We start from the raw sequence: 230,686 nt of genomic DNA on the forward strand, positions 1-230,686 counted from the left end.
AAGGTAACTGTAAAAATGATCCCAATCTTAATTGCTTGTTTCACACGATCAAGGTTGCCTGCACCGTAATTATAACTAATAATTGGCTGAAGTCCTGTCATCCCACCGAGCGCTGCTAAGGCGAGCAGATTTGTAATGTAACCGTTTTGAACCGTGAAAGCAGCAACGTGCAGCCCACCGCCGTAGCTTTGCAGTAAATTATTAAAGAAAATAATAGAAAAAAACATCATGAGCTGACTCGAAAAAGAAGCAAAGCCTGTCCAAGCTACCTCACCAATTGTCTTGAGATTAATCATCATATCTTTTATTTTGGGTTTAAGTTTTGTTTTACCGAACCAAAAATAAAAGATTAGTAAAGCAGGGATAGATTGTGCAATGGTATTCGCCCATGCAGAACCCATCATCCCCATGTCATATTTCGTTACCATAATCCATTCTGTAATTCCAACAACAACCGCCGCAACTAACCAGCTGTTCATTGATAATACAGGTTTTTCATCGATATTGGTTAAAATACTTAGTACAACCGCCAATATCATTATTGGCAATGCAATCCACAAAGGTCGGCTGTATTTCACCGCATATGGAAGTGCATCATGACTCGCTCCGAATAAAGTCATGATTTGGTTATCAAAGACCAATCCAAGTACAGCTAGCAAAATGGAGAAGAAAAGAGTAAACCATAAAGTTTGTCCCATAGTACTCCTTGCTTCTTCGATTTTCCCTTTTCCAAGTCGAAGTGAAATGACCGCTCCGGCTCCAATCCCAAACAGAACGCCAAGCATACGAGTAATAACCGTGACCGTAAATCCAATTCCAATCCCTTCGATTTCCAGCTCCTGAAAGCCGCTGACGAAATAGCCATCGACAATCGCTACCACTCCAAGAATCGCATTAGCCATAATTCCAGCCAAAGCAAACCGTAAATATAGTAAAGGAATACTTTTGGTTCCCAGTGCTGAATTATTTACTGGCTTATTCATAATTTCTGCCTTTTCTTTCTTCGGTGAGGGACGGTTTCCTGCTATTTCCATGCTCATACCCTCCTAAAAATAATTTATATAGCAAGTTCAGTTTAATTAATTCTCCTTTAGACAAAAATATCGAGGAGTTTGAAACCAATATGCGGTAGATTTACAAGCATTGTTTTCTGATTATGGAACGGGAATGGTTTTAGGCGTTCTTTTTCATATCGATATCTACCTGCACACCCCGTAACAATCCATTGTGCTAATAACTTACCGAACAGTGTCGAGAGAGAAGCTCCGTGGCCCGTAGAACCAGTTGCGAAATTTACCGATTGATGGTGCTTTTATCCATATTATTTTTTCCATTTACAACACTTAATTCTTTTTGTCTCAGAGATAGGATGACCACACAAGCAAAAATCGCTAATGCACCAATCACGAACATCCCGTTTGAAATAGCTAATTTTCCGAAAATCATAGGGCCAAAAAAGCCACCTAAACTTGCAAATGCATTAACCGTTGCAATGCCGGCTGGTGCGGTTGATTCCGTGAAAAACAGGGTCATAAATGAGAAAAAGGCGCCTGCAAATCCATACAGTCCAATCGCTGCGAAAGCAATCAATATGATCATCGTCAATGTGTTACCAGCAAACCCACACATAATAAAACCTGAAGCTGCAATGAGGAAGCTTGCAATCAAATGCTTCTTATGCTCATTTCTTTTATCAGAACTCCATCCAAAAAGTAACATGGAAGGAATTCCGATTAGTGCAGGTATAGTTGTTAACCAGCCAATTTCAATATTATTTGAACTAGTAGCAAATGATTTAATGATACTTGGCAGCCAAAAACTAAGACCGTACATTGCTGTATAATTAGCAAAATAAATAAAAGCCAATTTCCATACCTTCGTGTCTTTAAACATTTCTAATTTTGATGCTTTATTTACTGCAAGGCTTTGACGTCGTTCTCTATCTAGTTCATTTTCCAGCCAATTTTTTTCTTCCTCATTTAACCATTTAGCATCTTTGGGGCCATTATTTAAGTAAAATAGCGTGACAACTCCTAAAATAACGGCTGGGATTCCTTCGAGAACAAACATCCATCTCCAACCAGATATCCCGTACCATGTAATGTTATCCATAATCCAGGTTGATAATGGGGCCCCTATAATCGTACCAATCGGCAAAGCCATGACGAGAGAGGCGGAAGCACGCCCCCTTTCTTTATTCCGAAACCAATATGTGAAATATAAAATAACTCCTGGGAAAAAACCTGCTTCAGCAATTCCGAGTAAAAAACGAGCAATGTACAAATGCGTGGCCGATTGTACAAATGCTGTTAAAGCTACAATGATACCCCATGAAATCATAATTCTAGCAATCCAAACTTTCGCGCCAACTTTGTGCAGGATCATATTGCTGGGTATTTCAAACAGGAAATACCCAAGAAAGAAAATACCTGATAATAACCCAAAAACTTCTGCGGATAATCCCAGGCTTGCATTCATTTCCAAAGCTGCAAAGCCTAAATTCACACGATCCAAATAAGCAATGACATAACATATAAACGTAAATGGTAAAATGCGTATCATTGTTTTTTTGATTGTTGTACTTTCAATTGATCGATACATTGAATTCATACCATACATTCCCTCCTAAAATAACGAATCATCATTAGGCTCTACAGTATTTAGTAAATTGCTTTGGTGAATATACTTACAGATTTGACAAATTTTCTTCAATCATAAACCAGAGAGCATTTTCAGTCGGTTCAGCCATCATCGTAAATCCAGATAAAGTCCCATGAAGAACTAATTAGATGTCTGCTGTAAAAGATAATTTATTAGTAGGAGGACATATTTTGGCTTTCGCGTATAAAACCTTTGGTGTAAACGCTAACATTTATAGAACTGCTAAATATTTAACATTAAGTCTACGAATTCTTTGTTTAGAAAACTACTATTCATGAAAATTGGATTTATCAAAAACATAATCGATCTACTTTATACACTTTTCATTCCGTTCTTTGGACCTTCAGCTTCAATTTTCTCTTTGTAAGTTCAAAATAATTCCTCCTTTTTAATGATTGGACTGATAGTAACATGGGATTTTGTCGTATATAAATAATAAAATTCTGCTATGTGACAATTGTTATTAATTTTTTAAAAATTGCGAAAATATAACGTGTTTAAAACAACCTGTTGGAGACTGTTAAAATAATTTCTTTCAAGTGGGAATTTTTATCGAAAATAAGGGGCTTATCTATCTAAGTAATGATCTAGCGTACGATTAAACGGATAAAATAAAAAGATATTTGAACTATTCTTTTTATTATTCTATTGAAAGAGGGCCTTTGAGAAAGGGGAATCATATTTTAATAATTAATAATTGTTAAAATATGATATAAAGAAAGTAATATGTATTACAAAATAGAAAGAATTTAGAGGGGTGAATGATATTAATAGAGATTATACAATCCAGACTGTGCAAAACGCTATGCAAATCTTACGTTTGTTCACCACAGAAAAACGGGAATGGACATTGTCGGAGATTGCTCAAAAAAAATCTATGAGTATTAGTACTACTAAGCGCCTTTTGAAGGTATTAGAAAACTATGGGTATTTGGAGAGGGGTTTAAGAACTAAAAAATATAGACTTAGTCTGTCGATTTTAAAATTATCCGGTATTGTCAAAACAACAATGGAAATTCACCGGGAAGCTCGGCCGATTTTAAAAAAATTAGTCAACGATTTTGGCGAAGCTGTTCATATTGGAGTTTTAGAAGGAACAGAAACGATTTATTTGGACAAAATGGAAGGCTTACATCCAGTCCGATTATCTTCCCACATTGGAAAGAATAATCCAGTATACTGCACTGGATGTGGAAAAGTTATACTCGCTTTTAAAGAACAAACAGAACAGGAAGAAGTCATTAAAACGATTGAACTGCAACAATTTCATCAGTTTAGTTCAAAAACGGTTAGAAATGCAAGAGAATTAAAGAGTCATCTTAGTCAAATCAAAAAGCAAGGATATGCAGTTTGTATAGATGAATTTAGCGAAGGGATAACTAGTATTGCAGCTCCTATCTACGATTATAATGAATCTGTCGTCGCTTCGATCAGTATTACTGGCCCTAGTAACCGGATAGACCTTCCACAAATTGTAGAAGGTGTGGTGAAGGCAGGAAAAGACATTTCGAAAAGTCTCGGATATATATATTAATATGATTATAGAATAAGAAAGAAGGAAAGGTAATGAAACGAAGAAGCTTTTCATCACTTGAAAATGCATTACGTATACTGGATGTGTTTAGTGTTGAAGAACCAGACTTTAGTGTGAAAGAGATTGCAGATCGGCTTTCGATTGCTGACAGTACAGCTCATCGATTGCTGTCCACGCTTAAAAAAGAAGGATTCATTGCTAAAGATAATATAAATAATAAATATCGTCTTGGTATTTCTATACGCGCATTAGAATCAGCTTTAATAAAAGATTTGGCCCTACATAATGCATCTACGTCAATTTTGTATTCACTGGCTAAAAAGGTAAATGAGGCATCCTCACTCTGCATTTTATATAATAATCAAACTTTTTATGTTAATACAGTAGATTCTGATCGCCCTATTTATGACGGATTGACATACGTAGGAAAATCTCAGTCTATCTTAAGTACAAGCGCAGGAAAAGTGTTAATTTCCACTAAATCGGAAGAAGAAATAGAGGCAATTATTTCTATGGAAGCAACACTTAATAAAACAGATAAGCCTCAGTATGATTTAAAGGAGTTATTGCGCGTTCAAGAAATGGGGTACGCAATTAGTTATAACAACTTTTCCTCTGGATTAACATCAATTGCTGCACCAGTAAAAAATAAGAGCGGAGACATTATAGCTGCCATTGAATTAATTGGTCCTGAGCAACGCATTCGGCCATCTTCTGTTAATACATATGTAAAAAAGGTGATAGAAGCCACGATAGAATTGGAAAAATCTTTAAACAGTAATAATTAATGAAGAAGAAGTAAACGAGGCTTTCTGACTGTTTTAACAGTTAGAAAGCTTTTTTTGTCCTGCATCTTTAAATATTCACCGTGTTAATTTGTTGTAATATAAAGCGACGAAGAAAGATTAGGTCGTGAAGACTGTTTCATACAAGAAAATATCCTTTTTTGAAGGAAAAAAGATACCCTTTCGCTATAATCGGAAAGCGCTAGAAAATATTTATGATTGAATATTCCGAAAATAAAAATTATAAATTGCCACATAGAAGAATGTCTGATTTATAAATGACAAAATGTTGTGATAACATTCAAAATAATAGTTATGAAAGCAATTACATTTAAGGGAGAACGATAATGATGATTTCTGAAAAGAAAAAAGAAGTGTTTATGGAGCCGGATATTCGTGTAGAGGATATTCAATCTCAAAAACTTCAAAAACAACTGGATTATATTTTTGGGAATTCGAAATTCTATCAGAACAAGTTTAAAAAATTAGATATTGAAAGAAGCAATATTAAAGAGTTAACTGATTTAGCAAAACTGCCGTTTACCTATAAGCATGAGATTAGGGAAAGCCAAAATGTATTGCCGCCACTAGGTTCGCATGCGATTGTCGATATGAAAGAAGTTGTTCGTGTACATTCATCATCTGGTACGACTGGCCGACCGACTTATGTTGGAATCACAAGACACGATTATGATGTTTGGACTGAAATGCTAGCCAGAGCTGCATATACTCATGGGATTAGAAAAGAAAGCAAAGTTGTTTTCGCAATGGGCCTTTCCTTTTTTGTTGGAAGTTCCTTCAAGGATGGAATAGAAAGGTTAGGTGCCACTTTTATTCCGATTGGTACAGGTGCCTCGGATCGGGTCATTCGAAGTATCATCGACTTTGAAGCTGATGCTTTGTTCTGTACGCCATCTTATGCATCCCATTTAGCTGAATTTGTTAGAAAAAATTATAACATGGAGCCTTCAGAGTTAAGCATTAAAATCATGTCTGTCGGTGGAGAGCCAGGTGGCGGATTACCTGAAGTTCGTAAAAAAATTGAACAGGATTGGGGCTGCAAAGTAGTAGAAGCGATGGGAAATGCCGATATGGCTCCCGTGATGTTCAGTGAATGCCAAGAGCAGAATGGAATGCACTTCATCGGATCGGATTACGTCATTTGCGAAATCATTGATCCTGAAACAGGAGAAGTTGTTCCACATAGCGATCATATGGAGGGTGAACTTGTTTATACAGCCATTGATCGTGAATGTGTCCCGCTTGTCCGATTCAGAACAAGAGATTTAGTTCAGGTCGATACAACGCCATGTAAGTGTGGACGACGCAGTTTCCGTTTGCGTTGTGTTGGAAGAACCGACGATATGTTAATCGTTCGTGGAGTGAATGTTTTCCCATCAGCGATCAAGGATGTAGTGAATAGTTTTAGACCGAAAACAACAGGTGAAATTCGGATTCTACTGAAAGAAAAGCCACCTTTAGCGGAGTCGCCACTCCCAATTAAAGTGGAGTATTCAAAAGGCTTAAATGAAAATGAAAAAGGCACATTGAAGAAAGAAATCGAATCTGTGTTACGAGCAAAACTATTTTTCACGGCTGATGTTCAACTCGTCCCAGAAGAATCACTACCACGTTTTGAAATGAAAGCAAAATTAACCGAAGATTTATATAAAAAGTAAAAAATAGTTTGAAATGAAAAGGCATAAATGAAGAGGAGATGGATAGAGTGAGCAACATCGTATTGATAGAAGGAGCACGTACTGCATTTACGGAGATTTCAGGCTCATTTAGAGAGATTTCTGCAACAGATTTAGGAGCAGAAGCAGCTCGAGAAGCGATTTGTAAAGCGAAAATTGACCTGGAAGAAATAGATCAAGTCGTATTTGGAAATGTCCAGCAGTCCAGTAAAGATGCACATTATCTCGCTCGTCATGTTGGTTTAAAGGCAGGACTTCCCATCCATGTTCCTGCATTGACAATCAATCGCTTATGCGGAACTGGTGTAGAAGCCATTTTAACGGCCGCACGTTTTATTATGACCGGCGAAGCAAAAGTGGTATTGGCCGGAGGAACAGAAAGTATGAGTCAAGTCCCGCACGTGATTCCTGGACTGAGATGGGGGAGCCCGTTGGGTGGGCCTACTATAGAAGATTGGGTGTGGGATGGATTATATGATACGTATGGTGGATGTAGTATGGCTGTTACTGCGGAAAATTTAGCAGAAAAATATAGAATCACTCGTGAAGAAATCGATAGTCATGCATTATTAAGTCATGAGCGGGCGCTGGCTGCTATGGAAAAAGGGTATTTGAAGGAGGAAATCGTCCCGATAACGGTTCAGGATAGAAAAGGAAGCAGAGTGGTTGAAGAAGACGAACATGTTCGGAAAACGAGCATGGAAAAGCTGGGTAAACTAAAAGCCCGCTTTATCGAAAATGGCGTTGTGACACCTGGAAACGCGAGTGGGATGGTTGATGGTGCTGCAGCTGTTATTGTCACTTCAAGCGAATATGCTGAAGAGAAAGGCCTGAGACCTATTGCGAGACTGGTTTCCTGGGATGTGGTTGGTGTTGATCCACAATACATGGGTATTGGACCAGTACCTGCGATTCAAAATGCTTTACAAAAAGCGGAATTAAGAGTGGAGGATTTAGACTTAATTGAAATCAATGAAGCTTTTTCTGCGCAGTATTTAGCATGTCAGAAAGAGCTAGGCTTTGACCCAGAGAAAGGAAATGTAAATGGCGGTGCGATTGCGCTAGGTCATCCACTTGCGGCTAGTGGAACAAGAATTACGCTTTCCCTTGCTTATGAATTAAAAAGGCGTAACAAAAGGTATGGGGCCTCTGCTGTCTGTATTGGTGGGGGACAAGGGATAGCATCCATTTGGGAACGTTTGTAATAGAGCAATGAATTATTTTGAAAAAACACAAATATGTATTTCCGTCAGTAATCTTGTGAAATTTAGCAGAAATAGATTGTTGGGATCTATTTGTTGATATTTTTTAAAATATTCAGAAACATAAAGACACTTAACAATAAAAAGTATAAAGGGGTTGGTGAAAATGATCGTAGATTACAAGTTCAGAGTAAGATGGGGAGATACTGATGCTGCGGGAATAGTATTTTACCCGAACTTTTATAAGTGGATGGACGATGCCACACATGAGTTTTTAGCTGCTATAGGGTCTCCATCATCTACCTTGTACGTTGAACAGCAAATTAGTGTTCCGCTTCTTGAAGCGAATTGTCAGTTTAAGAGTCCACTATTTTTTGAAGATCATGTGACCGTTCGCAGTTCAATCGTGGAAATGCACCAAAAAGTATTCAAAATAAGCCACATGTTTTTCAAAGATGAAAATATGGTAGCGGAAGGATATGAAATTCGGGCTTGGACATCGTTTAAAGAAAAACCGAAGGCTCATCCGATTCCGAACCATATCCGAGAAAAAATGATGGCTGAAAATGTAGAGATAATGAAAAAGTGAAGCAATTGTTGACAGATAGGAAAGAAGTGAATCACTTTTTTACCATTTAATTCAGATGATACTCCTAAAACAATAAAAGATTATAGCCAGTTCATCATTCATAGTTATAACCTTTTAACTTTATATATTCCATAAAACTTAGAAATGGGGCGTAATTTCATGAAAAGTGTAAATAAATGTGATGTGATTGTGGTTGGAGCTGGTCCAGTTGGTTTGACAGCTGTGTTGGCGCTACAAAAAAAGGGGATCTCATGCGTGATTATCGAAGCGGAATCAAAAGGCCGTCCGCGCCCAGGCAGCCGTGCGATCTATTTACATAGCGCGACATTAAAACTGTTGGAAGAAACATCAAAAGGATTAGGTTTCGAATTAGCCAAAAACGGAATTATTTGGCCAGTAAAGCGAACGTTTTATAAAGGAAAAGAAGTATATGTAAAAAATTATGGGATCACCAACAACCAGGATCCAAATAAATTGCCGATGCATTTGTTCCAGCAGACATGACTGGATTTTTACAAGGTGGAAAAGAAAGCTTGGAACTCGCCCAAAATGCAATTGACTATGCAGTAGAAAATAAAACCGACAATGGATATAGACTTGTATATGATTTAAATGAAGTAAAAGTGGAAGCGCCAGTTCCGGTACCAGGAAAAATGATCTGTGTTGGTCACAATTATCGCAAGCATATTTTAGAAATGAAACGTGAGCTTCCATCATACCCGGTTGTATTTGCTAAATTTGCTAATACAGTCATTGGTCCACAAGATGATATGCCATTTTATCCAATTTCAGAACAGCTTGACTATGAGGCAGAATTTGCTTTCGTGATCGGAAAACGTGCAAGAAATGTATCACAAGAAGAGGCTCTTGAATACATAGCTGGATACACAATTGCTAATGATGTAACGTATCGCGATCTTCAAAGACGCACTCTTCAATGGCTGCAAGGAAAAACTGTTGAAGGAAGTGCGCCAATGGGGCCATGGTTAGTAACATCTGATGAACTTCGAGATCCTGCTGGTTTAGAAGTTGTTTTAACTGTTAATGGTAGGTGAAAGAAATGGAAATTGATGAAAATGTTAAAGGAATTTCTTTTAGGGCATTAAAATTAGAGGATTATGACGTTGTTTTAAATTGGAATAAAGATGAACGATTTTGTGAAGCAAATGGCTGGCAAAAAAATAGAGATAAAGATGAATTATTTCAATGGTGGAATTATTGTGTAGATAAGCAACGAAATGATTTTATTCGTTTTGGAATTGAATATAATAATAGACTTATTGGCTACGCAGATTTAGCAAAGATAAGAAATAATAGTGCTGAAATTGGTATTGCTATTGGGGATAGCAAACTCTGGGGCATGGGAATTGGTACTCAAACTGTTAATAGTCTAATCCATCATGCAGTCAAAGAATTAAGAATCACTATATTTTACGGTGAAACGCATGAAACAAATCTCCGTTCAAGGAAGATGATGGAGAAATTAGGTTTTACTGAGGTTAGTCGTATTGGTAGTGAAATTTATTTAGACAAAAAGGTTAAGTTGATACAGTATAAATTATGTTTGGGGGAATAAGAAACGGGAGGGCGAATCATAACTATTCGCTTACCGAAATCATTAAACTTTATTATAAAAATATATAGCTTGCAAAATTTTAGCCCCCGCATTTTAATCAAAATACGAGGTTTTTTTATGATGAAATCAAAGTTTTTAGCTACTTTTCACTCAAACTTTATTTCAATCCAACATCGGAATGATTAAGCTGTATGAATCATAAAGTCATTTTAAAAATAAGCTCTGAGATGAATGGTGGAAAATTAATTTTTCACCATTCACAGCATTGTATTTTCAGAATAGATAATTTTTTAGTGGGCTATTATGTTAAACTAAAATATAGATTTTTAATATGGCAAAGGTGGTGAAAAAATGGCAGAGAAAAACAGAAGAAATAAGCTGTATTATACAATCGCTTTTCTCGTTTCAACAAGTTACATCTGGGTTTTAATTATATCTGCATACAACATGGGTATCCCGCAATATAACAGTTTGATTTACGGTATTCTTCTCATGACAGCTTTTACATTTATAATTACAGTTCCATTACTTTATATAGGTTTACCCCTAATATGTATTGGCGCTGTACTTGCCATGTTTCGAATATTCTCTGTAAAGCGAATGTTGACTTATTATGCATTATCTTGGTTGATCCTATGGCTTGCTTTAGAGATCCCTTTAAGCATTTATGGTAATCATGAAGAAAAATACATATTTACAGAACAAGTAAAAGAGCAACACATCATAGAAAAGGTAAAAGAGGCAGTAGAAAAAAACAATGGTCCTATTAAGATTACGGATGAGTTTAAACAAAGTATGCTGGAATGGAATGAGGGTACAGGGAGTCCCGAATATCCTATTTTAGAGATTAGATATGAATTATTAAACTGTGATAAACAAAAAGACGAAAAAATAAATGGGTATTCCTGTACAGCTTCTATTGAAGCGCATTATAAACAGGAAAAATGGTTGATTGATTTTGATTCAAAAGAAAACGCAGGAGGAATGAATTTATCTAAAAATAACCAAAAAGCTGAAGAGAAGGCGAAACAGGAAGCTCTTACTTCTGAAGAAGAAACGAACATCCGAAAAAATGCTGAATCTGAGGCAATTCAATTTTTAAAAGAGAAGTACAATTTAAATTTAACACTCGTTAAACAAACATTTGAAAAGAGTATAAACTCAAACAAGAAAGAAAATAGACCATCGAATCCAGTGCATGAAATAAAAATTAACGGTTATTTAAACGAAGATTCCAAAAAAGATGTCACAGTAAGGGTGGAATACGATCCTTTAACCAAGAAGTACTGGCCTCATATGTATGCATTTGAAATGAGTGATGAAGCACAGAATGAAATACAAAAACAAATCGATTTAAAAAAGGAGAAAAATAATTAATATGGAATCCGATTTGGTATATTATTTTAACCCCGCCTTAAAGTTAGGGCGGGGTTATTGTTGATTTGAAATAAAGTCGTGATGTTTATAAAAAAATTGTGAACCTTTACCCTCCTAGGTATTTTTGTCCAAAGATGTTCTTTTTGACTAGAACAAAAAGAACATCTGAATAAAAAGTGGATTAAGGAATTATTTAGTGACATAGAGTTGTTCCGTTAAAGGGCCATATTCTTGAGGGAATCCCTGGTCCAAATTTGATACTAATAGAACAGTTCTAATCATATTCTTATGATAGAAAACATTAAAAAGGGGTGTAAAGTTAGTTGATAAAAGTTAAAGTTAGTTTACGGCCCATTGTAAGTAAGATAAATTTACCCACCGTTTTGAAAACAGCTATACTTCCGGGTGACTCAATTGAAAGATTATTTATTGCAACCCAGGTAGGAGAGATTTTTTACATAGGAAACGGAGTTATAAGGACTTTTTTAGATATTCGCCCGCGAGTCATAAAATTAGGTACTTCTGAGGAAGGTGTTTCTGGTAGTGGATATGATGAACGGGGATTGCTAGGGCTAGCATTTCACCCAAAATTTTATTATAACGGTCTGTTTTATCTTCATTATTCAGTAGCTGGAACACAAGGTCCAGGTGCCCTTTCTGAACATTTTAAGCCTAACCCATGTGATTCCAGTACTTTAAACCTAAGGTGGACAAATAGAGAAACGCAATATGATCATATTGATACAGTTGAAGAATGGATTTTACAATCGAATGGTCAACCTCAAAAACGACGGACATTACTTAACTTAAGAAGACCATTTTTTAATCATAATGGTGTCAATAGCTTAAACTTTTCACCTGAAACCGGAAAACTTGTTTTAACAACTGGAGATGGTGGGGCAGGCTATGATCCATTTAATTTAAGTCAGGATGATATGGAGATAGCTGGTAAAATAATTGAAATTGATGTAGTTAAGAATACATTTATTAATAATCCACCCGTAGTCACGCGCTTTAATGAACTTCCCTCATCTATCCAGGAAACGCTTACGGTAATTGCCAAAGGGGTTCGCAATATAACAGGCATTTCATTTCAAAGGTTTTATAATCAGTATATCAAATATGTGGGGATTGTCGGACAGGACCTGGTAGAGTCGATTTTTTCATTCGTTCATTATAAACCAATACCGGTTACTCAGCTTATTCAAGCTTCTTTAACTGACCAAGAAGGATTTATTAACTTTGGCTGGCGAGGGTGGGAAGGTGCTTTTCCTACTTCGTTTATAAAGGGCTGTTCTGCAAATCCGACTTTGGTTGAGAAAACAATTGCTTATTACAATGAAGCAGTAAAAACTTTAGCAGGGCGTCTTCAGCCTTTAACTAGTTATTTTCATAAAGATCCCCGACCCGATAAGTTTGGAGGAACTGCACTTACAGGAGTCCAGCCATATATGGGGAATGAAATCCCAAATTTAACGGGAAGCGTCGTGTTTACCGATCTTGCCAAGAATGAAGAATCTCGACCTCCGGTTAGAGGAGTTTTAGCTTATACCAGGGGAAGTACAAATTGTAAACTAAATGATTTTAGTGTTATTGAAACGGATTATAATTTTGGGTCTCAATCAGCTTATTATGTTAATTTGGGAACGAATCTGGATCAAACCAGACTATATTTAGGAGTTTATGGCTCTATGAAAGTAACTGATTTTAACCAAGGTACTGTTTTTGAAATTGTTCCATAATTTATAACTATAGGATTTGATAGATAGTCCCCTTATAAAAAGTAACACCGGAAAGTGGCAGGAGAAATCCCTCAGCTATTACTTTTTTTCAGGTTGGAGTAAGCACTAACACCTTACCATCAATTTGTAAACGTTAAGTTAATAGGAGCTATAAGCTTTTTGGCAAATACCTCCATTCCATATCCTGATGGAACTAAGATATCTTCTGGCTTTAAAATTCTTTTCATAGTATCCGCTCGATACATTGTACCCCTTAGAAAAAGCTTCTATTTTTGAATATTCACGGAGGGACAGTCCTCATTCCAATTGATTACTAACAGACAATACAGCATAAAGCGCAAGGGAATGAATAGTATAGAAAGTGACGAATTGGATGTTTTTAGGGGGTGTTTGAATCGATCGGTTTGTTCGTTATTGGTATCAATCGATGATAGAGACAGATGCAAACTATGTTCACGTAAGAAAGATGGCCCTTGCAACCAAGTTAGTTATTACAGCTGTATTGAGTACATTTGCCGCTATGTTTCAATCAGCGGGGGGCTTTATGCCTGGTATAGGCTTTCTGATTAGTATTCTAGCGACCTTACCAATTTTTTTAGCTACTTGCTTTTCTATCCGTCAGGGAATCCTTTCTTATACCCTTACGATTTTCCTTTTATTTATTATTCAGCCGAGTGAACTAATTATCTTTCCCTTTACAACAGGTTTATTAGGTATAGCGATGGGGGCGGCCTTTTTACAATTTAAGAGGAGAGTTGTGGTTGTTTCCTTTTCATCAATATGTTTACTTACAGGTATTATAATGCTTTTGTATGTATTTCGTTTTCCAGTGCTAGGCCCTACTGTTGATACAACTATGGATTCGAAAGTTATTGCAATAATATGTATATTGAGTTTTCTTTACTGCTGGATCCTCGCGGAGCTTTGTAGAATACTCATGAATAGATTGTGCCAGGTATTGTCTTAGCAGTTGAGTGAAATCTTTTTGAACGAATATAAGATGAAACCGAATACAAAAAAGAGAATATGTAACGTTATTGTTGAAATAAAAAAGAAGATCTCATCTACATTTGGATGAGATCTTCTTTTTTATTGACCAGTAAATGTCTGATACAGCAAGAAAATATTTAAAGCGATAACTAACGCAGCAATTAGCCAAGCAATTGCGTTTGTAATGCGATGGTTCACTAGCACACCCATAATCTTTTTGTTACTTGTAAACATAATAAGAGGTACTAATGCAAATGCGATTCCAAATGATAATACAACTTGACTCATGACAAGGGCATGAGTTGGATTCACTCCTAACGCAATAATAACAAGAGGTGGAATCATTGTAATAAATCGTCTTAAATATAAAGGAATATGCATGCGGATAAATCCTTGCATAATAATATCACCAGACATTGTACCAACAGAAGAACTAGATAAACCAGCAGCTAACAACCCAATCCCAAAAAGGCTAGCTGATACAGGGCCAACTAAATTGCTAAACTCATTAAAAGCGACATCTAAATCTTTAACATGTAATCCGTTTTTGAAGAACAAGGCAGCTGCTACAATTAGCATACTTGCATTAATCGCTCCAGCAATCACCATTGCAATAATGATATCAATGAATTCAAAGCGGAAAATCTTTTTGCGCTGTTCATCTGTTGTTCCGACTACGCGGCGTTGTGTTAAAGCAGAATGTAGATAAATCGCATGTGGCATTACTGTTGCGCCTAAAATTCCAGCTGCAAGTAAAATGCTATCTACACCTTGAAATTTAGGAGTAAACAGTCCTGAAAGAAGAGGGCTTAGCTCTGGTTTCGCATAAAACACTTGTACACCAAATGCAATAACAACGATAAAGACCATTCCTGTAATAACAGCTTCTAATGGACGGAAGCCCCTGCGTTGAAACTCCAGTATAATGAATGATCCAACTGCAGTAATTAAAGCAGCGGGTAACATTGGAATACCAAACAGTAAATATAACCCTAACGCAGCACCGATAAATTCAGCTAAATCAGTAGCTATAATAACGAGTTCTCCTTGTATCCATAAACCAATTGAAACGGGTTTTGGAAAATGTTCACGAGCAACTTCAGGCAGGTTCTTTCCGGTAGCAATTCCGAGCTTTGCTGATAGAGACTGAATTAATACGGCCATTAAATTGGAAGCTAGAATCACCCAAAGTAATAAATAACCATATTGTGAACCTGCCGCAATATTTGTAGCGAAGTTTCCTGGATCAATATAAGCTACGGATGCGATGAATGCAGGGCCAAGAAAAGGCAATAATTTTTTTAATCCTTTTGTTTCGCCACTTAAAGCTAGGTGGGCAGATTGAATTGTTGTACTTTGAGGAGGGACATGTTCATCTTTTGTTATATCTTTATTCATAGTAGTTTTCCCCTTTAGTTTCTTAACTTGATGCAATTATTGTATTTATTCTTTTGTTCTATTTCAATACATTTAGATATTTTAGATGATATTTTTATTTGAGCATAACTGTTTCCTTAATGCAAATTATATGACTGTATACAATAAAATGTGTGATCGGAATAACTATGTAACAAAAATAAATAAAATAGCTCACATACAGTTATAACTTTAGGGATTGTAGGAGAATAAAGAGAGTTGACTTACAATATGGAGTGGAAAAAGGTGCTTTCAATTGTAAAATAGGATTCACAGCATATTAATTGCTGGAAACTAATTTGTATGTTATATAATATATTGGGATTACATTACAACCGTATTGGATTGTTATGTGATCTCGTTTTTCATTTGCGTTAACTTCAGGGAAAACATTGTAAATAGGAGAAAGTTATTTGAACAATAGGTAACAAATCTTTTCTTATTCTTATATGTTCCGATATGATCGTTAACTTATACATGATTTTAAAATATCGAATTAGATAGGTGGTAAAAATAAAATGTTAAATACAAAACCATACAGAGTACTGCTGTATTACATGTACACTACAATTGAGAACCCTGAAGAGTTTGCTGCTCAGCATTTAGAATTTTGTAATTCACTTGAGTTAAAAGGGAGAATTCTTGTAGCAGAAGAAGGGATTAACGGAACGGCCTCAGGTACTGTCGGGCAAACAGAGAAATATATGGAAGCAATGAAGAACGATCCACGATTTGCTGGAATCGTTTTTAAGGTGGATGAAGTGGATGAGCATGCGTTTAAAAAAATGCATGTGCGTCCTCGTCCAGAGCTTGTTACACTTCGTTTAGAAGATGATATCAATCCGAAAGAAACAACAGGAAAGTATTTAGAACCAAAAGAGTTTTATGAAGCAATGCGAGAAGAAAATACAGTTATCATTGATGCGAGAAATGATTATGAATTTGATCTAGGCCATTTTAGAGGCGCAATTAAACCTGATATTAAATCATTCCGCGAGCTACCAGATTGGATTGATGAAAATAAAGAAATGCTCGAAGGCAAAAAGATTTTAACGTATTGTACAGGTGGTATTCGTTGTGAAAAATTTTCAGGCTGGTTAGTTAGAGAAGGTTTTGAAGATGTAAGTCAGCTTCACGGCGGGATTGTAACGTACGGAAAAGACCCTGAAGTGCAAGGTGAACTATGGGATGGACAATGTTATGTATTCGATGAGCGTATTGGTGTACCAGTGAACCAAAAAGAACATGTTATTGTTGGAAAAGATCACTTTACAAAAGAACCATGTGAGCGTTATGTAAATTGTGCAAATCCAGAATGTAACAAACAAATCTTATGCTCAGAAGAAAATGAACAGAAATATTTACGTGCATGCTCACACGAGTGCCGTGTGCACCCACGTAACCGTTATGTGAAAGAACATGAATTAACAGAAGAGCAAGTAGCTACTGCATTAGAAAAAATTGAAGCAGAAAATCAAGTGAAATTAGGATAATAATTGACTTTAATAAAAAATGGATCCCATCGTAAAAGAGAGGATCCATTTTTTATTTGTATTTAGATAATGAAAAAGATTACACATTGTTTGTTTGAAACAGCTTGTTTATATAAAGCCTTAATTTCTAAAAAATAACTATAAGTATATTCGAATATCTCATCAGAATCATCATCTTCAACGAGTGGATAAAGTTGTTCATCCATTAATTCTTGAAAGTTGTACATGTTGTTGAAATCAGATTCGCTTAAATCTTTTATTGCAGAATAGGTCTCTTCGACTTCACTAGTTGTAAGATAAAAAGTACCGAGCGAATCGTTATCTATGATGGAATCATTAAGAGGTACGACATGTCCAAGTGGTGGCTCCCCTCCGCCAATCTCACCACATAAAGTAAAATGAAGTAACTGCCATGACTTATCGATATCTAAATCAGACTCTTTAAAATAAAGATCCAACTCTTTATTTTTGATTTTACTTAATTCCTCATCTGTAACTAATAGATACTGTCCAATCATCCCCATAATAGCCAGCTCCTCTATTGATTTTTAATTTAGTATATCATATTTTATGTAGGTGTTTTTTTGGGGATAGAAGAGGAATTTAAGTCATTTATAAGATGTGAGAAAATATAGATTATTTCTGGTGAAGCAAAACAAGGGAAATGTTTAAAGAAAAGAGTAGGCCATAAAAATTTGTGGCCTACTCTTTTTATAAGGATACATTTAGTTATTAAAACTAAATGTTATAAGGATGTTTCCGTGTGTTTTCTTCCTGAAATTTTGATTTTTATGGCGGAAGTAAAGCTTTCGTATTATTGATATTTGCTAAAAAGAAGAGCAGCTATTTACTCTTGTTATAAGCAGATTTTGTTAAACCATAAACAACAGTATCTTCATACATTCCCCAGTATAAACAACTTTGTTTAAATGTTCCCTCATGCTTCAATCCTAATTTTTGCATGACTTTAGATGAGGCAGGATTTTTAGTGAAAGCATCAGCATAAATACGGTTTAGTTGCAATTCTTCAAATGCATATGTAACGATGACTTGGCCGGCTTCTGTGCAGTATCCTTTCCCCCAATATGATTTACCTATCCAGTATCCTAGCTCACCTTTATTATGTTTTTTATTAATAAAAAGGTATATGCAACCGATGAGCATATTTTGCTCATTAACCATTGCAAAGTGAAAACTGTCACCCTTATCCATAGCTGTATGAGTAGAGGTAATCCACTCTTCTGCCACGTCATCTGGATAAGGGTGAGGAATAATTGTAGTAGTCTTAGCAACCTCTTTATCTCCTGCTAATTCTTGAACTCTCGGAGCATCGTCTAATTCAAATGGGCGTATTGTTAATCTTTTAGATAAGAACATTGGATATTGCATTTTTTCTCATCCTTTCTAACCACACAATTCTTTACTATAATACATAATTTTAAAATAAAACTTTATTAAGAAGTTGAATCTTCTGTTAAATAAATAAGTCAGATGTATAATATAGTTATGCTACAAGGAAGTGAAATTTTCATAATTGGAAAAGGGGAGTTCTATATGCGTATTTTAGTATTAGGGGCTGGAGGAATCGGAGGATATTTTGGAGGCCGTTTAGTAGAAAAAGGGGAAGATATTACGTTTCTCGTTCGTAGTGGACGAAAACAACAGCTTGAGAAAAATGGTCTTGTTATTCGTAGCATAAATGGAAATTTCTCCTTTATACCACAATTAATCACAAAAACTGAATCCGTAGATCCATTCGATTTAATTTTATTCTCAACAAAAACCTATCATTTAGAAGAAGCAATAAACGATTTGAAGCCATTTGTTGGTAAAAATACAATTATTATACCACTACTAAATGGTATAGCTCACCTATCTACATTGCAACAGGTATTTGGTGAGGATAAAGTTATTGGAGGTTTGTGTTTTATCGAAACAACATTAAACGGTGAGGGAGATGTTGTTCAAACTAGCTCTGCTAACCGACTTGTATTTGGGGAAATAAAACATTTACATACAGAGCGAATACAGGGGATTGCCAACACATTAAAGGGTACAAAAGCAAGTTTTGTTTTAAGTAATCATATCGTGCAAGATATGTGGCATAAATATTTATTTATTACTGTTATGTCAGGCGTGACTACGCTAATGCGCGCACCAATAGGTCCGATCCGTGAAAGTGATGGGGGACGGGACTTGATTCGGAATTTATTTAAAGAAGCAGCACAGATTATGAAAGCATCTGGGGCCCCCATTCAGGATAATATTGTTGACGAACATATGAAGACGATTGAGAAGATTTCATATGATATGAAATCTTCTATGCAGCGGGATATGGAAAAAGGTTCATCTATCGAGGGGGAGTACTTACAAGGATATTTGTTGAAATTAGCAAAACAATTTCATGTAGATGCTCCATTGTTAAAAATTATTTATCAAAATTTAAAAGTTTACGAAAAGATGTTGTAAGGGAACATTCAATATTTTATTTAATTTAAAACGAAGGTGGTGTCACTGAAAATAATACAATTGCCATTTCGTTGAAATTATTTTCCCATTTATGTTTTAAATTTGCTGGTATCTTTACACTATCACCAGCGTCTAATACATATTGTTCTTCATTTAGATATAACAAAATTTTTCCTTCTAAAATGACTGCAACTTCCTCACCTCTATGTTCCAGAGGATTTTCTGACGAAGAGGTATTGGGAGGAACATTCATAATCGCTGTTGCCAAATTACCAGTGCAATCAGGTGACAATAACTCATAAGATAAATTATCAACAATCATTTTCTTACGTTTATTGGATCTTACGATTAAATCATCTGTGTTTGTTTCTTCAATGAAAAAACTAAATGTTGGAACATCAAGGGATTTAGCTAAGACCTTTATGGTTTGTATTGAAGGATTTGCTAATCCGCGTTCGATTTGGCTTAACATTGAAGGGGTAATTGCAGCTAATTTTGCTAACTCCTTACTGCTCAAGCCTTTAGCTTTTCTATACTTCTGTACTTTTTTTCCAATATCTATATTTTCCATGACTATACTCCTTAATATTTCGTTAAAATATATTTAAAATAATGAAATTTTTATTTAATGTTATCAATGTTTTTATGTCAAACTACCTTAAATTATAATTTAACATTCACATCGCTACAAGAAAATAAGGAGAATCAGATAAATGAAGGAGATTGAAAAGCTTCGCTCCATATGCAACCAAAGTATTTCCTGAAAGGCACCATCGAGGCTCCTTTAATGGAGTTTCTTCCGTGAAATAGTCTTTAGAGCAGGAATATCAACGAAATATATCAGGATCTATTAAAGTAAGGGAAGGAGTTGTGTATATTAAATCTATCCATAATATTTAAAAGCAAAAAAGTTTCTTTATTCTAAACTATAGAAAAGAAACTTTTTGCTTTTGAGATATGTTTATTTTAAATTTCATGGTGAAAGGGTGTACCTAAGAAGATGAATAAGAGCTTTAATTTTCGAGAGTAGATATAGGAAGATTAATATTAACTGTCGTTCCTTTGCCTACTTCACTTTCAATAAGTATCTTTCCTTGGTGCTTTTCGATAATTTTATAACAGATCATTAATCCTAAACCGATACCATTTTCTTTGATACTATAAAATGGTTCTCCTAGATAAGGTATACGATCTTTTTCAATTCCACACCCGTAATCAGTAAATCGAATGTTTACCTGGTTTTTATCTGGTACATCTTCGATTTGAATCAAGATTTCCCCTCCCATTGGAGTTGCTTCAATCGCATTTTTTAAGATATTTATAAAAGCTTGCTTTAATTGATTCCCTTCACAAAGGATGAATGAAGTATTAGATGTAAACTCAGTTATAATTTGTATGTTGTTCATCATTGCTTGAGGCTGAAGTATCATTACAACTTGTTTCATTAATACATTAAGATCATTTGTTTTAATTTCTAACGCCTGAGGTTTTGCTAGCGCCATAAATTCATTGGTAATACTGTCTATTCGCTCAATCTCTGATAACACGATATCTATATAATGCTTATTGTTCTTATTTTCTGTTGATTTTAGTAAATGCATGAATCCTTTCATTGCTGTTAAAGGATTATTAATTTCATGGGCAATAGCAGTGGCTAATTGACCCACTACAGCAAGTTTCTCCGATTTTCGTAATAACTCCTCAGTTTTTAACCGCTCAGTGATATCTCGAGAGATACTCAAGAAAACGTTTTTGCCATTCAAGTTAAAAACACGGACACCAAACTCAGTTGTTATTGTTTTTCCTGTTGGAAAAACAAATTCATCTTGCAAAGTGAAAGAAGTTTGCCCATCTCTAATTTTCTCTATTACTCTATTGACCATTGGAGAATCTGGCGGAACGGTACTAGGAAATGGCATCGAGAGAAGTTCTTCTCTACTATATCCAAATCTTTTGCACCCAACAGGATTTACCTCAATAAATCGAACTGGAAATTGATCCTCATTTAGCTCTACTACGTATACCGCATCCGTTGCTTGTTCGATAAGTGCACGGTATTTCATCTCACTGCCTTTTAATTGTTGATGTAGATGCTGTAGTTTTCTTTCTGCTTGTTTTCTTTCAGAAATGTCCCTACAAATTCCTGATAAAGCAATTACATTGCCCTGTAAATCTAAAATGGGTGAAACTGTCAGGCTTACATCAATGAGAGTTTTGTCCTTGCGTTGTCGCACTGTTTCTAATTTAGTAATAACAGGATCTTTTGCGGTAATGTTTTTAATAGTTTCTAAAGTTTGATCCATTAAAAAATCTGGTACGCAAGGTAATTTTTTTCCCAAGATTTCTTTTTCTGACCATCCAAATATCTTTTCGTAAGCTTTATTGGCTTGTATCATGTGTCCGTCTAAATCAAATATGGTGATAGCATCTACGTTATGATTAATAAATGATTCCAACCGTTCTTTCGTTACCTTTAGTTCATTTTCTGCATTTTTTCTTTTCGTTATATCAACAGTAGAACCAACCACTTCAATCACTGTTCCCTTTCTTTTAACTGGCCTAAGAGAGAATAGAATAATAGTTTCATCATTTGGCCAAGGTAATTCGAAAGTGACTTCATTACCATCCCATGCCTGTTGATAATATTTTAGTAGTCGAGGTACTAAATGGAATGGAACAATGGAAGAATCTATGGTAGGTAAACTTTCCCCTACCACTTGTTCAGAGTGAAAACCATGTTGATAAAATAACTGTCCATCACATAAAGTATGAATAAAATTCCCATTCACTTTTTTAAATTTAAAAATACCTCCTTGCAGTTCATGTACGGTATCCCTTAATTCTTGCTTTGATTCTTGTAATGTTTCATTCGCTTTAGTTAAATTTTGTGTTAAATAATATAATTTTTGATAGGACTCCATAAGAAAAATACTGATCAATAGTCCAGAAGATATAAATAATGTACCTTGAATGTCAAAAAGTATAAGTGGTATAGAAGGAAAAAAGTATCCAAATACCAAATGGATCATAGCTATGTAAACAGCTAGATAGAGAAAGACTCTCTTAAAGGGATGAAGCTTCTTGAGATATGTTTCAAAAATAGTATATATAGTAGCTATTCCTAAAGAAACAATCAAAGATGGTCCCCAATTACCACCAAGATAGAAAATACGCATAATTATAATAAATGTTATTGTAATCCAACCAGCCGTACGACCAAAATAAATGTACGAAATTATAAGAGGAGCCATTCGGAGATCATAAAACAATCCCATGTGCTTAAAATTAAAGACCATCAAAATAGTAGCTATGATACCGGCAACTATTCCTCCATATAGCTGATTTAATTTAGAATGAATATTCAAAATCAACACTCGAATAAATATAGCTGAGCTAACTAAGAAAGCAAAAATAGATAGATTAATGAAGAATCCTTTGAAGATCATGTAATATTCCTCCTCTCATTGAACGTATTCGACAAAAAGCAAGGAAATCCTACAAATAAAACGGGTTTTCAGATTGAATGTTTTGAATATTGTTATTTGAAAAGGTGAAGTCAATTTATTAATAGATAGCACATATAAATCATTTGGTAATGGTGCAAAAACTCTTGTTAGTTATCTCTTAAACTTGAACATATTGTGTAGACTTTATGTTTTTATGAAATGATTTTGCATCAGGACCATTATGTTTATTGATGAAGTAAAATCCTACAAAATCATTACAACTGTTCTATTTCTAAAAATTTAAGCCCTTATTTAAAAATTTGTATTTACTTTTTCTAAATAAGGGAGTATTATAATCGACAGTTTCAAATTTCTAAATCGCTGAAACCGCATGGTACGGGGGACCCGTTTTTATGGATTAGTGCATAATCCAAGGGGTGAATCCTTGAAAAAGGTAGGGCTACTCACAGGCCCGAATCCGACAGCTAACCTCGTAAGCGTTATATGAGAAGGAAGGTGGAGCTTGTGCGACAAAAAAATTGATGTCTACAAGTTTATTCGTCATGGACTTGTAGGCATTTTTTATTTTCTTAAAAGTCCGTTTTTTACTGAACTAACAGAGAGAAATGCATAAAATTATTGGAGAGTGAAGATCAGTGGTTTCTTCCATAAAAAGATTTTTAATTGGTCGACCGTTAAAATCAACTGAATTAGGAGAGCAAAAGCTTAATAAAACGAAAGCATTAGCGATTCTTTCTTCTGATGCTTTGTCATCAGTGGCATATGGTCCAGAGCAAATATTAATTGCTCTATCTGCAGTGGGTGCGTTAGCATTTTGGTATTCTATTCCAATCGCAATAGGAGTCTTAGTTTTGTTAACAGCTCTAATTTTGTCTTATAGGCAAATTATTTTTGCGTATCCTCATGGGGGAGGAGCGTATGTAGTATCGAAAGAAAATTTAGGTGTGAATCCAGGGTTAATAGCTGGAGGTTCCTTATTAGTAGACTATATTTTAACGGTGGCAGTAAGTGTATCTGCAGGTACAGATGCGATTACATCTGCTTTTCCTAGTCTACATGCTCATAATGTGGTTATTGCAATCATATTTGTCATATTTATTACAATCTTGAACTTAAGAGGCGTAACGGAGTCAGCTTCTGTTTTAGCTTATCCCGTTTATTTATTTGTTTTAGCGCTATTTATATTAATCGGTGTAGGTATATACAACATTGTAACAGGTGAAGTCTCACCTAATTTGCATACACCAATCGGTACACCAGTAGCAGGGATTAGTTTGTTTTTACTTTTAAAAGCATTTGCATCAGGTAGTTCTGCTTTGACAGGTGTTGAAGCTATTTCCAATGCTATTCCGAACTTTAAAGATCCAGCTCCTAAAAATGCTGCGAGAACGTTACTTGCGATGGGCCTATTACTTGCAGTGTTATTCTCAGGAATTGTATTTTTAGCTTACTATTATGGTATTACTCCAAGTAAAGAGGTAACAGTTGTTTCACAAATTGCCGAAGAAACATTTGGACGGAACTTCATGTATTTCTTTATTCAAGGAACAACAGCGTTGATATTAATCCTTGCTGCTAATACTGGTTATTCTGCTTTTCCTTTACTAGCAGTTAATCTTGCAAAAGATAAGTTTATACCTAGAATGTTTACAGTTAGGGGAGACCGATTAGGATATTCAAATGGAATTATCATACTTGGAATTGCTTCAATTCTCTTAATTATTGCTTTCCAAGGGCAAACAGAACATCTTATTCCACTTTATGCAGTAGGTGTGTTTATTCCATTTACGTTGTCTCAGTCTGGGATGGTGGTAAAATGGATTCGAGAAAAGCCTGAAGGATGGATCTTAAAATTAACGATTAATTTAACTGGTGCTATTATTAGTTTTATAGTTATGAGTATGTTCTTTTTAACTAAATTTGCACAAGTTTGGACAGTTTTAATTTTCTTACCTGTCATTATTATTGTTTTTCATCGAATTAGAAAGCATTATGAAGCGGTAGGAGATCAATTAAGTCTTAAAACCTGTGAACCAATTGTGCCGATTGAAGGGAATGTAATCATTGTTCCTGTTGCTGGTATGACTCATGTAGTAGAGAACTCATTAAATTATGCTAAATCCCTTTCACCAGATCAGGTCATAGCTGTTTACGTTTCTTTTGAAAGAGAAGATGAGAAGAAGTTTGAAGAAAAATGGAAGAAATGGCAGCCTGAAGTTAGACTGGTGACACTACACTCTCATTACAGAAGTATTATTCAGCCGCTAACCAAATTTATTGACACAGTTCAATATAAAGCTAGCGAATCAAATTATCGGGTTACTGTAGTAATACCGCAATTTATTCCTAAAAAAGGTTGGCACAATATTCTTCATAACCAGTCGAGCTTATTGATTCGTGCATTCTTGCTTTATAAGAGAAATGTAGTTATTACGACTGTACCGTATCATTTGAAAAAATAAAGATTCGAAAATAAGTAATTTCTTAGGTAGCTTTACTGAGGTAGAGCTACCTTTTCTTGTTTGCCATCATTTTAAAGTCGATTACGAAAGTAGAGGGAATTATGGATCTTCGAGTTTTTATCATTTTAACTGAGAAGACCTCTTCTCTAAACGAAGTGAAGGTGAGGGTAGTTTATAAAGAGGATCTGAATACAGCAAGAGATAGCTGGCAGGATGTCAAGAATTATACAGAAAAATTACATGAGGATGCAAAAGTAAAATAAATAGAGAGTAAAGAAAACGTATATGTTGTAGTAAGGAGAAAAAAGAGAGACTTATTCGTGGGAATTTTCACGCTATAAATCGGTCATTTTGAAGTGATTTATCTTTGGGAAGTTGGCAGATGGTCGAATTTTCTAGAATAAAGCGGTATAATGCTTGTAAGTACGATGTATATGAGTAAAGAAAATGTAAGGAAGGACATATCGTTAGTATGGATAAAGAAAAACAACAACTAAGCGTTGAAGTTGCAAGATTATACTACCAATCTGATTATAGCCAACAAGAAATTGCAAATAAATTGAATATCTCCAGACCAACCATTTCAAGACTGTTAAAATATGCGAAAGAAAAAGGGTTTGTTCAAATTCATATAGCGGATCCATTTGCTGATTTAGATAATGTAGGTAACCTACTTAAAGAAAAATATAATTTATTAGAAGCGCACATCGTATTTTCCCCTGTACCAGAGTACACGGCGATTACGGAGTATATAAGTAAGTATGCTGCTGAATACATGGAGAAGACTGTTACAAATGGTGATATCGTCGGTGTGAGCTGGGGAACCACTATGTATGAAATCGCAAGGAAAATTGTGCCGCAACATGTAAAAGGGGTAGAGGTTGTTCAATTAAAAGGAGGTATTAGTCACTCAAGTGTTAATACGTATGCAAATGAAACGATTGCTTTATTTGCAGATGCCTTTCAAACAACACCTCGAAATTTGCCGCTTCCAGTTATATTTGATAACGCAGTTACAAAGGAATTAGTGGAACAGGATCGACATATTCACCATATTATTGAAATGGGAAAACAAGCGGATATTGCGATTTTTACAGTCGGAACTGTTAGAGATGAAGCTTTATTGTTTCGGTTAGGCTATTTAGATAAACAAGAAATGAGCCTATTGAAAGAACAAGCTGTTGGAGACATTTGTTCACGTTTCTTTGATGGAGATGGTAAAATTTGTAGCGAGGAAATTAATCAACGCACAATTGGAATTGATTTAGAAGAATTACGTCTAAAGAAACGTTCTGTTCTTGTTGCTGGAGGTTCTAGAAAAGTAAAGGCAATTGATGGTGCGTTAAGCGGAGGGTATGCGAATGTGTTGATTATCGATCAGCATACCGCGAAAGAGCTTTTAAATTATTAAAAAGGTTAAAATGGAAGTTTCACTTTATGAATGAATAAATTTTGTGTTTTATGAGGGAGCTGTTAATATCGCAGCTCTCTTTTTGTGTCAATTTCAAAAACTTATTGCACTATCTCGGAAAATATTGAACAAAATTTCAAAAGTGTGTTTACATTTGTTCAAAGTGCAGTTAGAATGAAGTTGTTAAAAGATATGAGGAGTGAAGAAAATGAACATTGCAAAGTTAATTGATCATACAGTTTTGAAACCGGATACTAAAAAAGAAGACGTTATGAAAGTTTTAGAAGAAGCAAAAAAATACAATTTCGCTTCTGTTTGTATTAATCCAACATGGGTGAAATTAGCAGCTGAAGAATTAGCAGGACACGACGTGGATGTTTGCACAGTAATTGGTTTTCCTTTAGGTGCAAATACAACTGAAACAAAAGTATTTGAAACAAAAGATGTAATTGCAAAAGGTGCGACTGAAGTTGATATGGTAATCAACGTTGGCGCTTTAAAAGATGGCGATAATGAATTCGTTGAAAAAGATATTTACGAAGTTGTACAAGCTGCAAAAGGAAAAGCACTTGTAAAAGTTATTATTGAAACTTGCTTATTAACAGATGAAGAAAAAGTACGTGCTTGCGAATTGTCAGTAAAAGCTGGTGCTGATTTTGTAAAAACTTCAACTGGATTCTCAACTGGTGGAGCGACTGCTGAAGATATCGCATTAATGCGTAAAACAGTTGGAGAAAATGTTGGTGTGAAAGCATCTGGTGGTGTTCGTACAAGAGAAGATGCTGAGAAAATGATTGAAGCTGGGGCTTCTAGAATCGGTGCAAGTGCAAGTGTTGCAATTGTATTAAATGACACAGAAGGCGCTTCAGATAACTACTAATTTATAAAGATTTAGAAGTAATAGATACACATATTGCAGGGAGCAGGGTGTATCTATTGCTTTAACAATTGAAAAATATGTAACCGGATACGGAAAAGGAGGGAGAATGTTATGAAATATGTAATCGGTATCATAGGCTTGATCATTGTGTTAGGCATCGCCTGGCTTGCTAGTAATAATAGAAGAAAAGTGAAATATCGCCCTATTATCACAATGATTGTGCTTCAGTTTATTTTAGGTTTCTTACTATTAAATACGAGCATCGGGAACATATTGATTGCTGGGATTGCAGATGGTTTTGGACAATTGTTAAAGTATGCTGGTGATGGTGTTAATTTCGTGTTTGGTGGGTTAGTAAATCAAAAAGAATTTTCATTCTTTTTAGGAGTATTAATGCCAATTGTTTTTATATCAGCTTTAATTGGTATCCTGCAGCACTTTAAGATATTGCCGATCATTGTAAAAGGGATTGGTTTAGCTTTAAGCAAAATAAATGGAATGGGGAAACTTGAATCGTATAATGCTGTAGCTTCAGCGATTCTAGGACAATCAGAAGTATTTATTTCGGTTAAGAAACAATTAGGTTTATTATCGGAAAGAAGATTATATACATTATGCGCATCTGCAATGTCAACAGTTTCTATGTCGATTGTCGGATCATACATGGTTTTATTGAAACCACAGTATGTTGTAACCGCTTTAGTACTTAACTTGTTTGGTGGATTTATTATTGCTTCTATCATTAACCCTTACGAGGTTACTGAAGAAGAAGATATGTTAGAAGTACAAGAGGAAGAGAAAAAGACCTTTTTTGAAGTATTAGGGGAGTATATAATTGATGGATTTAAAGTTGCTATTACAGTGGCAGCTATGCTAATTGGTTTCGTTGCTTTAATCGCTTTCATCAATGCTATTTTTAAAGGAGCGATAGGTATTTCATTCCAAGAAATTCTTGGCTATGTATTTGCACCGTTTGCATTTATTATGGGAGTTCCTTGGAATGAAGCTGTTAACGCAGGTAATATTATGGCGACAAAACTTGTATCAAATGAATTTGTGGCAATGACAGATTTAGCACAAGGTAACTTTAATTTCTCTGGAAGAACAACAGCTATTATATCCGTGTTCCTTGTTTCATTTGCGAACTTCTCTTCAATTGGAATTATTGCAGGGGCTGTTAAGAGCTTAAATGAAAAACAAGGGAATGTAGTAGCAAAATTTGGTTTGAAATTACTTTTCGGTGCAACGTTAGTAAGTTTCTTATCAGCAACGATAGTTGGTTTAATATACTAAAAGTTTCATAGAAAATAAAAAGGATTGGTGATTAAAATGAGAATGGTAGATATTATTGCGAAAAAACGTGATGGTAAAGAATTAACAACAGAGGAGATCGGGTTCTTTATTAAAGGATATACAGATGGATCAATACCTGATTATCAAGTGAGTGCATTGGCAATGGCTATCTTTTTCAAAGACATGTCTGACCGTGAACGTGCTGATTTAACGATGGCTATGGTGAATTCTGGAGAAACAATTGATTTATCGGAAATTGAAGGGGTTAAAGTAGATAAACATTCAACTGGTGGTGTTGGTGATACAACAACATTAGTTTTAGGACCATTAGTAGCTGCTTTAGATGTACCGGTTGCAAAAATGTCTGGTCGAGGTTTAGGACATACAGGTGGTACGATTGATAAATTAGAAGCAGTAGAGGGCTTCCATGTTGAAATTACGAAGGAGCAGTTCATTGATTTAGTGAACCGTGATAAGGTTGCAGTTATTGGGCAAACAGGAAATTTAACACCTGCCGATAAAAAAATATACGCATTACGTGATGTTACTGGAACAGTGAATTCAATTCCGTTAATCGCAAGTTCAATTATGAGTAAAAAGATTGCAGCTGGTGCTGATGCGATTGTTCTTGATGTTAAGACAGGTGCTGGTGCATTCATGAAAACAGAAGAGGATGCGAAAGAATTAGCACATGCGATGGTACGAATCGGAAATAATGTTGGACGTCAAACAATGGCTGTTATTTCAGATATGTCACAACCTCTTGGTTTTGCAATTGGTAATGCTCTTGAAGTAAAAGAAGCAATTGACACATTAAAAGGGGAAGGTCCAGAAGATTTAACGGAATTAGTCCTTGTATTAGGTAGTCAAATGGTGGTACTTGGTAAAAAGGCTGATACATTAGAAGAAGCACGTGAAATGTTGAAAGAAGTTATGAAGAATGGAAAAGCGATTGAGAAATTCAAAGAGTTTTTAAGTAACCAAGGCGGAGATAGCTCGATTGTAGATTACCCAGAAAAATTACCACAAGCGAAATATGTAATTGATGTGCCAGCTAAAATTTCAGGTGTTGTCTCTAACATTGTGGCAGATGAAATCGGTATTGCTGCCATGCTTTTAGGAGCAGGCCGCGCAACTAAAGAGGACGAAATTGATTTAGCAGTTGGTTTAATGCTACGTAAAAAAGTGGGCGAAGTTGTAAAAGAAGGGGAATCACTTGTTACAATTTATGCAAATCGTGAAAATGTGGACGATGTAAAAGCTAAAATTTATGAAAACATTTCTGTATCAGAAAAGGCTGAAACTCCAAAATTAATTCATACAATTATTACTGATTAATGATTAGTAGCATGGAATTTACTTTGAGGAGGAAATAGTTATGGATAAAAAAAGATACATTGCAGAAGCATCAAAAATGTTGTCAAAAGCATATATTCCGTATTCTAAATTCCCTGTGGGAGCAGCGTTAGTTACGAAAGAAGGTAAAATTTATACTGGTTGCAACATTGAAAACGCTTCTTATGGTTTATGTAACTGTGCGGAAAGAACCGCTATATTCAAAGCAGTATCAGAAGGAGAACGCGATTTTAGCTATTTAGTAATCACAGGTGAAACAGATGGACCTATTTCACCATGTGGAGCTTGTAGACAAGTCATTGCAGAGTTTTGTGATCCTAAAATGCCAGTTTTATTAACAAATCAAAAAGGTGATGAAAAAGAAGTAACGGTGGAACAATTGCTTCCAGGTGCTTTTTCGATAGAGGATTTAATCTAATTTCAAATGAATAAGAGAAAGAAGCTGTCCTAAAATTCATATGTTGGGAGAGCTTCTTTTTTTTGTGTGAAGAATAGGTTTTTAATTAAGCGTTGAGATTCTGTTTAGGAAAGACATTTTTCTATTTAAATGAGAATTTGCTGGGGTTGGATCGACCGTTTTGCAGGAGTACTCTTTCTGTCTGCTTCTTAGCTATTTCAACCTCGTAAACTGTCCACAAGGTTAGGCGAAGCTATAAAGAGTTTCGTACTAAACGAGGGGAGCTACGAATAGGCTGGTAGAAGAGTAGAAAGAAGGGAGGTCTAAAATGAAACCGTATCACATCATTGGAAAAAGTATTAAACGAAAAGAAGGTGCCGACAAAGTAACGGGAAGAGCAAAATATGTAGATGACGAGATTGAGATAGGTACTTTATATGCAAAACTCTTAACAAGTGTATATGCACATGCTGTTATTGAGAGTATTGATATAAGGAGAGCAAAGGAAATCCCGGGTGTTCATGCTGTGATAACAGGAGCAGATTATCCTATTCTTGTCGGTTCTAGTATTGTAGATCGTTCCCTGTTAGCCTATGAAAAAGTTCGGTATTTTGGTGAGCCTATAGCACTTGTTGTAGCGGATAGCGAGGCGATTGCTAAACATGCCTCAGCGCAAATACGTGTTACATATAAGAAACTTCCTGTGGTTCATGCTCCGCTACAAGCCTATTTAGAAAGAGATATACTCGTACATGAAAACGTAGAACAATATGAATTAGAAGAAGAAGTATATCCAGAAGCACATACAAACATTGCAAATCGGACGAAAATTCGTAAGGGAGATATTCGAGAAGGGTTTGCAAATAGCGAAGTTGTTGTAGAGGAAACGTTTTCTTTTCGGCAATCTGATCATACTGCAATGGAGACGCGATGTGCGAAAGCAGAAATTAAGCCAAATGGAGAGGTTATTATTCATTCTACTTCGCAAGCACCTTTTGAAATTAAAAGATTACTTAGTAAAGCGTTTCAAATTGATGAGGAAAAAATAATTGTACATGTGCCTTTAGTTGGAGGGGCGTATGGTGGGAAAACAACGGTACAACTTGAGTATTTAGTATATCTTGCTTCTAAAGCAGTGGATGGGAGGCGTGTTACTCTTCGGAATAGTAGAGAAGAAGATTTTGTAACGTCGCCTGTTCATATTGGTTTACAAGCAAAAGTAAAGCTTGGATGTACAAAGAATGGGAATTTACAAGCGGCAGAGATTTTATATTTATTTGATGGCGGTGCGTATGCTGATCGGGCAGTGACTATGAGTAAAGCGGCCGGATTAGATTGTACAGGTCCATACTCAATTCAGCATGTATCGTGTGATTCGCTTTGTATGTACACGAATCATACATATGCGACATCGTTTCGTGGATTTAGTCATGCTGAGTATACATTTGTAATTGAAAGAATGATAGATATATTGGCAAATAAAATAGATATGTGTCCGCTCGAGTTTCGTATGAAAAATGCAATTAAGCAAGGAGATACAACACCAACACAAGTAACGGTCACTAAAAGTAATACAGGGGATATTCAGGCGTGTATACAAAAGTTAAAGTCGCTTATTAATTGGGAAGAAGGGAATCGAATTATTTTATCAAATGGAAGGATACGAGCAAAAGGAATTAGTTGCTTTTGGAAAAATTCGACGACACCTAATAATGCTGGAGCGGGTGCGACTATAACTTTTAATGGTGATGGGAGTGTAAATGTTAATTGTGGTGCAGTTGAAATTGGGCAAGGAACGAAAACAACTTTAACACAAATGGTTGCAGAAAAAATGAATATGAAAGTTAAAGATGTATCTATTATGATGGAAGTCAACACACAAATAGCGCCAAAACATTGGAAAACAGCTGCTAGTCGAACGACACATCTCGTTGGAAATGCAGTTGTAAAAGCGACTGAAGATGCAATGAAGCAGTTACTAGATACAGCAGCTAATATACTTGGAATACCAGTGCATGAGTTAGCAATTAAGAATAAAGTTGTATATGTAAAAACAAACTCAGATATGTATGTATCATTTTCAAAGATTGTTTTTGGATATGTTGATTCGAGTGGAAATGTGTATGGTTCGCCGATAATTGGCAGAGGTGCTTATGTATTTGAAGGGATTACGAAGATTGATTATGAGACAGGAAAAGGACAAGGTGGACCTGAATGGGGAGTGGGCGCACAGGCAATCGAGGTAGAATTTGATCCACAAGTATATACATATAAATTAATAAAAGCAGTAACGGTTGCAGATGCAGGAAGGATTTTAAATAGAAAGGGAGCAGAAACACAAATTATAGGGGCTATGAGTATGGGATTAAGTTTTGCGACGAGAGAAACATTTCACTATGACTTGTATGGGAGAGTTCTTAATAATCAGTTTCGTTCTTATAAAGTGATGCATTATGGGCAACACCCAAAATACATTGCTGAATTTGTGGAAGTACCGCATGATCAAGCTGCATTTGGATCAAGAGGGCTTGGTGAGCATGGAATTATCGGTATGCCCGCTGCTTTAGCGAATGCGTTATCTATTGCAGCTAGTATTTCACTTCGTCAATTACCTATTAATCCTGAATTGATTTGGAAAGTAAAACAAACAAAGGAGAATGGTGTATATGATACCATTTGACTTTGAATATTATCGTCCAAATTCCATTGAAGAAGCAATCCGATTATTTCATCAGCTGGATAAAGAGAGAAAAAGGCCCATTTATTATGGAGGAGGCACTGAAATTATTACAATGGGGCGTCTGCAACAAATTGTCACGAAAGCGGTCATTGATTTAAAAGATATTCCCGAATGTAACATTTGTGAATGGAATGGTCAAAAGCTTATTCTAGGAGCTACATTAACATTAACAAAAATTCAAGAGGAAAAAGTATTCCCTCTTCTTGGAGAAACTGCTGGAAGAGCTGCAGATCACACAGCAAGAAATAAAATTACGCTTGGTGGCAACATTGCAGGGAAAATTATATATAGAGAAGCGGTACTCCCATTTTTACTAGCGGATAGTACATTTGTTGTTGCAGGAAAAGAAGGTGTGAAATATATTAGGGCACAGGAGGCCTTTATTGAGAAGTTACAATTGCAAAAAGGAGAGTTTCTTGTACAAATTATTACTGATCAAAAATATATAGAATCTCCTTATTACAGTGTAAAAAAAAGACAATTAGAGAAAATTGATTACCCACTTGTAACGGTTGCTGCGTTAAAAAGTGATGGAAATATTCGAATCGCATTTAGTGGATTGTGCGCATTTCCATTTCGGTCACTCGCGGTAGAATCGGTGTTAAATGATGGAAGTATACCAGTTAAGAAGAGAATTGAGCACGTCCTTTTTCATATTCCTGCACCTATATTAGATGATATACGAGGTTCGCGTGCTTATCGTATATTTATTTTGCAACATGTGCTTTATGATGTGCTGATGAAGCTTGAAGGGGTGAAGTAATGGGAAAGGGACAATTTATTCTTCATGTGAATGAGGAAGATAGAGAAGTGATTGTCAGAATGGCAGATACGTTATTATATACATTACGACATAACCTCGGTCTAACTGGAGCTAAACCAGGATGTGAAAACGGTGATTGTGGTGCTTGTACCGTTCTTGTTGAGGGGCTACCAATTAAGTCTTGTATTATGTTAGCCGTAGAAGCTATTGGTAAGCGGATTACAACGATTGAAGGCTTACGGGAAACGCCTATTCAGCAAGCTTTTGAAGACAAATGGGCTTTTCAGTGTGGGTATTGTACGCCTGGATTTATTATAAATTGTCATGCGCTCGTTACAAAAAAAATGGACATGGATGATTCAATTATTGAAGAATGGTTAAGTTCTAATATTTGCCGGTGCACAAGTTATCAAGAAATTGAAGAAGCTGTGAAATCTGTCTTACAAAAGGAACGGGAGAATCAATAATGACTTCTATTTATACTGTACTAGAAGCCCTACTATCATGTGAACAACGGTGTGCCGTAGCAACTATTATTCATGTGGAAGGTTCTGCATATTGTAAAGAGGGAACTATCATGCTTTTTTGTGAAGATGGAACAAAAGTCGGAATGTTAAGTGCAGGTTGTTTAGAAGAAGAGGTTTCTATTTATGCAGCCGAAGTAATGGAGAATCAAACATGGTCTATTCATCAATTTAATACGAGGGCAGAAGATGATTTATCTTGGGGAATGGGATGTAATGGCATCATTCATATATTAGTTGAGTATATAGATGAAGAGTACAAAGTTTTTTTGCAAACACTATATGAATACCTTAAGAAGGGTATTTCAGTTCGAATGATAAAAAATATTTCTTTAATACAAACATTATTTATTAGTGAGAATGGTAACATGTTTGGGAATGAGGAAGCTTTGTTTCCAATTCATTCCTTACATGGTTTACACGGTAAATGGTTTTATCAACACTTTACACCAAAGCCAAGGCTTTGTATTTTTGGAGCAGGCGAGGATGCAAAACCGCTTGTTCGGTTTGCAAAAGAAGTAAACTTTTTTGTAACAGTCTGTGATTGGAGAGAATCGTTATGTAATGCTGCACGTTTTCCGAGTGCAGATGTTTGTATAAGTGGATTTCCGAAAGAGGTTGTACCACAACTTCTATTAAGAAAAGAAGATTTTGTTGTGATTATGACTCACCATTTTCAGCGTGATCAACAATTGATCGAACTTTTATTGGAACAATGTGTTCGCTATATCGGTATTCTAGGTCCACGTCATCGCACTGCTCGTCTGTTAGAAGGAAAGGCGATACCTAAAAACGTTCATTCTCCGGTAGGGCTTGCGATTGGTGGAAAAGGACCAACTGAAATTGCGATTAGTATTATAGCCGAAATTGTTCAAGAATTAAGGGGGAAGTAAAATTAAGATTGCTGGTATATATTTAGCTGCTGGAAACAGTCGGAGGATGGGACCCGGAATACACAAGTTACACCTTCCATTACAAGGGGAACCACTTGGGAGCCTAGCGTTACAAGCAGCAATTTCTTCAAGGCTCTCACATATTATTGTTGTTACGAATGAGCCTGCTTGGATGTTAAAAAGAATGCACCGTGAAAATGTGCACATTCTTTCTTGTCCAAATGCTTGTAGAGGACAGTCGTACTCTCTTCAATGCGGTATTGAGAAGGCGAAACGAATGAATGTTGATGGAGTGATGGTCCTTCTGGCTGATCAACCATTTGTGACAGCTGAATTTATTAATAAGATAATAGGTTGCTATGAGCAAAATAAAAACATTCATTTTGTAGCAGCGAGTTATAGGGGAATAAGGCAACCGCCTGTTTTATTTACAAAGAAAGTATTTCCACTTTTTCAAACGTTGAAAGGGGATGAAGGAGCACGCGCGATTTTTATGAAGCCTACGATAAATGGAATTTCATTGTTGGCGGAAAGTGAGAGAATGTTTTTTGATGTAGATACATGGGGGAATTATCAACAGGTGAGACAAGAATATGAGGATTGATATGGTGTTTAAATCACAATGTAGTACGTATGAAACTATGTCTATACTATAAAAAGAGCCAAAATTTCTCAATTTAGAAATTGGGCTCTTTTTATGTTGATACGATTTTGTAAAATTGGTCGTTTGAATCGATCTTAGATCTCATTTTTTAACGTTCATACGATTTTGTGCATGCTGTAAAGCAAGTGGAGTAACATTTTCTCCGTTAGGATCTACAATCGTTGTATTTAATAAAATGGAATCTAAACTCCCGCGAAATTCTTTCATGTAGCTTTGTCTTAACATTTGCTGTTCTTGTTTTTCAATTTCTTGAAGTCCTGAAATTCTTTCTTTTTTTGCCAATTCATTAATACGAAATAATATATTTTTCATTTTCTTCACCTCTGTTATTTAACTATAAATTAGTAACTTACTAATTTATAGTTATTTTAATATTTCTTTTTGATTATGTCAATAGTTGTAAATGAAAAAGACATTCTTTTCTCCAAGAATAGTGTCTAACTGTGCTACATTAGATTCATCCATCATTTTTATAAATGATTTCTATTAAAATAATTCATTTTATTTATTTGTATTCTAAATATATAATAGCGATTAGGTGAGTGCAAAGAAGCGGCTTTTTCATGAGTATAGGAATTAATGCTTTTTTTAGAGCATTGATTAAGTTGAAAATATAATGAGGTTGTTACTAAAACCAACTAATTTCATGAGAATTATTATTTTTATTGGTGTTTTGGTGAATACTGGACTACATTTCCGCTTTAGAAGAAAACTATGTAATTTACATATTATCTTTTTTATTATTATGGAAATATGAATATAACAAGAAAAATATCAGGGATTTATAGTTTAGCTTTATATAACACAAAAGAATGATCGTACAACAGGAGGAGTAAGTATGGAGCTGCGCCATTTGAAAACTTTTATTATTGTAGCGGAAAGCGGTGGCTTTACACGGGCTGGTGAACAACTGGGATATACGCAATCGACAATCACCAATCATATTAGATCATTAGAAGAAGAGATAGGAAGTCCATTATTTGATCGTCTTGGTAAAAAGGTAATTTTAACTGAGGTAGGAGAGCATATGCTTTCTTATGCACATAAAATATTGGAATTATCGAATGAAGCATTGGAATCATCTCAAATGAACGGCAAATCGTCAGGAACAATACGTATTGGAGCAAATGAATCTTTAATGATTTATCGATTACCTGCTGTTTTATATGAATTTAAAAGGAAGTATCCACAAGTTCATATCATTTTACAACCATCAGAGAGTCAAGAGTTGCATAATGAATTAAAATCAGGGAAATTTGATTTCGCGTTATTTACACATCCGGAACAACTTGGGGCAGACATCGTTACTCATTCTCTTGTTCAAGAGAAGATTGTACTTATTGCTCCGCCGAGGCATCCCTTAACGAAAAAAATGAACGTTGATCCTGTTGATTTAGAAGGGGAAATGTTGTTACTTACAGAGCCAGGGAGTTATCGAGATTTGTTAGAAAGACGAATTAAAGAAGATGGTATTAATTGTTCTCATATTCATTTTTGGAGTATTGAAGCGATTAAGCAAACTGTTATGTGTGGGCTAGGGATATCTTATTTACCGTTTATAACGGTAAAAGAAGAAATCGAGCAGGGTAAGCTAAGTATATTACCATGGAAGTATAGTGAAGATTTCGTTACTACTGAATTGGCATATCATAAAAGTAAATGGTTAACTCCTGCAATGAAGAAATTAATTGAAATGATAGAAAAGCATGCAGAGAAATGGAAAAAATTCTCTTGATTCTCTGAGATGAAATTAGGCTGAAATATGTATTGGATAGGTAGGGGGAAAAGTAATGAATGAAAGAGTAAAAGAAATAGCGCTTGTCGTAATTGGATCATTATTGTTTGCGATTGGAATTAACTTTTTTGCTATTCCAAATCGATTATCTGAAGGTGGAATTATCGGACTGACAGTTATTACATATTATCTGTTCGATTGGTCACCAGGTACTGTAAACCTTATAATAAATGCAGTATTACTTGCAATTGGGTATAAATTTTTTGATAAGAAAACAATGGTATATACAATACTTGGTATTGTATCTTCATCTTTCTTTTTATATATCACAGAAGATATTGCGACTCCAGTAAATCATGATACATTATTAGCGGCTCTCTTCGCTGGTGTTTTTGTTGGAATCGGTTTAGGGTTTATGTTCCGTGCAGGTGGTACATCAGGTGGATCTGCAATCATAGCACAACTAGCAAACCAATATTTAGGCTGGAGCGTTGCGAAAGGTGTATTAATTATTGATATCGTAGTTATTGCGGGTTCAGTATTTATTATCGGACAGGAAAAGGCTATGTATACGCTGGTAGCAGTATTTATAGGTGCAAAGGTTATTGATTTTATTGTAGAAGGATTGAATACAAAGACTGCTGTAACAATTATTTCAAACTATCCAGACATGATCAAAGAATCAATTATGAAGAATATGACACGAGGTGTCACAGTATTAGATGGAAAGGGCGGTTACACAGGAAATAACAAAGAAGTATTATATATTGTCATTAATAAACAAGAACTTATGCAATTAAAGAAAGTCGTGAGCCAAAAAGATGAAAATGCGTTCGTTGTTATTCATGATGTACGTGATGTATTAGGTGGTGGCTTTAAAGCGAGTTAAAAATATACAAAAAGCGTTACAATAATTGTGTTTGTTATAGGATAGAAATACTTAAGAGCCTACTGATAACAGTAGGCTTCTTTTTGTAGGTTGAAGGGGTATATGTTTGAAAAAATTCAAAAATAGGATTATATCCAGTTGCATTTTATACCCCTTACCGGTATAATGTATTTAAAGAACGGTGATTACTATAACTGAGGTGGTATGGATGGGGCATTGTGAAGGTAATGAAACAAATTCAAAAATGGTTCCTCGAACAGAAGAGGAAATTCAAAATGTTATAAAACGTTTAAAGCGTATTGAAGGTCAAGTACGTGGTGTTCAAAAAATGGTTGAAGATAATCGTTATTGCGTTGATATTTTAATCCAAATTTCAGCGATTAATGCAGCTTTAAATAAGGTGGGTTTTTCATTATTAGAACGTCATACAAAACATTGTGTAGCAAAGGCAATTCATGAAGGGAATGGAGATGAATCTATTCAAGAATTAATGAGTGTCATTAAACAGTTTTCAAAATAGGAGGGGTATACAATGGATAAACAAAAACATGTTACGCTTGGAGTTACAGGAATGACATGTGCAGCTTGTGCAACCCGGATTGAAAAAGTACTAAATAAAATGGAGGGGGTAGAAGCTAACGTAAATTTAGCTATGGAAAAAGCAAGTATTAAATATGATTCATCAAAACAAGAAATCTCAAATATAAAAAATAAAATTGAAAAACTAGGCTATAACGTAGTAGAGGAAAAAGTTACTTTAGATATTGAAGGAATGACATGTGCAGCTTGTGCAACCCGAATTGAAAAAGTGCTAAACAAAATGGAAGGAGTTTCGAATGCAACTGTTAATTTAGCTACAAACAGTGCGGTTGTAGAATATAATGAAGGTTTAATTTCTACAGAAAATATTTTAGAAAAAATAAAGAAGACAGGGTATAAGGGGCAAATACGTAGTGAAGATGTAGATCGTTCAGAGAGAAAAGAGGAGGTAATTAAGGAGAAGAAGCGTCAACTTATTATTTCTATTATTTTGTCTTTACCTTTACTCTATACAATGCTTGGGCATATGCCATTTGATACAGGTCTACCAATGCCGCATATTTTAATGAATCCATGGTTTCAACTTCTATTAGCAACACCGGTTCAATTTTATATTGGTGGCCATTTCTATGTAGGTGCTTATCGTGCTCTTAGAAACAAAAGTGCGAATATGGATGTACTAGTTGCCTTAGGAACATCAGCAGCTTACTTTTATAGCTTATATGAAGCATTGAAAACATTGAGTAATTCTGCATATGTTCCTGATCTTTATTTTGAAACAAGTGCAGTTTTAATTACATTAATTCTAGTTGGGAAATATTTTGAAACATTAGCCAAAGGGCGTACAACAGAAGCAATTTCTAAATTATTGAGTTTACAGGCTAAAGATGCACTTGTTGTACGTGATGGTCAAGAAATACGAATACCACTTGAAGAAGTAGTTATTGGAGATACGATTATTGTAAAACCAGGTGAAAAAATACCCGTAGATGGTATTGTAATCTCGGGGATATCTTCTGTTGATGAGTCTATGATTACTGGAGAATCTATTCCAGTTGATAAAAAAGAGGGAGACGCTGTTATCGGCGCGACTATTAATGCAAATGGTGTTCTGACTATTAGGGCTGACAAGGTTGGGAAAGATACAGCTTTAGCAGGCATTATTAAAATTGTTGAAGAAGCTCAAGGCTCTAAAGCACCTATTCAGAGATTAGCAGACATCATTTCAGGTATTTTTGTTCCAATTGTTGTAGTTATTGCTTTAATTGCTTTTATTGTATGGTATTTCTTTATCACACCAGGGGATTTACCAAAAGCATTGGAAGTTGGAATTGCGATCCTTGTCATCGCTTGTCCGTGTGCGTTAGGTCTGGCTACACCAACTTCTATTATGGTTGGCACAGGAAAGGGAGCAGAGAAAGGAATTCTATTTAAAGGAGGTGAATTCTTAGAAGGAACGCATAAAATCAATGCGGTATTACTTGATAAAACGGGAACAGTAACAAAAGGGAAACCAGAAGTTACTGATGTACTAGAATTTAAAAAAGGCATGCTGGATTATGCTATTTCAGCTGAAAGTGCTTCTGAACACCCATTAGCACATGCTATTGTTGAATATGGAAAGAAAAATGAAATTAGATTGAAAGATTTAAAACAGTTTTCAGCAATTCCAGGTCATGGTATTGAGGCAAATATTGAAGACAAAAAGGTTCTTGTTGGAACACGTAAATTAATGAATGAACAATTAGTGGAAATATCAAAGCATGAAGAAGTCATGAAAGAATTAGAGTATCAAGGTAAAACAGCAATGCTTGTCGCAATTGATGGGAAACTTGCTGGAATTATCGCTGTAGCTGATACAGTAAAAGAAAGCTCAAAGTATGCGATTCAAACATTAAAAGAAATAGGAATTGAAGTATACATGGTGACGGGGGATAATAAACGTACAGCTGAAGCGATTGCGAAGCTAGTTGATGTTGATCATGTATACGCAGAGGTATTACCAGAAGATAAAGCTAAAATTGTAGATGATTTACAAAAGCAAGGAAAAAGAGTGGCAATGGTGGGAGACGGTATTAATGATGCACCAGCTCTTGCGAAAGCTGATATCGGTATGGCTATTGGAACTGGTGCAGATGTAGCGATTGAAGCAGCAGATGTTACTCTAGTTGGTGGGGATTTATCTCATATATCAAAAGCAATTGAGTTAAGTCGTAAGACAATGAAAAATATTCGTCAAAATTTATTTTGGGCTTTATTTTATAATGCAATTGGAATTCCTGTAGCTGCGGCTGGATTGTTAGAACCTTGGGTAGCAGGGGCAGCGATGGCATTTAGCTCAGTATCTGTTGTGACTAATGCGCTTCGCTTGAAACGCGTTAAAATATAAATTAAATGGAGGAATTTATTATGACAATCACATTAAACGTACAAGGAATGACATGTAATCACTGTAAAATGTCAGTAACAAATGCACTTACGGAGTTAGAAGGAGTACAAAATGTTGAAGTGGATTTACAAGAGGGAACTGTAAATGTAGAGTATAATGATACAAAAGTAGATGTAGAAAAAATGAAAGAAGTTATTGAAGATCAAGGATATGATGTGGAGTAAAAGGTAATTTCAATCGTTTTTTACAAAAAGGTCACTTTATGAAAAAGTGGCCTTTTAATTTGTGATTGGTATTATTATTTCATTTAAGAAGTGCAATATATTTTTAAGTATTAGGCTATGAAAAACAGTCTTGTGTCATCATTTATCTCGACCTGTTTGAGTCTAGCGATAGATGTTGAATTGACGGAAAATTATAACGATAATACAATTAAATAAACTGGATAGACAGTTTTAAGGAGATTCATAGAACTTAAGGGGGATTGTTATGAAGCAATCATTTTTTATTGAAAATCGAAAAAGGTTAGCAGAAACATTACCGGATGAATCTGTTACGATTCTATTTGCCGGACAGGCGCCTCATAAGTCGGCTGATTACCTTTATACATTTGTGCCAAACAGAAACTTTTATTATATGACCGGTATTGATGGGGCGAACGTTATTTTTGTGTTGAAAAAAGTAGGCAAAACAGTAGAAGAAATGCTTTTTATTGAGAAGGCAGATCCAGTTCTTGAAAAATGGGTAGGCAAAACAATTTCAAAAGAAGAAGCAGAAGCTATTTCAGGTATAAAAACGATTGTGTACTTAGACAGTTTTGAATCATCAATTGCGCGAACGTTTTTTACAGAACATGTGAAACACGTATATTTAGATTTAGAATGTCGTGAGTGGGCAGGGACAGAGACACGGACATTAGCATTCGCTAAACATGTAAGGGAACGTTATCCACATCTTTCAATCGGGAACGTTTATCCGAATATATCTGAATTGCGCGTATTTAAAACTGAGGAAGAGATTGAAAAGATAAAAGAAGCAATTATGGTTACAAAAGAAGGTATTTACAATGTACTTAAGCATGCGAAAGAGGACCAGATGGAATATGAATTAGAAGCCCATTTTGATTTTACACTAAAATCAGCTGGTATTAAGAATCATGCATTCAATACGATTTTAGCAGGTGGGAAAAATGCAACAGTGCTGCATTATGAGGACAATGATTCCAAAATTAATAAAGGCGATCTTGTACTGCTTGACCTTGGAGCTCAGAAAGATTACTACAATGCTGATATCAGCTATACGTTCCCTGCAAGTGGAACATTTTCAGATCGCCAAAAACAGATTTATAATATTGTGTTAAAAGCACTGAGGGAAACAATTGAGATCGTGAGGCCGGGATTAAAATTCGCTGCACTAAATGAACATACAAAAAAGGTGCTCGCCGAAGAGTGCAAGGAAATTGGTTTAATCCAAGAAGACTCAGAACTCTCCAACTATTATTATCATGGGGTGAGCCATTTCCTCGGTTTAGATACTCATGATGTAGGTTCGTACAAAGACCGAGTGCTCGAAGCTGGTATGGTCATTACAGTGGAACCCGGCTTGTATATTGAGGAAGAAACGATTGGAGTTCGTATTGAAGATGATATTTTAGTTACTGAAAATGGATATGAAAACTTGTCAAAAGATATAATAAGAACTGTTGAAGAGATTGAGGATTTCATGAGAGTACACAATCCAAATGTGAAGGATAGACAGATTGTTGCAAAATAAGAAGAACGAAGGCGCCTAATTTGTGGCGCCTTTTTCATGTTGTTTTAGAATTTTTAGTAATATGTTATATAATGAGTTCCTATTGTGAAGGTACTAAAATTAAGCGTATAATATTAGAAGTCTATAGTAGAGTATACAAAGTTGTAGGTTATACTTATATGTGAAAATTTGTGAAGGTTTTAAAGAGTTTATATGAAAATTGAAGAGATATTATTGAAGCAATACTGGAATTTAGATAGGGAGTTATAAAATGAAATTAATTATTGCCGAGAAACCAGATCAAGGTTTGGCCCTTGTTTCCCAATTTAAATATCGCCGAAAAGATGGTTATTTAGAAGTGGAAGCAAATGAGTTATTTCCAAATGGAGCTTACTGTACATGGGCAATTGGTCATTTGACGCAGTTATGTAATCCGGAACATTATCACGCTGAGTGGAAAAAATGGTCACTTGATACATTACCAATGATTCCGGAACGCTTTCAATTTGAAGTTACAAAATCAAAGTATAAGCAATTTAATGTTGTAAAACAGCTGTTACATAATCCGCAAGTGACGGAAATTATTCATGCAGGCGATGCAGGGCGCGAGGGGGAATTAATTGTACGAAATATTATCAATCTTTGTAACGTGCAAAAACCGATGAAGCGTTTATGGATTTCCTCCTTAACGAAGCAAGCGATTTACCAGGGATTTAAAAATTTACTTGATGAAGCAGATACAATCAATACGTACTATGAAGCATACACACGATCATGTGCCGACTGGGTGGTTGGGATGAATGCATCGCGTGTCTTTAGTATTTTGTTAAAGAAAAAAGGAATGAATGATGTGTTTTCGGCTGGTCGTGTACAGACGCCGACATTAGCTTTAATTGTGAAACGTGAAAAAGAAATAGAGAACTTTAAATCAGAGCCGTTTTGGGAAGTGTTTGCAACTTTTAATATAGAGGGAAAGAAATATGAAGGAAAATGGGAGCAAGATAATGAGTCCCGTTTAAAAGATCCTGATATGGCGAATAAAATCGCAGCATTTTGCCAAAATAAACCGGCCGAAGTAAAGGAAATGAAAACAGAGCGGAAAGAGTTTCAGCCCCCATTTCTATTTAACTTATCATCACTGCAAGCAACAGCGAATAAAGCATTTAAATTTTCGCCGAAAAAGACGCTTGATATAACGCAAGCTTTATACCAAAAAGGAATTGTGTCTTATCCACGTTCTGATTCTAACTATGTAACGCAAGGTGAAGCAGCGACGTTTCCTGATATCTTACAAAAGTTAAGCCAGTTTGATGAATATAAAGAGTTACTACCAGCGCCGATTGAATCCATTATGAATAATAAGCGATATGTGAATGAGAAGAAGGTTACAGATCACTATGCAATTATTCCAACAGAACAAGTGACAAATCCAAGTAAACTATCTGGCGATGAAAAGAAAATTTACGATATGATTGTAAGGCGTCTCATTGCGGCTCATTATGAGGTTGCGATCTTTGACTATACAACAATTAAAACACTTGTTGATGGCCGTGCTGAATTTATTTCAAAAGGGAAACAGCAAATTCAAGAAGGCTGGCGCAAAGTTATTTTCCAAGATGATAAGGATGATGAAACCATTCTTCCAATCGTAGCAGAAGGTGAGCAAGGAAAAGTTGTAAAGGTGAAGGTGAAAGAAGGAAAAACGCAGCCGCCAAAGCGTTACACAGAAGGACAACTCATTACATTAATGAAGACGGCTGGAAAGTACTTAGATAATGAAGAGCTTGAGAAAGTATTAAAGAAGACGGAAGGTTTAGGTACAGAAGCAACTCGTGCTGGCATCATCACCATGCTGAAAGATCGTAAGTATATTGATGTTAAGAAAAACCAAGTATACGCAATGGATAAAGGGAAAGTATTAATTACCGCAATTGGGGATAAAATTTTAGCTTCTCCAGAAATGACGGCAAAGTGGGAACAGCGTCTAGCTGAAATTGGAGAAGGTACAGCTTCACCAGCAACCTTTATGGAACAAACGAAAAAATTATCGGCGAAAATTATTGAAGATGCGATTGAAATGTCTGAGAAATGGGATTTTACTGGATTGAATGTAGAGTCAATTGAACGAAAAGGATCGAAATTTACAATAGGTAAAAAAGTAGGGAGATGTAAAAAATGCGATGGGGATGTAATTGATAAATCGACTTTTTACGGTTGTTCAAATTATAATACAACTCAATGTGATTTCACTATCTCCAAAAAAATATTAGGAAAAACAATTTCACAAAAAAATATGACGAAACTATTAAAAGGTGAACAAACAGATTTAATTAAAGGGTTTAAGAAAAACGATAAAGCATTCGATGCGAAGCTAGAGTGGAAAGAGAATAAAATTAACTTTGTGTTTGAAAAGTGAAAAAAGGTGTTACGACAATATCGTAACACCTTTTTTTCTAAGTATTTGTGTGTAAAGGGTCTAGTAGATATTCCCTCGTTTCTTGCATAGTTTACATAATTTTCATCCCGCTATTCGAGGGTAGTAAGACCCTTACCTCAAAACTAAGCGAAAGCATTGTCCAGTTCCAGTGGCTTCGCTTCTTCCTGCGAGGTAAAAAACACCTCTACGTCAGAAGCTCCATCCTTCTCACATTCTGGACGAGCCACTTCCACTTTTCTTTAAGAAGTTAGGTGGGAATCAACAGCCTGTAAAAGTCCGATTGGTGAGGGCTAATAATCAGTGGTGATGAAGATCCCCATTAATTAAAGTTTCATTTTATATGTAAAGGTGTCATGTATCTTTTGTATTCATTTACCATACAAAAAGCCCCACAAGCATAGCGCTTAATAAGGAAACAGCCATTCCACTAACAAGAAGCTTCCAAACATTCTTACCGATAATTACTGATTTTTCTGTACCAAATAATGAATTGTAAGTCCCATAAATCATACCAACTGTACTAAAGTTAGCAAAAGAGGCTAGAAATGTTGTTGCAACTGCAATAGTATGCGGATGTAAAGAGTGTAAGCGTGATTTTAAATCCATCATCGCAACAAATTCATTAGTTGTAATTTTTATCCCCATTAATTCAGCGACATACATAGCATCAGTTCCTGATAAACCGAGTAAAAATGCAAAGGGACTAAAGATAATAGAGAAGATTTTTTGAATTGTTAAACCTGTTACAAAAAAACTTAAAATACCATTCAAACATGCTGTTAATGCTACATATCCAATAACCATGGCTAGAATAACAATAACCATATTCATCCCCACTAACATACTGTTTGAAATGGTAGAGAAAAAATCTTTTTTTTCTTCTTTTGATGGTGAATAAACAATATCTTCTTCTTTAGTGATTGCTATAGGATTTAAAACATTTGCTAAAATTAATGCATTTATACAGTTTAAAGGAATTGCACTGAAAATATATGTTGCTGGAACCATTGATAGATAGGCACCAAGAATAGATCCGCTGACGCTACTCATACTCATAATTCCAAAAGTCAACAAACGATTTTCTTTTAAAACAGATAATTGGTCACGAACTACAGCAAGAGCTTCCGTGTTTCCTAAAAACATCATTTGAATGGAAAAAAAACTTTCTAACTTTGGTAAACGAGAAATTTTTGAAATGATTGCACCTACTTTATCAATAATCCAAGTTAAGATTCCAAAGTAAGAAAGAATATCGAAAAAAGTGATAACAAAAATGATAGGAAGTAATGCGCTAAAGAAGAAGTCAACTGTTTGATTTTCCATAGCTGATGGAAACGCAAATCGAATACCTTCATTCGCACATGAAATGAGCCAAGTGAAAAATGATGCAATTTTATTAATTATGATACTTCCCAATTTGGTGCCTAACATAAACCATGTAATAAAAAGTTCAAGGATTATCAGAATAATGATTGGTTTCCACTTTATGTTTCTTTTATTAGGTGAACATAAGAAAACTACTAATAATACAATGAAAATCCCTATAATATTTAATATCAAATTCATGTCAACAACTCCTTGAGGTTTATTATTTGTATATAAAAAAGCTCTTATTCTTCACACTTAGGCTAATGGAGGAGAAATTATGAAAAACAAGAGGGAAATGTAGAAAATATGAAGGGGATCTATTTTAGGAAAAGTCATTATTTTTTAGGTGTTTTTAATTCGTGGAAAATATTATTAAATTAGAAATAATTATGGAAGAAGCTGAAAGTGTGAATGAAATTTTATCACATGAAGAAAGATGAGATAGATATGCACTTACAAGTAAAGTAGTTTAGTATAACTTTTTAATGCGAATGAAATCTGTAGTATTTCTTCAATTTTTTTATACTGAAAGCGAATTTAATTAAAAAATTCAAAAAATAGTATTGAAATATATTATTCTTAAGACTATAATAGGTGATAATAAAATATATACTAGTTAAATATTCAGAATCTTCAATTAGTTAAAAATGGAAATGAAATAATTGATTTTGTAATGGAGGTTGTATCATGTCGAATAAAGTACCTTTTTCGTTCATAGTAGTTATCGGATTAATGTTATTTGCTCTCTTTTTTGGAGCAGGAAATTTAATTTTCCCTGTAATGTTAGGTCAATCAGCTGGAACAAATATTTGGTCAGCGAATGCGGGATTTTTAGTAACTGGGGTTGGATTACCATTACTTGGTGTATTAGCATTTGGAATTTCAGGTAAAGAGGATTTACAATCACTGGCAAGTCGTGTACACCCTGTTTTTGGAATTGTATTTACAACAGTTCTATATTTAGCAATTGGTCCATTATTTGCAATACCGAGAACGGGTAATGTTTCCTTTGAAATTGGTCTTAAGCCTTTTGTACCAGAAAGTTTAAGTTCTATGGCTTTAGTTATTTTTACAATAATATTTTTTAGTATTACTTGTTTTTTTTCGCTCAATCCTGCGAAAATTGTCGATATTGTTGGAAAAATCTTGACGCCAATTAAGTTAACGTTCATTGGAATTTTAGTAATTGTTGCTTTCATTCATCCGATAGGGGATATGCAAGCACCTGTTGAAGCATATACATCTAATGCATTCTTCAAAGGGTTTCAAGAAGGATATTTAACAATGGATACACTTGCATCTTTCGTATTTGGTATTATTATCATTAACGCTATTAAAGAAAAAGGGGCAAAAACGAAAAAGCAAATTATGGTTGTTTGTGCAAAAGCAACGATGATTGCAGCGACAGTATTAGCAATTCTTTATACGGCGCTTTCTTATATGGGAGCTTCAAGCGTAGCAAAACTGGGGCACTTAGAAAATGGTGGGGCAGTTTTAGCGAAAGTGTCAAACTACTACTTTGGTTCATATGGTGGAATTCTATTAGGATTAATGATTACAGTAGCTTGTTTAACGACTAGTGTAGGACTTGTTTCAGCATGTTCTTCATTTTTCCATAAACTATTTCCAAAGGTATCTTACAAAAAAATTGTTGTTATTTTATCTGTTTTTAGTGCAATTGTTGCGAATGTAGGATTAACACAACTGATTGCAGTTTCTGTTCCGGTATTAACAGCGATTTATCCATTAGCGATTGTACTAATCTTTTTAACATTCTTCCATTCATTATTTAAAGGGAGAACGGAAGTGTATCAAGTAAGCTTACTAGTAACGTTTATTATAAGTTTATTTGATGGATTAAATGCAGCTGGAGTGAATATCCAAGTAGTGAATCATGTATTTACTAAATTTCTTCCAATGCAAGAAGTAGGCCTAGGATGGATCTTCCCAGCTATTATTGGTGGATTTATTGGATACGGTATTAGTCATTTAAGAGTGAAAAATGCAATTCATTCTAGCGTAGCAAAAGCTAATAAGTAGTGATATGCATGAAAAAAGTTGTAGAATTCGTTTAGGAAGAGTAATGAAAGGTATTACGCATTGGCGTAATACCTTTTTGGTTTGGATTACTTATTATGAAAGCAATGAATAGTCATGTATATGGTCTAAAGTATAAAGAGATTGCTGTAACTATGGAATTTAAACATTTATTTGCAGCTTCGCTATGGATTGGAGGATTTTCTGCAAGTATACCTCTTTTATCTAAAGATCATAAGAATGGGAAATGGACGTTATATTGGGATGCCATTAAAAGATTTTCACCATGGGTAATATGTGCGGTTATTATTATTGTCGTAACCGGTTTATTTAATAGTAGATTCTTTATTCCGACAATCGATTCTTTCTATTATAGTATCGCTCGGTACATGTATATTTGTATTGCGTCTTAAAAAGTAATAAAGAAAGAGCTTATCATCTTATAGGTCTTTTCTTCTTTATATTTGATTAACATCTTTTAGGCTCAGCCGCTTCTTTTGTTAGGAGTGATTTTGGCTTTATATTTACAAAGCAAATGCTTACGACAATAAACAATAGTCCGATGAATAAGCTAATTGTAATCGTTTCGTGTAGGAAAATAGAACTTACAATAATTGCGATGAGCGGAATAAGAAATGTGTAGGCTCCAACTTTACTCGCTTCGCCAGCTCCGACAAGTGTAAAGTAAGAAAGCCAACCCAGTGCAATTACAAAGATTGAAATGAATAGTAGTACGATTGCAAATGGTACGCTCCAAGCGATACTAGACCAACTTTCAAATTCTGAACCGAGCCCAATTAAGCAGAAGCCACCGATAATGAGTTGAAGGGTTACCATCCAAATAGCGTTTACACGGTTCCCAGTTCTTTTTATAAAAACGGTCCCTAGCGCCCAGCCTATTGCACATCCTAAAGCAAGAAAAATACCGATGATAGAAATATGTCCAGTTAAGCCACTAGAACTAATAACAGCAACGCCTGTAAATCCAAGAATAAGACCAAAGATTTTTAAGCCATACATTACTTCTTCAAGCCAAATCCAAGAGAAAATTCCAAGTAAGACAGGCTGGAGAAATACAATAGCGGAAAAAAGTCCTGCAGGCATATATTGAAGTCCTACAGTTTGTAGACCGTAAAATAAAATAATATTGAGTAAAGCTGAAATAAAGTACAAATGCCAAGTTTCTTTTAAATGTAATTGTTTGTACTTAGGCAATGCGAAAATAAGTAGAATGAATCCTCCAATTACTGTTCTAAGTCCTGCAAATAATACGGGTGGTGTATAATGCAGGGCGAATTTAGATAAGGGCCAATTAATCCCCCACATAAGAACGAGAAATGAAAGGAGCATGACCGTTTTTGTTCGTGAAAGCTGTGTCATGATAATACCCCCTTGTTGTATTTCATTTCATTATGATATGATATTGAACACGATAAATAAAATGAATCTTTTTTATAAGGAGTATAAGTAATTTGTTATGACCATCACGCAACTTCAAGTTTTTGTAAAGGTAGTTGAACTAGGAAGTTTCACGAAGGCAGCTCGAGTTTTGAATATGACACAACCAGCTGTGAGCCATGCTATTTCTAGTGTTGAATCAGAACTCGGTGTAACGCTTATTATACGTGATAAAAGAAAAGGTCTAATTCTGACTGATGTAGGAACTCGGATTCTTGTTCATTTTCGGGAAATTTTAAGTGGCGTTGAAAAAATAGAACAAGAGGTTGCCATGGAGAAAGGGCATGAAGTCGGGACAATTCGAATCGGAAGCTTTCCAAGTGCATCAGCATATTTCTTGCCTAAAATGATTAATATCTTTCGCGAAAAATATCCGAATTTAGAGCTGGTTCTCTATGAAGGAACTCTTAAAGAAGTGGAAGAGTGGCTATTATCACGTGTAATTGATGTAGGAATTGTTATTTTGCCCAATAAAGAAATGGAGATTGTACCGTTAACAAAAGGAGAAATGGTTGTTGTCTTGCGGGATGATCATCCTCTTTGTGAGAAAGAAGCTATTACAATAAATGATTTAGAAGGTGAACCAATTATTTTATTTAAGGGAGGATACGAACCACCAATTATTGATATGTTTAAACAAGCAGGTGTACCACTTCGAGTTGAGTATGCGGTGTCTACCGTTACAACATCTTTAAATATGATTCAAGAGGGGTTAGGTTTAGCGATATTAGCTGAATTATCATTAATGAATTTACCTCCAAATGTCAAAACGAAAGCATTAGCACCTCAAGTATGGAGGGAAATTGCTTTGGCTGTTCCTTCATTAAGGGAATCTTCACTAGCTGTTCAACTATTTATTGAAGAGTTCCAGGGGCTATTTGCAGAATGATAAAGAGCGTCTCATATATGATAATGAGACGCCTGTTTGTTTTTCACTATAATAACGCCCAAAAAAAGTCTATAAAAAGGATTGACGTACCTCTTAGTTGTAACTATAATGATTACATCTAGGTGGTGATCATAATGAAAATTAGTAGCCGCTTTTCTATAGCTGTTCATATTTTATCTATTTTGGAAAACAATTCATCCCCCATTTGTACTTCTGAATGTATGGCTGAGAGTATAAATACAAATCCGGTTGTAATTCGAAGAATAATGCCTGACTTAAAACGGGCTGAGTTTGTTTATGTAAATCGAGGGCCAGGTGGGGCTGGACTATTAAAGGATTTAACTGAGGTTACATTATTAGATGTGTACCATGCAGTAAATGTAGTTGCGGAAGATAAGTTATTTCATATTCATGAACAACCAAATCCAGATTGTCCAATTAGAGCAAATATTCAAGCTGTTTTAGAGGTTATTTTAGTTTAGGCACAATCTGCAATGGAAGAGGTCTTGAAAAGTATTACTATGGGGCAGTTATTTCAATCTTTACAAGAAAAAATAAATGCTTGAAATAAGAATTGAGGAATGCAGAGCTCTATAAAAAGGAGAATGCATATTTTTTTCTTCTAAATGTAACCAACTCCGTTACATTTAGAAATGATAAAAGAAGGTAAGGTGTAATCATATGTCTGTAAAAATGAAAGTATACTCTGATTTTATTTGTCCATTTTGTTTTTTGGCAAAAGGTCCATTGGATGAGGTAGCTAAGGAGAAAGATGTAGAAATCGAATGGATGCCATTTGAATTACGTCCAAGCCCGTATTCAAAAATCAATCCATGGCAAGAACCAGATAAATTAAGTTCTTGGGATTCTTTTATTCTTCCTACTGCGAAAAAATTAGGAATTGAAATGCGTTTACCTCGTGTTTCTCCGCACCCATATACACATTTAGCTTTTGAAGGATGTCAATTTGCGAAGGAGTATGGATTTGGAAACGAGTATCATCACCGAGTATTTACTGCGTTTTTCCAAGAAGAACAGAACATTGAAGATATTGATGTATTAACAAAGCTAGCGGTAGAAGTAGGGCTTCCTGAAGCGGAATTTAAAGATGCTTTAGTAACTCGTAAATATAAAGAGAAACATCAAAAAGCAATCCAACATGCATATGATGAGGCGAATATTATGGCTGTTCCAACAGTAATGATTGGAGACGAAGTCATTCAAGGGCTTGCTAGTAAAGAAATGTTAGAAAGAGTAATTGATAAAGAAATACAAAAGGAAAAAACAAATTCATTTGATGGCATGCAATGTACGACTGATGGATATTGCTAAGTCTGATATTTAATTAAAGAGTCAAATCTGTTTGTTTAAATAAACTATAAAACTTATATACCTAGAGGCTTTAATATGTCAGTAACTACAACAAATTTTGGGGCCTTGAAACGTGAAAAGACTGCAAAGATTTCTAAAAAATCGCTTTGCAGTCTTTTAATCTCTTGTTTCGTTTAAATAAAAATTAATTGTATTTCCTTCTGAATCAACGGTACGATATAGATACACCTAGATAGCACGATTTGCAATATAACCCAGTAAATTAACTTTTTCTCCTTGTTCGTGATAATCAAGAAAAATACCAGGGTTATCTGTCGAGCCAATGATTGTCCTTTGCTGAATCTTTAATCCCTCTTTCCCTAAGTTAGACTCAAGATAATTTGGGTATAAGACATGTGGGTGTGAATTAGGGTATAGGGTGCGAAAATTAAGTAAAGAGGTTGCACCTTCATGATAATACAGGTAATTTCCAATGACCTTAGATCTGTCGTTCATATAAGTCTGTAACAAGGTAATTGGGAAGACGTTTTTATGCGAACAAACATCGTTAGTAGTAATACTGTCTATCACGACATCTATTGATCCAGGTTTTAGAGGGAGAAGATAGTCAGTATTTTGGATATACACAATACGAAGTTTTGAGTTGACTTTTTCAATTAAACACTTCAATTTTTTAATCATAGTCAAAGAGAAACCACAAAAAATATAGAAGGTATCCGAGTCAAGTGATGATATGTACTTTGGTAAGGAGACAGATATATCAATATTTGTTTCAATTACGACTTTATTTGATAAATCTTGTTCCTTCAATACCTTAATCATCCATTGGTCCCCTTTTTCTCTTAAGCTGACAAAGCTTGGGGTAAATTCCTTCATTGTTTCTTCATTGAGGATACAGTAGGGAGATTCCTCTAGGTTTGAAGTCAATACTATCCCATCTTGTATTGAGGAAAAGTAACCACATGAACAGGTTAATTTTGCTTCAGAAATATTACTGTCCCGTATAGATGCATCACTAATGTTTAATTGGACTTTGCAATACGGACAATAAAAAAATGGAATGAAGGATATTGGTACACCGGTATAGCTGCATGAAATAGCGGGTTGCTCGAAGGATTGCAACTTATCATCTATGAGTTTAATAAATCGGTTCAGTTCCTTTTTTTCTTCTACAAACGTATTTTTCTTCTCCGATAAGAGATTTTGATAATAACTAATGTCGATATTAATGGTCAAACGTTTGTATGAAAGAAATTTTTGAATTTCTTTCAAAGAGAACTGTAGATGTTTTAGTTCTAATATTAACTCCATGTCATCGAGACAGGATTGATTCAATTGGAACTGAGCCCCCTTTTTTTCTGGAACTAATAACCCTAGTTCAATATAGTAACGAATTGTATCCACAGAAACATTATAAAGTTTAGCAAAAGACCCGATTTTCAACTATATCCCCCCGATCTACAAAAAAGTGGTTATGAACTCCATGTTTTCAAGAAATAATGTGAAAATACTTGTATTGACATGAAGTTCAACCCGACAGTTATTATAAATATACATATAATTAACAGAATAATCAAAAAATATAGAGTGTTATTTGATTTATTCGCAAACTACTATGAAAAATAATGTTGTAGTAATTAATAAGTACAACTTTTCGAAAATTTCGTCAAGGGGGAATTCAAGTGAACGCTGATTTTATATTCATAAATGGTGAGGTTATAACGGTAAATCATGAAAATGATGTTGAGCAAGCTATTGCTATTAAGGGGAATCTAATTATCGCCGTAGGTACAAACGAGGATGTAAAACCTTATATTACTGAGAATACAAAAGTTATTGATTTGCAGGGGAAAAGTCTTCTTCCAGGATTTATTGATTCACATCTACATATGCTGCATGGAACGAATAAATTAGGGGTTGATTGTAAGGAGTTGCATATTAAGTCTATAAAAGATCTTATAGAAGCTCTCAAGGCAAAAAAAATAGAAACACCAAAAGGGCAATGGATTCGTGCTTCTGGATTTAACGAAATGGCAATTTTGGAGGGAAGATATCCTACAGTCGATGAATTGGATGATGTTTCTCAGGAGCATCCCATTTATATTTCGAGAACATGCAACCATATATGCGTGGTAAATAGCAAAGCTCTTGAAATAGCGGGTATTGATGAAGATACACCAAATTTGGATCATACTCAAATTGAACGAGACGACACTGGTAAATTAACTGGGCGATTAATTGAGAGTGCCAATATGAAGATGTTTGAGGTCGCCAAATATACGGAGGAAGAATTACTCAAGGCTTTTAAACTAGCATCTGATGACTTTCTCTCTTATGGAATTACAAGTGTTCACGATGCGGGCGGGCACGGTCCTGATCATTTCAGAAACATTTTTAAGGCAGTGCAAGCTGGCGATGTTCGCGTTCGTGTATATGCAATGATATGTGCACTACATAATTCGGAAGAGTTCGTTGATAAAATGATCGATGCAGGAATTGTCACAGGTATAGGAGACGATAAGTTTAGAGTTGGACCTGCCAAAATATTTACCGATGGAAGCAGTAGTGGTCCAACTATCGCAACTAGAAAACCATATACGAGTAACTCTACTGATTATGGCATTCTTTATTATACTCAGGAAGAGATTGATAGAATTTTAACAAGAGCACATCAAAAAGGATTTCAAATTACGGCACATGCCCAAGGGGATAAAGCGATTGAAATGGTTCTGAATTGTATTGAAAGTGCACAGCAAAAGTATCCTAGAGCAAAAAGTCGACATCGAATTGAACATGCTGGTATTGCCGAGCCCGACTTACAAGAACGTATGAAAAAGCTTGGTGTGATTCCGATACCAAATCCGCCATTTTTCTATGAATTTGGTGAAGGTTACATGAAGAACTATGGTGAGCGTGTAAACCATATGTATCCTCTCCGTGATTATTTGAATCATGATATTATCGCTGCCGCCGGTTCTGATTGTCCCGTAACCTCCTGCGATCCTTTATTAGGAATACATGTTGCGGTAAATAGAAAAAGTAAAAATGGTATTGATGTAGGTGGAAATCAAAGGGTTAGCGTTTTGGAAGCGATTCGTCTGTACACATGGAATGGTGCTTATGCAAGCTTTGAAGAAGATCGTAAAGGAAGTCTTGACGCTGGGAAGCTTGCGGATTTGATAGTACTAGATAAAAGTATTTTGAATACAGAAGAGCAGAATATTAAAGATTTAGTAGTAAATATGACAATGGTCGATGGAGAAATTGTATTCCAGAGGGAAGGAGTCCTTTCAAAAGGATAGGAGTAGGGAATATAGTTCATCGGAGGAGCTATTATTCCAAATCGGGATGATAGTGCATACGATGAGGTTTATGACGTATAGATGGTAGTTTTGAAAGCGGTTTCCTTGTTGAACCCACAATCTTTATCAATACTAGGCCAGAGATGAGAAATGTGCAGGAAGAAATCTTTGGCCCAGTTTTAGTTGTTCAAAAGTTTAGAGATGAAGAAGAAGCGATTACTTTGGCGAATCATACAGTATTTGGGTTGGGTGGTTATAAACAAAGTGGAATTGGTAGAGGATAGGGGAACATACGGACTCGATGAATTTTCAGAAGTAAAGCAAATTAATCTAAGCTATAAGGCACAACGGGTTGGATGGTTTTCTAATCAATAAATATAGTTTAGGGAGGTAATGTATGGATCATACAAACTTGGAGATTCCAAAAATAGAAAATATTAAACCGAAAGCACTTGTGGAGAGAGAATTAGGAACAAAAAAATAACGCATTTGTTTTACCGTTATATTTTGCTTGCTATATTAGGGAACATATTTTTGGCAGTTACTTCATTTGTAGATGGGAATATTTTGGGGAATATAGGGGCAACAGAACTAGCGGGTGTGGGGATTGGTTTTACTATTATGGTTCTCTCTCGTGCGATAGGTACGCTAGTTGGAGTTGGAGCGGGAGCGGTGGCTGCTCTTAGATTAGGAGCTGGAAAAATCGATGAAGCAAGAAATGTTGTTGGTCAATCGATTTGGTTTGGGATCATCCTGTCAACAATGATTGGTGTCGCTGGTTATATTTATAATGAGCCTCTTATGCGTTTTTTTGGTGCGGATGATCAGGCATTACCGTATGCAATTCAGTTTGGAAATTACATGTGGCTTTCGTTTCCTTTTACAGTATTAGCAGTTATTCTTAGTATTCTTGCTATTCTTGACGAACGCCCGGGACTTAGCGTGTGGAGTTGGTTTGTTGGAGCCATTTTAGCAGCTGCTGTGGAACTACTATTATTTCATAAATTTCAATATGGAATAATAGCTTCCGCTTGGGCTAATATTATTTCTCAATCGACCCCATGTCTTCTTATTTTTTATTTTCTATTTAGCAAAACTTTGCTCAAACCTAAGCTGAAGGACTTGAAAATGAAGTTAAGAGATATTTGGGAAGTAAATGCAACCGGATTTGCCGCATTTTCAATTTCACTTACTATGTTTATCTCCGTCATTATTATTAATAATTTGTTAGCTTCATTAGGGGGAGAATTACATATATCCGCCTTTGCCATACAAAATGGATATATAACTAACTTTCTTATTTTAATTGCAATGGGGGTAGTAACTGGTATTCAACCGATTATTAGCTATAATTATGGTGCTAGGCTGTATGAGCGGGTAAGGGAAGTTACTCGGTTAGGAATTATATTTACATTCATAACTAGTGCTTTCTTGACAGTATTATTGTTTTTCTTTGTCGATCCGATAGTTGGTTTCTTTACAGGAGGAGATGCAGCTTTACAAGATATTAGTATATGGTCGACAAGAGTGTTTAACTTGTCTTTTCCATTTGTCGCAATTGTAGTGCTCATATCGGGATATTTTGAGGCAATAGAGCAAAATGCTAAGGCGACGTTTATAGGAATAGGGCGATCTTTTCTTTTTTCGTTACCGTTATTTTATCTTCTCCCTAAGATGTATGGAGTTGAAGGTGTATGGTATTCTATTCCAGTTGCAGATATACTTGCATTTTTGATAGCCCTTCTCTTTATGTATAAAGAGTTTCAAAGATTAAAGCATATGAACAAAAACGAGAGATATAGAGGTCAAAAAAGATAATCTAATTGAATTTGTATGTAAGATTAAAATTGAGCATTTCATGTAGTAATCGTATCATATGAAAATAAATCAGATGATAGATGAGAGAGGAATTAGTAATAAGTAGTAGTGAATGAAGAAAATATTTTATTGATGCAAGAGTTACTGAAGGGGGGAGAATTGTGGCGTTTATCGTTAAAAAAATTTCATCACAAGAATATGAGAAATTAGAAGTTGCTACATGGCATGTTTCACTCTAGGTTATGATGAATTATAAACAACGTATATATTTAATTTCATTTTGGACAGATTTCATCAACGAGGTGAAGCTGTCTTTTTTCATCGTAAATATGTCAATACCATTAAAGATAAGAAGAGTAGGATCGGTACTTTTCCTTATAGAGTTTAAAAGAAGGGAAGCTGTAAAGATAGTCCGCTGCAAATAGTGGAATAAATAAGAAAATAATGAACATGAGAGGGGGCATATTTATGAAATTAACTGAGCGGGAAAAACTCACAAAAAAAATTGAGAATCATCTTCGTATTACAGCACGTCAACTTGTAAAGTTTGATACGGAAGAGGAGACGTTACAATATTTAATTGAATCATTTCGTTCTAAGTTAGCTTGTGATTTAGTTGGTATTATTTTAAAAGAAAGTGAGAACTTAATTCCTAAAGTATGGAGCGGCGGTTCAGATACGTTTGGAGACTCATTCCCAATAAAAATAGAAGAATGCTCGCCAAAACTTCTCATTCAGGGTTTAACAATTGAGAAGTCTAATTGGGAAACGAAATGCGAAGTGGTTAAATTATTGCAAGCAGAAAAAATACAAACATGGTTTACTGTCCCTTTAAAAGACGAGGAAAATAGTTTTGGATTCTGTATTATCGGTTTTATGAATGCAGTTCCGTTATTTATGGAAATGGACAAGCCATTTGTAGACTTTGGAAAAGATATAGCAGTAGCAATAGCTCTGGCAAAAAGAAAAGAAGCTCAAAAAAAGACCATGTTAGATGTAGAATGGATTAGTAAAAATCTCTTTTCAGATTCATCTATAGAAGAAGTGGTCGAAAAAATAGTAGAGCGTGCAGGGAAAGAGACTAACGCGATGGGTGCATGCATCTATTTGTATCATGAAAAAGAAAATTATTTTTCTTTTCAACCGCCTTCATACGGAGAAATAAATCAATCTAAAAAAATTATTACTGAAAATAATTATATGCTAAAAGAATATTTTCCGTTTTTGGAAGTTACCGGTGGATCTCAATTAACGGTTCCGTTAGTTGTAAATCTTAAAACAATTGGTGTGTTACATGTCGAAACGAAAAGTAAAGGTGTATTCACAAATGAGGATTTAGAAGTCCTTGAATTATTATCTAGTCATGTTGCTGCTATGCTTGAAAACGTTCGTTTATATATGAATGAAAAAGAGCATAAACAGCGGCTACATTCACTATTGGATTTTCAACAGGCACTTGTCAAAGAAACTGTAGATCAAGATGATTTCAATGGCATTACGACAACTTTAAGTAAAACTTTATCAAAATCAGTGGTTGTATTAGATCGATTTTTACGTCCGATTTCGTATCACCTATCTTCTGGAAAGCAAACGGGTATTGAAGAAATAGTTGAATGTGCAATATATCAAATTATTCAAGAGAAAAATAGAGACGCAGAGTTTTCTCTTAAAAATATAAATGAAACGAAGATCGTTTTTTGGCGGATTAGGGGTGGAGGTGACCTATTAGGTTATCTTGTTATTGAACTGTCGAACGATGAAGTTGATGAGTTTCAGCGGATTAGTATTGATTCCGCCTTAAACGTATTTTCAATTCAATTTATAAAGCAAAAACTGGTCTTAGATACAAAAGAACAGGTCAAGGATAGTTTCATCCACAAACTATTAGTTGAAAAAATAGAGGATCGAGAAACCATTTTTCAACATGCTAATGTATTTAACTGGGATTTATTTGATCAGCATCGCATCTCAGCACTTTCTATTACGTTTAATGAAACGGACATAAAACATAGTGATATTCTAAAACAACAAGCGCAAAAATCATTACTGTGGGAACAATTAAAAATGCAGATTTCTATCGTGGACAAAGATATTCTTCTTGCAAATAAAGGAGACGAATATATAATATTTGTTCCAATAGAAAAAGAAAAAAATAATCCCAAAAATTATTGGTCCAATCTTTATGGAAATATTAAGAGATGGATGGAAATGGAGAAAATGCCCGTTCAAGTTTTCCTAGGTGTAGGTGGGAAAACAAAAGAGTTACAAGATTACTATATTTGTTATCGTCAGGCGATACAAGCTCTTCATGTTGTATCTAATTGTTTTGATAGAGGAGGGGTTGCATTGTTTGATGAACTAGGCGTTTATACCGTATTGCATTATTTAAAAGATTCTTCAGTAGCAACTCTATTTATAAAAAAGCATCTTGGACCGTTATTATATGATTCAGAAGGGAAAAACGCAGATTTGTTTCAAACATTGCGAGTATATCTTCATCATAATGGGAGTCTTAAAGATACGTCTGAGGAGCTTTATATTCATAGAAGTACACTTCAATATCGAATCGAGAAAATAAAAAATTTACTAGAAGTGGATCTTGATTATTCTGAACACAGATTGAATTTAATGATGGCTTTTAAGTTATATGATTTATATTATAAGAATTCCTCCAAAAAGCTGAAAATGTAAATCTTCTTTCCTACTTTGTGTAGGAATTATTTTAAATTATTCTATTTTATAATAAAAATACAGAAAAATTAAAAAATAAGGAGGTAAGTTGATGAGTATATTAACAGTTGGCATAGTCGGTGCTGGCACAATGGGAAGTGGGATTGCCAATTTGGCAGCTATGTCGGGGTTTAACGTCATATTACGAGATGTTGAAGAGAAATATCTTCAACACGCTATAGCTAAAATAGAAAAGTTTATAGACAGAAGTATTTCTAAAGGGAAAATGACAGTAGAGCAAAAGGAAGAAGTAATGGAACGAATTACAGTAACAACAGATCTCGAAGATATGAAAGAAGTTGATATTGTTATTGAGGCTATCATTGAAGATTTAGAACTGAAAAAGGAAGTTTTCTCAAAGTTAGATGAAATTGTTCCTGAAAACGTAATTCTTGCCACTAATACTTCATCGATGTCCATCACAGCAATTGCTGAAGCGACAAAGAGACCAGAACGTGTTGCTGGTATGCATTTTTTTAATCCGGCACAAATTATGAAACTAGTGGAAGTGGTTCGTGGTTATAAAACAAGCAATGAAACAGTAGAAGAAATTAAAGCATTTTCGAAGAAACTGAACAAGGAAACTGTAGAAGTAAAAAAAGATACACCAGGATTTATTGTAAATCGAATTATGATTCCGCAGTTTATTGAAGCGATTAAACTTTTAGAAGAGGGAGTTGCATCTCCAGAAGATATTGATAAAGCGGTTACATTAGGCTTGAATTATCCAATGGGTCCATTTGCTTTACAAGATTACGCAGGTGTAGATATCGGTCTCCACGTAATGGATTATTTTTATGAGGAATTCAAAGATAATCGCTTTGCACCCCCTGTACTACTTAAATCGCTTGTAAGAGCTGGAAGATTAGGGAGAAAGACTGGGGCTGGTTTCTACGACTACGACAAATGAATAATTGGGGGGAGTAAAAATGAATTGTGAGTTTTTACAATATGAAATTGAAAATAAAGTAGCGATTGTATATATAAATCGCCCGCCATTCAATCCATTAAACACACACGTATTTAATGAATTGAACTCTTTGATGCATGATCTTGAAGTCAATACCGAAGTACATGCAATCGTACTTACAGGTAGCGGTGAAAAAGCATTTGTGGCAGGTGCGGATATTCATCAAATGTTAGACTTGGATTTAGTTGGAATGATGGAAATGAATACAATTTCAAGAGCGGCTTTTTCTAGTATTGAAAACTTATCAAAACCCGTTATCGCTGCTATTAATGGATTAGCACTTGGTGGAGGGCTTGAATTGGCTTTAACGTGTGATTTACGTATAAGCTCGGACAAAGCTAAATTTGCATTCCCTGAAGTAAACCTTGGCATTATCCCTGGAGGTGGGGGTACGCAGCGTTTACAAAGGTTAGTAGGTCAAGGAGTTGCAAAAGAGTTGTTGTATTTCGGAGAGATGTTTGATGCACAAAGAGCATTAGCAATTCAATTGGTCAACAAAGTTGTACCAGCAGAAGAATTACTATCAACTGCTAGAGAATGGGCTGAAAAGCTGGCACAGAAACCAATTGTTGGTATGCGTATGCTAAAGACCGCTGTTAATACAGGTAGCAACGTTGATCTTGAATCTGCACTAACAATTGAGAGCGCATGTTTTGGAACCGCATTTGTCACAGAAGATCGAAAAGAAGGGATGACAGCCTTTACAGAAAAAAGAAAACCAATCTTTGTAGGGAGATGATTCTTCATGAGTAAGACAGATGTGGTTTTAGTAGAAGGTGCTCGTACACCTTTGGCAGAATTTTGCGGATCGTTTCGAGATGTTTCTGCCATTGATTTGGGAGCGATAGCTTCAAAGGAAGCGATAAAAAAGGCGAATGTCAATCCTGAGGAAATCGACCAAGTAGTGTTCGGAAATGTCCAACAATCCAGCCGTGATGCGCACTATTTGGCTCGACATGTAGGGTTAAAAGCGGGACTCTCTATTCATGTTCCAGCCTTAACTGTCAATCGCTTGTGCGGAAGCGGTCTAGAATCTATTTTAACCGCCGCGCGATATATTCTTACAGGAGAAGCGAACATGGTCTTAGCCGGAGGGGCTGAGAACATGAGTCAAGTTCCTCATGTCATTAGAGGGATGCGATGGGGGAGTCCGTTAGGCTCACCTACTATGGAAGATTGGGTGTGGGACGGTCTTTATGATACTTATGGAGATTGTACTATGGCTGTGACCGCAGAAAATTTAGCGGAAAAATATAAACTTTCTCGTGAAGAAATTGATGAATATGCTTTTTTAAGTCATCAAAAGACTCTAGCCGCCATGGAGAAGGGATATTTTAAGGAAGAAATCATTCCAGTTACTGTGAAGGATAAAAAGGGATCTAAGATTATTGATACGGATGAACATCCGAGAAACACGAGCATAGAACAACTGAGCAAATTGAAGGCTAGGTTTATTGAAGGAGGGGTTATTACACCGGGGAATGCTAGTGGAATGAATGATGCCGGAGCAGCAGTTGTTTTAGCTTCTGAAGAATATGCAATCAAAAAAGGGTTGAAGCCTCTTGCACGATTGGTTTCTTGGGATGTAGTCGGAGTGGAACCAGAGCTCATGGGGATCGGTCCAGCACCAGCCATCCGAGGCGCCCTGCGGAAGGCCAGTCTAAAATTGGAAGATTTGGACTTGATTGAAATCAATGAAGCCTTTTCTGCGCAATATTTGGCCTGTCAAAAGGAATTAGGATTTAATCCAAAAATTGGAAATGTGAATGGCGGGGCCGTTGCCTTAGGTCATCCTTTGGCAGTTTCGGGAACAAGAATTTCTTTATCTTTAATCTACGAACTTGATCGCAGGGGAAAGAAATATGGAGCATCATCTGTCTGTATCGGTGGAGGTCAAGGGATTGCTGCTATTTGGGAGCGACTGTAAGAAGGGAGGGTGAAAAATGAGCTACAATTTATCATTACCAGAGGTACTTAACCATTCGTCTCAAAAATTCCTAGAGAAAGAGGCGTTATATGATGGATATAGTCGTGTTACGTATGGAGAGTTGAAAAATCATGTTGAATATATAGCGTCAGCATTGTCCCAGCAGGGAATTGCAAAAGGCGACAGAGTGATTGTCTGCTTACCAAATTGGAATGAATTTGTAACGATATATTTTGCTATAGCACGATTAGGGGCTATTCTCATTCCATGTAATACACGTTATCGTACTACAGAGCTAGAATATATAGTAGAGAATTCTCAAGCAAAAGCAGTTTTTCTTATGGAGGATTTTCATCATATTGACCTCTTCAAACCATATTTGAATGGAACAAAAAAGTCTCACGCACTGGAATGCATTTTCACAGTGCGTTTTAAGCAAGATGGATATTATTCTTTTAATGAATTAATTGAGTTAGGACAAAAAACTCCAGCCCCGAAAGTTGTAATTGACCCAAAGGAAGATGTTTTCGCCATTTTATATACATCAGGTACAACCGGTAGACCAAAAGGAACGATGCTCACACATGAAAATGTGGTCTTTACAGCTAAACTATCAGCAGAATGGCTGCGGTGTAGTAGCTGTGATGTATTTTTAATAGCTGTTCCTGTTTTCCATATATTTGGAATGGTACCTGGCATTTTATCAGCTATTTCGTCAGCAGCCAAAATTGTATTTATGGAGAAATACAATGCAGAAAAAGCGTTAAAAATTATAGAACTAGAAAAAATCACAATTCATCATGGTGTTCCTACTATGTTTATTCTCGAGTTAAATCATCCTACCTTTACAAAAGTAGATTTAACATCATTACGTACAGGGATTATTGCATCCGCACCCTGTCCGGAAGAAATAGTCACCAAGATTCGAAGGGTCATGGGATGCGACATTGTCGTATCATATGGGTTAACCGAAACGTCTGCTGGTTTAACCTTTACTAGTTTTGATGATGATGATTCGATTCGTTCAGAAACGGTCGGGAAGGCAGCGCCTGGTGCAGAAATAAAGATTGTAGATGCAAAGCGAGAGGAAGTAGCATCTGGAGAAGTCGGCGAATTAGTATGCAGAGGCTTTGGGGTTATGAAAGGTTATTACCAAATGCCTGATCAAACAAGAGAAGCTGTTGATAAAGATGGATGGTTTTACACGGGTGATTTAGCGACAAAAGACGAAAGGGGTTACATACGGATAGTCGGGCGAAAAAAGGAGATGATCATTCGTGGAGGATATAATATTTATCCTAGAGAAATCGAGGAAGTTTTTTATAAGCACCCTAGTGTGCTCGAAGTAGCTATTATTGGATTACCTGATTCTGTTTTAGGCGAAATTTCTTGCGCCGTGATTAAACTAAAGCCTAATTATGTTGAAGATGAAGGTTCCATGAAGGATTACGTGAAAGATAAAATCGCAAATTATAAAATCCCTGATAGAATCGTCTTTATGGAAGAGTTGCCGATGACAGCAAGTGGAAAAATTAAGAAACTAGTATTACAGGATGTTATTAAAGAGAAGTTATATTCCTCTCTTCAGTAAACCTTGAATATTTTTCTAATTATTAATGAAATGTTTTAATCTGATAGGCTATTTCGTTTATATAAATCTAAGAATTTAATTCTGAATATTCTGCGTTTTATAAAGGTTAGAATTTATATGAATCAAGTAAAGCCGGCTTAGATTATATCAAACTTTAAAATCATGCCCGCCGGCTATTTTATGTAGAACTAGGATATTCAAGCTGAAAAACGGTATTGGATCGTTCATGATAACTTCGAAATGTTAAGGAGAGATATATATGAACAGTTATGATGATCAACATTATAAGAGACAAGTATTAGTTATTGGGGCTGGTCCAGTTGGTTTGACAGCGGCTTTGGCTTAGGGGTAGTTGATGATCAATTCTATGTACTGTAATCGGTACATTCTTTTTTAGATGACTAATGTCAGTGTGTTCAATTTTCATCGTTTTTTAACACCTGTAATTTTCGAAAAATATTAAATTGATTTCGGAGGTGTACGTATTGAACGCAATCAACACAACTCAAATTATTGACCGTAGTCGTTTTAGTTCGTTCCATATTTCTTTAGTTTTTTGGTGCTTTCTAATCATTCTTATTGATGGATATGATGCAGTAATATATGGTTCGGTCGTTCCAATTTTAATAGAAGAATGGGCAATGACACCCGTTACAGCAGGTACAATCGGCAGTTATACTGCTGCAGGGACAGCCCTTGGTGCTATATTGTTTGGGTTTTTAGCTGATAAAGTAGGAAGGAAAAAAGTAATTTTATTTTGTACTGCGCTCTTTAGTCTTTTTACGGCTTTAGCAGGGTTTGCCGAAGGACCTTTAGCTTTTACGGTATTACGTATTATAGCTGGATTAGGACTTGGAGGTGTTATGCCTAATGTTATCTCATTAACAACAGAATATGCTCCTAAACGAATAAGGACCGCTATAGTTTCATTTGTCTTTTGTGGTTATTCAGTTGGAGGCATTATAGCAGCGCTATTAAGTAAATCGATGCTGCCTACAATGGGATGGAAGCCGATATTTTGGGTTGCAAGCTTGCCTTTACTGTTACTTCCATTGATAGCTAAAGCAATACCTGAATCAGTAGGCTTTCTTTTGGATAAAAGTAAAGATAAAGAAATAAGTAATATACTTAGTAAATTAGATTCGGAGTACAAAATGAGTGAAAATGTTAAATTTGAAAGACCGCAAGTGAAGGAAAAAGGATCACCTATTGTTAAATTATTTGAAAAAAAGAGGGCTCTTAGTACCATCATGTTCTGGATTTCTTGCTTTAGTTGTTTTGTATTGATCTATACGATGAGTACATGGCTGCCAAAGTTAATGATTCAAGCCGGGTATGATTTAAGTTCAAGTTTAACATTTACGGCAATGATGAATGTCGGTGCCATAATAGGAACCATAATTTTTGGACGGTTAACTGATAAATGGGGATTCAAAAAGGTTATGATACCGCTTTATATTTGCGGAGCACTAGCTCTTTCAGCTATTGGCCTTACAAAGAGCTCATTGGTTGCATATATATTGATCGGTGTTATCGGTGCTGCATCAGTTGGTGTTCAAAATATAGGAAATGCTTTTGTTTCTCAATATTATCCGCCTTCAATGCGCTCAACTGGTATCGGAGCTACTATGGCATTCGGGAGAATTGGAGGTATTGTAGCACCTACATTTGTAGGAGTATTATTAACGATGAATTTACCGGCGAATATGAATTTTATAGTTATTGGAATAGCTGCAATAGTGGGAGCGATAGCTATACTATTTGTTCAAGAACGATACTCCGACTATAAAACTGAAGGCAAGAATGTAGATGTGTGGCAAAAAGATTTAGGAGAAAAAATGTAAAGATGATGGAAGAGTAATAAACATATGAGTTCGCGCAAATCATTTATAAAAATATAGGCTATGTAGGATGATATAGTAAACAATTTCGTTCTCCCCAAAAGCTACACTAAATTTAATAAATACACCAGTGATTATCTACTTTACATTATGTTGTCCCAATAGTGTTACCTCTATTGGGACATTTTATTTTTGTGAAAATGCAATAAAGCGAGCAAATGATATGAAGTATTATCAAAAAGGGGGCCTATGTGCAGACTGTATTTTTCTCGTATTAACAGGCTGCTCGTAAAAGCTCAATCGGTTTAACTAATAATCAGTGGGGAATGAAGACCCCTCCACTGATTAGAGTATCACTTTACCACGCCTTAACAGAATGAAATAACCTTTTTTACTTAATTTGTTATGATATGAGTATGAACTTTTTATTTAGGGAAGAAATATAACAAATAATAAGTACTCGACTCAGTGAGTTAAACAAAAGGATGTGTCGTGATGAATAAAGAGAAGAAATATACAGTTGTAGGTACTGATATTGATGAAGTGAGACGTTTAAATAAAAATTCCGGACTAACGTATAATCAAGTAAAAGAATTATTAGCAAAGCGAATGAACCGGAGATAAAAAGATTAAATAGAGCCATAAACAATTACGTTTATGGTTTGTTTATGTGTTTTAGAATATCGCCAATGACTAAAAGGATATGCTGATATAAATGTACACCTATAAATAAAAAAATCAGACAATTAAGAAGAAAAAAGTGGATTCTTTCAAACTAGTAAGAAAGAATGTCTTTAGGAGTTCATAAAATGTTATAAGATAGTAATGAATAAACGGTCAATATTTTCATAAATATATTGAATTTCTATCTATTGAAGGGGGCGATTAATTTTTAATGATTCAAATGAAAAATTTCTTTCAAAGCAGAGGATTTCAGAGGCTCCTTGTATTAGTCATTTTAGCCCTTATATTATACGGGCTAAAAAGCATGATTAATTTAATATTGATTACCTTTATCCTTACGTTTCTCATGGATCATTTTCAAAGATTTATTTCTGAAAAGCTTAATCGATATGTGAAGATAAATAGGAAAGTGATTATCGCTTTTTTATACATTGTTTTAGTAGCGTTTATTATTACTATTGTATATAAATATTTACCTGTATTGACAATACAGATTTCACAATTGATTCACCAGTTTAAGTTGTTTTTTAAAAATCCTCCTGATAATGAAATGATAAGATATGTGTTTACTGCAATTAATCAAATGGAAGTATCGAAGTATATTGAACAAGGTGTGGATGTGATTTATCAATCGTTAGCGAATATCGGAAAGGTAAGTTTACAAATTTTACTTTCTCTTATTTTAAGTTTATTTTTCTTGTTAGAAAAGGAGCGTATTATTGTTTTTACCTCTAAATTTAAAGGGAGTAAGCTGAGTATTTTCTACGAGGAAATTGCATACTTCGGTCAGAAATTTGCTCGTTCATTTGGAAAGGTTATTGAAGCGCAGTTTTTAATAGCTATTGTAAATTGTATTTTATCTGTTATTGCACTTTGGTTTTTAGGATTTCCACAGCTTCTTGTATTAGCAGTTATGATTTTTTTGCTGGGGCTCATTCCTGTTGCAGGTGTTATTATTTCACTATTTCCACTTTGTATCATTGCGTATAATATTGGGGGAATTGCATATGTCGTATACATATTAATTTTTATTACAGTTATTCATGCAATTGAAAGCTACATCTTAAATCCGAAGTTTATGTCTGCGAAAACAAATTTACCTATTTTTTATACATTTATGATTCTTATCTTTTCGGAGCATTTTTTAGGAATATGGGGGCTTATTATTGGGATTCCAATCTTTATCTTTTTACTTGATGTGCTTGAAGTATATGATGGAGAGAAAGCTCATCCACATACAGAATGAATTTTTAAGCTATGCAAAAAGCAATTCAAAATAATTGGATTGCTTTTTGCAAGGTCATAATCAACGTGCATTTTACAGTATAGGAGCCATAGTTTCTTTTAATACTTGAACAGAGTGATCGAACTTTAACTCTTCGTCTTCACTCAAATCAACTTCTAAAATTTCACGAACACCTTGACGATTTAAGACCGCAGGAACACCGATATAAACATCTTTTTGTCCATATTGCCCTTCAAGATATGCAGATACAGTTAATACGCTATTTTCATCATTTAAAATTGCTTTTGTTACGCGTAAAAGTGACATACCGATTCCATAATATGTAGCACCTTTTCGTTCAATGATGTGATAGGCTGCATCGCGAACGTTTATAAAGATTTCATCTAAATCTTTTTGGCTAACTTCATTATCTTTTTCAAGAATCGTTTGTAGTTTTTGGATTCCAATTGATACGTGACTCCAAACAGGAAGCTCTGTATCGCCATGCTCACCAATAATATAAGCATGAATATTGTGAGATCCAATATTAAAATATTCTCCTAGCATATAGCGGAAACGAGCAGAATCTAGAGTTGTACCCGAGCCAATTACTCGTTCTTTCGGTAAGCCAGATTCCTTCCAAGTTACGTAAGTTAAAATATCTACAGGGTTTGTAGCGATTAAGAAAATACCATCAAATCCGCTATCCATAATACTACGAACAATTTGTTTGAAAATTTTAGTGTTTTTTTCAACTAAATCTAAACGTGTTTCACCTGGTTTTTGTGGTAAACCAGCAGTAATTACAACAAGATCTGCATCTTTACAATCTTCATAGCTTCCTTTCCAAACTCTTGTTGGTGCTGGAGCAAAGGGAACTGCATGACTTAAGTCCATTGCTTCTCCTTCTGCTTTTGCTTCGTTTACATCAACGAGAACAAATTCTTCTGCAGCCCCTTGGTTAATCATACAGTAAGCGTAGCTACATCCTACTGCCCCAGTTCCGACTAATACAACACGGTTAATCCCTTTTTTCATATGACAAATCCTCGCAATTTCAATAATTTTTTATATGTAAAAAAAATAGGTATTACTATTATAGATTCAAATCTAGTTTATTACATTTCATGAAATATATACAATTATTTCAAAATCTGTTCATATCGGTATTAATTATAAGGAGTGAAACATAAGTATCTTTTAGCTGGGGTCAAAATCCATACTTTTACGGAGGATTTATAGCTCTTGAACTAAGACTAGACATCGACTTATAAATCGCAGTGGCTTGCGTACATTTTATAGGAGAACATACGACGTTAACACACGGTTAAATACCAAGAGCAAGTGGGTTACTTATGAAGTGAATCAACATAATGAGCTTGTTTTGTTTACAAATAGCAGCTGTTTTAATAAAATAATGAATATAAATCGTAATAATTACGCTTTGAAAAATAGAAACGCAGAAATGGATGGTCGGTAATATGAGTAAAGTAGAAATTCATATATTGGGTGGCTTTTTAGGTAGCGGAAAATCAACACTGTTACAAAATTTATTATTAGCAGAAAAAAAGAAAAATCGAAAAGTCGCTGTTTTAATGAATGAAATAGGAGAATACTCGGTAGATACAGATATTATAGGGAAGGAGAATGTTTTAAGAGAACTTCTAAAAGGATGTATTTGTTGTACATTAAAAGATGAGCTTGAGATTCAGTTACATTCTTTATACCAACAAGAAAGGCCGGATGTAATCTATATAGAAACAACAGGAGTTGCTCACCCAATTGAAGTGTTAGATGCATGCCTTTCACCTATTTTAGCTCCTTATCTTGACGTGAGATCCATTGTTGTTGTATTAGATGCACTGAGATGGTTAAAGCGTGATACACTAAGTAAAAATATTCAACAACTTTTACATGAACAAATCAAATACGGAAGTCATATCCTCATTAATAAATTAGATTTATTAAAAGATGAGGAGAAGAAAAAAGTTTTAGAAGAAGTAGCAGCAATAAATAAACATGCGAAATTGTATGAAACGCAGTATTGTAATATATCTTTAGAGGATATAGAGGGTGTGGAACTTACAGAAGATAAAGAACATGAAACATTACATATGAAGCAGCATTTACATATACAAACGATGACATATCAATTTACGAAATTAATTAATCAAGATCAATTATATGAATGGCTTTCCAATTTACCGCAGGAGATTTATCGTGTAAAAGGATTTGTGAAATTTCATGGAGAGAAATATCCGCACTTATTACAATACTCATTTGGTGTACCGATTTTATTGGAACAGGACTTTGGGTTTCCTACAAACTTGGTGATTATTGGTGAGAGTTTAGATAAGAAACAATTGGCAGAAGAATTAGGTGGATTAGAGAGTAACTCGATTTCATAATTTTTGTTGATATAGAAAAGCAGCGTAGAATTATAGATTCTACGCTGCTTTTGTATGTATAAAAATGATAGTGATTGGAAAGTTAATATTATTTAAAGAAAGCATAACCTTCATATGCTATAACAACTCTACCATTTGGAAGTTAGTTTTTTGTAGGGCTAAAATATTAGAAGAAGAGAACAGTTATTTTAATTTATTTGTTCCAGGAATGATATGTATAATTCATATAATTGTATGAACATTTACAAATGTATTGGAAGGGATTTGGAAATGTCTGGCGAATGTAGAGGTACTTCGAGAAATTTCTATTGACAACATAGTCTACATTATTAATAGCAAAAAGTCATGATTACGGATGGTTACTTTGGCGGATTTGATTCTATCAGAAAGTAAAGTATGGGGAGGATCACAATGTCAGCAAAAAAACGTAAGTGGCTAAAAATGGTGTTTACGGGATGTATTCTTGGTTCATTGTTAGTAACAGCAGGATGTTCAGGGAAAAAAGTAAGTACAGATGATGAGAAGACGATTAAGGTAGGTGTACTAGCTTCGTTAACAGGACCGCTTGAATCATATGGGAAACAAACGGTAAACGGGTTTGAACTAGGACTAGATTATGCAACAGGCGGGACAGGGAAAGTAGAAGGGAAGAAGATTAAGTTTGTTGTAGAAGATACGGAAACAAAAGCGGATGTAGCAGTTAAAAAAGCTACGAAACTATTAGAAGAAGAAAAGGTCGATTTTCTTGTTGGATCTTCGAGTTCAAGTGATACATTAGCAGTGTTACCATTAGCGGAAGAATATGAAAAAATAATGGTTGTTGAACCTGCGGTTGCAGATAGTATTACGGGGAAGAACTGGAATAAATATATTTTTAGAACAGGCAGAAATTCATCTCAAGATGCTATTGCTGGTGCTGCATCCATTGCTAAAAAAGATGTAAAGATTGCAACGTTTGCTCCAGATAACGCGTTTGGTCGTGAAGGAATTGCTGCGTTTAAAGCGGGAGCGAAGAAACTAGGGGCGAATATTGTAAATGAACAATATGCTGATACGAATTCTACTGATTTTACTGCAAATATTCAAAACATCATTAGTTCAAAACCAGATTATTTATTTGTTGTTTGGGCTGGTGCGAATTCACCATGGAAGCAATTAAAAGATATGAATGTAGAAGCACAAGGGATCAAGATTTCAACGGGCGCACCGGATATACCAGCATTAAAGACGATGGACGCATTAGTAGGCATGCAAGGATTTTCAGTGTATTATCATACACTTCCGAAAAATAAAGTAAACGATTGGCTAGTGGAAGAACATAAGAAGCGTTTCAATGGAACAGTTCCAGATTTGTTTACAGCTGGAGGAATGTCAGCTGCAATTTCCATTGTTGAAGGGTTAAAGAAAACAAAAGGAGATACAGATGTTGCTACGCTTATTAGGAAAATGGAAGGAATGGAATTTGAAACACCAAAAGGAAAAATGAAATTTAGAGAGAAAGACCACCAAGCTTTGCAAGCGCTTTATTCTATAACGTTACAAAAACAAGAGGGTATTGATTATCCAGTACCTGTTCTAGAGCGAGAATTAACAATGAAAGAAACCGAACCACCAATGCAAAATAAATAGACTGAATATTTAAAAAGATGCAAAGGGAGGAGGGAATCTCTCTTTACATCAACTTCTCTTTTTTATCCTGAAATATGAATTTTTTGAGGAGGGGATAGAGTGAAGAACTTGTTAGAGACTAGAAATCTTTGTGTCTCATTTGGAGAACATCATGTTATTAAAGACGTAAATTTGATGGTACCAAAAGGAAAACTTATTTCTATTATTGGACCTAACGGAGCAGGGAAGACAACTCTATTTAACTTGTTAAGTGGACAAATTCCCCCAACAAAAGGTCAGATTTATTTTAAAGAACGTGACATTACAAAGTTATCGATTCCAGAGCGAACCCGCCTTGGTATGGGACGCTCTTTCCAGCTTACAAATATTTTTCCGGAATTAACAGTGATTGAAAATGTACGCTTAAGTGTACAGTCGTTCGTTCAAGATTATTATAGTTTTTTTCCAAACTTCTCACGATTCAAGCAGCAGACGGGAGAGGCGAGGCGTCTTCTGAAGACAGTATTGCTTCACGAAAAAGAAGAAGTGCTAGCGAAAGATTTAGCACATGGGGAAAAGAGAAAATTAGAATTGGCCATGCTGCTAGCGCTCAGAACAGATGTATTACTACTTGATGAACCAACAGCGGGTATCTCTGTTGAGGAAGTCCCGGTTATTCTTCAAGTGATAGAGAATATAAAGAAAAATCGTGAGAATACAATTGTACTTATTGAACACAAAATGGATATGGTTTTACATGTATCTGATCATTTAATTGTATTATTTCATGGCGAGTTATTGGCCGAAGGGTTACCAGAAGAGATTATGAAGGATGAACGTGTACAAACGGCGTACTTAGGGGGATTATATGGTGACACTATTAAAAGTGGATAATATAGAAACGCATTTGGATCAGTTTCATATTTTGCAAGGTGTTTCTTTTATGGTTGAGAAAGGAACAATTACCGTATTGTTTGGAAGAAATGGCGCTGGAAAAACAACAACTTTACGTTCAATTATGGGGTTTCATCGGATTTCTAATGGAGAAATTTATTATTGTGATGAGAAAGTAAATGGTTTATCTACCCATCTGATTTCGCGAAAAGGAATGGGTTATGTGCCAGAAAATCAAGGGATCTTTCATGATTTAACGGTAGAAGAAACATTTGCCCTTGCGGGAGCGAAGAAAGGGCTAGAGGTCGCAGGGAAAGTAGAATGGATGCTCGATTTATTTCCAGATTTAAAGCAATATTGGAATAAAAAAAGTGGGTTGTTGAGCGGAGGACAAAAGCAAATGCTGGCGATTTCAAGAGCATTCATTAATAGTGATGGATTGCTATTAATTGATGAGCCAAGTAAAGGATTAGCACCGATTATGATTGAAAAGTTAATGTCGGCAATTTTGAAAATGAAAGAGAAAACAACTGTTTTACTTGTGGAACAAAATTTTATGATGGCAAGCCAGATCGGTGATTATTTTTACATTATGGATAACGGGAGAATTGTTCATAACGGTCCGATGCATGAATTGAAGGAAGATAAGGAAACGTGTCATAAGTATTTAGGGATTTCTTAACATTGATACGAAGGAGGTATAGAACGTGGATGTGTTAGTGAACTTGTTTGTAAACGGCATTTCAACAGGTATGCTTATTTTCTTATTAGCATCTGGACTGTCACTTATTTTTGGTTTAATGAGTGTACTCAATTTTGCTCATGGTGGATTGTTTGCATGGGGAGCTTTTACAGGTGTGTGGTTATTTAATATGACAGATAGTTATGTAATTGCATTAATAGGGGCGATTTTGATGGGAATGTTTCTCGGTTTCGTTTTAGAAAGATTTCTTATTCGTCCTGTTTATGGAAATCATGTTCGTCAGCTTCTCGTTACACTTGGTGGAATGCTCGTACTTAGTGAATGTATAAAAGTATTTTGGGGACCGAATCCAATTAGTGCTAAATTACCAACATGGTTACAAGGAAGCTATACATTTGATGGAGTTATATTAATTAAGTATCGTTTATTTGTGATTGTTATTGGAGTCATGATTTACATCGGCTTGATGTTGTTATTACGTAAAACAAAAATAGGTCTTATGATTCGTGCAGGTGTAATGGATAAAGAAATGGTTCAAGCACTTGGTATAAATGTAAAAGCTATATTTTCATTTGTCTTTTTATTAGGGGCTGGAATGGCGGCATTAGGCGGTTTTCTTCTTGCGCCATATTCAGGAGTTATTTTTGCTGAAATGGGTATGCAGTATGCTATTTTAGCATTTATTGTTGTCATTATTGGAGGGTTAGGCAGCGTACAAGGTTCAGCGATCGCGTCTTTAATTGTAGGGTTGGCTGGAGCGTTTACGGCTTATTATATACCTGATTTATCACTTGCAATCAATATGTTAATGTTGTTGTTTTTCTTAATAGTCAAGCCGACAGGACTCGTTGATGAAAAGGGGTGAAATGGTGAAAAGCACATTTAATCGGGCTGGGGTATATTTTGGGATAGCTGTATTGGTTTGTTTAAGCGTGTTCCCTTTTGTAAATGATTCGCGAAGTTTACTCATTTTGTTTACACAAATTTTCATCTTTGCTATATTTGCGATGAGTTTTGATCTTCTCCTTGGTTATACAGGAATTGTTTCATTCGGTCATTGTATGTTTTTTGGAATAGGAGCCTATTGTGTGGCGCTTTTATTTGATCGATATGAGGTTTCGGTGCTTAGCTTTTTTATTGGCATTGCGATCGCGATTGTACTATCAGCGATAATTAGTTATATAGTTGGCTTACTCTCTTTACGGTTAAAAAGCCACTTCTATGCAATGCTAACACTGGCTATTTCCCAATTATTCTTTGTACTTGCTGAAAAGTGGCGAGCTGTCACGCATGGGGGAGATGGCTTTACATTCGGTGTACCTGATATGTTTCGTGACCGGTTCATATTTTACTACATTACACTCGTATGTCTACTTGTGATTTTTTTATTGCTTCGTCTATTTACTCAATCTTCTATCGGAAAAGTTTTGAAGGCAATTTCGCAAAATGAGCAACGAGTAGAAGCACTTGGATATAAGGTTCTTCACTATAAAATTATTGCGAGCATCGTTGCGGGAGTAGTAGCAGCGATTAGCGGTGGTTTGTTTGTTATTACATTACGATTTATAAATACATCTGTTTTTTCAATTGAAATGACTTTGAATGCTTTATTGATGGCAATGATAGGGGGAGTTGGGACACTAATCGGGGCGATTGCAGGCGCAGGGATTATTGAATCTCTAAAGTATTATTTATCAGAACTGGCGGCGCAGTATCCAATCTTTGAGCGATGGACGATTTTCCTTGGGTTATTATATATCATTGTGTTATTAGGTTTTCCAACAGGATTGATTGGAGCGATTAAAAAAATAAGAAATATAACCAAGAAGAAGAGGATAGAGAAAGGTAAGAAAGTTGAGCATAGTGCATGAAACCTGTCCTCAATATTCAAAGAGAAATGCAGAAAGTAGCAGCGAGTTAGCAATCATCGAGGAGAAGCACCTATCTCATAAAGTTTTACTTTATGAGATTTTTTGCGTGCATTTCAATCATCATTTTTTGATGATATATTAAATGAAGAAGAACAAAAAATTATATACGTTTATGACCCGTGTTCTTAAGTATAGCGAAAAAAAGAATTACCAGCAGAGTAATTTTTTTATGTATAATTTATGGAGATTTAACAGTTGAAGAGCTTGGGACAAAGTTAGATTCACCTCTGTTTTTAGAAGAAAGAAGAAAAGAAATAGAAGAAAAACTAGTGCGATTTTAGTAAATGGTATGGAAAAAGCCGACACGAATTCTTTTCGTATCAGCTCATTCAAAACGGTACATCTTTTTTAAAAACATCGTAACTATATTTTAAATTCACATCCACTCAAACTTCTTTATTACTCAATTTAAAAAGCATATACAACCTCTTGGCGAGAAATTGCGGTGTATATGGCATGTCCCTATGTAACCACTTTACAATCGTTCCAATTAAAGCTGAGGAACCGTACCAAATAGCAATATCTTTTGGAATATCTTTAGTAGCGAGAAAGGAGTCACTTTCTGCTCTCTCTGTTATATGCTCTGAAAGTGTATTTAACAAACGTTCTGTAAAAATCGGTGTTCGTCTAGAACCAAGAACTACTTTATAGAATTTAGCATTGTCAGTAATGTATTCAAGTAGGTCTACGAGTTTTAACCATTCTATATCCTCAGAAGAATCTGAGGGGGTTTTTGTACTCGTTATTGTCTTCTCAATATCCTCAACCATTTCCTGTGCCATTTTCTCTAACATGTCTTGAATATCACGATAGTGGAGATAAAACGTAACACGATTAATAGTCGCACGTTCTGCAAGTCTATTAACTGTTATTTTGTTAATATCCATCTCGTGTAGAAGATCTATTAAAGCCGCTTTTATTAACTGGCGTGTACGAATAATTCGAGGGTCTACACGGGACTTTGGATGTTCTGTCATGTCTAATCACCTTTCTCATTGATCGCAAATTTACAATATTTTAAGTTTTGTCTATTATCTTCGATTTTATCAACAGAAATCGTAAAAGTGATAACTAATATACAGTTATTGGGAAATTGTCTGTTGTCATAATAACCTTTAATAATGTAATTTATATAGTGTAAATTATTCAACACTTTGTAAAAAAAGTCTACATTAAAATTAGAAAGGATAAGAGAGAATTGCATAATCAAACTGAAACAGTCCCCAATTCGATAAAAAAAGGACCTATTATGTTCATTATGATTTTAGGTGCTTTTCTTGCAACATTAAACCAAACACTCATGAGTGTCGCTACTCCTGAACTTATGGTTGAATTTAAGATTTCGGCTACAACAGCCCAGTGGTTAACAACCGGTTACATGTTAGTAAACGGCGTTTTAATTCCTATTACCGCCTATTTAATGCAACGGTTTACCACAAGGGAACTCTTTCAAACTTCCATGTTTATATTTCTAGCCGGAACCATAGTTTCAGCTGTAGCAACAGGATTCCCTGTCTTGTTAACCGGACGTATGATTCAGGCAGCCGGTGCAGGAGTCATTATGCCATTGCTTACGCATGTTATTTTGACCATCTTCCCTCACGAAAAGAGAGGAGCAGCTATGGGAATGGTGGGACTTGCCGTCATTTTTGCGCCGGCAATTGGTCCTACAATTGCTGGATACATTCTTGAAAACTACAAATGGGAAACGATGTTTTACGGAATGATTCCATTTGCTGTCCTTGTTATTGTACTAGGATTCATTTATCTCCGAAATGTATCTGAACGAATCAAGACAAAATTTAATAGCCTAAGCGTCATTCTCTCTACCATTGGTTTCGGTGCATTAATTTATGGTTTCAGCCAGGCCGGAAGTCTTGGATGGTCAGATATAGAGGTACTAGGTACGATTGCTGTAGGAATATTAGCCCTTGTGCTCTTTTCATGGAGGGAATTAAGATTACAAAATCCATTGCTTGACTTACGTGTATTTAAATACAATATGTTTTCTTTAACAACAATCATTAATATCGCAGTTACTATGGTTATGTATGCAGATATGATGTTACTTCCGTTATACCTCCAAGATATGCGTGGTTACACAGCTATTGAGTCTGGTCTTCTGCTACTTCCAGGTGCACTGGTAATGGGATTCCTTATGCCAGTTACCGGTAAGCTATTCGATCGCTTCGGTGCGAAATGGTTAGCTATTATTGGAATGACAATTACCATTATTACAACAAGTGGTTTTATCAACTTGACGGACTCCACTAGTTACATCTATTTGATCCTCATGTCAACAGGGCGCCGCGTAGGGATGGCCTTAATGATGATGCCTATACAGACTGCGGGTCTAAATCAATTGCCACAACGGTTAAATGCACATGGAACAGCAATAAGCAATACGATTCGTCAAGTTGCTGGTGCCGTCGGTACTTCGCTTCTTGTGACAGTGATGACGGACCGTACGAAATCACATCTGCAGGATATGATTCCTACCGCAACTGCTAAAGGCTTAACTCAAGGAGAGCTTGTTACAAAAGCCTCCATACAGGGGATTAATGACGCCTATCTTGTCATCATTGGAATTGGTATCATCGGATTACTACTTTCCTTCTTTATAAAGAAAGTTAAACGGGCTTCCGAATTAGAATCTAACAATCCTGTAGAGATGGTAACGACAGAGAAATTAAGTACAAATTAAAAGCCATTTGAGTTTCTGAATAAAAAAAGAAGCAATTTATACCATTTGTTAGTCAACATGTTTGCAGTACATCGCTTCTATCTTTATGCAGACTGGAAATGTGATGTACTCCAAATATGATTATTTATAGAGTGACTTATACAATTTTTATTTTTAAGGAGGAATATCAGTGAGTAAAGAAGTCATTGCAATTACAGAAATCCTTAATTTCCAGACACGTACTGAAGAGTTTTTTCCTTTAAAGTGGTATAAAGAAATGCTTCACAATCATTCTGTTTATTTTCACGAAGAAACGAATACATGGAATGTGTTTAAGTATGAAGATGTTAAACAGGTGTTAACCAATTATGAAGTCTTTTCAAGTCAGGGGCCTAGAAGCGGTCTTTTTGTCGGCGATAATAAAAAGCAAGAAAGCACTTCACCTATAACAATGATTACGTTCCTTGATCCTCCTGATCATCGAAAAGTGCGTTCCTTATTAGCAGCAGCTTTCACTCCCCGCAGTTTAAAAGAGTGGGAACCTCGTATTCAACAAATTGCAACAGAGCTTGTAGAAAATATACAAGAAAACACTACAATTAATATTGTGGAAGCTTTGGCGTCCCCTTTACCTGCTCTAGTAATTGCCGATTTATTCGGCGTACCTGCACAAGGTCAAGGTCAGTTTAAAGAATGGGTTGATATTTTGTTCCACCCATACGACAAAGAAAGGTTAGAAGACCTTGAACAACAAAAACAAAAGGCAGCGAAAGAATATTTTGAATACCTTTACCCTATTGTAGTTCAAAAACGTTCGAACCTTTGTGATGATATTATCTTGGATTTGATTCAAGCTGAAGTAGATGGGGAAAAATTGACGGATAATGAAATTGTACAGACAACTATGTTACTTTTAGGGGCAGGTCTTGAAACAACTAGTCACGCAATAGCAAATACATTCTATTCATTGCTTTATGATGACAAGTCATTATATGGAACACTAAGAAATGATATAGGGTTAGTCCCAAAAGCTGTTGAAGAAATGCTTCGATATCGTTTTCATATTTCAAGGAGAGATCGTACGGTCAAACAGGATAATAATCTATTAGGGGTTGAGTTAAAACAAGGTGATGTAGTCGTTGCTTGGATGAGTGCATCTAATATGGATGAAAACATGTATAGTGATCCTTTCTCTATAGATATTCATCGTTCAAACAATAAAAAGCACCTGACTTTCGGAAGTGGTCCGCATTTTTGTTTAGGTGCACCTCTTGCACGATTAGAAATGAAAATTGCATTAGAGGCATTCTTACAAAAATTTTCTAGTATCGAATCAGTAGAAGGGTTTGAATTAGAAAAAAACTTAACTCCTTCTGCTACGGGACAGTCCTTGACTTATCTACCAATGAAAGTTTATAAGGAGTCCTGCCGACAAACCGCGGATATCGTACGTTATCAAGATCTAAATTGTGAAAATTCATAAAAATTAAGGGATGATACATATTACACATGACTAATATGTATCATCCCTTTTACTTTTTGTTCCATAATCGGGCCAGATTGTGGAGGAGCGTTTTAAAAGAAAATTGGGCAGGTTAGTTGAAAAAAGGTTGTGAATAGGTATGGTTATTTTACGAAAATTGGATAGTAGCAAATTTAAAATATTGCTATAGACTTCATCAAACGGTATATAGTAAGGATGATTTGAATTTTCTTATTTGTAATTATATAAGACATACAGATTCGAGTCTTTAGATAGTCGCTTAAAGAGCTATCTTTAAGCCGTTCTAAGGGCTTTTTTGTTGTTCCCGTAAGTTTGAACGCTAGTAAAAATCATTAAATTATTGGAGGTGATGGAATGAAACTTGCCTTGCAAAGGCAGCGAAGGGATGTGTTGTGGTGCTGTCCTAACTCAAATGAACGAAAGAATATTCTGTTTAGAAAGGAGAGAGTATTATCCGCTTTATAAGTGGGTTTAGAACAAAGCGGATAAAGGCAATACTGAGCCATAGTAGGAATGTATGTGAAAGGATGAGTATATGTTTGAAGAAGATGGAATAGTGTTACTTATGGAACCTGTAGATGAAAGAAATCTTAGGAAATTCATTTTGACTATACCTCAGTCAATTTATAAGAGGAAAGAAATTTCTTTACAGTATGGAGCGGCTATAGGAGAAGGATACACAAGTATTATTGAGGAAATCATCAGTGTACATATAGCACCTGAAGTTATAACAGCTATAGGATATGTAAGAGAGGAAACGGCATGATAAAGGAATTGACATACTTGAGTGAGTCTTAAGTATGTCTTTTTTAGATGTATTTGTATGTATATATACAAATGAAGTTACATATATAACTTATTTGTAGGTGATATATGAGGGGAAAATAAAAAATGATTGGGATCAACGTTTTGTAGGGTCTCTATACGATATGACGTGAAGATTCGTATTCGTGCTTTTTCCTCTTTTTAACCATGAAAAGCACGTATGTTTTCCAAAATTGATTAAGAAAAGGAAAATGCAAAGTTTTGCTAGAATATATAATTTGAGGTAAGGAAAATGAAAACAAAATAGCTAACATTTTTAGACGATAGTATAACGAAAGGAATATGTGTTTATGAATAATCCTCCACTTAACTACGTTTAAAGTAGGGGTACTCATTCGGTAAAATCTGATAGATGTATAGAAGAAACAATAGGTTAGTATTCATTTAGGAGGTAAAATATGAAATTAAAAAAGCCTATATTACTTGTGTTTTTATTTACAATTGGTTTAATGGGATGTTCTGTCATTGAAGAAGGTAAGAATTCAATTGATTACGCTCAAAAGGCAACAGACTATGTGAATGAAGTAAGTACGTTTGCAAATGAAGCGCCGGGATTAGTAGAAAAAGCAATCAATGATAGTACTGCTCGCAAAGAATTAGAAACTAAACTCAGAGAAATTCAAAAGGATATTCCAGCTTTTAATGAATTGACACCTCCTGATGTAGCAAAGGACATTCATCAGCAAATTGTTGGATATAATGAAAAGTTAAATGAATTAATTGATACAACTATGAAAAAGATAGAAGAAGGAAAATTAGATGTAGAACAATTCAAAAACTCGGAACTTATGCAGACAGTTCAACAACTTAAAGATTTGAAAGATAAGATTCAAAATTTAGGGCAGTAAATATAGATTGAAAAAAGTCCGTTATGTATAAATGGGCTTTTTTAAATTGAAGGTATAACAATAAGGCGTTTACTTATTATTTAGAAAAAACGATACCTTTTAGCCGATTAAACTATTTGGGAGATGTATACGTTGCTGGTGAAGAATGGGGGAGATATCGATTGTATCTCCTTTTTGTAAAGTGTTAAGTAGAATCATTGTATCAACCATTTTATGTCCAATTGAAAAAATTGCGGGAATAAGATTTGAAAATTCTTATTATTGGATATTTTATAGTGTAACATATCTTTAGCCAATAATCTTAAAAGAATATGTATAGTAGATTATTAATCTACTGTTTGCCCTTGACGATTTAAAGCCATTGTTGTTATGGTTAAATTTGAAATTATAATAGGTTGAGTAAAAGGAGTTTTCGTGATGAAAAGGTTAGGGTGGAGAAGAGTAACGATACTATGTGTTGTTCTTTTAGGTATATGTTGGTTCTTTTTCCATGGAAGTATATTAGAAAAGAGCGGTACGAATGTTTCAAAAGCAAAAGAAAAGACGGCGATAGATGGTTCGCTTTTGCAGGTAGCAGAGCTTCCAAAGACAGGACTAACTGAAAAAGAAATCCCACAAAAGTATGTCCCGGAAGTAGAAGCAAAAGCAGCAATAATCATTGATGCAAATGATGGACAAATTATGTATAAAAAGCATGAAGAGGATGTGCTTGCTCCAGCGAGCATGTCAAAGATGATGACAGCTTATATTCTTTTAGAAAATATACATAAAGGAAAGATTCATTGGGATGATCAAGTGAAAATAAGTGCGAAATCAGCACAAACAGAAGGTGCCAGAATTCCAGTACAAGCGGGGGATGTAGTGACAGTTAGAGATTTATACCATGCACTAATGCTTGAGTCTGCAAATAATTCTGCGGTGGCTTTAGCAGAACATATAGCGAAGACAGAGCAAGAGTTTGCACAACTTATGAATAAAACAGCCGAACAATTGGAGTTATCAGAAGCGACTAAATTTGCAAATGCTTCTGGGCTACAGGAAGCAGACGGCAGTGAAACAAAGATGACTGTAGCTGATGTAGCGAAGTTAGCGTATCATCTTGTGAAAGATTATCCAGAGATAGTAGAGGTCACACATTTACGTCAAAGTCAGTTAGCATTTAAAAGTACGACTGTTACAAGTACAAATGAAATGTTGAATCCATCTAACCAAGAACTTTATATAGAAGGAATGGATGGGCTGAAAACAGGATTCACTGATAGTGCAGGTTATTGTTTTACAGGGACTGCGAAACAAGGTGATAAACGAATTATAACAGTTGTTATGGGTACGGAAAGTAAAATGAAACGTTTTACAGAAACGCATAAACTAATGTCTTATGGCTTCCAGATTGTTAAGTAAGTGAGGAATCTAATTTGAAGGAAAACAGCTTGTTTGAAACTCGAATTGAGTGGGAAATAAGCTGTTTTTTATTTAATGGGGAATATAAAAAGTGTTAACAACACAAAATGAAGAAGTATGAGTGAGAAAGTTTGAATTTGTTTTTGTTTGCTGATATTATAAAGTTATAAACTTATTATTGATAAGTTAGAGGTGTATATAACATTATACATATTAGTAAGCCTCAAAATAAAATTGGAGGGAATTAGTATGGCAAAAGATTTTTATTCAGCAATTGAAGACAGAAGATCCATTTATGCAATTAGTAAAGAGCAAGTTGTTTCTGATGAAAAAATTCAAGAAGTAGTAAATCATGCCGTAAAGTATACACCTTCATCTTTTAATTCTCAAAGTGCAAGGGTTGTTGTTTTATTAGGTGAGCAACATGACAAACTATGGGATATTACGAAAGAAACCTTACGAAAAATTGTACCAGAAAATAATTTTGCACCAACCGAAGAAAAAATGCATGCATTTAGAAGTGGTTATGGAACAGTTTTGTACTTTGAAGATAGTAAAGTAATAGAAGAACTTCAAGAAAAGTTTACGTTATATAAAGAAAATTTCCCGACTTGGTCCCAGCAATCATCAGGAATGCTGCAATTTGCGATTTGGACAGCATTAGAAATTGAAGGATTTGGTGCAACGCTACAACATTATAATCCATTAATTGATGAAGAAGTGAGAAAAGAATGGGATATTCCAGACACTTGGAAGCTGATTGCACAAATGCCATTTGGTAAACCAGTTGCACCAGCAGGGGAAAAAGAATTTCAGCCGTTAGAAACTCGAGTGAAAATTTATAAATAAAGTAGCAAAGGATTATCAATTTTGATAATCCTTTTTCTGTGCCTGTTATAGAATATCTTTATAATTTATAAGGATTTTCTTTTGCTAATTCATGTCTTTGTTGTTTTATAGCCATTTTTAATGTATTCTTTTTTCTTTCAATGGGTTCTACTTTTTTGAATGTTAGTAAGGATAGTAAGTATACGAGTGCATAATGAAATTCGGTATAATGTTTTGAACTATTATCAATAATGTGCTCCATAGATAAAAATGAACCTCCTAATATTTAAATATGCAGTAGTCAATTTATCCCGCATTAATGGGCAGTAAGAACCGGATTGGTGAGGGTTGGTTAAAGCTTCATTTTATCATTTTCAGGTTAAATATTCCATTTTAGATTTTAAGGTTTATAAAATCCCTAAATAATCCCCTATATTTTTTTCAATGAGAAGTACCGTTACGATGATAAATAAAATTCAGATGATCCCGTACATATAGATTTATTAGAGAATTATATATGGCACGATATATTAGTCAATCGTTTGGTGAAAGATTGTGATCAAAATATGGATTCTTGGATTGCTCCAGAGCGAGATAAATTCTTTTTTATATAAATTTCATTTTTTAGAATAATATATGGTTGATAAATGTTTAAATTTTTGTAATGATAAGAAGGTGGCTCATGGAAAGAACTTCTTTGTATGGAAATAGTTAATGCTATTTTGAAAGAGCGGTAGAAAAATAAATTCGTCACAGAGGTATTATGCTTTTATTAGTGCTGCATGTGAAGAAAGAATACTACTGGAAATTTCGGTTGGATTTATAATAAATAGGAAGTTTATTATTGCGAAGCTGTATTTGAAGATGAAGTTCACATGAAGTTCACACAAAATTCACGTCAATCATTTAAAATGATTAACGTGTGAAAAATAAAACTCTTGTTAAAAAATGGAACTTGATGAATATTTTGCTTTTATAATATTGTAAAGTATTAAGTTTGTATTTTTTTAAAGAGGATAGTAGGGAAAGGAAGTAAATACAACTTATGAAGAAAGTAATAGCAGGTTTAGCAGCAGCGTCTGTAGCTGGTATGGCAGTTCCTGGAATGGATTCGGCTCATGCACAAGTATCAGAAGATGCATTAAAAGAAATCAATGGAAAAACACAAACACAAACACAAACACAAACTCAAACTCAAACTCAAACAACAGTAGCTGAAACACCAAAAGTGAATTCTGAGCTAAAATACACAGTGACAGCTGATGTATTGAATGTACGTACAGGTGCTAGTACAGGACATGATATTATTGCTAAAGTACAAGAAGGTCAAGTGTTACAAGTAATCGGTCAAGAAAATGGCTGGTTTAAAGTAAACGTAAATGGTCAAACAGGCTATGTAAGCGGTGATTTTGTAACAACTGGTGAGAAAAAAGGAACTGCTGTTCAACAAGGAACAGGTAACTATACAGTGAAAGTTTCTTCACTTAATGTACGTACAGGCCCTAGCGCTTCTCATACAGTTCTAGGTACTGTAAGCAAAGGACAAACTGTACAAGTTGTCGGTGAAGTACAAGACTGGTTCAAAATTAACTACAATGGCGAAACTGGCTATGTAAGTAAAAACTTTGTATCAAAAGGCGGTACAACTACAAATGTAGGTACAGAAACGCAACAACCAAGCAACAATGAAATGACAATTCGAAAAGATGGTTCATATGTTGTTGATACTGGGGCGTTACGTGTACGTACAGGTCCAGCTACATATAATGCTGTAATTGGTGGCGTATTACAAGGCCAAACATTACAAGTTATTGGTGGAGAAAACGGTTGGTATAAAATTAACCACCAAGGAAAAACAGGTTATGTTAGTGCAGATCATGTTAAGTTTGTAAAAGGTGGTACAGCAAATGTAACTACGCCTTCTCGTCCAACAACTGGCGGTGAGCAAGGAAATACACAAACAGAAAAGCCGCAAACAGAAAAACCAACAACACCATCTGCTAATGGCTCATCAATTGTGTCTATTGCACAATCATTAAATGGTTCACCATATAAATGGGGAGGCACAACACCTGCTGGTTTTGACTGCAGTGGTTACATTTACTATGTATTAAAACAAGCAGGCCATTCTGGTGCACGTCAAACTGTTTCTGGCTACTGGAGTAGCAAGCAACATACTAGCAATCCACAACCAGGTGATTTAGTATACTTTAGCAATACTACTGGTTCTGGTGGTATGACTCATATGGGTATTTACTTAGGAAATGGTCAGTTCATCAGTGCAGAAACTGAAAAAACTGGTGTAAGAATTAGCTCAGTAAATAACCCTTACTGGAGCAAACATCTAGCAGGTTACACAAAAGCGTAATAAGAGAATCTTATTCTTAAATATCATAAGGAAAAGCTTTCTAGGAAACTAGAAAGCTTTTTTTCTATTTTATATGTTTACTTTAATGATTGTATTTACGAATCAAGTAAAAATTTAGAATACAAATCGTGAAAATAGTTAGGACGAAATAAGTTTGCAGCGTGACCTGCTAACGGAATTTCTTTATATAAAACGTTTGGAAGAATGGATTTTAAATCAAATAAACAGGATTTATATAGATGATCGTGTTCTCCCATTACCCAAAGAATAGGTTGTGATAGTTCTCTTAGTCGAGATTTTAAATCGAATTCTAGACGGTGTTTGAGTGATTGGGCAATAATAGATGAGTGCAATTGCAATCCAAAGCGATAATAAATGTTTTTTGAAATGACAGCAAAAGGATTAGCTTTTAATACACCACTTGGGAAAATTGTATTTGCATATTGATAAAGCCAAGTGGAATATTCATTTTCACGTTTGTCCCAAAACTTTCGAAAGACGTTATACAAAAGGGATGGATTATTGTAATGACCACCAATATGACAAAGGCTTAATACCTTCTCTGGATACGTGTGAGCAAATATAGTAGCGATATAACAACCATAGCTTAGGGCGCAAATATGAGCCTCTTGAATACCTTCTTTTTCATAAAGGTCTGATAATTGCTGTACTAGTCTGTCTAAAGAAAAGTCTATTGCTTGTCCTTTGTCTTCACCATGACCTAGTAAATCATACGTTATAATATTGTAAGAAGGAGAAAATCGTTTATATTCTTTTTTGAAGGCACGACGATTTCCGACTAATCCGTGAATGAATATAATGGTTTTCTTTTCAGAATTCTTTTTTGCTTGCACGGTATAGGTATACCCCTTTCGATGAATGAAGATTAGATAGATGTGTATGCTATGAAAATATATATATTTTCCATAGTTATATATGAGTAATCATTCTATAGTTTTTTGTAGACTATAGAGTGTTCATTTTATATTAAGTACCAGGTAATAATATCAGATGATTACATCTGTTGTAAAGATAAGGTTTGATGTGTTTTATTACCAAAAATCAGATTAATTGTTTACATTCATATCTTATTCTAATTTTAGAAATAAGCGTTGAGTTTGAAATAAGGAGATGAATAGAGATGGAAACACAAAATAAAGAGAAGGAAAAGGGGAGTTGGAGGCAGTTTCTACGCCTTATTCAAGATACAAATCCTCCGAAAGGTATTCTTATTTTTGCATTAGTAATGAGTTTGTTTTCAACAGGGGCGAGTTTGTTTATTCCAATGCTTACAAAAGGGTTAGTTGATAATTTTTCAATTTCTTCAATAAATACAATTCAGATTGTTAGTTTAGTCGCGTTCTTCGTTGTTCAAACAATCGCAGCAGGATTATCAATTTATTTGCTCAATTACATTGGACAAAAAATTGTAGCTGGAATTAGAGCAAGACTATGGAAAAAAGTCCTTGTTTTACCAGTTTCTTATTATGATCAAAATAAGACTGGTGATACGATTAGTCGCATGACGAATGATACAGGTGTAGTAAAAACATTAATTTCAGAGCACTTGTCCAATTTGTTAACGGGTGGTATTTCAATTGTTGGATCATTAATTGTATTGTTTGTTTTAGACTGGAAAATGACAGTTCTATTGTTAACTGTTATTCCGTTATCTGTTTTGATTTTAGTTCCACTTGGAAGAAAAATGTATAAAATCTCTAAAATATTGCAAGATGAGACAGCCTCTTTTACAAGCGTTTTAAATCAAGTATTATCAGAAATCCGTTTGGTGAAATCTTCAAATACGGAATCAAGAGAATATGAAAATGGTAACAAAGGAATTCAAAAGTTACTACAATTTGGTTTGAAAGAAGGAAAAGTTGAAGCATTCATTACACCAATTATGTCATTTGTTTTAATGGCGCTACTTGTTATTATTGTAGGATATGGTGGAATGCGAGTTTCTAGCGGGATGCTAACAACAGGAGAGCTTGTGGCATTTATTTTATATTTAGTGCAAATTGTTATGCCAATGAGTCAGCTATCTATGTTCTTTACACAATTTCAAAAGGCAATTGGTGCAACAGAACGTATTAATACAATTTTAGAGTATGAGGTTGAAAATCATACAGAGGGCACTAATGTGACAAATGCAAAACAATCAATTTTGATTGAAAATGTAGATTTTGAGTATAACGAAGGTGAGAAAGTACTACAAAATATTCAGTTTACAATTGAATCAGGACAAGTGACTGCGATTGTAGGCCCAAGTGGTAGTGGGAAAACGACATTGTTTTCTTTATTAGAACGCTTCTATGAACCAACTAGTGGTGTAATAAAATTAGATGAAAACCCTATTTCAACATATTCATTACAATCGTGGCGACGTCAAATTGGATATGTTTCACAGGATAGCCCATTAATTGGTGGAACGATTCGAGATAACATTTGTTACGGAGTTGAAGAAAAGATAAGTGATGAGGAAATAGAACGAGTATCGGCGATGGCTTATGTTGATGCATTTATTCATGATTTACCGAAAGGGTTCGATACAGAAGTTGGCGAACGTGGTGTGAAATTATCTGGGGGACAAAGACAACGAATTGCGATTGCTCGTGCATTACTCCGAAATCCGCAAATCTTAATGTTAGATGAAGCGACTTCTAGTCTTGATAGTAAATCGGAATCTGTTGTTCAAAAAGCTTTAAATAATTTAATGAAGGGCAGAACAACTTTAGTGATTGCACACAGACTTTCTACAGTTGTAGATGCAGACAAAATTATTTTTATTGAGAAAGGGAAACTTACGGGAAGTGGTTCGCATGATGAATTGTTACGTTCTCATGATATGTACCGGGAATTTGCAACACAGCAACTGAAAATTAAAGAGGGAGCACTATAAAAAGCGATTGTAGTATTGGATTTTGAAGCAGTGGATAGTTTCTTTAACTTCACAGCTTATTCATTATAATGAATGATAGGATAATAGAGGAGTGGAAGGCAAATAAAAATGTCATTCACTCTTCTATTTATAGGTTACCTTTAAGTAACCTACGCACATCAAAGTGCATAATTGCATTTCGGATTAGATGCAGATAGAATTCATAGTATAAAAAATAACATAGAATGATTGAGGAGTGTTATATTTGGCAGAATTATTACAAGGGAAAAATGCATTAATTACAGGAGCGGGAAGAGGGATTGGTCGTGCAGTAGCAATTGCTTTAGCGAAAGAAGGCGTAAATGTTGGTCTTTTAGCGCGCTCTGAAGAGAACTTAAAAGCGGTTGCGAAAGAAGTGGAAGCTGAAGGAGTGAAAGCTGTTATTGCTACTGCTGATGTATCTTCATATGAAGAAGTTACGACTGCTATTGCAACATTAAAAAGTGGATTAGGTTCTATTGATATTTTAATTAATAATGCGGGTATTTCTAAGTTCGGAAAATTTTTAGAACTAGATGTTGCTGATTGGGAAAAAATTATACAAGTCAACTTAATGGGTGTATACTATGCAACTCGTGCAGCGTTGCCAAGTATGATTGAACAACAGTCGGGTGACATCATTAATATCTCATCTACAGCAGGACAAAAAGGTGCGCCAGTAACGAGTGCATACAGTGCTTCTAAATTTGGTGTTCTTGGTTTAACAGAATCATTAGCGATGGAAGTGCGCAAACACAATATTCGTGTAACAGCTTTAACACCAAGTACAGTTGCAACAGATATGGCAGTAGACTTAGGATTAACAGACGGTAATCCAGATAAAGTTATGCAAGCAGAAGATATTGCAGAGTTTATCGTGGCGCAGCTTAAATTAAATAAACGTACATTTATTAAATCTGCTGGTCTTTGGTCTACTAATCCGTAAGATGCTATAAATAAAAAAAGATTTAGCTTAGGGCTAAATCTTTTTTTATTTGTTTTTTATTCTGAATTTTCACTTATAATAAATTTGAAAGGGATGGTGTTGACATGTATCATTTTGATAAATGGAAGGCTGTTGATGATTACATTACGGACCTGCTTGTGCCAACTGATCCGATTCTGGAAGAGGTACTTCAAATGAATGCTGAAGCTGAGTTGCCGGCGCACGATGTTTCACCAACTCAAGGAAAGTTCTTGCAATTACTTGTACAAATTCAAGGAGCTCGTAATATTTTAGAAATTGGTACTTTGGGTGGATATAGTACAATATGGCTTGCAAGGGCATTACCAACAGGTGGTCGTCTTATTACGCTTGAAGCAAGTGAAAAGTACGCTGCAATTGCTCGTGCTAATATTGAAAGAGCTAAATTGAGTGATGTAGCTCATGTGCGAATAGGAATGGCAATAGACTCGTTACAGCAAATAGCTACTGAAGGTTATGGGCCATTTGATCTTATTTTCATTGATGCGGATAAACAAAATAATCCAGTGTATTTTGATTGGGCTCTTAAACTCTCAAAGCCAGGCAGTTTAATTATTGGCGATAATGTAGTGCGCGAAGGAGAAGTAATTGATGCTTCTAGTGATGACCTACGTGTGCGGGGAATACGTCGTTTCTATGAATTAATTGCTAATGAACCGCGTGTCACTGCTACAGCGATTCAAACAGTAGGGAGTAAGGGATATGATGGGTTTTTAATGGCACTTGTAACAGAGTGATAAAATTGAAATAGTGGCTATAGATCTATAGATTAGGAGGAGAAAAAATGAAGAAAATGTTTGATATGTTATAACGTGTATGTAAGACAGAGAATTCTTCTCGTGCCCCTCCAAATTGAATAGAGTACAGTGGATTAATAAAATTTGGAGGTTATAAAAAGATGAGAAACGAAAAAGAAATGATGGATTTCATATTAAATACAGCGAGAGAAGATGGACGTATTCGTGCAGTTATTATGAATGGATCTCGTGTGAATCCAAATGTGAAGAAAGATTTTTTTCAAGATTATGATATTGTATACGTTGTGAAAGATATACAGTCATTCATATCTGATCATAGCTGGATAAATAGATTTGGAGAAAGAATGATTGTACAAATGCCAGAAGAAAGCACTTTAGTTCCACCCGCGGAGGATGGAAGATTTCCTTATTTGATGCAGTTTATAGACGGGAACCGAATCGATTTGACTTTAGTTCCAGTAGAATTAGTAAATGAGCTTCTTGATAGAGATAGCCTAAGTGTACTTCTTCTAGATAAAGATGGATGTATTGAGCCGTTTCCACCAGCAAGTGATTCAGATTATCTTATAAAAAGACCAAGTGAAAATGAATTTGCGGATTGCTGTAATGAGTTTTGGTGGTGTAGCACGAATGTCGCAAAGGGATTGTGGAGAGAAGAGTTATCCTATGTGAAAGGGATGCTTGAAGGTCCCGTGAGAAATATGCTGATACAAATGCTAGAATGGCATATTGGGATGAAAACAAATTTTACAGTAAGCGCAGGAAAGTTTGGGAAGTTTTTTGAACAATATCTTGAGAATAACATATGGAAACAATATATGGATACATTCTCAAATGCAGACTATGAAAAGATTTGGAATTCCGTCTTTGTAATGGGAGATTTATTTAGGGAAATTGCAATCGGAATTGCTAGCTATTGTGGTTACGAATATCCACAGGGTGATGATGATAGAGTGACAAGTTATTTAAAGCATGTGAAGTCTTTACCGCAAGATAGCAAAACTATTTATTAAGTTTTTTAGATAGGAAGGAATGAGATCGTTCCAATGATGGAGCGGTCTTATTTTGGTTTGTAAATATGTATCCTTCTAACAAAATTTGAATGAACGGCATATAAAATGTAAGGGAGGTTTTTATTATGTATTATTTTTATCCATCAGAAATGCTTATTCCTTTTCAATGGACTCCAGAACGTAATAGCCCTTTCTATAATGTGTATTCTTATGTGCCGCATTCAAATGTACTTTATTATCAAAATCCTTCTCATTTGAATCTTGAATTGGTAAATATCGGTATGGAGAATGAGGTTCAAGGTGCTGAAGAAGAGAGGGGTTCTTGGACTCCGTTTTCATGGGTTGAAAAATATGCTTATGCATTTTCAGGTCCATATAATAAAGCTGAAGTTGCTCTTACATTTGATGATGGGCCAGACCCTGTATTTACCCCGCAAATATTAGATAAGTTAAAAAGTTATGGTGTGAAAGGTACTTTTTTTCTTCTAGGTGAAAATGCAGAAAGGTATCCTAATGTAGTAAAACGAATTGCGGATGAGGGACATATTATCGGGAATCATACGTACAATCACCCCAATTTAGCTAAAGTGAGTGATGAAGAATACCGAAATCAAATTGTAAAAACAGAAGAGATATTGAAGAAATTGGTGGGATATGCGCCAAAGTTTATACGGCCACCTTATGGTGAAATACGTGAAAAACAGCTGGGATGGGCTACAGAGCAAAACTTTATGATTGTGCAGTGGAGTGTAGATACAGTTGACTGGAAAGGTGTAAGTGCAGAAAAGATTACAAATACTGTATTAGGTAATGCGTTTCCAGGAAGTGTTGTATTACAACATTCGACGCCAGGAGCGAACTTGCAGGGATCTGTAGATTCATTAGATCGAATTATTCCTGAGCTGAAAGCGAAAGGATCACGATTTGTGACGCTTCCTAGCATGTTTCAAACGTCGAAACAGAGAAAGTAAATATAAAACAATAAGTTTGAGCTATGAATATAAAATACTGTATTCAGCTTATACATCATTTAAGCAAGAGTGGTGTATTTTTTGTTATGGAAAATATAGATTTGTAATTACTTTTTGTTGTATTATAGAGGGATAAACTGGAAAAAGTTTAGGGGGATGTGAGGTGATAAGATGATATATGTACTTATAAATATAGGAATGAGCATATTAATCGGTATTATATTTATACTAGCTGCACTCATATTGCAAAAAAATCCACCAACAGATATAAACGCAGTATACGGATATCGAACAAAGCGATCAATGAAAAATAAAGATTTATGGGATGTTGGAAATCAATATAGTGCGGAAGTGATGAAACAAAATGGACTTTTAATGATATTAATAGGAAGTTTAATAGGGATGCTATTTAGGTATCCGCATACAATGATTGCTATTTTAGGTCTTATGATCGTATTAATCATTTGCTTATTTATACGGGTGGAGAATAGATTAAAAGCGCTGGAGAAATAATGGGAATATTCCGTATATCTTGTTATTAAAAAATACTGACTCCCATGCTATATAAGCTAGGAGTCAATCAGAATTCATAAATTATTGTTATTTAATATGTCTCGACTTTTTTCTATGACAAATTCATAATATTCAAGTTCATATGGATAGATATCTGCAAATGTTATTGTAATAGGTTTAGCATTTTTGTTTGAAATGGAAGTTCCTGTTGCAGATGTGACTTCTCTTTTTAAAAGCTGTAAAAAAGAAGTCGCAGTTATTTTCATTACATCTTCTACTTCATCACCTGGTGCGAACGGAAGTGATTTTGTAACAGCGTGAAAATACATATGACACATTTCACGGTCAATGAAGTGCGGAATTTCATGATTGATTTTAAAAATGCCTTTGTATTCTAAGTCAGTAGCTTGAAAGGATAAGCCTAATTCCTCTTCTATTTCACGAAGACCACCTATTCGTACATCTTCATTATGCATAATATGTCCAGCAGATGTAATATCCCATTTTCCTGGGAAATCTTTCTTATTTTTAGCTCGTAATTGGAAGTATAAAGAAATGTCTTCGTTTTCTCTTTCCACAAACCAGCAATGGAATGTTTCGTGCCAATCACCGTCACGGTGTACGTCATCACGTAGTTTTTTTCCAATTTTGTTTCCTGCTGGATCAAATATCGTTAACCATTCTGTCATTTATATTCCCCTTTCTGTATAGTTTAGTATACAATAATTATATGTAATTTTGGAAAAAAAAGAAAAATAAGGAGTGTATATTGAATGAGATTGGGGGAAACAAAAATAAATTCTTTCATTTCAACGGAAGAAGAATTACGTCATATTTTAGGGTATCCAAGTGAGCGTGCGGTAAAGAAAGTGATTCCATCACTTGATCATCATTGTTGTGATTTTCTATCTAAATCTCCATTTCTTGTAATATCTACTTCAGATAAGTTTGGACATTGTGATGCTTCGCCAAGAGGAGATGCACCTGGATTTGTATATGTTTTAAATGAAAATCAAATTGTAATTCCAGAAAGGCCGGGGAATCGGCGAGTGGATTCTATTCTTAATATTTTATCTAATCCAAAGGTGGGTCTTATTTTTTTCATTCCAGGGCTTGGAGAATCATTACGAATAAATGGGCGTGCAGCTATTACAAACGATGAAGAGATTTTAGAAAAGATGCAGGTAAATGGACGCAATCCACTCCTTGGAATTGTTGTAGAAATAGAAGAGTGTTTCATCCATTGTGCTAAAGCGTTTATACGTTCTGAATTATGGAATCCAGATTCTTGGTTAGAAAAAGAAGTATTACCATCAGCGGCAAAAATGCTGGTTGATCATGCTAAAGTGAACGCAAATGAAGAAGAAGTTGCACGCTCATTAGAAGAAAGTTATACAAAAAGGTTGTATTGAAAAATCGCATAGTATATCGTTTGATAAAGTATGTAAATATAATTAATGTAAAGGCATTTTTTTCAAGGATATTCAGTATGGCTTGAGCGCCAGAATATATTTCTATAGGTTATTATCATGTAATATACACTTTTTTATGGGGAATCTTTTAATAGGTTCATTCATTGCCGGAATTATTATTTTAAGATATAAAGTAAAGCTATAATTATGTTATATAGTAAAGAATGTATAAATAGTAAAATGAATGTTTTTTCAAAAATGAGCTTGCTTTTTTGAATTGTCGTAACTATAATAATTTAACAAATAGACATGAACGAAAAGTAACGATAAGGACACGAGATTATTTTTACGGTTTGCAGAGAGGGAGGCCATAGGCTGCGAGCTTCCTAACACGGAAAATAATCTTACCACCTTTGAACTCTGATAGTGAACGAGAAATCTAGTAATTATTGGCGGTCTCAGCCGTTATCTGAACTTGAGCAATTCAAAATGAATGTATATTTGGATTGGAACAAGGGTGGAACCACGAAAGCACATTCGTCCCTTTTTTAGGGATGAGTGTGTTTTTTATATGATATAAATATCAAAAATTTAAAAAATAAAAACTTTTCTTGCTTTTTTGCAATATGTACGTATAATGAATTAACAAATAGAACCGAACGAAAAGTAATGATAAGGACACGAGATTATTTTTACGGTTTGCAGAGAGGGAGGCCATAGGCTGCGAGCTTCCTAACACGGAAAATAATCTTACCACCTTTGAACTCTGGTAGTGAACGAGAAATCTAGTAATTATTGGCGGCCTCAGCCGTTATCTGAACTTGAGCAATTCAAAATGAATGTATATTTGGATTGGAACAAGGGTGGAACCACGAAAACACACTCGTCCCTTTTTAGGGATGAGTGTGTTTTTTTATAAAATTCAATGCTGAATTGAAAGGAGGTGCAGTTGAATGAAAAAATTGATCCGAACGAGAATCACCATTGACTGCGTAAATGGGGAGAAGTTAATCATCAAGTATTTTGAAAAATAGGAGGAGATTTAAAAATGAGAAATGTAGTACACGTTGGAGTGTTAGGACTTGGAACTGTAGGGAGCGGTGTCGTTCATATTTTGGAAGATCACAAGGAGAAAATCAGTCTTGATACAGGGTATGAAGTAAAGGTAAAAGCGGTGGCAGTACGTGATGTGGAAAAAGAACGTGATGTTTCAATGGATGGAATTAAATAACAAGTGATGCAAATGAAATTTTAGAAGACCCTAACATTGACATCGTAGTAGAGGTAATGGGGGGGATTCAAGAAGCAAAACAGTCTATTGAAAGGGCGTTACGTAATAAAAAACATGTTGTAACTGCAAATAAAGATTTAATGGCCGTATACGGCAATGAATTATTAAAATTAGCAAATGAAAATGGCTGTCAGTTATATTATGAAGCAAGTGTAGCTGGAGGAATTCCAATTTTAAGAGGATTGGTAGACGGCTTAGCTTCTGATCATATTGAAAAGATTATGGGAATTGTAAATGGCACAACAAATTATATATTAACAAAAATGAGTCAAAATGGTTGGTCATATGAGCAGGCATTGCAAGAAGCACAAAAATTAGGCTTTGCAGAATCAGACCCGTCAGCAGATGTAGATGGACTAGATGCTGCGCGAAAGGTGGCTATTCTTGCAAACTTAGGATTTTCAGTGAATGTTTCTTTAGATGATGTACATGTTCGAGGTATTCGAAATGTAGAGAAAGAAGATTTAGAAATGGCTAGGAAACTAGGTTTTACTATGAAACTGGTTGGGAAAGCAGAGAAGGAAGGTTCAGCTATTAACTTAAGTGTAGCGCCTACTTTATTACCGAGCCATCATCCACTATCTAATGTGAATAACGAATTTAACGCTGTATATGTACACGGTCATGCGGTTGGGGAAGTTATGTTTTATGGGCCAGGGGCTGGAAAATTACCAACAGGATCTGCTGTAGTGAGTGATATTATTTCAATCGTTAAAAATATGAATCAAGTAATGAAAAGTCAAGATATGCTAAAAGAGTCAGTGCCTTATAAATTAAAACAGGATGAAGAAATTGTTTCGAAATACTTTTTACGTATTTTATTACGAGATGAACCAGGAATGTTTCAGAAAATCACAGAATGTTTCGTCAATGAATCGATTAGTTTAGAAGAGATTATGCAACTTCCATTTAATCAAGAGCTTGCGGAAATTGTAATTGTGACGCATCAAACTTCAAAATATCAGTTTGAAAAAGTTTTAGCATTAATAGATGGTGTAGCGAATGAAATAAAAAGTTATTACGCTATTGAGGAGGAGAAACAATATGTATAAAGGATTATTAAAGCAATATGCTTCTTATTTACCGGTGAATGATCATACACCAGATGTAAGCTTGATGGAAGGAAATACACCACTCATTCCACTACTGAATATTTCTAAAGAATTAGGGATTCATTTATATGGAAAATATGAAGGTGCTAATCCAACAGGATCTTTTAAAGACAGGGGAATGGTGATGGCGGTTGCGAAAGCAAAAGAAGAAGGATCACAGGCAATTATTTGTGCTTCAACAGGTAATACATCAGCATCGGCAGCAGCATATGCTGCTCGCCTTGGGATGAAGTGTATTATTGTTATACCTAAAGGGAAAATTGCTCAGGGAAAGTTAGCACAAGCAATCGCATACGGAGCGGAGATTATTTCAATAGAAGGAAACTTTGATGATGCGCTTCAAGCTGTACGCCAAATCGCAGCAGAAGAACCGATTACATTAGTAAACTCGGTGAATCCATATCGAATTGAAGGTCAAAAAACAGCTGCGTTTGAAATTTGTGATCAGTTGCAAAAAGCGCCAGATGTTCTTGCTATTCCAGTTGGAAATGCAGGGAATATTACAGCATATTGGAAAGGTTTCTGTGAGTATGAAAAAGAAAAGGGATTTAAAAAACCAAGAATTCATGGTTTTGAAGCAGAAGGAGCAGCTGCAATTGTTAAAGGGCATGTCATTGATTCACCAGAAACAGTTGCAACTGCGATTCGCATTGGGAATCCAGCAAGTTGGTCCTATGCTGTAGAAGCGGCGGAACAATCAAATGGTGAAATTGATATGGTATCAGATGAAGAAATTTTAAATGCGTATCAGTTGTTAGCGAAAACAGAGGGAGTTTTTGCAGAGCCAGGGTCAAATGCTTCCTTAGCAGGTGTAATCAAACATGTTCAAGCTGGAAAAATCCATAAGGGAGAGACAGTTGTCGCTGTATTAACAGGAAATGGTTTGAAAGATCCTGATATTGCAATTTCCTCTAACCACTTAGAGATTGCAAGTGTTTCAAACGATATGGAAAAAATTAAAGAACATATTAAAGGAGTGATTGTTTCGTGATTCCATTTAAAATTTGTGTTCCAGCTAGTACAGCAAATTTGGGACCTGGTTTTGATTCTGTAGGAATGGCATTATCATTGTATTTAGAAATGACTGTTAGGGAAAGGTCCACACATTGGCATGTTCTTCATTCCTTTGATTCGTCTATTCCAAATGATGAAAGAAATTTAATCATAAGTACGGCACGCAAGGTATGCCCGTCTTTAGATCCCCATATAATAGAAGTTACTAGTAATATCCCGCTTACAAGAGGATTAGGGAGCAGTGCCTCAGCGATTGTAGCAGGAATAGAACTTGCTAATCAACTTGGAGAATTACATTTAACAACGGATGAAAAAGTACACCTTGCTACAAGCTTTGAGGGGCATCCTGATAATGTAGCAGCTTCTATTTTAGGTGGTACAGTCATCGGGGCAATGGATGGAAATTATGTATCTGTTGTAAGGATAGAGAGTAAAGAATTGGGAGTCATCTCACTTATTCCAAATGAGGAATTAGATACAAATAAAAGTCGATCTGTATTACCCAAAACATTGCCATTTCATGATGCTGTGCGTGCAAGTGCAATAAGTAACGTGTTAGTAGGAGCATTATGTCAAAAAAAGTGGAATGTTGTTGGTGAAATGATGGAAAGAGATCGATTTCATGAACCATATCGTTCGCAGCTTGTTCCACTCTTGTCTTCGATTCGTGAGTATGCAAAAAAGTTTGGAGCATACGGAACAGCACTTAGTGGCGCAGGACCTTCTGTTTTTATTTTAACTCCATATGAAAAACGTCGGGAAATTGCTGAACAGTTAGGGAAAGTATTTCCGGTATTTAAGGTTTGTGAACTGGATATTGATCATGAGGGAGTAGTTGTCAAAAGTGAAGCGGATATTTGTATAGAAAAATTGTAACATGTATCAGAAAGTCTAGAATTTCTTGGGGCTTATATTGTGTATGGCGCAAATTGCTTGTGGTTATAGATATCATATTAATAGATAAAAAATGACTACAGCACGTGTACAAAAGTGCTGTAGTCATTTTCAGGTTAAGGATTTGTTGAGTGTGTAGTAGTAAAAATAAATTATACGGTTTTCAACTGTACGTGACTGATAATGATGCGATGAATATTGCGAAATTGTATCAGAACAATATTGTAGAGAAGGGTGAATTTAAAACATTACAAGAGAAAGCAAAACAAGTGCCAGTCAAAGAAGAATATAAGCAAGTATATTTAAATCCTGTGTATTCAATCCCTTTATATAAATTCGTGTACAACGATTCTGTAATTACAACACATCATCGGGAATGGGGGAGTATGAAGGTAAAAGATGAGGTCGGAGTATTACTACCCGTTAATGCGGGATAAAATTACGCATCATTTGAAAACATGGGAATCATTTCATAAGAAAGCAGTGACAGAAGAGATGACGAATTTTGCATATCTTTCAAAAGATAAACTTGTGCAAACAGAAGATACAAAAGTACCAGCAAAATCAGCTGTTATTTTTGAAGAAGGAAAGAAAATGATTTACAAACCAAAAATGACCGAAAAGTAAAAATATTATTTAGAACGATTCTGTTAGTTATGAAATGAAAGTACTCACTGGCGGTCTTTTGTACGAGTATTGAAAAACGAAATTGTAAATTTTTTGAAAATGTTATTTGACGTCTTGTTAAAATAAAATCCGAGAGTATAATGTGAAATGAAATACATATTGATTTTACTTCTTTAAAATGAAACCTTACAAAAATGTAAGGTGAATGAAATGAAATTCAATATGAAGATTAATAAACATGAAGTATACTAGGATAAGAGAAAGAGAGGAGAATAGACATGAGTTCTGAATTAGAACAAAATACAAGAAGTAAAAAGAAACGTTCTAAAAGAAAATCTGTGAAATGGTTCATTTTGATTCCATTTTTACTACTCATTTTTGGTGGAGTAGGATATGGTTCGTTTTTATATAATAAAGCAAAAGCGGTTGTCAGTGATGCATATGCACAAATTGAAAAATCGACTAAGCGCGATAAAGAGGTTGAGCCATTAAAAGATAACATTTCTGTTTTAATCATGGGTGTTGATGGAAGTGATATTCGAAAAGGACAATACGGAGAAGCTGTTCGTACGGATGCACTACTATTGGCAACAATTAATAAAGATGATAAATCAGTAAAATTAGTAAGTATTCCACGTGATTCCCGCGTATATATTCCATCAAAAAAGAAAATGGATAAAATTACGCATGCACATGTATTTGGTGGAGTTGAAAGTACAAGGGATACAGTAGAGAAATTTTTAAATGTTCCAGTTGACTATTATGTGAAATTTAACTTTGATTCCTTCGTAAAAATTGTAGATTCACTTGGCGGTATTGATGTGGATGTTCCAGTTGCATTTACAGAACAAGATAGTAAAGATCAAGCAGGTATGATTCACTTAGAAAAAGGTTATCAACATTTAAATGGAGAGCAGGCTCTAGCATTGGCGAGAACACGTAAAATTGATAGTGATGCAATGCGTGGTCAAAGACAACAACTCGTTATTGAAGCGATTGCGAAAAAAGCAATGTCTGTCCAATCAATTAGTAAATTAGGTTCCCTTTTGGATGCTATTGATAGCAATATGAAAACGAACTTAACATTTGATGATATGCTGTCTATTGCAAGAAATATGACAGGAAATGATTTGCAAATGGAGAAAATGCAAATAGAAGGTACTGATAAACGTATGGGTGGTATTTATTACTACATTCCAAACGAAAAAAATGTGCAAGACATTTCTAAAAAATTGAATGAACATCTGGGTGTTACGCCAAAAGCAGTACAAAAATAAAAAAGGTTGGCACCTAGCCAATCTTTTTTATTTAAAATATATATATATAATGGGAAAAATACCATTGGAGTTATTTTAAAATGTTTACATATATAATAAAATGTATATATAGTTATTTAATGATTAAAGAGTATAATAATTAGGGTAATACTTCCTTTATATAATTTGATAATGTTCATTTTTGAAGGTTAAAAAGAAATTGAATATATATTAATATGAATGGAAGAATTATATAAATTAATAGAAAGAAAGGGATTTCATAGAATGGGAAATGTATTTAATGTAAAAAGCATTATAGTTACAATAGTGGCTATTATTGCGATCGCAGTTGGGTATTTTGTGTTTCAATCAATCACTTCACCGGCTAGGGCAGTGGCAAATCAAGTAAATTCAGTACAACTTGCAAGTGAGCAGTCAAAAGTGGAAATGAATAAAACGGCACCAGCTCAATTTAATGGTCAAGTAAGAAAAGTTGCGTATCTTACATTCGATGATGGACCAGGAAAATATACAGCTGAACTACTAAATATATTAAAACAAAATGATGCGAAAGCAACATTCTTCTTGATTGGTGCAAATGTAAAACAGTTTTCAGATTTAGTAAAGCGTGAGAAAGTAGAAGGTCATTATGTGGGTATGCATAGTATGACACACAATTTCAAGAGGCTATATACAAGTGGCGAGTATGTGAATGAAATGAAAGAAGATCAAGGTTTAATAGCTAATATTATTGGAGAATCTCCAAAATTAACACGTCCTCCATATGGTTCTATGCCTGGTTTAAATGAAGCGCTCCGTAACAAAGTAGTAGAAGGTGATCTTAAAGTTTGGGATTGGACGATTGACTCTTTAGATTGGAGATATAACAAAATGCCAGTCGATGTTGGTTCGGCCAAAATTGCTGAAAATGTAATTGCAAGTGCAAAGAATCCCAAAGAAGTTATTTTATTGCATGATATTCATCCACAATCTGTTGCAGCAGTACCAGCAATTATAAAAGGGTTAAAAGAAAAAGGATATGAATTTGAAGCATATAATGAAGCTGATCACTTCTCATTGAACTTTTGGCATGACAAACGTATGTAACATAGGAGGAAAAGAAGTTGAGTTATAGAAAAGTAGCATTAGTTGGAGTACTATCAGTAGGATTATTATCAGGTTGTTTTGGTGAAAAACCAGAAGAAAATCTATTTGTTGCATTTGAAAATGCAGCTAAACAAGAGAAGTCGTTGTTTGAAGATGCGAAAAAATTAGAGACCCTAGAAAAACAAGGACAAGAATTATATACTCAAGTTTTAAATGAAGGAAAAGAGCATAATGAGGCTGTTGCACAAAAACTAGATCAAGCAGTTTCAAATGTAGAAGAGCGTGAAAAAATATTAAAAAGTGAAAAAGATGCATTAGAGAAAGCACAAAAAGAAACGAAGGCAGTTCAAAGTAATGTAGAGAAAATTAAAGATAAACAAATACAAAAACAAGCCAAAAAAGTAGAAGAAGCTTATAAAAAACGTTACGATGCTTTTCAAAAAATGAATGAAAACTATGTGAAATCAATGGCGATTGAAAAAGAGCTGTATGCAAAGTTAAAAGTAAAAGAAACAAAGTTAAAAGAAATCAGCGAGAAAGTGAACGAGTTAAATAAATTAACGGAAGAAATGCAAAAAGAAAAAGAGAAGTTTAATGGATATACAAAAGAGTATAACGAAGGAAAATTAGCATTCTATAAAGAAGCGAAAATCAAGATTAAGGAACAATAATAAAATATATAAATTCAAATTTAAAAATGATATAAACCTTTTCTTCGTAGCAGTGATTTATATGTCGAAAAATCATACAGTATCTAAATTGAATCATACAGACAAAAAAGCCGAGAGAACATTTAAATTATGATGTTTTTTTCGGCTTTTTTAACTTGTAGAGCAGAAAAGAATGGAAATAAAATTCTAAAAGAGTTATAGTTTTATATTTAAGGGAGAAAATGATGTTTAAGAAACGAAATGATGAACATCATATAAGTAAGGAGAATGAAAAATGACATATGAATTTTTACTCAAATTAGGTTTAGCGCTCTTTTTAGGTTTATTTATAGGGATTGACAGGCAGTTAAAGAATAAGCCACTTGGTGTGAAAACAAGTATGGTCATTTCTGTAGCAAGTTGTTTAATTACGATAGTTTCGATTGAATCTGTGAATGTTTACTCTTCACCAGGCCATACAAATATGGATCCAATGCGTTTAGCAGCTCAAATTGTGAGTGGCGTCGGCTTTTTAGGAGCTGGAGTTATTTTAAGAAGAAATAATGATGTTATTTCAGGGCTAACAACGGCATCAATGGTTTGGGCAGCATCTGCTTTAGGGATTGCAATTGGGGCGGGTTTTTATATACAAGCAACAGTTGCGATGATTTTAATTATATTAGCTATAAATGTATTGCCTCATCTTGTTAAAATAGCAGGTCCTTATTCTTTAAGACAAAAGGATGTAGCTATTAAAATTATCGTAAATGAGCACCGGGAACTAGATGGTATTTTTAAACAAATTAATAACTTAAACATGCAAGTAAAACGCGTGAAAATTAAAGATATTGATAGTGAATCTCAGCAATTAGAAATGGTTATATTGGCACCTGAAGATTTATATACAACTGAATTATACAGCTCTCTAAAAGAAATTGATCATATTATTTCGGTTGAGGTGGAGAGTAGGTAGTTAGAAAAGTTGAAAAGGTGATATGAGATAAAAAGGATGATGAGATTCATCCTTTTTATTTTAGATTCATTTTTGTTATTCGGCTATTTGCGGACAGTATCATTTTTATTTAAACATTTAGTGAAAGTAAAGAGTTTAGATGAGGAATAATAAGCAGGAGATGAAAAACGATTTTATTGATTCAAGTTGCACTTTATCAAGCCTGATTTGTCGTCTGTTTTTTTCTATTGTAATCGTAGAAGTAAGATGAAGATTTAAGGAGGGTTTTAATTTATTTTGTTTATCTATATAGATATCCTGTTTCTTTTTGATACAATGAGGAACAAAAGGGGGAGAAGAAATGGACATAAAAATCAGAAAGGCAACAGAAAAGGATATAAAGGGAATCGTGAAAGTACATGTTGATAGTTGGAAAACAACATATAAAGGAATATTACCTGATAAAATTATAGATAATATAACATATGAGAGTCGGGAAAAACAATGGAAAAGTATTTTTAAACAAGCGGTAGGAAATCAATATAGGTATGTAGCAGAAACGTTAGATAAGAAAATTATAGGATTTATTGATGGTGGGCCCGAAAGAACAGGACAATATGATTGTGATGGAGAATTATATGCAATTTATCTTTTGGAAGAATACCAAGGATATAAAGTAGGGAAGCGATTATTTCAAACACTTATGTCAGAATTTATAAAAAATGATATTGATTCTGTATTAGTCTGGGTTATATCGAATAACCCTTCAATAGGTTTTTATGAAAAGTTTTCTCCAGAGCGAGTTGATACAAAGTTTTTAGAGAGAGTAAATGTTCAAGAAACGGCGTATTGTTGGAGAGATATAAATTACCTTCATAGAGTAATATCAGATTGAAAGAAAGTATAGAAATAATATAATTATGTAAACAACAAATTGGTTTCAAAAGGAGATGTACAAAATACTATGTATGTCTCTTTTTTATGTACGGGATCTATAATCCATTGAGAAATGAGATTGTAATTAAGTTTAAAATTATAGAAAAAATATGACTAAAAAACCAAAAATTTAATTATGATAAAAAAATTCTGAAATATACACTTGAATTGATAATGATAATCAATTAGAATTTTATTTGATAATGATAATCATTTCCTGGTTGTTATTGTAAAAAATAAAAATTTCGATAGCAACATTTTTAAGAGGAGGACAAATATGCAGCATGCGAAACAAATCGCGGAACATGCAACAATGCAAAGCTTTTTAAATTGTTATTTACGTGAGACAGGATGTGGAGAATGGGTTACAGAAGATGAAAATATTAGTAACATCTTTAGTAGTACAAAGGATACCAGTCCTGATTCAACATATTTATGCTGTCGGTTATCGGCACAAAACATTACTTTATATACAGAAGTTATATATAAATCACTAACAGGCCGTCATCTGTTTGGAAAGCACTTCTATTATCAAATTGGAACAGGTTGTCATGTTGTGAAAGCAGATTATGTAACGGTTATTACATTACTAATAAAGGAAATGTCCATGAATTATGGAGATGGGACAAACCCAGACGAACTTTTACTTCGAGTTATTCGGAGTTGTCAAAATATTAAGGAGTTTATTGGGAAGCGAGAACAAGACACTGCAAAATTATACGGTTTACATACGACCTTTATAGAGGCAGAGCAATCTTTACTTTTTGGGCATTTAAACCATCCTACACCAAAGAGTAGACAAGGAATACTAAATTGGAAAAGCTCAATGTATTCACCTGAATTACAAGGAGCATGTCAGCTACACTATTTTCGAGCACATAAAAATTTAGTAAGAGAAAAATCAGCTCTTATGGAACAAGCAACAGAAATCATAAAAGAGGAGTTAAGGAAAGACTCGTTTGTGAGTATGGAATTTATTGAACTTTATTGTGAAGAAGATGACTACTCTTTAATTCCAATTCATCCACTTCAGGCGGAATGGTTATTACATCAGCCTTATGTGAAAAGCTGGATAGATCAAGGTGTTCTTGAGTATCTCGGATCAGTTGGAAAACCATATATGGCAACATCTTCGCTCAGAACAATGTATCATCCAGAATCAAATTATATGTTTAAATTTTCTTTTCCTGTGAAGGTCACAAATTCAATGCGTATTAATAAATTGAAAGAGCTTGAAAGTGGGATAGAAGGGAAAAATATACTAAAAACAAAAATCGGAGAAGTACGAGAAAAGTTTCCAGGATTTGATTTTATATGTGATCCTGCCTATATCACGTTAGGAATTGAAGGGCAAGAATCAGGGTTCGAAGTAATCATTCGCGAAAATACTTTTTACGGTGAAAATGCTAATAATGCAACACTCTTAGCTGCGCTTGTTCAAGATGCACTCCCAGGTGAGAGAACGAGATTAGCAAATATTATTTATCATCTTGCGGAAGAAGAAGGGAGAAGTTGTGAAGAGGTAAGTTTAGATTGGTTCAGGAGGTATCTGAACATTTCTCTGAAACCAATGGTATGGATGTATTTAAAATATGGAGTTGCATTAGAGGCACATCAACAAAACAGCGTGATTCATCTGAAAGATGGTTATCCAGTAAAATTTTATTTCCGTGATAATCAAGGGTTTTATTTCTGTAACTCAATGAAACATATTTTAGATGCCGAATTAGCTGGTATTGGTGAAAAGAGTGGTAATTTATATGATGATAGTATTGCAGATGAAAGGTTCCGTTACTATTTAATTTTTAATCATATGTTTGGATTAATAAATGGATTTGGTACAGCGGGTTTAATAGACGAAGAAATTCTCCTTTCCGAATTAAGGATTACACTTGAATCGCTTCTTACGTATAATCGTGAACCATCTACATTTTTAGAAAGGTTATTGAAAGATAAACAATTACCGTGTAAAGCAAATTTATTAACAAGATTTTTTGATGTTGATGAATTAACAAGTCCTCTTGAGCAAGCTATCTATGTCCAAGTTGATAATCCTCTCTTTCAAGAAGAGACAGGAAAGCATGCGGAAAGAGAAAGCGTTGTTCGTGTGTAGATAATTTTGAAATTTAAAGAAATATACAAATGGTATTTTTATTAATTTCTATCATGGAGGAGACTATGAAGGAAGAGCTTTATCATACAAGAGTAATGAAAGCGGTTCAATCAGAGCGTTATATTGCTGTTAGGCGAAGAGTTTTTCGTCAATTAATAGAGTCGTTAATTTACGAGGAAATTATTTCTCCCATTCAGATACAAGGGGAAGAAGATATAATGTTTATAATTTCAGGGTTTGATGAAAGTGGGAACAGTGTCATATATAAATGCTGGGGTCAAGAACGAATGACATTTGGTCGTATTCGCTTAACTGAAAAATCAATTGTAAGAATACAAAATGATAGAGAAGAAGAAGTAACATCCATTGCACAATTTTTAAATGAAGTTTTTAAAAGGGTTCAGATAGATGAAGTGAAATTACGTTCCTTTATTCAGGAGTTAGAACAAACAATCTTTAAAGATACAATCGCTCAATATGAAAGACACGAAACAAAAGAGAAACTTGTAGAGAGTACATACGATGAGCTGGAAAATCATTTAATAGATGGACATCCTTATCACCCAAGCTATAAAGCACGCATTGGCTTTCAGTATCTTGATAATTACCAATATGGTTTCGAATTTAAACAATCGATAAAACTTATTTGGATTGCTGTCCATGATAAACATACTCATGTAGGTACTATGTCTAAAGATGATGTCAATCATATTGTGAGAGAAGAAGTAGGAGAGAGCAAACTGATTGAATTTTGTTCTACTGTTCAAAATATAGGATGCAACCCAAATGATTATACGTTCATGCCTGTTCATCCATGGCAATGGGAAAATTATATCATTCCGAATTATGCTGAACATATACACAATAGGCACATTATTTTTATAGAACAATCCCAAGATGAATATTTTGCACAACAATCGATGCGTACTTTACAAAATGCTACCAATTGTATGAAACCTTATGTGAAGCTTTCTATGAACCTATTAAATACATCAACTGTTCGGATATTAAAGCCACATTCAGTTGTTAGTGCCCCTACTATTTCAAAATGGTTAACAGATTTGGTAAGAGGTGACTCATATTTACGAGATGAGGCACGTGTTGTTTTATTACAAGAATTTGCAGGTGTAACGTATGATCCACCAGGTCAATCTACATATGGTTCATTAGGGTGCATTTGGCGTGAAAGTATTCACACACATTTAGAAGAAGTGGAGGAGGCTATTCCGTTTAATGCATTATATGCAAAAGAGCAAGATGGAACACCTTTCATTGAGCCGTGGCTAAAGCAAAATGGAATTGAAAATTGGCTCCGTGAGCTTATTCAAAAAGCAGTTTTGCCAGTTGTGCACTTATTAGTAGAACATGGTATTGCGCTAGAATCACATGGACAAAATATGATTTTGATTCATAAACAAGGTGTGCCAGTTCGGGTTGCGCTAAAGGATTTTCATGAAGGACTTGAGTTTTATCGTCCATATTTAAAAGATCTAGAAAAATGTCCTGATTTTACAAAAGTACATAATATGTATGCGAATGGACAGCTCAATGAATTTTTTGAAATGGATAGTATGAGATGTCTACAAGAAATGGTATTAGATGCGCTCTTTTTATTCAATTTAGGCGAGCTAGCGTTACTATTTGCGGATGAATATGAATTTAATGAAGAGAGATTTTGGATACTTGTTGTAGAAGAATTAGAGAGCCACTTTACAAGTTCTCAGCACTTATATGAACGCTTTGAAGAGTTACAGTTATATACACCTACATTTCGAGCGGAACAATTAACAAAACGCCGTTTATATAAAGATATTGAATCACTTGTACATGAAGTACCGAATCCATTATATAACGCACTGCAACTTATAAAAAGTAAGATTGTTATTATGGAGGAGAATTATGTTAATCGTAAACAAACAAGAATATAGTAAAAATGATTTTGAATTAAGACTACAAATGTATGAAAACATGGAACAGTTTCATGATGCGACTGGAAATAGATTTGCCCTTTGTATAACAGATCCGTTTGATATGATTACGCTTGTCTTCTTTTTAAAGAAAAAAGGAGCATCTGTATTACTTATTCATGGAGAGACACCGAGAGATACAGCTGTTGAAATAGCAAAAGGTGCAGCATGCTTTGGACTTTTATATGGAGATTCCAAGCATTTTATAAAACTGAATAGTGAAGATCAAATAAAAAATGAACCGTCCTTATTGCAATATAGTTCAGGAACAACTGGTGAACCGAAACTAATTCAAAGATCCTGGAAAGAAATTGAAAGAGAGATAGATGCTTACAATGAAGCATTGCAGTGCGAAGGTGACGAAGTACCCATTGTATTGGCTCCTGTTTCTCATTCATATGGTTTAATTTGTGGGACACTTTCTGCAATCATGCGAGGGAGTAAGCCAATTGTTATTACAAATAAAAATCCGAAATTCGCATTAAATATTATTCGTAATACACCAAAACATATCGTATATGCAGTACCGCTTATGCTACATATTATGGGAAGTTTTCCACAAGGTACTTTTCAGTTTCATAAAGTGATGACGTCGGGTTCACCATTGCCAGAATCATTATTTTGTAAACTCAAAGGGGTAACAAAGTATATGATGCAGCAGTACGGATGTTCGGAAGCGGGTTGCATTAGCATCTGTCACAATATGAACACACATTTAGATTTAGGAGAACCACTTCCCCATACGTCTGTGCGTATTAGTAATGACCAAAACCAGCCTGAAGAAATAGTGGTAACAATTGGAGAGAAAGTGATTTATACAAAAGATTTGGGATATAGATCAGAACGTGGGATACATTTTGTTGGGCGTATGGATGATGTAATTAACGTGGCTGGTTTGAAAGTATTCCCAATAGAAGTAGAGGAAACGATGCTTCGTCTAGAGGGAATTCGAGAGGCAATTGTGTATCGCGGAAAACATCCTGTAATGGGTGAGATTGTAAAAGCGAAAGTGATTTCTAGTATTGATCCTGTTCAAATAAGAAAATGGTGTATACAACATTTGCCCTCTTATAAGGTGCCGCATGAAATAGAAAATGTAACGGACATTCCTAAAAATGCAACTGGAAAAGTGAGTCGTAAGCTGTTAGAGATGGGGGAATAACAGAATGAATCGTGAAATGTTAAGGATGGATGTATTGAAAATTATGGTAGAAAAAATGGAGTTGAAAAATGTTACAGATTTAAAAGATACAATGCGTTTAAATCAAGATTTATATATTGATTCTGTCATGATGCTGCAACTTATTGTTTATATCGAAATGGATTTACAATTATGTGTACCAGAGGATGAAGTAGATCCAAAAGCTTTTTCTACTATAGGTTCATTACTAGATTTTATGGAAGAGTTACAACCGTTACAAGTGGATATAAATAACTAATATTTTAGAAAACGGGTGAAAACATGACTTCAATTAAAGTTCATTGTTTAGTGAGTTGTTTTTGTGAAATTATTAAAAGGCGTAGTGATATAGATTTTCGACCTTTTTACTTTGGGTTATGGGATGGGGATTTTGATATAACAGAGGAAGGAGTCATTTCTTATCATTCTGAGAACATTAGCCATAAAGGTTACTTATATTGGTACGAAAAACTATATGGGATCAAAGTAAACGAATGGTATGATCATTCAAAAGAGAAACAAACAAATTTAGAGACTTTTTTAGATTTAGTAGAGAAAAAACCAGAAAATCGATATGTCATTGTAATGGTAGATATGTCATTATTGCCAGAGAGAGAAAATAAATTTCATCAAAAACCATTTCCGCATTACTTAATGATAGCGAAAACAAATCTGGAAGACGAATGGTTTATGTTTGATCCTGATTTTCGTTGGGAAGGTAATATGGCAAAGGATAAAGTCATTCATTCTATTGAAAATAATCCGTTTGGTGGGGGATATTTCATTGATGTACAGACAGTTCAAGAACCCTCTCAGGAAACGGTAGAAAGTTATTTTGTTGAGACATTCAAAAGGGATTGCAATGAATTAACGATGAAAGTAAAAGACTTGGTCATAAGAATGGTAAATGGTGAAGCGGAACTTTCTAAACTAATACCAGCAGTGAAGCAAATCCCTGTATTGGCCATCCGTAAATATAGTTATGAACATGCATTTGCATATTTTCGTGACACATTACAATACTCTGAAACAGAATTTGATTATTGGTGTGACCGCATAGAAGATATCGTGCAAGGTTTTACAAATGTACAGTATAAAGCAATAAAAATGGCAATGACAAACAATAAAGAGATGTTATCATCAATTGTTGAAAAATTAAATGAGATGAATGAAATTGAATTTACGATTAAACAGGAGCTAGAGAGGCAGTTTGTAGCATGGAAAAACATAAGAACAAATCAGTCTGTTATTGTATAAACAATCATTATTGAATTTGAAATAAAGGGGTTTGAATTTATGAAGTATTCGTTATGTACTATTTCGTTCCGCCATCAGCTAATTTCATTTACTGATATAGTTCAATTTGCATATGAGAACGGGTTTGAAGGAATTGAATTATGGGGGATTCATGCACAAAATTTATATGAACAAGAACGTAAAGTGACAGAAGAACAACTAGATTTTTTGAAAAATAAAAATCTGAAAATTACGATGATAAGTGATTATTTAGATATTTCATTGTCAGCAGATTTTGAGAAAACAATGAACAAATCAGAGCAATTAGCATCGCTAGCAAATTGGTGTAATACAAATAAGATTCGTACGTTTGCTGGACAAAAACGAAGCGACAGCTTTACAAAAGAAGAACGTCAGAAATATGTAAAGCGCATTCGCACTATCTGTGATTTATTTGCGCAACACAATATGTACGTGTTATTAGAAACACATCCGAATACATTAACAGATTGCTTAGACTCAACTCTAAATTTATTAGAAGAGGTAAATCATCCATATTTAAAAATTAATCTTGATTTTCTCCATATGTGGGAATCTGGTGCCGATCCAGTAGAAAGCTATCGCCAATTAAAGCCTTGGGTACAGCATTACCATATGAAGAATATATCTGCAGCTGCTCATTTAGATGTCTTTGAGCCTAATAATGTATATGCTTCAGCTGGTAGTCGAAAAGGAATGGTTCCGTTATTTGAAGGTGTTGTGAACTATGAAGAAATTATTAGAGAAATTCAAGATACGGAACATTTTGCTTCACTAGAATGGTTTGGACATGGTGCGAAAGATGTTTTGCGAGAGGAAATCATTCGTTTAAGAAGAAAACAAATGACAGTATTAACTTCATAAAGTACACAATATGTACGACTGTGATAATAACAAAATGTAAATTTTCGTTTTTTCAACAAATGTAATACTAGATTGAATAAAAAAGAAACTCTTTTTTGTAAGGGCGTTGAAGAAGCGATTATTTCGAAAAAAACATGTATTTTCTCCATATATAGAAAATAAAAAGAAGTTCACATTCTATACATAATAGTTAGTGAACTTCTTTTTTTCATTAGATGGACTTTTTCAGGGAGATCCGCTTTGTGAGATTCTTTCTTTATGGATGTAAAGTTTAAAATCATAAGAAAACCATAATTTACCATGTATTTCATTTGAAAATCTATCCATTTTAATATGTAAAGGAGGTGAACGGAAATGGCTAGAAATCGTAGTTCTAATCAGTTAGTATCAAATGGAGCACAAGCAGCTCTTGATCAAATGAAATATGAAATCGCGCAAGAGTTTGGTGTGCAACTTGGTGCTGATACTTCTTCTCGTGCAAATGGTTCTGTTGGTGGTGAAATCACGAAACGTCTTGTAGCTATGGCAGAACAACAGCTTGGTGGCGGATATACTCGTTAATGTAAAGCTGTATAAAAGAAGGGAAGAGTTCTTCCTTTCTTTTTTTGTATCATTTTTCAAAAGTAAAAAGAAGTTTTCCATTTAATAGCATGAATGTGCTGTTAAATGGATTGGAAAAATAGAAGTAATGCTATGTTATACTCCAATTTCTTTTGTTATATAAGTTAAAAAGCAGATGACATATAGTAGCCCTGATGAAATTTATAATCGAATTTTATCAGGGCTACTACATGGAAGAAATAAATGTGAAAGGTTTCGAAATTAACATGTTAAAAAAAGAAAACAGTTGTTTAATTGCACTTGCATCTGTTCCACTTGTTATGACATTAGGAAATTCAATGCTCATTCCAATCCTTCCAACAATCGAAAAGAAATTGCATATTTCTTCTTTTCAAGTATCTATGATTATTACTATATATTCCGTTGTAGCTATATTATTAATTCCTATAGCTGGTTATTTATCAGACCGGTGGGGACGTAAAATGGTCATGGTCCCGAGTTTATTAATTGCAGCTATTGGAGGCGGTATAACGGGGTGGGTATCATGGAAGGTAGAAAATCCGTATGTTTGGATTTTAATTGGAAGAGCGATTCAAGGAATAGGTGCTGCTGGAGCAATGCCAGTTGTAATCCCATGTGTTGGCGATTTATATAAAGATGAAAAACAAGTAAGTACCGGATTAGGTATTATTGAAACGTCAAACACATTTGGCAAAGTCCTTAGTCCGATATTAGGATCAGCTCTTGCAGCAATCGTATGGTTTTTACCATTTTGGTCCATCCCAGTTTTATGTGCTGTTTCTATCGTTTTATTATTATTGTTAGTAAAAGCAAAGAAACAAGCAAATGAGGCCCCGCCTTTTAAAGAATTTATTCAATCAATTGGTTCAACTTTTCGAGAAAAGGGAAGATGGTTAGTCGCGATTTTTGTATTAGGTGCTATCGTTATGCTCATATTATTTGGAATTCTTTTTTATTTGTCTACGACATTGGAAGAGAAGTACAACATTCATGGAATTTGGAAAGGGTGTATACTTGCAATTCCATTGCTAGTATTATCTATAAGCTCATACATGGCTGGAAAGAAAATTGGTGATGACCAACGTGTTATGAAAAAATTTATATATACCGGATTTATACTAGCAGCAGTGTCTGTTATGCTTCCATTATTTTTAAAAGGAATTTACTTATTAATTATTTGTCTCGTTATTATGGGGATTGGCATTGGGATCGCTTTACCGTGTTTAGATGCTCTTATTACTCAAGGAATTGAAAAAGAACAGAGAGGGACGGTTACTTCTTTCTATAGTTCGATGCGTTTTATCGGTGTAGCTGCAGGACCGCCACTCTATTCTTTTTTTATGAAGGGAGCAGATCATGAAGTTTTTTATTTAACAAGTATCTTTGCGATAATTGGAGCAGTGGTTACAATTGTTTGGATTAAACCAGAGAAAGACCAATCTATTCTGAAGCGGCAGCCGAAACCAATTTCTTAATTTGTCCTGTTATTCAATATGCATGCTAGCTATAGATTTATTGTGTTTGCGAGTATGGATGAGAGTCACATATTTACAACATATAATATGTGACTCTCATTATTTACTTGTTAAGTAATAAGTTGTTTCAGCATATAAAGAGCAACTCCCCAAATAATAACCCCTGAAACTTTATTTAGAATTGTAATTGTATTTCCTGATGAATCTATTTTTCCAATCATGCGCCCTGCAAATGCTAAGCCGATAAACCAAAGCCAAGAAACCGTAATTGTTGTGAAAGTAAAAGCCCATTTTTCGCTGCCTACATATTGGATAGAGTTTGTGCCAATCACGCCAATCGTATCTAAGATTGCATGTGGATTTAATAAAGAAACAGAGGCGGCAAAGATAATTTGCTTTTTGATAGTCATTGATTTTGCCTCAATCGTCTCTTTTGTAGACTCACTTTTCCAAACCATCCAACCCATATAAACTAAAAAGAAAAATCCAATTACATAAAGTGTGGTTGTTAGCCACGAAAAGGTAAGAAGCATAAGTGCTACACCTTGTACCGCAATTAATATTAAAATTGTATCGCAGATAGATGCGGTTAGGATAACTGGTGTAGCCCGCAAAATACTTGGCTGACTAGCACCTTGGTTAAAGACAAAGACGTTCTGTACACCTAATGGAATAATGAGTCCAAACGCCAGAATCATTCCGTGCATGATCGCTTCAATCATTTTATTTCCTCCTATATAAATTGCTGAAATATGATAGTGTATATTTTATAAAAGAAAATTGAAATTGTATCCATCCATATGGTTGGATAACAAACCAACCAAAAAAGCGAGGCGACAGCATGGAACGATTTGACTGGAAGCCAAATGGATCTTCTCCAGTTCCCTTATATAAACAAATTGAGGAGTATATAAAAGAGAAAATTATAAATGGAGAATGGACGGTTGGTACAAGATTACCGTCGCAACGAGCTTTCTCCCATGCATTTGAAGTGAATCGAAGTACAATTGTAATGGCTTTAGATGAATTGGCAGCGCAAGGGTTGATTGAAGGAAAAGGTAGAAGGGGAACAATTGTGAAAAATGATGCATGGAGTATATCAACTTTGAAGTCTCACTCTAACTGGAATTCCTATGTAGAAACAGGTATTCATTATCCGAATCTCCCTACCATTCAAGAAATTAATCAAGCTGAATTTTATCCACATATCATTCGATTAGGTACTGGAGAACTTTCACCAGAGCTTTTGCCTGAGAAAAAAACGAAACAAATCATGAAAGAGCTTTCTCATGGGCAAATTCCTTTAGGATACGCGGAGCCAAGAGGGGATTTCAAATTGAGAGAGCAAATAGCAAAGTACCTAAAAAAATTTGATATTCTTACATCTCCAGCATCTATATTAATTGTTTCGGGAGCAATTCAAGCACTGCAGCTTATTTCGATGGGACTTCTATGCAAAGGCTCGTCCATTTTACTTGAAAAACCATCATATTTATATTCTCTCAATGTTTTTCAGTCTGCTGGAATGCGTTTGTTTGGTATTCCAATGGATGAGCATGGGATTCAACCATCACTTATTTCAAAATACAAAAGACAATTCCATGGTTCAATTTTATACACCATTCCGTCTTTTCATAATCCAACAAGTCTTGTTATGAATGAGCAAAGAAGGCAAGAAGTTATGAAAGTATGTAATGAAATTGGATTACCTATAATTGAAGATGCTGTCTATCAAGATTTATGGTTTGATTCATCTCCACCAAAACCATTGAAGGCAAATGATACAAATGGGATTGTATTACATATTGGAAGTATGTCAAAAGTCATTAGTCCTGGTTTAAGGATCGGCTGGATTGTTGGACCAGAACCAGTCATTAAAAGATTGGCAGATATAAAGATGCAAATGGATTACGGTTCGAGTTCGTTATCACAACGAGCTGCTGCAGAATGGTTTGCAAGTGGGTTATATGAAAAACATATACAGCAAATACGAGTTGAGTTGAAAAAACGGAGAGACTTTATGCTCAAAATGCTAGAGAAATATTGTAGAGATATAGCAACTTGGCAAATACCAACTGGTGGATTTTATATTTGGCTACAAATCGAACCAAACATTTCAATACGAGAGTTGTTTGAAAAGGCATTACAAGAAAAAATTCTACTCAATCCTGGAAATGTGTATGATAGAAATGCAAGCCAATATTTACGTCTCTCTTATTCATATGCTTCAATGCATGAAATAGAAAAAGGTGTTAAAACGGTTGCGAGATTGATAAAGAATCTCTCAATATAATGACTATATTTTTTTGGAAGTAAAAAATGATATTATAGATGCTAGTAACTGAAAAAGGGGAAGAAATATGAAACACTATGTTATTTGTCAAGTTATTGATGGAATAAAATATTTAGCTGCCTATGCAGAAACAAGACAAGAAGCAATTGAAAAAGCTGAATTATTAGGGTTAAGAACAGGAGGACGCTACGTTGTTGTTACTGCTGAAGAAGCGGAAGGATTACAGTATCCTTAATTGTTAAGCTCCTAATATAGAGAAAAAGAGTGAATCTAAGATTCGCTCTTTTTTCATATTTGTATAAAATTCACTTCAAATATCGTTTCTTTGTTGCTAAGACAGTATTATAATTATTTCTGTATATTATGATATTTTATTTGAGAGTGGTTATAAGAATGCTGTATGAGCTTATAAGTAATATTTTAACCATAGAAAGTACATTGGTGATAGAGGAGAGTAAAAAATGAATGAAGTAAACATACGGCCTAAAAAAAGGTCTAAGTATCGTATTATGTTAGGAACGTGGTATTACTCTGTAAAAAGAAATATTCAATGGTTAACGGATGGGAAAAAGTATGCTAAAACTTTCCAACAAGAAAAGTTATCTTGTACGGTTATACAGCATCGAACGATACTGCTTCGTAAACTTAAAGATGTAGATATGTGGTATCAAGAGAATAAAATTATTAATTTAAAAATCGCCATTAAACAGTTAAACGGTGTTGTGATTAAGCCGGGAGAAACATTTTCTTATTGGCGTTTAATAGGTAAGACTACAAGGAGAAAAGGGTATGTAGAAGGAATGGTGTTGCATTATGGTACTTTTAAACCAGGAGTTGGAGGTGGGCTTTGTCAACTTTCAAATTTAATATACTGGATGACTCTACATACAACACTAACCGTAACAGAACGATATCGTCATAGCTATGATGTATTTCCGGATTCAAAGCGTACACAGCCGTTTGGAAGTGGTGCGACTTGCTCCTACAACTATCTTGATTTACAAATAAAAAATGAAACAGATCAAGCTTATCAACTTTATCTTTACGTGACAGACGAACACTTAGTGGGGGAATGGAGAACAGCCTATCCTCAGCTTTACCAATATGAAGTATACGAAAAAGAACATGCAATTAAGCCAGCTTATTGGGGTGGCTATATCCGACGTAATGTCATACATCGAAGGGTGTTTAATCAACAAAAACAGTTTGTTGAGGATCAATATGTAACGGAAAATCATGCAATAATGATGTATGAGCCACTTCTGTCTTATAGTAGTGGTAAAAGTGAGGAGTAGTACTTTATGAATAAGCCTAATAAAATGAAACTTTAATTTTACGGATAGTGAATCTTATCTCTAACACATATACTTACGTCGAATTTTGAGTTGGCGGTATAATTGTTCGTAAGTAGTAGGATAAAACATTTAGTTTATTAGGCTTATTTCTTTTTTATGATGTAGTGTTTTTACAATATCCATGTGAAAATGATGAGAAAAGTAAATGAATACAGTAAGAGGTATTATTCTATGGATAATGAAACTAATTTTAAAAAAATTCAATTTCCGTTTCTAAATCGATTAATATATGTTTTGAAATTCCAAGACTGTAAAAAATTTTCGGCAGCATTAAAGCCAGACTGATAGAGCCATTCTTTTTCATCGGTAGTTAATTGGAATTTCGTACTTGTAATTGTTCCAGTTGGAATTGTAATGGTTCGTGCTTTTGATTCTTTATCTAGATGGCGTAAGTCGTGTGCTTGCATCATCGTTTTGAATAAGCCTTTAAACATAGAGAGGGGATCTTTATAAGGAACAGGTTCAGCTTGTATTTCATTTTTTACAAAATGAAAACCAAAAGTTGGCCAACGGGGTAAATTAGGGGAGTCAAAAATCCAAATTGGATAATTGCTAAGAAGACCTCCATCAACCATATAGCAAGGTTGTTTCCATTTTGGTGTTTTCCACTTTACTGGTTCGAAATAGAAAGGAATGGTGCTGCTCATTCTAACTGCTTTTGCAATAGAGAAATCTTGATTTGTAAAGCCATAGTTAGGTAAATCATCAGGGAAAATAACCATCTTTCCATTACTAATATCTGAGGCAATAATTTTTAAGTTTTGTGGATTAGGTAAGTCACTAAAACTATGGATCCCTTTTTTGTGCAAGAGGTCTTCTAACCAGCTTTCTAAATAGTTGTTTGAATAAATGCCTAATTTAGTCCATGCGCTTAATCCCTTTCCTATAAAAGGGACTTTATCAAGTGAACTTTTTTTTATAAATTGATGATAGTTAACGTTATTTATAATTATTTTTAATTCTGTACAAGAATAACCAGCTGCTAGAAGAGCTGCAATAATAGCCCCAGCAGATGTTCCCGCTACACGCTCCCACTCATAGCCATGATTTGCTAATGCACAAATTGCTCCAACATGCGCAATTCCGCGCACGCCGCCACCTTCAAAAACACCATCAATTTTCATAGGAATAGTTCCTTTCAAAGGTTGGATTTGCCGTATAGTAAAAAAGCACGTGATTCACGTGCTTTTTTTACAATAGTTTTTAAAGCTACTTAGCAACCTATGAAACCGCCCCAGCAGCTAGCTCCAATGATGATTAAAAGGATGAATAAAACGATTAGTAAAGCGAAACCGCCGTAACCGCAACCACCGCCACAACTGTAGCCGTAGCCGTAACCACCGCCACAACTATAGCCGTAACCGCCACCATAACCAAAACCCATATGGAATGCCTCCTTATAATAAAAGTTGAAATAAAGAAAAATGAACAATTTGAGGATCTGCTATAAGGAATTATGAAGGATCGTATTTGTAGGAACACTGTATACTATGCTGTATTAAAGTTATTCGCGTACTAGGGATAAGCCCGTTTTTTTTGAATAAATTATTTTGATTTTTCAGGATGAAGGATATGCCGTGTTTATGCTATGATACGGATAAGTACATTTATGTAAGGAGAATATATGAGAAACCAGATTGATTTACTAATTGATAAATATGATTTAACACATATAAAAAGAGAACTACTAGCTACTATATTTCCATGTATAAAAGTTGTTCCGAGACAAGAAGAGTCACTTCCCATTGGCTGTTCAAAAATGGGGGGGCTTCCTGATGTCCCATCTACATTTGAATATCCAACTCACGAAGGAAAGGCATTGGATTTTATTGCACAATTTAATTTAGCTGATTTGCAAGATATGGGCGTGGGTCATGATTTACCTGAAACAGGTATGTTGTATTTCTTCTATGATAGTAATTATCAACATGCTGGTAATGGATGTGTTTTATATCATAACGTTCCGTTAGAACAATTACAGAGGGTAAATGATAAACAATCAAAGTATACACAATGCACATTAACATTTAAATTAACCTATAAACTTCCTGAGCTATTTATTGAGGATGAAGCTGATTCGGATCGTTTTTTACAACTATTAGAGGAATTAATGCCAGATCATTATGATAATCATCAAGTATTTGGTCAACCATTCTCAGTTCAAAGAGAAGTGTTTGAAGAAGCTGGAGAATCTGTTGGTATTCATGATCACGATATGACATTGTTATTCCAAATTGACTCTGATTATACAAATTGTAATATGATGTGGGGAGATTTAGGTATGCTGTATTTTTGTATTGGAAATGAGGATTTAAAGCAACGTCGTTTTGAAAATACATGCTGTGTATTGCAATCTTGTTAGAAAGAAAAGCAGTAGTTAATTCTTATTAAGAACCTACTGCTTTTCTATTTTAGTATATGTATCTATTATAGTATAAACATCCTATAATAGATACATATAGATTATAAGATATGTATAATCGCATATTTTCTTTTTGAAAAAATATTGTATACTTTAAAAATATATGGAGTTTTTTCGTATATTTTTAGAATAGAAGGATGTGGCGAGATGAAAAAAACAAACAAGTATGTAACAGCTGTCGCGCTTTGTTCAACAATCATGATAGGTGGTTTACAAGTGCCTGCTGTATCATATGCAGCTACAAATACAAAAGTGGTAGCTACGCAACCAGACGCAAAAATACTAGGGGATTTCCGAAAAGAATTAAAAAAACATATTGATAATCGCGAAGAGAATATTACAATTACGTATAAAACAAAAGCTAAGAATGCTAGAGAAGTAATGGATACGCTTTATAAAGAGTATACTAAAATAGTAGATGCAGATGAGTATTTAAAATATAATGTAGCAAGTACACAATATTCAATTCGTGGTATACCAGGGAACTATACTTTTACATTAAAAATTTCATATCGTGAATCAAAAGAACAAACACAATACGTGAAGGCGCAAGCAAAATCAATTGTAAGTTCTATTTTGAAGGCGGGCATGGATGAGCATGAAAAAGTGAAAGCAATTCATGATTATGTTGTGAAACATGTTTCTTATGATACTTCTTACAAGGCTTATACAGCATATGAAGCATTGGCAAACCGCTCTGCTGTATGTCAAGGATATACACTATTAACATATCAATTACTAAAAGAAGCAGGGATTCAATCCCATATTGTAACAGGAAAAGGGAATGGACAAGCTCATGCTTGGAATCTAGTGAAGATCGAGAATAAGTGGTATCATCTTGATACTACATTCGATGATCCAGTTCCAGATAAAGCAGGTCGTGTGACATATTCTTATTATAATATGTCTGATGAGCAGTTAGGAAAAGACCATGAATGGGATCGTAATAAATACCCAAAAGCATCAACTAATTATTATAATGAATTAACAAATAAGATAAAGACAGGTAGTCCTAAAGCGGTAGTATACCAAAAAATGCTAAAGGATACGAACTTAATTTATCTATCCGCACAATACGGGGCTGAAAATTACAATGAACTTAAAGCGAAATTGCAGAAGCAATTCACTGCAAAGCCTAAAAAGGTAGAAATGCGTTATAAACAGTCGATGGATGGAACAATGCAAGATATAAAAAAAGTATTAAATGAACTTTCTTGGCCAACAGGGGCGAAAGGAGTTTCATACCAAGTTGCACCGTATAGTGCGATGGCAGGTTATTCATTAGCGACAATCACATTCAAATATTAATGAAAAGGGGCATCTGTAACAGGTGCTCTTTTTGTATTTGTGAGTGATACCTTTCCGTGACGGTTAGAAAGGTATCAGTTATAGTTAGAATAACTACAATGTTAATGTTCATAATACGTTAGATCTATCTTTTGTAGCGTGGGTGGCGATTTTTAAAGGGGTAGCTCTATTGATGAGACATTAATGCTTAAAAAATCTAGAAAAAGAAGCCAATATAAACTGGCTTCTTTTGTCTTTTTATGTCTATTTCCACCAATCATCAAACATCGATGCAGGTACTTGTCTTTTATGTTCACTTACTGTATAACGTTTTTCAATTTTTTCTGCTACATCTGCAGAAACTGTCTTTCCCTCTAAGTAATCATCTAGTTGATCATATGTAATACCTAATTCCGTTTCATCTGCTTGACCTGGTTTTTCATCTAATAAATCTGCTGTGGGCATTTTTAAGTAAAGACGTTCTTCAGCACCTAATTCTTGTAATAAAGCACGGCCTTGGCGCTTTGTTAAGCCTGTAAGTGGTAAAAGATCGGCACCACCATCTCCGAATTTTGTGAAGAATCCTGTTACAGCTTCAGCAGCGTGGTCTGTTCCGATAACAAGTAGACCTTGTTGGCCGCCAATTGCATATTGTGTGACCATGCGAATGCGAGCTTTGACGTTTCCTTTATTAAAATCTGTTAATGAATCACCTAATAAGTCACTATATTGGTTAGAAAATGTATCAACTGTTGAGGCAATATCAAAAGCAACAGATTGGTCAGGTCGAATAAATTGTAGTGCTAACTGTGCATCATCTTCATCTTTTTGTACGTGATATGGAAGGCGTACAGCGAAAAATGTTGCATTGCCTCCTTCATTACGAACTTCTTCAACTGCAAGCTGTGCTAAGCGACCGGCAAGTGTAGAATCTTGTCCGCCGCTAATTCCGAGCACAAATCCTTTTGCACCTGTTGTTTTTAAATAGTCTTTTAAAAAATCAATTCGTTTACGGATTTCTGTTTTTGGATCGATTACAGGTTGAACATGTAATGCTTTCATAATTTGTTCTTGTAATGTCATTATGGTTTCCTCCTATTCATTTAGAACGAGCAATAAGTATATATGTACTGATTCATAAATCTCCATTCATATTATTTCGCAAAATTAACGAATATACAATAGGTTGCAGATATGAATGTAGTTATTATAATGAAACGGATTCGTTTAATCAATTTTTCTGTAACCTTTCAAAAGTGTAAGGTTTTTGTCATTTGAATCGATGGAAGATATTTCCGCGCTTTATTATGATAGCGATATAGTTATTGAAAGGGCGGAGGATACAACATGAACATTAGAGAATTAGCGTTCCGTAATGTAACACGGAATCGACGAACATATTCAGCTTATTTTTTGAGTAGTGCATTTGCAATTATGGCTTTTTTTGTTTATTCGTTTTTTGCTTTTCATCCTTCATTAAGTGCAGGTCAGTTAGGTCAATATGTATTTGTAAGCATGTCTTTTGCACAATTTATTATTTATCTTTTTACGTTTTTTTTCATTCTATATTCAATGGGAATGTTTTTAAAAACAAGAAAGCGTGAATTAGGAATTTTAATGATGTTAGGGATGACGAATTTTCAATTAAGACGTCTTATCTTTTTTGAAAATGTAATGATTGGTATTGCTGCAATCATTACAGGAATTATTTGTGGGATGTTGTTTTCAGGTGTATTAATTTGGATTGCTCCACTTCTATTAAAATTGGATATATCGTTGCCATATTATGTTCCAACAACTGCAATTGGTATAACATGTGCTATGTTTTTCATTCTATTTATCATTATTTCATTCTTTAGTGCAGGGATGATTCAGAAAAACCAAATTATGAAACTGTTTAGAGGTTCAGCGAAAGCAAAGCCAGAACCAAAAGCTTCTATTATTTTTTCAATACTAGCTGTATTATTACTTGGCGTGGGATATATAGGTGCGTTAACTTCGCATGGTGCCATGGTGTTCATTATGTTGATTCCAGTAACGACTGTTGTCATTATGGGCACATACTTACTATATAAGCAGCTCAGTGTATTTATTATTCGAGCATGCAAGAAGAGTAAACGGTTCTACTGGACAAGAACAAATATTATTACACTTTCAGATTTAGCGTATCGGATGAGAGATAATGCACGAATGTTCTTTATTGTAACAATAATTTCGACCGTTGCTTTCTCAGCAATTGGTACATTAGTGGGCTTTGCTTCTATGACAAAGGGGATTATGGAACAACCAATTACATTTCATTACCACTCTCAACAAGGGAATGGAAATGAATCACAGCACTTACAATTTATTGGACAAACATTGAAGAAGCATCATATATCCGCTGAAGAAATAGAGATTGTATCAAAGAAGACAGAAGATAAAGCATTAAGAGATGCGACCTTTGTGAGAGAATCTGATTATAAAAAGTATGCAAAGTTAACGGGGGAGCCAGTTGAGTTATGGAATGAAAATGAAGTACTATTTCTATCGATAGAAATCCCGGGTCCACCGAGAAAAGAGAGAACAACAATTGAATTACCGCATGATAAAAAAACGTTGCAGGTGAAAAAAGTTAACACCTCTTCTCTTGGTAAAGTGCTTACTGGAAATATATATATAGTTTCAGAATCTCAATATGATTTACTACAAGATGGGTTTAAAGAAGTAAAAGATTACATGTATAAAACAAAGGAGACAAAAAATGAAATTGAAGTCGGAAAAGAACTCACAAACCAAATAAAATCTTATCAAGAACATTCAAGGTTTAGTGCTGCAGCATATGATCAAAACCAGGCTTTACAATTTGCTGGACCTATTTTGTTTGTAGGATTTTTTATTGGCATTGTATTCTTTGTTTGTGCAGGTAGTTTTCTATACTTCCGCCTATTCTCTGACTTAGAAGACGATTATCGTTTATTTGATTCCATTCGAAAAGTGGGGTTAACAAGCGGTGAGTTAGCAAAAGTAGTGACAATTCGATTGGCATTATTGTTCTTTGTTCCAATTGGAGTCGCGACATTCCATGGTGCGGTTGCGTTAACGGCGTTAGGGCAAATGTTTGAGTATTCGCTTTTAAAAGAAAATGCCATTGTATTAAGTATCTTTGTGGGGGTTCAAATCGTATACTTCATTGTGATACGATCCCGTTATTTAAAGCAATTGAAAGAAAGATTACGAATGAGCTAACTTATAGTAGCTAAAAAAAACCTCTTAACACATGGTGGTAAGAGATTTTTTTTATGTGAATAACCTTGTTTTTCACATATATTTGTCTTACGCTGGATTTGTTTGCAAGAAAGTAATATACATATATTGTAAAGTTATTAGTTGCTTTATTAACAGAAGATTTTACAAACGTCTTTTTCGTCAGCATATCTGATGAAAGAGATGTTTTTGTATTGAGAAAAATCTTGAAGCAGGAAAATAAGAGTGAGAAAACGAATGTTATCATTAAATGTAAGCGCGTTCAATTTAGGGAGATAATATATTTTTAGGAGGGATCACGATGAACAGTAGTACAGTAAGTAGGCAAAAGGGTATTCAATTAATTCCGTTTACGGTAAATAAAGTAGTGGAGCAAGTGAATGAAATTCCACCAGGTGTACAACTGATTCATGCTCCTGAAGTTTGGGAAAAGAGTGCAAAAGGGAAAGATATTATAGTTGCGGTATTAGATACAGGTTGTGATATAAATCATGTTGATTTAAAAGATCGTATTATTGGTGGAAGAAATTTCACTGAGGATTATGAAGGTGATCCGAAAATTTATCTTGATAATAATGGTCACGGTACGCATGTTGCAGGAACAATTGCAGCAGCAGAAAATGGTGTTGGAGTCCTAGGAGTTGCGCCACTTGCCAAGTTATTAGTGCTAAAAGTATTATCAGGAGATGGCTCGGGAAGCTATCAACAAATTATTGAAGCGATTGATTATGCTGTACGTTGGAGAGGACCGAATCAAGAACGAGTACGGATTATTTCTATGTCACTTGGTGGACCACAAGATGTACCAGAGCTACATGAAGTCATTCAACATGCTGTAAAACAGGACGTACTTGTCGTATGTGCTGCAGGAAATAATGGAGATTGCAGTGATAAAACGGAAGAATTAGATTTTCCGGGTGCATATTCAGAAGTAATTGAGGTAGGGGCTGTTAATTTAGAAAGGAAACTCGCTTGCTTTAGTAATTCAAATCAAGAAATTGATTTAGTTGCACCAGGGGAGAAAATCCTCTCCACTTATCCAGAAGGAAAGTATGCGGTATTAAGTGGGACTTCAATGGCAACACCGCATATTGCAGGAGTATTAGCGCTTCTGATTAAGCAATGCGAAAGAGAATATGGAAGAAAGTTATCAGAGCCAGAAATTTACGCACAGCTTATTAAACGTACTGTACCATTAGGGTATGAGCGAACATCAGAAGGAAATGGATTAATAGATTTGTTAAAAGAATAATTGTTACTAAAAAACATCTCATTTGAATATGAGATGTTTTTTAGTATGGTTCTGTCCCATGTAAGAGTGTATCAAGTAATCCTTGGAATCTAGCGTTTAAATTTTTTGTTCGAATTGAAATCTTGTGTTTAGAAGAAGTGATCGGCATATAGAAAAAGAAGACAGTGAAAAGTAGAGCGTTATTTCATAATTGAATAACTATAAAATGATACTTCCATCAGTGGAAGATTCGCCATTGATGATGATTTGAATGAATCAAGTTTTGACTTTCTATTAGTATAAGATAAAATAATTATGTAAACAAAATGACAAAAAGCACTGTTTTAGTAATATTACTAAAACAGTGCTTTTCGTTTAGATTGAATAGTTGCAGCATTTTCATCTTCTATTCCTGCTTCTTCGATAATTCGTTTTTTTGCTTTATCCAATAGGTGATTGACTGCTTCACCAAAATAGTTAGCTTCGCGCTTTGTGCGGGCTGCTCGTAAACATTTATAGTTTTCTATCAGTTCCTCTTTTTCAGAGTCTGTTAAGAAATCTTCTATTTTTTGTTTTGTCATACGAAACACCCTTTCTTCTGACAGACGACGCAATTCAGAAATATTTATTCCCCATTATAACAGTAAATTTCAAATGAAGTATAGCTTAACGTCGCAATAATTTGTCAATTTCTTGGATTTTTTCATCAGCTTTACCAATCTGTGTGTTTTTTGCTTGTTCACCACCGAGAGCTTGATGAAGTAAAAATGTTTGCCCTGAAATGGCAGTGACAATGGACACTTTAATAATTTCTTTTAAAGTATTCACATCAAATAAGACGAGTCCCAGAAGTGCCGCAAGACTACCAGTTAAAATATCAGTGAAAAACCCGAGGTGAAAAAATGTTTTTAAACGGCGTGGAAGCAATAACTTGCCTTGGTTATTGATAAGATGGGAAACGAAACCAGTAACGCCACCAATGAGAACAGCAGTTAGCCATTGATACATCTCCATCAAATCCACTCCTTTTAGTGAATAAGATTCGTTTTTTGTATTTGTATTCCTTTTTAAATTTTATATCAGCATATTGAGAAAATTTGGTCTGGCTACGTGCTTGTTCATTTTTATTATAACAGAAAATTTAGATATATTTCAGTCTATTATATGATATCACTTTTCATTATTACGAGTTTAGAAAAGGGGGCAAGAAAATGAATATGAATACTCCCCCACTTAACTTCGTTTAAAGTAGGGGTACTCTTTCGGAAAAATCTGTTAGATTATCGAAAAAAGGATGTAGAGGGCTATATGAAAAATATTGGACAATTTGTTAATATGCTTGAGCATGTAAGAGCGGTCACATTGCAAGAAATAAAAGATTAAAAAAAGATGATGATTGGTTAATGTCAGAAGGACGATGGGAAAACGCCGTCGTATATAATCAGTACTATTTGTGATTTCATGTACTAGAAAATGAAATCAGCCATCGTGGGCAAATAAGAACAATAAAAGAAATGTATCTGAAAAATCAGTTAAATAAAGTAGCTTTTCAAAATTCTATCACATATAATGAAATTAACTAAAGTAAGAACGGAGTGATGTGTTATGGCGATGATTATTGATATGAATGTTAAAGCGAATACAAAGGTGGACGGAAAGAGCGGTACTTTGTAAGAATCGCGTATTCCTTCCACTGAGTTCAAAATAGGGAGGATAAAAATTTGAATCAAAATCGTTTAGAATCATTTGGATGGGATTCTTTTTTTGAGGATCAATCTATAGAAAAATATGAAGTAGGTCGTATTTTACTTGAGCATAAGCACATGTATCGTATTATTTGTGATGATGGTGAGTATATAGCTGAGTTATCCGGGAAATTTCGTCATGAAGCATTAGATAAAGGGGATTATCCAGCAGTTGGTGATTGGGTGCATATAAAGAAAATAGAAGAGGAAGGCAAGGCTATTATTCATTATGTTTTCCCAAGAAGAAGCTCCTTTTCTAGGCAAGCAGCTGGCGAGAGAACGGCTGAACAGATTGTGGCAGCAAATGTTGATTATCTTTTCTTAGTCAATGCGCTTAATCATGATTTTAACGTAAGAAGAATCGAACGTTATTTATTATTAGCTTATGAAAGTGGATCAATGCCTATTATTGTTTTGACGAAAAGTGACCTATGTGAAGAAATGGAGCAAAAGATATTGGAAACAGAAGCGGTAGCCATGGGTGTTCCGATCTTTGCGGTTGATAGTTTGCAGCAAACAGGAATTGAATCATTGAAACAATTTGTTGCTTCTGGCAAAACGATTGCCCTTGTCGGTTCATCTGGTGCGGGTAAATCTACTTTGTTAAATGCATTAATGGGAAGTGAAGTTGCAAAAACAGGTGGTATTCGAGAAGAGGATAGTAAGGGAAGACATACTACGACTCATCGTGAGTTGTTCCAATTACCAAGCGGTGGCCTAGTGATTGACACACCAGGAATGCGAGAGCTTCAACTATGGGAGGGAAGCGAGGCAATTCATGCAGCGTTTTCTGATATTGAGAAACTTGCGGAAGGATGTCGTTTCCGTGATTGTGAGCATGAAAATGAACCTGGGTGTGCCGTTCGCAAGGCTATTGATGAAGGTGTTTTAGCAGAAAACCGTTTGCGAAATTATAAAAAATTGCAAAGAGAGATTGCATACGCGATGAGAAAACAAGATCCAGTGCTCGCTCGTGCTGAACGAGGGAAGTGGAGAAAAATAACAAAGCAGAATCGGAAAAAGTAGAATAAATTAAAAAACCAAAAGCAAATAGAGTGCTTTTGGTTTTTTGTCATTTATTCTATAAAAACAGAAAATTATAGTCGGAAAATAAAGGATTTTGTTATATACGTGTATAATTATTGTAAAATAGACTATTTATAAAGGAGAAGAGTATGGGAGTGTACTGGGGAACTAAAAGACATTCTTGGCTTAGCTATGCCTCATTTTGGTTAAGTATTTCATTTTTTCTTATCTTTTTAATTGAGGTGTTTGTATTTAAAACACTTTTAAATAGTTCGAGTGGTGTCGTACAAATTATTAAATATTTTTATTTCATATTTGTACCACTAAATATCTTTATTAGTTTAAGACTATTGTTTAAAAAGAATGAAAAGAAAACATTACCGATTTTTAGTTTTATTGTCTCGTTACTATTCGCAAGTTTTATAGCAGTATTAGCTTTAGCTGCTACAGGAAAAGTATTTTGATGAAAAACAGGAATGATAAAAGTCATTCCTGTTTTTTTTCATAATTTATATAAAAGTGATGAAGTAGAACAGGCAGATGAATACAGCAAGTCAATTGATATATGGTACAATAAAATTGATAGTGATAGAGAAAAAGGGTATATAAAATACTCATTGTTTTTTAGTAGGAGAGGGGTTATCTTATGCTATACGGGGATTTGATGTCATTATTTCAAGTTGCTCCAATGGAAGATAAGAAAAATGGCTGGAAATATATAATCCAAGAAGAAGATGGTCAATATTCAATTGTTAATAGTGTATCAACGGAACATATGAGTGTAGAATTGTTTTTTAATGAATATGACGAGTTGCGAATTACTTTATATAAAGAGGGTCGGCAGATTACAACTATACAACGAATAGCAATCTTAAAAACCGAGTTAGAAGAGGATGAAGAAGCGGTTCAATTTGTTTTAGAGCGTATGCCAAGCAGAATGATTCGGTTACAATTAAAACCATTTCTCGCAGTAGAAATGGGTCTATATTGGGAAGTCTGTGAAGATTGTGAGTAAAAAAGCATCCGTACATAGCGGATGCTTTTTTACTATGTTTTTTCTAACTGTTTATATGCGATAATTGGCAGAAGAATGATGCTAACCCATCCGATGATAGGATATAAGATATGAAGAAGTTCACTGTAACCAATATAGCTAAAACAATAACTAATAAGTAAAATAAAATAAATAATATGGTTGCTCTTCCAGCCAGTAATAGACTGCATTTGTTTTGTCATCCCAAATACGTTTCCAACTAATGTTGTAAATACTTCCCCAAAAATAATAAGGACAAAGAAAAAATGGAAAGTAGCATTAAATCTTCTTACTACTTCAGCCATAGGAATATTATATTGGTAAAATTGATCAATAGATAAAATGGCTAGATGACTACATAATAGAATAAAACACAGCCCAGCTCCTCCTAAAATTCCGCCCCATAGAATCGCTTTTTGATCTTTTACTTCGCTTGCTAGCGGTACCAGAACACTTTGGGCGAGAGAAAGATTTAAGGCGACATATGTAAGGGGACTTGTTACCCATTTCATATTCCAACTCTCTGTCGGAACTGTGTTAAGGATAGGGATCGCACCATGAATAAAAGTTGTAATAGCAAGTCCGATAATAAAAATCATCATAATTGGTACGACAAGTGTATTTACTTCAAATACACCTTGTAAGCCGCGGCTTCCAATGATAATACACGCGATAACTGTAATGAGAATACCGAGTTGTCGTGGTAGACGTAGTTGTTCCTCGAATACAGCACCAGCACCTGATAGCATGACACTTGTTACACCAAAAAGTACGAGTAATAACAAAGTGTTTATCACATTTCCAAATACATCACCAAACAAATATCTGTTAAATTCCTGAGCGGAAAATGCACCGATTTGTGAAGAAAGTAACATCATTTTTGTACCCAGCCAAATGAAAAGAATTCCACTTATGCATATTCCAATTGTTCCGTATAATCCGTTAATCGTAAAAAATTCAACAATTTCTCGTCCGGTTGCAAATCCAGCTCCAACGACAGTCCCAATATAAGTAGCAGCAACTTTTTTAGCTACTTTCCACTGCTGATTATCCATGTAATCCCTCTTTCTACTATGATGAACGTGACCTATTATTATGCATATGTGTGAGCTTGGACAATTAGACATATGAAGTGAAAGAAAGGGTACATAGATTTTTCAACATTAGTAAATGATTAAAGTTGTTGCAACTTTGTGACATATAGGTGGATGATTTGGATGAGTAGGGAATTTATGGTACAATAAGAATGTGTTCTTAAAAGAGAATAATTATAAGATAATAAGAGGAGTGGATTGAATGAGTACAAAAACAAATGTTGTTGAAGTATTAAACAAACAGGTAGCAAACTGGAGTGTGTTATATGTAAAACTTCATAACTATCACTGGTATGTAACAGGCCCACACTTCTTTACATTACATGAAAAATTTGAAGAGTTTTATACAGAAGCAGCAACGTATATTGATGAATTAGCAGAGCGTATTTTAGCGTTAGAAGGAAAACCATTAGCAACAATGAAAGAGTATTTAGAAACATCTACTGTACATGAAGGAACGAGTAAAGAATCGGCTGAAGAAATGGTACAAATATTAGTAAAGGATTTCTCAGCAATCATTCAAGAATTAAAAGAGGGTATGGAAGTAGCGGACGAGGCTGGAGACGAAACATCAGCAGATATGCTATTAGCGATTCATACAACATTAGAACAACATGTTTGGATGTTAAGTGCATTCTTAAAATAAGATATTGAAAACCTATTGAAAATTCTTTCGATGGGTTTTTTTATGATTTTTAAGCTTTCTTTTTATGGTATAATATAGTAAAAAGGAGGCGATACAATGTTTCGCTTTTTCAAAAGTGGAAAAGAGGAGAGGCAAATTACGAAAGATGAATTAGAACAAGCAATGGCTAAATTTCTAGAAAAAAATGCCAATATTGTTTATACAGTATTAGTTAATGAAGATTATACAGTGAATTATGACTTATTAAAACCATATCTACCAGCATTTCCTACAAATACGTTCATTATAACGAAGGAAACACTTGAGGTATTTGAACATACAGAAGAAAATTTAGAACTTGTAAAAGAAATTGATATTGTACAAAAAGCGGTAGACCAATATGTTACCGAAAAAGAAATGTTTCCTATTGTAGAAAACGATGAGGATCGCCTTATATGTGGAATGAAACTAGCACCGTATTTAGATCGTATATTAAAGCGAAAATTATATATTTCAGAGAAACATTATTTAGTCTCAAGTAAACCAGATAAAAGTAAAAAAAATATTGTTTAACAAAAAAACAACAATGATATATTGTTGTTTTTTTGTTAAAAGAAATGTGAAACTATAGTATATTTTGTTTTATAAATTGACTTTTCTGTCAATTTTGTATTTAATTATATAAGAGATAGAAAGGAGTGATGTATTATGAAAAATTGTAAGTTATTTTGTAAACGTTATCCTAAGAGTGGGAGTAGTTACTGTTAATCTAATATTTAAAATTTGACAGTATGTATTACCGGAACCTTAGGGTGACTGAAAGCATGTTAAAGAAATATATATTCCTAAAAGGTTACGGGAGGTAAGTGTAGATGAATAAGGTTACTTACATTGGTTTACTAAATGAGACGTTAGAATGTTACGCGAAAGATGGTAGTTTAGAAGCATATTATTATATTACTAAAAATGCAGACAAGGTAACTGGTGGTAATAAGGCGCAAATATTTAATTTTAGATATGCATTGGCAAGTGCATCTGGGCTTGAGAAAGAAGCTTTACATATAATGAAAGAAGCGATTGTCGAAAATGAGTTTTGGTATGGATATGAATATTTGATTACGGACGAAGATTTAAAACCGCTTCATAAATATGAAGAATTTAATCAGATGATTCAGTTATGTAAAGAAAGAGAAGAAGCAGCAAAGAAATCTGAACAAGTTCATTTGAAAACGCTACAAGGGAAGAGCGGTATTCATAACAATTTATTAATTGCATTGCATGGTAATCAAGAAAATATAAAAATAGCAGAACCGTATTGGAAACCGGTTGTGAATCAAGGTTATTTGTTAGCATTACCGCAGTCCTCTCAAATTCAATTTTCAGAAGGTTATGTTTGGGATCATGTCGAAAAGGGATCCCGTGAGTTAAAGGAGCATTATGAAAGTATTATAGCGAACAATCGTGGTGAGCTAAATCATACAATTATTGGAGGCTTTTCTGCTGGTGCAAGGGTGGCGCTACATGCAATATTAAACGAAGATATAGCGGTACAAGGTTTTGTTTTTGTAGCACCGTGGGTTCCTGAGATTGAAGAATGGGAAGACTTGTTGAATAAATTGAAAGATAAAGGTATTAAGGGATATATTATTTGTGGGGATCAGGATGAAGATTGCTTTGAATGTACACAGAGGTTTGTGAAGCTATTGGAAACGAAAAACATACAATATAAGTATAAAGTTATATCTAACGTAAACCATGATTACCCTGAACAATTTGAAGACGTATTGAAAGAAGCTGTTGAATATATTACGAAAACAGAAGCATAAAAAAGAGATGCATCACTCTATGTGATGCATCTCTTTTTTATACTTCTGCTAGCAACCGATATGACTTTAATTTATCCTCAAATAAACAAGCGAATGTTTTTACATCCGCTTGTTATGAGAAATGCCACGTTCATAATGATTCATCTCCACCAAAGTTAAAATATATTCGTAGTTATCGATCTCCATCTTAATTTGATTTCGATCTTCTTCAGTTAAATTTGCATTTAATAATTTTTTGCATAATAGTTGTTTTTTTAATTCTAAATGTTTTTTTGTTTCAAGATAGTCGTAAGTGCGTTTCATTTTTATCAATCCTTTCCTTACATTTCCTATCTGCATCTTTATTATATGATAAGGAATGGCGAATGAGAGTAAATCTCTGTGAATTATTAATGAATATTCTGAAATATATTGTGTTGTTCTACTATACTTATGAATACAATTCAAAGAATCACTGTTTTGTATTTTTTAAAGCAAGGGGTGGAATGATGCAAGTGCATACACAATCCCATGTTACAACTGATGAAATGTTGAAAATTATTGATAAAGGATTACCGAAAACAGTAGAGCCAAAACAAATCATTATAGTTGGTGCTGGAATGGCTGGTTTAGTATCAGCATCGTTACTTAAAAACGCAGGGCATTCTGTGAAAATTTTAGAAGCGAATAACCGTATAGGAGGCCGAATTGAGACTGTTAGAATGGAGGACACTGGATTATATTTAGATGTTGGAGCGATGCGTATACCATATATACATACACTAACGATGGCGTATATAAGAAAGTTCGGGCTGCAAGTAACTCCTTTTATTAATCGAAATGAGACAGATATTATTTATGTGAATGGTAAAAAAACGACGTTGCAGCAATATGAAAATAATCCTAGTATTTTAAAGTATCCAGTTGCAGTGAATGAGGTGGGAAAGACCTCTGAGGAGTTATTATTATTAGCAGTACAGCCAATTATTGATTTTATTAAAAGAGACCCAGATAAAAACTGGAAGATTGTTGAACAAGACTTCGGAAAGTATTCAACAGCACAGTTTTTAAAATATCATCCGTATCAATATAAAACGTATTTTTCACCAGTAACGATTGAGATGATTGGTGTACTTTTGGACTTAGAAGGTTTTTTAGAAAAATCATTTGTTGAAACGTTACGATTTATATATATTTTGCAGCAAGAAAGTGGTTTTTGTGAAATTAAAGGGGGCAATGATCAGCTTCCAAAATCTTTTTTACCGCAGTTACAAGATGATATTATATACAATCAAAAATTGATGAAACTTCATCAACATCAAAAAGGAATAACAGCTTATTGTAGACATGAAGAAACGTTTGAATATAGTAGCATAACCGGTGATTTAGTTATTATTACAATTCCGTTTTCTACAATGCGCTTTGTGGAAATTGACCCTTTCGATTCTGTATCACATGAAAAGTGGAGAGCGATTCGTGAATTACATTATATGGCTGCTACGAAAATAGGAATTCAGTTTAAAAGTCGCTTTTGGGAAGAACAGGGTCAATTAGGGGGAAGGATTATAACGGATTTACCAATCCGTTATGCATATTATCCGAGTCATGGGATTGGTTCAAAAGGACCCGCTATTATGCTTGGAAGTTATACATGGTCTTTTGATGCATTATTATGGGATGGATTATCGAAAGGTGATCGCATTTATTATACATTACAAAATTTAGCGACTATATTAGGTGGTCAAGTGTATGATGAATTTATGTCAGGAATATCCAAAAGTTGGACGTTAGATCCGTATGCATTAGGAGGGTTTGCTATTTTTCAAGCTGGTCAAGAAGTAGAATTGCAACCAGCAATTGTAAAACCTGAAGGGAAAATTTATTTTGCAGGAGATCATACAACGCTTTATCATGGATGGATACAAGGAGCGATTGAGTCTGGAATACGTACAGCGGTAGAGGTGAATCAGTTGATTGTATGAGTTTAATAGTAGAGAAAGTGTGCATATAAATTGAGTGAGCGTGTTGTTTAAGTTTTAAAATAAGTAAAATTCAGAAAAGTATTTACTATATAGTTTAAATTTAATATTATTATATACAAAAGAAAGATGGGGAGTGTTTGGAATGAATCCATTATTACTTGATTTTCCTTCTGAATTTTACACAGACAGGCTTTTTATTCGAATGCCGAAACCAGGGGATGGAAAAGCAGTATATGAAGCTATCAATGCATCGGTAGAAGAACTAAAGCCGTGGATGGTTTTCGCTCAAAAGGAGCAAACAGAAGAAGAAATCGAAGCGAGTATAAGAAGGTCGCATATTCAATTTTTACAGCGTGAAGATTTGAGATTACTAGTATTTTTAAAAGAAACAGGCGAATTTGTAGCATCTGCTGGATTGCATCGTATCGATTGGGAAATACCAAGATTTGAAATTGGATATTGGATAGATTCTCGCTTCGGTGGAAAAGGCTATATGACAGAAGCGGCGCAAGGTATTATGAATTATGCTTTTACTGAGTTAAAGGCAAATCGGATAGAGATTCGCTGTGATTCACGAAATGTAAAAAGTAGAGCGATACCAGAGAGGTTGGGTTTCAACTTAGAAGGGGTTTTAGAAAGCAGTAGTGTAGCAGTAGATGGTAATGGATTAAGGGATACATGTGTGTTTGCGATGACAAGAAATAGGTATGAGAAAGCAGAGCAATAATGTAGTAGCTTTGCTTTTTGAATTGCATTATTATTTAAGTTTCAGTCATTATAAGAATTGTTTAATGATTTTTACCCAGCCTAAATAGGAAACTCCTAAAATAATAGCCCATAAGAATGCAAGTCTTGCACTTCTTGGAATAGATAACCAAATTTTGAGTAATTTCCAGGAGTAACCTTTATTCGAGTTATTCATAAATCCAACTCCTTTTTATGGTAATTATAACATAAAAAGGAGTTGGATATTCAATACCTACTATAATGTGTTAGCACATTAAGGTACGGGATGTCCATTCGAACTTTCAAAGATTGTAAACCATTGCTGACGATCTAATGTAAGTTTTGTAGCTTCGATTGCCGTCTTCACGCGCTCTAATTTACCAGAACCAACGATTGGCATCATGTTTGCTGGGTGAGCAAGTAGCCATGCATACATGATAATATCAATGCTATCAACATTTAATTCATTTGCAATCTTTTGTAAAGTTTCTCGTAAGCGTATAGCACGTTCATTTTGTCCTGTAAAGATTTCTCCACCAGCAAGAGGAGACCAAATCATGGGATTAATTCTTTTCTCTTGGCATAAGTCAATTGTACCTTTTTCAAAATGTTCAAGCTGCATCGCAGATACTTCAATTTGGTTTGTAATGAGCGGGAAATCTAAATATGAGCTAAGCATATTAAACTGAGACGGTAAAAAGTTAGATACGCCAAAATGACGTACTTTTCCATCTTGCTGTAAACGTGTGAAAGCTACTGCGACTTCACTTGGATCCATAAATGGGTCAGGTCGATGAATGAGTAGCAAATCAATATAATCAGTATGTAAGTTTTGTAGCGACTGTTCTACACTTTTCACGATATGTTCAGCACTAGTATTATAGTGAGCAACATATCGTTCTGGGAATTTTGGTGATAGGGGAGCGATTCCACATTTTGTGACAATTTGCATACTTTCACGTAAAGAAGTCTTTAATTGTAATGATTCCCCAAATAAAGATTCGCACGTATATCCCCCGTAAATATCAGCGTGATCAAAAGTTGTAATTCCCATATCCATACAATTTTCGATGAAAGAAAGTAATTCTTGTTTTGACATATTCCATTCTGCTAAACGCCAAAATCCTTGAATGATACGAGAAAATTCAAGGTTATTAGCCATCTGAATTCGTTTCATTTTGAGTAGACCTCCCTGATGAATAATGATATTTTTGAAAAGGCTTTTTTGTTTGGTAATATTATATAGCTAGCAAGAGATGCTTACAATAAATATGTCTTTTCTGTATGATATAATGTATATAGATATAGGCATAAGGAGCTGTAAAAATGATTCCAGTAACAATTTTAACTGGTTTTCTTGGATCTGGGAAAACTACATTATTAAATCGTATTTTATCGGAAGAACATGGTAAAAAACTAGCGGTTATTGTAAATGAAATAGGTCAAATTGGCATTGATAATCAATTAATTATGAATGTTGAAGAAGAAATTATGGAAATGACAAATGGCTGTTTATGCTGTACAGTGCGTGAAGACTTACTTGTTGCTTTAAAACAATTACTTGACGTAAAAGCAGAAGGGAAAATGGATTTTGATGGTCTGGTGATTGAAACAACAGGTCTTGCAAACCCAGGACCGATTATCCAAACGTTCTTTTTGGATCCAGTTATTCAATCAGCATACAAAATTAATGGTGTTGTGACAGTGGTAGATAGTTATCATATACATAAACATTTTGAAAAAGGATTAGAAGCAAAAGAGCAGACTGCCTTTGCTGATATGATTTTAGTAAATAAAGTAGATTTAATTGAAGAAGTGGATAAGGAAAAACTTCTTACTGAGTTACAAGGGATTAATCCGATGGCAAAATTAATACCAACGACAAATTGTGAAGTAGATATTCCTGCTTTATTAGAAATTCAAACGTTTAAAACACGTGATACATTAGAAATTTATCCGCATAAAGAGCACCATCATTTAGAAGGTGTGAAATCGTTTGTATTACGTGAAGAGCGGCCATTAGATTTACAAAAGTTGAATGAATGGATGTCAGCTGTCGTTCAAGAATTAGGAGAGTATTTATATCGATATAAGGGCATCCTTTCGATTGATGGAGTGGATCGCCGTGTTGTTTTTCAAGGTGTTCATACTTTGTTTGCTGCTTCTTATGATAGAGATTGGAAAGAAGGGGAAGAACGCGTAAGTGAAGTGGTTTTCATTGGGAAAGATATTAATAAAGAATGGTTCCAAGAACATTTTAAAGAGTGCGTAAAATAAGCCTGTTTTCACAGGCTTATACTTTCATTTATTTGTAATTCCATTATAACACCAACAACGGGTCCTTCATCATCAATATCACCAGTTAAGTGAAAGCCGAAAGACTCATATAGTTTCATTGCTAGTGTGTTGTCTGGATGAAGACTTAAATAAATTTTTCTACATTGAAATTTTTGTTGTAAATACTGGATTAGCAGCTGCAGAAACCGTTTTGCATACCCGTTTCCTTGGAAATGATAATCAATCATAAAACGATCTAACCATACGCTATCATCTTTTGCTGAATACCAACCATACATCGCATATCCAACAAGTGTCTCTCCATCATATAAGCCTACTGACGTTCCGTTTCCTTCAAATAAAGACTCTGCTAAAGAAAATGCATTACTCTCAATAAATTGTTGCTGCCCCTTTGTTACTTGTAAAGCAGCGACTGAACGCCAATTGTTTGCTGTTACTTCACGAATGTGAAGATTCATAGTTCCAACTCGCTTTCTGAAGTGTTATAAAGCTAATATGGATAATTTTACTTGCTCTTTCGTTTAAGTCAAGTTGATGTATTGAAAAAAGACAGCTGAATATGTCCAGCTGTCTTAGAGGAAAGATACATTTAGCTTGTAGCTTCTTTTAAAGCATTCACGTTTTCTTCCATTAATGTGAAGTAATCTTTGTTTTTCTTTGCATCATCTTCAGAAATAGTAGCGAGGTGATTTATACGTAAAATTTTCGTTCCTGTTTCTTTTTGAATAACTTCTGCTACTTTTGGAGTAGAGAATGTTTCAAAAAGAATATATTTCAAGCCATGATCTTTTACTGTTTTTGTAATGTTAGCCAGTTCTTTTTGTGACGGTTCATCGGAAGCGGAGATTCCAGCAACTGGTATTTGTTTTAATCCATAGCGTTTTTCCCAGTACCCATATGCAGCGTGAGAAACTAGAATATCTTTCGTTTTTGCATCTGAAACAACAGATTTAAAATGATCATCTAAGTCAGTAAACTTTGTTTGCAGAGCAGCGAAGTTTTTCTCGAATTCTTTTTTATGATCTGGTTGCAATGCTACAAGTGCATCTTTAATTTTTTCAGCCTGTTTCATTGCGAGTGTAGGATCCAGCCATACGTGTGGATCTTTGTCGTGATGGTGATGTTCTTCTTCTTTATGACCTTCTTCGTGTTCATGATGTTCTTCTTCTGATGAAGCGATAAGATCGAAGCCTTTAGATGCATTAACAATTTTTACATTTTCTTTTTTTAATGTTTTTTCCATTTTTTCTGCAAACGGTTCTAATTCTGCGCCGTTGTATACGAATAGATCTGCCTTTGCAACTTGCACCGTTTGTTTTTGACTTGGCTCATATGTATGAGAGTCAGCACCAGGTGGATAAATTGTTTCAACAGTTACATAGTCACCACCGATTTTTTTAGCGAAATCAGCAAGTGGAAAAATGGTTGTATACACAGAAAGTTTGCCATCTTTTTTTGCTAATCCATCTTTTTTGCTGGAACATCCAGCGAAAATTAATGTGAAAATAAGTATAAAAGAAAATACCATTAATCTTTTCTTCATATAATTCTCCTCTTTTCTTTCTTTTCCAATTTTATTTTCTCCCAAAATAAGAGAAAAAACATTTTTATCGCAAAACGTAATAATTACGTTTTAAGTTGCGAACTTAGTATAATACATCTTTACGAAAGTTGCAATAAAGTGAAACATTAATTGTTGTGGGATAAAGTCCCGTACCAATTATTAGCCTTCACCAATCAGGCTTTTACGGGCAGTTGATCCCCATAAAACATCTTTATTGTGCTGGATTTTGAGGCGGGGATATTTCTGCACGTTAATGCGGAGCAAATAATAATCATTTCGATTTGATTTTGTTATAAAGTTGTCAAAAAGAGCAGTATTAATTTTTATGAATGTCGCATAAGTGGCAACATTGCTTTCATATATTGAGGTAGAGGGGATGAAAAGGGGATGAGCGAGTGGATTACTTGATGGAGGCAATTTTATTGATATTAGTAGTTGTTTTACCATTAACATGTGTTTTGATTTTCCTTAAAACATTAATAAGTAATCTGGGTGACTCTACAATCATAACAAAGTTACCAATAGAGAAAACAAGAGAGAAGAGTGAGTAAAGCGCTTGCGTCACGCATAGTGCTTTACTTATGATAGAATAAGTAAAAAGGAAACTCCTAGAAATAGGATTGGTACTGCCTAATTGGACGGTATAAAATTAGATAAAGAGGTATAGGGATAGATGAATAAACGAACAGCGCTAGTACTCGGTGCAAGTGGTTTAGTTGGACAAGAAGTGACGCAGCTATTACTTGATTCAGATTACTATGATTCGGTAATGGTTTTTGTAAGAAAACCATTACAATGGGAGCATGAAAAGTTACAACAGAAACAAGTGGACTTTTCTATATTAGAAGAGTATAAAGAGTTATTTGCTGTTGATGATGTCTTTAGCTGTCTTGGGACAACAATTAAGAAAGCAAAAACGAAAGCGAATTTTAAAAAAGTAGACTATGAATATACATTACGAGCAGCTTGTTTAGCAGAAAAACAAGGTGTGCAAAATTTTCTTGTTATTTCTTCTATGGGTGCCAATCCGAAATCTCTATTCTTTTATTCACAAGTAAAAGGGAAGATGGAGGAAGAACTTCAAAAGTTGGTGATTGGTGGGGTTCATATATTTAGACCATCATTACTACTTGGGGATCGAGAAGAATTTCGTTTTGGAGAAAGAATGGCTGAGAAGATATTTGGTATCGTACCATTTGTATTTAATGGTACTTTAAAAAAGTATAAGCCAATTACAGCTGAGCAGGTTGCAAAAGGGATGTATCTAGCAGCGCTACGTGAAGAATCTGGTGTTCATATTTATAATTCTACAGAGATTACAATGATGAAATAATGAAAGAGGAGAAGGGACGTCCTTCTCCTTTTTGTTTTATCTCATTTTAGCGGCGAGTCGGGGTTGTTTTACCACGAGCACGTTGATATTGGTGTGGCTCTTGTAATTCAAATCCAAGTTCGTTGGCTGCTGTTCTTGGAAAATATGGATTGCGAAGTAGCTCGCGACCAATAAAGATCAAGTCTGCTTCATTATTTGCTAAAATTTCTTCTGCTTGTATACCACTTGTAATTAGTCCTACTGCGCCTGTCGCGATGCGCGCTTGTTTTTTTATATGATTTGCATATTTTACTTGATAGCCAGGGTAAACATCAATTTGTGCAGGTACAACTGCACCAGAACTACAATCAATTACATCTACCCCTTGTTCTTTCATCCATTTTGCAAATTGAACATAGTCATGTTCTGTCAATCCTTCAGGGTGATAGTCATTAGCAGAAATACGCACAAATAAAGGACCATTCCAAACAGCATTTACAGCATTAATGATTTCTCTTAAGAAACGGTAACGATTTTCAGGTGATCCACCATACTCATCAGTCCGTTTGTTTGATAATGGAGAAAGAAATTCATTAATGAGATAGCCATGAGCCGCATGTAATTCAATAATATCAAATCCTACTTGTTTGGAGCGGTATGCAGCATCTTGAAAAGCGGAAATTGTTTCTTGGATTAGCTGTTTATTCATTTCTAACGGAATTTTCATAGCATCATTAAATGCAACAGCCGAGGGTGCTACAGCATCTGTATGTAATTCAGCTTTTCGTCCAGCGTGTGCTAATTGAATGGCTGCTTTGGCACCATTTTCATGGATGAGTGAAACCGTTTGTTGTAAACCTGGAATATGATCATTATTCCATATACCTAAATCTTTATTAGAAATACGTCCTTCAGGTACAACAGCTGTAGCTTCAAGCATTACAAGACCTACTTGACCAGCTGCTCGAGATGCATAATGGATAGGATGGAAATTTGTAACCTTTCCATCCTCGTGTTCTGAAGAGTACATACACATCGGTGACATAACAATACGATTTTTTAATGTGATATCTTTCATCGTATAAGGTGAAAAAAGATGATAGCCCATAGTTATCCCCCCTTATTACAGTTTTCTTAATTGTATCATCATCATTTTTGTTTCCATAATAAAACGCTTATTCTCGAAAGATTGCACATTTGTGTTACAATTATTGAAATGAATCAAATTGGAGGGTAGGAGCATGTACCGAGCGTATTATGAAAGCGAAATAGGTTTGCTTGAAATTACTGCAAATGATGAAGGAATTACGTCTGTTATTTTTGTAGAGAAACGGAAAGAAGAGAATACAAGTCAAATTGTAGAACAGTGTCTCACTGAATTAGATGAATATTTTCATCAAAAGCGAACTGAATTTACAGTACCACTATCAGCAGTCGGAACACCGTTTCAAAAGAATGTTTGGGATGCACTTTATACGATTCCGTATGGAGTGAGTGCTTCCTATCTAGATATTGCAGAAAAGGTTGGTAACACAAAGGCAGTACGTGCGATTGGCGGAGCAAATAGTCGCAACCCGATTTCTATTATTGTTCCATGTCATCGTGTAATTGGAAAAAGTGGAAAGTTAGTTGGCTATGCAGGTGGACTATGGCGAAAAGAATGGTTATTACAACATGAGGGGATTTTAAAATAAGACGAAAAAATGTTCGGATGGAAATAGTAGTTTTCATTGATTAAAGGAAAACGAATTCTATATTACGATCTAATCTGAATGGTTTCGCCTATTATTTGTGGGTGTACGATCCTGTAAAAGCCTCTTTCTTCAAATCATTAAGTTTTTAGTATGTTGGACAATAGAAGTATCAGTAGCGGCCAAATCACGGAAAGAGGGATTATTTTGCATTGTATAAATTGTGGGAATCCTTGTCCTGACAGTCAGTTCAATTGTAAAGATTGTCAGCAAGTTTTACATAATAGAACAAAAGAGGAAACCTCACCAATAGAAAAAGATATGGAACAATATGTGGGAGCGCATTATCCATATTATAAAGGGAAATGGGAGAAAGAAAAAAAACGAATAGCAGGGTGGAGTTGGAATGGATGGGCGGCTATTTTCAATGTTGGATGGTTTGGCTATCGAAAGTATTACTTACCTGCTTGTTTATTTGTAATCTTATTAGTAGCTTGTAATGCATTCTCCTATTATAGGGGTTTCAATGTTGCACTTCCAATCATAAATATGGTGCCGCTTACTTTTTTATTACTCATTTTAATGATGATAGGAATTGGGATATTTGCTAATGGGCTATATTATCGATTTGCTGAGCGAAAAATATATCGAATAAAGGCAAGGGGGGTAAAGGACGAAGCTGTTGAAAGTTATCTTATTCGTGATAATGGTGGAACAAGTAAAATTGGAGCGGCTATTGTTACAATTTTGACAGCGACTAGTATATTTATGAGTCACTTTTTCTTTCCCACAGATCAAGATGTCATTCAAAAAGTACGAGCAAGTTCTCTTTATGAGTATCCCTTCTTTTCTATTGGAGAATCGTTTGAACACTATTTTAAGCAACCAACCTGGGTTTATTACCGCGGGGGAGATGGATTAGAATTAGTAGAATTTCATGGATATAATAATGGTATGGCAAGACAAAAAATTGTCATTCAATTTGTTGTCGATTACAGGTTGAATGAAATTGAGCCCTATTCTCTTACGATTAACGATGAGCCACAAGATGAAAAAGAATTCTTGATAATGATGGAAGATGTGTTTCGTACGCAAGATCTTTTTGAGTTTGATGATGGATTACAAAAAGATGAAATAAAAGAGATGTTATAAGAAATGGATGTAAAAGCGGATAAAGTAGCTTTTACATTCATTTCTTTTTATTTCAGTAAAGAAAAATATTTGAAATAATCTGAATGTTTTGTATAATATTATCATATAGGCCTTATTGTATACATAAAGATTGGGGGAAGAAAGAATGAAGAAAAAAGTTTCAACGCTTGCTGCACTTGCACTATCAACAAGTATGTTTGTTGCAGGTTGCGGGAATGGGGAGAAAGCATCGACAACGAAGAAAGAAACAGGTAAGGGGATGGCCGATAAACAAGTGTTAAACTTACTAGAAACAGCAGAAATTCCTTCGATGGATACGTCAAAATCAACAGATTCCGTATCGTTCCGAGTATTCGTAAATGCAATGGAAGGTTTATATCGATTAGATAAAGATAATAAACGAACTCCAGGTATGGCAAAAGATGTGAAAATTAGTGAAGATAAGAAAACATATACTTTTGAATTACGAGATGCAAAGTGGTCGAATGGTGAGCCGGTTCGTGCGCAAGATTTTGTATATGGTTGGCAACGTGCGCTTGATAAAGAAACAGCATCTGAATATGCATTTATTTTATTTGATGTAAAAAATGCTCAAAAAGTTAATAAGGGAGAGTTGCCTCTTGATCAGCTTGGTGTAAAAGCAAAAGATGATAAAACACTAGTGGTAGAACTTGAACAACCAGCTCCATATTTTCTTGATCTTACATCATTTCCAACATTCTTCCCTTTAAATGAGAAGTTTGTAAAAAAACAAGGAGATAAATATGCACTAGAAGCTGATAAAGTTTTATACAATGGACCATTTACGTTAAGTGAATGGAAACATGAGCAAAGCTATAAATTAAAGAAAAATCCAAATTACTGGGATAAAGGTACTGTAAAACTAGAAGAAATTAATGTGGGTATCGTAAAAGAAACGAGCACAGGTGTGAACTTGTATGATAGTGATGAAGTAGATCGCGTCATTTTAACCTCAGAGTTTGTTGATAAATATAAAAAGAATAAGCCAGATGAATTCAAAACGAAACTAGATCCGCGCATGTATTTCTTACGTTTTAATCAACAAAACTCAACATTTAAAAATCAAAAAGTGCGAGAAGCAATTGATTTAGCTTATGATAAAAAAGGTATTGCAAATGTCATTTTAAATGATGGATCATTACCAGCATATTTCTTAGTACCGGAAAAATTTACAACGGGTCCGGATGGAAAAGATTTTCGTACTGTAAATAAAAATTTCCGAGATAGTAACGATAATGCGGCAAAAGCGAAAAAGTTATGGGAAGAAGCGAAAAAAGAATTGGGTCAAGATACAATTACGGTAGAATTACTAAACGATGATAATGGTAGCCGCAAAAAAGTTGGTGACTTTATTAAAGAAGAACTTGAGAAAAATTTACCTGGAATTAAAGTGAATTTGAAACAACAACCATATAAACAAAAATTAGATTTAGAGAAGAAATTACAATATGAGTTTTCGCTATCAGCATGGAGCCCTGATTATCCAGATCCAATGACATACATTGATATGTTTATTACAGGAAGTTCATTTAATGAAATGGCTTATTCAAATCCAAAGTATGATGATTTAGTTGCTAAGTCAAAAGGTGAATTGTTAAAAGACGATGCAGCACGTTGGAAAGCACTTGCAGAAGCGGAAAAAATCTTAATTGGAGAAGATACCGCAATTTCACCTGCTTATCAGCAAAGTACAGCATATTTAGAAAAAACATATGTAAAAGGAATTGCAAATCATACATTCGGTGGCGATTTTAGTTATAAATGGGCATATGTTACAAAAAAATAGTATAATAAGAGATGTGCGAATTTTTGCGCATCTCTTATTTTGTAAGGAGGTTCTATGTTGATAAACGGATTTAATCATCTTTGTTTTTCAGTTTCAAATTTAGAAAGATCGATTCAATTTTATGAAACAGTATTAGAGGGAAGGTTATTAGTAAAAGGAAAAAAACTCGCATATTTTGATGTATGTGGAATGTGGGTCGCACTCAATGAAGAAGCAGATATTGCAAGAAATGAAATTCATCAGTCATATACACATATTGCATTTTCTGTTCAACAAGAGGAATTTGATCAGCTATTAAAGCGATTAGAGGAGAATAAAGTTCATATTTTACAAGGAAGAGAACGTGATGTAAGAGATTGTCAGTCTATTTATTTTATTGATCCAGATGGACATAAGTTTGAGTTTCATTCAGGTACATTGCAGGATCGCTTACATTATTATAAGGAAGCAAAACCACATATGAAATTTTATTGTTGAAATAAAGGGGGCAGGGAAGAGCATGCATGCGCTCGTTATTGGAGGGACAGGAATGCTAAAGAAAGTGTCCGTTTGGCTTTGTAATCAAGGCTTTTATGTTTCTGTTATTGGACGAGATAGGGATAGGTTAGAAGGTGTGAAACATGCATGTAATGCTCCCGGAAATGTTACATGTATTTCTCTTGATTACCACGATAGCGACATCTTAAAACAATCTATTAAAGGTGCTATTAAACAAAATGGCCCTATCACATTAGTAATAGCTTGGATACATACAACTGCTAAAAAGGCGCTTCAAGTAATTTGTGAAGAAATTGAGTTACATTCTAAATCCTATGGTTTGTTTCATATATTAGGGAGTAGTGCTTCTCAATTGGAACGGCAAAAAATAGGAAGTTCTTCATGTGATTATCATAGAATTTTATTAGGGTTTATTTTACAAGGTGAACATTCAAGGTGGTTGAGTCATGAAGAAATTGCAGAAGGGGTTATAGCAGGAATTCAGAGTAAACAAAGTGATTGTATTATAGGAACATTAGAGCCATGGGAATTACGACCAATTCATTGAGGGGGAAGGAAACGAATGAAGACGACTTTATATGTAACACGTCACGGAGAAACAGAATGGAATATAGCAAAGCGTATGCAAGGAAGAAAGAATTCGAATTTAACCGAAAAAGGAATGCTACAAGCAAAACAATTAGGGGAACGAATAAAGGATATACCACTTCATGCAATATATAGTAGTCCAAGTGGGAGAACAATGCATACGGCAGAGCTGATAAAAGGAGAGCGGAATATTCCAATTATAGCTGACGAACACTTTTATGAGATTAATATGGGAATCTGGGAAGGGCAAATGCTTGCGGATTTGGAAGCGCAGTATCCAGAGGACGTACATACGTTTTGGAATGAGCCGCATCGTTTTTGTTCGACATCAGGAGAAAATTTTAATGATGTATATAAACGGGTGATAGAAGGGGTCAACATTCTTTTAGAAAAACATAAAGGAGAAAGTATTTTAATTGTATCACACGCAGCGGCAGCAAAATTACTAGTGGGGCACTTTGCTGGTCTTTCGGTTGAAAAAGTATGGGATGATCCATTTATGCATAGTGCTAGCTTAAGTATCATTGAATTTGAAGAAAAAAAAGCTAGTGTTACACAGTTTGCCGATATAAGTCATTTTCAGCAAGTGTAAAAAGACCGCAATAGAGCGGTCTTTTTACACTTGCTATTAACAATCGGGGATAAAGGATTAACAATCGCGTTTTCTAAACCAGAAGTGATCATTTTTTTTTCTCTTTTTGCAGGATGAACGTTTATGGTGATCGCAATCATGGCAGCTTGAATGACTGTCATCATCCCATGAGTGATCGCAAGATTTTTTATCATGCTCACGGATGAATTCACATTTTTTACAGAAACATCGTTTTGTCCAGAAACATTTCTTTTCAAAACGAACGCATTTTGTAACGAACGTACATTTTCTTACACGCGTACATTTTGTAACATGAGTGCACTTTTTCACACGTGTCCGTTTTGTAACGAACGTACATTTTTTCACGCGTGTAACTTTCGTAACAAAAGTCCACTTTTGCACACGTACACGAGTACGCTTCGTAATGAACGTACATTTTTTCACACGTGTACATTTTGTAACACAAGTACATTTCTTCACACGCGTACATTTTGTAACGAACGTACATTTTTTCACACGTGTACATTTTGTTCGAGGACATTTACCACCCGTTGTATGTTTACAGTGTGTTGTACGCTTATGATGCGAAAATTTATCATCGTCGCACTCAAAAGTACTTGGGTCTTGATGTAAAAATTCCTCCATCCCTGCACTTTTGATTTCTTCAACAGCTTTTTGAATATCGCGTTTCATAGAAACCCTCCTTATCGCTAATTAAAATGAAAAGGTAACCTTTTACATTAATCATGATATGAAGAGAGAATCTCTTCTGCATGAGACAGGAGTTTAATTTTCAATGGAAATTGGCATATGACGGATATATGGACACATGGACAAAGTAATGAGCATACATTAAAGGGAGAAAAAAAGAAGGGGTGGAGAACAATGTTGCCTTCTTATGATTTTTTTATTCATCCAATGTATGTTGTTGAATTAAAGAAAGATATTTGGTCTGATAGTCCTGTTCCAGCAAAATTAACATATGAGAAAAGAAAATATGATATTGATATTGTTTACCGAGGGGCTCATATTCGGGAGCTTGAAAAAAAATCATATCATGTTATGTTTTACAAACCAAAACGATTTCAAGGTGTGAAAGAGTTTCATCTAAATTCTGAGTTTAAAGATCCGTCACTGATCCGAAATAAATTATCACTTGATTTTTTTAGCGATATTGGTGTACTTTCACCAAAATCTCAGCATGTTTTTATTAAAATTAACGGTCAAATTCAAGGTGTATATCTACAATTAGAATCTGTTGATGAAAATTTTTTGAAAAGCAGAAAATTACCGAGCGGTTCAATTTATTATGCAATTGACGATGATGCAAATTTTTCTTTAATGAGCGAGCGAGATCAGGATGTTAAGACAAATTTATCTGCAGGGTATGAGTTTAAATGTGCAAATGAACATAGTGAAGAGCAACTTAGCGAATTTGTTTATCAAGCGAATGCATTATCGCGAGAAAAATATGAAAAAGAAATTGTGAATTATCTTGATGTTGAAAAATACTTGCGATGGTTAGCAGGTGTTATTTTAACGCAAAACTTTGATGGCTTTGTTCATAATTATGCATTGTATCATAATGATGAAACGCATTTGTTTGAAGTAATACCATGGGATTATGATGCAACATGGGGGCGTGATGTAGAGGGAAGGCCACTTAACCATGAATACATTCGAATTCAAGGGTATAATACATTGAGTGCCAGAATTCTTGATATACCGGTATTTCGAAAACAGTACCGCAGTATTCTTGAAGAAATTTTGGAAGAAAAATTCACGGTTTCTTTTATAAAACCGAAAGTAGAGGGAATGTGTGAAGCGATCCGTCCGTACCTGGTTCAAGATCCCTATATGAAAGATAAAATAGACATTTTTGACCAAGAACCCGATATTATCTTTCAATATATAAACAATAGGCGTCAATATATACATGAGTATTTACATGAACTATCATAAATGAAAAAGAGATTGATACATAGTCAATCTCTTTTTCATTTATGATAAATATAATCTTTCATTTTAGATAAAAAGTATGAATGCTTAAGTCTTTATGAAAATAATTGATTCCTTTTAAATTTTATGTGAATAAGCTACGATTTGTTTAGGTGCTGTAAATAAAGTTGAAACAGTATAGTATATTTTTAAGGTGGAGGAAATATGGAAGCGAAATGGATCGATTGGGTAAAACAAATACAAGCTATTGCTCAGGCTGGTTTAACGTATTCAAAAGATGTGTATGATATTGAACGTTTCGAGCAGTTACGTGACCTCACAGTTACTATGATGTCTCATTATACGAAGACAGATTGGGAAGTGGTAGAGAAATTATTTGCCAATGAAACAGGTTATCAAACACCAAAAGTAGATATTAGGGCTGTCGTGTATCAGGATGATAAATTATTATTTGTAAAAGAAAAAAGCGATGGGAAATGGGCTTTACCAGGTGGCTGGGCAGATGTTGGCTATACGCCAACAGAAGTGGCAGCAAAAGAAGTATGGGAAGAAACGGGTTATAAAGTTGACCATTTTCGATTATTAGCAGTATTCGATAAAGAAAAACATCATTCATCACCATCCGCAACACATGTATATAAAATATTTATTGGTTGTGAAATCGTTGGGGGAGAAAAACAAACAAGTATTGAAACAGAAGCAGTGAACTTTTTTGGTGAAAAGGAAATTCCGGAGTTATCGATTGCTAGAAATACAGAGGGGCAAATTAGAGAGATGTTTGCATGTATGAAAGACAGTAATAAGCAATCCTTACTTGATTAAGAAAAAATGTGTAAAGATAAAAAATAAGAATTTTTACATGTATAACCCTCTCTTTTCTTTCTATTTGTGCCTGGTATATTTACAATGAATGGTACATATTTTGGGTAAAGAACTAGGAACTTATTGGCATGCATAAATCTTTGTGAGATAATAGGAAGGCATGTAAGCAGAAAAGGAGACAGAAAAGAAAATGTTATCGAATTTAATAGAGCAGTTATTGCAATTTTTTGCAAGTTTAGGATACTTTGGAGTAGCCTTAGGGTTAATGATTGAAATCATTCCCAGTGAGATTGTTCTCTCTTATGCTGGATTTTTAGTAGCAGACGGTAAAATCAGTTTTATTGGAGCGGTGATTGCTGGTACAATCGGTGGTACTTTAGCACAAATCTTCTTGTATTGGTTAGGGTATTATGGAGGACGTCCTGTCGTTGAAAAATATGGAAAATATTTATTAATTAACAAGCATCATTTAGATGTGGCGGAAGGCTGGTTTAATCGATATGGGGCGGGAGTAATTTTCTCAGCACGCTTTATACCAGTTGTGCGTCATGCAATTTCGATTCCAGCAGGATTAGCGAAAATGCCTTTGAAAAATTTTACACTATACACAGTAATCGCGATTATCCCATGGTCAATTTTGTTTATTTATTTAGGAGAAAAACTAGGTGGGAATTGGCGTCATATTAAAGAATATGCAGCTGACTATACGCATTACATAATTATTGGGGCAGTGTTCTTTATTGCTCTTTATTTCGGTTTAAAAATATTGAAAAAAAGAAAAACAGTTCGTTAAAGCCAATGATTTCATTGGCTTTTTTCATACCTTTCAGTTCTAAAATAAAGAAGTTGTCCATAATGTGTAGTAATAAAGCGTAGCGGGGGAATGAAATGAAGGGATCACCGTTTTTACGTGGAACATTATTTTTAACGATGGCGACGATGATATCTAAAATGCTCGGATTTATATATGTTATTCCATTTACAGCAATGGTTGGTACTAGCGGATATGTATTATATACGTATGCATATCGGCCATATACAATTATGTTAAGCATTGCAACGATGGGATTACCACTTGCTGTTTCAAAAATGGTCTCGAAATATGATCAGTTAAATGACTATCATACAGTAAAACGGGTGTTGAAAAGTGGAATATTTTTTATGATTTTTATGGGGCTAGGTTCATTTCTAGTTCTTTATATGTTAGCTCCATATCTTGCAAATCTAGTGATCGATGGAAGTGATCAAACTGGTAATAGTATGAATGCTGTTACATATAATATTCAAATTGTTAGTTTTGCACTACTGATTGTACCAGTAATGAGTTTATTACGCGGTTTTTTTCAAGGATTTCAATCTATGGGACCATCGGCTTCTAGTGTAGTTGTAGAACAGTTCTTTCGTGTATTAACAATCTTAATAGGAAGCTTTGTTGTGTTGCATATTTTGAAAGCATCTGTTTCGTTAGCGGTTGGAGTTTCAACTTTTGGTGCATTTATGGGCGCGGCAGCTGGACTAACTGTTTTGATTGGATTTTATATGAAAAGGCGGAAATACTTAAAACGGAAAGAGAAAGCCAGTATCCCGCAGACAACGAAGTCTTTTTTTGCTTTATATAAAGAGCTATTTACGTATTCAATCCCATTTGTTGCGGTTGGACTAGCGATTCCGTTGTATCAAACAATTGATACATTTACAATCAATAAACTTTTAATAGAGATAGGTTATGTGCAAATCGAAGCAGAAAAAATAAATGCGATAATTGGGCTTGTTCAAATGGTTGTACTAATTCCAGTGTCGGTTGCAACAGCCTTTAGTATGTCTCTCGTTCCTGAGATGACGAAAGCTTATATAGCTGGAAATGTACAATTATTATATAAGCATTTCACGAAAACGAATTTACTTGTTGTAGCGATTACAATTCCAGCAGCAATTGGAATGATGATATTAGCTAAACCTATATATACTTTTTTATTTGGAGTAGGAAATGATCCGAGTTTAGGAAGCGCTATTTTACAGTACTATGCACCGGCATGTATATTATTTTCATTGTTCACAGTTACTGCTGCGATGTTACAAGGCATTAATCAGCAACAAAAAACAGTTCTGGGTTTAACCCTAGGGATTATCATTAAAGTCGTATTAAATATTGTATTATTACCGTACTTTGACTACACTAGTTTTATTATCTCAACATATGCAGGCTATACTGTTTCGGTTTCATTTAACTTGTGGATGCTTTCTAAATATGTTATAAAGGCAACATAAGCTTTTGGAAAGACAGAGCAATCTCTGTCTTTTTCTATTTTAAAAGAATTTATGAAGAAAAGCGTTTTCAAATTAATTTTCTATTGAAATTTGAACGTTTGTTTCATATGCTGAAAATAGCGGTTCAAAAACTGTTGTTTAAGTGAGGTAGATTCCCACATGTAAAAAGAATCGGGGTGATAGTATGTTAAATATTTATTTAACAGACCGAAACGGAAAACTACAAGAAATAGAGGACATTGAAAAAGGTTGCTGGATTAATGTACTTCATCCAACAGAAGAAGAAATTCAATTTTTAGTGCAAACATTGAATGTAGAATTGGATTTTATTAAAGACCCATTGGATGATGAAGAACGATCTCGTATTGAAAAAGAAGATGATAATGCATTAATTATCGTTGACATTCCTACAGTGAGGCATGATGAAGAAGGAAATTCAATATATGACACGATTCCGATTGGTATGATTGTAATGCCGGAATGTTTCGTTACAATCTGTTTGGAAGAAAATCCGATTTTCGAGCGATTTATTAATCAACGTATTAAAGAATTTTATACATTTAAAAAGACGCGTTTTGCACTGCAGCTCTTATATACGATTTCTACTTATTATTTACGATACTTAAAGCAAATTAACAGAAAAACAATTGACTTAGAACATGAATTAAATAAGTCAATGAAAAATAAAGAAATCTTCACATTATTAGGTCTTGAAAAAAGTTTAGTGTATTTTACGACATCTTTAAAAGCAAACAAAATTGTTATTCAGAAGTTAATGCGTAATAATAACTTTCTTAAAATGTATGAAGATGATCAAGATTTATTAGAAGATGTATTAATTGAAAATAAACAGGCCATTGAAATGGCCGAAATATATAGTCATATTTTAAGTGGTATGATGAATACGTTTAGCTCAGTTATTTCAAATAACTTAAACAGTGTAATGAAACTGTTGACGTCAATTACAATTATTTTATCATTACCAACAATGGTTTCGAGCTTTTTTGGAATGAATGTAGAAATTCCACTTGGTCATAGCCCACATGGTTTTATAATTGTAATGATTATATGTGCAACATTATCTTGCACTTTAGCGTTTATTTTTTGGAAGAAACGTTATTTTTAAAGATAAAGAAAGCTGCTATAGCATAGTTATTAAACTGCGCTATAGCAGCTTTCTTGTCGTAATATAACGTTTCTTATATACGATACATATATTGATGGAAAACTTTTTTTGCCATGATTTGCAGATTTGAAAAGGGCTTGTTCAAATAATAAATTGAGGTTAAAATTACATATTGTTAATGAAAAAATGGAGGAAATACATCATGGAATTGTTTCAGTTACCGAAAGCATTCCTGCAAATGAATACAATCTTTATCTCAATTTTAATTGAAGCACTACCATTTGTGCTAATTGGTGTATTTATTTCAGGATTCATTCAAATGTTTGTGACAGAAGATATGGTGGCAAAATGGATGCCAAAAAATCGATTTCTGTCTGTGTTATTAGCCACTTTTCTTGGCATGATGTTTCCAGGGTGTGAGTGTGGGATCGTTCCAATTGTAAGACGTCTAATTGGTAAAGGTGTTCCGCCATACGCTGGAATCGCATTTATGTTAACGGGTCCGATTATTAATCCGGTCGTATTATTTGCAACGTATGTTGCATTCGGAAGTAGCATGCATATGGTATGGTACCGTTCGATTGTAGCTATTGTTGTAGCGATTATTGTTGGAATTATATTATCATTTATGTTTAAAGATCATCAATTACGTGATGAGCATTTCCCAGAGGTGGATCATAAGCGTCCACTGCGTAAAAAAATGTGGGATGTTTGTACACATGCGGTTGAAGAGTTTTTCTCAATGGGAAAATACTTAGTAATGGGGGCATTAATTGCCGCTGCTGTTCAAACGTTTGTACAAACTTCAACGCTACTTTCTATAGGACAAGGACCGTTCTCTTCATCAGCTGTTATGATGGGACTTGCGTATATTTTATCACTATGTTCAGAGGCGGATGCTTTTATTGCATCGTCGTTCCAAAGTACATTTTCAACAGCATCACTTGTCGCGTTCCTCGTATATGGACCGATGGTAGATATTAAAAATATGTTTATGATGCTTGCGACATTTAAAACGAAATTTGTAATTGTTGTGATAGCTACAGTTACACTCGTGGTTTATGCAAGCTCACTACTCATTTATGCGATGGGGTGGTAGGTTATGTTTAGAGCTTATATTTTACTCGGGTTTACAATCTTAATTACGCAGCTTCATATTTCAGGTAATATAACAAAGTATATAAATATGAAGTACGCCTATTTATCAAAAACAGCAGCAATTATTTTAGGGTTTTTAACACTTATTCAAATCATTGTTGTTTTCCAAAAGGAACACCAAAAGGAGAAAGATCAGCACAATTGTGGTTGTAATCATAGTCATTGTGGACATGATCATTCAAAAGATGAAAATACATGGTGGAAACGGACTTTTGCGTATACATTATTTTGTTTTCCTATTATTTCAGGACTATTCTTTCCAATTGCGACATTAGATTCGGATATAGTTAAAACAAAAGGTTTTCATTTTCCTGTTGCGCAGGCAGAAAGCACAGATCCATTTATGACAAGGCAGTTTTTAAGACCTGATACGAGTATTTATTATGGAAAAGAAGGATATCGCGGTGTAATGGAAAAAGGGAAAAAAGAATATGTAACAAAAGATAGTATCGCTTTAAAGGATGAAGATTTCTTAAAAGGAATGGAGACAATCTATAATTATCCTGGTGAGTTTACAGGAAAGAAACTTTCTTTTAAAGGATTTGTCTTCCGCGATGATTCTGCAAAAAAAGAGCAATATTTCTTATTCCGCTTTGGTATTATTCATTGTGTAGCCGATTCAGGTGTATACGGAATGTTAGTGAAAAAGCCAGATGGGGTAGAGTGGAATAATGATGATTGGATTCAAGTAGAAGGAGAAATTTCAACTGAGTTTTATCAACCATTCCACGCAAATATTCCTGTTTTAGAAGTGGAAAAGTGGAATAAAGTTGAACAGCCGAAGGAACAATATGTATTTAGAGGAGCCGATTGATTATAATCGGTTCTTTTTTACATCCAGTTCGTTTATGTTAGCTATGAATCGTTTGTGTTTGGACAGGATTGCTGTTTTACGTGCAGAGCAACGTCATATTCAAAAAAAAGAAAGTAAGAAAATTGCAACGGTATTAGTTTTATAAGTAAAATAGAATGAAAAGCGGACACCTAAATTTAGGTGTCCGCTTTTATAGTTTTTTCATCTACATATCGCTCTTAAGGGTAGCTAACTAGCAAAAGCAAGCAGCACCGACGATAATTAAGAGGATAAATAAGACGACAAGTAACGCGAATCCATTCCCATGTGCGAAGCCCATTGTTATTTCCTCCTTTTATTGTAAGATACAACATACAATATGCAAATTCACTTTTGTTTGACAGGGACATATATCACGAAACTGTGGATTTTTCTTGTATGTTAACGTAAAAAAAAGGAAACATATAGGAATAACAGCTTTTGAAGAAAGGGTTTTATCCATGAAAAAATGTATAGCTATTTTGTTATGCATCATAGGGATATCTATATGGATGACTATCGATCTAGAAATGGGGAAGAAAATGAATAGTGGACTTGAAATATCAAAATTTCGATATGGGAATTTTCAATTGTATACGAACGGGGAAGATTTGAATCGAAACTTGTTTGAAGATATAAATCGTGCTGAAAAATTTGTTTATCTTCATTTTTATATTGTAGGTAAAGATAAAGTAAGTCGTGATTTCTTACAGCTATTAGAGAAGAAAGCATCGAGTGGTGTAGATGTGAAATTATCAGTAGACCGCATTGGTGGCTATAAAATTAAGAAAAAAGTGATTCAGCAGTTAAAAGAAAAGGGTGTTAAATTTACTTTTAGTAAAAAGCCTAAATTTAAAAATCTGTTTTATTCACTACATCAACGTAATCATCGCCGTATTGCAGTGATTGATGGGAAAGTTTCTTATGTCGGCGGTTTTAATATTGGAGAGGAGTATCTTGGAAAGGATCCTAAATTCGGAAGATGGCGTGATTATCAACTGCGTATTCAAGGAGAGGGAGCAGTTGATATGGAACAAAAATTTGTAGAAGATTGGTACGAGGATACTGACGAAAAGCTTTCTTTGTACGAAGGGCCACCTCAGCAAGGGAAAGCAAAGTATCAATATGTATTTTCGAATGGGAAAGGGTTATGGCAGGAATACGGTGCATTCATAAAAGAGGCTAAAAAATCATTAATTATTGCAACGCCGTATTTTGTACCAAGTAAGGAAATGATGGATGGTTTACAAGAAGCATTGCAGCGCGGAGTGGCTGTAAAGATTCTAGTTCCCTTTAAAAGCGATGCCCTATTACTAAAACAAGCTGCTTACCCCCATTTAAAAAAGATGTTAGATGCTGGTGCAGAAATCTATCAATACCACAATGGCTTTTTTCATGGAAAGGTGACAATAATTGATGGTACAAGCGCTGATGTAGGAACAGCTAATTTTGATAATCGTAGCTTTTATATTAACATGGAGTCGGATTGTTTTATATATGATAAAGCAGTTGTAGCTGAAGTGTGGGGACGATTACAAGAGGATTTTCATGACTCTAAGCGTTTGACGGATAAAGATTTTGACAAAATTAGTAGCTGGGACTGGTTTTTAGCAAAGATAGCAAATGTTCTGGCTTTCTATTTATAGGCATATATTAGAAGGAAGGGGGAGCTATAATATGAGATGTATGGAAGAATTACTACAGTGTAGTTATGAAATGATTCATATGATGGGTGAGTATATGAACAAAGTGGAAGATGAAGAGCTAGGAGATATATTAAAACAGCATTTGCCCTATATTTTGCAAGCTTACAATGAACAAGTGAACTTTCAAGAAGGTGAAAATGTACAGCATATGATTTGCGAACAACTGAGGTCTCCCCTTATACAAAATGGTATACTGATGACTAATACAAGTAAGGGTGATACCGAAATTGCTATTTCCTATATCTCGAATTTAAAAAGATTAGCACTCAGATTTGCTCAAGTTGCTGTAGAAGTTGCAAATCCGGAATTTCGATCATTTTTGGAAAACTGTTTTGTTAAAATGAATCGTTATGCTTATAGCATATGGCAATATGTTGTGAAAAAAGAATATACAATAGAAAATATATATGCAGCCGAAAGGTTTGCATGGAATGAAAAACAAGACAGTGTATGAACTGTCTTGTTTTTTTGAAAAGAATTATAAGCTTTTTACCATTCCACCATCAACAAGGAAAGATTGCCCGGTCATATATGTATTTGCATCGGATGCAAGGAATGCAGCGAACGCTGCGAACTCGCTAGGGCGACCGTATCTTCCGAGAGGGATAATTGATTCATATTGTTTTTGAACGTCTTCTACTGTAATTCCGTGCTTTTCGGCATCTGTTTCATCGAGAGAAGCGATGCGGTCTGTAGCGATACGTCCTGGGGCAATGGTATTAATTAGAATGTTATATGGGGCAAGCTCAGATGCTAACGTTTTTGCTAAGCCTGTAATGCCGACGCGGAACGTATTCGATAATAGCAATCCGGGAATTGGCTCTTTAATAGAAGACGAAGCGATGTTAATAATTTTTCCGCCTTGTTCCTTCATATATGGGAGTACTTCACGAATCATACGTACGTAACTTAATAAATTGAGTTCAAATGAATTGTACCAATCTTCATCTGTTAATTGTTCAAATGTACCAGGCTTAGGACCGCCGGCATTGTTTACTAAAATATCAATTGTGCCAAAGTTTTGTACAGTATATTCTACCGCTTGTTTAATGCTTTCTTTATTTGTAACATCACAAACTGTATACATGGCAGTACCTTTATTAAGGGCGATCAATTCTTTTTGTAAAGGTGCTAGCTTTTCCTCATTACGACTCAGTAGCATAACATTTGTACCTTCTTTTATAAGTTCTGTAGCAATCGCTTTTCCTAAACCTTGACTAGATGCGACAACTAGAGCAGTTTTTCCAGCTAATCCAAGTTCCATATATATCAACCTTTCTCTGTTATATTATTTTTATTATAAGCGAAAATGATTCAAAATAAAAAATAAACGCCTCCCTTGTCAGAAAATTTACAGAAATTTACCGTATCTTTACTTTCTTCTCATATTTCCTTCAAAAAAGAGAAGTAATATGAGATTGTACATATTCTATCAAAAGGGGGAAAAGCAAATGAATAAATGGGTTAAATCTTTAACTGTAATGGCACTTGCGAGCTCTTTATTTCTGGTAGGCTGTAATAATAGTGAGGATAAGAAAAAAGAAGAAGATACAACAACACAGCAAGATAAAAAGAAGGATCAAGAAACGAGCAAGGATAGTACTTCTTCAGATTCAAAGGAAAAAAAATAATATTTTGAATGATAGGGCTTCCTCATGTGTTGAGGAAGCTTTTTTAGTTGTATATTTTCCACTTTTGAGAAAAAATAGAGAGAAATAATAAGTAAGGAGTACGAGGATGAAAATATGTATATTTGGGGCAACTGGAAGAGTTGGCTCACAGTTAATGAAACTAGCATTACAAGATTTACATGATGTCACAGTATTAGTTCGTGACCAAAATAAGGTTGTGGAAAAACATAACAATCTATATATAGTAGAAGGAAATGTATTACAGGAAAATGATGTGAAAAAGGCGTTAAAGGGGGCGGATATCGTGTTAAGTGCTCTTGGGACTGATGGAAATAGAACATTATCGCATAGCATACCTACTATTATAAAACATATGGATAAAGAGGGAATAAACAGGATTATCACGATAGGAACAGCAGGTATTTTACAAGCTCGAACAAATCAGAAGATATATCGATTTCAATCGGAAGAATCAAAGAGAAAAACTACAACAGCTGCAGAAGATCATCTATCTGCTTATGTAGCTTTAAAAAATAGCGAGTTATGCTGGACAATTGTTTGTCCTACACATTTAATTGATGGAGAAGAAACGGGTATGTACCGCACGGAGGGGGAAATGTTACCACTGGACGGATCAAAAATTACGGTAGGAGATACGGCTCGTTTTACGTGGTCTTTAATAAATAAAAAAGTATATGAAAACACTCGTGTAGGTATTGCGTATTAAAAAACCATCCCTGAAAAGGGATGGTTAAAAAAGAATGTAACATACAAAAATGATAATCATAATAATTTGTAAAATCGCTTTTGCCACTGTACTGCTTAAAAAGCCGACGACTGTAGCAATTCCCACCATAAAAGCTTCTTTCGGTGTCTTTTTATGCAATATTTCTGTCATGAAAACAGACAGAAATGGAATGATAATGAGACCAAATGGCGGGAAGAAAAAGGAACCGACAATAATAGAGAGCATTCCCACACGTTCGCCCCATTTGGTACTTCCATATTTCTTTAAGAAATATCCATTTGCGATAAAATCAGCAACAAAAATAAAGATGGTAAAAATGATTTGAAGGATCCAAAAGCTTGTTGATAGCTCCCCGCTATTTATACCAAAATGATAAATGAGGTATCCAGCCCATAGTGCGAGTATGCCAGGGATAATTGGATAAATAAAAGCAATAAATGATACGATGAAACAAGCAATTATACAAAGTGTAAGAAAAATAGTCACTTTATATCTCCTTTTTACTATCTAGTTTATGTACAGCAACTTTCTTAATTTGATGCCCATCAATCTCTAATGCTTTGAATTGGAAACCAGCATATTCAATTGAATATCCAGCTTCAATATTTAAATCAATAGCTTGGGATAGAAGCCAGCCGCCAATTGTATCTAAATCACTTTCATCAATATGTAAACCAAACATATCATTTACTTCTGAAATGAGCACTTTTCCATCAAATACAGTAAGTTTTGGTGTGCGTTTTTCAATCATTGGTGGTTCATCTGCATCAAACTCATCTTGAATTTCGCCAATAATTTCTTCAATAATATCTTCCATTGTTAATAGTCCAGCTGTCCCACCATATTCATCCACTACAATCGCCATTTGAACACGGTTTTTTTGGAGGTGGATTAATGTTTGACGAATTGGAACTGTTTCAAAGACAGTTAAGACGGGATGTATGTATGCTTCTAAAGGTTTGTGAATTCCCTTCGTTTGATCGTGAAAAATTTCTTTTGTATTTAGCATACCAATAATATCATCTTTATCTTTTTCTATTATCGGATAGCGTGTATATTTTTCAGATGCGATAATTTCCATATTTTCGGATAATGTATTTTCTGTAGATAAACAAATCATTTCTGTACGAGGTACCATAATTTCTTTGGCAACACGGTCATCAAACTCAAAAATATTGTTTACATATTTATATTCGGTTTGGTTAATTTCACCACTCTTAAAGCTTTCACCTAAAATAAGTCGTAATTCTTCTTCTGAGTGCGCAAGTTCATTTTCTTTTGCTGGTTCGAGGCCGAATAGTTTTGTAAAGGATACGGCTGTACTATTTAGTAACCAAATGAAAGGATACATGATTTTATCAAACCAGATGAGTGGTTTGGCAAATTTTAATGTAATTGCTTCAGCTTTTTGAATCGCAAAAGATTTTGGAACAAGTTCACCTAATACAACATGAAAAAAAGTAATAACACTAAAAGCGATGATGAAAGATAGCGTATTAGCCATCGCTCCAGTAATATTTATTTTTTCAAATAGTGGTCGTAGTAAGTGTTCAACAGTTGGCTCACCAAGCCAACCAAGCCCTAAAGACGTGATGGTAATACCAAGCTGACAAGCTGATAAGTATACATCTAAGTTAGAAACAACGCTTCTGGCAGCTAGTGCTTGCTTATTTCCTTCATTTGCAAGCTGATCAATTCGGCTTTTTCGTACTTTTACAACTGCAAATTCAGATGCAACGAAAAAGCCAGAAATGAGGATAAGTACAAAAATGAGAAAAATATTTAATATGTCCAAGTGTGTTCTCTACTCCGAAGTTGGAATAAAGATGTCACCTCCTGCAAGTATGTTATACTTTTATAATAAATCGAAACGAAAATAATAGTCAAAGGAAATGAGTAAATATTGGGATGTTTTTCTAATCACTCATGAATTTGTTGGTATTTTACCCTGAATGAAAGAGGAATAACCCTCCATTTTAAGGAGGGGGATGGCTTATATCTTAATTATTTAATCATTGTTTTTGCAATAGCGTAAGTTTGATGTTTAGACTGGTTTGTTGTCCATACGGATTGAAGGAAGGAAAGAATGATATACGGAATATAAAGGAGTAACAGTCCAATTGTAACAACAGTTGGTGAACTTCCTCCAAATTGAATAATAAATTGTAGTAATCCTTTCGTATGAAAAATACATTCCATATAACAGAATGATAAAATAATGGAACTTAAAATAGATTTATGATTTGAAACGATTGCTATAAATAATGTATTAATGAGAAAAGATGAATCGCGTATAACATGTTCTTCCGTTTTATTTAAAAACGGGATCCATTTTTTAATTGCCTGTATAATGATAATCATTGATGTACTACATATGATGATGAGGGAAGAAAGGAATGGAATTGTTATGTACTTTGCGATGTGTAAAGAAATTAATACAATAGAACATTGTAATAAAACGGTACTGAATGAGTATGGAATCCAGCGCAATATAACAGTATACTTTTTTAATTGTTTTGGTACTTTTAAGAATAAATGTCCAATTGCTAGGCTAATGGAAAAACCAATTACGAGTGTGAATGTAAAGCGAACGATCGATAAAAAGTATACTTCCCATATATAAGGGAATAGAAGTGTAGATTGTCCAGAAACATGTAACACTCTAGTTGAGTTTATAATAGGTTGAGATGAGAAAAGAATAGATTCATGCATCCAATCAATCATGGGGATTGAAATGTGCGGAAAATGAGTGAAATTATAAAAAATCCCAAGTAAACCTTTTAAATAAGAAGGCTCATGTGCTAATAATATAGCAGGAATCGGGCTTATGATAAGAATGATTAGAAGTCCAGCTAAAAAACGATACGTATAAGAACGAAATAATGAAGACATAATTGCTCACCTACTCTTTGAAAATTCAGAAAATTCTTATTCTTATTCTAGCGTTTTTTTGAATAAGTTACAATATCTTTTTCTTTCCATATAGGTTCGGTGTAATAATTTGTGAATATTGCTTTTGTACAGAATAATAATCTACTAAATTTCTCAAAAAATGAATCATTCATGAACAAATAATGACAGTAGTATGAATAGTTTTCAGAAAAGTAAAATAAAATATTTATTTTTTTCTAAAAATATAATATAGTTAGGGCACAGAAAGTATTTTAACATAAGGAGGCTTTTTATGAGGATTAAAGGGAATTATGTACCAAAAAGAGAAGTTTTATATTGCTCCATATCATTAACAATAGGTGAAGCATTGGATCATTTAAATAAAACGGGTTATCGCTGTGTGCCTGTTTTAGATGAAAAGAAAGAGAAATTTTTAGGAAATGTATATAAAGTAGATATTTTAGAATATAAAGGTTCATTAGAGGATAATCTATCAGAATTATTAAATGATAAAGAGGGCTATGTGAGAGAAGACTCTTCTTTCTTTAAAGTGTTCTTTACAATTAAGAAACTACCATATTTGTCGGTTGTCGATGAGAAAGGAACATTTCTTGGAATCTTAACTCATAAAAAGGTATTTGAGCTATTAGAGGATGCATGGGGTGTTCATTCTAGTAAGTATTCTGTTATGGTGGGAACCCAAGATTATAATGGAGCGATTCAAAAACTATCTACGGTTTTGAAAAAGTATAGTGGTATCCAAAGTCTAATGACATTTGATAATGATGCATTGTTAATACGCAGAATTATGTTTACATTGGGTGAAGAGTTTAAAGTAGAAGAGTTAGAGACTTTATTAAAGGATTTAGAGGATCACGGATTTCGTGTTGTATATGTAGAAGAAATGAATAATCCACGTGAAGTGGAGACAATAGAATAGAAATGAAAAGCCATCTGTATAATTTGGATGGCTTTTCGTTATACATAAGAAAAGAAATGTTATTTTAAAATAAAAAAATGAATGCGTACGTATTTATTTTTAAAATATTTTTCTAAAAGAATAATAGATGAAAAAGGTGTGCATACTATTTAACTTTCGGAAAATTCTATATAAAAAATATGTTTTTATTTTTCAACTAAATGTGTTACTATATTTGTGATAAAAGTAAAGAGGTCTGACAAGTTTTACTTCACGGTGTAATACTCTGATGATTTAAATATTCAAAAAAATCAAAAATATAAATCAGAGTAAAGAAGAAGGGGAAGTGGAGAAATTATGGAGAAAGACATTGCTTTTTTAGGGGCATACATAATCAACAGGAATAGAAAGGAGGATGCATAGCATATTGTGAAAGAGACAAAAACAATAGAGACATGCTATGCAAAAGAGAGATGAAGGGACGATTAAGGCCAGGAGACACGATAGCGATTGGTTTAATGTTGTTTGCATTATTTTTAGGAGCTGGAAATTTAATTTTCCCACCAGTATTAGGACAACAAGCTGGAGAAAATGTTTGGATTGCCACCATTGGATTCCTTGTAACAGGAGTCGGACTCCCCCTATTAGCTGTAACTGCTGTCGCTTTTGTAGAAGGGGACTTGAAAGCGTTATCCTCTAGAGTACACCCTATATTTGCGTTTATTTTCCCACTGGTTAGTTATTTAGCGATTGGACCATTCTTTGCAATCCCGCGAACAGGAGCGGTTTCTTTTGAAATGGGAATGAAGCCATTTCTACCAGAAGCGTTTGTGTCAGAGTGGTATATGCTGTTTCTTTACACGGTAGTTTTCTTTGGGGTAACTTGGTATTTATCACTAAACCCATCAAAATTAATTGACTGGTTTGGAAAGTTTCTTACTCCGTTATTAGTATTAATTGTTGCTATAATTGTTGGGAAAGCGATTATCGATCCAATTGGGGCACCTGCTGCACCGTTAGATGCATATAAAGATAATGCGTTTTTTGGCGGGTTTATTCAAGGATATTTAACAATGGATGCTATTAGTGCACTTGTATTTGGAATCGTTGTGGTACAAGTTATTCGTTCAAAAGGAATAAAAGAGAGCAGACAAATTGCAAAAACGACAATTGTATCAGGAATTATTGCTGTACTAGGTTTAACGTTAATTTATTTATCACTCGCGTATCTCGGCTCAACAAGTACATCACTTGGCGTTTCTGATAATGGAGGTCTTATTTTAACGAAAGTTGTAAACGAGCTATATGGCACGAGTGGCAAAATATTATTAGGCCTTGTTATTACACTTGCTTGTTTAACAACGTCAGTTGGGCTCGCATCAGCATGTGCGGGATTTTTTACAAACTTATTCCCAAAAGTATCACATAAAATGGTTGTAACATTGGTATGTGTGTTTAGTTTAGTTGTATCCAACCTAGGGTTAACACAGCTTATTGCTGTAACATTACCAGTATTGATGATTATTTATCCTGTTGCAATCGTATTAATTGTATTGTCTTATTTCCATAAATGGATCGGACAGCGAAATACAATATATATCGGTGCGATTTTAGGTGCACTAGTTATTAGTTTATTTAACGGTTTAGAAAGTGCAAATATTAAGTTTGATGTAATAACAAATGTCCTGCAAATGCTTCCTTTATATAAGGAAGGAATTGGTTGGTTACTGCCATCATGTGTTGGCGGAGTTATCGGTTATTTTCTATATAGACCAAAAGAATCAGGTGAGTTGCAAAAGAAAGGTGCTTAGGTATCTTTCTTTTTTTAGAGGGAATTTGTATGTTTTGTCTAAATGGTAATTTTGGAGGGAGAATACAATGGCTAATTTTGAAGACTTTTTACAGTTAGATTTACGTATTGGCACGATACAAAAGGCAGAAGAGTTTAAAGAAGCGCGCGTACCTGCAATTAAGCTTGAAATCGACTTTGGTGAACTTGGTATGAAACAATCCAGTGCTCAAATAACAAAGAGGTATATACCAGAAGAGCTAATTGGTAAACAGGTTGTAGCTGTCGTGAACTTTCCGCCCAAGCGTGTTGCAGGCTATAAATCAGAAGTACTTGTGCTAGGTGGAGTTCCAGAACAAGGGGATGTAATCTTATTGCAGCCTGATATAGAAGTCCCAAATGGAACATCTATTAGTTAAATAGGAGGGGACAGGGATGGAAGTTGGAAAAGCTTATTTAGAATGTGCTGTTTCAAACTTTAAGGCGATTCAAAAACAAGGGGAACGGACATTTTCACAGTTATCATACGAACAAATCAGTTGGATACCTCATGAAGAAGCAAACAGTATTGCTATTATAGTCAAACATTTGCAGGGGAATATGCGATCGAGATGGACAGATTTTTTAACGACAGATGGTGAAAAATTAGATCGGAACCGTGATGGTGAATTTGAAGGCGGTTATGCTTCAAAAGAAGAGATGTTAGTAGCGTGGAGGGATGGTTGGGGTTATGTTTTTCAAGCGCTGCAATCATTAACTCCGCAAGATCTTTTAAAAAGCGTTCATATACGGGGAGAAGCACAAAGTGTTATGCAAGCAATTGAAAGGCAAATCACTCATTATGCATCACATATCGGACAAATTATTTATGTTGGAAAATTGCTGAAGGGAAAAGAGTGGGAATGTTTAAGTATTCCCAAAGGGCAGTCTAATCGTTATCTTCAAAAGTGACGTTCAATATAATAATAAGAAATAAAACGATATAGAACGGGCACTAAAAAAATAATCCAAATGACTGATGGTTCTGTTATTGTTAAAATAGTGCCTATAGCGAGAGTATACCAAATGAAATATATTCCAAATAGCGTATTAATAGGAATAAAGTTAGAAAAGAAAAATTGTTGATTAAAACAAGCATTGTGAAATAAGTAGATGCGTACGTAAAGCATTGTAGTAATAAGATCTTGCTTTCTGACAATTTTTTTCTGACATTTATGACATATAAAAGTTATTTTCATTCATACACTCCATTTAAAAATAAGATTATGACTTTCTTAAATTTGTTATTAGTTTATAAATAAGGAGATATAAAGAATATACTCCTACATAAGCTCCGGTAATGAGAAATAATGGGTTCAATAAAATACCGTGAATCGTTGTCATAAATACTAAGCCGTGCAGTACAACATCATATATGTTAAAAGCAATTAGTATACCCAGTATATATAATGAAAGGTACGCGCAAATATCTAAGAAAGCATGGATTTTAGGGTGTACTGCAAATAATAAAAAAACACATGATAAAACAATAGGCATGATACCTATAATTAGCTTCAATTCATTTCACCTCTAAGACAATATTGCCCAAATTTAGGCGGTCTATTCTCGATAGCTTGTACATAAGTTGGAACAGAGAGGGTGATGTTATGAATCGAGGCTTTTTTTATGTGAAATTAACAAGTGTACGAAAGCTTATTTTATTTGTCGTCATTATGGTGTTAGTAACCTTTTTCCTTATTAGTATGATGGTGACTTCATTGAAAGAAACAAAGTCAGCATATTTATATAATTGGTTGAATGAGTTATCAATGAATGGTTATATGTATGTGATTGGAAAGGAAAATCATTATTTTACACAAGAATATCGGAATTTAAATCAAGATTTTTCGATTTCATCTTTTCTTTTTTCAACAGCAACAAATATTCGATTTGATGATGTACGCAGTTTCGTTGGGAAAGAACTTCCTGGATTCGGAAGATATGATACAGAAATTGTCATTGCTGGTGAAGGAACAAATTATTCTAACTTACCTATTGAGTCGAGCGTTCCACTTGAAGAAGTGGTGAAAGAGCGTACAGGAGAAACAGGACAAGTTCCGAAAACGGATCCGAACAAAGAGAAAAAAGAGCCTGCGCAAACAACAGGGAAAAGACAAATTGCATTTATTTATCATTCTCACAGTTGGGAATCATATTTACCTTTATTAAATTTAACAAATGATCCAGATCCGAATAAGGCAACAAGTTCTGTGACGAATATTTCTATACTTGGAGAACGGTTCCGTGACCAATTAGCAAATGAAGGAATAGGAGCAGTTAATGACAAAACAGATGTTGGGAAAAAGTTGATAAGTAAGGGGTTAAATAGTAATAGTTCTTATAAAATGTCTCGAGAAATTGTACAGGAGGCAATGGGAGGAAATAAAGAGCTACAATATTTTTTTGACTTACACCGAGATAGTGCCCGCAAAAATGTCACGACAAAAGCAATTGGAGATAAATCGTATGCGAAGCTTGCCTTTGTCATTGGAAAAGGAAATAAAAATTACACAAAAAACTTACAATTAGCAACTGCCCTGCATGAAGCGATTAATAAAAAATATCCAGGGGTAAGTCGAGGAGTTATACAAAAGGGGTTTCAAACAGGGAATGGTGTTTATAATCAGGATTTGTCAGGACAAGCGATTTTAATTGAGGTAGGAGGTGTAGATAATACATCTGAAGAACTAAATCGCTCCATTGATGTATTGACAAAAGCATTTAGTGAATATTTTTGGCAAGCAGAAAAGGTGAATGGGTGAACGTAAGCGAATTGCTTACGTTTTTTTGTATTCAATAAGAAGAAAAAGATAAGAACTAATGCTTTTCTAAATAAAGTTTCATCTTCATTATACTAATATCGAAATTTGTCTATTTATCCTATGAAAAATAGAGAGGTATTTCATAAAAAAATGGCGAAATCCTCTTTACGGATAAAGTTTTTCACATTATAAAGTTGACAGGGTGATAGAGATGATACGAGAAATTCAAATAGAGGACGCAGCAGCATTTTTGCAATTAGGAAAACAATTGGATGAAGAAACTTCCTATATGTTATTGGAACCAGGTGAGCGGAATACAACAGTGGAGCAACAAAAAAATATGATCAAACGCTTTATAGAAACTTATAATTCTACAATATTTGTAGCAGTAGAAAAGGAACAATTAGTCGGATTTATTTTAGCTAATGGTGGTAATGCACAAAGAAACAAGCATGCAGTAGCAATTGTAATTGGAATTTTACAAGAATATAGCGGAAAAGGAATTGGGGCGGCTTTGTTTAAAGAGGTAGAAAGATGGGCAAGATTACATGATGTATGGCGTTTAGAGTTAACAGTAATGGCCCATAATACACGAGCACAAACACTATATAAAAAAGCAGGATTTGAACAAGAAGGTATAAAAAAATCTTCTCTTATCGTTGATGGGAGAAATATTGATGAGTATTATATGGCCAAATTATTAAAATAAGAGGTCGTTTTATGAAAAAAAGATGGAGACTACTGGTTCTCGTAGTAGTTGCGATTATTATTGGAGTGGCAGGCATTAATTATAAAATGTATAAAGATAAACGGGCACAAGAAGTGAATGGTAGCGCTGTATTTCCAAAAGCGCAAGACACGATTGCTAAAATGGAAGGGGATCTCGCGGTTGTGAATAATCCAGATTCTGTACTCGTACTTGTAAATAAAAGTAGACGGCTACCAGATCGTTATAAGCCGCAAGATTTAGTTATTCCCAAAGTACGTTATTCCAGTGAAGGTGATCAAGAGAAAAAAAAGATGAGGAAAGAAGCGGCGCAAGCACTTGAAAAAATGTTTGAGCAAGGTGATCAAGAGAGAATTTTTCTCTTTGCAGTCTCAGGTTTCAGATCTTTTGATCGGCAAAAAGCGTTAAATACAATGTATAAGATTCAAGATGGGGAAGCGAAAACAGCGATGTCGAGTGCAGTACCAGGAACGAGTGAACATCAAACGGGACTTGCAATGGATATTACGTCACAATCAGCTAAATTCCAATTAGAGTCTGTTTTTGGAGATACCAAGGAAGGAAGATGGCTTGCTCAAAATGCACATAAATTTGGTTTTGTCATTCGGTACACAGAAGAGAAAGAGGCTATTACAGGTTATCGATACGAGCCGTGGCACGTACGTTATGTAGGGAATCCGCAAGCGACATATTTATATGAAAATCAATTCACCTTAGAGGAAGCAATGCAGTAATCAATTTAAGGGGAGAGGGTCCAGGTGACAATGTTATATAAGAAAAAAGTATATGCATACATTACAAGGGAGAAAGCAGGAGTTATACAGTTACTGGTTTTTACTCATCGTGATATACCAGATGCAGGTGTACAGGTCCCAGGCGGCACGGTTGAAGAAGGAGAAAAATTAGAAGAAGCAGCAATACGTGAAGTGTTAGAAGAGTCGGGTTTACGTCATTTATGTATAGAACGTTACATTGATGATTATATCATCCATGTAAAAGAAAAACAAGAATATCAAAAATGCCATTTTTTCCATATTTCGTTGTTAACAGATGTAAAGGATACGTGGGAACATACAGTAAGTGCCGGGGATGAAGATCGAGGTTTAGTATTTTGTTACGAATGGATCGATATCGCAAAGTGTCCTGTATTAGCAGGAAATCAAGGCGAATTTATTCATTTATTAGAAGAGATGTATGTGAAGTAGAAAGTTTGTTCATATACTAAAAAACGTTTTAGACAGCTTTTGTTCGTCTAAAACGTTTTTTTATTCTCTTTGAAATGGAAGGTTTTTGAAAGTGGAAGTTGAAATTCTTGGTAGAGGATTTATTTGTTGAAATGGGGAGAAATCACAATGATTAAAATTGATAAGTAATAAGATTTGAAATGAGGAAAGAACGAATAAGGAGAGATTTTAGGTGGAGATTCAATTCAATAAACTACTAAGAAAAGAATTAACAATTCAAGATATACAAACAGTGATGGAGAATGGGGAATTTACTTCGAAAGAGTTAGTTATGTATTATCTTCATAGGATAGCGAAGTATGACCAGGACGGTCCGAATATAAATTCTATTTTAGAAATAAATCCAGATGCGATTTTTATCGCAGAAGGATTAGATCATGAAAGAAAAATAAAGGGTGTCAGAGGTCCTTTACACGGTATTCCTGTTCTCTTAAAAGATAATATTGAAACAAATGATTCAATGCATACAAGTGCAGGGACAATCGCTCTTGAAAACTATATAAGTAGTAGTGATGCATTTCTTGTGAAAAAGCTTCGTGAAGCAGGTGTTGTCATATTAGGTAAGACGAATATGACGGAATTAGCGAATGGGATGTCTTTTGAGATGTGGGCTGGATATAGTTCAAGAGGAGGACAAGTCATTAATCCATATCGTTCAGGTGATGATGATTTTTTTGTTGGTGGTTCGAGTACAGGATCAGCTATAGCAGTTACTGCAAACTTTACTGTTTTATCTGTTGGAACAGAAACGGATGCCTCTATTTTAAGTCCGGCAGTTCAAAATTCTGTAGTTGGTATTAAACCGACTGTTGGTTTGATTAGTCGCAGAGGGATTATCCCTTTCACATATTCGCAAGATACAGCGGGACCTTTTGCTAGAACAGTAACTGACGCGGCAATTTTATTAGGGAGTTTAACAGGAATAGACCAACTTGATCCTGCAACCTATAAAAGCGAAGGGAGAGCTCAACAAGATTATACGGTTTATTTAGATTCTAATGGTTTAAGGAGCGCTAAAATTGGAGTATTTAACAAAGCATCTGAAGGCTATTACGAATCTGGAGAGTATGATGAGGAACTATTTCAGAATGCTGTACAAGTACTGCGTAATGAAGGAGCGACAGTATTAGAAGATATCGAAATCCCATCTTTTCATAGGGAGTGGAGTTGGGGAGTCTCGTCGTATGAATTAAAACATAGTCTAGATAATTATCTTTCTAAGTTACCTTCAAATATTCCAGTTCATTCTATCTCTGAATTAATTGCATTTAATAAAGGCATAGAAGAAAAAGCATTAAAATATGGACAAAAAAGGTTAAAAATGGGAAAAGATTTTCCTAATACTCTAAGAAATCCTCAATACTTAAATGCAAAGTTAGAAGATTTATATTTTTCCCAGGAGCAAGGAATTGATTTTGCCTTGAAGAAATATGGTCTTGATGCAATTCTTTTTCCTTCATATATAGGATCAACAATATGCGCTAAAGCTGGCTATCCTTCCATAGCGATACCGGCCGGATATAGGAACAGCGGCAGGCCTTTTGGAATCACTTTAGCAAGTACTGCATTTAGCGAAGGTACGTTAATTAGGCTTGCATATGCATTTGAACAAGCTACAAAATATAGACGAATTCCAAATCTATCATAAATACAGCGCAAAAAGGGTAGGGTGACCTATCCTTTTTGCATTCTGTGAACTTAAAGAGAAAGGTCCTTTTCTTGCCGCTTCGTATGTTTTAGTAAAATAAAAGATAAACAAGCAGAACATAAAATTAGAAAAGCAGCAATGATATAGATAGTACGGACACCGAACATATCGGTAATAATACCAACGCTTAGCATAGAAATTCCTGAAACAGCCGAAGTAAGTGTGCCATGAGCGGTATACACTTTTGATAATAGAGGCGGTGGTACGCTTGATTGTAAAGCGGTTGTTTGGGAAATATCTCGAATTTGATAGGAAGGCCCCATTAGAACACAAAGAAACAGTGCAAGAAATCCGTTGCTTGTTATGCCATATAGGAAAGTGAGCACGCTGAATAGAAGAGATCCTAAAGCCATTGAGCGTATTAAGTTATTTTGAATATATGTACTTATTCGCCATGCTAATAGTCCACCAATTAATGTTCCGATATAATAGCTTGTGTTAATATACCCCCACCACTCTTCTCCTTTATGAAGAGCGGTCGTTACGTAAGCCATTGTAATACCGCCAATCCATATCGTGCCAGCAAAAGTTTCAATTAAGTCCATATATGTAACGATACGGAGGGAGGGGTGCTGAAATAAAAGTTTCCATCCTTCTATTAATGTAGCTGATTTGGAAGATGATTTCTCTATTGTTTGTTCAGATTGTATAGTGTGCAATGAAACATATAATGTAGTACATCCAAAAATCATTAATACGTTGTTTATCATAAGTGTAGGAGTAGCACCAATTAATAAGACCACTACACTTGTAAATGAATAAGCAGTTGCTTGAACAATTTGTGTTGAAAAGGAAAAGACACTATTTACTTTTACTAATTTTTCTTGTGGTGTTAGGCGTGGAATAACAGCATATAATAAAGGGGAACTCCAACCTTCGCATAATGAAATGAGAATAATAAAAGCAAGAAGGGCAACGATGTTAGAAGATAGTAAGGGAAATAGTACGGTTAATAGAATCAAAAGGGAAGTCTTAATCCCCTGTAATGTAATGAGTAATGAATAAGATGGAAAACGATTCATTAGAAGTGGTGCGGATGTACTCGCAATAAAACTTGTAATAACTCGTAATAATGGAAAAAAAGCTGTGATAGTAGCTGATTTAGTTGTTATATAAATATGAGTAGTAAGAATCATTATGTACACAACTTCAACAAGAGTGATGCATATTTTAGAAATCCAATAAAAGGATAATGGTCGTTGAGACAATAGGAATACCACCTTTTTATAAGTAATTATTTTTTCTTTATATTCATATTAATCTGCGGAAAAGTTTTTTGAAAGAATTTTATTTTTTGTAACTTTTAGACAGGAATTTTCATGTATAATAAAGAATATATTAATATACTATTTTAGTGATATTCATCGTAACAGTGAATATGTATAATGCTTCCGTTGAAACGTCTCCTATTAATTAGGAGGACGTGATAAACAATTCTTTTTTTCATATACATATAGAAAATAAAAAAGAAAGTGAGGGTTGCATATGGCTGGATGGGTGGTTTGGTTTATTATAGCCGGTATTTTATTTATTGCAGAAATGTTATCAATTACCTTTTACATGCTATGGCTTGGCATTGGAGCAGTTGTCGGAGGTCTTATTGCATTATTTGCTCCAGATGCATTATTTCTACAAGTTGTTGTAGGAGCAATAGTGAGTTTAACATTGACTTTCTTTACGAAACGAATCTCTAAAAATTTTCGAGAGGCAAAAGGATTTACGGATACTGTCGATAAACTGGCTGGTAAAAAAGGAATTATCCTGCAAGCGATTACAAGTGAAGAAAATGGGATTGTGAAGGTGGATGGCGATACTTGGACTGCGATTTCAGATGTTCCCATTTCTACTGGGGAAAGAGTCATTGTTATAAAGAGGAGCAGCACTGTTTTACATGTGAAAAGGGAGAGTGAATAAAAATGGTAGCATTAACATTAACGATTATTTTTGCATTAATTGTCATTGTATTCATCGCGTTAACAATTAAAATCATGCCCCAACAAAAGGTAGGTGTGGTTGAAAGGTTTGGTAAATTCCAACGCATCATGCAGCCGGGGTTAAATCTAATAATCCCAATTGTAGATCGTATACGTGTATATCATGATTTACGTATTCAACAAACAAATGTACCACCACAAAAAGTTATTACGAAAGATAATGTACAAGTAGAAATTGATACGATTATTTTCTATCAAATTGTTGAGCCTGAACTGGCGACATATGGTATTTCTAACTATGAATATGGTGTTCGTAATATTACATCCGCAACAATGCGTCAAATTATTGGTAAAATGGAACTGGATGAAACATTATCAGGGCGTGAAAAAATTTCGACAGAAATTCGTCTAGCGCTTGATGAAGCAACCGAAAAATGGGGCGTTCGGATTGAACGTGTAGAAGTAGTAGACATTAATCCGCCAAAAGATGTGCAAGCGGCAATGGAAAAACAAATGAAAGCAGAGCGTAATAAGCGTGCTATTATTCTAGAAGCAGAAGCGGCGAAACAAGATAAAGTCCTTCGTGCAGAAGGGGAAAAACAAAGTAAAATCTTGATGGCTGAAGGGGATAAAGAAGCGCGTATTCGTGAAGCAGAAGGTATAAGGGAAGCAAAAGAATTAGAAGCGCAAGGGGAAGCGAGAGCGATTGAAACGATTGCAAAAGCGGAACAAAACAGAATTGAACTACTACGTGCAGCGGACTTAGATGAACGCGTTCTTGCTTATAAATCATTTGAGTCATTGGCTGAGGTTGCAAAAGGACCAGCTAACAAAGTCTTCATTCCGTCTAATGCGATTGAAACACTTGGTACACTCGGTGCAATTGGTGAAATTTTCAAAGAAAAACAAGAGAAGAAATTGCCTTCTTCTGATACACCGAAAGAACAATAGAAACGAAAAGGAGAAATGGGCTACCATTTCTCTTTTTTTATCATTCTAACTGAGAAGACTTCCTACGCTAAACGAAGTAAGAGTTATATTACATAAGGCTTGTGTATATTCGTATATAAAGATGGCGATACATTAAAAAATATGCTGCTCATATACACGGAAAGAAAGTGTTATTTTTTATTTTCTCATATACATTTGTAATTAATACTTTGGAAGAGTTATATAATACAATCAATGTCTTAACGGAAGCATTTAGTAAATATTATTGGGATACAGAGAAGGTGAATAGATGATGCAACGCTGCTTGAACAAATATTGTAATTCTCCCCATATCCGTATATAATATTGTCTTAGGAGTATTATACAATACTCAAAATTCCGAAAATTCTAGTAGTTTGACTAGAAAATTGAAAAGTATTATATTGTAAAAGGTCATATTAAACGAGAAATAGAATGGAAAGCAATTATTGAGTTAGGAGTTTAGACCGATGAGTTTGAGATATGGAAGAGATACAATTGTTGAAGTGAACTTAGATGCTGTAAAACATAATGTGAGAGAATTTAAAAAACGTGTAAACGATAAAAATATTGCAATGATGGCAGCTGTAAAAGCGAATGCATATGGACACGGGGCGGTTGAAGTCGCAAAAGCAGCAATTGAGGCAGGAGTGAATCAACTTGCTGTTGCATTTGTAGATGAAGGAATTGAACTGCGCGAGGCGGGAATTTCTGAGCCGATATTAATTTTGGGTTATACACCAGTAGAAGCGGCAATAGATGCTATTGAATATGATATCATGATGACAGTATATAGAATAGAAGACTTAAAAGGTATTGATAAAGTAGCGCAGCAGTTAGAAAAGAAAGCACGTGTTCAAGTGAAAATTGATACAGGAATGAGCCGTATTGGTTTGCAAGAAGAAGAAGTTTCGCCATTTTTGGAAGAACTAAAAAAAATGAAGCATGTAGAAGTAGAAGGTATGTTTACACATTACTCTACAGCTGATGAAATTGATAAAACATATACAAATATGCAAACGAATTTATTTGAGAAAGCTGTCAATACAGCGAAGGAAATAGGGATTCACCTTCCGTATATTCACAGTTCAAACAGTGCTGGATCAATGGAGCTAAGCAACACATTTCAAAACTTGGTTCGTGTTGGGATTGGGATTTACGGCATGTATCCTTCACAAGAAGTAGATCATACCGTTGTTTCATTGCAGCCGGTATTGTCATTAAAATCGAAAGTAGCACATATTAAGCACGCACAAAAAAATCGTGGTGTAAGTTATGGGAATACGTATGTAGCAACTGGTGAAGAATGGATTGCGACTGTTCCGATTGGTTATGCAGATGGATATAATCGTCAGCTATCAAATAAAGGGCATGCGTTAATTAACGGAATTCGTGTACCAGTTCTTGGGCGAGTTTGTATGGACCAGTTAATGTTAGATGTTACAAAAGCAATGCCTGTACAAGTAGGGGATGAAGTAGTTTTCTATGGTAAACAAGGTGAGGAAGAAATTCCAGTAGAAGAAATCGCAGATATGCTTGGGACAATTAACTATGAAGTGACTTGTATGCTAGATCGAAGAATCCCGCGCGTATATAAAGAAAATGATGAAATGACTGCTGTTGTGAATATATTAAGAAAAAAATAATTGAGAAAAGGGCTGAATCGCTAAGGTTCAGTCCTTTTTTATTTTCAATTGAGCAAGCGATGTTTTTACCCGCAATTCTCTATATTGTTACGAAGGAGTTAGAACTTTTTGTTACGTATCTACATGGAGAAGGTGTTTTTTTAGGAGAACACCAGAGAAGCATCTACTGTACTACAAAACGTTTTATTTATCCAAAGATGGAAGATCTCGTCCTCTCTGTAGATTCAAGTGCATCATTGAAGCTTCTTATTCAAAAGAAACAACTGGTGTGAAACGTCCAGGAATGTCATCGTGTTCAGTGCGAGCATCAAATGATCAGATGTGAGAAAAACAGCTCCTTGCAATTATTTTTGCAAGGGACCGCTTTTTTTAGCAAACCAAGCTTCTTTTAGTAATGTTACAACGGTTTCGATTGTATTAATCGGTATCCCACCAAAACCTAGTAATACATAAGCTTCTTTTTGTAAATTATTTACTGAATCGTAGATGGATAGAGGGTAAAGTTTTACATGTTTTTCAGCAGCTGATTGAATAAGTTCTTGTTCATTCATGCCGTTATGAACATGTAGTACAATGTGAAGTCCAGATTGATCCCCAAGGATATCAACATTAGTACCCATTTGGATCGAAATTGATTTGACTAATGTATGATGTTTTTTCTTATATAATTTACGAACGCGATTTAAGTGTCGATCCCAATCTCCTTTTTGAATGAAGTTAGCAAAAGCAAGCTGTTGTATTTTAGATACAGTTTGTTTGAAAATGCCACCTAAGTTTGTATAGACTTCCAAAAGGTGATTAGGAAGAACGATATAGCCCATTCTTAAGGAAGGTAAAAATGATTTTGAAAAAGTCCCTATGTAAATAACACGTTCATTTGTATCAAGTCCTTGCAAGGAGGGAATCGGTTTTCCAACGTAGCGAAATTCCCCATCATAATCGTCTTCAATAATATAACCAGATCGATCATTGGCCCATTTTAATAATTCAAGTCGCCTTGATAATGGCATAATCATGCCATATGGAAATTGATGAGAAGGCGTAACATAAGCAACATTTGCATCACAATTACTGAGAGATGAAATGTTCATTCCTTTTTCATCTAATGGAACAGGATGAATAGGAAGTCCGCAGCTTTGGATAATGGTTTTTATGCGATGAAACCCAGGGTTTTCTATGGCGTATGATTTTTGCATTCCAAGCAATTGTAAGAGTAACCAAAGAAGGGGCTGTGTACCGGCACCAATAATAATTTGATTAGGTGTGCAATGAACCCCGCGAGCATGATACAAATACTTTGCAATGTGAGTGCGAAGTATAAGTTCTCCTTGTGGGTCTTCTTTTGTAAATAAGTCATTTTCATATTGGAGTAAGCTTTCATGTAGTGCTCTTTTCCAATTTGAGAGTGGAAAGGCTGTTTGATCGATATTTCCTTGGCTACAATCAAAATAGAGCGGTTCTGTTTTTGTTTTTTGAGATTCGTAAGGGGTAGATGGAGCTTGGTGTTTATTCGGTATAACATCCACATCTACTTCCGTTACAAATATACCACGCTTTGGTTTGCTTTCCACATAACCTTCCGCGGATAACTGCTGATAAGCTGATTCGACTGTAATACGACTGACACCAAGTTGTAATGCTAAATTTCGATGAGAAGGGAGACGTGTTCCAGCAGGTAGTGTTCCCTTTAAGATTTCTTGTTTTATGTAGTTGTAAATTTGTATATAGATAGGTGTTTGACTTTCTAATTGTAGAGGAATAATTAAATCCATTGTATACGCCCTCCCTTAAAACTGTCCTTATAAAAAAGAATTAAACTGCCACTTAAGGAAAGGGCAGTTTCTATTTATAGTAATGATATAACATTTAGAAAATTTTATAAATAGTTAGGGGAGATTACTGATGAATGTTAAGGAAATAAAAACAAAGGAGCAATTAGAAGGAGTATTACCCGTTTTACAACAATTACGAACTGCACTTACAAAAGAGGAAGTGCAATCTTTATTTCATCAGATGAAAGAGGAACGTTATCAATTATTTTCTTTGTATAATGAAGAAAATGAGGTGGTGAGCCTTGCTGGGGTAGCGATATGTACGAATTTTTATAATAAGAAACATGTTTTTGTATATGATCTTGTAACGGCAGAGGCTCATCGCTCCAAAGGATATGGTAAAGCATTATTATCATATATAGAGGAGTGGGGAGCAGAAAAGGAATGTAGTTCGGTTGTTTTGACGTCAGCGTTTCCAAGAATTAATGCACATAGATTTTATGAAAGAGAAGGATATGATAAGGTAAGTTATGCTTTTTGTAAAGAGCTACAATAGTGAAGAAAAATAGTAGATTCTAAATGTGATAGGATATAGAATCTGCTATTTTTTTGTTATAACAGAAATAAGTGAAAAAAAGGTGTAATAGGGTATTTTGTCGAATTGTTTTTATGAAATGATGAAAAAACATTTAAATATGTAGAAAGCTGTAAATGAAAAAAGGGGCGTCTATATTGGATAAAATAAAAAAATTATCAATTCCAAACGACGGAAGAGTTATTGTTATTTCTGATATTCATGGAGAGCTAGAGCTTTTTAAAAAACTATTAAGCAAAGTTAATTTTAGTGCAGAAGATTATTTAATAATTAATGGTGATCTTTGTGAAAAAGGAAGAAATAGTAATGGTGTTGTAAACTATGTCATGGAACTTTCAGCACAGAATCAAAAGGTCCATGTTGTTGAGGGGAATTGTGAAGCTTTAGTTGAGGCTCTTTTAAATAAAAATCCTGGGTTAATAAACTATTTATGTACGAGAAAGTATTCTATCTTTAATGAATGGCTTTCCCAATTAGATTTTCATATTAATGAAGAGACGGATATTGGTGAGGTAAAAGATATATTAATGAGCTGTTTTTCAAAAGAGATTAATTGGCTCACGGAATTACCAACTGCTATTGAAACAGAGGACTATATTTTTGTGCATGCAGGACTTGAGGATATAGAAGATTGGAAGAAGACCGAACGGAAAAATGCGTTTGCAATGCCGGAGTTTTTTACTAAGTCACATCGTGCAAATAAGTATGCAATAGTTGGACATTGGCCTGTTGTTAATTATTCTGAAGAGGCACCATCTAATAATCCAGTTATCGATGAAAATAAAAAAATAATTGCGATTGATGGCGGGAATACTATTAAAGAAGCGGGACAATTAAATGCATTTATCATTCATAGATCAATTTCTAGAGATGTGTTTTCATCTACATATGTAGATCATTTTTCACAATATGAAATTTTAGCGGATTTTAATGCGGAACCAATGATGCAAGGTGGAGTCATGTATCCGTATTATCATATTGTACCAGTTGAAGGAAATGATGATTTTACAGTATGCAAACAAATAGAAACAAATAAACGATTATATGTTAAAAATGAATATATAAAGCAAGATGAAGCAGGTAATTATACTGTTAAAACCGATATTTCTTGTGCGCAAATAAGTGTAAGGAAAGGTGATATTGTTTCACTTATTGATGATAGCTGTACGGGATATGATTTAATAAAAAAAGATGGTGTGGAAGGCTGGATAGAGAAAGGGATTTTACTTAGGTTAAGTGAGAAAAAGATTAAGACAGTTAGCTAATGAGAGAAAATAGGGGGAACTTATCCCCCTATTTTCTATGTTGTAGGCTTTGAGAGCGAATTTGCATTAATATAAAAAGTATAGATTAACAAATAGTTTTTCTTTTGTATAAGTTCAATCATTTTTTACAAATGTAATGAAGACCGTTTTCTTTTCTCTAAAGAAGCAAATGAAAAAGAATCTTTATTTTTCACATATATTTTTTGATCTTGAACAGGTTGTACTATTATTACTTGCGAACTCCTTGTTTTTAGGGCATCTTGAATTCCAATAGTCATAAGTTTAATGAAAAGTATAGTAATAAAGAATGTGATGAGTGTATAAAAGATAATCCATAATGAAAGACTCATTTCATAACGATTTAATCCAATAAGGCCTGCCCAATCATTCGAGAGTGAAACAGGTTTGAACTCACCTTGGTCCATTTCTTTCAGTTGTATCCCACCGATTATAATGTTAAGTAATGCTAGATGGATCATAAGTATGAGTGTTTGGACAATATGCTCCATAAATAGAACGAATGCTCGGTCTAATAATAAGACACGCAAGTGTTTTTTAATAATATGAAAACGGCTTGCCCCCATTAATTGTGAGCTCAATATATAATCTTGTTTCATAAACTCATCAACTTCTGATGAAATATAAAAAGAAATTGTAGGGAGAGCAATAAAAATGAGTATGATAGCTTGATAAAGTGCAAATGGGATATTTGGACTTAGTCGATCTGCATTTGATGTGATTTCAATATTAACCGGTGTAATGAGCATAAATGCGATAAATACAGTTGGGATATAATAAAATACCTCTGAACATGCCTGGAAAAATCTTTTACATTTTGCAGCGTATAAGCTTAATAGGATACCTAAACATGTCCCAAATAAAATACGTAATAAACTAATTGCAACAGCAAATAAAATTGTAAATTTAGCTCCGTCTAAAATTTGTAAGAAGATCGATTCTCCAAAACGGTCAGAGCCAAAAGGTGGCATTAAAGATGGTGAAAAGGGTGCCTTTCCAAGTAACTCATTCTTGTCATTATAAAGCAACAGAGGTGCCTCTGGTATACTATCTTTAAAGAACAAACTATAAATACAGCTAGCTGTAACTAATGCAAAAAGATAAATGAATCCGACTAAAAAACGTTTTGATTTCCAAATAGATTTCATAGAGTTTCTCCTTTTATTTGTTTTTGCCACCTATTCATCATTAAAGAGATTATTTGAAAGATAATATAAAACGGTAAAATAATCATGATAAGTATGATAAATGTAGCAGAAGGTGAAACAAACGCCTTGCTAAATAAAAATTGAATAATGCCCTTCATATTAAAAATAAATTCTAAAATGAACAAGTTAGAAAGTAAGAAAACAAAAATTGTTTTTAAATGGTGGAAGAAGTGAATAGATATATTTTTAAATAAGTGGATACATAGTATATAACTTGATGAAAGACCTTTTCCATATGCAACCTCTACATATTGTTTTCCATGTTCTTCTTTTATATATAAAATCATCATCCGAAACATTTGTAATGTAGGTAAAACCGCTAAAGATAAAATCGGAAGTAAATAAGCTCGATTTTCATTAAAAGAAATAATTGTGACTGGAGATTCCCCGAACTTCCTAAGAAACCAAATGAAAAACATTTGTAAGCAAATCATCATCATCATGTCAGGGACAGCCTCTAATATAAAAACAAGTCGATTTATCCACCTTTTGATAGAATCTTTTGCTAAAAAATAAAAAAATGCCATGCTAGATGAAAGAAAGAGTGCAAGAACAAAAGCTGTGAACAAAACAGTAAATGAATATATATAAGGTTCTAATACGGTTGGAAACAACGGAGTTTTTTTTAGATTGCCGAACTTCGCTTCTGATGATAGAACGATAAGGGATTCCGGTGATAAAACTTCTTGTAACATAGTAAAAATCTGTTTGAAAAATTGAAGCGGCTGAAAGGTGAATCCGCCTTGAGTAACAAATAAATAAGGTAAATTTAACAATAGTAAGAGTGATAAAACAATCGATGAAAGTTTTATTGTGAATTGAGATATTTTATGTAACATTAAATCCCTCCGACATCTTTTTACAATATTATACAATAAAGTTATCGTTATTGTTTGATTTTTCTAAAAAATAAATATAATATTAGTAGTATGTTAAATTCTAATATTCTATTTAATAGTATGGGAGGAAAGTATGGAACATATATATTTACAAGGTAAAAAAGTGATCGTAAGAAAAATAGAAGAGAAAGATATACATTCTTTATATTCACAAATATATAAGGAAGAAAACCCTGAGTGGAAAAAGTGGGATGCACCATACTTTCCGTTTTCTATTCAGAAATATCCGGTGTATATGGAAAGTTTACAGTCTAAGCTAAAAGAGGAGCCTCTGTCGCAATTTATTATTGAAACGGATAACAAAATAATTGGGATAGTTGGCTTCTATTGGGAATATAAGGCATCACGCTGGTTAGAAATAGGGATTACGATTTATGACCCAGCGTATTGGAATGGTGGTTATGGAACAGAAGCCTTGCGATTATATAGGGATTTGCTATTTGAAAACATGGAGATTGGTAGGGTGGGACTAACAACCTGGTCTGGAAATGAAAGAATGATGAAAGTCGCAGAAAAAATCGGTATGAAATTAGAAGGTAGAATGCGAAAATGTCGTTACTATAATGGAATATATTATGATTCTATTCGAATGGGAATGATTCGAGAAGAGTGGGAAGAGTTAAGAGAAACAAAGGAGTGAAGAAAGATGTACGCCGTTATTGCTACATTTGATGAGGAGTTTTTGAAGGATATGAAAGTGATTAGAGAAGGGCTAACGGACATTGTACATAATAAAGACCTAGAGCCTCATATTACATTGGCTGATTATCATACTTTGGATTTGAAAGCGTATGGAGAGAAATTAGAAGAGTTTACAGAGGATATAGGGTGCTTTCCAGTTGAATTTTCTTCTGTGGGTACTTTCCCTACAAATGGAACCATCTTTTTGGCACCAACGATAACGAGAAGGTTACTAGAGTTACATCAATTGTTTCATAATCATTTTATGGACTTTCATGATTACCCGCAGTCGTATTATGTACCAGAGAAGTGGGTGCCACATTGTACGATTGCAAATCGTTTAGAGCGAGAGCAATTCGTTTGTGTAATGGATTTTGTATATAAGAATTTTAGTACACAAAAGGCAATTGTAGAAGGTTTAAAGTTAATTAAAGTGAACTATGAAAATAACAATCCAATTTCTTATAGTGTGCTAGCACACTGCAACTTAAAAAAAATGGGGACATTAATATGACGTATGTAATTAGAGATATGAATGCACGAGATATTATTGCTGTACAAGAAGTGGCGAAAGTGGCTTGGCATGCTACATATAGAGGACTTATTCCACAGGAGATTCAAGATAAATTCTTAGGACAAGCATATTCATTTGAAATGATGAAACGACGTTTGGAACATTCACACTTATTCGTAGTAGAAGTGGATGATCAAGTTGTTGGATTTGCTAACTTTTCACCTATAAAATATCAAAATGAAGCAGAATTAGGGGCTATTTATTTATTGCCGGAGCATCAAGGAAAAGGAATTGGGACAGCTTTATTACAAAGAGGTATTACCTATTTAGAAGGGGCTAGAAAGATTTATATTCATGTAGAAGCAGCGAATGAAAAAGGGAAACGGTTTTATGAAGCAAAGGGCTTTGCAGCTTTAGAGCAATTTGAAGAAGACTTTGAGGGACACATGATGCAAACGGTAAGAATGGTGTTACATGTGTAGGGGATGATTTAGGAGGAGATAAGATGAAGATATTCGATTTCAGTGAAAAGGTAGGGAATCACATAGCAGTGTTTCATTCTAATTTTATTATGTCAAACATAGTAAAACATGAGGGAGAGGTACATATTGGTTGTATGCATTTACAACCAAAAGGAATAATTGGATATCATGAAGCAGTTGTTCCCCAGCTGCTTCTTATTGTGCAAGGGGAAGGACTTGTCTGTGGCGCAGATAAAATGAAAAAGAAAGTGCAACCCGGTCAAGCTGTCTTCTGGAATAAAGGGGAATTCCATGAAACGAGTTCAGAAACGGGACTTATGGCGATTGTAATTGAGTCTGAGAATCTAGAAAATAATATCCGAATGCCAATTGTAGAAATAGGATGAGAAGATAATAGGAGGGTGAAGAGGTGATTTAAAAGGCAAATGAAAAGGAAGTATAGCAAGTATCTCTTTAGCCCCCTAATGAACTTGGAATCTTACTAAGAGTGGTTGTTTTATACTCGAGGTAGCCAATTAAGGGGGTATTTATTATGCAAAGAAGAAAACATTCTATTGAATTTAAACAAGAAGTGGTACAAGAAGTGGTACAAGAAGTAATAGAAACTGGAAATAAAGCATTAGTAGCTAGAAGGCATGATTTCAGTCCAAACTTAGTACACAAATGGGTAAAAGCTTTTCAAGATCATGATTGACAAGTAGCTGGGCGTCATGAAGCGGTTTCACCGGCTGAGGTCAAACAACTAGAGGCGGAAAATGATCAACCGAAAAAGATATTAGGTGAAAAGGATTTAGAAATTTCCTCCTTGCGTGATATGCTAAAAAGGTAAGCACTTGTTCATGATCACGCTTTGTTAATTTTCGTATCATCATAATCTCTTTTTTGTTCTATTTTTTCTGAATATTTAAACCTATTGTTTTTGAAATCAATATAAAATTTTATGTTTAGTTCACAAAGTTTAGGAAAAGCTAGGAAAGATATGACAAAGGAGGTTATGAACGGTGGATCATCCAATTCAAGGATTAATGAAAGCAGCAATGGAAAATTTAAAGGAAATGGTCGATGTTAATACGATTGTTGGAGAGCCTGTTCAGACGGCTGACGGCGGTGTAGTGTTAACTGTTTCCAAAGTAGCGTTTGGATTTGGAGCAGGGGGATCGGATTTTCAAACAAATGATGGTCAAAGAGCACAAGGTAATCCAGCATTCGGCGGTGGAAGTGCGGGTGGTGTTTCCATTACCCCGGTAGCTTTTCTTGTAGTGAATAAAGATGGCGTGAATATTCTTCACTTACAAAATGCTACACATCTAGCTGAAAAAATGATTGAGTTAGCGCCACAAACGATTGATAAGATTCAATCCATATTTCAAAAGAATGAAAAGCATACTGAAAATCATCATCCGCAAAATCCGGACGAAATCGCGTAAAAAAGCCTATTTTTCAATAGGCTTTTTTTCTTGTAATCAGTATGTAATAAAACTAATGAAATTGTAAATAGTTTTTGAAGTTTTTTCTATGTTTCTAAAATTTTTCATGTTAAAATATGCTATAGAATTGAAACATTTAAAACGAAGGTGGCTAGGTGCTTTGTCTGGAGGATCTGACCAAGTAAAGAATATGATATATATTAATGGTAATCGTCGGGGTCATTGTTTTATTACATCTGGAATTACATTTGAAGAGTTTGCAAGTAATATCCCTTCACCGCTTCATCAAGTGTTGCTTTTAAAACATAATTTTGAGTGGACTGATTTTCACTATCATACTTTATTCGAATATGTCGAAGAAGAGAACATACATAAATTAATGAAAGCAGAGATTGATGAATTTGATGAGTTCTGTTGGGTGGACTTTGATGATGCAAGTGATTTAGATGAATTGGAGCCAAAGGAAATTGCAGAATTGTTATATTTGGCTCACAAAAAAGAACCACTTGGGAGAGCGTTTTTCCCACTTTTGAAAAATAGATTTGTCTACTTTTCACATGATGATGGTTGGTACAACAAAGTGTATTACCGTAGAATTGCTGATTTTGTAGGAATGCTTAGCAAAGTAATTCCGTACAAACTCGGTTCATTTGGAAAAAAACGATTTTCTTTCTTTCAAAAATCGAAAATATTCCCAGCAATTTCAAAAGAAGTTATTCTTGGGCTTGTTCCCTTAATGGAAGACGGACTGTACATTGATTTAGCGGGGAAAATTGAGTCAAGAAGAGGCTTAGAGATTCCTGTGTATGTAGTTGGTTCGTATGAAAGTACGGATGAAGTACTAGATAACATAGAGGAATTAAAAGAAGATGCAACCGAAACTGGCTGGCTTATTTTTGATAAGAAAGAACAAGAGTGGCAATGGGTTGTGGACTAAGAGAACTTGGCAATTTAGGTCAAGTTTTCTTGTTTTTTGAAAGGAGAAACAATGAAGAAATATTATACAGCGGTAGGTATTGTCAGCATTATTCTTGTTGCAGTACTACTTTTAACTTGTCCGAAAGAATCTGATTTCAGGTCTTATTTAGAGGATAAGTATGCATTGATTTGTAATCAAGGTAGCTTTGAATGCACCCAAAATGTAGGCAAGAAGGAACAAAAAATGAAGTTTGTAAGCACAGATACACGAAACGGTGTATTTTTTATAACAGTGAAACAAACTTTTGAAACAGAAGCTGGTAAAAAGAAAGAGTATAGCGGAATAGGTATGTTTAATACATTTCTTTTTGTTACGGAAGAGACTTTCTAATGATAGAAGGTCTTTTTTTTATGCGTATGTTCATATAAATGAAGTAAGACAAGTGTAGGGGGGATGAGAATGAAAAAAATATGTGTAGTTTGTGGTGGAGAAGAGTTCTTTTCATCTACATTATATGCACGTACGAAACAAGACTGGGCATACGCCCAAAACATGTATCGTTTTGAAAAGGTATTCATTGAACATAGGGATGAAGAAAACTATCCAGTGTTTCAAGAAATTACAGCAAAGCATTGCTGCGCATGTGGACATATTATGTTGTATCACGAGTGAACACACCAAGTAATACTTGGTGTGTTTTATAATGCTGATAAAGCAAGTGGATACAATAACGTAAATAAAACAGAAAAACTACCAAATCCAATGGCTGTATATCCAAGTGTTTTTGCTCCAAAATTAACGGCTAATAGGCCAATTAAAATGGAAAGAGAACCAAGGGTAACTGGATAAAAAGCAATTGAGAATAAAGAAAGAAATAGTGCTACATAACCGATAACTGTACCAGTATTTGTACCTTCTATTTCATGTGCAATTTCTTTGCGTCTATGTCGAATTGGAAGATGCCCTGGTGAGATTTCAGCTGCATATTCTTCGTTTTTTTCACCACTTTTAAAATGATGTGTTCGTTTTTTTTGCATGTACATCCCTCTCTTTCAATTGGGTGTATCTTTATTATTTTTCAAATAGACGAGAACATGAGTATGAGTTATATCCAAGTAATACAAAATTTGGAGAATGCATAAGTCTGTTGCTATCTTATCCATCTCTCCGCAAGAATAAACAGGAATATTGGAAAATGATGTAGAATGGAATGAGTGAAAACAAGTGAAAGTAGGGGGAAACATGACAAAGTTTAATTGGCATAAATCCGCAGAAAAAAAGTGGGACGATAATGCGGAATCTTGGAATCAAAATAGTCAAGAGATGTGGGATTATGGAAGTCGAAGTACGATCATCCCATTTTTTGAAAAGTATGTAGAAAATGGTGTGGCAGTTCTAGATGTTGGCTGCGGTGATGGGTATGGTACATATAAATTAAGTCTAGCAGGATATAAAGCGTGCGGTATAGATTTATCTGAGCAAATGATTCAAAAAGGAAAGGAACGCGGAGAAGGGCCGAATTTGTCATTTGTGAAAGGAGATCTTTCTTCATTGCCCTTTGAGACTGAACAATTTCCAGCGATATTAGCGGTGAACTCGTTAGAATGGACAGAGCAGCCCTTACAGGCGTTAGATGAGATAAAACGTGTTTTGAGACCTGATGGATATGCGTGTATTGCAATTTTAGGACCAACAGCAAAACCACGTGAAAATAGCTATCCTCGTTTATATGGAAAAGATGTTGTTTGTAATACAATGATGCCTTGGGAATTTGAAAAGCTTGCTGAGGAGCAAGGATTTCAAATAGTAGATGGTATAGGTGTATATAAACGAGGGGTAAACGAAAAAACGCTTGGACAATTATCAGTAGAACTGCAGCAAGCTCTAACATTTTTGTGGGTATTTATGTTGAAAAAATAATGCTTGAAGAAATGAGAAAAAATTAGGAGGTAAATAAGTGCAGAAAATACAAAAAACTGATACAATATGGGCAGAACCAATTAAAGGGGGACTAGGGAATATGCCAACTACTACAACAGTTAAATCCGATATTGAAATAGCACAAGAAGCAAGTATGAAGAAAATTCAAGAGGTTGCAGCTGAGTTAAATATTTTAGAAGAAGAACTAGAGCCTTATGGTCATTATAAAGGGAAATTATCTCTTGATATTTTTAAGCGCTTACAAACTGAGAAGGACGGAAAAGTTGTTTTAGTAACAGCGATTAACCCGACTCCAGCAGGAGAAGGTAAATCAACAGTAACAGTTGGTTTAGGTCAAGCATTTAATAAAATTGGTAAAAAAGCAGTAATTGCACTTCGTGAGCCATCACTAGGACCGACAATGGGACTAAAGGGTGGTGCAGCAGGTGGAGGTTATTCACAAGTTGTACCAATGGAAGATATCAACCTTCACTTTACTGGTGATATTCATGCCATTACAACTGCAAATAACGCATTAGCTGCGTTTATCGATAACCATATTCAACAAGGAAATGTACTTAAGATTGATACACGAAAAATTGTATGGAAGCGTTGTGTAGATTTAAATGACCGTGCACTGCGTAATGTAGTAATTGGTCTTGGTGGACCAGTTCAAGGTGTACCGCGTGAAGACGGTTTTGATATTACAGTAGCATCTGAAATTATGGCAGTGTTCTGCCTTGCGACAGATATTCAAGATTTAAAAGCACGCTTATCTCGTATTGTAGTTGCTTATAATATGGATAATGAGCCTGTAACAGTTAAAGATTTAGGCGTAGAAGGAGCGTTAACACTTCTATTAAAAGATGCATTAAAACCAAACTTAGTACAAACATTAGAAAATACACCAGCAATTATTCACGGCGGGCCATTTGCGAACATCGCTCACGGTTGTAACAGTGTTATCGCTACAACAATGGCAGCAAAATTAGGTGATTATGTGATTACAGAAGCTGGTTTCGGTGCGGACTTAGGTGCTGAGAAATTCTTAGATATTAAAGCGCGTGCAGCAGGCATTAAACCAGAAGCAGTCGTTATTGTTGCAACAATCCGTGCGCTTAAAATGCACGGCGGTGTGGCGAAAGATCAGTTAAAAGAAGAAAATGTAGATGCGCTAGCAAAAGGAATGGAAAACTTACAAAAACACGTTGAAACAATTCAAGCGTTTGGTGTTCCATTCGTAATCGCAATTAACAAATTCATTACAGATACAGATGCAGAAGTTACATACTTACAAGAATGGTGTAACGAGCGTGGCTACGAAGTCTCCTTAACAGAAGTTTGGGAAAAAGGTGGTCAAGGCGGTGTGGACCTTGCTCAGAAAGTATTAAAGGTAATTGAAAAAGGTGACAATAAATACGCACCACTTTATGATTTAGAATTGCCATTAGAAGAAAAAATTCGTACAATTGCTCAAAAAGTATACGGTGCAAAAGATATTGAATTTGCTCCAAAAGCACGTAAGCAATTGGCTCAATTTACAGGAGAAGGTTGGAGTAACTTGCCAGTATGTATGGCGAAAACACAATATTCTCTTTCTGACGATGCAACAAAGTTAGGACGACCATCTGACTTTATCGTTACAATTCGTGAATTGAAACCATCTATCGGTGCAGGCTTTATTGTAGCGTTAACTGGTACAATGTTAACAATGCCAGGTCTTCCAAAACAACCAGCTGCACTTCAAATGGACGTAAATGAAGATGGAAAAGCAGTAGGTTTATTCTAAAAGGTTGTAATTCATCTCGTTTATCTGTAAACTATATATACATCAAGTGGCGCCTTTCCATCGAAAGGCGCCTGTTTTTTGGAGGAAATTATGTTTGATCCAACTGCTTTTGACAACTTAAAAGTAATCGTTGAAGGAGCTGTCTATGATTTTGATTTACATGGTGATATTCTTGTAACTGATCGAAAAGATATGATGGACCTTGCATCGCTAAGCCGCATATATAATATTTCATTTCAATTAACTGAACAGTTTGAACCGCTAGTAGAAGCGACGTTTTCACTGTCTGTAGATGCGAAGAACCTATCAGGTGAGATATTAGAGGTGCCACAGTTTATACCAGGATGTGAAATGAAACTACGCTTTACGTTCCCTATGCAGCACCCAGAAACAGACTGCCAAAAAATCGAAAGTTTGTTACAATCTATCTGGGGAAAAGAGCGAATGATTACGCAACAAATTTCATACGAATATAATAAGCAAGCGATTTCATATCATAATAAAGTAGAAGTTCTATTTCAAAAAGCGATTACAGAAGACCATGTTGATGATTTAATAGCTGTTATTTCTCACATGATAGAAACAGTGCGAGCAATACAACATTTTCTTCAAAAATAGAGATAAAGGAGAAAAACAAATGATAAAAGATATGCAACCATTTTTGCAACAAGCTTGGGAGAAGGCTGGTTTTAAAGAGTTTACTGAAATTCAAAAGCAAGCAATTCCAACCATTTTAGAAGGACAAGACGTTATAGCTGAGTCTCCAACTGGAACCGGAAAAACATTAGCGTACTTACTACCACTTTTACATAAAATTAATCCTGAAGTGAAACAACCACAAGTTGTCGTTTTAGCACCAACACGTGAACTTGTTATGCAAATTCATGAAGAAGTTCAAAAGTTTACAGCAGGAACTGATATTTCAGGTGCATCTTTAATTGGTGGTGCGGACATTAAGCGCCAAGTAGAGAAGTTAAAGAAACACCCAAAAGTAATTGTTGGTTCACCAGGACGTATTTTAGAATTAATTCGCATGAAAAAATTAAAAATGCATGAAGTAAAGACAATTGTATTTGATGAGTTTGATCAAATTGTAAAACAAAAGATGATGGAATCGGTATTAGATGTCATTAAATCAACAATGCGTGATCGTCAATTAGTATTCTTCTCTGCAACAATGACAAAAGATGCAGAAGAAGCAGCACGTGATTTTGCAGTAGAACCACAATTAGTTCGCATTAAACGCACGGAAACAAAAAGTTTAGTGGAACATACGTATGTCGTTTGTGAGCGTCGTGAGAAAAATGATTATGTAAGAAGAATTATGCATACGGGTAATGTAAAAGCAGTTGCTTTTCTAAACGATCCATATCGTTTAGATGAAATTGCTGAAAAATTAAAGTATCGCAAAATGAAAGCAGCCGCTCTTCATGCAGAAGCAAGCAAACAAGAACGTGAAGCGACGATGCGCGCATTCCGTCAAGGGAAATTAGAAATTCTACTTGCAACTGATATTGCAGCGCGCGGATTAGATATTGATGATTTAACACACGTAATTCACTTAGAATTACCAGATACATTAGATCAATACATTCACCGTTCAGGTCGTACAGGACGTATGGGAAAAGAGGGGACAGTTGTTTCTCTTGTTACTCCGCAAGAAGAGCGTAAACTACTCCAATTTGCGAAAAAGTTAGGCATTCAATTTAAAAAGCAAGAAATGTTTAAAGGTACTTTTGTAGAGTCAAAACCGAAAGCACCAAAGAAAAAGAAACCTGCATTTACTGGGAAGAAGAAGCCTAGATAATAAGAGACTTCTCTTAATGGGAGAATGATGAAAGTAAGAAGGCGTGTCTACATGTATAAAGTAGTCACGTCTTTTTTGTGTTTAAAAGGTTAAATAATTATGTTAGAGCCTTTCTAAGAAAGAAAACACCTTTCTCAATAGCAGTTTCTACATAACCGACAATTTGGTCAAACGTAAATACTTGTAATTCGGCATACAGATCTTGCTGTGGAAATACCATATCATCAAAAATAAGCTTTTTAAAAGCTAGAACGTTTTCTTCTGTTACTTCCTTAATCTTTGGTATGCTTGCTTTTTGATTTAGAATAGAAAGGAATTGCTGCTCTTTATCGTAATGATGTAATAGTTTTGCGTTCAACAATTTAAAATCATGATGATACAGGGATAAATTTGCTTGATCATGCTCGATTCTATTTTGGAGCCAAGGAAGAAAAAAACCGTTTAGCCAATTATCATCGGCAATAAGGTGTGTGTAATATCCTAAAATAAAAGGGGAGTCGATGAATGATTCATATTTATAAAAAAATGAATCAAAATCGATTCTTCTCGTATAGTTCTTTGTAGTACCAGCGTAGAAATGAGAGACTTCTTTTTCTACTTTTGAATGAACTGCATCAGGAGCGATTCCGCCTAGTAAGAAGGAAGTTTTATCTTGAATGGATAATCTCTCTGCAATACCGTTTGCAATAATTAAATGCATAATGCGTGATCCCATAAATGACACCTCTATTTGACCTTCAAAATAATTTTCCCAGTACTTTTTCTACTTTCGATCCATTCATGTGCTTTCCCTGCATCTTGAAGTGTAAACCGTTTACCAATTTCAATTTGCAGGCTTCCATCACGTAAATAATGAAAAACTTGATCAGCGGTATGACGGAGTAATTGAGGACGTTTCTTTCGAGTTGTTCCAAAGCTAAAGCCAAGAATAGAACGACAGCTTGCATGTAAATCTTTTGTACGGAATGTGCCAATTTCACCGCTCGCATTTCCAAAATGGACGAGGCGGCCGTAGTAAGCGAGACATTCTAAACTTTTTTCTGATATTGTACCAGAAATGGAATCTAATATAACATTTGCACCTTCTCCATTAGTCAGTTCATTTACCTTCTTTACAAAATCTTCATTTTGATAACAAATAACATGATCAGCCCCAGCTTCTAAAGCGATTTTCTTTTTTGCTTCACTTCCGACTGTTCCAATGATTTTTCCAGCTCCTAATATTTTTGCTAATTGAATGGCTGTTGTTCCAATTCCGCCGGCAGCTGCATGAATGAGGACCGATTCACCTTGCTGTAATCTTGCGACATTTGCAAGTAAGTTGTAGCTCGTAAAAGATACAACAGGACAAGCAGCGGCAGTGGTGAAGTCAACTTCATCGGGCAACACAAACGTAAGGTTTTCATTGGCGACAACATATTCAGCATACGAACCAGTAAGAGGAAAGGTGATTACACGCTGTCCTACGCGGATGTTTTTTACATCCGAACCTACTTGTTCTACAATTCCTGCTGCATCTATACCAGGAATAAATGGTAGTTTTCCATTTCCTTTTTTCCCATGGCGGGATTTAATATCAGCAAAATTGACACTTGTTGCGATAACGCGAATTAACACTTGCTTTTCATTAAAAATCGGCATATCTACTTCTGTATACTTCATCGTTTCAGGTCCACCGAATGCAGTTACAACAATAGCTTTCATTTAGACGTCCTCCTCAAAATATATTATATATATCATTTTAAACACCTATCATAAACTGGAAAATTATATAATTGTTATAAGAGGCCATAAGCAAACGTTATAAAGTAGTAAATATTAAATCCTAATATTGATTTATATTGAAAAAATTTTTAAAAAAATCGAACGAAATGTTTTTTACTTGCCAATATATAGTGTAAGACAAAGGAGGGAAGGTAAATGGAAGGAGAAACAGACTATCAGCGTCTTATTCAATTAACTCTATCAGGAAATCAAGAAGCATACAGTGAGCTATATGATATAACGATTCAAGATGTTTATAAGACAGCACATTTTTTGATAGAGGAAAAAACAGATGTAGATGATGTAGTCCAGGAAATATACATACAGTTATATCAATCACTTAGTAAATATAATCGAGAAAAGCCCTTTCGACCGTGGTTAATAGGGCTTGCAATCAGACAAATTCACTCATATCGGAGAACAAGGTGGATGCGTTTACGCATTGTCAAGAAAGCTGAAGAACAGAGAAAACCGATTGAATTTGATTTTTCTAATGATGTTGTGAACAAGATGTCGAATCAAAAGCTCATTGCACTTATTCATAAATTACCTTACAAATTGAAGCAAGTCATTATACTACGTTATTTACATGATTATTCACAAGAAGAAGTAGCAAATATTTTACATATTCCAGTAGGGACAGTTAAATCAAGAATTCATGCGGCATTAAAGAAATTACGTCAAAAAGAGCAAGTGGAGGCGATCTTTTTAGGAGAGGTAGGGGACGTGAAATGAGTTTAGATAATCGGGTAAGGGAATCTATACAAGAAGAAGCGACGGGAATTGAACCATCGCCGGAGTTAAAAGAAAAAATAATGGTTCAAGTAAAAATGAAGCGCGGAGGGAAAACGATGAAAAAGCGTATTATCACAGGAGTGCTTGCAGCGGCACTGTTAATTCCAACGACAGGATTTGCATATCAATCGATTAAAGCGGATGGCATATACGGATCATTTGAAAACTTGAAAAAACATGCAGGAAGTGCAACCTTAGAAGGTTATATGCGCTTAAATGCGAAATTGTCTCAGGCAAAAGATGAAATTGGAGAAAAGGAATACGAAGATTTTACAAAGTATTTAAAAAAACTTGCAAATGCAAAACTTGAATATGGTGATTCAAACGGTAATATTGATTATGATCAATTATCGCCGGCGAAAAAAGAAGAAATGAAAAAGGTATCAATGGAACTCCAGCCGTATTTTGATAAATTGAATGGGGAGAAGTCTAGTAAAGAAGTATTAACTTCTGAAGAATATAAACAGTATATAGATGCTTTAATGACATATGAAAAAATACAAGCAAAAATCAAATCCAGTGAAGGTGTAACAATAAATGAAGTTCCTGAAGCTTATAAAGCAGAATTTTTACAAGCGGATCAGTTTATGCAGTATGTAAATGAAAAAGTCCAACAAATAAATTAAGTTTATGAAAAGAAGGGCCTTTGTTTTATAAGAGGCTCTTCTTTCTGTAATTATGAAAATTATTACTTAAATTTCCTTACTGCATGTATCGCTACTCTCACGAGGAGAATTGCGCTAATAAATAAACCGACGTAGCCAACCACACTCAAAAATTGATCATTTGGCTCTTTTGCGTCGTTTGCTAAATATAAGACACCAATTGAAATACCGCCAAATGCTGTTCCTATAAGAGTGATAAGGAGTTGCGAGATAAATGTAGTAACAAAAGAAGCATTTGTTGGATCTGAGAAAAATCCGACTTTCAGGGATAGTTCGCCGTTCTCTAGCTTTGAACTTAAATCGTCAAGTTTCCTTGGAATTCTTCGCACAGCAGGTAATATAGACATTAATTCATTTGTTGCAGCTTCTTTTAAATCGGTATAATTGCTAACAGGCATAAAATTCACTGCATGATCTTTAGCAAAGCGCTTTGCTTCATCCATTAAATTAAACTGAGGGTTTAATTGTAGCATTGTACCTTCTAAAGTAATAAGCGAACGGAAAGCACCAGCTACCATCGGATAAAAAGCTAATTCGAAGTCTGCGATGATTTGAAATAGCCCTTGAATAAATTCTTCTGAACTACTAGAAGATGAGTATGTACTTTGAATTAATAGCTGACTAATTGCTTGTTCTAGGCTGTCTTTATCAATTGATGGTTTTGTTTCAACTAATTGAAGTAGGCCATCGAGTAAAATATACGAATTTTTACGTTCAAACCCGATAAGTAATCGTTTAAAGGCATCTTGTTGCAACGTACCGAGTCTTCCAACAGAACCGAAATCAAGTAATGCAGGAGTTCCATCCTGAAGAATATAAACATTGCCTGGATGAGGATCAGCATGGAAAATACCTTTAAAGAAAATCTGTTCTAATATACAGTCAAATAACTGCCGTTGTACTTCCTTCGTATCAATATGTAATTCGTTTAATAGTGCTGTACCATTTTTCACACTAACACCATCTAGAAATTCAAGAACTAGGATTTTGGAGTTACTGTATTCTTGATATACTTTCGGGATTTTCACTTTCGTTTGGCTATTTTCCATAGAAGCTGAAACTTGTTTGAAATTACGAGCTTCAATTTTGAAATCAATTTCCTCTTTCATTGCAATAGAGAAACCTTGTGCTAAATCAAGAAATCCGATATTTTTGGCCCAATTAGATTTGTTAGAAATCCATAATGCAAAGTGCATAAGAATATCTAGATCACGCTGTATTGTAGAAGAAATGTCTGGGCGTAAAAGCTTCACAACAATGTCCTGATTAGTAGCTTTAAGTTTTGCTTTGTGAACTTGTCCGATGGAAGCCGCTGCTAATGGCTCCATATCAAAAAAGCTAAATAGCTCATCTTTTGGCACAGATAACTCATTCTTTAGTATCCCTTCCACTTGATCATGAGATAGACGTGTGACATTCTCTTGAAGGTTTGATAATTCATGAATAAAGGAGGAAGGGAGTAAATCAGAACGGGTTGATAATACCTGTCCAAATTTGATAAACACACCTCCGCATTCCTCTAGTGTATTTCGGAGTGCAATGGCAAGTTTGTAGTCCGCTTCAGGTGTTCTTTTAAGAGCTAAATATTTACCCATTCCATGTTTTAAAGCGATGGAAGTAACGCGCATATACCTTTTTTGTCTCCCTATTCGAGCAAAAAAATTGGAGATCGGATTGCGACTTCCATTTAGGGTTTCTTCTTTTTCTTCGCGTCTAATTGGATCAAATAGTTCAAACATAAGATAAAACAACATGGAAACAATTAATGAGCTTCCAAGCCAAAAATATCTATCTACACCAACAATAGATTCATCGTGGTAACGCAAATACATGAACCAATACATAGCTGATGTAACTGTCACCCCCATAATCGCTGCACTTGCTTGCTTGAGAAGATTTAACTTTGTACCAATTAAACGCCCGCTAATAAAGGCCATAATGACTGCTAGTAGAAAAAATTGAAAAAACATTCCAGCATTCCTCCATAAATCATTGGATAACTGTATTATACAGGAAAATTATAATTCTTACGTGTGGAATAGAGTGATAGAGAAGAGGGAAAGTAAAAAGCATATTCCAAAAAAGAGGATATATGCTTGAAAAAGAGCATCATATCCTCTTTTTTTCTTTTAGTTAATAGTTGTTTCAATCTTTTCTTGTTTTGTTAAATAGTCAATAATCCCCATTGCGCTAATTTCCATATCTAGCTTTATCACATCATAAATAGAGTGAGTGGATGGTACGCCTTTCTGGGAAAGGTGAGAGGATACCTTTTCAAGTAGCAAAACATACAGTTCATGACTTGCCGCTTCAAAATCCTGATTTTGTTCAAATACTTGCTTTCCAGCTTCAACAAAGATAGGGAGCCAGTATTCAAGCTGTTTATATACTTCAGAAACATGGGAAGATGCACCGTAATGCCCAAAGTAGATCGAGTCAACTTTCATATTTCGAATACGATCTTTTGCTGCTATCATCGCATCCGGTTGAAATTGTGAAGGAGATGTGGTCGGTAAATATAGTTCCACGTCAAGTTCAGCTAGTTCTCGATAATAAATCCCAATTGTGTCACCTGTAAAAATGCCATTTGTTAAGGAATCATGGATGCTTATGTGATGTTTGGCGTGCCCTGGTGTATCGTAAAAAGTTAGTATCCGATTTTCTGATATTTGTAGTGTCTCACCATCTTTCACAATATGGACTCGCTTTTCTGGAATTGGAAGAATCGGATTGAAGAGCTTATCAAAAGCATCGCCATATACAGCTTTAGCACCTTGAATTAATTTTGTAGGGTCAATCATATGACGAGCACCACGCGAATGGACAAATAAAGTCGCATTTGGACATTTTTCCATCATTAATCCGGCTGCACCAGCATGATCAAGATGAACATGCGTAACAATGATATTTTTAACATCAGCTAAGTTAATTTGTAATTGTTGTAAACCATTTAAAAGATAAGGAAGAGAAGGGGCAGCACACGTTTCAATTAAAGTAATATCATCACCAACTAAAACGTATGTACCTGTACGCTCGTCATGTTGTAAATCATGATCGTCAATCAAGTATAGTTGTGAAGAGAGTTGCTCTACTTTTTTCACATATATCACTCCTTGTAATGTAGTATTCTTTTTATTATAAAAGAAAAAGCAGAAAACGAAAAATCGTTTTCTGCCTTTATGTAATGCTATTATTTAGTTTGATCTTTAGTAATTGACATAATAAAGAATCCGACAAGTCCGCCAACTAGTGGAAGAGAAATCATTCCTGCAAGTGTAAAGTATTTACTTAGAAATAGCCCATTTACGTCCATAAGCCAACCGGTAACAAATAGTAACATCATGTATAATACGAAGTAAAACTCGCGATTTGAAATCATTTCACGTTGTGCAGTTTTCATTATCAACACCATCCTTGATTTATTATAATGGAATTGAAAATGTCACAATTTAGAAGGTAAACTGTCACATTTTGTTCACAATTCAATTGTAAAACTTTCCAAGCTATTTGTCTAGTAGTTTGTGTCGAATTTTTGAACAGAAATAAAGCGCTCTCATTAGACGAGAAAGTTAAATACATATATGATAATAAGTATGAAATGATAGAGAGGGGCAAATATATATGACAGTTTATGATTTTTCTGCAAAAACAATTACAGGGGAAGAAAAATCGTTGCGAGAGTATGAAGGTAAAGTTCTTCTCATTGTAAATGTTGCAAGTAAATGTGGATTTACACCGCAATATAAAGGATTACAAGCGATTTATGAAAAGTATAAAGAGCAAGGGTTTGAAATCTTAGGTTTCCCATGCAATCAATTTGGAGGACAAGAACCAGGCACAGAAGAAGAGATTACAAGTTTCTGTGAATTAAATTACGGTGTGTCCTTTCCAATGTTCGCTAAAGTTGATGTAAAAGGTGATAGCGCGCATCCATTATATACATATATGACGGAGCAGGCACCGGGCATACTTGGCATGAAGGTGGTAAAGTGGAACTTTACGAAGTTTTTAATAGGACGAGACGGAAAAGTGATAGATCGTTTTGCACCGCAGACGAAGCCGGAAGAGTTGGGGAAGGAGATTGAAAGGGTGTTGTAAAAAAGAAGCTCGAATATGAGCTTCTTTTTATATATATTAACGTTTACATGCAACACCATCGCCGTCTCTGTCTAATTTACTGCTTGTATGTTGAAAGAAATACAGAGTGTTAAAGACGAGGATTTTTTAATTAATTTTTATGAAACTTGTTTAGGGCTAGAGAAGCAGCAGGATTTTAAAATTCCTTGTATTAAGGAGTACTTCCAAGCGCGTTTTGATTGGCTTGGAAGAGGCTTCGATGATCCTATGAAGAAAAAAAGAATCCTATATTTCAAGGAATCTTTTTGGTGATTTACTCTAACAATTGTGGTCATACTCATGATAATATTCATCACAAGAATCATTTCGATCATTACAGCAAATGCAGAAAGTTTTTTTGATAAAAACACTAAAAAACCCAGGATTAGGGCTAGCTGTTGAGGCAGTTAGGCTTTCGAAATCTTCTACTTGAAAAATCCTTGTAACTCCAGTAGGAATGGTTGCAGTAATTGGTCTGTTAGTTCTTCTTGATTGAATAGTTACAGTTATAGGAAGCTCTTTTAAAGGAACTGTTAACTGAAGTAAGGTTTTATTATGATTATCAGTAAAATCTTCGAAAATAGTTTGAGGAGCTCCGGGTAATACAGTAATGGTTAAGGGGATATTTCCAGATAGATTTTCTCCCACACCGGCAATTGTATGAGTTTCAACAAAACATTTACTTTTTTTTCGATTTGAATACGAGTGGTGCTGATTTTTATAATACTTCTTATCATGGGAATAAAAAGAATCCGCCATCGGTATGTCACTCTCCTTATTTTTAATGGTCTATATTATACTATTTGAGAAGTAGAAATTGTGTTTGGACAAAATGCAAAAAACTTTACGGATTTAATTTTCTTCTAAAAGGTTAGTTACAGAAGAATGCGAGAAAGTATTTAGAGAGATAAATTGAACAAAAATACTGTTTAGTAGAAAAGGAAAATGATATGAGATATTCGATGGTGTTTATTGATTTCAAAAATAGAGCACATAAGATGGAACTCGTAACAGATGACATAATGAAAATTTTAAACCAACCTGTTGATGAGGATCATCCGTATGGTCATGGAAAAGCCGAAGTCATTTCCTCAGGAATTGTAGTATTTATTTTAAATTTATAGGGCATTATAATTCTTCCAAAATTTTGTCCTTATTGATGATAACGTATAGTAGGGTATCAATTGGTAATTCAAACCTTGTGAATTTTGTCTCTTTTGAGTGTTCCTCTGATATTGCATCAATAATTATTGCTTGCTTTCCTTCTTTTTTTATTAAATATTGATTTCCATCAAGTATGACTCCATTATATTTGTCACCATGATACAAATCCTCTTTTAGTTTTTCATTTTCTTTCCCAATTTCACATTTTAAAAATGTAATAGTATCTTCTAACGTATCTTCCTCAATTTCTGATATCAAAAAATCTTTTAATTTGCTTTTAGAAAATTCTCCATTCTTTTCTAATAAGGCTTGTTTATTAAACTCTTTTTTCAAATTCATCATAAACTATTTTTTCTTTTGTTCCTACGAATAGTTGTGCAACAGCCAATATAGTAGGACCAGTTGCGCTTCCATACCATTTAGCTCCCCTATACAGGTCACCATTGGGAACTTCTGTGAATGAAATTACGGTGTGTCCTTTCTGATGTTTGCGAAAATTGATGTAAGGTGTGATAGCGCGCATCCATTATATGCATATATGACGGAGCAGGCACCAGGCATACTTGGCATGAAGGCGGTTAAGTGGAACTTTACGAAGTTTTTAATAGGACGCGACGGAAAAGTGATAGATCGTTTTGCGCCGCAGACGAAGCAGGAAGAGTTGGGGAAGGAGATTGAAAAAATATTGTAAACTAATATTTTCTAGGAAGAGCATGGAAGATTTTGTTCGAAAGTAGAATGCAAAACGAAGGATTTCATGTTGTAGAAAAAAATGTACCTATAATAAAGTAGAATTTAGGTTCAAATTAGTAAATAAGTAGTATGTTTTGTTTTCTATCTCTCTAGAAAGGAATATTTGAAATAAAAGAAGAACGTTGGATGGCAGATAGGAATGATGCTGTCATCCAACGTTTTTTATATGGAGAAAACTCATTGCAACCATGCAACGAATTGTTGTTTAGCTTGAAAGCAGTTAGGGCAGATTCGAAAATATACGTCTCAAATTTTTGAAATAGGAATTTCAAGATTTAAAATTCAATAATCCAAGGTCTATTTTTTCGATTTTACATAACCAGCTGCCTTGGCATCAGTTTCTGAACAGAACCAAACTATATTATCTTTTGTAGAATCGTAATATTGACCGCCGGGAACATGATACTTTTTAGAATTAGCATTTCCTTTAATTTGTCCTTTACAAGAAGTGTTTGTTTCTTTATCATCACTAGGATTATTCTGGAAAGGTTGTCCATTAGCCCCCCCTTGATTGCTAGTAGGTGCGGACGCTACAGTACTTTTCTTTTGTGAAGCTTGCTCAGCAGCTTGACGTTGTTGTTCTTCCTTCTGTTTGCGAGCCTGTTCTTCAACCTGACGCTTTTGCTCTTCTTCTTGTTTGCGAGCCTGTTCTTCAGCCTGACGTTTTTGCTCTTCTTGTTGTTTTTGAGCTTGTTCTTCAGCTTGACGCTTTTGCTCTTCTTGTTGTTTTTGAGCTTGTTCTTCAGCTTGACGCTTTTGCTCTTCTTGTTGTTTTTGAGCTTGTTCTTCAGCTTGACGCTTTTGCTCTTCTTCTAGTTTTTGAGTTTTTTCGTCTGCTTCTTTCTTTGCTAGTTCTTTTTTCTTGTCTACATCTTTTTTATCTGCTTGTTCAGTTGCAAGTTTTTTATCTTTTACTGAGACTTTTTCAGTAGAAGGGGTTGCGATAGTAGCTAATACAACAAAAGCCATAAGCAACCCACCTGTAATTAAAAATTGTTTTTTTGCCATGCCAGTTTTTTTAATAATAGATAAAATTGCTAGAACGAGGAAAAAGAAAAATAGGATTAAACATAAATTAGCGAAAAAGCCAACAACTGGGTGATTCGTTTGTGTGGTGATTGTTGCTGATACTAAAAGTGAAATAATCAAACAAATAACTGCCGGTCTACCATATTTCATTGCTTTCCCATTTTTCTTAAAAAGTGAAATGATACATAAGATTAGTAGAATAAGAGTCACTAAAGATAAAATCGCACTAATATTACTCCAAAAAGCCATTTTAATACCTCCATTTGTAAGATTTACTCTGTTGATTATATAGGAATATATTAGAAATTACATGCTTTCGATATAAAATAATAAAATTGTCTTTCTTTAGTAAATTCCAAACTCTTTACCGTATATAAAGAAAAGAAGATGTAAATTTTATCGAAATCATAGATTGATAGTTACCTGTCTGAAAGGAGGGGGCTAATGGGCTTGCAATTGTCGGTGACTTGTATTTTATAAGAAAACGGAGCTTTGTTTTTAGTAGCAAAAGTAGGTGATGTTATCACGTTTAAAATATCAATTACAGTAAACTTAGCAGCTTTATTTTTAGCATTAGGAGTTTCAAGATGCGAGTAATATTGTAGTCTATCTACTGGAAAACGGTAATTTTATTATGTAAACAAAAGTGACTTTCGTGAAAATTACAATCTTAAGCTCATGGAAAGAGATTCAGCATTTCTTTCGTTATAAATTAAAAAAGCCAATGCTCCCATATGATAGGGGCATTGGCTTTTTATGTTTTACAAAATAAATAGCGGGATATTCAGCTTTAATTAAGAGGTAATGTTAATTATTATGTATTTCACATGAAAATACGTATTGAGAATGATGCAACTCCTATAGGGACTAAGGAAAAACGAAAAGGCATGTGCCGGTATAATACCGGGCCACATGCCCAAGAAGTTGCCTAATAAAATAATCTGTCTCATTTTCGTTAGACGTTTTTTTATATTTTAAATCAGAAGCTTTTCTGACTTGGGGTGTAAACCTTTTCGTTAGACACTTTCAAGTTTGATTTAAAGCTAGGAGCTACCTTACCTACAATATATGGGCCGAGTTTAAATTTATTTAAAAGATATATTATAGGAATTGGAATGAGTAGAGCAACGAAAAAATCCGTAAACAATGCACCAAGAATTGTACTTAGCTGAGGGATTTTTGTTTGTATAGTACTACTTATCGTGTCAAGTAAAAAAGGATGTAGTAAATAAATTCCAAAAGAATATCGACTTACAAATATAAGGAATCTAGGTACATGCTTTATTTTTGAAGCGATATAGAAAAATAGTAGTATTGTAGATATTGTGAATAAGAAAATATCAATTCTTTTAGAACTAATATCAGTTATAATGTTGAATTTTTGAAAAAGGATTATCATCATGCCAGTTAAAACCCATGAATAAACTATCTGTTTGGAATACTGCATTAACCAAGATTTAAAAGATTCGTAGTGAGTACCTGCATAATACCCTATAAAAAAGTATGCAATCCAGCCTGGAAATGGAATCCAAGAATATCGATACCAAATATAGTCGGCACTTGGTATATCAAATGGTTCAATAAAATTAAAGAAACCGAGATATATAAAGTTTATAAATAAAGAGGAAAGAATAACGGTTTTAGGAGAAAAGTGATTTTCTACTTTTTTAAAGATCATATGTAGAAAATAAAATTGAAATATGATTAAAATAAAATAACCATGGTAATCTCCTAATACAACATTTCTAGTAGCTTGAACTAAAATTGAATGTAGCCCATCTTCGTAATTTGACGTTATAGCATAAAAAATCCCCATAAATATAAAAGGTAGTAATATAAACTTTACTCTTTTTAACATGAAGTTATTTGGTAGCTTATTTTGATAATTATAAGCTATTACAAATTCAGATATAAAAACAAACATTGGTGTACCATACATAAGTAATAATTGAAAATAAGCTAGGAATAGTTCTAGTATACTTTCCGACTCAAAATTTGCAGGGTTTTTTGTTATAGAATGTATAAGTAACACACTTAGACACGCTATACTTCTTAAAATCGTAATTTCTGGAGCTTTATTCTTCATACATACCACCTTTAACATAAATTATAAAACAAATAGATGTTTAAAATTATTGTAGAAAAATTGTGCATGCAGACACAATTTGTTCCCTTTGTAAAAACCGATTATAAACAAGGAGTGATGAGTATTACCATAAAACGATATTGCATTAAATTTACCTTATAATAAGATATTAATCAAGTTAAGTATATTTATGGCATGGATTTATTTTCCTATCAAAGCAATAATCACCAAATTTTAGCAGTATGATCAATATGAAAATTACATAATGCGAGAGGGGAAAACCAGCATATAATTAAATAAGTAGTGGGATTATGTTCGTAATCGAGAAATTCAAACACAGTTATGATAAATATGTGAGGTTATTGAAAGTTACAATGTTAATCTTCGCAAAGGACCAAATGGAAGTTACCCTGTTATTCGTCAGTTAAAGAAACCAGAGTCATATAAAGTGTGGGGCGAAAAAGATGGATGGTTAAATCTTGGTGGGAATCAGTGGGTATATAACAATCCTTCTTACATCAAATTCGAAAAGAAAGAGCCAGTTAATCTGATTGCAGGAAAACGTGTTGTGTCTAAAGTGGACAACCTACGTTTCTATGACTCACCATCTTGGCATGATAAAGATGGTGCTGGTACTTTAGATACAGGATTAGGATTTACAATCGATGCGAAGGCTATTGTAAATGCTTCATCACAATACAAAGTACACAACAGGAAAGGTAAGACATACTATGTAACAGCAAATGAAACTTATACATTTTTTATTTCATTATACTCCATATTCCATTTCTTCCAAGAATTCTCCACCACTCTTGATACATTGCATTATTCTGCTACATGCACAATAAAAGTAATGTTCACTTGTTGCAGTTGATTTTACCGGAACTGGATCTATTTCATGAAACATTTGCTCTTTTTTATGAAAATACATTTTTCCAACTTTATCTGGATATTCTAAGGGGTAAAATTGATATACAACCATTTCCTCGTCTTCAAATTCTTTATTCATTGTAATATGAATTGCCATAATTTATCTCCTTTACTTTCGTATTTTAAATCCGTTTTCTATCCCCCTAAATGTTTATAGGTATAGGTACTAATAAATTATAAAAGCTTGAGAGGCATCTAGCCCATCAAAGTTATCAAAAAATTATTCAAAGTCTTCAAACCAACAAGTGAAAAATCGTACTTTGTCATTAAAAAACACTGTGCCATCATTATTGCTAGTAGAACTAGCAGAAATTTTCCCCTTATCCCACAACCATTTATTTGATATCTTTTCAAGTATTTTTTCTGCTTCCTCAACGTCAAGAGTACTTCTTGAAGTTTCTATATTACATACAACCTTAAACCAACCGTCAAACTTCCAATAAGGTTCAGTTGAGCTTACATCATGTGAAGTAATCATGGTGTCTATTTTTTTTAATAACTCATGCAATACTGTCAATGCTTTGTCCTTATTCTGACATTCTACAAATAAACTCAGTTGGAACATAATAATCCTCATAAAATATGTTAGTGTGAAATTGTGTCATCTGGAGCAACGTTAATATATTTTTTCTCATTCTTTGTATATTTCCCCCATTCCTTCATTCCTTTTTTGGAGAGTTGTACATCCCATTCGAATTCAAAATTCTTTTTAGGGTCACCGTGATAAGGGCCTTTTGTCTATACATTTTCAAATTTATCAACGTAACATTGAATTTTTCTGAGATTATATATGCTTTTAACTGTAGGGGAGGAAGCTTTCGTAACATAAAAGTAGGTACACAAAATTGTTGTGCAATATTTATAGGCAAATAAAAAAGCCAGGATCACTCCCGACATAATTATTCGACAAAGTAATTATAACACAAATAGGAGTGGTTCCGGTGGCAATTATCAAGGAGAACATTGTAGAAATGAAGGCTGAAATTTCATTAGCGGAAAATATGATTTATGTTGTGAAAGATGGACAAGTTCATCCAATAGAGCCACCAACAAGTGGTCATGGGGAACAGTCCTTTGTATATAAAGGTGGAAAAGTAACTCGTATGGATGAACGAAAAACACATTTGCTTTAATAAAATTTGAATTTTGTTAAGAAATGGAGAGATTAACAGTGGCAAATTGTTGTGATCGTTGTAAAAACGTTATTAACCCTAAAGAAACATGCACAGTTACATTTGAGTTTAAATTTCGAGAAAGGGTAAAAAGTTATTTACTATCGTTTCAACGTAGAATGAACGGGCAAAGTGAATACGATGATATAACTGCGACTGGGAAAGTCGATATGTGTGCAAATTGTAGAGAATCTTTAAAAGAGTTTCTAAATGGAGCCGATGTAGTTAAATCTTAAAGTTTAACAAAAGCGTTATTTTAAAATTAAAGAGCGCCTAAGGGAGCGCTCTTCGATCAAGACAATATTGAAAAATACTCGGTAATATATGTAATCTTTTTAGCTTTGTGAGATTAATCAAAAGTTTTTCGACTTGTTTTTGGATGGTATTACATTTTGCTCTATTTTTTCGTAAAGATTAAGTAATTGTTTGATAAATGTAATTTTCGGTGTTAACCAATACGAAAATAATGCTGAAATAATTCCTATTAGAGCTCCTGTTACGACATCGAAAGGGTAATGAACTCCTACCCAGATACGAGAGATAGCTACACAGAATGCAAGCGTAAGTAATAACGATCCAGTCTTTTTACGAACAAGCCAAAATGAAAAACATATTGAAAAAAATAGAATCGTATGGTCACTAGGAAATGAGTTATCTACTGCATGATCGACAAGTTTATTAACATCAGGTAATACTGCAAATGGTTGATAGTTCAAATGAAATTTCCCTGCTAACTTTCCAATTATTTCAGCAGTTACGAAAGCAACCATCGCTTGAATAATCATCATTTTGTTTTTTCTAGATTGAGTAAACCAATAAGCCATAATGATTAAACCTAAAAAATACACCATATATTCCGCTAAAAATACCATAGTTGAGTTTAGGGATAAATATTGCTTCCCTAAATCATTGATAGCCCGAAAAGTATCAATATTTAATTGAGAAAAAGACATTTTTAAATCGCTCCTTATTGTGTGTCTATAACTTTATTATGTGAAAAATTTTTAAACTGAGGCTTAACGGTTTCTTAATTAATTCTTAACAATTCTTGTTTGTGTATAAGGAAAATTATAGTAAAGAGTTTATAGTGAAAAAATTGATTTTAGTGACATTAGTATTACAAAACTGTAAGGATTAGCTCATTAAAGATTTTTAATAAAATAGTTATTTTAATTAAAAAAGCAGCTAGCTTTTGCTAGCTGCTTCGCTCCCTGAAGAGTTCTCGTTATGTAATTTAGATGAAGATATTAGCTATTAAAAATATAGCTCCTATCAAAATTAGAGATTCAAATAAAATCGAAAATTGGTTTTTCTTTGGCTTTTGAAATTCCTTCATTAAGCCAAATACTGCACTTATACCAAAGATAATATATAGGCAGATTATTATGGTTTCTAACATTTTAAACACTCCTAATATATAGATATTTTTATTATATATCAAAATTGAAATTGATGTGAGATTATAACAAAATCCTTATTTGAATAGAGAAAAAAGACAACAAACGGAGGGCTTGTTGTCTCAAAAAAAGTGGAATGTTACTAAAATATTAGTTGAAGACATAACAGGTGATTTAAAGTATATGAATTGCGTATAAAAAAGAAATTAAAGAGTGCTTTCCAAGGCGCTCTTCTACCCAAACTTACATTGAAAAAGAATACACGACATTGTATGCGTACTCCTTTCGTTTTGTGTAGTTTTAAAACAAAATCGTTATTTTAAACAATCTAAGAGCACACATATAAGCGTGCTCTTAGATTGGAAAGGTGGTCTTTTAGGAGTGGCGAGTCCCCATACAATAATATATGCTTGTCCAGTTTAAATGTGAAAAGTTTTTAATAAAAACGCTATTTGATATCTAAATTGTATATGTAGAAAGGAGCATCTAATTAAAGTGCTCCTTAGGAGATTAATTATAAATGGCTGTTCATTAACTATTATTATATTTATTTTATCAAATGGTGAAAAACTTGGACAAAAACTTCATTTTGCACAACAAAGCAGCTAGCTCAATTAGCTAACTACTTGTTGTGCAAAAGAAACGCCACGCTTACAGCAATAAATTGTAACCTAAAGTTACAGCTATAGTTTAAACGGAATTTGAAATATTATACGGAATTGAAAGAACCTAATAAAACTTAACTTGAGAACAGAACTTTGTCCCACTAAATAGAGGAGAACAGCTTTTAAAGCTATTCTCCTAAACAGAAGTGGGAGAAACAAGAGAGCCTTTCAGATGACAATTAATCAAGCCCTACAAAGGTAGTATGTACTTACATTGAAAATCTATGCAACAAAGCAGCTGGCTCAATAAACCAACTGCTCGGTTGTCACAAATGTCTCTTAAGGAGTTAGAGTTTAACGCAATTTCACGGGAATAGAATTATGGCTGGTGGCCTATCTATAATTTGCACGATATTTGAACAAGTATTCATGAATGTTAGAGAAATTAATAAAAATTTCACTTTATCACAAATAAAAGAGCAGTTAGCCCAGTCTAACTGCTCCATACAAAGATAATGATCTAGATGCATAGATATTATATGCCGAGTTATTGATTTTATTCAAGGAGGAATAAAGAATGTGTGCTTATTGGGAAAACGTAATTAAAGAATTCTTTAAAAAACAGGAGTAGGAACGAAGTAAAAAAGCAGCTAGCAAAAGCTAACTGCTCTCTCCAAAAATGATGATTCGATGCATAGATATTATATGCCAAGATATTGGATTTATTCAAGGGGTGATGGATATGAAAAGATATCGTGTGGAATTCACGGAAACAAAATCTTATGAAGCATTTGTGGAAGCTAATAATCATGATGAAGCAATAGCAAAGGTAAGAGATGGGCAAATAGAAGATGAGGAATTGATTGAAAAAGATGTAATCATAGATGGGATGTATTTACAAAGTAAAAGCTAACTGCTCGCCTTTGGGGAAAGGGGAAAAGCCTAATATCGCAGATGAGAATCTGGATGTAAGTATATTATGACCGAGGTTTTGAATTTTATTCAAACAACCAAAAGAACAACTAGCTAAAGCTAACTGCTCTCTCGGGATGGGAACTCAGATTGCTAGAGGTTAATTTAAATGAGTTATGGCTATCGCCTATAAAAATTATATGCGGAGTATTGAGTTTTATTCAGGGAGGAAGATGGAAATGAGTAAATATGAACTTAAAATTATTGATAATAAATTGGTTATTGATTTAAACAAAGCGACAGATGATTACATGGAATCTTACGGATATGATGGGATGCCTAGTAAATACGATATTGGAGAGTTAGCTTGTACGGAATCAATTGGAAGTGTAGAGCTTTCAGAACATCAAGTGAATAAAATCATGGCAGAGTATGAAAATGGCGGGGAATGTAATTGGTGTGGTGAAATCAGAAAAGAATTAAGAGGACCTCATTTACTAGACTTTGTTCTTGGCAAAAAGATGTGCCGGAATTGTTGGGAAATGGATCATAAGAATTATTTAGGTGCTATTGGTGAGGATATAGGTCCATTCGATAAACAAGAATAAGAGCAGCTAGCAAAAGCTAACTGCTCGGCTCCAATGGGGAACTGGAGAAAGATTGTATCTATAGTATTGACGGAATGTTGAGTTTTATACAGGGAGGTAGAGGGAAATGAGAGAAATTAAATTCAGAGCATGGACAAACGGTTGGATGGGAAGAGGACCAAGTTCAAAAATGATTTATAGTGGGGATTTGGCTGATCATTATGATTCGGAAAGCGCGATTGATTTCTATCCGATTAAAGAAGGCGATACTCTTATGCAGTATATCAATCAAAAGGATTCAGAAGGAACAAAAATATATGAAGGTGATGTAGTTACCTGGTACAACCCGATGATTGAAACAGGAGAAAGAATGACAGGGGTTGTTGTTTACGATACGAAACAGGCTACATATAAGAAATGTCCTATCAATCTGTATAAAGCAAATGCAGGGAATGGAGGATACACCGGATACGAATTTAGATGGTATGACAATGTAAAAGTCTTAGGTAATATCCATGAAAATCCGGAGTTGTTACAAAACTAAACAAAATAATCCTTTTAATAGAAAAGAGGAGATTGAATTGAAAACATTCGATACGGGACTAAAAAGTAACTGGAGAGCATTTAAAGAGTTTGTGGAGAATAAACAAAAAGATTATTTAACTAAGTATTACTTTGTGTTCGAAGAATGCGACTGTGGTGATACATCATATGTTTTCGTACAACACAATGAGTTGGATGATTGGTTAGAAAAAATGTTTTGGACATGGGGACGTTATGATACTGACGATCTAAGAAATTCAATGGGTAATGTGAAAGTTTGGAAACTAATATCTGAGGCTGACTTTAAAAAATGGAATCCGATTTATAAAGGGGCAAGAAAAACATCTATTGTTATCAATGATGAAGTGTATTATAGAAAACTAATGAAAATCAATGTAGAGCCATCTGTAATTGTTTCAACTGATATTTATTAAAATAATCTTTATTAAAGAGAGGTTGGGAGAATGAAAGGCTTGAAGAAAAGAAAGTTAAGAAAAGCAATTGCTCGCCGCGCAAAGGCAGTAGAGAAACATCAAGTCGATAACGCTTGGAGAAATATATTTGTACAAGCTGGTATTTTAAAGTGAAAGCGAACAGAATACAGTCCGGCTAGAAAACTAGAGGACACCAATTCATTAAGGCAGCAATTAAAGCTGTTTTATGAATAGGTGTCCTTTTTATTTTGAAAAAGGAGATGGGGAAATGAAGGCGTTAAAGGATCAGTTACGTGAATGGAAAAAGCAATCCAAGCAAGGAAAGAAGAAAAATAAGAAAAAACAAAAAGAGAAATTAAGTACTCGTGAAATTGAGGATTTAATGGGGATGCATAGACCTTGTTATGAACGTAGACGCGGAGCTTTAAGACAAAAGTAATTTAAAAATAAAAAGGAGTGGTCTTACATGACTAAACAATTATCTTTCTTACCGAAAATCGATAGAGCAGCAACGCAGAAAAAATTAGAAGGTGTTCTGGAAAGTGTACGTTTATATAGACAGTTTGGAATGATGCGTGAAGAAATGAAAGTCACTCCTTCTTATGAAATTAGATATCACGGACCTACAAATGATGTAGGGAAGCCATTAGAAGATGTAGCGATGGCTAATATACAACAAAGTAAACGAGAAGAGTGGATTAAGCAAACATCATTTCGTATTGACCAGTTTCTTAGTCGTTTGGGTAATGGGCGTGCAGGAAAGGATCAAAGAAACATCATCATTAAGCGTTATTTAGAAGATGAAGATGTATGTGATTATATGGTATATAACGAAATCGGCATGAGCGAGCGTACTTATCGACGTGTTAAGGCTAGAGTATTTTATAAACTTGCTTTTGCTCTTAGATTAGAAGTTTATGAAACTGAAGAAACTGGAGGTAATGAATAATGAATTTTGTTCAGCCAATACGTGATCCAGAGCAAATACAACAAATAAAGGAGCACCTAAAAGAAAAGAGTGACAGGAATTATATATTGTTTGTAATGGGAATCAATACAGGCCTACGTATTAGTGATATTTTGAAGTTAAAGGTTGGTGACTTGAAAGGGAGTCACATCTCAATGCGTGAAATGAAAACAGGTAAGCAGAAGCGTATTCAAATTACTGCAGCGTTAAGAAGAGAATTGAAATGGTTCATTAAAGAAAGAGAGGACCATGAGTATTTAATTAAGAGCAGACAAGGTAGTAACAGGCCTATTGGTCGTAGCATGGCATACAAAATACTTAGAAGTACAGCGGCAGAGTTTGGCTTAGATGAGATTGGTACACATACATTACGGAAGACATTTGGATACCATATGTACATGCAGACAAAGAATATAGCGTTGCTAATGGAGATATTCAATCATTCATCGGAAAGGGTCACGTTAAGATATATAGGTGTAAACCAAGATGCAATGGATAGAGCGATGACTAAGTTTAAGATTTAGTAATTCGCTTTTTTTTTTATGTAGATGGGCAGGTACAACATAAAAAGTATCGAATAAATACATTCAATAGTATTGTTTGCTTTTGATATGAATATTAGTTAAAGATACGTTAATTACATTCCAGTTAGTAACCAAAAAGGCGATTAAATAACAGAGGAGCAACTTACATGGAAAATATATTAAAAGTATCATCAAAATCAAATCCCAATTCAGTTGCAGGCGCAATTGCAGGCGTATTAAGAGAAAGCGGTAATGCAGAAATTCAAGCGATTGGAGCTGGCGCTATAAATCAAGCGATTAAAGCCATTGCTATTGCAAGAGGATTCGTAGCTCCTAGTGGTATTGACTTGGTTCTTATTCCAGCGTTTCAAGAGGTTTCAATCGATAATCAAGAAAGAACAGCAATCAAACTAATTGTAGGTCCTAGAAAATCTAGGTCTTAGAAGAGACCAACAATATAAGAATATTTGAAAAGACCGATAGAAGTCGGTCTTTTTCTTTTTTTACTTATAGTTAACCATTTTTATTGTGTTGTGTAACTCAAAATAGAAAGTCTTATAAAGTTACTGATAGCAAGTGGTTCAGCGGTTGGCTTAGTTACACAAAATATAAGATATGGGTAAGTGAAGCAACGGCATAAAAAAGAAGCGTAGTTCGTCAAATGGACGTACCGCTCCATTATTACCATCAAGTTAAGAAATTCATTGTTTCCGATTAATGGTATCCGTCTTTATATAATTATTATAGATTTTGAAAAAATAAAAAATCGCCTTATAAAAGGCGATTCATAGTTTATTCGTTTTGCATTCTTTTGATAAATAAGTATCTTTTAAAGTTAAATGCGATGTTCTATATTAACGTCTTTCAGGTTCTTTTTCTTTTTTTCTAAGACCGAATAAACCTAATAGTCCTAATAAACCAAGCCACGCCCAATTATTATTATCATCACGATCATTATTTAAATCATTTGTTGTATTCACATTTCGAGTTCTAGTATCATAATTAACTCTATTCATGTTATTGTCATTAACTCGAGTTGTAATATCATTATTGTTAACTCTATTCATATTATTCCCATCGTATTCAGCGTGGACACTTGTACCAAAAAACATAATAGTTAGTAATAGAGCACTTAAAATAGATGACAATTTTTTCTTCATAGTTTTCCCTCCTTTCGTGTTTAGTAATATCTCCAGTTCCTTTAGGTAATATTCGTTTAAGAATATATAAGTCCATTTGAGTTGAAATTATGATGACCATCTTTAATTTCTAATTATTAAAAGTACTGATAATAATGGATTATGTTAATAAAAATATATGTGCTATTTATCAGAATGAATTTTTTGAAACAGTACATTCTATAGGGTGTAATTACTATATTTGGGTAAGGTGTTCCTTACGAGTTATAAGAACTTATTTTTTTAATCTGGAACATGGTTGGGAAAATTTTTTCTATAGTAAGCATTGTTGTTAAAAGATTAATTTCTTTAAGGAGGAATATTTTAATGGGTGTTTTAGGTGGAAATCCACAAAATGAACCAATGCACTACGGTGAAGTCTTTGGGATTTGGAGTTATCTTGCAGCGGCACAAGGTGCAATTGCTGGATATCAAGTTCTTATTAACCACACAGGAGACGAGGATTTAAAGAAATTTTTAGAAAATCTCGTAGAGAATGATATCCAATCAGAAGTTGAAGAATTAAAAAAATTATTAAAATTAAATGGTGTTGCATTACCGCCAGCACCTCCAGAAAGACCGGTTGCATCTATTGAAACTATTCCACCTGGCGCTCGTATAAATGACGCAGAAATTGCGGCAACGGTTTCTGCAGGTCTTGCAGCAGGTTTGGTAGCATGTAGCCAAGCTATGGGACAATCACTTCGAGAAGATGTAGGAATGATGTTTGGTCAATTCCATATGAAAAAAGCACAAGCTGGAGCTATATTGCTTCGTCTGAATAAGAAAAAAGGTTGGATTATACCGCCTCCATTACATGTTCAACAATCAGATCAAGCGTAATGCCTTAATAGAAATCTAATTTATTCTTTATGGCTGTTGCAGTGGGCTTGTCTAGGGAAATAAAGGTTATTAGCGAATTAAAATAAAGTGGCAGAGTCGTGACCGATTTTTGGCCGGAAATGTGCCGCTCATTTTGGAAATAAGGTGATATATTTGTATTGTGGGCGTGGCGGAAAACACGAATCACGCCTACCTTTATAATAGATCGTCATGACAAATGGTGATGGTTGGTGGATTGAATGGATTGCCGGTTCATGATATTCACAATAGTTTGCATGACATACGTTGAAAATGAAGAAGAGCTTTTGCTCTCTTTCAGCTAACAACATTCTAGGTAGATGGAGTGAGGACGGTCTGATAAGTCGGCCAAGAGTGTCTGTCGCGGTTGTTAGATGAAAGAGGCGTGAAAACATCTTAACCAAACTAAATGAAATATGCGATAGATATACAAATACGACTTGTTTATTTTGGGAAACTGTTATTCTAGTGAATGGCAGATTTCTACTTTTTAAAAGTAAAACTTCATTTACCGTATTTATAGTAATAACATAAGATTTTGACGAAAGGGCAACTGGTGCATGGTTGCTCTTATATTAGTTACGATAAGTTACTTCGAGAAGTTGAATTTACACAAATCATGGAGAATCTTCTTTCAGTATTGACATTCACGGATTCGATAAAAAAACAATATCAAAATACAATTAATCAGTTTGAAACAGAACTAACTAAATATGAAAACTTATAATAAAAAGCATTCCTTATGGAGTGCTTTTTATTATGTAGGATATTCTTCTTTTCTGTCGAATAGATAGGGGGAAAGGGGATGATCGTATGAGGGTATTTTTTAGGAATAAATCTGGAGAAATGATTCTTGATGCGAAGAATGAGGATGTAGCTAGTTTAATGGCTGTTTTGAAAGAAACTAAAAGTATTAAGATTGGCCTCTTTAATTATGATGTAAAGGAATATAAATTAGAGTATTATCGACATCCAAAAAATGAGGAACCAGAAAGAGAATTAAACATTATATTGGAACGTAACTATAATGATAATAATTGACAGCATCCAAAACGGGTGCTTTCTTCTTTGTTATATAGAAATTATATAATAATGAGGAATGTGAACAAGTATATAACTATACAATGTATAGAAAGGTTTCTGACATGTTACCCCATGTCTGTGGAGGGCACTTACTTAAGGAAGGGAAGTGCTCTCTTTCACATTTTGAGAAGAACAAGCATATATTATAGTGTAGGACAAGCTCAATCGCTTATCCTATCCTATTGACTCCTTTCACAAATTTTAGCATCTGCTAACGCGGATGCTCTTTTTATTGAACAAAATTGACATTTGAATAGGAGTGCAAAAACATTTTATATTCAAATAAAAGGATATTTATGTTAAAAAATAGAATTTTTACCTTTAGTGGGTAATTTAAACTAAGGGGTATAAATTCGATGCGAAAAGAAAAGGTTTTGTTAAAGCGATGGAAGGCGGATTTACAAGCTGTTCAAGAAGAGAAGCGGTTGAAGAAGAAGACTAAGAAAAAGAATAAGAAATATAGCATTCCTGGCAATACAGCTGACTTTATGAATGGTAAGAACACTTATCGTAAAGAGAATGGGGTATGGAAACAGAGAAATAAATAATGTGAGGATAAATGAGTTTGATTAAGTTTATAGCAATTATCCTAGGCGCTACCTTTATAGGTTTAGCGTCTTATTTTATTTTGCGAAGGAAGTGATGGAATGGAGCAATGTGGATGGTTTATTGCTGGGTTCATACTTTGCTTAGTGATTATGATTCAATTCATTAAAGCAAAGGAAGTAAAGGAATTAGATTAATAAGGGAGTGAGAGTAATGTGTGAGCATAAGTATCAAATGTTAGATAGTGAGACTACTGCTTTTAATGCTAACAATAAACAATTCGGTATGGATGTCTCTGCTATTTTCTTGATATCCAATATCGTGAGAAGAGGATTGAGGGTGAGGATAGATGGAATGTAACGGTAAGTTGTTAACAGAAGAACAAATAGATCGGTTGCAATTCATGCTTAATAACTATTATAAGAAGAGCACGGACATTTGTTCCTGTGATGTGGAACGAGTGTTGAACAAAAAAGAAATGGAACTAACTAAAGTTGAGAAGGCAATTGTTATTGCTACAATTCTTCATGCTATTGATGAGGAAGAACTTGAAGAATATGTGGAGTTAGAAAAGTTACTACCATTAATTAAAGTGCTTGATGGATTATATGAGAACAAAACACCGAAAGTGAAGAAAGAAACTACAGTTAGTTTAATTAATAAACTGATTGATGATTTCTTAAAAGGAAACAAAGCGGTGGATACCAATGAAACAAAACAAAACAACAGAAGCGTAAGTTCTATGACAGCGGTGAGTGGAAGAGTATACGTGAACAAGTAAATGCTTATACAAAATACATTGCTTATGGTGCAGGTCCAGGTACAAATAAACGTTTTGTACATGTAGAACTATGCGAAACAAAAGACTATGAGAAATTTAAACGCAGCTATGATAAATACGTGAAGTTACTTGCTAAAATTTTGAAAGATAATAAACTTTCAGTCGAAAAAGGATTATGGACTCACTATGATGTAACGAAGTATCTTGGCGGCACAGACCATGAAGATCCGCTTGATTATTGTGTATCAGAGGCACAATTCCGTGCTGATGTGAAACGTGCATACAATGATTCTAATATTGAAGTATCTGTACCAGAAAAACCATCAAAACCAGAAGAAGTACCAACAGCAGTAACAGATGGAGTTGCATACATCAATGGATACAATGTAAATCTTCGCAAAGGACCAGATGTAAGTTATTCTGTTATTCGTCAGTTAAATAAACCGGAAGCTTATAAAGTATTTGGTGAAAAAGATGGTTGGTTAAACTTAGGTGGAGATCAGTGGGTGTTTAACAATCCTTCTTACATCAAATTTGAGAAGAAAGCGTCAGTTAATCCGATTGCCGGAAAACGTGTTGTTTCAAAAGTGGACAACCTACGTTTCTATGATTCTCCATCATGGCAGGATAAAGATGTTGCTGGTTCTGTAGATGTAGGATTAGGATTTACAATCGATGCAAAGGTTACTGTCAGTGGTTCACCACAATACAAAGTACACAATAGTCGAGGGAAAACTTTCTATATTACAGCTAATAATGCATTGGTATATATGAAGTAACAAATAAGACCGCCCTTAAATAATAGAGGCGGTCTTATTTACTTTCGTATTTCAAACTGTTGTTACTCCCCATATGCTGAATTCGTAATGATATTCTGTACGTTCAATAACAACCCCGAATTCTAAATCGTCACCAACTAATATAAAATCTGTATGTCCAGTTAGAAATTGTGTTTTGATTGATAAATCTACCAAATTATCAAATATCTCATTGATATTCAGCTTAACCGCTTCTTCTTCACTGTCTCTAGAGAAGAATAGTCTTCCTTGATTAGTTGGAAAATTGACGTTTTTATATGTTTCTTTCAATAACTCTAATGATAACTGTCTATTTTTTTTATAATCTGTGTCGCCTAAAATTTTTATGTCTGAATTTTTTTCTAGCTTACTATATAATTCTTTACAAAATAAATCATTAGATTCTGCATCCATAAATGATTCCATAGAAATTGTAACAATATTAGAAAGTTCGTTTATAAGTTCTTTTCTATTAGCGTTTCTTTTAACTTTTCTTTTAAGAATTTCCATTCGATTTTTATCCACATTACTCAAAACTTTTCACACCTTTAGTTTTTATTTTTTACCTTTTTTCTTGTAACCCTCAATATCTTCAGGATAATGTCCAGGATGCTGTCTATATGTTCCTTTTCAAATGGGCTTCCTTTTTCATCATCAGCAGTGTGGAAATGAGATCTTCTGCCCATTTTATCTTCTCTGTGCTCAATAATATACACTTTTTCACCTTTAAAATTAGTGTACTCCTCTACCCATCTATGTTCAGTAGTCCCATCAAATACTTGAACAGGGTTTTTACGCGGAGTAGAGTTAGGAATTCCAGCGGTTCGTCTTGCTTTCCGATATGCACCATTATTAGTTAATAATTTACCTTGTCTCTCAAGATGATCCTTATAATTTTCAGTGGCTTTAGCAGCTTGGACTGCATCTGCAGTCATTTTCACACCTTTCACCATTTTAGCAAGCTTCCCAACGGGTGTAACACACAGAACCATCATTCCACCAGCTGACACTCGATCCAACCATGAAAGTTTATCGCCTGTTGATGGATCTATACCTTATAGTTAATAGGAGATGTAAGCGATGGAAATGCAAATTTTCGATGTTAACGAATCTGTTTCATGTATCATCAAAGTACCAGCAGAACCAAAAGAATACACATTTTTATTCCGCAAGGATTCAATTTTGGGTGAGCCGGTATTTTTATTAGAAGATGAGAGGCAGTATAGTTTGATGAATGAAGAGATAGTTACTAAAATAGGTGCAATTACATCGGAGCAACTCAAGAGGGATTTTTTTGGGATTTAAAGGGTTGGGTATGGATTGAGGTTGATGACATTGGTTTATACAGAAGAAAGGCAACAAATCAAGAGGTAGAAATGTATAAGTATGTAAAAGGAAATATAAAAGAGAATTTAGCTGATAAAGTGAAAGTCCCTCTCGAGTGAGACGGGCTTTTTCGTTAATTTAGGGTAGGAGCAGACCAATTGGACTTGAAAATCATTTTATCTCCAGATCTTTCAAGGTTTGCTTTTGCTATATTATTACATTCTTGATGTTATGGGGTTTCCTGGAAGATCATTAATTCTTCTACATGCTAATCATTTCTTTTGTAGTTTTACATCAAAAGAAAGGTGAAGTAAGGCAATATAATCATCTGGGATATCATTTCCGAAATACTCGTCTACTTCAATTTTTTGCTCACATTTTGCTCACAAATGATATAAAAACGCGTGAAAAAATATGAAATTCATTTTAATATTAAAATATAATATAACAAATAAAAAGAGCTATAAATGCTTGTTTAATAGGCATTCACGGCTCTTTTGTATTTTTTATATTATACAAAATGAACAATCTTAAAACTGTTCATTTTTCTCCCAAGATTCAACGATATAATGAGCAATTGTCGGATTGAATCCTTTTCCAACCAAGAACATAATCGCAGCAACTTCTGTCATAGCATGTTCTGCGGATGTGTGTTTTGCCTCATTCATTCCGTACTCTACCCATGGTTTTACGAAGTCCAACACAGGTTTCTTTAATGATAAAAATTGTGTACCAACAACTTGTTGAATTTGTTGTTGTGTAGGTTCAGCTGGAATTGAAGGTGTAGGCGGCCCCGGTGGTAAGATTTGTATTTGTGCTGGGTCTAATGATGGTGTTGGTGGTGAAACACGTGGATCCTGGTATGATTGATATATTTGTGGTTGCTGATATAGAGGTTGTTGAGCTACATATGGATTCTGCTGGTATTGAGTTTCATGAGGTTGCTGAGTTACGTATGGATTTTGCTGGTACTGGGTTTCATGAGGTTGTTGAGTTACGTATGAATTTTGCTGGTACTGAGTTTCATAAGGTTGTTGAGTTAAGTATGAATTCTGTTGATATTGAAATTCTTGTTCTTGTACTTCTTGCTCCCGGGTTTCAAACTGCTGCTCTTGAGATTGTTGTTCTTGATCTTGAGGATAGTATGGTTGCCCTGGATAAGGTTGTTGATTATTATAGAACATTTTTATTTCCTCCTTCATGATCGTACGTACAAAACAGTCTATGGGCGGACAAGAAAATATGTGATGAAAAAATGAGAGCGTGTTACAATAAGAAATTGGGTGAAGATAAATGAAAAAACAAGAACAAATACAAAAAACAGTTGCTTTTGTAAAGAATATTTTAGAAACAGATACCAGTGGGCATGATTGGTATCACATTGAGCGTGTACATAAATTAGCGATTTCTTTGTCTGAAAAAGAAGGTGGAAATCGTTTTGTAATTGAGATGGCAGCTTTACTTCACGATGTAGCAGATGAGAAGTTAAATGAAAGTGAAGAAGCTGGTATGAAAAAAGTTTCTGATTGGCTAGAAGGATTGGATGTTACTGAAGAAGAAAAGAAGCAGATCATTCATATTATTGCGAATATGTCATATAAAGGCGGACATGGCGGTAATGTAGAAACATTGGAAGGAAAGGTTGTTCAAGATGCGGACCGACTAGATGCACTTGGTGCAATTGGTATTGCCCGTACGTTTGCTTATGGCGGTGCGAAAGGTCGTTTAATGTATGACCCAAATATTCCACCCCGTGAAGGAATGACGAAAGAAGAGTATCGAAAAAATAATGATCCATCGTTAAATCATTTCTATGAAAAGCTTTTGAAGTTGAAAGATTTAATGAATACAGAAGCTGCAAAAAAAGAGGCTGAAGTTCGTCATCGCTATATGGAAGAGTTTATCGAACAATTTATGAAAGAGTGGAATGCACAAATATGAAAATGCTAACAGTAGAAAACGTATCAAAATCATATGGGGATAAACCATTATTTGATGGATTATCATTTAGTATTGCAGAGGGGCAACGTGCAGGGATTATTGGTGTAAACGGTACAGGGAAATCTACATTATTAAAAATTATTGCAGGGATAGAGATTCCTGATACAGGTGATATGACGCATACACGTGGTTATACAATTAGTTATTTATCACAGCAACCGGATTTTAATGAGAATTTAACAGTGCTTGAACAAGTGTTCCACGGTGATACACCGTTAATTCGCCTTCTTCGTGAATACGAACAAGCCTTATTAAATATAGAAAAAGACCCAAGTAATGAAAAAGTGCAAGAACAATTATTTGCAGTGCAGCAACGTATGGATGCGATGAATGCATGGGAAGCAAATGCGAATGCAAAATCACTTTTAACGAAGCTAGGCATTACAGATTTCACAGCAACTGTGGGGAACTTATCTGGTGGACAAAAGAAACGTATTGCAATGGCGCAGTGCTTTATTGAAACACCGGATTTGTTAATATTAGATGAGCCAACCAACCATCTTGATCATGAAACGGTAGAATGGCTAGAAGAGTACTTAGCACGTTATACAGGAGCAGTTTTACTTGTAACACATGATCGTTATTTCTTAGATCGTGTTACCAATCGTATTTTTGAACTAGATGGCGGCAAGCTGTATAGCTATGAGGGAAACTACAGTACATTTTTAGAAGCAAAGGCACTTCGTGAAGAGCAAGAATTAGCGCAAGAATCAAAGCGTCAAAACTTATATCGCCGCGAACTTGCTTGGATTCGTCGTGGTGCGAAAGCTCGTTCTACAAAACAAAAAGCACGTATTCAGCGCTTCGAAGAGTTGAAAGAACAAGAAGGTCCAGCAGCGAAGCAATCTGTGGATATTTCACTCAGCGGGAGCCGATTAGGAAAGAAAGTGCTCGAATTAAAAGATGTGACGAAAAAGTTTGGTGATAAAACGGTCCTTCATAACTTTAATCATATTGTGAAACCAGGCGATCGAATTGGTATTATTGGGGCTAATGGTAGCGGGAAATCATCTTTATTAAATATGCTTGCAGGCAAATTATCACCTGACAGTGGTGAAATTGAAGTTGGACAAACTGTGAAAGTTGCTTATTATACGCAAGAAAATGAAGAGATGAATTTAAATCAACGGATGATTGAATATATTAAAGAAATTGCAGAAGTCATTCATACAACGGATGGTAAAGTCATTGGAGTATCCCAAATGCTTGAGCGTTTCTTATTCCCACCGCATTCACATGGAACACCACTTGGTAAACTATCAGGTGGTGAAAGAAGACGTCTATATTTATTACGTCTTTTAATGGGAGAGCCAAATGTACTTCTATTAGATGAGCCGACCAACGATCTAGATACACAAACGTTAACAGTACTAGAAGACTATTTAGAAGATTTCCCAGGTGTCGTTCTTACTGTATCGCATGATCGCTATTTCTTAGATAAAGTAGTAGATGAATTATTTATCTTTACTGGTGGTGGAGAAGTTCGTGAATTCCTAGGAACCTATAGTGATTACCTGGATATACAAAAGGCGCAAGAACTATTAGAAAAAGTAGAAGTACAGAAAGAAAAGAAAGTGGAAGAGGCTCCAAAGCAACAACGTAAGCGTAAACTTTCATATCACGAACAACGTGAATGGGAAACGATTGAAGATACGATTGCGGGGCTTGAAGAGAAGCTTGAAACGATTGGAGAAGAACTTGCAAATGTGGGTTCTGATTTCACAAAGGCACAAGAGCTTTCTGAAGCGCAGCAGCAAACAGAAGAAGAGCTAGAAAAAGCGATGGAACGTTGGAGCGAACTATCTGACATCGTTGAAGGTTTAAAATAAAAACAAGCTGCATATATTGAAATGTAAAGAGAAAAACTTTACACTATGAGTAGAACTTATTTTAGGAGGGAAAAAATGAGAACATCTAATCCAATGTTGAAAAAAGAAGCCTTTCGTAAACAAGGAGCAAGTGCGTCTGCGATGACAATTGGTGGAGCTGTAGGCAAAACATTTATTATGCTTGTTTTGCTTCTTGCAACGTCTGTCTATTCATACATACAGATGTATACTGGGAAAATGCAAATGCCTGTTTTAATTGGAGCATTAATTGTGGCTGCAATTATCGCATTTGCTGCTATCTTCTTCCCCAAAATGGCGCCTATTACGGCACCTATTTATGCAGCTGTTGAAGGGATTGTCCTAGGGAGTATTTCAGCGGTATATGCGATTCGTTTTGACAATTCTATTATCTTAAATGCTGTATTACTAACAATTTCAATTTTATTTGCAATGTTAGTTTTATATGCAACTCGTGCAGTGAAGGTTACAGATAAATTCCGTACAGGTGTGATGGCTGCAACGTTTGGGATTTTGATTATGTATTTAATTGTTTTTCTATTAAATATGTTTGGTGTTACTGTTCCATATATTCACCAAGGTGGAACAATTGGTATCATCATCAGTGCAGTTGTGATTATAGTAGCTGCATTAAATTTATTACTAGACTTCGATTTAATCGAAAATGGCGCACGTAGTGGAGCTCCAAAATATATGGAGTGGTACAGTGCGATGGGACTAATGATGACATTAGTATGGTTATACTTAGAAATTCTTCGTTTCGTTTCTTACTTTGCGAAAAATGACTAATTGAAAGAAACCCTGTATGTTTCAAACATGCAGGGTTTCTTTTTGTGTTTCTTAAACTCAAAATTGATATTTTAAAATCAAGAATAATTTATTTTATATGGTGTAATATGGATGGTGAGAGTGATAAGAATTATTAATTTATAGCAGAGGGAAGAGATTATGATGAAAGAAAGGACTATTAATAAACTACTAGGAAAGAGCTTTTTTATTGAATGAGATGACGCTTTGACTTATCTATCTGCTGCATCTAAGAAAAAACTTAAATGTGAAAGTAAAGTTAAACCGAATATTTTTTATCTGGAAAAAATACTGTATCAAGTGACATACGGATGGCTCAAGGAGGAAATTACATATCTTGTAGCGAGGTATAAGTGAAAAAATTAAGTGTTAAACATTTTAAGAAATTTTGCATGATTGAAACATGCAGAATTTCTTTTTTTTATTTTATTAGATTCAAAGTGGGTTTTTCCTTTTAGAAATATATCATTTTACATTTTTTACCTAACTTCTATTTTTTTCTACAATAAAGAAAAAAATGTGAGGTGGTATCAATATGATGAATCGAGTTGTATTAATTGGTTATGAAAAGCTAGTGATTTGTACATAGATTAAGGGAATTATTGTTAATTTTTTTATATAGTTTATACTTATGATAAGTGGAAGAATTGTTCAGCATGTTTAAACTACATAATAATAGTAGGGTGTTAAACCAGACAATGGTTAAAGGTGAGTACTGGGCATTTAAAATATATAGGGTTAATAATATTAATGCTTTTAGAGGAGGATGTAGTCCCGTAACGGTATCTGCAGAAAAAAAGTTCGAGGACCTTTAATTTAGGAGGAATCTATATGGGTGTTATTAGGGAAAAACAAACATCATTAGGAACTGTGTATGAACGTTATGATAGCAATAATGATCTGATTCAGAGGTTTGGAGCAATTGGTTTTATAAAGAAATCAACAGAAAGAAAACTGATATATTTTATTGTTACTGACATTAATGGGAATTTAATAGAGGATGCCAATAAATATTTAAACAAAGAGATTGGTGATGCAAAGTATAAAAAAAGGGAAAAAGCTTTCTCTGCTTTAAAAGTTTTCTTTTCTTTTTTGCAACTGGTACATATTAATAATCCTACAGATTTAACAAACGATGATATCAGAGACCTTCGATTGTTTTTGGAAGGGGGAAAAAAAGAAGGTCAAACATGGGGTTTGGACTTTCAAGTTAGACGAGATAATCAAACATTTAACCACTATTTAAATGTGTACAGGGATTTTTTATCTAATATGTATGGTTTCTCAAACACAACGTTATTTGACACTATAAAAACAGGAGCATCAATTGGTAAAGGTTTTTTTGCACACGCAAAGAAAGAGACAACTGAACGGTACACGGCAAATAAAAATGTAGGTGCCCCAGCAAAATCTGTCCCCAGATATATAAAACCTAACGAGTACAAAAAAATTATGGAAATCGTTGAGGAAAATTACGATTTGCGTGAAAAGGTTATTATCAACTTGATGTATGATTATGGACTGCGTTTAGGAGAGGTTTTAGGGGTTACTTTTGAAGATGTTGAGCCAACCAATAGTGGAAGTTATTATAGGCTTATTATTCGTAATAGAGTCTCTGACGAGCCTACACAGAGGGCTAAGGGAGTACTGGTTCCTAAAACCGTAGATGATTATAAAAGTCGCAGCTATAATACCGAAGGTAATGGTCTTGGATACCAAGTAGTTTTTATTTATGAAGATATGGCGGAACTTATCCAAGACTATATTGATGAATCGAGAGATGACATCGTATTAAGTCGAAGTTCTAAAAAAAGGGAAAACTTAAATAGGAAGGCAATTGCGGATAGGGTTGGAACCACCCTCCTTGTGAATGAGGAGAATCAATATATTTTTTTAAACCATCAACACTATACCCCATTATCTCAAGCGGGATGGAATTATATTCTTCGGAAAATTTTCGATGAAGCTGGGATTTCAATGGATAAAAACAAAAAAGAAAATAATTTAAGCCATAGATTTCGCCACGCTTTTGCCATGAAACTTGCAAAACAGGGTGCACATGAATACGAACTTCAAAAAGCACTTCGTCATAAAAGTCCAGAAAGCTGTAAAGCATACTATAATCCAGATGACGATGATAAGGTGGAACTATTAATGAAAAACAAAGAAAGGTCCTATTATAATGATTAGCACAAACAACTTTTATGATGAAAAAGAAATTAAGATTATTACAGTGTATATAGAGAAATATCAATTTGAAAATATACTAAAAATTCTTTTGTGGGAATGGCTACAAACAAGTGGAATGCAGAACATCCTGTTAGAAAGACCTTTTATAATGCATCCATCAAACAAAAAAGAAAATATAAAAGTTGCGATTATAAAGCGTTTTATAGAAATTTTGGGGAAGTTCATTCTTAAACAAGAGGACCTTACTTGGGGAAATTACTGTAGGATTATGCATGAAATACCACTTGGGAAAAGAAAAGGATTTCATTCACCTTTTAGGCAAATGACAAGAAGTTTTTATCTACATGCACTTGCTTCTGATACAATCACTAATTCACAAGTTAAATCTTTTATTTCAAGGAATAGTAACCTTCTTTTAACTGAAGAGTTTAAAAGAGTTGGGGACAAACAAAATTATACTCCTTATATAAATAACTGTATTCGTACTAATTTTCCAATTGATTCTAGTGCAGAACAAATTATTCAAGTGGAATATGTTCATAATGATGGTAGTGTACACCTTGCAAATTTTTATTTACCAACTCGTAGTCAATTTTTACTAAATACCATGAAAACATTCCTTGATCTTTTATCAAAAAGGAAACTAAATAAAGTCGATAATAGAATGATGGTTACTTTGTTTGAGAAAAGTTTAGGTGGTCAAAAAGTTAATAGATTCGAAGACTTTAATGAACAAACGTTTAAACAACAATTACTTTATTTTAATTCGTTCGTGGAATCCAATCATGTTCCTGTGCATGTATATTCCCGTCAATTTTTAGTCAAATTTTACAGATATATTGACGATATTCATTTGGGAGAAAATGGATTAAGGTTATTCGATTCATTCTCATTCAATAGAGATCTTATTATTCATAAGCATTACTTTACCAGTATAGAGAAGGATTATAAAATTGTTAATCTTAATTCATTGGGAACCTACCCAAAATCGGATAAATGGTTTGTTGTTGCAGATGCCAATAAGCATGGTACTCATGTTGCAAACTCCAAAAATTCTCTAATGAATTTTGAATTAGTTCATAATATTGAGTTTAGAAATGTTTTAAAAGATTATATTTGGAAATCGGATTTGTCTTATATCAATATGTTTGGTAATTTTTGTATAATGGTAGATTTTCTGAACGAAGCTGACACTTACTATCAACAGGAGCTACAAGTTCTACAATTAAATAATGCATTGTCAACTGATTTGAAGCCATTTTCAAGTAGATTTCTAATTTTCTACCATGCAGGTCTCGTGTCGAATAAGAAATATACAGGCTTTACCATTAATCATAATATCAAGGCTATTAGAAGCTTTATGAAGCGTATTCAACAGCAATATAATATTCCTGATATTACTATAGAACAATTTGTAACAATTGATGTGGATGATAAAGGTGGAACTCCAATTCCTCTTGAAGATTTCAAAGGAATACAAAAGGAATTTGAGAGGAAATTTAATAATGAAAATGAAATAATGTTAATTATTTTACAGTTGGCCATAGAAACAAAACTTCGTCCGGGTGAAATTTTCGCACTAGAAAGAGATTGTATTCTTTCAATTGATGATAGTAGGAAATTTGGAACTATTGAATACTACGCAAAGACATCAGGCAGAAAAAAGATAAAAGAAGTACTTGTGATGGAACATATTAGATTATTACAAAAAGCTATAAAAATAACTCAATCATTAAATGAAATGGCAGAAAGCTCTTTAAAGAAATATATTTTTCTTTGTAGTCACTATCGTTATAAACAACAAATAATAGCAGCAATACATTCATTTAATAAAGCATTCACAACAATATCCAGGAATCTTTTTGAACAAGGGAAAATTAAATTCAAATATACACCTTATAATTTGAGACACACTTATATTGAAAAGGCTTGGCAAATGGTTGAGGATGGTCTTGTATCAACTTTAGAGGTTGGAGTTATTACAGGAAACTCAGCAGCTGTTGCTGCAAAGCATTATCGAAATAGGGAAAACACTAAACGATATGTAGAAGCACTTTATGGGGTTTCTATTTTGGATGATGAATTACCAGGATTTATCGTTGCTAGCGAAACTGTTGAAAACCTCCCTCCTGTTCAAAGTGGTGCTGGTAACTGTGCAAGTGAATCATGTGTAAAGATTGATACAGACGAGGACAGCTTTTATAAATGCTTGACCTGTAAAAAGTTCGTAACAACAGTAGAACGAAATTCTATTTTTGAGCAACGAATGAAGATATACACGAACAAGAAAGAGAATTCTTCATCTGCTGCTGAAAGAAATTTTTATACTGGATTAATTGAGCTATATGGTAGCTACCTTGCTGAAATGTATGCCATTATGGAGGAAGAAGTATGACTATAACCACACCTACTGTAAAAAAAGAGATTGATTGGAACATCAATAATGCGAGTTTGTTAGTAGGAGAAGAATACTATCTAAAAGGTGATTATATTGATGAGCCTCCTCTTTTTATTACAACAGACATAAGATTTTCTGATAACAAATGGGATTTTTCCGATGAGGAACATAGAAATGTGGTAATAAATTTCTCACCTATTAAGTCAAAAATTTTCCGAGTGTTATCAAAAAAAGTAGCCCTTAGACAAATGTTCTTTGTAGGTAATAGGGGCATTACAGTCAGTCGGAAATGCTTACAAATAAATAGCTTTATTCGGTTTCTAGAGGAAGAAAAATATATGTATGATTTAAGATATTTAACACCTGAAATTATTAAGGAGTATATTGAAGGCTTTAAGAAAAAAGGTAGAACGAAGTTCACTTTGGTAAATAAACTGTCTCCGATAGGAGAGTTTCTTAAAGAGGTCGAAATGGCAGGGTATGATATAGAGTTATCGCAATATCAAAATATTATTCGTAGCATTCCCTGGGAAGAAATAAAGGCTGAAATAGTTGCAAATAAAACACCAAATATTCCTATGAGAATTTTTAAGAAAGTTGTGCAGACCGCCTTAAAGGATATGGATGATGATCGCCTTACAATTGAGGACAGAATGATGGCTTGCTTGATTGTGATTTTATCCCATACAGGAATGAGAAAAGGAGAACTTCAGTTATTAGAAGTAAACAAATTACAAGATATTAGGATATTGAATAAAAAGGAAAAAGCCTATATTCTTGAATTTTTCACTTACAAAACAACTGGTAAGAAAAAAGGTCGTTGGACTAAAACGATTGCTTTTCCTAATACAATAAAAGCTTATCAAACTCTTGAAGAATTATCGGAAGAAAGAAGAATAAAAGGAAAAACCAATTACTTACTTCTTACTAAGAAGGGTAAAAAATATAGTGATACAGCCTTTGGAAATATGTTTGATTTCTTTTTTTATAGACATCAAGAATTATTCAATGGTCTCACGGATTTTGAACGAACCCAAGTTCATTGTCAGAAAGTAGGCTTATATTTAAGGAGCTACATAGAAAGAAGAAGATTTCCAAACAGCATAGGTGAAAAATTTTTTACTTTGAATTCTCATCAATTTCGGGTCGCGATTGCCAATATTTTAAAGGACAAAGTGAGTTTACAATGGATACGGGAACACATGAATCACCTTGATGAGGAAATGACTAAACACTATTTTCGAGATGATGAAATTGTAAAAGAAACATTATATAGGCGGGCATCATCTGATGGAAACTCGTTAGAGTTGGATTCTGATAGTCAAAAGAATTTTATAAAAAATGAACTATCGGAACTAGAACTAATAAAAGCATATGAGGAAATAAATAAATTTCTTAAAAAGAAAAAATTCAACATTTTCAAGGATATCGATCAAATTATAAACACCTTAAAATATAATCCATTGCGAGAAAATATTGTTGGTGTTTGTACAAAACATCTGGGGATATTATGTGAGCGTCAATACCGTCTTGCGACTTTTGAAAAATGGTATTACCTTAGCCCGACTATTCCTAATATTGAATCCTTTGATTTTACCTATAAACGATTCTTAGACAAAGCTAAAATAGTTCAACATAATAAACAGTTAGTTCAAGAAGATTCAAAATACCAAAGAGATTATGAAAATGAATATGTTGCTTTAAATAAATTTTATCAG

Annotated in this window: 223 protein-coding genes, 19 pseudogenes and 1 riboswitch (2 of these 243 only partly in view); of the genes and pseudogenes, 180 read left to right on the forward strand and 62 right to left on the reverse strand. The window is 34.5% G+C overall.

From position 1 onward, the window contains the following. The 3 genes and pseudogenes from BLV40_RS07005 to BLV40_RS07015 all read right to left on the reverse strand — a co-directional run. Positions 1–1,034, reverse strand: partial view of an MATE family efflux transporter gene (locus BLV40_RS07005; protein WP_090688430.1) — the 5' portion only. It extends 382 nt beyond the left edge of the window; only the first 1,034 of its 1,416 coding nucleotides appear in the window; it begins with the start codon at positions 1,032–1,034; its stop codon lies beyond the left edge, outside the window. A gap of 56 nt (positions 1,035–1,090) precedes the next feature. Beyond that, positions 1,091–1,291, reverse strand: a pseudogene (locus tag BLV40_RS07010) (FAD-binding oxidoreductase); the annotation flags it as partial. Between the two features lie 2 nt (positions 1,292–1,293). Beyond that, positions 1,294–2,610: an MFS transporter gene (locus tag BLV40_RS07015; protein WP_090688434.1), complete on the reverse strand. Its 1,317-nt coding sequence runs from the start codon at positions 2,608–2,610 to the stop codon at positions 1,294–1,296. A gap of 844 nt (positions 2,611–3,454) precedes the next feature. Here BLV40_RS07015 and BLV40_RS07020 point away from each other — a divergent pair. The 11 genes and pseudogenes from BLV40_RS07020 (at position 3,455) to BLV40_RS07070 (ending at position 14,130) form a co-directional block, all read left to right on the forward strand. After that, entirely contained in the window at positions 3,455–4,195 is a 741-nt protein-coding gene (locus tag BLV40_RS07020) for an IclR family transcriptional regulator (RefSeq protein WP_090688437.1), read from the forward strand. Positions 4,196–4,227: 32 nt separating this feature from the next. Beyond that, positions 4,228–4,983, forward strand: coding sequence for an IclR family transcriptional regulator (locus tag BLV40_RS07025; protein ID WP_090688440.1), 756 nt, complete (start codon positions 4,228–4,230; stop codon positions 4,981–4,983). 344 nt (positions 4,984–5,327) lie between these two features. Continuing rightward, positions 5,328–6,659 (forward strand): phenylacetate--CoA ligase family protein, encoded by a 1,332-nt coding sequence (locus BLV40_RS07030; protein WP_244525345.1) that lies wholly within the window; start codon positions 5,328–5,330, stop codon positions 6,657–6,659. A gap of 47 nt (positions 6,660–6,706) precedes the next feature. Continuing rightward, a complete protein-coding gene (locus tag BLV40_RS07035) occupies positions 6,707–7,882 on the forward strand; it encodes an acetyl-CoA C-acetyltransferase (protein ID WP_170833618.1) in 1,176 nt (391 codons plus the stop codon). Between the two features lie 166 nt (positions 7,883–8,048). Next, positions 8,049–8,468 carry an acyl-CoA thioesterase gene (locus BLV40_RS07040; RefSeq protein WP_090689929.1) on the forward strand — a complete coding sequence of 140 codons (420 nt, stop codon included), beginning with the start codon at positions 8,049–8,051 and terminating at the stop codon, positions 8,466–8,468. A 159-nt stretch (positions 8,469–8,627) separates the two neighbouring features. Beyond that, positions 8,628–8,915: pseudogene (locus tag BLV40_RS07045) on the forward strand (FAD-dependent monooxygenase); the annotation flags it as partial. A 26-nt stretch (positions 8,916–8,941) separates the two neighbouring features. Next, positions 8,942–9,517: pseudogene (locus BLV40_RS07050) on the forward strand (fumarylacetoacetate hydrolase family protein); the annotation flags it as partial. Between the two features lie 11 nt (positions 9,518–9,528). Further along, positions 9,529–10,044, forward strand: coding sequence for a GNAT family N-acetyltransferase (locus BLV40_RS07055; RefSeq protein WP_090688445.1), 516 nt, complete (start codon positions 9,529–9,531; stop codon positions 10,042–10,044). Positions 10,045–10,395: 351 nt separating this feature from the next. Then, positions 10,396–11,421: a hypothetical protein gene (locus BLV40_RS07060; RefSeq protein ID WP_090688447.1), complete on the forward strand. Its 1,026-nt coding sequence runs from the start codon at positions 10,396–10,398 to the stop codon at positions 11,419–11,421. A gap of 323 nt (positions 11,422–11,744) precedes the next feature. Beyond that, the gene (locus BLV40_RS07065) at positions 11,745–13,163 is read left to right on the forward strand and encodes a PQQ-dependent sugar dehydrogenase (protein WP_090688450.1); all 1,419 of its coding nucleotides are present in this window, start codon (positions 11,745–11,747) and stop codon (positions 13,161–13,163) included. 394 nt (positions 13,164–13,557) lie between these two features. Next, positions 13,558–14,130 carry a YybS family protein gene (locus BLV40_RS07070; RefSeq protein WP_090688453.1) on the forward strand — a complete coding sequence of 191 codons (573 nt, stop codon included), beginning with the start codon at positions 13,558–13,560 and terminating at the stop codon, positions 14,128–14,130. A gap of 122 nt (positions 14,131–14,252) precedes the next feature. Here the strand turns inward: BLV40_RS07070 and BLV40_RS07075 are convergent, their stop codons facing one another. Continuing rightward, positions 14,253–15,551, reverse strand: coding sequence for an Nramp family divalent metal transporter (locus tag BLV40_RS07075; protein ID WP_090688457.1), 1,299 nt, complete (start codon positions 15,549–15,551; stop codon positions 14,253–14,255). A 536-nt stretch (positions 15,552–16,087) separates the two neighbouring features. On the opposite strand from BLV40_RS07075, the gene BLV40_RS07080 reads away from it, so the two are divergent. Beyond that, a complete protein-coding gene (locus BLV40_RS07080) occupies positions 16,088–17,062 on the forward strand; it encodes an oxygen-dependent tRNA uridine(34) hydroxylase TrhO (protein ID WP_090688459.1) in 975 nt (324 codons plus the stop codon). Between the two features lie 62 nt (positions 17,063–17,124). Here the strand turns inward: BLV40_RS07080 and BLV40_RS07085 are convergent, their stop codons facing one another. Beyond that, entirely contained in the window at positions 17,125–17,586 is a 462-nt protein-coding gene (locus BLV40_RS07085; RefSeq protein ID WP_090688462.1) for a YfbM family protein, read from the reverse strand. A 319-nt stretch (positions 17,587–17,905) separates the two neighbouring features. Further along, on the reverse strand, positions 17,906–18,451 hold the full coding sequence (locus BLV40_RS07090) for a GNAT family N-acetyltransferase (protein ID WP_026592008.1): 546 nt from the start codon (positions 18,449–18,451) through the stop codon (positions 17,906–17,908). 165 nt (positions 18,452–18,616) lie between these two features. Between BLV40_RS07090 and panE the strand changes: the two genes are divergently transcribed. Continuing rightward, entirely contained in the window at positions 18,617–19,531 is a 915-nt protein-coding gene (gene panE, locus BLV40_RS07095; protein WP_090688465.1) for a 2-dehydropantoate 2-reductase, read from the forward strand. Positions 19,532–19,556: 25 nt separating this feature from the next. Here panE and BLV40_RS07100 read toward each other — a convergent pair whose 3' ends face one another. Continuing rightward, positions 19,557–20,102, reverse strand: a complete 546-nt coding sequence (locus BLV40_RS07100; RefSeq protein ID WP_026592006.1) for a cupin domain-containing protein — start codon at positions 20,100–20,102, stop codon at positions 19,557–19,559. 442 nt (positions 20,103–20,544) lie between these two features. Beyond that, complete coding sequence (locus tag BLV40_RS07105; RefSeq protein WP_090688468.1) at positions 20,545–22,977, reverse strand: PAS domain S-box protein; 2,433 nt, start codon at positions 22,975–22,977, stop codon at positions 20,545–20,547. 369 nt (positions 22,978–23,346) lie between these two features. Further along, positions 23,347–23,493, forward strand: a riboswitch (cyclic di-AMP (ydaO/yuaA leader). 140 nt (positions 23,494–23,633) lie between these two features. Between BLV40_RS07105 and BLV40_RS07110 the strand changes: the two genes are divergently transcribed. The 12 genes from BLV40_RS07110 (at position 23,634) to BLV40_RS07160 (ending at position 36,321) form a co-directional block, all read left to right on the forward strand. Continuing rightward, positions 23,634–25,460 (forward strand): APC family permease, encoded by a 1,827-nt coding sequence (locus BLV40_RS07110; RefSeq protein ID WP_090688471.1) that lies wholly within the window; start codon positions 23,634–23,636, stop codon positions 25,458–25,460. 101 nt (positions 25,461–25,561) lie between these two features. Continuing rightward, positions 25,562–25,723 (forward strand): hypothetical protein, encoded by a 162-nt coding sequence (locus BLV40_RS28445; protein WP_170833614.1) that lies wholly within the window; start codon positions 25,562–25,564, stop codon positions 25,721–25,723. A gap of 209 nt (positions 25,724–25,932) precedes the next feature. Beyond that, positions 25,933–26,871: a sugar-binding transcriptional regulator gene (locus tag BLV40_RS07115; protein WP_090688474.1), complete on the forward strand. Its 939-nt coding sequence runs from the start codon at positions 25,933–25,935 to the stop codon at positions 26,869–26,871. Positions 26,872–27,079: 208 nt separating this feature from the next. Then, positions 27,080–27,751, forward strand: coding sequence for a deoxyribose-phosphate aldolase (gene deoC / locus BLV40_RS07120; protein WP_090688477.1), 672 nt, complete (start codon positions 27,080–27,082; stop codon positions 27,749–27,751). Between the two features lie 111 nt (positions 27,752–27,862). Beyond that, complete coding sequence (locus BLV40_RS07125; RefSeq protein ID WP_090688480.1) at positions 27,863–29,044, forward strand: NupC/NupG family nucleoside CNT transporter; 1,182 nt, start codon at positions 27,863–27,865, stop codon at positions 29,042–29,044. A gap of 36 nt (positions 29,045–29,080) precedes the next feature. Further along, entirely contained in the window at positions 29,081–30,382 is a 1,302-nt protein-coding gene (locus tag BLV40_RS07130; RefSeq protein WP_090688483.1) for a pyrimidine-nucleoside phosphorylase, read from the forward strand. A 40-nt stretch (positions 30,383–30,422) separates the two neighbouring features. Then, positions 30,423–30,818: a cytidine deaminase gene (locus BLV40_RS07135; RefSeq protein ID WP_026591999.1), complete on the forward strand. Its 396-nt coding sequence runs from the start codon at positions 30,423–30,425 to the stop codon at positions 30,816–30,818. A gap of 307 nt (positions 30,819–31,125) precedes the next feature. After that, a complete protein-coding gene (locus tag BLV40_RS07140; RefSeq protein WP_090688487.1) occupies positions 31,126–33,477 on the forward strand; it encodes a xanthine dehydrogenase family protein molybdopterin-binding subunit in 2,352 nt (783 codons plus the stop codon). Continuing rightward, the gene (locus tag BLV40_RS07145) at positions 33,464–34,300 is read left to right on the forward strand and encodes an FAD binding domain-containing protein (RefSeq protein ID WP_090688490.1); all 837 of its coding nucleotides are present in this window, start codon (positions 33,464–33,466) and stop codon (positions 34,298–34,300) included. The genes BLV40_RS07140 and BLV40_RS07145 overlap by 14 nt, the downstream gene beginning before the upstream one ends. Next, complete coding sequence (locus BLV40_RS07150; protein ID WP_090688493.1) at positions 34,300–34,767, forward strand: (2Fe-2S)-binding protein; 468 nt, start codon at positions 34,300–34,302, stop codon at positions 34,765–34,767. Before BLV40_RS07145 ends, BLV40_RS07150 begins: the two co-directional genes overlap by 1 nt. Next, positions 34,767–35,717: an XdhC family protein gene (locus tag BLV40_RS07155; protein WP_090688496.1), complete on the forward strand. Its 951-nt coding sequence runs from the start codon at positions 34,767–34,769 to the stop codon at positions 35,715–35,717. The genes BLV40_RS07150 and BLV40_RS07155 overlap by 1 nt, the downstream gene beginning before the upstream one ends. Position 35,718: 1 nt before the next feature. After that, positions 35,719–36,321 carry a nucleotidyltransferase family protein gene (locus BLV40_RS07160; RefSeq protein WP_090688499.1) on the forward strand — a complete coding sequence of 201 codons (603 nt, stop codon included), beginning with the start codon at positions 35,719–35,721 and terminating at the stop codon, positions 36,319–36,321. A 141-nt stretch (positions 36,322–36,462) separates the two neighbouring features. Here BLV40_RS07160 and BLV40_RS07165 read toward each other — a convergent pair whose 3' ends face one another. Next, positions 36,463–36,693 carry a DUF896 domain-containing protein gene (locus BLV40_RS07165; RefSeq protein ID WP_090688504.1) on the reverse strand — a complete coding sequence of 77 codons (231 nt, stop codon included), beginning with the start codon at positions 36,691–36,693 and terminating at the stop codon, positions 36,463–36,465. Positions 36,694–37,219: 526 nt separating this feature from the next. Between BLV40_RS07165 and BLV40_RS07170 the strand changes: the two genes are divergently transcribed. The 7 genes from BLV40_RS07170 (at position 37,220) to topB (ending at position 46,102) form a co-directional block, all read left to right on the forward strand. Further along, positions 37,220–38,116, forward strand: coding sequence for a LysR family transcriptional regulator (locus BLV40_RS07170; RefSeq protein ID WP_090688508.1), 897 nt, complete (start codon positions 37,220–37,222; stop codon positions 38,114–38,116). 55 nt (positions 38,117–38,171) lie between these two features. After that, positions 38,172–39,005, forward strand: a complete 834-nt coding sequence (locus BLV40_RS07175; RefSeq protein WP_026591991.1) for a YitT family protein — start codon at positions 38,172–38,174, stop codon at positions 39,003–39,005. Between the two features lie 208 nt (positions 39,006–39,213). Next, positions 39,214–39,525 (forward strand): metal-sensing transcriptional repressor, encoded by a 312-nt coding sequence (locus BLV40_RS07180; RefSeq protein ID WP_026591990.1) that lies wholly within the window; start codon positions 39,214–39,216, stop codon positions 39,523–39,525. 12 nt (positions 39,526–39,537) lie between these two features. After that, entirely contained in the window at positions 39,538–41,934 is a 2,397-nt protein-coding gene (locus tag BLV40_RS07185) for a heavy metal translocating P-type ATPase (protein WP_090688513.1), read from the forward strand. A 20-nt stretch (positions 41,935–41,954) separates the two neighbouring features. Continuing rightward, entirely contained in the window at positions 41,955–42,158 is a 204-nt protein-coding gene (copZ, locus tag BLV40_RS07190) for a copper chaperone CopZ (protein WP_026591988.1), read from the forward strand. Between the two features lie 265 nt (positions 42,159–42,423). Continuing rightward, positions 42,424–43,707 (forward strand): aminopeptidase P family protein, encoded by a 1,284-nt coding sequence (locus BLV40_RS07195; protein WP_090688516.1) that lies wholly within the window; start codon positions 42,424–42,426, stop codon positions 43,705–43,707. Positions 43,708–43,957: 250 nt separating this feature from the next. Beyond that, complete coding sequence (topB, locus tag BLV40_RS07200) at positions 43,958–46,102, forward strand: DNA topoisomerase III (protein ID WP_090688519.1); 2,145 nt, start codon at positions 43,958–43,960, stop codon at positions 46,100–46,102. 393 nt (positions 46,103–46,495) lie between these two features. On the opposite strand, the gene BLV40_RS07210 is transcribed toward topB, so the two are convergent. Next, complete coding sequence (locus BLV40_RS07210) at positions 46,496–47,689, reverse strand: nucleoside transporter C-terminal domain-containing protein (RefSeq protein ID WP_090688526.1); 1,194 nt, start codon at positions 47,687–47,689, stop codon at positions 46,496–46,498. Between the two features lie 489 nt (positions 47,690–48,178). Here BLV40_RS07210 and brnQ (BLV40_RS07215) point away from each other — a divergent pair, with 489 nt between their 5' ends. Together brnQ (BLV40_RS07215) and BLV40_RS07220 are read left to right on the forward strand one after the other, a co-directional pair. Further along, on the forward strand, positions 48,179–49,531 hold the full coding sequence (gene brnQ / locus BLV40_RS07215) for a branched-chain amino acid transport system II carrier protein (protein WP_090688529.1): 1,353 nt from the start codon (positions 48,179–48,181) through the stop codon (positions 49,529–49,531). Positions 49,532–49,578: 47 nt separating this feature from the next. Further along, positions 49,579–49,899: pseudogene (locus tag BLV40_RS07220) on the forward strand (copper resistance protein); the annotation flags it as partial. A 97-nt stretch (positions 49,900–49,996) separates the two neighbouring features. Here the strand turns inward: BLV40_RS07220 and BLV40_RS07225 are convergent. Next, complete coding sequence (locus tag BLV40_RS07225; RefSeq protein WP_090688532.1) at positions 49,997–50,908, reverse strand: DMT family transporter; 912 nt, start codon at positions 50,906–50,908, stop codon at positions 49,997–49,999. Positions 50,909–51,005: 97 nt separating this feature from the next. On the opposite strand from BLV40_RS07225, the gene BLV40_RS07230 reads away from it, so the two are divergent. The 3 genes and pseudogenes from BLV40_RS07230 to BLV40_RS07240 all read left to right on the forward strand — a co-directional run bounded on the left by BLV40_RS07230 (position 51,006) and on the right by BLV40_RS07240 (position 53,207). Continuing rightward, positions 51,006–51,875 carry a LysR family transcriptional regulator gene (locus BLV40_RS07230; protein ID WP_026591980.1) on the forward strand — a complete coding sequence of 290 codons (870 nt, stop codon included), beginning with the start codon at positions 51,006–51,008 and terminating at the stop codon, positions 51,873–51,875. A gap of 134 nt (positions 51,876–52,009) precedes the next feature. Then, a pseudogene (locus BLV40_RS07235) lies at positions 52,010–52,441 on the forward strand (Rrf2 family transcriptional regulator). A gap of 115 nt (positions 52,442–52,556) precedes the next feature. Next, the gene (locus tag BLV40_RS07240) at positions 52,557–53,207 is read left to right on the forward strand and encodes a DsbA family oxidoreductase (RefSeq protein ID WP_090688535.1); all 651 of its coding nucleotides are present in this window, start codon (positions 52,557–52,559) and stop codon (positions 53,205–53,207) included. 97 nt (positions 53,208–53,304) lie between these two features. Here the strand turns inward: BLV40_RS07240 and BLV40_RS28450 are convergent. Together BLV40_RS28450 and BLV40_RS07245 are read right to left on the reverse strand one after the other, a co-directional pair. Then, positions 53,305–53,435: pseudogene (locus BLV40_RS28450) on the reverse strand (DDE-type integrase/transposase/recombinase); the annotation flags it as partial. Further along, on the reverse strand, positions 53,436–54,650 hold the full coding sequence (locus tag BLV40_RS07245) for a MerR family transcriptional regulator (RefSeq protein WP_090688538.1): 1,215 nt from the start codon (positions 54,648–54,650) through the stop codon (positions 53,436–53,438). It lies immediately after the preceding pseudogene. Between the two features lie 239 nt (positions 54,651–54,889). Between BLV40_RS07245 and BLV40_RS07250 the strand changes: the two genes are divergently transcribed. The 11 genes and pseudogenes from BLV40_RS07250 to BLV40_RS07300 all read left to right on the forward strand — a co-directional run bounded on the left by BLV40_RS07250 (position 54,890) and on the right by BLV40_RS07300 (position 69,316). Beyond that, positions 54,890–56,509, forward strand: coding sequence for an amidohydrolase (locus BLV40_RS07250; RefSeq protein WP_090688542.1), 1,620 nt, complete (start codon positions 54,890–54,892; stop codon positions 56,507–56,509). An 80-nt stretch (positions 56,510–56,589) separates the two neighbouring features. Continuing rightward, positions 56,590–56,884: pseudogene (locus BLV40_RS07255) on the forward strand (aldehyde dehydrogenase family protein); the annotation flags it as partial. A gap of 159 nt (positions 56,885–57,043) precedes the next feature. Then, on the forward strand, positions 57,044–58,327 hold the full coding sequence (locus BLV40_RS07260; protein ID WP_244525347.1) for an MATE family efflux transporter: 1,284 nt from the start codon (positions 57,044–57,046) through the stop codon (positions 58,325–58,327). A 468-nt stretch (positions 58,328–58,795) separates the two neighbouring features. Beyond that, entirely contained in the window at positions 58,796–61,018 is a 2,223-nt protein-coding gene (locus BLV40_RS07265) for a helix-turn-helix domain-containing protein (protein ID WP_090688546.1), read from the forward strand. A 91-nt stretch (positions 61,019–61,109) separates the two neighbouring features. Beyond that, complete coding sequence (locus BLV40_RS07270; RefSeq protein ID WP_090688549.1) at positions 61,110–61,967, forward strand: 3-hydroxyacyl-CoA dehydrogenase family protein; 858 nt, start codon at positions 61,110–61,112, stop codon at positions 61,965–61,967. A gap of 19 nt (positions 61,968–61,986) precedes the next feature. Then, positions 61,987–62,766 carry an enoyl-CoA hydratase-related protein gene (locus BLV40_RS07275; RefSeq protein WP_026591973.1) on the forward strand — a complete coding sequence of 260 codons (780 nt, stop codon included), beginning with the start codon at positions 61,987–61,989 and terminating at the stop codon, positions 62,764–62,766. Positions 62,767–62,772: 6 nt separating this feature from the next. Continuing rightward, entirely contained in the window at positions 62,773–63,954 is a 1,182-nt protein-coding gene (locus BLV40_RS07280) for an acetyl-CoA C-acetyltransferase (RefSeq protein WP_090688552.1), read from the forward strand. Between the two features lie 16 nt (positions 63,955–63,970). Beyond that, on the forward strand, positions 63,971–65,545 hold the full coding sequence (locus BLV40_RS07285; RefSeq protein ID WP_090688554.1) for an AMP-binding protein: 1,575 nt from the start codon (positions 63,971–63,973) through the stop codon (positions 65,543–65,545). A 485-nt stretch (positions 65,546–66,030) separates the two neighbouring features. Then, positions 66,031–67,389 carry an MFS transporter gene (locus BLV40_RS07290; protein ID WP_090688557.1) on the forward strand — a complete coding sequence of 453 codons (1,359 nt, stop codon included), beginning with the start codon at positions 66,031–66,033 and terminating at the stop codon, positions 67,387–67,389. Positions 67,390–67,881: 492 nt separating this feature from the next. Beyond that, positions 67,882–68,010 carry a hypothetical protein gene (locus tag BLV40_RS29605; RefSeq protein ID WP_090688560.1) on the forward strand — a complete coding sequence of 43 codons (129 nt, stop codon included), beginning with the start codon at positions 67,882–67,884 and terminating at the stop codon, positions 68,008–68,010. 271 nt (positions 68,011–68,281) lie between these two features. Beyond that, positions 68,282–69,316, forward strand: a complete 1,035-nt coding sequence (locus tag BLV40_RS07300) for an AI-2E family transporter (RefSeq protein ID WP_090688563.1) — start codon at positions 68,282–68,284, stop codon at positions 69,314–69,316. A gap of 72 nt (positions 69,317–69,388) precedes the next feature. On the opposite strand, the gene BLV40_RS07305 is transcribed toward BLV40_RS07300, so the two are convergent. Continuing rightward, positions 69,389–70,333 (reverse strand): L-lactate dehydrogenase, encoded by a 945-nt coding sequence (locus BLV40_RS07305; RefSeq protein ID WP_026591967.1) that lies wholly within the window; start codon positions 70,331–70,333, stop codon positions 69,389–69,391. 443 nt (positions 70,334–70,776) lie between these two features. Here BLV40_RS07305 and BLV40_RS07310 point away from each other — a divergent pair, with 443 nt between their 5' ends. The 6 genes from BLV40_RS07310 to BLV40_RS07335 all read left to right on the forward strand — a co-directional run bounded on the left by BLV40_RS07310 (position 70,777) and on the right by BLV40_RS07335 (position 76,779). Next, positions 70,777–71,703 carry a CobW family GTP-binding protein gene (locus BLV40_RS07310; protein ID WP_035414962.1) on the forward strand — a complete coding sequence of 309 codons (927 nt, stop codon included), beginning with the start codon at positions 70,777–70,779 and terminating at the stop codon, positions 71,701–71,703. A gap of 411 nt (positions 71,704–72,114) precedes the next feature. After that, complete coding sequence (locus tag BLV40_RS07315; protein WP_090688565.1) at positions 72,115–73,332, forward strand: substrate-binding domain-containing protein; 1,218 nt, start codon at positions 72,115–72,117, stop codon at positions 73,330–73,332. Between the two features lie 99 nt (positions 73,333–73,431). Then, the gene (locus tag BLV40_RS07320) at positions 73,432–74,205 is read left to right on the forward strand and encodes an ABC transporter ATP-binding protein (protein WP_090688567.1); all 774 of its coding nucleotides are present in this window, start codon (positions 73,432–73,434) and stop codon (positions 74,203–74,205) included. After that, positions 74,183–74,887: a branched-chain amino acid ABC transporter ATP-binding protein gene (locus BLV40_RS07325; RefSeq protein WP_090689933.1), complete on the forward strand. Its 705-nt coding sequence runs from the start codon at positions 74,183–74,185 to the stop codon at positions 74,885–74,887. Before BLV40_RS07320 ends, BLV40_RS07325 begins: the two co-directional genes overlap by 23 nt. A 25-nt stretch (positions 74,888–74,912) precedes the next feature. Next, positions 74,913–75,773, forward strand: coding sequence for a branched-chain amino acid ABC transporter permease (locus BLV40_RS07330; protein ID WP_026591962.1), 861 nt, complete (start codon positions 74,913–74,915; stop codon positions 75,771–75,773). 1 nt (position 75,774) lies between these two features. Next, the gene (locus BLV40_RS07335; protein WP_090688569.1) at positions 75,775–76,779 is read left to right on the forward strand and encodes a branched-chain amino acid ABC transporter permease; all 1,005 of its coding nucleotides are present in this window, start codon (positions 75,775–75,777) and stop codon (positions 76,777–76,779) included. Positions 76,780–77,225: 446 nt separating this feature from the next. Here the strand turns inward: BLV40_RS07335 and BLV40_RS07340 are convergent, their stop codons facing one another. After that, entirely contained in the window at positions 77,226–77,816 is a 591-nt protein-coding gene (locus BLV40_RS07340; RefSeq protein WP_090688570.1) for a TetR/AcrR family transcriptional regulator, read from the reverse strand. A gap of 221 nt (positions 77,817–78,037) precedes the next feature. Here BLV40_RS07340 and BLV40_RS07350 point away from each other — a divergent pair, with 221 nt between their 5' ends. From BLV40_RS07350 to BLV40_RS07375, 6 genes are all read left to right on the forward strand, one after another. After that, the gene (locus tag BLV40_RS07350) at positions 78,038–79,543 is read left to right on the forward strand and encodes a DHA2 family efflux MFS transporter permease subunit (RefSeq protein ID WP_090688574.1); all 1,506 of its coding nucleotides are present in this window, start codon (positions 78,038–78,040) and stop codon (positions 79,541–79,543) included. Between the two features lie 169 nt (positions 79,544–79,712). Next, positions 79,713–81,005 carry a cytochrome P450 gene (locus BLV40_RS07355; protein ID WP_090688577.1) on the forward strand — a complete coding sequence of 431 codons (1,293 nt, stop codon included), beginning with the start codon at positions 79,713–79,715 and terminating at the stop codon, positions 81,003–81,005. A 556-nt stretch (positions 81,006–81,561) separates the two neighbouring features. Further along, positions 81,562–81,792 (forward strand): hypothetical protein, encoded by a 231-nt coding sequence (locus tag BLV40_RS07360; RefSeq protein WP_026591958.1) that lies wholly within the window; start codon positions 81,562–81,564, stop codon positions 81,790–81,792. Positions 81,793–82,249: 457 nt separating this feature from the next. Next, the gene (locus BLV40_RS07365; RefSeq protein ID WP_090688579.1) at positions 82,250–82,699 is read left to right on the forward strand and encodes a DUF6376 family protein; all 450 of its coding nucleotides are present in this window, start codon (positions 82,250–82,252) and stop codon (positions 82,697–82,699) included. A gap of 417 nt (positions 82,700–83,116) precedes the next feature. Then, a complete protein-coding gene (locus BLV40_RS07370; RefSeq protein WP_090688582.1) occupies positions 83,117–84,100 on the forward strand; it encodes a D-alanyl-D-alanine carboxypeptidase family protein in 984 nt (327 codons plus the stop codon). Positions 84,101–84,349: 249 nt separating this feature from the next. Continuing rightward, on the forward strand, positions 84,350–84,949 hold the full coding sequence (locus BLV40_RS07375; protein ID WP_026591955.1) for a nitroreductase family protein: 600 nt from the start codon (positions 84,350–84,352) through the stop codon (positions 84,947–84,949). Positions 84,950–85,007: 58 nt separating this feature from the next. Here the strand turns inward: BLV40_RS07375 and BLV40_RS07380 are convergent, their stop codons facing one another. Beyond that, positions 85,008–85,190, reverse strand: coding sequence for a hypothetical protein (locus tag BLV40_RS07380; RefSeq protein ID WP_026591954.1), 183 nt, complete (start codon positions 85,188–85,190; stop codon positions 85,008–85,010). Between the two features lie 214 nt (positions 85,191–85,404). On the opposite strand from BLV40_RS07380, the pseudogene BLV40_RS29095 reads away from it, so the two are divergent. Together BLV40_RS29095 and entFM are read left to right on the forward strand one after the other, a co-directional pair. Then, positions 85,405–85,542, forward strand: a pseudogene (locus BLV40_RS29095) (TrmB family transcriptional regulator); the annotation flags it as partial. A gap of 431 nt (positions 85,543–85,973) precedes the next feature. Beyond that, positions 85,974–87,296, forward strand: a complete 1,323-nt coding sequence (gene entFM, locus BLV40_RS07390) for an enterotoxin EntFM (protein WP_090688584.1) — start codon at positions 85,974–85,976, stop codon at positions 87,294–87,296. A gap of 95 nt (positions 87,297–87,391) precedes the next feature. On the opposite strand, the gene BLV40_RS07395 is transcribed toward entFM, so the two are convergent. Beyond that, the gene (locus tag BLV40_RS07395; protein WP_090688586.1) at positions 87,392–88,150 is read right to left on the reverse strand and encodes an alpha/beta fold hydrolase; all 759 of its coding nucleotides are present in this window, start codon (positions 88,148–88,150) and stop codon (positions 87,392–87,394) included. A gap of 287 nt (positions 88,151–88,437) precedes the next feature. Here BLV40_RS07395 and BLV40_RS07400 point away from each other — a divergent pair, with 287 nt between their 5' ends. The 6 genes from BLV40_RS07400 to BLV40_RS07425 all read left to right on the forward strand — a co-directional run bounded on the left by BLV40_RS07400 (position 88,438) and on the right by BLV40_RS07425 (position 94,456). After that, on the forward strand, positions 88,438–90,198 hold the full coding sequence (locus BLV40_RS07400) for an ABC transporter ATP-binding protein (protein ID WP_090688587.1): 1,761 nt from the start codon (positions 88,438–88,440) through the stop codon (positions 90,196–90,198). A 244-nt stretch (positions 90,199–90,442) separates the two neighbouring features. Next, a complete protein-coding gene (locus BLV40_RS07405; protein ID WP_139265501.1) occupies positions 90,443–91,162 on the forward strand; it encodes a 3-ketoacyl-ACP reductase in 720 nt (239 codons plus the stop codon). A gap of 104 nt (positions 91,163–91,266) precedes the next feature. Further along, positions 91,267–91,938, forward strand: a complete 672-nt coding sequence (locus BLV40_RS07410; RefSeq protein WP_090688591.1) for an O-methyltransferase — start codon at positions 91,267–91,269, stop codon at positions 91,936–91,938. Positions 91,939–92,099: 161 nt separating this feature from the next. Further along, entirely contained in the window at positions 92,100–92,972 is an 873-nt protein-coding gene (locus BLV40_RS07415) for an aminoglycoside 6-adenylyltransferase (protein WP_090688593.1), read from the forward strand. A gap of 125 nt (positions 92,973–93,097) precedes the next feature. Beyond that, positions 93,098–93,943: a peptidoglycan-N-acetylglucosamine deacetylase gene (locus BLV40_RS07420; RefSeq protein ID WP_090688595.1), complete on the forward strand. Its 846-nt coding sequence runs from the start codon at positions 93,098–93,100 to the stop codon at positions 93,941–93,943. 171 nt (positions 93,944–94,114) lie between these two features. Continuing rightward, positions 94,115–94,456 carry an SdpI family protein gene (locus tag BLV40_RS07425; RefSeq protein WP_026591943.1) on the forward strand — a complete coding sequence of 114 codons (342 nt, stop codon included), beginning with the start codon at positions 94,115–94,117 and terminating at the stop codon, positions 94,454–94,456. A gap of 74 nt (positions 94,457–94,530) precedes the next feature. Here the strand turns inward: BLV40_RS07425 and BLV40_RS07430 are convergent, their stop codons facing one another. Then, complete coding sequence (locus BLV40_RS07430; protein WP_090688597.1) at positions 94,531–95,145, reverse strand: NUDIX hydrolase; 615 nt, start codon at positions 95,143–95,145, stop codon at positions 94,531–94,533. 84 nt (positions 95,146–95,229) lie between these two features. On the opposite strand from BLV40_RS07430, the gene BLV40_RS07435 reads away from it, so the two are divergent. From BLV40_RS07435 to BLV40_RS07520, 18 genes and pseudogenes are all read left to right on the forward strand, one after another. Beyond that, positions 95,230–95,868, forward strand: coding sequence for a pyridoxamine 5'-phosphate oxidase family protein (locus tag BLV40_RS07435; protein ID WP_090688599.1), 639 nt, complete (start codon positions 95,230–95,232; stop codon positions 95,866–95,868). Between the two features lie 1,048 nt (positions 95,869–96,916). Next, positions 96,917–98,211 (forward strand): annotated as a pseudogene (locus tag BLV40_RS07440) (homoserine dehydrogenase). Next, positions 98,204–99,262, forward strand: a complete 1,059-nt coding sequence (gene thrC, locus BLV40_RS07445; protein ID WP_090688601.1) for a threonine synthase — start codon at positions 98,204–98,206, stop codon at positions 99,260–99,262. The pseudogene BLV40_RS07440 and the gene thrC overlap by 8 nt, the downstream one beginning before the upstream one ends. Then, positions 99,259–100,161 (forward strand): homoserine kinase, encoded by a 903-nt coding sequence (thrB, locus tag BLV40_RS07450; protein ID WP_026592292.1) that lies wholly within the window; start codon positions 99,259–99,261, stop codon positions 100,159–100,161. The genes thrC and thrB overlap by 4 nt, the downstream gene beginning before the upstream one ends. Before the next feature lie 278 nt (positions 100,162–100,439). After that, positions 100,440–100,806, forward strand: a pseudogene (locus BLV40_RS07455) (glycoside hydrolase); the annotation flags it as partial. Positions 100,807–101,084: 278 nt separating this feature from the next. Then, positions 101,085–102,083 carry an LCP family protein gene (locus BLV40_RS07460; protein ID WP_026592289.1) on the forward strand — a complete coding sequence of 333 codons (999 nt, stop codon included), beginning with the start codon at positions 101,085–101,087 and terminating at the stop codon, positions 102,081–102,083. 264 nt (positions 102,084–102,347) lie between these two features. Beyond that, positions 102,348–103,169 (forward strand): peptidoglycan-N-acetylglucosamine deacetylase, encoded by an 822-nt coding sequence (locus BLV40_RS07465; RefSeq protein ID WP_026592288.1) that lies wholly within the window; start codon positions 102,348–102,350, stop codon positions 103,167–103,169. Between the two features lie 17 nt (positions 103,170–103,186). After that, entirely contained in the window at positions 103,187–103,840 is a 654-nt protein-coding gene (locus tag BLV40_RS07470) for a YkyA family protein (RefSeq protein ID WP_026592287.1), read from the forward strand. A gap of 274 nt (positions 103,841–104,114) precedes the next feature. Next, positions 104,115–104,792, forward strand: a complete 678-nt coding sequence (locus tag BLV40_RS07475; RefSeq protein ID WP_026592286.1) for an MgtC/SapB family protein — start codon at positions 104,115–104,117, stop codon at positions 104,790–104,792. Between the two features lie 340 nt (positions 104,793–105,132). Beyond that, positions 105,133–105,666, forward strand: coding sequence for a GNAT family N-acetyltransferase (locus BLV40_RS07480; protein ID WP_090688603.1), 534 nt, complete (start codon positions 105,133–105,135; stop codon positions 105,664–105,666). A gap of 318 nt (positions 105,667–105,984) precedes the next feature. Beyond that, entirely contained in the window at positions 105,985–107,820 is a 1,836-nt protein-coding gene (locus BLV40_RS07485; RefSeq protein ID WP_090688605.1) for an IucA/IucC family protein, read from the forward strand. 65 nt (positions 107,821–107,885) lie between these two features. After that, positions 107,886–109,748 (forward strand): IucA/IucC family protein, encoded by a 1,863-nt coding sequence (locus BLV40_RS07490; RefSeq protein WP_090688607.1) that lies wholly within the window; start codon positions 107,886–107,888, stop codon positions 109,746–109,748. After that, the gene (locus BLV40_RS07495; RefSeq protein ID WP_090688609.1) at positions 109,720–110,949 is read left to right on the forward strand and encodes an AMP-binding protein; all 1,230 of its coding nucleotides are present in this window, start codon (positions 109,720–109,722) and stop codon (positions 110,947–110,949) included. The genes BLV40_RS07490 and BLV40_RS07495 overlap by 29 nt, the downstream gene beginning before the upstream one ends. A 4-nt stretch (positions 110,950–110,953) precedes the next feature. After that, the gene (gene asbD / locus BLV40_RS07500) at positions 110,954–111,226 is read left to right on the forward strand and encodes a petrobactin biosynthesis protein AsbD (RefSeq protein ID WP_026592281.1); all 273 of its coding nucleotides are present in this window, start codon (positions 110,954–110,956) and stop codon (positions 111,224–111,226) included. Between the two features lie 23 nt (positions 111,227–111,249). Beyond that, a complete protein-coding gene (locus tag BLV40_RS07505; protein ID WP_090688611.1) occupies positions 111,250–112,224 on the forward strand; it encodes a DUF6005 family protein in 975 nt (324 codons plus the stop codon). A gap of 39 nt (positions 112,225–112,263) precedes the next feature. Further along, the gene (locus tag BLV40_RS07510) at positions 112,264–113,106 is read left to right on the forward strand and encodes a sugar phosphate isomerase/epimerase family protein (RefSeq protein ID WP_090688613.1); all 843 of its coding nucleotides are present in this window, start codon (positions 112,264–112,266) and stop codon (positions 113,104–113,106) included. Positions 113,107–113,460: 354 nt separating this feature from the next. Continuing rightward, a complete protein-coding gene (locus BLV40_RS07515) occupies positions 113,461–113,667 on the forward strand; it encodes an alpha/beta-type small acid-soluble spore protein (protein WP_026592278.1) in 207 nt (68 codons plus the stop codon). A 230-nt stretch (positions 113,668–113,897) separates the two neighbouring features. After that, the gene (locus BLV40_RS07520; RefSeq protein WP_090688615.1) at positions 113,898–115,163 is read left to right on the forward strand and encodes a bacillibactin exporter BcbE; all 1,266 of its coding nucleotides are present in this window, start codon (positions 113,898–113,900) and stop codon (positions 115,161–115,163) included. Between the two features lie 110 nt (positions 115,164–115,273). Here BLV40_RS07520 and BLV40_RS07525 read toward each other — a convergent pair whose 3' ends face one another. Continuing rightward, the gene (locus BLV40_RS07525) at positions 115,274–115,885 is read right to left on the reverse strand and encodes a LysE/ArgO family amino acid transporter (protein WP_090688617.1); all 612 of its coding nucleotides are present in this window, start codon (positions 115,883–115,885) and stop codon (positions 115,274–115,276) included. A gap of 119 nt (positions 115,886–116,004) precedes the next feature. Between BLV40_RS07525 and BLV40_RS07530 the strand changes: the two genes are divergently transcribed. The 3 genes from BLV40_RS07530 to BLV40_RS07540 all read left to right on the forward strand — a co-directional run bounded on the left by BLV40_RS07530 (position 116,005) and on the right by BLV40_RS07540 (position 118,751). Beyond that, the gene (locus BLV40_RS07530) at positions 116,005–117,456 is read left to right on the forward strand and encodes an aminotransferase-like domain-containing protein (protein WP_090688620.1); all 1,452 of its coding nucleotides are present in this window, start codon (positions 116,005–116,007) and stop codon (positions 117,454–117,456) included. 67 nt (positions 117,457–117,523) lie between these two features. Further along, positions 117,524–117,691: a DUF3933 family protein gene (locus tag BLV40_RS07535; RefSeq protein ID WP_081811034.1), complete on the forward strand. Its 168-nt coding sequence runs from the start codon at positions 117,524–117,526 to the stop codon at positions 117,689–117,691. A gap of 226 nt (positions 117,692–117,917) precedes the next feature. Beyond that, positions 117,918–118,751, forward strand: a complete 834-nt coding sequence (locus BLV40_RS07540; protein WP_090688623.1) for a VanW family protein — start codon at positions 117,918–117,920, stop codon at positions 118,749–118,751. A 260-nt stretch (positions 118,752–119,011) separates the two neighbouring features. On the opposite strand, the gene BLV40_RS07545 is transcribed toward BLV40_RS07540, so the two are convergent. Then, entirely contained in the window at positions 119,012–119,935 is a 924-nt protein-coding gene (locus BLV40_RS07545) for a patatin-like phospholipase family protein (protein WP_090688627.1), read from the reverse strand. Between the two features lie 89 nt (positions 119,936–120,024). Then, the gene (locus tag BLV40_RS07550) at positions 120,025–120,195 is read right to left on the reverse strand and encodes a YjcZ family sporulation protein (RefSeq protein WP_090688631.1); all 171 of its coding nucleotides are present in this window, start codon (positions 120,193–120,195) and stop codon (positions 120,025–120,027) included. Positions 120,196–120,435: 240 nt separating this feature from the next. Here BLV40_RS07550 and BLV40_RS07555 point away from each other — a divergent pair, with 240 nt between their 5' ends. Together BLV40_RS07555 and BLV40_RS07560 are read left to right on the forward strand one after the other, a co-directional pair. Then, a complete protein-coding gene (locus BLV40_RS07555; RefSeq protein ID WP_090688634.1) occupies positions 120,436–121,173 on the forward strand; it encodes a YwqG family protein in 738 nt (245 codons plus the stop codon). Positions 121,174–121,380: 207 nt separating this feature from the next. Then, entirely contained in the window at positions 121,381–122,541 is a 1,161-nt protein-coding gene (locus BLV40_RS07560) for a transglutaminase domain-containing protein (protein WP_090688638.1), read from the forward strand. Positions 122,542–122,784: 243 nt separating this feature from the next. Here the strand turns inward: BLV40_RS07560 and nadE are convergent, their stop codons facing one another. Next, positions 122,785–123,603, reverse strand: coding sequence for an ammonia-dependent NAD(+) synthetase (nadE, locus tag BLV40_RS07565; RefSeq protein ID WP_026592269.1), 819 nt, complete (start codon positions 123,601–123,603; stop codon positions 122,785–122,787). Between the two features lie 264 nt (positions 123,604–123,867). Between nadE and BLV40_RS07575 the strand changes: the two genes are divergently transcribed. Beyond that, positions 123,868–125,748, forward strand: a complete 1,881-nt coding sequence (locus BLV40_RS07575; RefSeq protein WP_090688642.1) for an FtsX-like permease family protein — start codon at positions 123,868–123,870, stop codon at positions 125,746–125,748. A 319-nt stretch (positions 125,749–126,067) separates the two neighbouring features. Further along, positions 126,068–127,018: a S8 family peptidase gene (locus BLV40_RS07580; RefSeq protein WP_026592267.1), complete on the forward strand. Its 951-nt coding sequence runs from the start codon at positions 126,068–126,070 to the stop codon at positions 127,016–127,018. Between the two features lie 335 nt (positions 127,019–127,353). On the opposite strand, the gene BLV40_RS07585 is transcribed toward BLV40_RS07580, so the two are convergent. Both BLV40_RS07585 and BLV40_RS07590 read right to left on the reverse strand, forming a co-directional pair. After that, entirely contained in the window at positions 127,354–127,578 is a 225-nt protein-coding gene (locus BLV40_RS07585; protein ID WP_026592266.1) for a hypothetical protein, read from the reverse strand. 85 nt (positions 127,579–127,663) lie between these two features. Then, positions 127,664–128,011: a DUF4257 domain-containing protein gene (locus tag BLV40_RS07590; protein ID WP_026592265.1), complete on the reverse strand. Its 348-nt coding sequence runs from the start codon at positions 128,009–128,011 to the stop codon at positions 127,664–127,666. A 707-nt stretch (positions 128,012–128,718) separates the two neighbouring features. Here BLV40_RS07590 and rsgA point away from each other — a divergent pair. The 4 genes from rsgA to BLV40_RS07610 all read left to right on the forward strand — a co-directional run bounded on the left by rsgA (position 128,719) and on the right by BLV40_RS07610 (position 130,783). Beyond that, positions 128,719–129,768 (forward strand): ribosome small subunit-dependent GTPase A, encoded by a 1,050-nt coding sequence (gene rsgA, locus BLV40_RS07600; RefSeq protein ID WP_090688645.1) that lies wholly within the window; start codon positions 128,719–128,721, stop codon positions 129,766–129,768. A 149-nt stretch (positions 129,769–129,917) separates the two neighbouring features. Then, positions 129,918–130,232, forward strand: a complete 315-nt coding sequence (locus BLV40_RS07605) for a hypothetical protein (RefSeq protein ID WP_026592262.1) — start codon at positions 129,918–129,920, stop codon at positions 130,230–130,232. A gap of 12 nt (positions 130,233–130,244) precedes the next feature. Beyond that, positions 130,245–130,433 (forward strand): hypothetical protein, encoded by a 189-nt coding sequence (locus BLV40_RS28815; protein WP_211482105.1) that lies wholly within the window; start codon positions 130,245–130,247, stop codon positions 130,431–130,433. Continuing rightward, on the forward strand, positions 130,415–130,783 hold the full coding sequence (locus BLV40_RS07610) for a DUF3979 family protein (RefSeq protein ID WP_026592261.1): 369 nt from the start codon (positions 130,415–130,417) through the stop codon (positions 130,781–130,783). The genes BLV40_RS28815 and BLV40_RS07610 overlap by 19 nt, the downstream gene beginning before the upstream one ends. 32 nt (positions 130,784–130,815) lie before the next feature. Here the strand turns inward: BLV40_RS07610 and BLV40_RS07615 are convergent, their stop codons facing one another. Further along, on the reverse strand, positions 130,816–131,856 hold the full coding sequence (locus tag BLV40_RS07615; RefSeq protein WP_026592260.1) for a YkvI family membrane protein: 1,041 nt from the start codon (positions 131,854–131,856) through the stop codon (positions 130,816–130,818). Positions 131,857–132,097: 241 nt separating this feature from the next. On the opposite strand from BLV40_RS07615, the gene BLV40_RS07620 reads away from it, so the two are divergent. The 3 genes from BLV40_RS07620 to BLV40_RS07630 all read left to right on the forward strand — a co-directional run bounded on the left by BLV40_RS07620 (position 132,098) and on the right by BLV40_RS07630 (position 134,346). Further along, positions 132,098–132,541, forward strand: a complete 444-nt coding sequence (locus BLV40_RS07620; RefSeq protein WP_026592259.1) for a Dps family protein — start codon at positions 132,098–132,100, stop codon at positions 132,539–132,541. A 96-nt stretch (positions 132,542–132,637) separates the two neighbouring features. After that, positions 132,638–133,093, forward strand: coding sequence for a DUF3939 domain-containing protein (locus BLV40_RS07625; protein WP_026592258.1), 456 nt, complete (start codon positions 132,638–132,640; stop codon positions 133,091–133,093). A 299-nt stretch (positions 133,094–133,392) separates the two neighbouring features. Then, positions 133,393–134,346: an alpha/beta hydrolase gene (locus BLV40_RS07630; RefSeq protein ID WP_090688647.1), complete on the forward strand. Its 954-nt coding sequence runs from the start codon at positions 133,393–133,395 to the stop codon at positions 134,344–134,346. Positions 134,347–134,445: 99 nt separating this feature from the next. Here BLV40_RS07630 and BLV40_RS07635 read toward each other — a convergent pair whose 3' ends face one another. Further along, positions 134,446–134,649: a DUF3896 family protein gene (locus BLV40_RS07635; protein WP_090688651.1), complete on the reverse strand. Its 204-nt coding sequence runs from the start codon at positions 134,647–134,649 to the stop codon at positions 134,446–134,448. Positions 134,650–134,834: 185 nt separating this feature from the next. Between BLV40_RS07635 and BLV40_RS07640 the strand changes: the two genes are divergently transcribed. Then, positions 134,835–136,307: a flavin monoamine oxidase family protein gene (locus tag BLV40_RS07640; RefSeq protein WP_090688656.1), complete on the forward strand. Its 1,473-nt coding sequence runs from the start codon at positions 134,835–134,837 to the stop codon at positions 136,305–136,307. A 142-nt stretch (positions 136,308–136,449) separates the two neighbouring features. Then, a complete protein-coding gene (locus BLV40_RS07645) occupies positions 136,450–137,034 on the forward strand; it encodes a GNAT family N-acetyltransferase (protein WP_090688659.1) in 585 nt (194 codons plus the stop codon). Between the two features lie 48 nt (positions 137,035–137,082). Here the strand turns inward: BLV40_RS07645 and BLV40_RS28455 are convergent, their stop codons facing one another. Together BLV40_RS28455 and BLV40_RS07650 are read right to left on the reverse strand one after the other, a co-directional pair. Then, positions 137,083–137,229, reverse strand: coding sequence for a hypothetical protein (locus BLV40_RS28455; protein ID WP_170833619.1), 147 nt, complete (start codon positions 137,227–137,229; stop codon positions 137,083–137,085). Between the two features lie 78 nt (positions 137,230–137,307). Next, positions 137,308–138,210: an aldo/keto reductase gene (locus BLV40_RS07650; protein WP_090688661.1), complete on the reverse strand. Its 903-nt coding sequence runs from the start codon at positions 138,208–138,210 to the stop codon at positions 137,308–137,310. 149 nt (positions 138,211–138,359) lie between these two features. Here BLV40_RS07650 and BLV40_RS07655 point away from each other — a divergent pair, with 149 nt between their 5' ends. Beyond that, positions 138,360–139,310 carry a CobW family GTP-binding protein gene (locus tag BLV40_RS07655; RefSeq protein ID WP_090688665.1) on the forward strand — a complete coding sequence of 317 codons (951 nt, stop codon included), beginning with the start codon at positions 138,360–138,362 and terminating at the stop codon, positions 139,308–139,310. Between the two features lie 8 nt (positions 139,311–139,318). On the opposite strand, the gene BLV40_RS07660 is transcribed toward BLV40_RS07655, so the two are convergent. The 3 genes from BLV40_RS07660 to BLV40_RS28460 all read right to left on the reverse strand — a co-directional run bounded on the left by BLV40_RS07660 (position 139,319) and on the right by BLV40_RS28460 (position 141,348). After that, entirely contained in the window at positions 139,319–139,789 is a 471-nt protein-coding gene (locus tag BLV40_RS07660) for a GNAT family N-acetyltransferase (protein WP_090688668.1), read from the reverse strand. A 131-nt stretch (positions 139,790–139,920) separates the two neighbouring features. Beyond that, positions 139,921–140,874 carry a metal ABC transporter substrate-binding protein gene (locus BLV40_RS07665; RefSeq protein ID WP_090688673.1) on the reverse strand — a complete coding sequence of 318 codons (954 nt, stop codon included), beginning with the start codon at positions 140,872–140,874 and terminating at the stop codon, positions 139,921–139,923. A gap of 180 nt (positions 140,875–141,054) precedes the next feature. After that, positions 141,055–141,348: a hypothetical protein gene (locus BLV40_RS28460; protein WP_170833615.1), complete on the reverse strand. Its 294-nt coding sequence runs from the start codon at positions 141,346–141,348 to the stop codon at positions 141,055–141,057. A 220-nt stretch (positions 141,349–141,568) separates the two neighbouring features. Here BLV40_RS28460 and BLV40_RS07675 point away from each other — a divergent pair, with 220 nt between their 5' ends. Then, positions 141,569–142,228: an oxidoreductase gene (locus tag BLV40_RS07675; RefSeq protein ID WP_026592248.1), complete on the forward strand. Its 660-nt coding sequence runs from the start codon at positions 141,569–141,571 to the stop codon at positions 142,226–142,228. A gap of 46 nt (positions 142,229–142,274) precedes the next feature. Here the strand turns inward: BLV40_RS07675 and namA are convergent, their stop codons facing one another. Further along, complete coding sequence (gene namA / locus BLV40_RS07680) at positions 142,275–143,315, reverse strand: NADPH dehydrogenase NamA (protein WP_090688677.1); 1,041 nt, start codon at positions 143,313–143,315, stop codon at positions 142,275–142,277. Between the two features lie 133 nt (positions 143,316–143,448). Between namA and BLV40_RS07685 the strand changes: the two genes are divergently transcribed. From BLV40_RS07685 to BLV40_RS07710, 6 genes are all read left to right on the forward strand, one after another. Beyond that, positions 143,449–143,901, forward strand: a complete 453-nt coding sequence (locus tag BLV40_RS07685; RefSeq protein ID WP_090688679.1) for a methylated-DNA--[protein]-cysteine S-methyltransferase — start codon at positions 143,449–143,451, stop codon at positions 143,899–143,901. A 204-nt stretch (positions 143,902–144,105) separates the two neighbouring features. Beyond that, on the forward strand, positions 144,106–145,050 hold the full coding sequence (locus BLV40_RS07690; protein ID WP_090688683.1) for a DUF2628 domain-containing protein: 945 nt from the start codon (positions 144,106–144,108) through the stop codon (positions 145,048–145,050). A gap of 145 nt (positions 145,051–145,195) precedes the next feature. Further along, entirely contained in the window at positions 145,196–146,857 is a 1,662-nt protein-coding gene (locus BLV40_RS07695) for a peptide ABC transporter substrate-binding protein (protein ID WP_026592244.1), read from the forward strand. A gap of 57 nt (positions 146,858–146,914) precedes the next feature. Beyond that, complete coding sequence (gene fosB, locus BLV40_RS07700) at positions 146,915–147,334, forward strand: FosB/FosD family fosfomycin resistance bacillithiol transferase (protein ID WP_026592243.1); 420 nt, start codon at positions 146,915–146,917, stop codon at positions 147,332–147,334. A 22-nt stretch (positions 147,335–147,356) separates the two neighbouring features. Further along, positions 147,357–147,902 carry a short-chain dehydrogenase gene (locus BLV40_RS07705; protein WP_090688685.1) on the forward strand — a complete coding sequence of 182 codons (546 nt, stop codon included), beginning with the start codon at positions 147,357–147,359 and terminating at the stop codon, positions 147,900–147,902. Positions 147,903–147,917: 15 nt separating this feature from the next. Beyond that, positions 147,918–148,535 carry a phosphoserine phosphatase 1 gene (locus BLV40_RS07710; protein ID WP_026592241.1) on the forward strand — a complete coding sequence of 206 codons (618 nt, stop codon included), beginning with the start codon at positions 147,918–147,920 and terminating at the stop codon, positions 148,533–148,535. A gap of 57 nt (positions 148,536–148,592) precedes the next feature. Here BLV40_RS07710 and BLV40_RS07715 read toward each other — a convergent pair whose 3' ends face one another. Next, the gene (locus tag BLV40_RS07715; RefSeq protein WP_026592240.1) at positions 148,593–149,228 is read right to left on the reverse strand and encodes a CotG/ExsB N-terminal domain-containing protein; all 636 of its coding nucleotides are present in this window, start codon (positions 149,226–149,228) and stop codon (positions 148,593–148,595) included. 192 nt (positions 149,229–149,420) lie between these two features. Between BLV40_RS07715 and cotH the strand changes: the two genes are divergently transcribed. The 8 genes and pseudogenes from cotH to BLV40_RS27875 all read left to right on the forward strand — a co-directional run. Beyond that, the gene (gene cotH, locus BLV40_RS07720; protein WP_026592239.1) at positions 149,421–150,497 is read left to right on the forward strand and encodes a spore coat protein CotH; all 1,077 of its coding nucleotides are present in this window, start codon (positions 149,421–149,423) and stop codon (positions 150,495–150,497) included. 201 nt (positions 150,498–150,698) lie between these two features. Beyond that, the gene (locus tag BLV40_RS07725; RefSeq protein WP_026592238.1) at positions 150,699–151,316 is read left to right on the forward strand and encodes an NUDIX hydrolase; all 618 of its coding nucleotides are present in this window, start codon (positions 150,699–150,701) and stop codon (positions 151,314–151,316) included. 190 nt (positions 151,317–151,506) lie between these two features. Next, positions 151,507–152,109 carry an undecaprenyl phosphate transporter UptA gene (locus tag BLV40_RS07730; RefSeq protein ID WP_026592237.1) on the forward strand — a complete coding sequence of 201 codons (603 nt, stop codon included), beginning with the start codon at positions 151,507–151,509 and terminating at the stop codon, positions 152,107–152,109. A 95-nt stretch (positions 152,110–152,204) separates the two neighbouring features. Continuing rightward, on the forward strand, positions 152,205–153,584 hold the full coding sequence (locus BLV40_RS07735) for a putative polysaccharide biosynthesis protein (RefSeq protein WP_090688688.1): 1,380 nt from the start codon (positions 152,205–152,207) through the stop codon (positions 153,582–153,584). 184 nt (positions 153,585–153,768) lie between these two features. Beyond that, positions 153,769–154,710: a magnesium transporter CorA family protein gene (locus BLV40_RS07740; RefSeq protein WP_090688691.1), complete on the forward strand. Its 942-nt coding sequence runs from the start codon at positions 153,769–153,771 to the stop codon at positions 154,708–154,710. Positions 154,711–154,912: 202 nt separating this feature from the next. Further along, positions 154,913–155,809 (forward strand): permease, encoded by an 897-nt coding sequence (locus BLV40_RS07745; protein WP_026592234.1) that lies wholly within the window; start codon positions 154,913–154,915, stop codon positions 155,807–155,809. Between the two features lie 3 nt (positions 155,810–155,812). After that, complete coding sequence (locus BLV40_RS07750) at positions 155,813–156,682, forward strand: TIGR03943 family putative permease subunit (RefSeq protein ID WP_026592233.1); 870 nt, start codon at positions 155,813–155,815, stop codon at positions 156,680–156,682. A 58-nt stretch (positions 156,683–156,740) separates the two neighbouring features. Continuing rightward, positions 156,741–156,827 (forward strand): annotated as a pseudogene (locus BLV40_RS27875) (acyl-CoA thioesterase); the annotation flags it as partial. A gap of 87 nt (positions 156,828–156,914) precedes the next feature. Here BLV40_RS27875 and BLV40_RS07755 read toward each other — a convergent pair. Further along, positions 156,915–157,001: a YjcZ family sporulation protein gene (locus tag BLV40_RS07755; protein WP_000505094.1), complete on the reverse strand. Its 87-nt coding sequence runs from the start codon at positions 156,999–157,001 to the stop codon at positions 156,915–156,917. 160 nt (positions 157,002–157,161) lie between these two features. On the opposite strand from BLV40_RS07755, the gene cls reads away from it, so the two are divergent. Together cls and BLV40_RS07765 are read left to right on the forward strand one after the other, a co-directional pair. Continuing rightward, positions 157,162–158,346: a cardiolipin synthase gene (gene cls / locus BLV40_RS07760; protein WP_026592232.1), complete on the forward strand. Its 1,185-nt coding sequence runs from the start codon at positions 157,162–157,164 to the stop codon at positions 158,344–158,346. 31 nt (positions 158,347–158,377) lie between these two features. Then, the gene (locus BLV40_RS07765; RefSeq protein WP_090688694.1) at positions 158,378–158,860 is read left to right on the forward strand and encodes a spore coat protein; all 483 of its coding nucleotides are present in this window, start codon (positions 158,378–158,380) and stop codon (positions 158,858–158,860) included. A gap of 24 nt (positions 158,861–158,884) precedes the next feature. Here the strand turns inward: BLV40_RS07765 and BLV40_RS07770 are convergent, their stop codons facing one another. Continuing rightward, positions 158,885–159,670, reverse strand: coding sequence for an SDR family oxidoreductase (locus BLV40_RS07770; RefSeq protein WP_090688697.1), 786 nt, complete (start codon positions 159,668–159,670; stop codon positions 158,885–158,887). A 187-nt stretch (positions 159,671–159,857) separates the two neighbouring features. On the opposite strand from BLV40_RS07770, the gene BLV40_RS07775 reads away from it, so the two are divergent. Both BLV40_RS07775 and BLV40_RS07780 read left to right on the forward strand, forming a co-directional pair. After that, a complete protein-coding gene (locus BLV40_RS07775) occupies positions 159,858–160,037 on the forward strand; it encodes a hypothetical protein (RefSeq protein ID WP_026592229.1) in 180 nt (59 codons plus the stop codon). A gap of 106 nt (positions 160,038–160,143) precedes the next feature. Then, positions 160,144–160,764, forward strand: coding sequence for an NAD(P)-dependent oxidoreductase (locus BLV40_RS07780; RefSeq protein ID WP_026592228.1), 621 nt, complete (start codon positions 160,144–160,146; stop codon positions 160,762–160,764). 24 nt (positions 160,765–160,788) lie between these two features. Here BLV40_RS07780 and BLV40_RS07785 read toward each other — a convergent pair whose 3' ends face one another. From BLV40_RS07785 to BLV40_RS07795, 3 genes are all read right to left on the reverse strand, one after another. Beyond that, a complete protein-coding gene (locus BLV40_RS07785) occupies positions 160,789–161,271 on the reverse strand; it encodes a DUF456 domain-containing protein (RefSeq protein WP_026592227.1) in 483 nt (160 codons plus the stop codon). Position 161,272: 1 nt separating this feature from the next. Continuing rightward, complete coding sequence (locus BLV40_RS07790) at positions 161,273–162,580, reverse strand: hemolysin family protein (protein WP_026592226.1); 1,308 nt, start codon at positions 162,578–162,580, stop codon at positions 161,273–161,275. Between the two features lie 209 nt (positions 162,581–162,789). Next, positions 162,790–163,677, reverse strand: a complete 888-nt coding sequence (locus tag BLV40_RS07795) for a hypothetical protein (RefSeq protein WP_090688701.1) — start codon at positions 163,675–163,677, stop codon at positions 162,790–162,792. 292 nt (positions 163,678–163,969) lie between these two features. Between BLV40_RS07795 and cbpA the strand changes: the two genes are divergently transcribed. The 4 genes from cbpA (at position 163,970) to BLV40_RS07815 (ending at position 167,336) form a co-directional block, all read left to right on the forward strand. Then, on the forward strand, positions 163,970–164,617 hold the full coding sequence (cbpA, locus tag BLV40_RS07800; protein ID WP_026592224.1) for a cyclic di-AMP binding protein CbpA: 648 nt from the start codon (positions 163,970–163,972) through the stop codon (positions 164,615–164,617). Between the two features lie 452 nt (positions 164,618–165,069). Continuing rightward, a complete protein-coding gene (gene brnQ / locus BLV40_RS07805) occupies positions 165,070–166,407 on the forward strand; it encodes a branched-chain amino acid transport system II carrier protein BrnQ4 (protein WP_026592223.1) in 1,338 nt (445 codons plus the stop codon). A gap of 67 nt (positions 166,408–166,474) precedes the next feature. Beyond that, positions 166,475–166,804 (forward strand): chaperone CsaA, encoded by a 330-nt coding sequence (gene csaA, locus BLV40_RS07810; protein WP_026592222.1) that lies wholly within the window; start codon positions 166,475–166,477, stop codon positions 166,802–166,804. A 16-nt stretch (positions 166,805–166,820) separates the two neighbouring features. After that, positions 166,821–167,336 carry a DUF1572 family protein gene (locus tag BLV40_RS07815; RefSeq protein ID WP_026592221.1) on the forward strand — a complete coding sequence of 172 codons (516 nt, stop codon included), beginning with the start codon at positions 166,821–166,823 and terminating at the stop codon, positions 167,334–167,336. Here BLV40_RS07815 and BLV40_RS29100 read toward each other — a convergent pair. Further along, positions 167,327–167,623, reverse strand: coding sequence for a hypothetical protein (locus BLV40_RS29100; protein WP_026592220.1), 297 nt, complete (start codon positions 167,621–167,623; stop codon positions 167,327–167,329). The two genes, BLV40_RS07815 and BLV40_RS29100, sit on opposite strands and share 10 nt — an antisense overlap. A gap of 25 nt (positions 167,624–167,648) precedes the next feature. Then, on the reverse strand, positions 167,649–167,942 hold the full coding sequence (locus tag BLV40_RS07820; protein ID WP_026592219.1) for a hypothetical protein: 294 nt from the start codon (positions 167,940–167,942) through the stop codon (positions 167,649–167,651). Between the two features lie 89 nt (positions 167,943–168,031). On the opposite strand from BLV40_RS07820, the gene BLV40_RS07825 reads away from it, so the two are divergent. The 5 genes from BLV40_RS07825 (at position 168,032) to BLV40_RS07845 (ending at position 172,805) form a co-directional block, all read left to right on the forward strand. After that, a complete protein-coding gene (locus BLV40_RS07825) occupies positions 168,032–169,186 on the forward strand; it encodes a stage II sporulation protein P (protein WP_026592218.1) in 1,155 nt (384 codons plus the stop codon). A 211-nt stretch (positions 169,187–169,397) separates the two neighbouring features. After that, the gene (locus BLV40_RS07830) at positions 169,398–169,895 is read left to right on the forward strand and encodes a GNAT family N-acetyltransferase (RefSeq protein ID WP_090688704.1); all 498 of its coding nucleotides are present in this window, start codon (positions 169,398–169,400) and stop codon (positions 169,893–169,895) included. A gap of 11 nt (positions 169,896–169,906) precedes the next feature. Beyond that, the gene (locus BLV40_RS07835) at positions 169,907–170,647 is read left to right on the forward strand and encodes a M15 family metallopeptidase (RefSeq protein WP_026592216.1); all 741 of its coding nucleotides are present in this window, start codon (positions 169,907–169,909) and stop codon (positions 170,645–170,647) included. 24 nt (positions 170,648–170,671) lie between these two features. Continuing rightward, entirely contained in the window at positions 170,672–171,118 is a 447-nt protein-coding gene (locus BLV40_RS07840; protein ID WP_026592215.1) for an NUDIX hydrolase, read from the forward strand. A 211-nt stretch (positions 171,119–171,329) separates the two neighbouring features. Next, complete coding sequence (locus BLV40_RS07845; RefSeq protein WP_090688708.1) at positions 171,330–172,805, forward strand: amidase family protein; 1,476 nt, start codon at positions 171,330–171,332, stop codon at positions 172,803–172,805. Positions 172,806–172,855: 50 nt separating this feature from the next. On the opposite strand, the gene BLV40_RS07850 is transcribed toward BLV40_RS07845, so the two are convergent. Continuing rightward, positions 172,856–174,073 carry an MFS transporter gene (locus BLV40_RS07850; protein WP_139265502.1) on the reverse strand — a complete coding sequence of 406 codons (1,218 nt, stop codon included), beginning with the start codon at positions 174,071–174,073 and terminating at the stop codon, positions 172,856–172,858. 277 nt (positions 174,074–174,350) lie between these two features. Here BLV40_RS07850 and BLV40_RS07855 point away from each other — a divergent pair, with 277 nt between their 5' ends. The 4 genes and pseudogenes from BLV40_RS07855 to BLV40_RS07870 all read left to right on the forward strand — a co-directional run. After that, a complete protein-coding gene (locus tag BLV40_RS07855; protein ID WP_090688714.1) occupies positions 174,351–174,779 on the forward strand; it encodes an NfeD family protein in 429 nt (142 codons plus the stop codon). Positions 174,780–174,781: 2 nt separating this feature from the next. After that, positions 174,782–175,750, forward strand: coding sequence for an SPFH domain-containing protein (locus BLV40_RS07860; RefSeq protein ID WP_090688717.1), 969 nt, complete (start codon positions 174,782–174,784; stop codon positions 175,748–175,750). Positions 175,751–176,238: 488 nt separating this feature from the next. Further along, positions 176,239–177,414 carry an alanine racemase gene (gene alr / locus BLV40_RS07865; RefSeq protein ID WP_026592210.1) on the forward strand — a complete coding sequence of 392 codons (1,176 nt, stop codon included), beginning with the start codon at positions 176,239–176,241 and terminating at the stop codon, positions 177,412–177,414. Positions 177,415–177,452: 38 nt separating this feature from the next. Beyond that, a pseudogene (locus tag BLV40_RS07870) lies at positions 177,453–177,739 on the forward strand (DUF2179 domain-containing protein); the annotation flags it as partial. 19 nt (positions 177,740–177,758) lie between these two features. On the opposite strand, the gene BLV40_RS07875 reads toward BLV40_RS07870, so the two are convergent. Beyond that, the gene (locus BLV40_RS07875; RefSeq protein WP_090688720.1) at positions 177,759–179,186 is read right to left on the reverse strand and encodes a MocR-like pyridoxine biosynthesis transcription factor PdxR; all 1,428 of its coding nucleotides are present in this window, start codon (positions 179,184–179,186) and stop codon (positions 177,759–177,761) included. A 130-nt stretch (positions 179,187–179,316) separates the two neighbouring features. Here BLV40_RS07875 and BLV40_RS07880 point away from each other — a divergent pair, with 130 nt between their 5' ends. Further along, positions 179,317–179,742: a GNAT family N-acetyltransferase gene (locus BLV40_RS07880; RefSeq protein ID WP_090688723.1), complete on the forward strand. Its 426-nt coding sequence runs from the start codon at positions 179,317–179,319 to the stop codon at positions 179,740–179,742. Between the two features lie 176 nt (positions 179,743–179,918). Further along, entirely contained in the window at positions 179,919–181,046 is a 1,128-nt protein-coding gene (locus BLV40_RS07885) for a metallophosphoesterase (RefSeq protein ID WP_139265503.1), read from the forward strand. Positions 181,047–181,171: 125 nt separating this feature from the next. Here the strand turns inward: BLV40_RS07885 and BLV40_RS07890 are convergent, their stop codons facing one another. Beyond that, on the reverse strand, positions 181,172–182,212 hold the full coding sequence (locus BLV40_RS07890; protein WP_026592205.1) for an ABC transporter permease: 1,041 nt from the start codon (positions 182,210–182,212) through the stop codon (positions 181,172–181,174). Then, positions 182,209–183,111, reverse strand: a complete 903-nt coding sequence (locus BLV40_RS07895; RefSeq protein ID WP_026592204.1) for an ABC transporter permease subunit — start codon at positions 183,109–183,111, stop codon at positions 182,209–182,211. Before BLV40_RS07895 ends, BLV40_RS07890 begins: the two co-directional genes overlap by 4 nt. 133 nt (positions 183,112–183,244) lie before the next feature. Here BLV40_RS07895 and BLV40_RS07900 point away from each other — a divergent pair, with 133 nt between their 5' ends. From BLV40_RS07900 to BLV40_RS07940, 9 genes are all read left to right on the forward strand, one after another. Next, on the forward strand, positions 183,245–183,811 hold the full coding sequence (locus BLV40_RS07900; RefSeq protein ID WP_026592203.1) for a GNAT family N-acetyltransferase: 567 nt from the start codon (positions 183,245–183,247) through the stop codon (positions 183,809–183,811). Between the two features lie 6 nt (positions 183,812–183,817). Further along, the gene (locus BLV40_RS07905) at positions 183,818–184,366 is read left to right on the forward strand and encodes a 2'-5' RNA ligase family protein (RefSeq protein WP_090688730.1); all 549 of its coding nucleotides are present in this window, start codon (positions 183,818–183,820) and stop codon (positions 184,364–184,366) included. Further along, positions 184,363–184,848, forward strand: coding sequence for a GNAT family N-acetyltransferase (locus BLV40_RS07910; protein WP_090688734.1), 486 nt, complete (start codon positions 184,363–184,365; stop codon positions 184,846–184,848). Before BLV40_RS07905 ends, BLV40_RS07910 begins: the two co-directional genes overlap by 4 nt. Positions 184,849–184,871: 23 nt before the next feature. Then, the gene (locus tag BLV40_RS07915; protein WP_026592200.1) at positions 184,872–185,234 is read left to right on the forward strand and encodes a cupin; all 363 of its coding nucleotides are present in this window, start codon (positions 184,872–184,874) and stop codon (positions 185,232–185,234) included. Positions 185,235–185,380: 146 nt separating this feature from the next. Beyond that, positions 185,381–185,542, forward strand: coding sequence for a transposase (locus BLV40_RS07920; protein ID WP_090688738.1), 162 nt, complete (start codon positions 185,381–185,383; stop codon positions 185,540–185,542). A 307-nt stretch (positions 185,543–185,849) separates the two neighbouring features. Continuing rightward, a complete protein-coding gene (gene ytfJ, locus BLV40_RS07925) occupies positions 185,850–186,275 on the forward strand; it encodes a GerW family sporulation protein (protein WP_000349994.1) in 426 nt (141 codons plus the stop codon). Positions 186,276–186,435: 160 nt separating this feature from the next. Then, positions 186,436–187,212, forward strand: coding sequence for a hypothetical protein (locus BLV40_RS07930; protein ID WP_026592198.1), 777 nt, complete (start codon positions 186,436–186,438; stop codon positions 187,210–187,212). Positions 187,213–187,263: 51 nt separating this feature from the next. Continuing rightward, entirely contained in the window at positions 187,264–187,584 is a 321-nt protein-coding gene (locus BLV40_RS07935; RefSeq protein WP_026592197.1) for a hypothetical protein, read from the forward strand. A 69-nt stretch (positions 187,585–187,653) separates the two neighbouring features. Beyond that, complete coding sequence (locus BLV40_RS07940; protein ID WP_026592196.1) at positions 187,654–187,866, forward strand: hypothetical protein; 213 nt, start codon at positions 187,654–187,656, stop codon at positions 187,864–187,866. 26 nt (positions 187,867–187,892) lie between these two features. Here BLV40_RS07940 and BLV40_RS07945 read toward each other — a convergent pair whose 3' ends face one another. Continuing rightward, positions 187,893–188,231, reverse strand: a complete 339-nt coding sequence (locus BLV40_RS07945; protein WP_090688740.1) for a permease — start codon at positions 188,229–188,231, stop codon at positions 187,893–187,895. A gap of 205 nt (positions 188,232–188,436) precedes the next feature. Between BLV40_RS07945 and BLV40_RS07950 the strand changes: the two genes are divergently transcribed. The 4 genes from BLV40_RS07950 (at position 188,437) to BLV40_RS07965 (ending at position 192,710) form a co-directional block, all read left to right on the forward strand. After that, positions 188,437–189,114: a class I SAM-dependent methyltransferase gene (locus BLV40_RS07950; protein WP_090688743.1), complete on the forward strand. Its 678-nt coding sequence runs from the start codon at positions 188,437–188,439 to the stop codon at positions 189,112–189,114. Between the two features lie 100 nt (positions 189,115–189,214). Continuing rightward, a complete protein-coding gene (locus BLV40_RS07955; RefSeq protein ID WP_090689942.1) occupies positions 189,215–190,903 on the forward strand; it encodes a formate--tetrahydrofolate ligase in 1,689 nt (562 codons plus the stop codon). Positions 190,904–190,993: 90 nt separating this feature from the next. Next, positions 190,994–191,521, forward strand: coding sequence for a hypothetical protein (locus tag BLV40_RS07960; protein ID WP_139265504.1), 528 nt, complete (start codon positions 190,994–190,996; stop codon positions 191,519–191,521). 19 nt (positions 191,522–191,540) lie between these two features. Continuing rightward, on the forward strand, positions 191,541–192,710 hold the full coding sequence (locus tag BLV40_RS07965; RefSeq protein ID WP_026592191.1) for a DEAD/DEAH box helicase: 1,170 nt from the start codon (positions 191,541–191,543) through the stop codon (positions 192,708–192,710). 97 nt (positions 192,711–192,807) lie between these two features. Here the strand turns inward: BLV40_RS07965 and BLV40_RS07970 are convergent, their stop codons facing one another. Next, positions 192,808–193,425: a hydrolase gene (locus BLV40_RS07970; protein WP_090688749.1), complete on the reverse strand. Its 618-nt coding sequence runs from the start codon at positions 193,423–193,425 to the stop codon at positions 192,808–192,810. Between the two features lie 11 nt (positions 193,426–193,436). Beyond that, positions 193,437–194,414, reverse strand: a complete 978-nt coding sequence (locus BLV40_RS07975; RefSeq protein WP_090688752.1) for a quinone oxidoreductase family protein — start codon at positions 194,412–194,414, stop codon at positions 193,437–193,439. Between the two features lie 216 nt (positions 194,415–194,630). On the opposite strand from BLV40_RS07975, the gene BLV40_RS07980 reads away from it, so the two are divergent. After that, a complete protein-coding gene (locus tag BLV40_RS07980; RefSeq protein ID WP_026592188.1) occupies positions 194,631–195,209 on the forward strand; it encodes a sigma-70 family RNA polymerase sigma factor in 579 nt (192 codons plus the stop codon). Beyond that, on the forward strand, positions 195,206–195,895 hold the full coding sequence (locus BLV40_RS07985; protein WP_026592187.1) for a DUF3600 domain-containing protein: 690 nt from the start codon (positions 195,206–195,208) through the stop codon (positions 195,893–195,895). Before BLV40_RS07980 ends, BLV40_RS07985 begins: the two co-directional genes overlap by 4 nt. A 62-nt stretch (positions 195,896–195,957) precedes the next feature. Here the strand turns inward: BLV40_RS07985 and BLV40_RS07990 are convergent, their stop codons facing one another. The 3 genes from BLV40_RS07990 to BLV40_RS08000 form a co-directional block, all read right to left on the reverse strand. Further along, positions 195,958–197,904 carry an ABC1 kinase family protein gene (locus BLV40_RS07990; RefSeq protein ID WP_090688755.1) on the reverse strand — a complete coding sequence of 649 codons (1,947 nt, stop codon included), beginning with the start codon at positions 197,902–197,904 and terminating at the stop codon, positions 195,958–195,960. A gap of 159 nt (positions 197,905–198,063) precedes the next feature. Then, positions 198,064–199,035, reverse strand: a complete 972-nt coding sequence (locus BLV40_RS07995; RefSeq protein WP_026592186.1) for an MBL fold metallo-hydrolase — start codon at positions 199,033–199,035, stop codon at positions 198,064–198,066. Between the two features lie 89 nt (positions 199,036–199,124). Beyond that, positions 199,125–199,346 (reverse strand): DUF3925 family protein, encoded by a 222-nt coding sequence (locus BLV40_RS08000; protein WP_170833621.1) that lies wholly within the window; start codon positions 199,344–199,346, stop codon positions 199,125–199,127. A gap of 209 nt (positions 199,347–199,555) precedes the next feature. Here BLV40_RS08000 and BLV40_RS08005 point away from each other — a divergent pair, with 209 nt between their 5' ends. Together BLV40_RS08005 and BLV40_RS28820 are read left to right on the forward strand one after the other, a co-directional pair. Continuing rightward, positions 199,556–200,032 (forward strand): glutathione peroxidase, encoded by a 477-nt coding sequence (locus BLV40_RS08005; RefSeq protein ID WP_090688762.1) that lies wholly within the window; start codon positions 199,556–199,558, stop codon positions 200,030–200,032. Between the two features lie 84 nt (positions 200,033–200,116). Next, positions 200,117–200,290, forward strand: a pseudogene (locus BLV40_RS28820) (replication protein); the annotation flags it as partial. A 39-nt stretch (positions 200,291–200,329) separates the two neighbouring features. On the opposite strand, the gene BLV40_RS08020 reads toward BLV40_RS28820, so the two are convergent. Next, positions 200,330–200,809 (reverse strand): exosporium protein D, encoded by a 480-nt coding sequence (locus BLV40_RS08020; RefSeq protein ID WP_090688764.1) that lies wholly within the window; start codon positions 200,807–200,809, stop codon positions 200,330–200,332. 263 nt (positions 200,810–201,072) lie between these two features. Here BLV40_RS08020 and BLV40_RS27880 point away from each other — a divergent pair. Then, a pseudogene (locus tag BLV40_RS27880) lies at positions 201,073–201,171 on the forward strand (cation-efflux pump); the annotation flags it as partial. A gap of 7 nt (positions 201,172–201,178) precedes the next feature. On the opposite strand, the gene BLV40_RS08025 reads toward BLV40_RS27880, so the two are convergent. Further along, positions 201,179–201,556 (reverse strand): hypothetical protein, encoded by a 378-nt coding sequence (locus BLV40_RS08025; protein ID WP_090688769.1) that lies wholly within the window; start codon positions 201,554–201,556, stop codon positions 201,179–201,181. Between the two features lie 106 nt (positions 201,557–201,662). Here BLV40_RS08025 and BLV40_RS08035 point away from each other — a divergent pair. After that, positions 201,663–201,905, forward strand: a pseudogene (locus tag BLV40_RS08035) (glutathione peroxidase); the annotation flags it as partial. A 359-nt stretch (positions 201,906–202,264) separates the two neighbouring features. Here BLV40_RS08035 and BLV40_RS08040 read toward each other — a convergent pair. After that, positions 202,265–203,245, reverse strand: coding sequence for a sunset domain-containing protein (locus BLV40_RS08040; protein ID WP_090688776.1), 981 nt, complete (start codon positions 203,243–203,245; stop codon positions 202,265–202,267). Between the two features lie 730 nt (positions 203,246–203,975). After that, positions 203,976–205,082 (reverse strand): acyltransferase family protein, encoded by a 1,107-nt coding sequence (locus tag BLV40_RS08050; protein WP_231503944.1) that lies wholly within the window; start codon positions 205,080–205,082, stop codon positions 203,976–203,978. Between the two features lie 361 nt (positions 205,083–205,443). Here BLV40_RS08050 and BLV40_RS08055 point away from each other — a divergent pair. Then, a pseudogene (locus BLV40_RS08055) lies at positions 205,444–205,842 on the forward strand (N-acetylmuramoyl-L-alanine amidase); the annotation flags it as partial. A 9-nt stretch (positions 205,843–205,851) separates the two neighbouring features. On the opposite strand, the gene BLV40_RS29105 reads toward BLV40_RS08055, so the two are convergent. The 3 genes and pseudogenes from BLV40_RS29105 to BLV40_RS29110 all read right to left on the reverse strand — a co-directional run. Beyond that, positions 205,852–206,109 carry a hypothetical protein gene (locus BLV40_RS29105; protein ID WP_090688778.1) on the reverse strand — a complete coding sequence of 86 codons (258 nt, stop codon included), beginning with the start codon at positions 206,107–206,109 and terminating at the stop codon, positions 205,852–205,854. Positions 206,110–206,232: 123 nt separating this feature from the next. Further along, positions 206,233–206,577 (reverse strand): hypothetical protein, encoded by a 345-nt coding sequence (locus BLV40_RS08065; protein WP_244525349.1) that lies wholly within the window; start codon positions 206,575–206,577, stop codon positions 206,233–206,235. Between the two features lie 20 nt (positions 206,578–206,597). After that, a pseudogene (locus tag BLV40_RS29110) lies at positions 206,598–206,738 on the reverse strand (polymorphic toxin type 17 domain-containing protein); the annotation flags it as partial. Positions 206,739–206,953: 215 nt separating this feature from the next. Here BLV40_RS29110 and BLV40_RS08075 point away from each other — a divergent pair. Further along, complete coding sequence (locus BLV40_RS08075) at positions 206,954–207,145, forward strand: DUF3954 domain-containing protein (RefSeq protein WP_026592383.1); 192 nt, start codon at positions 206,954–206,956, stop codon at positions 207,143–207,145. A 38-nt stretch (positions 207,146–207,183) separates the two neighbouring features. Next, complete coding sequence (locus BLV40_RS08080; protein WP_090688780.1) at positions 207,184–207,420, forward strand: hypothetical protein; 237 nt, start codon at positions 207,184–207,186, stop codon at positions 207,418–207,420. A gap of 117 nt (positions 207,421–207,537) precedes the next feature. Here BLV40_RS08080 and BLV40_RS08085 read toward each other — a convergent pair whose 3' ends face one another. Continuing rightward, positions 207,538–208,137 carry an undecaprenyl-diphosphatase gene (locus tag BLV40_RS08085; RefSeq protein WP_090688783.1) on the reverse strand — a complete coding sequence of 200 codons (600 nt, stop codon included), beginning with the start codon at positions 208,135–208,137 and terminating at the stop codon, positions 207,538–207,540. 1,728 nt (positions 208,138–209,865) lie between these two features. Here BLV40_RS08085 and BLV40_RS28465 point away from each other — a divergent pair. The 9 genes from BLV40_RS28465 (at position 209,866) to BLV40_RS08130 (ending at position 213,596) form a co-directional block, all read left to right on the forward strand. After that, a complete protein-coding gene (locus tag BLV40_RS28465) occupies positions 209,866–210,099 on the forward strand; it encodes a hypothetical protein (protein ID WP_176527772.1) in 234 nt (77 codons plus the stop codon). 238 nt (positions 210,100–210,337) lie between these two features. Further along, positions 210,338–210,706 (forward strand): hypothetical protein, encoded by a 369-nt coding sequence (locus BLV40_RS08095; protein WP_244525350.1) that lies wholly within the window; start codon positions 210,338–210,340, stop codon positions 210,704–210,706. A 106-nt stretch (positions 210,707–210,812) separates the two neighbouring features. After that, positions 210,813–211,229, forward strand: coding sequence for a YopX family protein (locus BLV40_RS08100; protein ID WP_090688790.1), 417 nt, complete (start codon positions 210,813–210,815; stop codon positions 211,227–211,229). Between the two features lie 37 nt (positions 211,230–211,266). Beyond that, positions 211,267–211,662, forward strand: a complete 396-nt coding sequence (locus tag BLV40_RS08105; RefSeq protein ID WP_090688793.1) for a hypothetical protein — start codon at positions 211,267–211,269, stop codon at positions 211,660–211,662. 30 nt (positions 211,663–211,692) lie between these two features. After that, positions 211,693–211,815, forward strand: a complete 123-nt coding sequence (locus tag BLV40_RS08110; RefSeq protein ID WP_090688796.1) for a DUF3983 domain-containing protein — start codon at positions 211,693–211,695, stop codon at positions 211,813–211,815. Positions 211,816–211,930: 115 nt separating this feature from the next. Continuing rightward, entirely contained in the window at positions 211,931–212,101 is a 171-nt protein-coding gene (locus tag BLV40_RS28470) for a hypothetical protein (protein WP_090688799.1), read from the forward strand. 27 nt (positions 212,102–212,128) lie between these two features. Then, positions 212,129–212,611, forward strand: a complete 483-nt coding sequence (locus BLV40_RS08120; protein ID WP_090688803.1) for an ArpU family phage packaging/lysis transcriptional regulator — start codon at positions 212,129–212,131, stop codon at positions 212,609–212,611. Next, positions 212,611–213,153, forward strand: a complete 543-nt coding sequence (locus tag BLV40_RS08125) for a site-specific integrase (protein ID WP_090688807.1) — start codon at positions 212,611–212,613, stop codon at positions 213,151–213,153. Before BLV40_RS08120 ends, BLV40_RS08125 begins: the two co-directional genes overlap by 1 nt. A gap of 167 nt (positions 213,154–213,320) precedes the next feature. Continuing rightward, a complete protein-coding gene (locus BLV40_RS08130) occupies positions 213,321–213,596 on the forward strand; it encodes a stage V sporulation protein S (RefSeq protein WP_090688809.1) in 276 nt (91 codons plus the stop codon). 411 nt (positions 213,597–214,007) lie between these two features. On the opposite strand, the gene BLV40_RS08135 is transcribed toward BLV40_RS08130, so the two are convergent. Then, positions 214,008–214,313, reverse strand: coding sequence for a WGxxGxxG family protein (locus BLV40_RS08135; protein ID WP_026592379.1), 306 nt, complete (start codon positions 214,311–214,313; stop codon positions 214,008–214,010). A 345-nt stretch (positions 214,314–214,658) separates the two neighbouring features. Between BLV40_RS08135 and BLV40_RS08140 the strand changes: the two genes are divergently transcribed. The 5 genes and pseudogenes from BLV40_RS08140 to BLV40_RS08160 all read left to right on the forward strand — a co-directional run. Then, the gene (locus BLV40_RS08140) at positions 214,659–215,174 is read left to right on the forward strand and encodes a DUF3231 family protein (protein WP_090688813.1); all 516 of its coding nucleotides are present in this window, start codon (positions 214,659–214,661) and stop codon (positions 215,172–215,174) included. A gap of 831 nt (positions 215,175–216,005) precedes the next feature. Further along, on the forward strand, positions 216,006–216,233 hold the full coding sequence (locus BLV40_RS08145; RefSeq protein WP_090688817.1) for a hypothetical protein: 228 nt from the start codon (positions 216,006–216,008) through the stop codon (positions 216,231–216,233). A gap of 398 nt (positions 216,234–216,631) precedes the next feature. Further along, on the forward strand, positions 216,632–216,823 hold the full coding sequence (locus BLV40_RS08150; protein ID WP_026592376.1) for a hypothetical protein: 192 nt from the start codon (positions 216,632–216,634) through the stop codon (positions 216,821–216,823). A gap of 347 nt (positions 216,824–217,170) precedes the next feature. Further along, positions 217,171–217,602 carry a hypothetical protein gene (locus BLV40_RS08155; RefSeq protein ID WP_244525351.1) on the forward strand — a complete coding sequence of 144 codons (432 nt, stop codon included), beginning with the start codon at positions 217,171–217,173 and terminating at the stop codon, positions 217,600–217,602. Between the two features lie 8 nt (positions 217,603–217,610). Further along, a pseudogene (locus BLV40_RS08160) lies at positions 217,611–218,381 on the forward strand (N-acetylmuramoyl-L-alanine amidase); the annotation flags it as partial. 51 nt (positions 218,382–218,432) lie between these two features. Here the strand turns inward: BLV40_RS08160 and BLV40_RS08165 are convergent. Together BLV40_RS08165 and BLV40_RS08170 are read right to left on the reverse strand one after the other, a co-directional pair. Beyond that, entirely contained in the window at positions 218,433–218,933 is a 501-nt protein-coding gene (locus tag BLV40_RS08165; protein ID WP_090688824.1) for a YxiF family protein, read from the reverse strand. A 21-nt stretch (positions 218,934–218,954) separates the two neighbouring features. Next, a pseudogene (locus tag BLV40_RS08170) lies at positions 218,955–219,454 on the reverse strand (HNH/endonuclease VII fold putative polymorphic toxin); the annotation flags it as partial. Between the two features lie 25 nt (positions 219,455–219,479). Here BLV40_RS08170 and BLV40_RS08175 point away from each other — a divergent pair. Next, positions 219,480–219,704, forward strand: a complete 225-nt coding sequence (locus BLV40_RS08175; protein WP_090688828.1) for a hypothetical protein — start codon at positions 219,480–219,482, stop codon at positions 219,702–219,704. Positions 219,705–220,255: 551 nt separating this feature from the next. Here the strand turns inward: BLV40_RS08175 and BLV40_RS08180 are convergent. Continuing rightward, positions 220,256–220,909, reverse strand: a complete 654-nt coding sequence (locus tag BLV40_RS08180) for a hypothetical protein (protein ID WP_090688832.1) — start codon at positions 220,907–220,909, stop codon at positions 220,256–220,258. Between the two features lie 109 nt (positions 220,910–221,018). On the opposite strand from BLV40_RS08180, the gene BLV40_RS08185 reads away from it, so the two are divergent. The 6 genes from BLV40_RS08185 to BLV40_RS08210 form a co-directional block, all read left to right on the forward strand. Beyond that, a complete protein-coding gene (locus tag BLV40_RS08185; RefSeq protein WP_090688836.1) occupies positions 221,019–221,666 on the forward strand; it encodes an HD domain-containing protein in 648 nt (215 codons plus the stop codon). Beyond that, positions 221,663–223,555, forward strand: a complete 1,893-nt coding sequence (locus tag BLV40_RS08190) for an ABC-F family ATP-binding cassette domain-containing protein (RefSeq protein ID WP_026592369.1) — start codon at positions 221,663–221,665, stop codon at positions 223,553–223,555. The genes BLV40_RS08185 and BLV40_RS08190 overlap by 4 nt, the downstream gene beginning before the upstream one ends. Positions 223,556–223,630: 75 nt before the next feature. Further along, a complete protein-coding gene (locus BLV40_RS08195) occupies positions 223,631–224,362 on the forward strand; it encodes a Bax inhibitor-1/YccA family protein (RefSeq protein ID WP_026592368.1) in 732 nt (243 codons plus the stop codon). An 849-nt stretch (positions 224,363–225,211) separates the two neighbouring features. Further along, the gene (locus BLV40_RS08200; RefSeq protein ID WP_090688840.1) at positions 225,212–226,570 is read left to right on the forward strand and encodes a tyrosine-type recombinase/integrase; all 1,359 of its coding nucleotides are present in this window, start codon (positions 225,212–225,214) and stop codon (positions 226,568–226,570) included. Beyond that, positions 226,563–228,965: a site-specific integrase gene (locus BLV40_RS08205; RefSeq protein ID WP_090688843.1), complete on the forward strand. Its 2,403-nt coding sequence runs from the start codon at positions 226,563–226,565 to the stop codon at positions 228,963–228,965. The genes BLV40_RS08200 and BLV40_RS08205 overlap by 8 nt, the downstream gene beginning before the upstream one ends. Beyond that, positions 228,962–230,686, forward strand: the 5' portion of a protein-coding gene (locus BLV40_RS08210; RefSeq protein ID WP_090688847.1) for a tyrosine-type recombinase/integrase. Its footprint extends 168 nt past the window's final position; 1,725 of the gene's 1,893 nt are visible here — the first part of the coding sequence; the start codon lies at positions 228,962–228,964; the stop codon falls past the right edge of the window. Before BLV40_RS08205 ends, BLV40_RS08210 begins: the two co-directional genes overlap by 4 nt.

It is taken from the genome of Bacillus sp. 166amftsu, assembly GCF_900107445.1.
Taxonomy (GTDB): domain Bacteria; phylum Bacillota; class Bacilli; order Bacillales; family Bacillaceae_G; genus Bacillus_A; species Bacillus_A arachidis.

Excerpts from the sequence above, each read along its gene's own strand:
- BLV40_RS07015 (WP_090688434.1), bottom strand. The coding sequence starts at position 2,610 with ATGAATTCAATGTATCGATCAATTGAAAGTACAACAATCAAAAAAACA.
- BLV40_RS07025 (WP_090688440.1), top strand. The coding sequence starts at position 4,228 with ATGAAACGAAGAAGCTTTTCATCACTTGAAAATGCATTACGTATACTG.
- BLV40_RS07030 (WP_244525345.1), top strand. The coding sequence starts at position 5,328 with ATGATGATTTCTGAAAAGAAAAAAGAAGTGTTTATGGAGCCGGATATT.
- BLV40_RS07055 (WP_090688445.1), top strand. The coding sequence starts at position 9,529 with ATGGAAATTGATGAAAATGTTAAAGGAATTTCTTTTAGGGCATTAAAA.
- BLV40_RS07060 (WP_090688447.1), top strand. The coding sequence starts at position 10,396 with ATGGCAGAGAAAAACAGAAGAAATAAGCTGTATTATACAATCGCTTTT.
- BLV40_RS07075 (WP_090688457.1), bottom strand. The coding sequence starts at position 15,551 with ATGAATAAAGATATAACAAAAGATGAACATGTCCCTCCTCAAAGTACA.
- BLV40_RS07080 (WP_090688459.1), top strand. The coding sequence starts at position 16,088 with ATGTTAAATACAAAACCATACAGAGTACTGCTGTATTACATGTACACT.
- BLV40_RS07085 (WP_090688462.1), bottom strand. The coding sequence starts at position 17,586 with ATGGGGATGATTGGACAGTATCTATTAGTTACAGATGAGGAATTAAGT.
- BLV40_RS07090 (WP_026592008.1), bottom strand. The coding sequence starts at position 18,451 with ATGCAATATCCAATGTTCTTATCTAAAAGATTAACAATACGCCCATTT.
- panE (WP_090688465.1), top strand. The coding sequence starts at position 18,617 with ATGCGTATTTTAGTATTAGGGGCTGGAGGAATCGGAGGATATTTTGGA.
- BLV40_RS07100 (WP_026592006.1), bottom strand. The coding sequence starts at position 20,102 with ATGGAAAATATAGATATTGGAAAAAAAGTACAGAAGTATAGAAAAGCT.
- BLV40_RS07105 (WP_090688468.1), bottom strand. The coding sequence starts at position 22,977 with ATGATCTTCAAAGGATTCTTCATTAATCTATCTATTTTTGCTTTCTTA.
- BLV40_RS28445 (WP_170833614.1), top strand. The coding sequence starts at position 25,562 with ATGGATCTTCGAGTTTTTATCATTTTAACTGAGAAGACCTCTTCTCTA.
- BLV40_RS07115 (WP_090688474.1), top strand. The coding sequence starts at position 25,933 with ATGGATAAAGAAAAACAACAACTAAGCGTTGAAGTTGCAAGATTATAC.
- deoC (WP_090688477.1), top strand. The coding sequence starts at position 27,080 with ATGAACATTGCAAAGTTAATTGATCATACAGTTTTGAAACCGGATACT.
- BLV40_RS07125 (WP_090688480.1), top strand. The coding sequence starts at position 27,863 with ATGAAATATGTAATCGGTATCATAGGCTTGATCATTGTGTTAGGCATC.
- BLV40_RS07130 (WP_090688483.1), top strand. The coding sequence starts at position 29,081 with ATGAGAATGGTAGATATTATTGCGAAAAAACGTGATGGTAAAGAATTA.
- BLV40_RS07135 (WP_026591999.1), top strand. The coding sequence starts at position 30,423 with ATGGATAAAAAAAGATACATTGCAGAAGCATCAAAAATGTTGTCAAAA.
- BLV40_RS07140 (WP_090688487.1), top strand. The coding sequence starts at position 31,126 with ATGAAACCGTATCACATCATTGGAAAAAGTATTAAACGAAAAGAAGGT.
- BLV40_RS07145 (WP_090688490.1), top strand. The coding sequence starts at position 33,464 with ATGATACCATTTGACTTTGAATATTATCGTCCAAATTCCATTGAAGAA.
- BLV40_RS07150 (WP_090688493.1), top strand. The coding sequence starts at position 34,300 with ATGGGAAAGGGACAATTTATTCTTCATGTGAATGAGGAAGATAGAGAA.
- BLV40_RS07155 (WP_090688496.1), top strand. The coding sequence starts at position 34,767 with ATGACTTCTATTTATACTGTACTAGAAGCCCTACTATCATGTGAACAA.
- BLV40_RS07165 (WP_090688504.1), bottom strand. The coding sequence starts at position 36,693 with ATGAAAAATATATTATTTCGTATTAATGAATTGGCAAAAAAAGAAAGA.
- BLV40_RS07170 (WP_090688508.1), top strand. The coding sequence starts at position 37,220 with ATGGAGCTGCGCCATTTGAAAACTTTTATTATTGTAGCGGAAAGCGGT.
- BLV40_RS07175 (WP_026591991.1), top strand. The coding sequence starts at position 38,172 with ATGAATGAAAGAGTAAAAGAAATAGCGCTTGTCGTAATTGGATCATTA.
- BLV40_RS07180 (WP_026591990.1), top strand. The coding sequence starts at position 39,214 with ATGGGGCATTGTGAAGGTAATGAAACAAATTCAAAAATGGTTCCTCGA.
- BLV40_RS07185 (WP_090688513.1), top strand. The coding sequence starts at position 39,538 with ATGGATAAACAAAAACATGTTACGCTTGGAGTTACAGGAATGACATGT.
- copZ (WP_026591988.1), top strand. The coding sequence starts at position 41,955 with ATGACAATCACATTAAACGTACAAGGAATGACATGTAATCACTGTAAA.
- BLV40_RS07195 (WP_090688516.1), top strand. The coding sequence starts at position 42,424 with ATGAAGCAATCATTTTTTATTGAAAATCGAAAAAGGTTAGCAGAAACA.
- topB (WP_090688519.1), top strand. The coding sequence starts at position 43,958 with ATGAAATTAATTATTGCCGAGAAACCAGATCAAGGTTTGGCCCTTGTT.
- BLV40_RS07210 (WP_090688526.1), bottom strand. The coding sequence starts at position 47,689 with ATGAATTTGATATTAAATATTATAGGGATTTTCATTGTATTATTAGTA.
- brnQ (WP_090688529.1), top strand. The coding sequence starts at position 48,179 with ATGTCGAATAAAGTACCTTTTTCGTTCATAGTAGTTATCGGATTAATG.
- BLV40_RS07225 (WP_090688532.1), bottom strand. The coding sequence starts at position 50,908 with ATGACACAGCTTTCACGAACAAAAACGGTCATGCTCCTTTCATTTCTC.
- BLV40_RS07230 (WP_026591980.1), top strand. The coding sequence starts at position 51,006 with ATGACCATCACGCAACTTCAAGTTTTTGTAAAGGTAGTTGAACTAGGA.
- BLV40_RS07240 (WP_090688535.1), top strand. The coding sequence starts at position 52,557 with ATGTCTGTAAAAATGAAAGTATACTCTGATTTTATTTGTCCATTTTGT.
- BLV40_RS07265 (WP_090688546.1), top strand. The coding sequence starts at position 58,796 with ATGAAATTAACTGAGCGGGAAAAACTCACAAAAAAAATTGAGAATCAT.
- BLV40_RS07270 (WP_090688549.1), top strand. The coding sequence starts at position 61,110 with ATGAGTATATTAACAGTTGGCATAGTCGGTGCTGGCACAATGGGAAGT.
- BLV40_RS07275 (WP_026591973.1), top strand. The coding sequence starts at position 61,987 with ATGAATTGTGAGTTTTTACAATATGAAATTGAAAATAAAGTAGCGATT.
- BLV40_RS07280 (WP_090688552.1), top strand. The coding sequence starts at position 62,773 with ATGAGTAAGACAGATGTGGTTTTAGTAGAAGGTGCTCGTACACCTTTG.
- BLV40_RS07285 (WP_090688554.1), top strand. The coding sequence starts at position 63,971 with ATGAGCTACAATTTATCATTACCAGAGGTACTTAACCATTCGTCTCAA.
- BLV40_RS29605 (WP_090688560.1), top strand. The coding sequence starts at position 67,882 with ATGAATAAAGAGAAGAAATATACAGTTGTAGGTACTGATATTGATGAA.
- BLV40_RS07300 (WP_090688563.1), top strand. The coding sequence starts at position 68,282 with ATGATTCAAATGAAAAATTTCTTTCAAAGCAGAGGATTTCAGAGGCTC.
- BLV40_RS07305 (WP_026591967.1), bottom strand. The coding sequence starts at position 70,333 with ATGAAAAAAGGGATTAACCGTGTTGTATTAGTCGGAACTGGGGCAGTA.
- BLV40_RS07310 (WP_035414962.1), top strand. The coding sequence starts at position 70,777 with ATGAGTAAAGTAGAAATTCATATATTGGGTGGCTTTTTAGGTAGCGGA.
- BLV40_RS07315 (WP_090688565.1), top strand. The coding sequence starts at position 72,115 with ATGTCAGCAAAAAAACGTAAGTGGCTAAAAATGGTGTTTACGGGATGT.
- BLV40_RS07335 (WP_090688569.1), top strand. The coding sequence starts at position 75,775 with ATGGTGAAAAGCACATTTAATCGGGCTGGGGTATATTTTGGGATAGCT.
- BLV40_RS07340 (WP_090688570.1), bottom strand. The coding sequence starts at position 77,816 with ATGACAGAACATCCAAAGTCCCGTGTAGACCCTCGAATTATTCGTACA.
- BLV40_RS07360 (WP_026591958.1), top strand. The coding sequence starts at position 81,562 with ATGTTTGAAGAAGATGGAATAGTGTTACTTATGGAACCTGTAGATGAA.
- BLV40_RS07365 (WP_090688579.1), top strand. The coding sequence starts at position 82,250 with ATGAAATTAAAAAAGCCTATATTACTTGTGTTTTTATTTACAATTGGT.
- BLV40_RS07370 (WP_090688582.1), top strand. The coding sequence starts at position 83,117 with ATGAAAAGGTTAGGGTGGAGAAGAGTAACGATACTATGTGTTGTTCTT.
- BLV40_RS07375 (WP_026591955.1), top strand. The coding sequence starts at position 84,350 with ATGGCAAAAGATTTTTATTCAGCAATTGAAGACAGAAGATCCATTTAT.
- BLV40_RS07380 (WP_026591954.1), bottom strand. The coding sequence starts at position 85,190 with ATGGAGCACATTATTGATAATAGTTCAAAACATTATACCGAATTTCAT.
- entFM (WP_090688584.1), top strand. The coding sequence starts at position 85,974 with ATGAAGAAAGTAATAGCAGGTTTAGCAGCAGCGTCTGTAGCTGGTATG.
- BLV40_RS07400 (WP_090688587.1), top strand. The coding sequence starts at position 88,438 with ATGGAAACACAAAATAAAGAGAAGGAAAAGGGGAGTTGGAGGCAGTTT.
- BLV40_RS07410 (WP_090688591.1), top strand. The coding sequence starts at position 91,267 with ATGTATCATTTTGATAAATGGAAGGCTGTTGATGATTACATTACGGAC.
- BLV40_RS07415 (WP_090688593.1), top strand. The coding sequence starts at position 92,100 with ATGAGAAACGAAAAAGAAATGATGGATTTCATATTAAATACAGCGAGA.
- BLV40_RS07420 (WP_090688595.1), top strand. The coding sequence starts at position 93,098 with ATGTATTATTTTTATCCATCAGAAATGCTTATTCCTTTTCAATGGACT.
- BLV40_RS07425 (WP_026591943.1), top strand. The coding sequence starts at position 94,115 with ATGATATATGTACTTATAAATATAGGAATGAGCATATTAATCGGTATT.
- BLV40_RS07430 (WP_090688597.1), bottom strand. The coding sequence starts at position 95,145 with ATGACAGAATGGTTAACGATATTTGATCCAGCAGGAAACAAAATTGGA.
- BLV40_RS07435 (WP_090688599.1), top strand. The coding sequence starts at position 95,230 with ATGAGATTGGGGGAAACAAAAATAAATTCTTTCATTTCAACGGAAGAA.
- thrC (WP_090688601.1), top strand. The coding sequence starts at position 98,204 with ATGTATAAAGGATTATTAAAGCAATATGCTTCTTATTTACCGGTGAAT.
- BLV40_RS07460 (WP_026592289.1), top strand. The coding sequence starts at position 101,085 with ATGAGTTCTGAATTAGAACAAAATACAAGAAGTAAAAAGAAACGTTCT.
- BLV40_RS07465 (WP_026592288.1), top strand. The coding sequence starts at position 102,348 with ATGGGAAATGTATTTAATGTAAAAAGCATTATAGTTACAATAGTGGCT.
- BLV40_RS07475 (WP_026592286.1), top strand. The coding sequence starts at position 104,115 with ATGACATATGAATTTTTACTCAAATTAGGTTTAGCGCTCTTTTTAGGT.
- BLV40_RS07480 (WP_090688603.1), top strand. The coding sequence starts at position 105,133 with ATGGACATAAAAATCAGAAAGGCAACAGAAAAGGATATAAAGGGAATC.
- BLV40_RS07485 (WP_090688605.1), top strand. The coding sequence starts at position 105,985 with ATGCAGCATGCGAAACAAATCGCGGAACATGCAACAATGCAAAGCTTT.
- BLV40_RS07490 (WP_090688607.1), top strand. The coding sequence starts at position 107,886 with ATGAAGGAAGAGCTTTATCATACAAGAGTAATGAAAGCGGTTCAATCA.
- BLV40_RS07495 (WP_090688609.1), top strand. The coding sequence starts at position 109,720 with ATGTTAATCGTAAACAAACAAGAATATAGTAAAAATGATTTTGAATTA.
- asbD (WP_026592281.1), top strand. The coding sequence starts at position 110,954 with ATGAATCGTGAAATGTTAAGGATGGATGTATTGAAAATTATGGTAGAA.
- BLV40_RS07505 (WP_090688611.1), top strand. The coding sequence starts at position 111,250 with ATGACTTCAATTAAAGTTCATTGTTTAGTGAGTTGTTTTTGTGAAATT.
- BLV40_RS07510 (WP_090688613.1), top strand. The coding sequence starts at position 112,264 with ATGAAGTATTCGTTATGTACTATTTCGTTCCGCCATCAGCTAATTTCA.
- BLV40_RS07515 (WP_026592278.1), top strand. The coding sequence starts at position 113,461 with ATGGCTAGAAATCGTAGTTCTAATCAGTTAGTATCAAATGGAGCACAA.
- BLV40_RS07520 (WP_090688615.1), top strand. The coding sequence starts at position 113,898 with ATGGAAGAAATAAATGTGAAAGGTTTCGAAATTAACATGTTAAAAAAA.
- BLV40_RS07525 (WP_090688617.1), bottom strand. The coding sequence starts at position 115,885 with ATGATTGAAGCGATCATGCACGGAATGATTCTGGCGTTTGGACTCATT.
- BLV40_RS07530 (WP_090688620.1), top strand. The coding sequence starts at position 116,005 with ATGGAACGATTTGACTGGAAGCCAAATGGATCTTCTCCAGTTCCCTTA.
- BLV40_RS07535 (WP_081811034.1), top strand. The coding sequence starts at position 117,524 with ATGAAACACTATGTTATTTGTCAAGTTATTGATGGAATAAAATATTTA.
- BLV40_RS07540 (WP_090688623.1), top strand. The coding sequence starts at position 117,918 with ATGAATGAAGTAAACATACGGCCTAAAAAAAGGTCTAAGTATCGTATT.
- BLV40_RS07545 (WP_090688627.1), bottom strand. The coding sequence starts at position 119,935 with ATGAAAATTGATGGTGTTTTTGAAGGTGGCGGCGTGCGCGGAATTGCG.
- BLV40_RS07550 (WP_090688631.1), bottom strand. The coding sequence starts at position 120,195 with ATGGGTTTTGGTTATGGTGGCGGTTACGGCTATAGTTGTGGCGGTGGT.
- BLV40_RS07555 (WP_090688634.1), top strand. The coding sequence starts at position 120,436 with ATGAGAAACCAGATTGATTTACTAATTGATAAATATGATTTAACACAT.
- BLV40_RS07560 (WP_090688638.1), top strand. The coding sequence starts at position 121,381 with ATGAAAAAAACAAACAAGTATGTAACAGCTGTCGCGCTTTGTTCAACA.
- nadE (WP_026592269.1), bottom strand. The coding sequence starts at position 123,603 with ATGACATTACAAGAACAAATTATGAAAGCATTACATGTTCAACCTGTA.
- BLV40_RS07575 (WP_090688642.1), top strand. The coding sequence starts at position 123,868 with ATGAACATTAGAGAATTAGCGTTCCGTAATGTAACACGGAATCGACGA.
- BLV40_RS07580 (WP_026592267.1), top strand. The coding sequence starts at position 126,068 with ATGAACAGTAGTACAGTAAGTAGGCAAAAGGGTATTCAATTAATTCCG.
- BLV40_RS07585 (WP_026592266.1), bottom strand. The coding sequence starts at position 127,578 with ATGACAAAACAAAAAATAGAAGATTTCTTAACAGACTCTGAAAAAGAG.
- BLV40_RS07590 (WP_026592265.1), bottom strand. The coding sequence starts at position 128,011 with ATGGAGATGTATCAATGGCTAACTGCTGTTCTCATTGGTGGCGTTACT.
- BLV40_RS07605 (WP_026592262.1), top strand. The coding sequence starts at position 129,918 with ATGGGAGTGTACTGGGGAACTAAAAGACATTCTTGGCTTAGCTATGCC.
- BLV40_RS28815 (WP_211482105.1), top strand. The coding sequence starts at position 130,245 with ATGATAAAAGTCATTCCTGTTTTTTTTCATAATTTATATAAAAGTGAT.
- BLV40_RS07610 (WP_026592261.1), top strand. The coding sequence starts at position 130,415 with ATGCTATACGGGGATTTGATGTCATTATTTCAAGTTGCTCCAATGGAA.
- BLV40_RS07615 (WP_026592260.1), bottom strand. The coding sequence starts at position 131,856 with ATGGATAATCAGCAGTGGAAAGTAGCTAAAAAAGTTGCTGCTACTTAT.
- BLV40_RS07620 (WP_026592259.1), top strand. The coding sequence starts at position 132,098 with ATGAGTACAAAAACAAATGTTGTTGAAGTATTAAACAAACAGGTAGCA.
- BLV40_RS07625 (WP_026592258.1), top strand. The coding sequence starts at position 132,638 with ATGTTTCGCTTTTTCAAAAGTGGAAAAGAGGAGAGGCAAATTACGAAA.
- BLV40_RS07630 (WP_090688647.1), top strand. The coding sequence starts at position 133,393 with ATGAATAAGGTTACTTACATTGGTTTACTAAATGAGACGTTAGAATGT.
- BLV40_RS07635 (WP_090688651.1), bottom strand. The coding sequence starts at position 134,649 with ATGAAACGCACTTACGACTATCTTGAAACAAAAAAACATTTAGAATTA.
- BLV40_RS07640 (WP_090688656.1), top strand. The coding sequence starts at position 134,835 with ATGCAAGTGCATACACAATCCCATGTTACAACTGATGAAATGTTGAAA.
- BLV40_RS07645 (WP_090688659.1), top strand. The coding sequence starts at position 136,450 with ATGAATCCATTATTACTTGATTTTCCTTCTGAATTTTACACAGACAGG.
- BLV40_RS28455 (WP_170833619.1), bottom strand. The coding sequence starts at position 137,229 with ATGAATAACTCGAATAAAGGTTACTCCTGGAAATTACTCAAAATTTGG.
- BLV40_RS07650 (WP_090688661.1), bottom strand. The coding sequence starts at position 138,210 with ATGAAACGAATTCAGATGGCTAATAACCTTGAATTTTCTCGTATCATT.
- BLV40_RS07655 (WP_090688665.1), top strand. The coding sequence starts at position 138,360 with ATGATTCCAGTAACAATTTTAACTGGTTTTCTTGGATCTGGGAAAACT.
- BLV40_RS07660 (WP_090688668.1), bottom strand. The coding sequence starts at position 139,789 with ATGAATCTTCACATTCGTGAAGTAACAGCAAACAATTGGCGTTCAGTC.
- BLV40_RS07665 (WP_090688673.1), bottom strand. The coding sequence starts at position 140,874 with ATGAAGAAAAGATTAATGGTATTTTCTTTTATACTTATTTTCACATTA.
- BLV40_RS28460 (WP_170833615.1), bottom strand. The coding sequence starts at position 141,348 with ATGTTAATGGTAAAACAACTACTAATATCAATAAAATTGCCTCCATCA.
- BLV40_RS07675 (WP_026592248.1), top strand. The coding sequence starts at position 141,569 with ATGAATAAACGAACAGCGCTAGTACTCGGTGCAAGTGGTTTAGTTGGA.
- namA (WP_090688677.1), bottom strand. The coding sequence starts at position 143,315 with ATGGGCTATCATCTTTTTTCACCTTATACGATGAAAGATATCACATTA.
- BLV40_RS07685 (WP_090688679.1), top strand. The coding sequence starts at position 143,449 with ATGTACCGAGCGTATTATGAAAGCGAAATAGGTTTGCTTGAAATTACT.
- BLV40_RS07695 (WP_026592244.1), top strand. The coding sequence starts at position 145,196 with ATGAAGAAAAAAGTTTCAACGCTTGCTGCACTTGCACTATCAACAAGT.
- BLV40_RS07705 (WP_090688685.1), top strand. The coding sequence starts at position 147,357 with ATGCATGCGCTCGTTATTGGAGGGACAGGAATGCTAAAGAAAGTGTCC.
- BLV40_RS07710 (WP_026592241.1), top strand. The coding sequence starts at position 147,918 with ATGAAGACGACTTTATATGTAACACGTCACGGAGAAACAGAATGGAAT.
- BLV40_RS07715 (WP_026592240.1), bottom strand. The coding sequence starts at position 149,228 with ATGAAACGCGATATTCAAAAAGCTGTTGAAGAAATCAAAAGTGCAGGG.
- cotH (WP_026592239.1), top strand. The coding sequence starts at position 149,421 with ATGTTGCCTTCTTATGATTTTTTTATTCATCCAATGTATGTTGTTGAA.
- BLV40_RS07725 (WP_026592238.1), top strand. The coding sequence starts at position 150,699 with ATGGAAGCGAAATGGATCGATTGGGTAAAACAAATACAAGCTATTGCT.
- BLV40_RS07730 (WP_026592237.1), top strand. The coding sequence starts at position 151,507 with ATGTTATCGAATTTAATAGAGCAGTTATTGCAATTTTTTGCAAGTTTA.
- BLV40_RS07735 (WP_090688688.1), top strand. The coding sequence starts at position 152,205 with ATGAAGGGATCACCGTTTTTACGTGGAACATTATTTTTAACGATGGCG.
- BLV40_RS07740 (WP_090688691.1), top strand. The coding sequence starts at position 153,769 with ATGTTAAATATTTATTTAACAGACCGAAACGGAAAACTACAAGAAATA.
- BLV40_RS07745 (WP_026592234.1), top strand. The coding sequence starts at position 154,913 with ATGGAATTGTTTCAGTTACCGAAAGCATTCCTGCAAATGAATACAATC.
- BLV40_RS07750 (WP_026592233.1), top strand. The coding sequence starts at position 155,813 with ATGTTTAGAGCTTATATTTTACTCGGGTTTACAATCTTAATTACGCAG.
- BLV40_RS07755 (WP_000505094.1), bottom strand. The coding sequence starts at position 157,001 with ATGGGCTTCGCACATGGGAATGGATTCGCGTTACTTGTCGTCTTATTT.
- cls (WP_026592232.1), top strand. The coding sequence starts at position 157,162 with ATGAAAAAATGTATAGCTATTTTGTTATGCATCATAGGGATATCTATA.
- BLV40_RS07765 (WP_090688694.1), top strand. The coding sequence starts at position 158,378 with ATGAGATGTATGGAAGAATTACTACAGTGTAGTTATGAAATGATTCAT.
- BLV40_RS07770 (WP_090688697.1), bottom strand. The coding sequence starts at position 159,670 with ATGGAACTTGGATTAGCTGGAAAAACTGCTCTAGTTGTCGCATCTAGT.
- BLV40_RS07775 (WP_026592229.1), top strand. The coding sequence starts at position 159,858 with ATGAATAAATGGGTTAAATCTTTAACTGTAATGGCACTTGCGAGCTCT.
- BLV40_RS07780 (WP_026592228.1), top strand. The coding sequence starts at position 160,144 with ATGAAAATATGTATATTTGGGGCAACTGGAAGAGTTGGCTCACAGTTA.
- BLV40_RS07795 (WP_090688701.1), bottom strand. The coding sequence starts at position 163,677 with ATGTCTTCATTATTTCGTTCTTATACGTATCGTTTTTTAGCTGGACTT.
- cbpA (WP_026592224.1), top strand. The coding sequence starts at position 163,970 with ATGAGGATTAAAGGGAATTATGTACCAAAAAGAGAAGTTTTATATTGC.
- brnQ (WP_026592223.1), top strand. The coding sequence starts at position 165,070 with ATGAAGGGACGATTAAGGCCAGGAGACACGATAGCGATTGGTTTAATG.
- csaA (WP_026592222.1), top strand. The coding sequence starts at position 166,475 with ATGGCTAATTTTGAAGACTTTTTACAGTTAGATTTACGTATTGGCACG.
- BLV40_RS07815 (WP_026592221.1), top strand. The coding sequence starts at position 166,821 with ATGGAAGTTGGAAAAGCTTATTTAGAATGTGCTGTTTCAAACTTTAAG.
- BLV40_RS29100 (WP_026592220.1), bottom strand. The coding sequence starts at position 167,623 with ATGAAAATAACTTTTATATGTCATAAATGTCAGAAAAAAATTGTCAGA.
- BLV40_RS07825 (WP_026592218.1), top strand. The coding sequence starts at position 168,032 with ATGAATCGAGGCTTTTTTTATGTGAAATTAACAAGTGTACGAAAGCTT.
- BLV40_RS07830 (WP_090688704.1), top strand. The coding sequence starts at position 169,398 with ATGATACGAGAAATTCAAATAGAGGACGCAGCAGCATTTTTGCAATTA.
- BLV40_RS07835 (WP_026592216.1), top strand. The coding sequence starts at position 169,907 with ATGAAAAAAAGATGGAGACTACTGGTTCTCGTAGTAGTTGCGATTATT.
- BLV40_RS07855 (WP_090688714.1), top strand. The coding sequence starts at position 174,351 with ATGGCTGGATGGGTGGTTTGGTTTATTATAGCCGGTATTTTATTTATT.
- BLV40_RS07860 (WP_090688717.1), top strand. The coding sequence starts at position 174,782 with ATGGTAGCATTAACATTAACGATTATTTTTGCATTAATTGTCATTGTA.
- alr (WP_026592210.1), top strand. The coding sequence starts at position 176,239 with ATGAGTTTGAGATATGGAAGAGATACAATTGTTGAAGTGAACTTAGAT.
- BLV40_RS07875 (WP_090688720.1), bottom strand. The coding sequence starts at position 179,186 with ATGGATTTAATTATTCCTCTACAATTAGAAAGTCAAACACCTATCTAT.
- BLV40_RS07880 (WP_090688723.1), top strand. The coding sequence starts at position 179,317 with ATGAATGTTAAGGAAATAAAAACAAAGGAGCAATTAGAAGGAGTATTA.
- BLV40_RS07890 (WP_026592205.1), bottom strand. The coding sequence starts at position 182,212 with ATGAAATCTATTTGGAAATCAAAACGTTTTTTAGTCGGATTCATTTAT.
- BLV40_RS07895 (WP_026592204.1), bottom strand. The coding sequence starts at position 183,111 with ATGTTACATAAAATATCTCAATTCACAATAAAACTTTCATCGATTGTT.
- BLV40_RS07900 (WP_026592203.1), top strand. The coding sequence starts at position 183,245 with ATGGAACATATATATTTACAAGGTAAAAAAGTGATCGTAAGAAAAATA.
- BLV40_RS07905 (WP_090688730.1), top strand. The coding sequence starts at position 183,818 with ATGTACGCCGTTATTGCTACATTTGATGAGGAGTTTTTGAAGGATATG.
- BLV40_RS07910 (WP_090688734.1), top strand. The coding sequence starts at position 184,363 with ATGACGTATGTAATTAGAGATATGAATGCACGAGATATTATTGCTGTA.
- BLV40_RS07915 (WP_026592200.1), top strand. The coding sequence starts at position 184,872 with ATGAAGATATTCGATTTCAGTGAAAAGGTAGGGAATCACATAGCAGTG.
- BLV40_RS07920 (WP_090688738.1), top strand. The coding sequence starts at position 185,381 with ATGCAAAGAAGAAAACATTCTATTGAATTTAAACAAGAAGTGGTACAA.
- BLV40_RS07935 (WP_026592197.1), top strand. The coding sequence starts at position 187,264 with ATGAAGAAATATTATACAGCGGTAGGTATTGTCAGCATTATTCTTGTT.
- BLV40_RS07940 (WP_026592196.1), top strand. The coding sequence starts at position 187,654 with ATGAAAAAAATATGTGTAGTTTGTGGTGGAGAAGAGTTCTTTTCATCT.
- BLV40_RS07945 (WP_090688740.1), bottom strand. The coding sequence starts at position 188,231 with ATGCAAAAAAAACGAACACATCATTTTAAAAGTGGTGAAAAAAACGAA.
- BLV40_RS07950 (WP_090688743.1), top strand. The coding sequence starts at position 188,437 with ATGACAAAGTTTAATTGGCATAAATCCGCAGAAAAAAAGTGGGACGAT.
- BLV40_RS07955 (WP_090689942.1), top strand. The coding sequence starts at position 189,215 with ATGCCAACTACTACAACAGTTAAATCCGATATTGAAATAGCACAAGAA.
- BLV40_RS07960 (WP_139265504.1), top strand. The coding sequence starts at position 190,994 with ATGTTTGATCCAACTGCTTTTGACAACTTAAAAGTAATCGTTGAAGGA.
- BLV40_RS07965 (WP_026592191.1), top strand. The coding sequence starts at position 191,541 with ATGATAAAAGATATGCAACCATTTTTGCAACAAGCTTGGGAGAAGGCT.
- BLV40_RS07970 (WP_090688749.1), bottom strand. The coding sequence starts at position 193,425 with ATGGGATCACGCATTATGCATTTAATTATTGCAAACGGTATTGCAGAG.
- BLV40_RS07975 (WP_090688752.1), bottom strand. The coding sequence starts at position 194,414 with ATGAAAGCTATTGTTGTAACTGCATTCGGTGGACCTGAAACGATGAAG.
- BLV40_RS07980 (WP_026592188.1), top strand. The coding sequence starts at position 194,631 with ATGGAAGGAGAAACAGACTATCAGCGTCTTATTCAATTAACTCTATCA.
- BLV40_RS07985 (WP_026592187.1), top strand. The coding sequence starts at position 195,206 with ATGAGTTTAGATAATCGGGTAAGGGAATCTATACAAGAAGAAGCGACG.
- BLV40_RS07990 (WP_090688755.1), bottom strand. The coding sequence starts at position 197,904 with ATGTTTTTTCAATTTTTTCTACTAGCAGTCATTATGGCCTTTATTAGC.
- BLV40_RS08000 (WP_170833621.1), bottom strand. The coding sequence starts at position 199,346 with ATGGTGTTGATAATGAAAACTGCACAACGTGAAATGATTTCAAATCGC.
- BLV40_RS08005 (WP_090688762.1), top strand. The coding sequence starts at position 199,556 with ATGACAGTTTATGATTTTTCTGCAAAAACAATTACAGGGGAAGAAAAA.
- BLV40_RS08020 (WP_090688764.1), bottom strand. The coding sequence starts at position 200,809 with ATGGCGGATTCTTTTTATTCCCATGATAAGAAGTATTATAAAAATCAG.
- BLV40_RS08025 (WP_090688769.1), bottom strand. The coding sequence starts at position 201,556 with ATGATGAATTTGAAAAAAGAGTTTAATAAACAAGCCTTATTAGAAAAG.
- BLV40_RS08040 (WP_090688776.1), bottom strand. The coding sequence starts at position 203,245 with ATGGCTTTTTGGAGTAATATTAGTGCGATTTTATCTTTAGTGACTCTT.
- BLV40_RS08050 (WP_231503944.1), bottom strand. The coding sequence starts at position 205,082 with ATGAAGAATAAAGCTCCAGAAATTACGATTTTAAGAAGTATAGCGTGT.
- BLV40_RS29105 (WP_090688778.1), bottom strand. The coding sequence starts at position 206,109 with ATGGCAATTCATATTACAATGAATAAAGAATTTGAAGACGAGGAAATG.
- BLV40_RS08065 (WP_244525349.1), bottom strand. The coding sequence starts at position 206,577 with ATGTTCCAACTGAGTTTATTTGTAGAATGTCAGAATAAGGACAAAGCA.
- BLV40_RS08085 (WP_090688783.1), bottom strand. The coding sequence starts at position 208,137 with ATGTCTTTTTCTCAATTAAATATTGATACTTTTCGGGCTATCAATGAT.
- BLV40_RS28465 (WP_176527772.1), top strand. The coding sequence starts at position 209,866 with ATGATGATTCGATGCATAGATATTATATGCCAAGATATTGGATTTATT.
- BLV40_RS08095 (WP_244525350.1), top strand. The coding sequence starts at position 210,338 with ATGAGTAAATATGAACTTAAAATTATTGATAATAAATTGGTTATTGAT.
- BLV40_RS08100 (WP_090688790.1), top strand. The coding sequence starts at position 210,813 with ATGAGAGAAATTAAATTCAGAGCATGGACAAACGGTTGGATGGGAAGA.
- BLV40_RS08110 (WP_090688796.1), top strand. The coding sequence starts at position 211,693 with ATGAAAGGCTTGAAGAAAAGAAAGTTAAGAAAAGCAATTGCTCGCCGC.
- BLV40_RS28470 (WP_090688799.1), top strand. The coding sequence starts at position 211,931 with ATGAAGGCGTTAAAGGATCAGTTACGTGAATGGAAAAAGCAATCCAAG.
- BLV40_RS08120 (WP_090688803.1), top strand. The coding sequence starts at position 212,129 with ATGACTAAACAATTATCTTTCTTACCGAAAATCGATAGAGCAGCAACG.
- BLV40_RS08125 (WP_090688807.1), top strand. The coding sequence starts at position 212,611 with ATGAATTTTGTTCAGCCAATACGTGATCCAGAGCAAATACAACAAATA.
- BLV40_RS08130 (WP_090688809.1), top strand. The coding sequence starts at position 213,321 with ATGGAAAATATATTAAAAGTATCATCAAAATCAAATCCCAATTCAGTT.
- BLV40_RS08135 (WP_026592379.1), bottom strand. The coding sequence starts at position 214,313 with ATGAAGAAAAAATTGTCATCTATTTTAAGTGCTCTATTACTAACTATT.
- BLV40_RS08140 (WP_090688813.1), top strand. The coding sequence starts at position 214,659 with ATGGGTGTTTTAGGTGGAAATCCACAAAATGAACCAATGCACTACGGT.
- BLV40_RS08145 (WP_090688817.1), top strand. The coding sequence starts at position 216,006 with ATGAGGGTATTTTTTAGGAATAAATCTGGAGAAATGATTCTTGATGCG.
- BLV40_RS08150 (WP_026592376.1), top strand. The coding sequence starts at position 216,632 with ATGCGAAAAGAAAAGGTTTTGTTAAAGCGATGGAAGGCGGATTTACAA.
- BLV40_RS08155 (WP_244525351.1), top strand. The coding sequence starts at position 217,171 with ATGGAATGTAACGGTAAGTTGTTAACAGAAGAACAAATAGATCGGTTG.
- BLV40_RS08175 (WP_090688828.1), top strand. The coding sequence starts at position 219,480 with ATGGAAATGCAAATTTTCGATGTTAACGAATCTGTTTCATGTATCATC.
- BLV40_RS08180 (WP_090688832.1), bottom strand. The coding sequence starts at position 220,909 with ATGTTCTATAATAATCAACAACCTTATCCAGGGCAACCATACTATCCT.
- BLV40_RS08185 (WP_090688836.1), top strand. The coding sequence starts at position 221,019 with ATGAAAAAACAAGAACAAATACAAAAAACAGTTGCTTTTGTAAAGAAT.
- BLV40_RS08190 (WP_026592369.1), top strand. The coding sequence starts at position 221,663 with ATGAAAATGCTAACAGTAGAAAACGTATCAAAATCATATGGGGATAAA.
- BLV40_RS08195 (WP_026592368.1), top strand. The coding sequence starts at position 223,631 with ATGAGAACATCTAATCCAATGTTGAAAAAAGAAGCCTTTCGTAAACAA.
- BLV40_RS08200 (WP_090688840.1), top strand. The coding sequence starts at position 225,212 with ATGGGTGTTATTAGGGAAAAACAAACATCATTAGGAACTGTGTATGAA.
- BLV40_RS08205 (WP_090688843.1), top strand. The coding sequence starts at position 226,563 with ATGATTAGCACAAACAACTTTTATGATGAAAAAGAAATTAAGATTATT.